Below are 230,686 nucleotides of genomic sequence, written 5' to 3' on the forward strand. Positions count from 1 at the left end.
GGCGACGATTTCAGAAACTATATCGTGGAGGCTCCAACCGCTTCGCAGGCTGATCCGGTGATGAGTCTTTTGCCCTGCCTGACCGATGGATTGGCGCACGCTGTCGTGATTATCGATGAAATGCGCCATATCATCGGCTTGGTATCGCAAAGCGATCTTCTGAGCGCGCTTGCCCGTTCTCTTCCCAATGAAAAACTGGAACCGCTGAAAGCGGCATAACCTGCCGGGCCTGTGCTTCTCTATTGAATTGGAACGGTTTTCCGGGCAGGGTTTCCCGACCCGGAAATCTGTAGCAGGTGTTCATGTCCGTCCAGCGCGCGAGCTTCTATATCCTACTGGCACTGGTCACCGTCGCCTTTGCGTGGTTGCTGCTGCCTTATTATTCGGCGGTCCTGTGGGCGGTTATTCTTGCCGTGGTGTTCTCGCCGGTGCAGCAGCGCCTGGAACGTCTGCTTGGGGGCAGGAAGAACATCGCGGCCCTGCTTTCCGTGCTGATGTGCATCTGTCTTGTCATCATTCCCATGCTGGCCATTTTCGGCTCGCTGGTGCAGGAGGGTAACTCCCTCTACCAGCGACTGAGCAGTCGCGAGTTCGATCTGAACAGTTATATTTCACGTATTCTGGGTGCCTTGCCGGATTCCCTTGAGGAGTGGTTGACCCGGTTCGAGCTGGGCAATTTCGCCGAGTGGCGTGCGCGCATATCGTCCGCAGTCATGCAGGGCAGTCAGCTTTTTGCCGGAAAGCTGGTCAGCTTCGGCCAGAATACGCTGCAATTTTTCATCGGCTTCGGCATCATGCTTTATCTGCTGTTCTTCCTGTTTCGCGACGGTGCGGATCTTGGGCGGAAGATCAGGCGGGCCATTCCGCTCAATGATGAATATACCCGGCAGTTTCTGGAAAAGTTCACCGCCGTCATCCGTGCGACTGTGAAAGGCAATATCATCATCGCCGTCATTCAGGGAACGATAGGCGGCGTGACCTTTTGGCTTCTCGGTGTGGAAGCAGCCTTGCTCTGGGGCGTCATGATGACATTCCTCTCCATGTTGCCAGCCGTTGGCGCAGCACTTGTCTGGTTGCCCGCGGCGGCTTGGTTTTTTGCCAGTGGAGAATGGATCAGCGGAGCTGTTCTGGTTTTCGTCGGTGTGTTCGTGATCGGGCTGGTGGACAATCTCCTGCGTCCGCCACTCGTTGGAAAAGGCACCCGCATGCCGGATTACGTCGTATTGATCTCCACCATTGGCGGCATTTCCCTGATCGGGATCAATGGTTTTGTGGTGGGACCGTTGATTGCTGCGATGTTCATCGCCGCATGGTCGCTGCTGGCAGAAGAGCAAAAGGGCAATAGTCCCGCTCAACTGCCAAAGGACTGATCTTCAGGCGACTTTCAGTTCAGCGATCGGAAGACCGGTTTCCGTCATCTTGTTGTCGACACCGTTTTCATCGAGAAACTGCTTCATCTCGGCGTAGGTCTCGAACCATGCCCGGTTATATTTATCGAACAGCGACTGGTCCCAGTAGTCTTCCAGTTGGAATGGCTTGTCGCTGAAGACATCATAGCTTGGTATCTTGTAAGTCTCAGCAAATTCCGCCGTACGGCTGTCATAGGTGAAATAGATGGACGGAACGCCATTGGCGAGCGCCATCAGATTGCCATGCAGGCGATAGCCGAGAACAAGCTGCTGTCTGCGCACCAGCTCTTCGTAATCGGCTACGACATCCGAATAGAACATGCGATGGCGATAGAGGTTTTCAATCGTCTCGTCGAAATACCAGTCTGCCGTCCAGCGATGGTTCTTGAGAGCCGCAATGGCCTCCTCCTTCTGCTCCGCCGTGCCGAAGACCATCTTCTTTTCATCGATCTCGCCTTGCGCCATCAATGTCACATCGAAGCGTTCGGCCATGGATTTGATGAGATTGCGGTGGCGGGTCAGATATTGCTCGATATCCTGCGCATAGGCCGGTGAGACCTCACGGCGCACCGTAACGCCGACTTGGGCAACGTTTTCCAGCGGCGGCAATTTGATGCGCAGATGCTGGTTGTTGCGGCGAAATGCGGTCGGGCAACCGACGATGCGCACATTGCGAATGCCGATATCGTTGAGTACCTGTGCCGTATAAGCACCGCGCACGCCGATGGATGTCGTGGAATCCGCGATGATGCGCAGGACCGCCTTCGTCTCTTCGGAAAGTTGTATTTCCCCTCTGACCGGTGCCTGTGCGCCGACGCCGAATGCGATGACCGGCAGTTTCAGCCGCTGCAATACCGGGATCGTGTCACGCCAGTTCATATCCTTGTTGATATAGTTAGAGCCGCGCAGGATCACATAATCATATTCTTCACGCAGCTGATCGATCTTCTCCGGTGAGAAATTGGTGATCGGGAGTTCGGATACCTTCTCGTAATTCATCAGCTTCAACGATGACTCGAAGACGAAAGCATCGCCGATATTGTGATAATGATTGATGCTGCCCTGAACGTCAGTATGACGATACCAGCGGACATTGTCGTGATCGTACACTTCTCCCGCAGGGATCATGACGAGGGCGCGTGCCATACGGTCTTCCTTCTTCTAAAGATACAGGCAAGCCAGGCTCAGCTTGCCTGAGAAAGAGCAGTTTCAGAAACTGCCGGTTTCTGTCTGCGCGGTTTTGACTCCCGCAGCCGGTTATAAAGATCAAGATGCTCCTTTGCGCAGTCGACATAGTGGACCGGATTGCGGATGGAATTGTGCAACCTGTCCCATATGGTCGGCTCGCTCAGCACCTCTGTAAAGCGGTCGGCCAGGTCTTCTGCGCTGCGAACGCGGAAATGCAGGCCGTCTTCGCCGTCGCGGATTTTCTCCGCCATGCCGCCGATGTTCGAGCAGATGACCGGGCGGCGATGATGCAGGGCCTCCTGAATGACAATGGGTGAGTTTTCCCACCAGATTGAAGGCATGACCACCCAGTCAACCGACTGCATGAGGCGCGGCATTTCAGCATTCTGGTAAGCGCCGTAGAAACGTACGCGCGGGCCAGCCTCTTCAATCAGCTTGTGCATGCGTTCCTGAAAAGCAGGCGGCTGCTTTTCCAGATTGCCACCGAAGATCATCAGGCGGGAATCCTCACCCCAGACCTGTTCCGGTACACGCGATACGGCATCAACCAGTACGTCGATGCCCTTGAACGGATTGATCTGACCGAAAAAAGCAAAGCGGCTACGACGCGGGTTCGGGCCGGTCAGTTCACGTGGAGGGGTAACGTCGCGGATAGCGATACCGTTCTCTATGACCGCCATCTTGTCCGGGTTGAGGCCCCATTCGAGATAGCGATTGGCGAGAAACTCGCTCGGCGAGACGAAGGCGTCGGCCAGTTCCAGCATGCCGCGCACAAAGCGTTCCCGCTTGAGGAAACGCGCAGGCGGTATCTGCGGAAAACAGGCGTGGCAATCGATGGGAGATGCCTCATTGCAGAGCTTGGACGTGCCTGCCTTGACCATCTGGCCGTCATTATTGCAGATGGGCAGGAACTCGTGAAACGTCACCAGAATGATGCGATCCGGCAGCGCTTCGCGAATGGCGTAGAGCGTTTCCAGCCCGAGGCCCAGAACGTGATGGAAATGCACGATGTCCGGGTCGAAATCGCGAACGAAGCGCAGCAGGTCGCGGCGGATTTCATCGGTGTTCTTGTTCGACAGATAGAAGTGATCGTATTCATCGGCATGGAACAGGATTTCGTCGCTGGCGCGCCGCATGCTCATGAGCGCCGTCGTGCCGTGCCGGGGGATCGGGTGGGCAGCCCGTGCCAGATAGACCGCCTGGACGCCCGGAACAGCATTCAACCCCTTGTGCAGATTGTAGGAAGCGATTTCACCGCCTCCGAGCGAGATTGACGGGTGGGCGTGAGAGATGATGAGAACACGGAGTTTATCGCTCATGCGGGTTCCTCCGCCTGTACCTTGCGCCTGCCAGCGAGAATGGACGACCAGCGTGCATCGAAGACCTGCCGGTCGATGCGCTCGATGAGGGCAATGGTCGATGCCCTGTCGGTGACGGATGTGTCGTCCGCTCCCAGCATCTGTGCTGAAGGCAACCAATAGGAGCGCAGGCCCGATTGTTTCAGTTTCAATCCGAGATCCAGTCCCTTTTCGTGGGTGCCGAGATAGCCGCGCGTGAAGCCGCCGACCGAAAACAGGGCTTCGCGTGGAAGAATGCAGCATTCGAACGTCGCCGTTGCGACTTCCGTCAATGACATGCCTGAAACCGCATCGATGGGATAACCGGCATAGCGGCTGATCAAGGCGCGGTCTGCCGACATGCCAGATTGCGGACCTGCGACCCAGGTTCCCGCCCAGCGGATTGAGTCATCCTCATAGGCGAGGGTGGGAGACAAAACGCAGTCCTTGTGCGCTTCATAGGCGCTGACGAGCTTGTTCAGCCATCCGGCGCGGCGCGGTAGCAGCGACCCGGCCAGAAAGATGACCTGATCCGTTGAAACTGTGCGGGCTCCGACTTCCAGCGCATCGTAAAGGTCTTCCGACCCAGTTGCAGAAACGAGTCGGATGCGCAGGCGGTAGAAATCCGCAAGACGCCTGATCTGTACGCCCACGCGGTCAATGATTTCGGTCGCCGCCGCGATCACGATCGGCGCGATGCGGGTTTCGGGATCAAGCGCGAGTAGTGCCAGCAAAGGCTCAACTTCCTCGACGCGCTCGTCAATGCCGATGATGATCGCAGGCCCTATCGCATCTTCGAAGGGGCCGAGATCGACAACACCAAAAACTTCCGGTGCGGGCCGGTTGACGCCGCGCAGCAATGGCACGAGCTGCTGGTCCACAATATGGCGCAAAGCCCATGCATTTGGGTCAGTGGCGCGGATTTGCCGGACAATGGCATCCCGCGAGGTCACGCGGGTTGGCGTCAATGGAAAGAAGGCCCGCCGTCCATCGCTGATCGCAAGTTCGAGATAAAACGGTGCGGTGCTGTCACCGGCAAGTTCCGGCGCGAAGGCGACGAAACCGTGGGCATGACGGCTGGGGTCAAGACCTGCATTGAAGGGCGGCTGGTTGTCGAATTCGCGGGTGACGTCGGGCCGGTCGATGCGGGTCCAGGTCGTGTCGATCTGGATTTCACCGCGATGGCGGCGCAGTTTCACGCTTTCCACATGGCTGTCGGGATCGAGCAGCCAGCCGGAAACCAGCATGCCGCTGCCTCCAACCCGGAACACATTGTCTATTCCCATTCTCACGGGAAAGGGAAGGCCGGATACCGTGTCGGCACCGTCGAAGCGGTTTGCGGCGGAACGCATGCGCAGCAGAATATCCGTCGAGCTGCGTACCCTTGGCAGGATCGCCCGAATATGGCCCGGTGTCTCGCGGGAACCGGACAAGAGCCTGCGGTCATAGACTTCGGTAAAACGCCAGCCCCTTCGCCCGCGAAACAAAAGCCGCTCGATATCAGTGGGTTCAACCGGTTCATTGGCAAGCAGAAGACCGGCAAACCCGGAAGCTTCATCATTCAGGTCGGGCCGTGCAAAGACACTGATTGCGCATTCAGCGAGCGAAGGAGTCTTGCCGCTGATCAGCAGACGGGTAACGGCAGGCGTCAGGTCCTGCGCCCAGCCCTGAACGAAAATCTCGCCCTCGTCGCTGCCGCCGATGAGTTCAATGCAGCCATCTGAACGGGCTCCCGCCTGCAACAGAACGGTGATGGCAGAAAGTTTCTTGCGGCTGATGGGGCCGGAGATCAACCCCTCCACCAGCTCATCGATGACGCCCGGCAGGCTCGGCCCCGCAAGATCGCCGATCATGGCGACAAAATCGGCGATGGAAGCCGAGCGCGAAGCAAAATTGTATCGAGCGACCTTTGCCCGGTGCTGGAACATGATCGTCTTCAAGATGCCACGGCGCAAGGCAGCCGTAGGCACTATGGCTACGAAACCATGTGTTCCGGCAGGTGAAGGCTCCTTGAGCGGCCATGTGACCAGGCTCGTCTTTACGCTCATGGCGGGATCGCCATTCAGGAACGCTGTCACCTGGTCGTTTGTGGCACTGCCGATGCCGAGTACCAGCACCAGCGTGTCCTCAATCACGCTGCCGACCACCATTTCACCCTCCATCATCATGGGAGGACGATCCGGAGACCGGGCAGGTCTTGCAGGATGCTGCGTGGTAGGTCTTTCGTCTTGCGCCATGAGACCTCCCTTCAGGGCATGACCGCTAGGGTGAGAAGGGCGCCGGCGACGAAACCTGCCATGACGAACATCAGCATGAACAGGAGCTTGATGTCGCCGCTGCTGCGCTTGCGCACATCTTCCATCCGCTGTTCCAATCCGGCGACAACACCATCCATGCGCATGATGTGCACATCAAGCTCGGTCATGCGCTGATGAAGATCGGTGCGCAAGCCATCGACGGAACTGGCAATGTCCAGCAGTTCCGCCGGGGCGGCATTGCCCGATGCATCGAGGGTTGGCGCAACACGCTGCAAGGAGCGCTGATTGACCTGTAGCTGGCGTTGCGCCGCCATGAGCATGTCGAGCTTGTCCAGAATACGCGTCATAGGCGCGGCGATAAGCGCTTCGGCGGCCTGTTCGTCGGGCTTCGGTACGCGCAGTTTCTGCTCGCTGCCAGCCGCGTTTGCGGCAACGACGACGAGTTCGCCCGCCCGCGCGGCGGCGAATTGCGGCAACATCACTTCAAAAGCGTGTTTGCCGTCGCCGATACCGTTGCGCTTGAGATCGGGGCGGTCCTTGTCGGCTGGGGCCTCCGCGATAGGCTTGTCGTCCAGCAGAACACGGATCAGAAGCCGCTCGGTCGGGACAGAAGGATCGAAGGCCCAGCCATAGAGGCGGCCTTCCTCAATGGCATCAACGCGTCCTTTCATGACTTCGGTCCTTTGAGGCCCGGCTGCGGCGTTCGGCGCTGCGGCCTGCTTTGCTTCCCCCTCGGATGGAACTTTGGTCGCGATGTTCATGATTTACCTCTCATGCTGCCTCGACACGGGCGATACGCAATGTCCCAATCAGATCGAGATAGCGTGCCGCTGTGGTGTCGATGGTGTCCGGATGACGCGCATTGTCACTGAGCGACTGGCGCAAATCCGGGTTTTCCGCCATTCGGCGCATCGCCTGGGCGAGTGCCAGCGGATCATTCGGTGGAACGGTGAGGCCGTTGACCTCATGTTCAATCATTTCGGCCATTCCACCGATATTGCTGCATATGACCGGACGGTTCTGTCCTTGTGCTTCCTGAATGACGAGGGGCGCATTTTCCCACCAGATCGACGGCATGATTGCGCAATCGACGGCCTGGATCAGTTGGGCGATATCCTCGCGGCGATAGGCACCCCGACGCTGGACAAAAGGCGAGGTTTCGGCAAAGAGCCGGTCAATTTCACTGACGAAGCTTTCGCTTTGAAACGGTGCTGAGCCATGCACCCGCAATTCGAAATCGAAACCCTCCGAGATGAGTTGCTGTGCGGCTTCAAGGAGGACCGTTGTGCCTTTCCACGGATTGAGATTGCCGAAATAGCCGAAAACAGGTTTGCTGCGCTCCACCTGCCGGGTTGCGGCCGCTGGACGTTCCGGCTGGCCATTGGGAATGACGCTGATGAGTTCCTCCGCAATGCCCCATTCGACGTAACGCTGCTTGAGAAATTCGCTCGGCGAAACGAACGCATCGACAGCACTCAAAAGCGATTTGATATGCCGTTCGCGCAGCACGAATTTATCGAGCGCAATGTCCTTGAAGCAGGCATGGCAGCGGTCAGGGCTTGCCCCATGGCAAAGTTCCTTGCCGGTCGTGCGGACCATCAATCCATCGTGATGGCAGATCGGATAATAGTCGTGCAAAGTCAGCACGATACGGCAATCAGGCAACGTGCGGCGCACGATATGCGGGAATTCGGCGCCGAGCAAAAGCAGGTGGTGCAGATGGACGACATCCGGCCGGAAATCGTTCAGCAGTTCCACAATGTCCGGAACAATCCCGTAAAGGTCGATCTGGCTCATGTAGAAACGGTCGAAGTGACCCGACCAGAGCAGGATCTCATCGCCGCCATTGCCGATGCTCTGGAAGCTTGTGCCGGGGCGGGCTTCGCGATGCACCTTGTTGGTGGCGCCCATGAACATGGCTTCGCAACCGGCACGCTGATAGGCCCGAAACAGATCGTGCGCGAAAATTTCCGTTCCGCCCGGATGGAGCGACGGATGGTTGTGGGCTGCAATCAGAACGCGCTGGGCCATCAGGCAGCACCTCGCAAAGCGATGAAAATATCCTGATAGTGATCTGCCTCAATGCCGCGCCAATGGCCGAAGGATTTTGTTTCGAGCGTCAGCTTGGCCCCGGCAAGTGCACGATCCAGAAAACCGTTTTCAAATCCCACAGCCGCAAGCGGCGGCAGTTCCGGCACGAACCAGCAGGGTCCGCTGCCATGGCGCTCAAATGCAAGCCGCCTGTCGCGTTTGCCATGGCGGTCGCGTGCGGCCACATCGTCCACCACGAAAGCCGTCATGAACAGTTTCCCGCCCGGCGCAAGCACACGGGAGATCTGATCGAGATAGGTCTTGACCTCGTCTGATGGCAGGTGCGTGACCACCGATGTCATGATGACGAAATCGAAACTGTTGTCCGCGAATGGCAGGACAAGGCTGAGCCCATTCACTGCACCCTTGGGATTATAGAGGTCATGGGCGATATCGATGTGACGAAACTCGAAATTAGGATAGCGCGACGTGATGTTCTGGCGGCACCAGTTTACGCCGCCTGCCACGGGATCGATGCCGGAATAGCGGGCTTTGGCTGGATCGAGATATTGCGTCAGCGGCACTGCCATGCGTCCGATGCCGGAACCGATATCGAGTACGCGGGCGTCGGGCCGAAGTCCGCCCTTGCGAATGAAGTGTCCGAGGAACTCTGCCCCAACGGCGCGATAATCTCCATCGCCGACGAACACGCTGTTCGGATCGGGGGAGGGCAGAAAACGGTTCGTCAAAACAGACTGCATCAGCCAGTCGATCTGTGCACTCGGTATTGCTGGTTTGGCTTCAGGTTCTGGCTGTTTCAGCACTACCACGTCCGTCACGCGGCGCTCCTTTCAGATTTTGTCATGATCACGTTCGACAGGTCGACTGTGCGCTCCTGTTCCCGTGGCTGGGCCATCAACTCGGTAATGTCGTCGTCCCAGCGCTGTGTATGGAGCCAGGAATTATATTGGCTGGCGAGGCCGCGCATGTAATCCGCGCTGCGACGGATCGAGCGGCGTTCGAAATGGTAAAGCGCTACGGAAGGTTCGTAGAAAATCTGGAAGCCGAGTTGCCTGATCTTCAGGCAAAGATCGCTATCCTCATAATCGCCGATGACATAATCCTCCGTATAACCGCCGACGAGATCGAAGATATCCTTGCGGGTTATGAGGCAGGCGCCGGTGACGCCCGGAACTTCGCGGGACCGGAGTGCCGGCGGATAGTTGCCCGGCATGCCCTTGTAGTAGTGGTGGTTCAGCCAGATGCCCTGGCGGTCACGCGCAAAATAAAGCCCGGCATGTTGAAGCGAGCCGTCCTCGAACAGAAGGCGAGGGCCGATTGCTCCGAGCTTCGGCTGGTCGAACAATGGCTGGATCAGTTGCTGCAACCAGCCATGTTCGGCGGGCACGACGTCGGAGTTCAACATGACGATGGTCGTTCCGGTCGCTATGCTGGCCCCTGCATTGCAGGCACGCGCATAGCCGCCATTGCGGTTCATGATTGCCAGTTTGAACGGCATATCATGCAGAATGTGCAGCCCGCCCAGCATGTGTTCGGTGTCGTCCTGAATTTCAGGGGAATCCAGCACGAAGATGAACTCTGCGTTTTCCAGCAGCCATGGGTCGGTTGCCATGGATGAAAACTGGAAACGCAGGAAATCGAGGTTGCGATAAAGCGGGATAACGATGGATGCGAGCGGCGAGGCCGGCGTCGTTCCGTATTCCTTAACCTCGGATATATGCACTGTTGCGGCGAGCTTCTTCTCTACTTCTGTGAGGGCTGGTCCCAGAATATGCGAGAAGACGTGTGGCCTTGCCTGTTGCGGCGGTACGGATCGCAAAATGCGATTGCGCTGCGTCGATGGCTCGAAGGGCTGCGGTGCGGGCACAAGAGGCGCGGTCGCGCCCGATGCAAGGCGCAACTGGAACCGTGGCTGCAAAAGCGGCCCGAGATTTTGTACCGAAGGAAGCCAGGCGACAAACCCTGTCACATCCTGCTGGGGTGCATCTTCGCGCTTGGCTATCTTGCCGGGAAATTTGTGAAAGTTCGGCTTCAGCGACAGCGCGCTTCCGTTTTCCGGGAGATATTCGATATCCGCCAGCATGGCGGCGGGATCATGCATCCATCCCCCCACGATCAAGCCGCCGTCGAGCGCCAGAGCGAGGTCGATTTCCGCAGCGGGGTGGCTGGGAGACTGCGCGATCTGGCGAACCGGCAACGGCGCGCGCGTTTGCAGGTCAATGGCAACTGCGGCCCCCGCCGGGCTGAGTTTGCCAAGCTGGCGAACCAGAAATTCGCGCAATGCGCCATTACCCTGCCATTTGGTCCACCATTTGGCAAAATCTGTCGGTTCGCCAGTATTCGCAAGCTTGCGAACGGCAACGCCTTTCTGACCGGTGAGCACCAGCAACAGCGAAGACGGCAGATCCTGCGGTGCTTCCAGCAGAAAATGGCAAGGTTGCCAGGCATTGCGCGTCTGCTTGCCCACGACAAAGCGTGGCGGAATAACCATCACGCTGCCGGAGGTGATGCCATAGATGGCGGAAATCTCGCCCAGCATTGGGTCGACCGCTGTTTCAAGGAGATGGTGTCCCTGAACCGGTTCGCCGCAATGCTGGGCCTCGCGCGGTTCCGGCGTCAATGCGAAAGTCAGGTCACGCACGAGGGATGCGAAAGTCTGGTTTCGCGAAAGCCGGAAAGTGCTGCGCCACGTAGTCAGAATGGTGGTCAGAAGCTTGATATGTCCGGGCAGGGTAAGTTCGCTAACGACATGCTCGACGTCGAAGGGGGCAAGTTCACTGGCCGGATAGACAACAGCCTGAGTAGTCGGACCAAGGGAGCCTGCGGAAAGCGAAAGTTCGGCAGGTTCACTGCCCGTGCGCATGGCCCAGAACATGCGCAGGCCGCCGGTTTCGAGTGGAATGCCGACACTCAGCAGCGGAACCGGCTGAACCGGCATTTCAAATTTGCATTTGGTGGTTGTACGAGCCGGGCCTGGAATATCCCAGATGACCACAGCGACATCGGCGCAGAGGCGGCAAATGGAGAGGTTCTCGGTTTTGCTTTCAGTGTCCGCCGAATGGTCGAGGTTCAATGTGAGGCCCTTTCATTCTTGCAGGAATTGCGGCTTGCAGGAAGGTCCGGGCACGCAAAACTGGGGAAGATGCGTGCCCGGTAAAGACGAAACGTGCCCGGCGGGAGGAATGCCGGGCACGCTCTCAATTGTTCAATTAGTGAACGGTGAAGTACTGGTCGGGATGAGCCTGTACGTCATCTGCATTGGTGTTCACGAGTGTAACGGTGTCGCCATTGCCGAGATCGACAACGACATTGCCACCAACCTGCGTGACACGGTCGGCAAGATCGTCTGCGGAAGAGATATCAAGGCCATTGATGCCCTTCTGAATCTGCAGAATGTCTTCACCGGGATTGAAGTCGAGAATGACGTCGTTTCCGCCGCCACCGTTGAACAGGAATGTATCGCTGCCATTTCCACCGATGAGAACGTCGTTTCCTGCACCGCCATCGAGGATGTCGTTGCCGTTCCCACCGTAGAGAATGTCATTATGCGCGCCGCCATAAAGCAGGTCGGAGCCGTTGCCGCCCTGGAGAATGTCATCTCCATTGCCGCCATACAGCACGTCACTGCCATTGCCGCCGCTCAAGACGTCGTTTCCTTCATTTCCGAAGAGAATGTCGTTCCCGTTTTCGCCGAACAGGGTGTCATTGCCCGTGCCGCCGAAAAGGATGTCACTCCCGTTGCCGCCGAAGATAGTGTCGTTGCCATCGCCTCCGAATACGAGATCATCACCGCCATGGGCGCGGATGAAGTCGTCAAAACGGGAGCCGAACAACACGTCGTCGTAGGCGCCGCCTTCTAAAGTGGCCATCTGCTTCTCCTTGTGTTCCTATATGGGGTTTCCACAAGCCGGAATGCTCCGACCATTATGCTCTTAGTAGTCTGCTCTGCATTAAATGGAATTGCAACATCGGTAATTGGTATAATTTTGGCAGTCATAAGTAACAAATTATTACGATTAATTTATATTGCAGTTTTATAAACAGAAATATGTATTATATTTATCGTCATTATAATTTTTATTTAGATTGTATTTATACGGAAATTAGTTCCAAATTTGAAATATTGGATTGATGGACGGAGAAATACAAAATTTTTCAAAATGATAGCGCCGCGCATGACATTCATGCACGGCGCTGCGTTCTTCTGGAGCCTCAACCTGTGATCGAATTTTACTTTGAAATTCTCTATTTATTAATCTTCGCGGAACGCGCGGTTCAAACTATCCGTGATCGGTGAAACCAGATAATCGATGGCGCGGCGTTCCTTGTGCACGATGATTATTTCGGCAGGCATGCCGGGATAAAGTCGGGCAGTCGGATTGGCGGCAAGCGATGCCGGAGTAATTTCCGCTCGCGCCACGAAAAATGCAGTGTCGGTCTTTTCATCGAGTGACTGATCGGCGGCAATATAGGTCAGTTTGCCATCGAGCGGTGCCATCGAACGTTGATTATAGGCGGTCAACCGTATCTGTGCGCCCGCACCGACCGAAATGCTGTCGATGTCGCGCGGACTGATCTTCATTTCTACGACCAGAGGTTCGTTTTCCGGAACGATATCCATGATTGCCTCGCCGGGAGCGATCACGCCGCCTGGCGTGCGCAGCCGGATATTCGCCACGATGCCGTCCTGCGGCGAGCGAACTTCCACGCGCCGCATCACATCCTTGGCGGCAACGATACGCTCCTGCACATCGGAAAGTTCGACCTGGCTCGACGTGATTTCACCTGCAATTTCCGACTGGAGATCGCTTTCGATGCCGGTCAGCGCGAATTCCGCACCGGCTTTTGCCTGCTCGGCTTTTGCCTTGTCACCGGCATATTCGCCACGGTCGCCGGCAAGCTGGCTGAGACGCGTATCGATTTCCGTAAGCTTCGATTTCTGGGCGAACCCTTTTTCAACGAGGCTGGCAATCGCCTTGCGTTGATCGCTGATGAGCGCGATCTGCCGATCTGTGGCAGCGATCTGCGCGGTCGAAGCCTTGGCCTGCTCCGTATACTGCTCGATGGTCTTTTGTTGAATGTCGATCTTGCTCAGTTTCTGCGCAAACCGCTTCTGGAAAAAGATGTTTTCGGCGCGGATGGCGTTTTGCGCGTTCTCGCCACCATCGGCGAAACCTTCCGGGAAACTGATTTCCTTTTCGCCCGATTGCTCGGCGCGCAGGCGGGCCAGTTTTGCGATCAGGCCGATGCGTCGGCTTTCGAGCGACTGGAGATCGGAACGTGCCTTGGTGTCATCGAGCCGGAGAAGGGGCTGGCCGACCTTGACGATATCGCCTTCCTGCACCAGCAGGCGATCCAGAATACCGCCCTCAAGATGGCTGATGGTCTTGCGTTTGGAATCGACAATGACCGTGCCCATCGCGACTGCGGCGCTTCCCAGATTGGCGGAATAGGCCCAAGCGAAAAATCCGCCAAAAGCGACGCCGATCGTGGCAAGGCCTGCGATGATGAGGCCGCGCAAAGGTGATCTCGAATCCTCCCGCTCAAGGTCGAGCGCCCATTCAGGTTTGACGCTGCCGAAACGGGTGAGGGCCTTGTGATCCGACGATTCTGCACGCGGAGCGAGCAGGCTGGAAACACGACGAGGAATAACCGATTTACCCATCATGCGTTTGCGGCTCCCATTTGCGGGCCATTATTGGCGGGTGTCAGTGAGGCGACGACATCGGTGCGCGGACCGAACTGCGAGATGCGCCCGTTTTCGAGTACGAGAAGCTTGTCGGCGACCTGCATGATAGAGGGGCGATGTGCGATCATGATGACAATGGCTCCATCATCGCGAGCATGTTCGACGGCCCGGATGAGGGCGCGTTCACCGACGGCGTCGAGGTTCGAATTCGGCTCATCGAGAACGATCAGACGCGGGCGATTGTAAAGGCAGCGGGCAAGGCCGATTCGTTGGCGCTGTCCGCCGGACAATGTCAGGCGACCGTCGCCGACCGGGGTATCGTAGCCAAGCGGCATGCGGCCGATCATTTCATGCACATCGGCCAGACGCGCAGCTTCCAGCACGCGATGCGGATCGCTGTCACCCATGCGGGCGATATTGTCCTTGATGGTTCCATCCAGCAGCGAGACAGACTGCGGCAGGTAGCCCGCAATCTCTCCGAAAGAACCGCGTTCCCACAGGTAAACATTATTGCCGTCGAGGAAAACGCCGCCGGAGGTGGGCTTGACGATGCCGATCAGCAGTCGGGCAAGCGTCGATTTGCCTGCGGCGGACGGGCCGACGATACCCAGCACCTCACCTGGTGAAATTGAGAAGGAAATGCCCTTGATGATCGGGACGTCCACGCCGGGCGCGGCATAGATCAGCTTGTCGATCACAAGGTCGCCATTGGGGCGCGGGGTAGGCATGGTCTGGCGTACCGCCAGATTTTCAGAAAGCAGTGATTGGACACGCTTCCAGCTGGCGATGGCACTGACCCACTGACGCCAGTTTTCGACGATTCGGTCGAACGGCATCAGCAAGCGACCGATGATGATGCTGGTCGCAATCATCGCGCCGGGTGTGATTTCCTGCTGCATGGCTAGGAGCGTGCCTATTCCGAGCGACCCGATCTGGATGATGAAGCGCGCCGTGCGAGCAATCGAGGACAAGGCGCGGGCGCGTGTTCCGCCAAGGTCGAGCACTTCGAGTGCCTGAACCTGCATCGTGCGCCAGCGGCGAGCCAATGCGGGGAGCATGCCCATCGCTTCGATGACTTCGGCATGGCGCAAGCTGCTGCCGATCTTCGACACCGCTTCGATATTGGCTTGATTCGCCTCCTGAATCAGATTTCGAGTAAGGAGGTCAGTCAGCACGCCGCATGCGATCAGAATGATGACGGCGACAAGGCCGATCACGCCCAGCATTGGATGAAGCAGGAATAGCACGCCGAGGAAGATGGGCGACCAAGCCGCATCCAGCGGGGCGTTGATGGCGGGCGACGTCAGGAAACTGCGCAGTTCGTTGAGATCGCGCAGCGTCTGAGTCGCTTTCGGCATGCCCTGATTCACGGAGGCCTGTACGGCGGCGGTCAGAACCGCGAGATTGAGGCGGCGCACAAGCGCGCTGCCCATGGCCTGGAAGGAAAGCGACCGGATAAACTCCAGCACGCCGAACACCAGCATGGCGCCAACAGCGAGCACGGTGAGCATGGTGAGCGTATCCATGCTTCGGCTGTTCAGCACCCTATCATGAACCTGCAACATATAGAGAGGTACAGTGAGTTGTAGCAAATTGATACAGGCGCTCAGCAGCACTGCATAAAGTAGTCCCGACAGGAAAACGCGGCGGGCCTTGAAAATCAGGCCTTTCGGCGTAGTTACCGAATCGTCCTGCCCCTTTTTGTGCGCAGGGCTCTTGCCAATCGAGTTGATTTCGCGAGTATCATTCATACGCTATCTGCCTTGGAATGGTCACAGGTGGCGGATATCCCTAAAAACTGTGTGCTAGTTCTCAAGTTCAGTAAAGTAATACTGCAGAGAATGTGACAGAAAAAAGGTTCTTACGGCGGGGAAATGCGAAAGGAGCAAGGAAAATATAACTGCAAATTTCTTCAAAATTTGAAGTAAAATTGAAAATGGAGAGCAAAAGATGCAAAAACTTCTACACGAGGGAGTGGAAGTCGAAACATCAGTCGATGGCTTTACTGCCGTTGATTTTCCTGAAGTTACCGCCGAAAAACAGGAACGCAGACATCCGGTTCATACAGTCGTTATCACGCATTTCGAACTGGCCCGGATGATAGAACGAGTGAACCGCCGCTTTGTGAGCTTGCTTAAAACCGAGCTGACGAAGTTGGGCGTGGAAGATATCGGCCCGGCCCAGACCCTGGTTCTGATGGCTATCGGCGATGTCGAGCTCACTGTGGGTGAATTACTGGATCGCGGACATTATGTCGGTTCCAACATTTCCTATTATCTTAAGCAGCTTACCGACGGCGGTTATGTCGATCGTGTTACCTCGCAGAGGGACAAACGGTCCGCTCGTATCCGCCTGACGGACAAGGGTGAACGGCTGTGTGCAAGCTTGCGCAATGCAAGCCGCTCCTACAACCATATCCTCACCCGGGATGATGACGATCTCAAGAATCTGGAGATTGCCTATCAGACACTGCACCGGCTGGAACTCGTGTGGGGCAATGCCGCACGATTTGGTATCTGATGTGTTGCGGCGGTTTTTGGCTGTCGGTCGAGCACGTTTTGTAACATGCGTATAGCATTTGTGCACAGGCGTGGCTTCGGCCAATTCGCTGCGCTAGCCGAGAATCTGGCTACCAGCGGACATGATGTAAGCTTGATCTGCGAGACAGTGGACCGTCGCCTCCCAGCGGTCCGCGTCATCCGCCACAGAGTGGAATCTGGTCCTCGCACCGGCGGTGCGATGGCCAGATATCTGGAAGTACCCGATCATCATACGAGGATCGGGTACCGCGTGGCCGAAACCCTGGAATCCATGGCCCATCACGGACAGGCGCCCGATATCGTTGTCGGTCATATTGGCTGGGGCAGCATGATGTTCGTCAAGGACGTGCTGCCCTTGGTGCCTGCACTCGGCTATTGCGAGTTCTTCTACCGCGCGAATGGCGCGGATGTGGGCTTTGCACCGGGCGACCGGCCAGACATTGAAACCCGCAAGCGCTTGCGTCTGCGCAATATGGCGCAGCTTGTTACCCTTGAGGGTATCGACGGCGGGTTCAGCCCGACGCACTGGCAAAAAAGCCTCTACCCGCATTCCGTGCAGAATCGTATCGCGGTGGTTCACGAAGGGGTGGATACAAAACTTTTCTACCCGGACCGTCATGCAACGATTCGGTTGCCAGACGGGCGGACGCTGAAAGCGGGAGAATCGCGCGTCATTACATTCGTCGCGCGCGATCTCGAACCCTATCGCGGCTTTCCGCAAGCGCTGGAAGCGGCGGCCAAGGTCATTCGCCAAAACGACGACGCGATTTTCGTTTTCGTCGGCGGCGATGGCGTCAGCTATGGAACGCCGCCGCCCGGCGGCGGTTCGTGGCGAGAGCATCTCGTCAGGAATTTCGATTTGCCGCCGGATCGCATCGTATTCCCCGGCACGATCCCCCATGCCCAGCTGCGGAAACTTTATCAGATTTCGACTGCCCACATCTATCTGACTTATCCGTTCGTCCTGTCCTGGTCGGTCGTGGAAGCGATGGCATGCGGCGCGCTCATCATCGGTTCGGACACGCCGCCGGTGCGGGAGTTGATCCGCTCGGGCCAAAACGGATTGCTTGTACCGTTTTTTGAGCCGGACGTGCTGGCGGAAGTGATCATGAACGTGCTTCGCGATCCCGACGCGTGTCTACAGATGCGGGCGGCAGCACGCCGAACCGTTGAAACCCGGTTCAAGTTGTCGGATTGTTTACGCCAGCAAAAAACCTTGATCGATGCAGTATTGAATGGCCGGTAGGCCGTATGTGGCGACAATCGGGCATTCAAGTCCTTACAAATAAATATAAAACTGCGTATTTCTGCGTGTTTACGCTATTGTCGAAATATATATTCATATTGTTTCGAATTTCGAATTAAATTCATTCCAAATATTCGCAATATTATCATATAGTTGATGCTATAAGACTGTTGACAATACATACTCTGTATTTTCTCATTGCAGGTGCAGGCCGAGACTCCCAAGTCGGCCATCACACAATGGATGATTATGTTGAGCACACCACTTCCTGCGATCTCGGCGCGGAAATCCCGCCGATATGCCATTGCTTCGATGCGTGATCGTGAAGCGCTGGAAGCGACGTCTCTGGGCGAGCTGACGACCTTTGTCGAAGGAGACGGAAAACGCCTTCGTCTGGCAAATACATTTCCACTCATTGCGGTCGCTGCTTCGCAAGAGGGCGAGAACGAACTGAAGACGGTTCTGCAGCAGATCTATCGTCTGAGCACCATTCCCGAACTACCCGTTGTGCGTGTCGACGAAGCATCGCCCGAAACCGCTCCGCTGCTGGTTACGCAGTTGCTCGAAAATAGCCTGGATCGTCTTGTCGGCCATGTCAGCAAGGTTCACACCGAACTCGCAATGCTGCGCCGCGAGCGCGAGACCATGTTTGAGAATTATCGGGCGATTGAAGACGCATTTCACGCTCGCAACTGGGATTCCTCAACGGAGATTTTCAGCCACGCCCCTCTGGTCGATCCAAAGGACGAAGGCTTTGCGCGGCTGCTGCGCGAATCGGAGATCGAGCAGCTTTTCCCGGTTTCGAGCTATGCCGTTTCCGGTTTTGCTCTCCATTTCCGTGACCTCCCGGCCAATCGCAATGGCCAGTTGATCGTGACGCTGGACTATCTTGAAAATGGCGAAGGAATTGCCGAGTGGCTGGTGCCTTACGGTACGTTGCATTCGGAATGGAACTTCTTTTCGCTTCCCAAGGCATGTGACGGTGGCCATCGGACGCTGCGCCTGCGCATTTCTGCCTCGGGCGGAGTTCCGCCGGAACTGTCGCTGGGCAATGTGATCGCCAACGAACGTTATGCGGCGCGGGCTCGCATTCCGCATGCCGATCTCGACATGCGCCCGCTCGCATTGCGGATTTTTACCGGCTTGCCGGGTGTGCGCCCGGCATCGTTGCCGAATGCCATCGTGCCGACTGCGCTGATCAATGGCCGAAAGGTTGACGACTATCGTCTGCCGGTTGAACTGCTGCGCAACGTGGCCAACGTGTCCGTGACGCCCATTACTCCGGATTTTCCGACCGTGCGTTTTCTGGAACATGAGGATGCCATCGGTTGTCACCCGCTTGAGGAAGGCGTCACCGCAGCCGCAATCCGACGGGTGGTCGCGCCGGGAACGGTCCGCGTTTCTGCGCGGGCAGTGATCGACCATCCGGAAGGCCAGCCCTGCGCGGTCGGCCTTTTGCTGGTCAATCTGGCATCAGATGTGAAGGAAGAAATCGACGCGATTTCCAATATCGACCGCCGACGCCAACAGGTTTTGTTCAGCGGTTGGTCGGAAGTCGCACCCAATCGTCCGATCGATATCAACTTCATGCTTGAAGGACCGGTCGACCGGACAATGGACCTCGTTGTTCTGAGCAAGGCAGCTGCGGATTCCGTCGATTTTTCGTGGCTCAAGGTCTTCAACTTCCGGCTGGTCAAGCACATCGAAGCCCAGCCTGGTCAGGAATTGGTCAAAGAGGCTGCGAATGTACGATAGGTCGAAGGATTTGATCGTCGTTGCCATGCCGCTATACGGCCATGCGGCGCTTGCGCTCGAAGCACTGGAAACCATTCTCGCATCAGAAACGGTTTTCCGGACACAGATCGTGGTGTCGGTGGACGGAGATCCGCGCCGTGAAGTGTTCGACAGCCTGATGCTCTATGCGGCAGCACATTCCAATATCCACGTCATCTTTGGCGAAAATGCCGGTCCCGGCGGTGCCCGCAACCGTGCCGTGGACTATATTCTCGAAGAAATGCCGGATGTGAAGGCGGTCTATTTCGTCGATGCCGACAACCGGGTGCAGCCGCACACCATCGACACGCTCTACCGTCAGCTGTTGGCGTCGAATGCTGGCTGGGTTTATACCAATATCGACACTTTCTCCGTCAACTGGCGCGCACATTACGGCAACAGCTATTCGCGGCTGATCCACTGCATCACGGACAATATCTGCGATACGGGATCGATGATTTCCGCGGAGGTTTTTCGCAGCGGTGTGCGTTTCGATGACGACCGGCAAAATGGTTTCGAGGACTGGGAGTTCTGGCTTTCGGCGATTGAAGCGGGGTTCGTTGGGACGCCTTGCCATGATACCGGCTTTGAATATCGCCTGCGCGCGGAAAGCCGCTTCAAGGAGGCCAATCGCGACCGCTCCGGCTCGATCAGTTTCCTGCGCAAGCGACACAAGGCGCTGTTTCGTCGCCCGACACTCGTGGGTTTCGAGCATGAGGAATGCCCGCGTTATGGCGTGATCCGCGCAGGCGAGGGGACGGTCAGCCTTTTTACCGACCTCAGCCTTGGCACCACTGATCTCAAATTCGATGATGCGATCCGCGCATTTTGGGGCAGTGTTTCGGAGCCGGATAATTTCCATTTCCCGCCGTTTCTTGCCTCGTCCAACACAGAAACGCTGAAACTTCTGGCACGTTCGCGGTTGTTGCCGAATATCCTGTCGCGGCTTGAGAGGCTGGCGGAACAGGCCAATATCGTCTTTGTGGAACTTACCAATGTGGAAGACGAGCGGCGGATCGATACGGAGATCATGCCGTCGGGTACGCGGCAGCCACATGCCGATCTGATTTTCGTTTCGACCAGACTGATCAAGGAAATCATCGAAAACGATGCACTGGACTGGTTCGCTTCGTTGGGTACGCAGCAATTATGGCCCACATCGGCGCGAATGAAGGTACGTTTCCCGTTTCCGCGGGTGCGTCAGCGCCGGGCCTTGTCGCGGCCTGAACAGTCGATGCTCAATCTGGTGACATCGATTGCAACAAGCCCGCTGAAGCAGAGTGCAGCCACACGCTGGACATGGCGTCCGCGTCGCCTGCCGGCCCTTTCCGAAATGTATCAGGTGCTGCGCAGCGAACTTGGTGGCGGACCCGTTTTGCCGCTTGCGCATAACCCGGCAAGGAAAAAGACGGCTGCCGTTCTGGTGCCGAACGCCTCTTTCGGAGGGGCGGAAAAGGTTGCCTATGCCGCCGGTCGTGAGTTGAAGAACCAGGGGTTTGAAACCCATCTGTTCGTTCTCGGCAATGAACGCATGGACGTGCTCGATGAGTTCGACCAGTCCTTCGATTACTTGCATTTCTGGAAGGATGGCATTCCCGCCTGGGGCGACACAAATCGCTTTCTCGGTCAGGACTTCATCACCGAGGACCATCCGCTGGACTGGGGTGTCCTGCGCGGCCAGCTGTCCGGTTTCGATCTGGTGGTGAACAACCACGTCATGGCCGCGCATCCCCTGATGGGGAAGCTTCGCTCGGAAGGCACGCGCACCGCCTGCTATCTGCATGTGGTGGACGAAACGGTCTTCCGCCGTCAGGCAGGTCAGCCCTATGCGGCGATCGCGTTCGAACACGCCTATGACGCTTTTCTCACCTGTTCGGATCAGCTGAAAATCTATCTGCACAGCTTCGGCGTACCATATGAAAAAGTGTTTTCGGTGCCAAACGGGGCCAGTTTTTCAATCGATGCAAAACAGCGGGAGCAAGTCACCGCGGCGCGCAAGCAGGGCCGCAAGGGCGAACCGATGCGTATCCTCTATATGGGCCGTCTCGACCGTCAGAAGGGCATCGACCGGCTGCACGACGCAATCGTCAAGCTGAAAGAGCAGGGCATTCCGTTCGAGGCGCAGGCCATCGGCGGCGAAATTCTTTCCGACGATCCGAGCGCATCCTGGATGACACGTTTGAAGGATGCAGGCGTTAAAGTCTCGCCGCCCGTCTTTGACGGCAAGGACATTGCCAACCATCTGGCATGGGCCGATGTTCTGCTGATGCCGTCGCGGTGGGAGGGCGCGCCCTTGATGATCGCCGAAGCGCAGCAGCTTGGCTGCGTGCCGGTGGCAACAGCCGTCGGTGCCGTCGATGAGCTTATCAATCACGGACGCGACGGCATTCTCATCCGCAATGGCAACGATGCGCAGATTGTCTCCGACATGACGCGCATTCTGACGATCCTTGCGCAGGATCGCGAAGCTCTGATGCGAACTGCCGAAGGCGCCCTCGCTTCAGCGGCCCACCGCACATGGAGCTCGGCCTTCTCCGAATTTACCGATTGGGCGAACGAAATACGCCCCGTTTATCCGAAATCCCGGTCTTCCCAGCCGGATGTTGCAGACGATGCCAGTGCGACCGCCGTTCTCCCCGGCCGCGCAGTTGCCTGATTATACCAGAAAGGTCGACCTATGAGCCGCCCAACCAACCCAAGAATCCTCGTCACGGGCATTCCGAGCCATCTGACGCGCCTCATCCAGCGTGCGGACAAGGCGCAGGTCTATTATTCGGAAAAGCAGCGGGATTCCGAATCCAGGGATAATTTTATCCAGGAACTGAAGAACATCTCCAATACCGGTAATTATCTGATCGGCGAAGGGGCGATGACAGCACTTCTGCCGACCGCCACGCACATTCCATTTTGGCACCTTTATAATTGCGTCAACAATGGAACGGGTCTGGAGGAGATCAACAAGCAGTTCGATATCTGCGTCTTCACCTGCGCAAACCTTCTGCGCAAGGGCCTATCGGCAGATGCGGAAGCGCTTGTTCTGTCAAAGCTCGATATGCCCGTTGTCATGCTTGGTATCGGTATCCAGAACCGTCCCGATATTGAAAGTGAGGACGGCCTGCCGGCGGGTACCAAAAAGCTTTTGGAAGTTCTGAAAAGCCGCGAACACTATTTTCTCACGCGGGGCGAAAATGCAGCCGGCTATCTCCGCGATCAGGGCTTTTCCTATGTCCGACCGGTCGGCTGCCCGTCGCTTTATTTCCGACCGGACAATATGCGCAAGGCGATCAGTCGCCTGCCGGAGGTGAAGGTGGGCGAGGGCCGCACCGTGTTCACCGGCTACATGGGAGCGGAACTCGAAACCATCGGCGATATGAATGCGCTCGGTTCCGATGACGGACGTTCAGCCTATGTGGTTCAGGATGAGCTGTTGCATTTCGACATGCAACTCGAATCCGATGCCAATGGCCGCGCCTACGATTCAACCACCGGCGAGCTGGTCGGCCCGCTCACCTATAAGGGGTCGGGCGATCTGAAAAAGAAGGTGAGTGTTCACGCCTTCCTCGATACCAATCAATGGCGCGCCTGGTGCTCGACCATGGACTTTTCCTTCGGTCGCCGCTTCCATGGCAATGTCATCTCCATGCAGGCTGGCGTGCCGAGCCTGATGGTCGCCGTCGATGACCGTATGCGCGAGATGCTCAATTTCTCCGGATTGCCGAAGATCGATGCGCGCGATCTCAACGCCGCCAACGACAGGCGGGCTTTCGTCAGCGACCACATCGCCGCGATGAACATTCCCGAAGTCATTGAAACTTACTCGGCGCGAGAACGCAATTTCCGAAGCGTGCTTTCAGAAATCGGCATCGGCTGACCTCAGGCTCTCTTCAACAGTTTCCTTAATTCCAGCGAAGATGGATCACCATGCGCATAATGATCACCGGCATTCCGTCATATTTGATGCGGACCGTCGAAAGCGTTTCCGGGGCAAGAGTGAAGCATCGCCCCTATTTCGAGCCCATCCGCACCAAGAAGGATGTGATCGATCAGGTCAAGAAGATTGCCAATACCGGCAATTATCTCATCGGTGAGGGCGCGGCCAACGCGGTGCGCGGCCATGATGTGACCTATGTGCCGTTCTGGCATCTGGCGAACAGCCTCAATTCGCCGGATACCTATGCGGAACTCAACGAGAGCTTCGATCTCTGCCTGTTCGCTTCGGCCAATCTTCTGCGTCCCGGCTATGCGGCCACGACGGAATCCTTTGTCTTCGAAAAGCTGAACATGCCGATCGTGGTCATGGGCATCGGCATTCAGAAGAAGGAAAACCTTAAAGCGGAACTGCCGGAAGGCACGCGCCGTTTTCTCGAAATCCTGCGCCGCAAGGAGAGCTTCTTTCTTACACGCGGTCATTTCACCGAAGAGTTCCTGAAGGATGCGGGCATGAAATATGTCCGCCCAACCGGGTGTCCGTCGCTCTATTATGCACCGGACCAGATGAAGCGCTCACTGAGCCGCCTGGCCGATCCAAGCCTCGCTGACGCGCAGAAAATCTCTTTTGGCGGTTATCTTGGCAGCGTTGCAGATACGATCGTCGATGCGCACGCGCTGCTCGAAAAGGACAGCGTTGCAAGCTATGTCATTCAGGACGAGGTGATCGTCTACAACATGAACATGGCGGGTGAAGATCATGCGGAAGCTTACGATCAGGCCGCAAGCCGCATCACCGCGCCCGTTGATTACAAACATATGGAAAAATGGCAGCGCAAGAACGAGCTGCTGGTGTTTTTCGACACGCATAAATGGCGCAGCTGGATCTCCAGTCAGGATTTCGGCCTGAGTCGCAGATTCCATGGCACCATCATTGGCATGCAGTCGGGGATTCCCGGACTGATGATCGCCGTCGATGACCGTATGCGGGAAATGCTGGGCTTCGTCGGATTTCCGCATATCGAGGCAAGCGTCTGGAACCGCGAACCGCAGAAAAAGGCATATCTGCGCGACTTCCTTTCCAAGATTGATGTGCCCGCAGCCATCAACCGCTATTCGGAATGCGAGGCCAATTTTAACGGTGCGCTGAAAGATATCGGTATCCGATGACGAAACTTCGCAAGAGTGTTGGGGGCAGGAAAGGGGCAATGGCAGCTTTGCTTGGCGCTGCCTTGCTTGCCGTCGCGCCCAGTTGCGCTCTTGCCGACACGCGCTTTGGTGTCAATCGCGTCAATATGGCATGGCTCAAGCCAGCCGAGCGCGAGCAGATATTCGATCAGATGGTGAAGAACGGTGTGGTGGCGGTTCGTCTGTCACTCACACGTCCGCTTGATCAAAGTATCGATGCCGTCCGCCTCGCACATGAAAAAGGCCTGGCCATTTTGCTCGAAATCTCGCTCAACAATGCGGATTTTTATCCGGAAGGGACAAAACCCCGGTCCGGGCGCGGACGTATCTGGGACATGTATCGTCTGTCCGACATATTCCCCGAGCGATTCCAAAACGCGGTGGCGGATGCTCTGCAAAAGATCGATGCGCTGGGGGTGCCTCTGGTTGCGGTTGAACCCGGAAACGAGATCAACTGGGGCGCTTATAATGGCGATCTTGCCATTCTGCCCAAGGAGAAGATGAAGACCGCGCGCTCTTTGGCCGAGATGGAGGAACTTCCTCTGGTCGAAAAAGGTGCGGAAAAATATGTCGAACTTTTGCGTATCGTGCGCGGGGAACTGGCAAAAACCAGACACAGCGCCAAGGCAAAAGTCGTATCTGCGGGCCTTTCCGATATTCCCTTCATCGATGCGGACCGGCGCGGGATAGACACTGTCGAACCTGCCGCCTTTACCGATCTTCTCAAGAAGTACGGTCTGGATGAAGCTGCCGATGGCTACGGCATCCACATCTATCCCGGCAGCAGCGGCACGCGGGCTGCGCGCGCAAAGCATATCAGCAACGCGCTATCATTCTGCGGCGGTACCAATGGCAAACCATGCTGGATCACGGAATGGGGCTTCGCCAACACGTCAAAGGCCTGTCCGGCCAATGACAATAATCGCCAGCAACTGGTTGAGAAGGCGCGTGATCGCTTTCGGCAGATGATGGATAGCGGCCAGATCGCAGCCGCCTATTATTTTGATTGGGATGCAAGCACGTATGGTGTGTGGCGCTGCGGCGCGCTGACGCCAGCCGGTAAAGCTGCAACGGTGACGCAATGAAACTCAAGACTGTAATCATTGGCGGTTCCAACACCGTCATGCTGCCGGGCTATCTGCCGACACTTCTGTCGACGATGGCCCGGCGCGGGGTGGAACTCGATATAGTCGCCGATCTTGCGGTCGGCGGCACGACGAGCGCGCTCGGTCTTTATCAGCTCAAGCAGTTTGAACAGCTCGAAGAGTGCGAGCTGCTGCTGATCGAATATGCAATCAATGATGCTTTTGTTTACGGCGATGAACGGCGTCCATTCCGTCATTGGGCGCGGTTTTACGAAGGGATTATTCGTTACGCGCTTGAACGCAATCCGAATTTGCGGATTGCAACGCTTGTGTTCGGTGCGCGCAATGGCTCTTTTCTGAATTCCGTGCCTTCGATCGATGCGGGCATCAATTACATCTCCCAATGGTATGGAACGATCTCGGTCGATGTCTCGCGAATGCTGATGCAGCAATATGGCCGCGATGTCGTGGGCAATCCGGCATTTTATCTCGATCAGGGCCATTATGCGCGGCCCGTTTCGACAACGATCGTTGCGAATTTGATTGCTGATGTTCTTGAATCGGCCCTGTCGGTTCCGAACCGTCCAAAAGCGTTGCCATTCGCCATCGATCCGGACCATTTCGCAAATGCTCGCGCCTTGAGCGGCGAGCAATTGTGCAAGCGGCTCGGACGCGTGCCAGTCCAATACAGCAATCGCCGTTTCTCGATCTCGGCGCTCGATCTTGGCTTGGATAAAATGCGCTTTGAGGTTGATGGTGGTCAGCTTCTGGCGCTTGGCTATGTCTGCGATCCGCGTATTCCGCCGCTTGATGTGGCGATGGGGGGAGAGGTGCATCGCGCTGCGATGATGAAGGGAGGCGTGCGCGATGGAACCTACAAGTTCCTCGTTTCGATGTTGAGTTTCGAGTTTCTATATGGCGCTAAGCTTCTGGAAGCGCGGGGGAATGTTGCGCTTACCCTGTCGGCTGCCGAAGAGGGCGTGGAACACAAGCTGCATGTTCCCAAGGATAGCACGCAACATGAGGAACTGCCTGCGGAGCCGGTACTTCCAATTACCGGCATCCTGTTTTCGGGCAATCTGAAAGTCATGTCGCTGGAGAAGCAAGCAGCCGGAAACGCCATTCTATCTGAAGCTGCCCAATAGGCCGCTATTCAACAAAAATGTTGACGCTTGCGGCCCGTCCGGCTGCATCGACTACAGTCAGTGTCGAATATCCGGTTCCGTCCGGTTGCCAATTTGTCGTCCTTCTCCGTTCGATCTCGGCGATGGGCTTGCCATTGGCAAGCCAGCGAAACGGTGCGCGCCCGCCTTGTAATTTCAGCACCAGGGGCGATGCATTATCGGTCAGGGCTTTCAATTCAACATGCGCGCCATCGGGTGGAAACACGATGCGCGGTGCAGGCTCAATTGAGGCCTTGAGAACCGGCAGAGGATCGCTCGCAGACGAAAAACGTATCTGCGTCACTGGAAGATCGGCGCGCGCTGTGCGAAACGCGCCTGCGGGCGCACGCGGCAGCGGCACGGATGCAATACCGGAACGCACAAAGGCTTCAAACAGGATAGGTGCCGCCGAAACATAACCGGCAAGGCCCGGCACTGAGCCGCCATCGGCACGTCCAACCCAGACACCCAGCACATAACGGCCGTCATAACCAACCGACCACGCATCGCGATAGCCATAGGACGTGCCGGTCTTGTAAGCGAGGCCGAGGCGTTTCGCCCCTTGTGGCGGCACGACACCGGCCAGAATATCGCCGATCTGCCAGGATGCCTGCTCGGTGAGAATAGGGGCGGATGGCTGCATCGGTTCCGAACTTTCCGTGCCATCACGAAGGGCAGCGCCTCGCCCGCCATTGGCAAGCCCGGTATAAAGCTGCACCAGATCCCGCAGGCTGATGCCCGCGCCGCCAAGGCCGATAGCCAGCCCCGGTGCTTCGCCTTTTGGCAGTTGCAGATTAACCGCCGCCTGACGAATGCGTGTCGTCAACCGCGCAGGGCCGACCGCATCAAGAAGACTAATGGTCGGCACATTGAGCGACATTTGCAGCGCCTGACGGATGCTGACATCACCCTGATAGTTCATATCGAAATTGCGTGGGCGATAGCCTGCGAAATCCTGCGGGCGGTCCTCGATGATGGTTTCCTGTGCGATCAGACCCTGCTCGAAGGCCAGCCCATAAATGAAGGGCTTGAGCGTAGAACCGGGCGAGCGCACGGCGCGGGTCATATCGATCCAGCCCTGCCTCTTGCCATCGAAATAGTCAGCGGAGCCAACCTCACCCAGAATATTGCCGTTACGGCTGTCGGCCAGCACCATGGCTACTGAAACTTTCGGACCGAGTTTCGCAGCGGCTTCCCGTGCCACAGCTTCCAGTCCCGCCTGCACCGACTTTTTAAGTGTCAGGTGATGCCGCGCCTCGGTCGGTGCCTGCTTCAATGCGAGATCGGCAAAGTGGGCGGCCAACGATGGCAAGGGATGACGCGTAGCGGATATGCGCTCACGCGATGCACGCTCGGCTTCCTCGTTCGTGAACACCTCAGACGAAACCATGCGTTTCAACACACGATCCCGTGCTGCAACTGCATTTTTCATCTCGCGGTCTGGACGGCGGCGCTCCGGCAATTGCGGCAGAGCCACAAGCAATGCGGCTTCCGATGTTGTGAGGCGCAGCGGCTCCTTGCCAAAATAGGCGAGCGAAGCTGACCGCACGCCTTCCAGATTGCCGCCATAGGGCGCGAGCGTCAGATAGCGCTCAAGAATTTCGGACTTGCTCAGCCGCCGCTCAATCTGGACCGCACGCGCAAGCTGCCGGAATTTGGAGCCGAAGCTGCGGCTTTCGCGCGGCTCAATCAGCCGGGCAAGCTGCATGGAAAGTGTGGAGCCGCCGGACACAATACGGCCGCTCCCTGCAAGCTGCATCGCAGCACGTGCAAGCGCCCGGAAATCAATGCCGCCATGATCGTAAAAACGCTTGTCCTCATAGGCGATCAGCATTTTCACGAATTTTGGATCTACATCCTCGATCCGCGTATTCAAGCGCCAATAGCCGTCCGGCGTTGCATAGGCGCGGAGCAGGGCGCCATCGCGATCCATGACTTCAGTAGAAATGGTCAGCCGTTCCGGCAAAGGCGGAGGATAGGCGCGGTCGAGCCAGTCAAGCCCGACCACGGTTCCAATAGCGGCGATGCCGAGAAACGCGGCACCGCCAATCGCTATTTTCCAACGCCTTTTCATTTGTTTGGCCATGATCTTGTCCGAAAACCGGTTCCCACTTTTCGGGATCATGGCTTACGGTGCAGCTACCTCCATCATGCCCGTTGCCGTGCGCGCTGCAAATTGCGGACGATACATGTCCTCAACCGTTGCTGCCGGATGGGTGTAAAGACCAGGCGTCACCGCACGCACCACATAAGCCAGCGTGATCGACTTCTTCTCGCCCGCCGAGCGGTCGAAGGCGGCCACGAAACGATCATTGCGGAATTCGAGATGCGCTGCCTGTGTGCTTTCCAGCCATGAGAAGTTGCCAAGATCGGCACTGGAAACAAGGCCCGGATTATCGATTTCGAAGCCCGCCGGCAGCAGATCGGTCACAAGCAGACGCGACTGCCATTCCTGCAGGTCGTCGATTTTCAGGACAACCACGTAGCGCTCATTCTGATTGACGCCGGTCACATTGGCCGGTTCGCCATCGAGCGTATAATAGGTGCGCTCGATGGTGAAACCTTCACCACCCGCAGGCAGCGATTGAGCGGGCGGCGCGACTGCGGATACGACCGCATCAACCGAACCCTGACCCTTATTGGTGACGACCAGCGGCTGTGCTTCAAGGGCTGCACCATTGAGACGCTCGGAGAACGCGCCTTGATGCGCAGTGCCATTGATGTCGAGGCTGATGGCACCATTGTCATCCTGAAGTCCGCGTGCTGCAAGCAGCATCCACGCCTGATCCTGCGTGCTGAGATAACGCGCCTTTTCGCGCTGGAACTCGACCAGTGTAATCAGCGACGGCAGTACTTTCGGCGCAGGCTTGGTTTCGGAGGCAAGAGCCAGCATCGCCGCACCATCTCGCAAGGGCGAACCATAATCGGAGCGATTATAGTCGTAGCTGGACTGGCTGGTTGCAAGCTGGAGCGACGCATCGAACACTCGTTCCGAGCGCGGCTGATCACCATAAAGGGCCAGTGCTGCACCAAGCTGGGCAACCGCCATCGGGCTTGCGAAGTTTCCGAGCTTGGTATCGGCAAAGTAACGCAGATCACCAACCGAAGCTTTCTTGTTGCGTGCCAGAACATAGAGCGCATAGGCAATGTCGTTGCCGCGTTCCTTGACGTCAGTGGTGTAGCCGAGCGCATTTTGCAGATTGCCAAGAGCGGAGAGCATCGCCTGCTGTGGCACGTCATAGCCCTTTTCGCGAGCACGCGTCAGGAAGTCGGTCACATAGGCGTCCATCCAGAGATCACCCGACCCGGGCGACCAGAGGCCAAACGAACCACTCGAAGACTGGTTGTTCAGCACGCGGAAGATTGCGTCCTGCACACGCTTCTTAAGCTCGTCCTGACTTTCCAGACCCGCTGCCGCTTCCGTACCTGCAGCCATTTCGCTCAAATAAAGCAGCGGCAATGCGCGGCTGGTGGTCTGCTCTGTGCAGCCATAAGGATAGCGGTCGAGCGCCATCAACAAGGCTGGCACATCAAATGCCGCACTTCGCGTCACACCAACGCTGACAAAAGCACCATCAAGCAGGCTTTCCGACAGAAGGCCGCCATCGACTTTCAGGCTTCCGCCATTGGCCGAGAGATTGACGATATGGCGGCTCGTGACCGGCAGATCGACCGGGCGTACCGGCAGTGCCAAAGCCTGTTCAACATTGAGGCCTGCATCGTTGGAAAGCCGGATTGTCACACCACCGGCACCCGTGGCCACAGCATTGAGCGGAACGGTGATCGACTGCCGTTTGCCACCGGCAAGCGCAATGCTTTCAGGATAGGAGCCAACTTCGACGCCGAGATTATCGGTGGTCTCAAGGCTCACACGATAATTGCCGTCCGGTGCGTCCGTATTGGCAATATCGAAGCGGATATTGGCCTGATCGCCGGGGGCCATGAAGCGTGGCAGACCAGCGGTGATGACCACAGGATCGCGGATGATGACATCCGTAACCGCGTGACCGACGGCCTTCTTGGTCCATGCAACGGCCATGACACGCGCGGTTCCGTTGAACTGCGGTATGTCGAAATCAATTGTCGCCTTGCCGTCGCTGTCGAGTTCAACCGGACCGGAGAACAGCGCAAGAAGCTTTTCAGTGGGCGGGCTGCCTTCGGCTGCCATATTGCCACCGTCGCCACCTGTGCGCAGCTTGCCGGTGACGCCGAGCGAACCGTCAATCAGGCGACCGTACATATCGCGCATTTCAAGGCCCAGCTGACGCTGGCCGAAGAACCAGTTTTCCGGGTTCGGCGGCTGATAGCGCGTCAGATTGAGAATGCCGACATCGACAGCCGCAACCATGACATAGGCCTGCTCGCCACCTGCATTTTCAACCGAAACCGGGATGGAAAGCGTGGAACGTGGCCCAATCTTCTCAGGCGGGGTCAGCTTGACTGCAAGCTGCTTGTCGGCAGGATCGACCTTCAGCCATTTAAGACCAATCGCACGCGCAGGCATACGGCTTTCAATAGCCTCGCCCGGACGGAACAGCGTTGCCGTAACATAGGCACCCGCGCCCCAATCCTCACCCACCGGAATATCGATGGTCGCGCCACCTTCCGGCACGCTTGCGGTGATTGTCTTGAGCAGCTTTTCCGCACCAATGGTGATGAGCAGCTCACCTGCAAAGCGCGGGGAGATTTTCAGTTCTGCCGTGTCACCTGCCGCATAATGTTCCTTGTCGAGCGCGATTTCGAGCCCGTCCGGTGTTTCGGTCGAGGTTGAGCTTACATACCAGCCCGCATCGAATTCATAGCTTGTGGCCGGACCCGAAGCATCGGCTGTTTCGATTTCCAGACGATAACGACCCCAATCGACCGGCAGGCTGATTTCAGCCTCGCTATCGGTTTTCAGATCGACCTTGCCGTTGGCAATCGCCTTGGTGAAGGTCACCGGTTCGTAGTTCCAGCTATTGCCACTGCGATACCACTGATAATTGCGCTCGATCTTGACCAGCGACCATTGTGCGCCATCAAGCGCCTTGCGGTCGCCCTTGCTGTCAGAGGCGATCAGGCTGAACTTTGCGGTTCCCCCCTGCGGAACTTCATCGCCAGCGAAATCCGGGCGAATGCCGATGAGATCGGTTTCCGGCTGAATGGCAACATCGATCTTACGCTCAACCGCACGACCGCCGGTTTCGCGCATACGAACGGTCACGGCTGCATTTACGAGACGCGTCGTTGACGGCATTTCATCGACTGTAACCGGGAAAGTCGCCTTGCCATTGTCATCTACTTTTGACAGGCCATCGAGCGGCAGGCGCGTAGCTTCGCCCTGTTCTTCATCCGCGAGGCCGAAATAATAGCCCTTGAAACGGTCCCACTGACGCTTGGTGGAAAGCGTGACTTCGCCTTCAAGCGCAAGACCGGCGGCAGGCGCACCATAGAGGAAACGACCGTCCACGGTGATATTGGCGGTTTCGCCCACGGCGATTTCCGGCTTGTCGGATGTCAGATCGAACTCGATCCGGTCCGGCACGAAATCTTCAACCAGGAACATCTGCGTGGCAATCGCCGGCTGCTTGGGATCGGTATAGACCGAAACATTCCAGGTGCCGCGCATAGCGTTCGACGGCAAGGTCAGGTCGATGGCATGACCACCGGCCAGTTTGCTGTCGGAAACAAGACGGCGATCTTCCACGCCATCGGGACGCGTGAAGATGAAGGTGAGCGGCAGATCCTCGATTGCGGTTGCGGTGTCGTCACGCGCAAGCGCGCCCACATGGACGACTTCGCCAGCGCGATAGATACCGCGCTCTGTCCATGCATAAAGATCGAGCGCTTTCGGTACGGCACGGCCCGTCACACCACGATCGGAAAGATCGAAACCAGCGCGTGCCATATCGAGGAATGTGAAATCATCATCATCCCCACTCGCCATCAGCACCGCTGGCACCATGCCGTCCTTGCCGCGTGTCAGTCCCGGCGTGAACGTCGCCCGGCCATCGCTGTCGGTGGTCGCTTCGCCCAGCACTTCATTGTTGCGTGCAAGCAGCGTCAGCTTCACGCCTTCAAGCGGCTCTGCGCTTTCCAGCGACCGGGCAAACACATTGATGCCGTCCTGTCCGGTATAGGTCGACAGGCCGATGTCGGAGACGACAAACCACTGCGTTGCCTTGGTGCCATATTCATCATCGGACTTCTGGACCAGCGGTTCAGCGGTCAGCACGTAGACGCCGGGCTTGCGTTCCGGCAGTGCTTCATCTACCGGGAAACTGGTGGTTGCTTCCTTGTTCAGCTCATTGCCTGCAACCTCAATCTCGCCTTCCCAGACAGGCGCACCCATCTGATCGGAAACCGTGCTGATGTCGTAGCTGTCCAACTGGCGCAGGAACTGATAGCCGGAGAGAAGCTGTGCCAGCGAACGGTCGCCGACGCGGTAGAGCTTGACCTTGGCGGTACTCAGATTGACGCTGACCAGCGGAATGCCGCGACGGGCTTTCGCAGGCAGCACGAAGCTGTCGCCGGTAAAGCGCACCGATGGCGCGCGGTCCTGCACATAGATCGAAAGATTGACCGGAGCGGACAGCACTTCGCCAACAGCCGATGGCAGGCCCTGACGGAACGTCACCGTATAATTGCGGCCATGTTCCAGACCCTCGACGCAAATCTGGCGGTCCTTGGCGTCAACAGCTTTTGGCGCGCCACTGTCGAGTGTAACGAAACTCGAATAATCGACACCGCTTTTCACCAGTTCTTCCGAGAACTGCGCGCAGATGCGCGGCGCGGCATTATCATTATCGACCGTATTATTGACGATGCGGAAGCCTTTGCGGGCCTTCAGGTCTTCATAGGCGTCACGAACGGATGCGGAATTGACGAGGTCAAGGCTCGCTTCATAGGCCTGCAAAGCCGGACGCGATGCATCGCGCTTTTCGAGCGCCTGCGCCATGACGGCAAGCGCTTGCGCGCGCTCATCCTTGGTGCGTGAAGTCTGATACGCAAACCACGAGGCCGAGGTCGCATCGCGCTGGAACTTGGAACGTTCCTGACCATTGGACGGCTCGGTCGCCAGCGCCCAAAGCGCATATCCGGCCCAGATTTCGCTTTCATCCGGCGACATGCCGGCAGCCAGTCGAAATTTTTCCATGGCAGTGCGCGGATCGCCATTGAGCGCTGCCGAGGCCGCTTCGCTCTTCAAGGTGCTTAGCCCCTCGGCGCTATCATTCGAAGTCAGCTCATTTTTCAGGCGCCGAGCTTCATCAACCAGATTGGCGGCGAAGAAGGAAATGGCTGGCGGGGCGCCGATATCCTCGACTTCGCGGGCAGCTGTCGACTGCGTTACAACCTTGCCTGCAATGGAGCCTACGGACTGATTGAGCTTGTTGAAATCGGATTTTAAAAAGCACCACTTGACCTTCGGATTATAAGTGAAGGCAAGGCAGGCATTGTCGCCCAGACAAATGCTTTTGCACTGGTCCAGGGAGACATTTTTCTCCGTGCGCAGGTCGAAGCCGAAATAATCGCTATCTTTGGTAATCTCTATGCGCCGGGTTTCGGCAGCTTGTGTGTTGTGTGGAACAGCCAAAACGGAGGCTGCGACTGCAAAGGCCAATAAAAGCCGGTTGAAACCAATACGCATTTGCATCCCCTCACAACGAACGCTGCCACTTCTAATGTATTAGAAAAGGCGAAAAGAATCCGGCTCATGTGAAGCCTCACCGCGACAAACTGTCAAGGCGAATAGGAATTATCTACAACTAATAGGATAGTTTCAGCGCCCGTTAGAGTAAGAAGCGCCATTAACCTTTCATTAATAAATGGGAGCAAAGCGGCCTTTTGCGTGTTAGAATGGTGTCTGCATAGATGCGGAATGCACATCGCTTCATACCATGGGAGAGGCAGAGATGAGCAACATTCTATTCTGGGCAGCTTTGGTAATTGTGCCCGTGTTTCTTGGGACAGCCTATGCCTATCTGCAATCGATCCGCCACAGGGACGATTTTTAGGCTGTAGTGACGAATTAACTTACGGTTTGGCGCGAGGGTATTTTGTTGCTGAACAGGAGAAACGACCGCCGTGGAGTTAATCTCCACAAGGGAGTTTCGACACATTCAGAAGCAAAATACACCGCGTCCCTTCGGGATATGGCAAAAAAACCTTCATCTTGGCGTCGCAAAACCTCGATGGAGATACACTCCACCTTCGGTTTCGCTCCTAAAGCTGAAGATTTTTTGCTCATACCAAACCACAAGTTAGTTCGTCACTACAGCCTAGGGGCTGAAAATTCTTTTGAATCACTCGTCTGGTTTGGTTGAAGCCAAGTCGGATATTCAGGCTTGCTACAATGTTGTGTTGATCCGAGAGCGGTGGTTCGCTGTTTTTCGATTCGATCAAATTGCTTCTCCGGGCGGCTCAGTACCGCGCGGAAGGTCCGGCTTGATTGCGCTTTTCTGAGATAAGGTTAACGTCTGTACCAGTTTAAAATCCTCGGCTGCCAGCAACCATTATTTGCATCCACTTGGCGCAATCAATCAAAAGGTGTTGGATTCTCACGTATACACCCCCCTTGTTCTAGGGGATTATTGTAAATAGTATAATAAAATCAGATAGTTATGATCCAAAGTATACAAGAATATGCTTTACTCGGAAAGAATGGCTCCGGTGACAGGGCAATCGATGCAATTTCTTGATTATCCTTATTTTTTAAAAGTAGTTTCATTTTCCATCTGATATTTTGCATTGCCTAATGAAGGAAAATACCCTTCTATTGTTGCGATCAATGCATTGCCGGTAATTGAGGGGTTTTCGATGCGTCATCGCAACGTCGGCTTATGCGCACTTCATTGCCTGTCCAGTACGGCGCTGATTTCTCTAGGCGCGGCCTTGTTGTCCGGTACTCCTTCCGCAGCATGCTCGTTATCGCCAACGCTTGGCGACGACACATTCATCTGTGACAGCGGTGCGTCGTCCGGCGGCCTTACCGATCTTAACGGCAACAACACGTTGCTTCTGCCTTCGGGTGGAACGGGCATCATAAACGGGAGTGTTTTGTTTGGCTCCGGCGCGGATCACGTGGAAATCCATTCCGGCTCGATCGTTGGGGATGTCATTCAGGGCGACGGGCCCAACAGTTTTCTTATTACGGGCGGAAATGTTACGGGCGACGTTCATCAGGGAAGCAATATTGACGAATTCCGGATGACGGGTGGCGAGATTCGCTCGCTTTATCAGGGCGACGGCTATGACCGTTTCTACATGACAGGCGGCCATATCATCGATGCTTTCGAAGACGGTGACTATGCTGTCATGACTGATGGCCGGATCGGGCGGGTCAACCTCAAGCTCGACAACAACTATTTCAATATGTCGGGCGGAACAATTGACCATAACCTGGTCGCCGGGCTTGGAAACGATACGATTATTGTTTCAGGCGGCATGATTGGCGGCAATATAAGCATTAGCAGCGGAACCGACAGCGTAACCATGACGGGCGGTACGGTCGCAGGCGACGTTTTGCTCGGCTTTGGTGATGACCAACTTTCTTGGGACGGCGGTGGCATAATCCATGGAAAGATCGACCTCGGCCCCGATAATGATACTGCTGTCCTCGCCAATCTGACGGATGCCAATATAGGTGTGACCAAGCAGCTTACCGGAGGTGAGGGAAGCGATGTCCTTACATTCAATAACGTAAAAACCGGGAAAGTTGCGCGTTTCGATAGCTGGGAGACGATTAACCTTACCAATGACACGGCTCTTGTTTTCGACGATGCGTTCACACTCGGAGACGCCGGAACAGGAACGGGCGCGCTCAACATCGACGCTTCAAGCACAGTGTACGGAGGCGCTGCCAACAGCGGCGTGAACCCATTTGCTTCAGATCAGCTGGTAAGCGTTTTCAATGCCGGACGAATTGATCTGACCAACGGTGCGCCGAGTACCGTCGATACATTTACGATCAAGGGCAATTATGTCGGGCAGAACGGTGTTCTGTCTATTGATACCATTCTCGGGTCCGATAATTCCCCGTCAGATAAACTCGTGATCGATACAGGCACTGCGTCAGGCAGCACCAGTGTTTCAGTCACGAATGTTGGCGGGGCAGGCGCTGCAACGAATGCGGACGGCATTATGGTCGTGCAAGCATTGAATGGCGCCTCCACTAGCCAGAATGCATTCTCGCTGAATGGCCGTGCCGCGGCCGGTGCCTACGAATACTTCCTTTTCAAGGGCGGCGTAACGGCAAACACAAGCGAAAACTGGTATCTGCGGTCCACCTTGGTACCAGGGAGCGGCCCGCCTCCTGTGCCGGGTGACAATCCCGGCGCACCAGAAATACCTCAGCCGGGTGCGACACCGGTTCAGGGCGACGTGGTCCCGCTTTATCGTACGGAAGTTCCCGTTTATTCGGCTTTGCCACCCGTCGCGCATCATCTCGCGCTTTCAACTTTGGGCACCTTTCATGAGCGCCGTGGCGAACAGGAGCTGCTTGAGGCGGATGGATATTTGCCTGCGAGTTGGGCCCGGATTTTCGGGCAGGATATCGACAGTAAATGGCGGGGTACGGTGGCCCCTGGGTTTGATGGAAAGCTCTTTGCTATTCAGGCCGGACAAGATATTCTGGGTCGGGAAACGAGCGGCGGACATTTTGACCGTTTCGGCCTGTTTTTCGGTTATGCACGTGCAAGCGGTGACATTACCGGGCAAGCGCTCGGCTGGCACGATCTCGCTGTCGGCGATCTCAATGTTACGGGTACGAGTTTTGGCGGGTACTGGACTCATATAGGGCCTCGCGGCTGGTATCTGGACACCATACTGATGGGAACCTGGTTTGGCGGAGATGCGAGCTCAAATGAGGGGCAGACCATCGATCTCGACGGGCATGGCATTACCGCTTCGCTTGAAGGAGGATATCCGATCGCCTTGAGCGAAAGCTGGACACTGGAGCCTCAGGCGCAACTGATCTGGCAGCACCTTTCGCTTGACGATCAGGCTGATCGCTATTCTTCGATATCGTTTGATACTGACGATGCTTGGACGGGCCGGATCGGGTTCAGGCTGCAAGGCAAACAGGAAACATCGATCGGAAAGCTGCGGCCCTATTTGAAAGCCAATCTTTGGCAAAATTTCTCGTCGGACCAGACAGTGCGTTTTACCACCGATCCGATTGTAACAGACCTCAAGGGCACTTCGTTGGAATTGGGTGGCGGCATAACCTTGGATATCACCGAAAAGGCTAGCCTGTTTGCGACAGCGGATTATACGACCAATCTCGGTGGCGAGCGCAACCGGATATGGGAAGGCAATCTGGGACTGAATATAAAATGGTAAAAACAATGGCGACCGGAATTGATCGCCGGATTTTAGAGGAGGGAACAACACTAATGGGTAGACGCGCATACGAAAAGCTCGCGAGAATCTGTGCATCCCTGAACACATCCGAGCAGGAGCTGGCTCACTCTCTCGGTATTTCGCGAGTTGCCCTAAAGGCCATTGATCGGACTGACGCGCCTCTATATCTACGTCTGGCGCTAGCCGCTTTGGTATCGGAAATGAATCCGGATGAAGTGCTGAACTCCAAACGCGGCAGTTCGGAAACGGAAAGACCGCTTCACCTCCTGTCGGCAAGATAATCGTTAAAAGTCACAGGTTTTTACAGGTGTCGTTGTGACAAAATCTTTCGCCATGCTGCTCTTTATTGGGTTGTTTTGTTATCCGCAACTGGCTGCCGCATCCTGCGTGCGCGCAGCCGGTGCCGCGGATTTGATGACGCAACGCCAGCTTTCTGCCCTGCGCGCGATGGAACGCAGCCGTGGCTGCAAGGGAGGCGATGAACGCGGAGGGTTCTTCAACCCATGCCGTGATCTTGCCCAACAGATTGCTGAAATCCAGCGGCGGCTCCCATCAAGGTCGCTTTCTTCTCAGTCATGTACGGAACAACCGGCGGCACGGCAGGCGACGAAAGTCAAACTGGATCGACCCAAAACTTCATCGCCTGCCACGAACAGCAAGCCATGGGTTCCGAGTGGCGTGAAGGGCGCCTTGACGTACTGCGTGCGCTTGTCAGACGGCTATCTGTTTCCGGCTCCGCATTCGCAGTTTCAGAAATCCGATAATATTGCAGAAACAATGGCGCAATGCCGTTTCATTTGCCAGGGCGAAAATGTCGATCTCTATATTTTGAGCGATCCGAACGGCGAAACCTCGGAAATGATCTCCGTTTCCAGCGGCAAGCCCTACGTTGAGCTGCCAACGGCCTACAATTATCAAGGCGATCTGGAATTCAAAAGGTGTGACTGGGCTGGTTATGTCAACAAGGTCAGTGAACTGCGAGCAAGCAGCACAGCTGGCCGCGCCTTCAAAAATGTCGTCGTGCCCATGCCTGACAAACGCCCGGCGCGCAATGACGAGCCCGATGTGTCCGCAACGTCGTTTGCTCCCATAAGCGACCGTAATGTGCGCATTGTTGGTCCGGCCTTCATGTTCGACGAAGACGCGGGTCATGTGGAGGCTTCCACGTACTGATCGCCAGCAGGCTATCTTCTGAAGGTCAATTTGAATGAGACGTGTCGCGATTGAGACTGAGCGGTGCGTTTTCTGTCTGTAACCTCCTCCAAGCGGGCATCTTTTAATCCAAGCCCGGAAACTATCGATCATTGCATTGTTTGAAATCTGTCAGTGTTGTTCGACCTGGAGGAGGTAGACATGAGCAGGAACCGTGGCGTCGTTTATTTGCGACCCGGCGCAGTCGAAGTTCGCGATATTGAAGATCCAGCATTGGCGGCACCGGACGGGCGAAAACTGGAACACGCCGTCATACTGAAGGTAATTTCCACCAATATTTGTGGTTCCGATCAGCATATGGTTCGCGGGCGCACCACTGCCATGCCGGGTCTCGTACTCGGCCATGAAATTACCGGTGAAATCATCGAAAAGGGCAGCGATGTCGAAATGCTCGACGTCGGCGACATCGTTTCGGTGCCGTTCAACGTCGCTTGCGGACGTTGCCGCTGCTGCAAGTCACAGGACACAGGCGTTTGCCTGACGGTCAATCCGTCGCGCGCAGGCGGTGCATATGGATATGTCGATATGGGTGGCTGGATCGGCGGGCAGGCCCGCTATGTCATGGTTCCCTATGCGGATTTCAATTTGCTGAAATTTCCTGATCGCGAACAGGCAATGGAGAAAATCCGCGACCTGACCATGCTTTCCGACATTTTGCCGACCGGCTTTCACGGTGCGGTCAAGGCTGGCGTCGGTGTTGGCTCGGTTGTGTATGTCGCGGGAGCAGGGCCGGTGGGGCTGGCCGCTGCCGCATCTGCGCGCATCCTCGGTGCGGCAGTTGTCATGATCGGTGATTTCAATAAGGAGCGCCTCGATCATGCGCGCAAGGTAGGCTTTGAACCCATTGATCTTTCGGCCAGTGATCGGCTCGGCGACATGATTGCAGAGGTCACAGGCAGCAACGAAGTCGACAGCGCCATCGATGCGGTCGGATTTGAGGCGCGCGGTCACAGCGGCGGCGAGCAACCGGCAATCGTATTGAACCAGATGATGGAGATAACGCGCCCTGCCGGGGCGATCGGTATTCCCGGCCTATACGTCACGGAAGATCCGGGCGCGGTTGATAAAGCGGCCAAACATGGAAGCCTGTCACTTCGCTTCGGGCTGGGCTGGGCGAAAGCGCAATCGTTCCATACCGGCCAGACGCCGGTCCTGAAATATAATCGCCAATTGATGCAGGCTATCCTCCATGGACGTCTGAATATTGCGGAAATCGTCAACGCGCAGGTCATCTCGCTTGAGGATGCACCAAAGGGCTATGAGAGTTTTGATCATGGCGCAGCGAAGAAATTCGTTCTCGATCCGCACGGGCTTGTGAGCAAGGCTGCCTGATTCAAGTCCGTACCGAAATATATGAAAGGGTGTCTCAACAGACGCCCTTTCTATTGGCTTGGAATCTGTAACGTTTCAGTTTATCCTCTCATATACGACTTGGTAAATTTCGTCAGAAATTTAGGCAGAGAATTCTTTTCTCCATAAAGAAAGTACTGGCTAAAAAAGCTACGTATATTCAACATATTAAATATGGGGCCAGATAGAAACCGGGGAGAACGAAATAGGGGCTTGCAAGTAAGGATGTTTAGAATACCATTACCTGTAACGTTTCAGATTTGGGAGGATATGGAATGCGGAATGGAATATCCAAGGTTCTCATTGCATCTACTTGCCTGGCTATGACGACGTTAACGGCGGCGGGTCCAGCCTCAGCGGCCAATCTGGAAGTTACGCATTGGTGGACGTCTGGCGGGGAAGCTGCAGCTGTCAAGATTTTGGCTGAAAAGTTCGATGCGCTTGGCGGTGACAAATGGGTTGATGGCGCCATTGCCGGTAGCGGCGCCACCGCGCGCCCCATTATCATCAGCCGTATTCTCGGCGGTAATCCCATGGGGGCGACCCAACTCAATCACGGACGGCAAGCCGAGGAGTTGATCCGGGGCGGCTTGATGACGGACCTGACCGATCTTGCAGAGAAGGAGGGGTGGGCTGACTTTATTCGTCCGAAAAGTCTTCTTGAATCCTGTACTTTTGAAGGACGCCTCTATTGTGTGCCGGTGAACATTCATTCCACCGAATGGTTGTGGGTCAATCCGAAAGTGTTCCGCGATGCCGGAATTGAGCCCCCGAAAAACTGGAATGAGCTCATTAATGCAGCTCCAAAGTTGAGGGAAAAGAACATCGTGCCGCTGGCAACCGGGGATGGCTGGCAGGTGAACGGCTTATTGACCATTCTGACAATCGCGGTTGGGGGTAAAGATCTCCATTTGAAGGTCAATAGGGACAAGGACGCCGAAGCAGCGCGCGGTCCGGAAATGAGAAAGGTCTTCGAAGCTTTCGCCAAGGCGCGCTCGCTGGCCGACCCTGGCTATGTCGGTCGTTCATGGAATGAGGCAACCAATATGGTGCTGACTGGACGCGCTGGTGCTCAGATCATGGGTGATTGGGCGCAGAGCGAGTTCGGCATGGCCGGTAAGGTTGCTGGCAAGGATTATAACTGTCTGCCTGGTCTTGGTCTCCGGACGAATTTGAGTACTGGCGGCGATGCAATCTATTTTCCGAAGAACAAGGACCCGGAAGTTACGAAAGCGCAGATGAAGCTGGCCAGCATGCTTGTCTCCAAGGACACGCAGGTTGCCTTCAATCTTGCCAAAGGTTCTCTGCCGATCCGTGGCGATGTCGATCTGAAGGCAGCCTCGCCTTGCATGCGTGCAGGCATCGAGATCTTGAAGAACCCGGACAATATCGTTCCGTCCGGTGAGCAGTTGCGCGCACCGGATACTCAGGGACAGATCGAAAGTCTGGCAGTCGAGTTTTTCTCCAATCCCGACATGACAGTGGACGAAATTCAGGAACGCTTTGCGGAGATCATTGAGCAGGCACAGTAGTGACACTCAAGTTCCGAGCGGTCGATGAGAACTGCGCGCGGGACTTCCCGAAAATTGGGATTGGAAGGATAGCAATGGCAGTCATGGAAGAGGGCAAACGTCGAAGGCCCCCCGGCATATTCCGAAATCTGAACGCGAAGCTTGCGGCACTTCCGATGATCGCGGTGGTTCTCGTGGTCTTTATCGGCTGTACGCTCTGGACAGTCCTTTATTCGTTCACATCTTCAAAGTCGCTGCCGACATGGAACTTTGTGGGCTTTGACCAGTACATACGGCTGTTTTCTGCAACCCGCTGGCATGTATCCATCAGTAACCTTGCGATTTATGGTGTCTTATGCATGAGCTTTGCGCTCATGACCGGGTTTGTTCTCGCGGCATTGATGGACCAGAAAATCCGCTTCGAAAACACGTTTAGCACGATCTTTCTATATCCTTATGCCCTTTCGTTTATCGTGACGGGTCTTGTCTGGCAGTGGATATTCAATCCGCAACTCGGGCTGGAGCAAGTAATTCGCGATATCGGATTCGAAAATTTCCATATGGCGATCCTGTCGAGCCGCACCTCCGTCATTTATGCGATTGTCATTGCCGGGCTTTGGCAGATGACAGGGCTCGTTATGGTTCTGATGTTGGCGGGACTGCGTAGTGTCGATGAGGAAATCTGGAAGGCCGCGCGGGTAGACGGCATCCCGAAATGGAAAACCTATCTGTTCATCATCCTGCCGATGATGCGTCCCGTTCTTGTGACGACCGTGGTGCTGATCGCGACAGGCATCGTCAAACTCTATGACCTGGTTGTCGCCATGACCAATGGCGGTCCCGGCATCGCATCGGAAGTACCGGCAAAATATGTCTACGACTTCATGTTCGGCTGGGCCAATCTGGGGCAGGGACTTGCCGCTTCCACAGTCATGCTGACTACCGTTTTGATCATCCTCGTTCCGTGGACGATGCTTGGGTTTAGCCGAAGGAAAGCAAGATGACGGAAGCTGTTGTGAACGGGAAAATGCCGAACGAAACCGAGGCTTTAGCCACCCAACCATATTTGACGCGAAAACAGGCATCACAGCCTTGGGGTCGCAAGCCGAAACGGCGCTTCGCGCCTGCCACCATCATGCTTTACAGCATTCTGTTTGTTTCTGCTGTCTACTACCTGCTGCCGCTTTATGTGATGGTTATCACATCCCTGAAGGGCATGCCTGAAATCCGGCTAGGCAACGTCTTTGCGCCACCGGTCGAAATAACATTCGAACCATGGGTCAAGGCCTGGAGCCAGGCATGCACCGGCCTTTATTGCGAAGGGCTCAGCGCAGGTTTCTGGAATTCGGTAAAGATCACTGTTCCAAGTGTGATCGTTTCCATTGCGATAGCATCGGTCAATGGCTATGCGCTGGCAAACTGGAAGTTCAAGGGGTCGGAAATCTTCTTCGCGGTCCTGCTGTTCGGCGCCTTCATTCCGTATCAGGTCATGCTCTACCCGCTCGTTATCATCACACGTGAGCTGGGAATTTTCGGCACTCTGACCGGAGTTGTCTTTATTCATACCATATTCGGCATGCCCATCCTGACGCTGCTATTCCGCAATTATTTTGCCGGTTTGCCGCCGGAATTATTCAAGGCGGCTCGCGTGGACGGTGCCGGCTTCTGGCGAATTTTCTTTCAAATCATGCTGCCGATGTCGCTGCCGATTTTCGTTGTCGCGATCATTCTGCAGGTAACCGGTATCTGGAACGACTTTCTGTTCGGCGTGGTCTTTGCCGGAACGCAGAATTTTCCGATGACCGTGCAGCTGAATAACATCGTCAATTCCATGCAAGGCGTGAAGGAATATAACGTCAATATGGCCGCAACTATTCTGACCGGTGCCGTGCCATTGCTCGTTTACTTCCTCTCCGGCCGTTATTTTGTTCGCGGTATCGCCGCGGGCGCAGTGAAGGGATGAGTTCATGAATTCAAGCGTTTCCATCCAGGACCTGTCACTCGCCTTCGGCTCGGTCAATGTGCTGCAAAATCTCAATCTGGAAATCGGGGAGGGTGAGTTTCTCGTGCTTCTCGGACCTTCCGGCTGCGGAAAATCCACGCTGCTCAATTGTGTGGCGGGGCTTCTCGATATTTCCGAAGGCAGCATCTTCATCAAGGGGCGCAATGTTACCTGGGATGAACCAAAGGATCGCGGCGTCGGCATGGTGTTTCAATCATACGCGCTCTACCCGCAGATGACTGTCGAAAAGAACCTTTCTTTCGGGTTGCGCGTCGCCGGTCTGCCAAAAGGTGAGATCGACAAACGCATCAAGCGTGCTGCCGAAATTCTCCAGATCGAATCCCTGCTGCAACGCAAACCTTCGGCATTGTCTGGCGGTCAGCGTCAGCGTGTTGCAATCGGCCGTGCATTGGTGCGCGATGTGGATGTGTTTCTGTTCGATGAGCCGCTTTCCAATCTTGATGCAAAACTGCGTTCGGAGCTGCGGGTCGAGATCAAACGCCTTCATCAAAAGCTCGGTAACACAATGATCTACGTTACCCACGACCAGATTGAAGCGCTGACGCTGGCGGATCGCATTGCCGTGATGAAAGGTGGCGTGGTCCAGCAACTGGCCGACCCGATAACAATCTACAACCGCCCGAAGAACCGGTTTGTCGCAGGGTTTCTGGGTTCGCCATCGATGAATTTCTTCTCCGGTGAAATTGCCGCCACAGAGGGAAAGCCGGCATTCCACATCGGGCCGACGGTCGTAGGGCTGGAGGGGTATGACGGCGCACCAAAGCAGGGACAGAAGGCCACGCTCGGCATTCGTCCGGAGCATGTCAGGCTTAACGCGGAGGACGGCTTTGAAGCCATCGTTGATCTGGATGAGCCTATGGGCGCCGACAGTTTGGTTTGGCTTCGCCTGAACGGGCACCCGCTATCCGCGAGAGTGGAGGGCGGTAAACGCTACCGGGCGGGCGAGAAGGTCAGGATCGACTTTAAACCCGATGCCCTGTCGCTTTTCGATGCCCAAACAGAGGAGAGACTCTAGATGAACAGCGAAAAACGCGTCCCATAAGGGCCGTCGACCAGAGACGAAACAATTGGCTTTCAGTTGCCGGTCCGAAGGCAGTTTCGGACCGCCGGGATAATTTGTCTGGAAAAAAGCCCGACACAATTCGGGATAGATTTCAAGGATGAGGACAATGAACGGATATTCCTACCAACTTTACAGCTCCCGCAATTTCCAGCCGCTGGAGCGTACACTGACGATGTTGCGTGACCTCGGCTACCGCCGGGTAGAAGGATATGGAGCGATTTATGGCGATCCCGTTCAATTAAAGAAGGAACTCGACGAACTTGGGCTTGCCATGCCTACCGGCCACTTTGGTCTGGATATGCTGGAAAATGAAGTGGCCCGCGTTTTGGAGATTGCCAAGATCGCCGATATGAAGGCGATCTTCTGTCCTTATCTCGATGCAGATCGCCGCCCGGATAGCGTAGCTGGCTGGCAGGAGTTCGGCAGACGTGTGGCGGCAGCTGGCGAGCCTTATCGCAATGAAGGTTATGCGTTTGGCTGGCACAACCACGATTTTGAATTCGAGCCTTTGGCCGACGGTTCCGTGCCGCAAGAACACATTCTCAATGCTTCACCTGATCTGGCCTGGGAGGCTGATATTGCGTGGATCGCCAAAGCCGGTGCCGATCCGTTTGAATGGATCGAGCGTTATGGAGACCGGATACTTGCAGTTCATGTGAAGGACATCGCGGTGAATGGTGAAAAAGCCGACGAAGACGGTTGGGAAGATGTTGGTCACGGGACCGTCGACTGGGCTGCCCTGTTCACGGCTTTGCGCAAGACGCCCGCCCGCTATTTCATCATGGAACACGACAATCCGTCGGACGATAGACGATTTGCGAGGCGTTCCATCGAAACCGTAAGAAACTTCTAGGTTGGAGAACGAGATGACCGGGAGGCTTGGTGTCGGGATTATCGGTTGCGGCAATATATCTGCCGCATATTTGCGGCTGTCACCGATGTTTCGAAACATCGAAGTAAGGGCTTGCGCAGATATCAATCTGGCGGCAGCAAATGCGCGCGCAGACGAGTTCGGTGTAAAGGTGCAGACCATCGAAGAACTGCTTCAGAATGATGATATCGATATCGTCGTCAACTTGACAATTCCAGATGCCCACTATGCCGTGACCAAGCAGATACTGGCAGCAGGCAAGCATGCCTATTCGGAAAAGCCTCTGGTTCTTTCGATGGAGCAGGGGCTGGAACTGAAGGCGCTTGCCGATGGTCGTGGTCTCAAGGTCGGATGCGCTCCAGATACGTTTCTCGGCGGCGCACACCAGCTGGCGCGGCGCGAAATCGATAGCGGGCATGTCGGTCGCATCACTTCGGGTACATGCCATGTCATGAGCCACGGGATGGAGCATTGGCATCCAAACCCGGACTTTTTCTTCAAGCACGGCGGCGGTCCCATACTCGATCTCGGCCCTTATTATATTGCCAATCTCGTCAATCTTATCGGGCCTGTGAAGCGGGTCGCAGCATTGACTTCCATGGCGACACCGACGCGGACGATCAGTTCCGAGCCGCGCAGAGGCGAAACCATTCCTGTGGAGACGCCAACGACAATCCACGCACTGCTCGAATTCGAGCAAGGTGCAACAATAACGCTTTCAGCGAGTTGGGATGTATGGGCGCACCGCCATGCGAACATGGAACTATACGGCACCGAAGGATCGCTCTATCTGCCGGACCCGAATTTTTTCGGCGGGGAAGTCCAGATAGCGAAGCCGGGTGAACAAGCCGTACCAGTCGAAGACTGGGAACATCCCTTTGGAATCGCCAATGAGCAGCACTTGCAAGGAATGATGGCGAACTATCGGGCGGCGGGACTGGCGGATATGGCAGCCGCCATTTTGGATGGCCGCGACATGCGTTGTTCTTTGGAACGTGCACTGCATGGGGTCGAGGTCATGTTGGCGATTCTCAAATCAGGCGAAGAAAAGCGTTTCGTCGACATTGAAACCCGCTGCACGCGCCCGGAAGCTCTCGATATAGCTGCCGCAGAGGCCTTGCTTAGAGCATTTCCTGCAAAAGTGCGAAGCGGTTTCGCGTAGGATAATACGTAAAAACAATGAGATAGGGCATGTTTACTTGCATCGCTCCTCCCGAGCGATTGGAGGCTGTCTCAATCCTGCGGGATTGGGGTGGCCTCCACCCATTTTATCCTATTGTCTGTAGGGACTTGATGTCTTTGCCGTTGATCCGGCCCAGGATGGCTTTACCAAGTTGTTGTCCGGCGAGTTTGAAACTTTCCTCAACGACAATCAGCCCCGGGCGAAACCAGTGCAAAATTTCGGTCGACTGTTTGGCGGCTACATCGACTTCATTGCCAATGTTCATTCCGGCATCTTCGATACCCGCAACGAGTGCCAAGGCAGCAGCACTGCTCGAGCAGATGATTCCGTCGGGACGATCAGCCCTTTTCATCAGTTGAGCAATGTGTAGCCGCAAATCCTCAAGCGGCGTATCGAGATCGACCCCTTCAAGGGGGGATCCACTGCAATGAAAGGTGCGCAGCCCCTCGTAAAATCCACCGACCATATGCCGGTAATAGGTGAGGTGGGCTGGCGGTGTCAGCAGGGCAAGCCGTTTTCGTCCAAGCGCCGTCAGTTTGCCGACCATCTCCAGTGCAAAAGTGAAATTATCAAAGTCGTGATATGGATGCTCAATGCCCGTATCGGTGCGGCCGTGGGTGGCGAACGGAAAATCATGTTGGGTCAGATAATGGACGCGTTGGTCGTCCGGTTCTGTGCGTGAAAATATAATTCCGTCGGCTGAGCCTGTCTCGACGATATAGCGGATAGGTTCAATCGGCGCCCGTGAATGAAAATAGGGCGTCAGAATGAGATGGTACTGCGTTTCGGCAAGTACATCCGCAACGCCATGAATGACCTGGCTGGTGAACCCCATGATTTCATCTTGCGTATTAAGAACCAGCGCAATGACATTTGTTTTGCCGGTTCGCAGGCGTACACCAGCACGATTGGGGCGATAGCCGATCTGCCTCGCGATCAATTGCACACGTTTGCGGGTTTCGGGACCAATTTCAGGCGCGTCCTTCAAGGCGCGTGAAACCGTGGTTACACCCAGACCAGTCATGAATGCGATTGTCTTCAGCGTGGGACGTTCATTTTCGAGGAACGATTTGGCTGGATTTTGCGGCTTGGAAACCGTCGGGCTCCGTTTTTCATTCATGCGCATTTCGTCCGGCGGCGAGGAACGACGTATATAGGCGAACGATAGAAATCGCTTTATCTATCAATAGCTTGTTTTGATGGGCTTGTCATCTTCTATGAAACAATATTGCTGACTTCCGATATTAATCCGGACCGGATATTGCGCGCGCAATTTCATGTTTTCGATGGCCAGGACAGTGACTTTCACTAGCGGGAGGGCTTCTCCATATGTGCTGTTTTAACTGGAATGTCATGGTATTAATTCAGTATAATAAGACAATTTTCGATATGTCATGATGGAGTCGGTAGACGCATGTGGGAACCTATTTTGGAAATGCGCAAGGGCGTCACCAAGCACCGACTTCTGACCGAAAAAATAGTCGATGATATTGAAAAGGGCATTCTTCACCCCTCCATGCGTATGCCGACCCATCGGGATTTGGCTCACAAGCTCGGACTTTCGGTGCAGACGGTCAGCATCAGTTACAAGGAAGCCGAACGACGTGGTTATTTGCGTGGCGAGGTTGGTCGGGGAACCTATGTCTGCAACCGGGTGACGGAGCGAGCGGACCGGTTCATGCTGGATCGCGATCCTAGCGGAACAGCGGATCTATCGATTATTCGGGCGGTTTATACAGAAGCGCATGAGAATGCTTCGCGTCGCCTGCTCGAAGAAATGAGCCATTCCGACAATGCGAGTTTCATGCGTCCTTGCCGTCCGATAGCGGGATTGGATAGGCATCGCGCTATCGCACGCGATTGGCTGCGCGATCTGTCGGTGGATGTAGATCCGGGCCGGATCATCATCACCAATGGTGCTGCGCATGGGCTGTTTCTCGCGGTTGCTGCTGTCGTTCAGCCGGGGGAGGTCGTGCTTACGGAAAGCCTGACCGACCATGGCATCATAGGTCTTGCCAATGTGCTCGGATTTACTCTGCGTGGGCTTCCGATTGATGAACAGGGCATTCTACCCGATGCTTTTGAAACCGCCTGCAAGGCTGGTGACGTCCGTGCGCTTGTGATGATCCCGACACTGGGCAATCCGACCAGCCATCTGATGGGGGCAGGGCGTCGCATCGCCATCGCAGAAATCGCGCGGCGCTACGATGTCTGTGTTATCGAGGATGAGGTTTATAAACCCATTCTTGAAGATAAATTGCCCTCGATGCCGGAGCTGCTGCCCGACCTTGGCTTCTTTGTTACAAGTTTCACCAAGACGGTGATGACCGGCTTGCGTACGGGCTATCTCGTTGTTCCGACGCAATATTCCATCCGGGTTACATCCATTCTGCGCGTTACAAGCTGGAGCGGCGTTAATCTCATGGGTGAGATGGCGAGCCGCTGGATCGAGGATGGCACGGCGGCGGAATTGATTAAAATCCAGCGCAGCGAACTGCGATCCCGGCAGGCGCAAGTAACCGAAATCCTGGGTTCGAACGTGGCTGGCAGCAATCCGTTATCGCTCTGCGCCTGGCTGAAAATACCGCGCAACTGGTCTGAGGATGGGCTGGTGCGCGCGCTTGCCAGCAAAGGTGTTGCGGTCACGCCATCGGACCCATTTGTGGCCGGTGCCGACCGTGGGAGCGGGGGTATTCGCATCTGCCTTGGGGGAAGGCTTTCTCGGTCGGCTTTGCAGACGGCACTTGAGACCATCCGCGAGACTTTTGCGCAATTGCCGCCTGTTTACGATGTGGGATCGATCGCCTAGTTCAGCAGAAAAACACACCAACGCCGAACCGTAAGTTAATTCGTCACTACAGCCTAGAGCACTGATTGCAGGAACTCTTTGGTCCGCGCCTCGCTTGGGGCCTGAAATATCTGTTCCGGCGTACCTTGTTCGCAGATGCGTCCCTTATCGAAAAAGCAAACGCGGTCGGATACTTCCCGGGCAAATCGCATTTCATGCGTGACAAGGAGCATGGTCAGATCGTGCTCCTGTGCCAGACTGCGAATGACGGAAAGCACTTCTCCAACGAGCTGCGGATCAAGCGCGGAGGTGGGTTCGTCAAACAGGAGTACGCGCGGGCGCATGGCAAGCGAACGGGCGATGGCGACACGTTGCTGCTGGCCGCCTGATAGCTGCGAAGGATAATGGTCCTTCTTGTCGGTCAATCCCACGAGAGAGAGCAGGTCGAGTGCGCGGGCTTCCGCTTTGGCGCGCTTCATGCCCAGAACGTGAACCGGTGCCTCGATGATGTTGCGCAGCACCGACATGTGCGGAAACAGGTTGAAGCTCTGGAACACCATGCCGACATGCGACCTGATCTTGCGCAGATGGGCTTCGCTGGCCTGAAAGTGACCTTTACCGTTCGGCTCGTGATAAGGCATGTCTGCAAGCTCAAGCGTGCCCTCCTGAAACGGCTCGAGCGTCATGAGGATACGAAGAACCGTCGATTTTCCCGAGCCCGAGGGGCCGATAAGGGTGACTTTTTCGCCTGTTCTGACGGAAAAATTGAAGCGATCCAGTACGGTCAGCGCTCCGAAGCGCTTGGTTACGTCCTGAAAGCGGATAATTTCCTGGGTCATTTGAGAGCGATCCCGCTTTTTGGAAGTGTACGTTCGAGCAGGCGTATGAGTGCCGAGCAGATCAAGGTCAGGGCGAGGAAAATCAGGCCCACCATCGACAGAGGCACCAGATATTCAAAGGTGCGGTCGCCAATCAGATTGGCAAGGTTCAGCATGTCGACAATGCTGACCACCGACAGCACAGGCGTCTCTTTCAGCATGGAGACGAGATAATTGCCCATGGCCGGGATGATCCGGGGTATGGCTTGCGGAATGACGATATCGCGATAGGTGCGCCAGGGCATGAGATTCAGCGCGCGTGCTGCTTCCCATTGTCCACGCGGGATGGCTTCGATGCCGCCACGATAAACTTCCGACGTATAGGCTGAATATTGAAGACCAAGGGCCAGGGCGCCAGTCAGAAAGGCAGGCAGCACGATGCCGTAAACCGGTAGCACGTAATACAGGAAAAACAGCTGTACCAGCAGCGGAGTATCACGCAGGAATTCCACTACAACTGCCGTTGGCCAGGAGATCATCTTGTATGGGCTGCGGCGCAGAAGCGCAAAAACGAGGCCGAGTACCAGCGCGATTGCAAACCCGGTGGCGGCGGCTTTCAGGGTTACAGTAAGACCAATCGCCAGAATTGGCAGAATGGAAATCGCGAAGGAGAGTGTGGATGAGGTGTCCCAGGCGTAACCGTAGATCATGCGAAACCTCCAGCCATGGTCTGGCGTCTCAGACGCCGCTCCAGCCAGCGAATGGCCGCTGCCAGTAAGAGCGCCATTGCGAAATAGCCGAGCAGGGTCAGTGAGTAGATTGTCACGCTGTCCAATGTCAGGTTTCGCAGGCGTTGCGCTTGGAAGGTCAGGTCGCTGATCGCAATGAGCGAAGCAAGGGCGGTGTCCTTGAGATTATGGATGGCAAGATTGCCGAAGGCCGGCATCATTTCGACCACCGCTTGCGGAAGGATGACATGAAACAAGGTATGGCCCCTGCTGAAATTGAGCGCTCGGGCGGCTTCATGTTGCGCTTCCGGCACCGCCTGTAACGCACCGCGAACCACTTCTGCGCCGTAGGCACCGATATTGAGTCCAAGGCCCATGATGCCGGTTGTAATCGGATCAAAGGAAATGCCGATCAGTGGCAAGGCGTAGTAGAGCCAGAAAAGCTGCACGAGCAGCGACGTGCCGCGGAATATCTCGATATAGATCACCGCAATCGCGGAAAGGATCGGCCCACCCGCGAACCGGGCAATTCCGGCGGAAAATGCCAGTACTGTGCCGATAGCCATTGAACTGAGGGCAAGAATGGCTGTGATTTGCGCTCCCTTGAAAAGGGCGGGAAGATATTCCGTCCAATGCATATGATCGTCTCCCGGTTGAGATGAGACAATGCCCGCCGAGCCGTGAACGGTTCGACGGGCAGCAAATCAACTTACTTTGCGTTGCATAGGCTGGCTGTATCCACCGTTCGTGCCGCTTCTACGCTTTCCTCACTAAGCCCATAAGTCATCAGGATTTTCTTGTAGTCGTCAGTCTTCTTGAACTCGATGAGCGCTTTGTTGAAAGCTTCGTAGAACTCCTTGTCTTCCGGACGGAAGCTGAACGCGCCGAAACTTCTGGCAGATTTGCCATCCACAACCGGATCGGTGAACGGATGCGCCTGTTCCAGTTCCGGTGAATTTTCGACCAGCTTGGCGACCGTCAGTTCCGTTGCCGCATAGGCATCGGCGCGCCCGGTCTGGACTGTCGATGGCGCATCGGCATTGCCCTGGATCATGACGATCTGGGATTCATCGATGCCCATTCCATGCAGGAAGTCGATCTGGTCCGCACCGGAGACGATCGCGACTTTCAGCGATGGATCTTTCTTGATGTCCTCATAGGAATGAATGTTTTTCGGGTTGCCCTTGGGCACCAGGAGACCTTCACCGTAACTCGAATTTGCGACGGTGAACTGGACCTGTTTGCAGCGGTCCGGCAGGACATTCTGCTCGGCGGCGACAAACTCGAACCGCTTGGCCTTCAGGCCGGGAATGAGCGAACCGAACGGGGTAACCGTCCAGTCGATTTCCTCAATTCCAAGTTTCTTGAAGATTGCGGCGGCGACGTCCGGGCCTATACCCTTGGCGGCGCCGCTCTCGTCCATATAACCGTAAGGCACTTCATTGGCCGTCGCTCCACGAACAAAGCCCGCACCCTTGAGATCGTCAATGGTGACGGCTTGTGACGGAAGCGTGAGGGACAAGATCGCAGCTGCCGAAAACAGAGCGGAAATTGTATGACGTTTCATGCGCATCGTGTTCACTCCTCTTTATGAACGCCGGTTGTTTTGTTGTCCGGCTTGTCAGTTGGCGTTATTGATCGGTTTATCCCGGAGACGGCTCCTCGCTGATCGTGGCGATGACCGACAGGCAATCCCCCATTTTGATGAGACCAGGAAAGTGCCGCGCTGCGAGAATTCCATCGAGCGCGGCGCGATATTCCCGTGGAGCGACGCCTGTGCGGGTTACAGTATGGACGCGGGCAATGACGTCGCCTTTGCGTATTTCCGCTCCGAGATCGACCAAAGGTTCAAGCAAACCTTCGGTATCGGCAAAACCGAAGCATTCCCGCGACGGCATATCGAGCCACGTTGTCGGTGACAGCTCCACCTCTCCCTGGAGAATGCCTGCGTGGCGCAAAAGGTTGCGAATGCCGCGCTTGGCTATGGAAGCCGTGCGGGCAGAAATCGTACCGCCGCCGGAAAGCTCCGTCGTGACAAACACCTTGCCCGCTTCTTCCGCTATCGTGTCGTACATGCCGACAGCGTCAATCTCGATCATCCGCATCGAGAAAGGCGCCGAAAAGGCTTTGACCGCCGCAAAGCAGCGGAGTTCCTGTGCCGTATCCGGCAAGGCATGTGCGGCTGCGTAAGGCAGAAAATCGAGTGTTCGCCCTCCGGAATGGAAATCCATGACGATATCGGCCGCTGGCAGAAGGTAGCGGGTGAAATAGTCGGCAATCTTTTCGGTAACGGTGCCATCGGGACGCCCGGGGAAACTGCGGTTGAGATTGCCCTTGTCGATGGGTGATGTTCGCGTTCCCGCAAGAAAGGCAGGGTAGTTCATTGCAGGAACAATGATGACCCGCCCCCTGATCTCTTCCGGTTTCAGATTGGCTGCGAGATCATAGAGAGCTACCGGCCCTTCATACTCATCGCCATGATTGGCGCCGGTCAACAGGGCGGTGGGACCATCGCCGTTGCGGATCACACAAATCGGCAACATCAGCGATCCCCATGCGGAATCGTCTCTGGACCACGGCAGTCGCAGATGTCCGTGCTGAACGCCGTCGCGGTTGAGATCGACGGTAGGCGTGATCGGGGAGGGACGTGAGGGGGGCGAGGTGTGCATCATCGCAGCGTCCTAATTCTTGACCACGAGCTTGCGCGGCACATTCGACAGGCATTCAACGCCTGTTTCGGTGATCACGATGCTTTCGGTGATTTCCAGCCCCATGGTTTCCAGCCAGAGACCTGTCATGAAATGAAAGGTCATGCCGGGTTGCAACTCGGTGCGGTCGCCGGGGCGCAGGCTCATCGTGCGTTCGCCCCAATCCGGCGGGTAGGACAAACCGATGGAGTAGCCGGTGCGGTTGTCCTTGATAATTCCGTATTTCTTCAGCACGGCGAAGAAGCCATTGGCGATATCTTCGCATGTGTTGCCGGGGCGAGCCGCAGCGAGTCCCGCCTCCATCCCTTCGAGCGTGGCTTTTTCCGCATCGAGAAAAGCCTGTGTCGGTTTGCCGAGGAATACGGTGCGCGACAGAGGGCAATGATAGCGCTTGTAGCAGCCGGCGATCTCGAAGAATGTGCCTTCGCCGGTCTTCATCGGCAGATCGTTCCAAGTCAGATGCGGTGCCGAGGCGTCGGGGCCGGAAGGCAGCAACGGAACGATGGCGGGATAATCGCCACCAAAACCGTCAACGCCGCGCGTGCCAGCATCATAGATTTCCGCAACCAGATCGCATTTGCGCATGCCCGGCTCGATTTTGTCGACGATGCGTTGATGCATAGCCTCAACGATACGACCAGCTTTTCGCATATAGTCGATTTCCGTCGGGCTTTTGACGGCGCGCTGCCAGTTGACCAGTCCTTGCGCATCCTTGAAGCGGGCATTCGGCAGATGTTTCTGCAAGGCGTGATGAGCGGCAGCCGTGTACCAGTAATTGTCCAGCTCGACGGCAATGGTCTTGTTGCCCCAGCCTTTTTCATCCAGTATCGACGCCAGAAGATCCATAGGGTGCCGTTCGAGCGACTGAACATAGTGGTCGGGATAGCCGACGATGTTGTCGTGGCTGAGCCATGCAGTGCGTTTCGCTCCATTGCCATCCTGACTGCGGCCATACCAGATCGGTTCCCCTTCCATCGAAAGCACAACGCATTGATGAACATAGAAGGACCAACCGTCATAGCCGGTCAGCCAGTGCATGTTGGATGGGTCGGTGACGATGAGGATGTCGAAGCCAGCCTTCTCCATGGCGCGACGGGTTTTTGCTATCCGCTGATCATACTCCGCGCGGGTGAAGTTGAGTTCCACACTCATCGGCTGGCTCCTGCAGTTTTGGTTGAATCGATTTTCGTGCCTGCACCGCACGCACTGGCGCGCTCTGTCGCAAGGCGAGCGATGGCCGTGTCCTGAACGCCTGTTCCCGTGAGGTCGCAGAAGGTTATGTCTTCTGCCTTTCGCTGGAAGGGAGAAGCAGCGAGAGCGATCTGGCCGAGTTCCGGAAAAACAGTATCCGCAGCGACAATCCCCGCCGCAATCGCATGATGCAACTCCCCGAGCCTGCGCGTTTGGGAGAGGCTGTCTGCAATGTAAACGATCGGTCGCCGAAAAAGGGCAGGATCAATCTCGTTCTTGTGTTCAGCATCGGAACCCATCGCGGTGAGGTGCTGGCCGGGTACAAGCCATTCAGCATTGATGAGCGGCGTTTCCGATGGTGTTGTCGTGACGATAATATCCGCGCCTTCGCAGGCTTGTTGCGCATCCGCGATTGCTGTTACGGGTATTCCGAGCTTTTCGGTAAAGCTTTGCGCGGCTTTTTGTGCGCTGTCGAAGTTGCGCGCCCAAATCCGCGCCTCGGAGATTGGACGCACGAGCGTCAGCGCTTGAAGCTGCATCCCTGCCTGCATGCCTGCACCGAAGATGGCCGCCACCCGGGCGTCTTCCCGCGCCAGGTGTTTTGCCGCGACAGCACCGGCAGCCGCAGTGCGCACATCGGTCAGATAGCCATTATCCAGCAAGAGCGCCTCGACCAGCCCGGTCTTCGCTGAAAACTGGATCATCAGCCCGTTGGTAGAAGGCAAACCAATGGACGGATTGTTGAAGAAACCGGGGCTCACCTTGATGGCGAAACTGTCAAGCCCGGGAATGTAAGCCGTTTTCACGTCCACTTCGCCCCGTTGGGCGGGGATGTCCAGTCGCAGTATGGGCGGCATGCTGACACCGCCACTGGCGAGCGCCCGAAAAGCATTTTCCACGCACGCCACGCTTGCCATGTCGAGGGCAATGATCCGCCGCAGATCTGCTTCGGTGAGAATTCTCATTTCAGCCATCATCCAGCCCTCCGATAGCGGTCTTCGACGATTGCGCGATGCTGTTCAGGGTCGATGTTGCCACCTGAAACAATGACGACAGTCGGTCCCGTTGGCTTGATCCTGCCGCTCAACAAGGCGCCGATGCCAACCGCTCCTGCGCCTTCGATAATTTCACCTTCCTGCGTCGTGGCATGTCTGATCCCCGCTGCAATCTCCTCCTCATCGAGCAGGATCACTTGGTCCAGCAGCGAGCGGCACATCTCAAAAGTCCAATGATTGTCGAGCCCAATGCCGCCGCCTAAAGAATCTGCAAGTGTCTCCAGTTCCTCGACATTGACCGGCTTACCGGCTTTGAGGCTGGCATCCATGGCTGCACCGCGAGACATGGAAACGCCGATGATACGGCAATGAGGAAGCCGGGCTTTCACAGCCGCGGCGATGCCGGCAGCGAGCCCCCCGCCGGAAAGAGGAATGAGAACAATCTCGGTGTCAGGCTGGTCATCAATGATTTCGAGACCGATTGTGCCCTGTCCGGCAATAATGCGCTGATCGTCAAATGGGGGGACGACATTCATTCCGTTTTCGTGGGCCAAACGCACCACCTCGTTCATGGCATCGTCCTGGGATTTTCCGACGATGCGCACATCCGCACCAAGATCGCGGATTGCATCGACCTTGTTGCGCGGCACCAGCGATGAGAGGCAAACGGTGGCGATCAATCCCTGACTGGAAGCAGCATGTGCAAGAGCACGTCCATGATTGCCGGTGGACGCCGTCACAAGTCCACGTTTGCGATCATCGGGCGACAGGCTAAGGACGGCGTTGGTCGCGCCGCGCAGTTTGAAGCTGCCGGTGGCCTGCCGATTTTCCAGTTTGAGATAAACCGAAGTCCCGGTGAGTTCACTTAGATGCTCTGAACGCGTCAGCGGCGTTCTCACGACGAGACCTTGCAGCCTCTCACGCGCTGCTTCGATATCGTCAAGACCAATCATTTCACGGGCCAATCTTGGCATGGCGCTGCCTCTCATAGCGTCATGGCGACGGGGAACGCCGCGCCAAGTTTTGCTGAGCGCTGCGATGGATGAGTGGACAGAAGGCGCAATAATGCACCACGTGCGAAGCCGTAAGGCCGCATCCTCGTTCCCCAAATGTCTGATTTTTGTTCTTGGCTCTATGTGTGAAAGACCATTCTTATCATGTCAATAATTATATTGGATCATTACAATTTTGATCTGTAACGACTTTTCTCTGTCGGAGCCTTGTCAGCAGAGCAGGGGCGTGCCAATGAAAACAGGAGTGTTTGCAGATGCTGGATCAAAAGAATGAAAGCCGCCTTGAAGCTGGACGCCGTCGATTTGCGTATTCTCGCAGCCGTTCAGGAGAATGCGCGGATCACCAAGCTCGCATTGGCGGAGAAGGTTGGGCTTTCGGCGACACCTTGCTGGCTGCGACTGCGCAAGCTGGAAGAGGCCGGTGTTGTGACCGGCTATCACGCGCGCATCGCCTATCGAAAAATAGCTCCGATTGCTCATGTCATAGTCCAGATTACCCTGGGCAATCATCGACAAAGCGACTTTGACCGGTTCGAGAGAGCCATCCTGGCCTTGCCCGAAATCGTGTCCTGCTGGTCCGTTGGCGGTGGGGTGGACTACTTTCTGATGATCGTGGCGCGCGACATTGATGGTTATCAGCGGCTGATTGACCGTCTTTTGGACCAGAATATCGGCATCGAACGTTACTTCACCTATATCGTGACCAAGCTGGTCAAGGACGAGAAGGCGAGTGCGCCCTTGTCGCTGTTCAAGGATGCAACCGACTAGCCCAAACAGACTGTTCGGCTTTTAAAATTAGTCCATTCCGCATGTGCGCGGAGATGATTTGGTCCGAATCCGGAGCTATCCCGTGACAAACTTCTTCCTGAATTGGGAGAAGAACAATGAATGCCGTTCTGGATCATCCGATACAACATGACGGGCTTGGCAGGCTCCGCGATAAACATCTCTTTCGTGAACTCGGCTATGTCGATGGACGCTGGGTAGCAGGAGAAAAGGCCGAAACTTTCCCTGTTCTCGATCCTGCCACCGGTCAGCGGCTTGCGCGTGTGGCAAGTCTCGGCGAAGTGGAGACGACACTTGCGATTGATGCCGCTGTAAAGGCCTTTCCGGCCTGGCGAGATAAACTGCCCCAGGAACGATCGGCAGTTTTGCGGCGGTGGTTCGAGTTGGTCACGGCACATCGCGAAGACCTCGCATTGCTGATGACGCTGGAGCAGGGCAAGCCACTGGCGGAATCGCGCGGCGAAATCGATTATGGCGCATCTTTCATTGAATGGTTTGCCGAAGAAGCAAAGCGGCTCAATGGTGAAACCATTGCAAGCCATCTGCCCGATGCCGAAATGCTGGTGCGGCGCGAAGCGCTGGGGGTGGTCGCGCTTGTAACTCCGTGGAATTTCCCACATGCCATGATTACCCGCAAGGCGGCAGCGGCCATTGCCGCCGGTTGCCCGGTTGTCGTGCATCCGTCTTCGGAAACGCCGCTCTCCGCACTTGCCCTGGCCGAACTGGCCGAACGTGCGGGAATACCCGCAGGCATATTCAATGTCGTGACAGGCAAAGCCGCGCCTATCGTTGACGTATTGTGCCGCGATGAGCGTGTTCGGGCGCTGAGCTTCACCGGTTCAACCGAAATCGGCAAGTTGATTGCTACCAAAAGCGCGAACACGATGAAGCGGCTCGTCATGGAGCTTGGCGGCCATGCACCGCTGATTATCTTCGATGATGCTTGTGTCGAGCGAGCCGTCGATGTGGCGATGGCTGCGAAGTTTGCGACGTCCGGTCAGGATTGCCTTGCTGCAAACCGCATCTTTGTCCAACGCGGCATTTTGAAAGATTTCACCGAGGCGTTTGCTACCCGCATCGCGGCGCTAAAGGTCGGTAACGGGCTGGATCCGACATCGGATATAGGCCCTCTGATGCATAGTCGGGCGGTCGCCAAGGTTGAAGAGCATGTTCAGGATGCCAGCCAGCGGGGCGCCGGAATAGTTGTGGGCGGCAATCGGTGCGGAGAAGCGGGACTTTTCTTCGAGCCGACGTTGCTGGTCGACGTGCCGGACGATGCTACGATCATGCATGAGGAGACATTCGGGCCGGTTGCCGCCGTCACGGCATTTGACGACGAGGCCGAAGTCATCGAGCGCGCCAATTCCACACAATATGGTCTCGTTGCCTATGTGGTGACGGCAAATGGCGCACGACAACTCCGCATGGGCCGTGCGCTCGAATACGGGATGGTTGCGGTTAATCGCGCGAAGATTACCGGCGCCCCGATCCCGTTTGGCGGCTGGAAGCAATCCGGGCTTGGCCGCGAAGGCTCCCATCAGGGCATCGAAGCCTTCACCGAACTCAAATATCTCTGCATCGATACCGCCGCGTGAAAGCGTGGCGACAGGAAAGGAACATACCCATGTTGAACAATAGCAATGAGCTGACCGCTTGGGACCGGGATCATTTCTTTCATCCCTCCACCCAGATGGGGATGCATGCGCGGGGTGAAACGCCGACGCGCGTGCTGGAAGGCGGGGAGGGCGTTTACATTGCAGATGTGAACGGTCGCAAAAGTCTGGATGCTTTCGCGGGGCTTTATTGCGTCAATGTTGGTTATGGTCGCACGGAAATAGCGGATGCAATTGCAGAACAGGCGCGCAAGCTTGCCTATTATCACGCCTATGTCGGTCATGGCACGGAAGTGTCCATCACGCTCGCCAAGATGATCATCGACCGCGCACCGGACCATATGAGCCGTGTTTATTTCGGCCTTTCGGGCTCGGATGCGAACGAAACCAACATCAAGCTCATCTGGTACTACAACAATATTCTGGGCCGCCCGGAAAAGAAGAAGATCATTTCCCGTTGGCGCGGCTATCACGGTTCCGGCGTGATGACGGGCAGCATGACTGGTCTTGCGACTTTCCACAACGCATTCGATCTGCCGCGCGCGCCGGTATTGCATACTGAATCGCCGTATTATTTCCGCCGTGCGGATCGCTCTATGAGCGAGGAACAGTTCTCGCAACATTGCGCCGACAAGCTCGAAGAGATGATCCTTGCCGAAGGCCCGGATACAATCGCAGCCTTCATTGGCGAGCCTGTTCTGGGAACCGGCGGCATCGTTCCGCCGCCGTCTGGCTATTGGCAGAAGATCCAGGCCGTTCTTGATCGTTATGATATTCTGCTGATTGCTGACGAAGTGGTCACTGGCTTCGGTCGCCTTGGAAGCATGTTCGGTTCCGACCACTATGGCATGAAGCCCGACCTGATCACCATCGCAAAGGGTTTGACCTCAGCCTATGCGCCGCTTTCCGGTTCGATTGTATCGGATCCTATGTGGCAGGTATTGGTTCAGGGATCAGACAAGATGGGGCCGATCGGCCATGGCTGGACTTATTCTGCTCATCCGATCTGCGCAGCGGCAGGCGTGGCCAATCTCAAACTCATCGATGAATTGAAGCTGGTCGAAAATGCCGGTTCCACAGGCGCTTATTTCCGCAAGGCACTGAAGGATGCCCTCGGCGATCACAAGCATGTCGGGGAAATTCGTGGCGAAGGCCTGATGGCCGCAATCGAATTTGTGGAAGATCGTGACGACCGCAGATTCTTTGATCCGTCGCTCAAAATCGGCGCTCAGGTTTCAACGGCGCTCCTGGCCAATGGCGTTATCGGGCGAGCCATGCCGGAAGGCGATATTCTCGGGTTTGCGCCGCCGCTTTGCCTCACGCCAGAGGAAGCGGACAAGATTGTTGCAGCTACGAAAAAAGCCGTCGACACTGTTTTTGCATGAATAATTGTCCCCGAGGTCAATCCTCGGGGGCTATCCCTGCCAGACCGGCAAATGCAGTTCAGCGATCAATCCGCCTGACGGATCGTTTTTCAGAAGAATATCGCCTGCATTGGCACGCGCCACGTTGCGGGCGATAGTCAAGCCCAGACCGAAGCCGCCTGAGTCCCGATTTCTGGACTTTTCCGCCCGATTGAAGGGTTTGAACATTTCCTCGATCTGGTCAGGTGGAATTCCCGGTCCATTGTCCTTCACACTCAGCACAAGCTCATTATTGTCCTGGCGGAGCGCCAGTTTCGCTTTGCCGCCATAGGCAATGGCGTTGTCAATGAGGTTTGTGATGCTGCGCTGAACAGAGACTGGCTGACAATAAGCTATGGCATCCAATATGTCGGAATTTCTTTCATCCAGCGTTGCGTCCGGGTAGTTATCTGCAATGGAAAGGAGAAGCGACCAGAGATCGACCTTTTCCTTTTGTTCATTGGCCAGTTCTGATGTCGCAAAATCAATGACCGAACGAGAAATCGCTTCTATATCGTTGATATCCTTGGCCAGCGACTTTGAGAGGGCTTCATCTTCAACAAGAGCCAGGCGAAGGCGGATGCGCGTGAGCGGTGTGCGCAGGTCATGCGCAAGGGCAGCGGCAAGTTGCTCGCGTTCAGCCACATAATCTAGCAGCTTCGATTGCATCGTGTTCACGGCCTTGGCCGCGGCTTTGTACTCCCGGCTGCCGTCTTCGGGCAATGGCGGGCTTTTAAGGTCACCGCCGATCCGATGTACGGCGTGTTCCAGCACCCGATAGGGCGCTGTAAGCCGGCGAGTGGCCCAAATTGCGACCAGAACAACGCTAAGCGCCACAAGTGCAAAAAGCGGTATGGTTTCGGCAGTGATAATCGGATCAGCCGGAGTTAACCGCGTGATGAAATTTATCCAGCGTCCATCGCCGAATTGCAGGGAAGTGGTCAGGCTGGCGCTCAGGTTCGTCGTTGCGGCAAGATCGTTGATCTGCTTTTCAACATCGCCGATATCGCTGCTGTCAGTCGGCTGAACCGCGATGGCGTGCGTGCCGCGAGCAAGCGTGTCCCGGCTTATGCGAGCATCGATAACGCCGTAACGTGCCAGACGTGCAACAAGGACATCTTCAAGTTCTGCAAGATCTTCCTCGCTCGCCAGAACAGTCGGCACATCGGGTCGCGCTGTAATGGTGATGCCCTGACCTGAACTGGCCAAGCGAGAAGCAAGGCTGTTCCAGTCGCCGGGCGGCGTCGTGTTGAGAAGTTTGACGAGCGATGTCGCTCTTTCGCTGAGACGGAAGAGCTCCAGCGCATTGTTGGCATCCTTGCGGTCCTGCGAAACAATCCACAGCGTTGCGATTTGCGTTATCACAAGGCCACTGATCAGAATTGTAATGAGCCAGCTCGGCAGAGAACGTGGAAAGGGTAATCTCATTCCAGTTCGACCTGATGTCCAAACTGATAACCGCCGCCGCGAATGGTGAGGATCATTCTGGGTGAGCGGGAGTCATCGTTGAGCTTGCGCCTCAGCCGGCTGATCAAAATATCGACGCTGCGATCATAGCCGTATACAGCCTGGCTTCCAGCCATTTCCATAAGCTGGTCGCGGCTGAGTATATGCTGCGAACTTTTGACGAAGGCTTCGAGGAGATTGAACTCGGCAGTCGTGAGTTCAACACGCACGTCAGCAGGGGACGTAAGCCGTCTGCGTGCGCAGTCGAGCGTCCAGCCCGCAAAGCGGTAGCTGTGAGTGACAGGGCGACTGGGAGCACGGTTGTTCTCCAGACGCCTGAGCACGGCACGGATACGGGCAAGGAGTTCGCGCGGATCGAACGGTTTGGCCAGATAGTCGTCGGCACCGATTTCAAGGCCCAGTATTCTGTCGGCAGCGTCGGCAATTGCCGTCAGCATGATGATCGGCACACGCGAATGGCGACGGATATCCTGGCAAATTTCAATACCGCTTTTGCCCGGAAGCATGACATCGAGAATGATCAGATCAATCGCCGTCCGGCTCATCACATCATGCATCTCTTCACCGTTTTGAGCGATGGAGACACGCATACCGCGCCGCTTGAGAAACTCGTGCAGAAGGTCACGTATATCTTTGTCGTCATCGACGATCAGAACGTGGGCGTCTTCTTTCAATTTGCAGCTTCCATAATAGCTTTGATTCACTTGATAGTAGCGCCCGGATTGCGACGATAAAAAGCCTGTCGCTTCAGTTTTCAACCGGCATCTGGAGCGCGCTACAATTCAGAAACAAAATGTAACAAAGATGAAAAACAAGGGAAAACAAGGCCTGTCATAACGAACCCGCTGAAGAAACTGAAGCCCGATGAAAGATTAAAATCGTATGTTCAAGTCGATTTTCAAATCGAAAATAGCTGCGAGACCGTTTCTTTCAACGCTTTGTCTTGCGGGCCTGCTGTCCTTTCCGCTTCCCAACGGAGTGATGGCAGCGCAACTCGTAACACGCAGCGAACGGTGTGACAGGCTTCAGCATCAACTGCAAACCGCGCTTTCCGGTCGCGCCGAAACCCGGCAGGCTCGTCAGGCGGAAGCCTTGCAGAAGAGGGGGATGAAATTCTGCTCAAGCAGAAGAGAGGCACAAGGCCTGCGCGCCTACGCCGAAGCCCTTAAACTTCTGGGGGTGAAACCTGACATGGCTGATCCAGGCGGACAGGAAACTGCTTTACCACCGGCGGGAAAGATCCCGAACGGAAAAACCAATTGAGGAACCGGAAAATGAAGAAGTCCCTTATTTCTGCTCTTGGCGTTGCTGTTGTTCTGGGCCTGTCTGCTCCTGTCCTGACGGCAAGTGCTGCTAGCGCTGCTCCGGCTGCTGCAACGCACACGACGGCCGCCAAGCATCATGCGAAGAAGGCTGCTCACAAGAAGCATCACACCGCCAAGAAGTCGCACAAGAAGGCCGCTCCGGCCAAGAAGTAAGCTTTCCGCTTTGTGCGATAACCGACGGCTCCCTCGCAGTCGGTTTTTGCAACAAAAGGCCGTTGCCTGTCGGACATGGATGTTGTCCGATCTGCAGCGGCCTTTTCTGTTTATGATAGCGGGGCTTGCCGGGTTGGAACCGGCCTCCATATGTATCCGTATTGTATCGAGGGGCCGTTTATATGACGACGATTGTGCTGAAACGGATTTATGATGCTCCTTCACCGGAGGATGGCTATCGCGTCCTCGTGGATCGCGTATGGCCTCGCGGCATGACCAAAGAGAAGGCCGATATTGATGTATGGGCCAAGGATATTGCTCCGTCGACCAATCTTCGCAAATGGTTCTGCCACGACCCGGCCAAATGGAATGATTTTCAGAAAAAGTATCGCGAAGAGCTGGAAGCCAACAAGCCTGCCGTGAAGGAATTGATCTCCAAGGCTGGCACAAGAGGCGACCACCTGACGCTGCTATATGGCGCGAAAGATGAGGAACATAATCAGGCCGTGGTCTTGCACGAATTCATGCAAGACCTGTAAGCCTTTCGATAAAGATATTTGCTAAAGTATTTCCAGCAAAAGTGTGAAGCGGTTTGCGTTCGGAAATGCGGAAAAACAACGATTCCGTTCAAACAGGAACCGCTCTAGTCTCTGTTCTCGGGCGCTCCCAATGGAAACAGATGACGGAACGGCCGTGCTTCGTCCAATGCGCGGGCATAGCTTGGCCGCGCAAGCAGTCGCTGGCGATAGGCACGCACATTCGCAAATTTTTCAGGAATGACATAACTCCAGTCGGCGTAGAGGAGAGGAGGGGCGGCGGCACAGTCGGCGAGGCTGAAACTATCGCCGACGACCCATTCCCGGCCTTCCATGTGCTGATCCAGAAACCCGTAGGCGGTGTCGAACATCGCTCTCCAGCGATGGCCGCCATCATCATGCTCACGGCCAAGAGCCGTGAAGACAAGGCGTTGCAGCGGGTAGTGAATATAATTATCGAAAAAACGATCCCACATGCGCACGTCGGCACTGGCAAGCGGGTCCGACGGGATCAGTCGTCTGGTATGCGGATAGGCGGCTTCGAGGTATTCGATTATCCCTGTTGCTTCAAAGACCAGCTTTCCATTGTCTGTCAGAACTGGAAATTTGCCGCACGGCCAAAGCGCAGCGAATTCGCTGGCAATCGGTTCGGTGCCATCCAGCATTTGTGCCTCGAAGGCTATGTCCTTTTCATAGAAGGCCGTTATTGCCTTCTGGCAATAAGACGAGAAGGGATGCAGGTAGAGTTTCAGTGTCATTGTGCTCCTCCAACACGGATGGCAGATCAATCTCAATTGCCGCTGGCCTGAAAGAAAAGCGGCCCGCTTTCGGCGGGGCCGTCTGGTATTCATCGTTCGACTGGCTTGCCTTGCGTTATCAATCGCGCGCTATGCTGGCCGGAAATATAGGTCCACAGCCAGCTCCAGGCGACGGCGGCACGACTTCTCGTTCCAATGAGAAAGAAGATGTGCGCGATGCCCCAGAACCACCAGGCGATGATCCCCTTGAGCTTGAAGCGCCCCATATCAACCACAGCAGCGCCTCTGCCAATGGTGGCGAGATTGCCCTGATGCTTGTAACGGAACGGCATCGGCGGCGTTTGTCCTTCGACGCGGCTTTTTATGACTGTAGCAACATAGGCGCCTTGCTGTTTGGCAGCCGGTGCTATGCCCGGAACCGGCTTGCCGTCCGGCCCCTCAACCCATGCCGTATCGCCGATGACGAAGATATCTTCATGGCCGGGAACATTGAGATTGGATAGAACCTTCACACGTCCTGCGCGGTCGCTCTCGGCATTCAGCCATGTAGCGGCGGGGGAGGCGGCAACGCCTGCCGCCCATATTGCCGTCCGGCAGGGAATGAACTCCTCACCGACAGTGACGCAATCCGCTGTAATTTCCTTGACCGGAATTCCAAGGCGTACTTCCACGCCCAGTTTTTCGAGTGCTTTCAAGGCATATTCAGACAGATCTTCGGGAAATGCAGCCAGAATGCGTTGACCGGCCTCTAGCAGCATCACGCGCGTCTGCCTGGTGTCGATATTACGGAATTCGGGCCATATGGTCTGTTTGGCAAGCTCTGCGATAATGCCGGCAAGCTCGACGCCGGTCGGTCCGCCACCTACTATGGCAAATGTCAGCAGCGCCTGCCTTTTCGCTTCATCTGTCTCACGTTCCGCCCGCTCGAAGGCCAGAAGCAGGCGGCGGCGAATGGTGGTCGCATCTTCAAGGGCCTTCAATCCTGGAGCCAAAGCCTCCCACTGGTCGTTGCCGAAATAAGCGTGACGAGCTCCTGTCGCGACTACGAGCATGTCGTAAGAAATTTCTGTGCCGTTTTCGAGTTGCACCTGACGGCATTCGGTATCCACGCCCGTCACCGTACCCAACAGCGTGGTGACTTCCTTGCGGTCACGAAACAGGTGGCGGATTGGCCAGGCAATTTCCGACGTGGCAAGGATGGTGGTCGCAACCTGATAGAGAAGCGGCTGGAAAAGGTGATGGTTGCGCTGATCGATCAGCGTTATCCGGACATTGACGCTTCTGAGATCGTGGACCAGTTGCAATCCGCCAAAACCGGCACCAATGACGACGATATGGGGTACATGCGCTTCGTTCATTATCTTCAGCCTGTATTCATCCTACGATATGTAGCCTGCCCATTCGTCTCGAACAGGGTATCTGACATTGTTTATGTCCGCATCGCGTGTATCCAGGCCAATGATTTCAACATTAATCACTTTCAAGTTTTTATCAGAGATCGTCGTAGGGATGTTGCTTGTATTCTGAAATAGAACATTTACGTGGTGCGATTTCAAATTTTTAATTCATGCTTGTGTTGAGTTCTTTGCAGATTTTATATTGTTTGCCTCTTGCCTTCGCCGTTTTCACGCTCGGTAACCCTTGGTCGCTATCGGCGCTATCGGACGTTCGCTCCGACGTATGGCAGAAGAAGTTTACGACAACGGTTTCAAGTCGAAGAAAAAGAATATGTAAGTCGCCGCAGCATATCCGTTGAATGCTGAATTGATTACACTCATCTTCCATCACGGGTTTTGAAGGCAGCAAGAGCGAGGGCTTGCCGCAGTGCCGGTATTAGATTTGGCGTATCAGCTGCAACTGCGATCCGCTGAGGGTGCTCGGGTGCATGATGGTGAACTGGAAGCGCGACATCCAGACTGCCACCTTATTTCGCAAGTTCCATAATACATATTATGTGATTGGATTTTGTAGCCGCAAAATTAAAATGTCCTGTTTCTGCAAAGTAAGAATGTCACACTCTCCGCATTTTAGGATGTGGGAGTTTGCAGATGGGATGGATTTTAAGATGTTTGATATGGATCAGCGTGTGAGCCATACTGCCATTGTCGAGAATAAACGGCTTGGCGAAGTTCTTGCTTTCATTAAGGAGCAGCAAGAGCAGATGGCACCACCAAAGGTGAAGACCAACAGTCAGAAACATGGGTATCAGCCGAATGGCCGTAAACCAGGGCGACGAATTGATATCATCAATGACCCAGCTATCATTGCACGCCGGAAGAAGGCATTGGCGCGGATGGAAGCTGTCGATTGACATAAGAGACCCTTCTATTAATCTTACAAACATGGTCAATATGATAGAAGTCCGTCGAGCTACCGTTTGGGATGCCCTTACGATTAGCAACATTGTTAAAGATACGATCAGAGTTTCAAATTCGAGAGACTATCCCGCATCAGTGATAGAGCAGGTCTCTGCAAACTTCTCTGCTGAAGCTGTACACGAGTTGATTAATAGGAGAACCGTCTGGGTTGCCCTTATTAACGGTGTTGTAGTGGGAACAGCCAGCCTTGAAAACGATACCGTGCGGACGGTTTTTGTAGCACCTTCGGCTCAAGGAGCTGGGGTTGGACGATGCCTCATGGAGACAGTCGAATTAGCCGCAACAAATCAAAACTTTAATCTTCTCAGGGTTCCAGCGTCTCTGACTGCGAGAAGCTTTTATGCTCGTCTTGGTTACAGGGACGTGCGCGAAATCCTCTACGGTGAAGAACGTACCTTTCTAATGGAAAAGTCTCTAGTTAAACCATTGGTCGAATGACCACTGTTGAAGGCGAACCGGAAGCAGTGCCTGTGAGTGAGAAAGCTAAAGTCAAAGGCGTATTTCACCCGCCCCCATTCCTCGCTTGCAACCCCGACCAGCCACTCGAAATGGGGGCTGACCTTACATGTGGCATCACAATGACATTTCTACTTTGCACAAAAGCGGACTTTTCAACTTGGTCGCCACAGCTTTGTAGCAGCAGGGAGACGTTGCGGCAACGGATGACGCAGACGGGGTTGTGGACTTTGCGCCCGAACGCAAGGCACAGACACCCTACCCTCCAGAACATTTGACAAGCTACGCTCAATACATCGCTCACTTGTTGTCGAGAACAAACGGCTGGATAACATGCTTTCGATCGTGGCCGAGATGCAGGCCGGTCGAGAACTCCAGCGTAGCACACATGGACCACATCGTACGGGACAAACAAACCACATGTTTGCTATACCGGATGGAAGTCGGGGCAACGGGTATCATCAGAAGCGTGAACGTAAATCCCGCACAGCTTACATGAACGCCCCGGAAGTTATCGCGCGCCGGGAGAAGACGCTGGTTACTTCTGCCGCTGTGACAGACGCTCCACCTTCGTTGCCTGTTCATATCTTTCGAAAGGATACCCTCGATGAAGTGCCTGCGCATATACGCCTCGCCGGACGGGGAATCTCATTTCGATGAGATTGATTTGCCGACCACTAAGCGGTCGGTGCATCCGGAAGCGGTTCCCTTTGATGTGACCGCCAGCTACCCAGCCTCTCGCGTGCGCATCACTCACATCCCAGCGGGGATGCGAGAAGTGGCATGGCATAAGGTGCCGGAACCAGTTCTGACTGTTAGACTTGATGGCTCAGTCGAATACGAGACGAGTGACGGCGAAATACGACATGTCTCGGCTGGCAGCTTTGTGTTAGTCACTGACACACATGGCAAAGGCCATCTGTCACGTCACTCTCCGGAAGCGCAAACGGTAATCTGGATTTCATTACCCTACGGACTTGAATTACCTCCCTCGCAATGATCTGCATTCGCACAAAAAGCGAGAAGCACCCTCTCAGGCGCTTCTCTCAATCTTAGAATGTTCGCTGGAATTGTACCATGCCCTGCCAGGCATCATACCCGTTGAGAACGGATTTATTGTCACGCCACCGTACATAGGTAACTTCCGGTATGACCGTGAAGCCCGGAACCAGTTCGTAAGTGACATTCGCAGCTGCGGAGAAAGTGTTCGTGGCGTCGTAAGAAAGCTGGGCATTGACGACGGCCTTGTCAGTTAATTTGTAGGCGCCGCCACCCCACGCAGCCCAGTCTCCGCCCCATTGGCCGTAAAAGCTGCTCTTCGCGAGAACCTGACCGGCAATTTGCCCGTCCTCGCCCTTGACATCGATGTAACGGTCCTTGTTGGACTTGTAGCCGCCCATCGCCCATACCGAAAAACGGTCGGTAATATTCAGATTGCCGCGCAATTTGCCGGCCCATTCTTCATTGCGGGCATCGTAAGCGGCGACTCCGATCACCGCTCCCCAGTCCTTGGCATATTTCAGGCCACCGACGACGTGCGGTGTGTAATCGCTTATGGTGCCTTCAAAACCATATGCTTTATCCGTATCGCCATTGTTGCCCTGCTCCAGCGACAGGACCGCCGACAAGCCATTTTTGCCAGAATATGTGTAACTGATCAGACTCGTGCGATAGCCACCGGACAGGATCACGTCGTCATTGAGGACGTCGCCGAGAAAGCCGACGAAAGATGTGAATGCCGAATAGTCGAGCCCAATGCGAAGGCCGCCTAAGTCGATATAGCCGGTGCGCAGCGAGCCAGTGGAGGTGGAATCTTCACCATCCCCCCATTGAAAGCGCGCCTCTGCATAGGTTTTAAGCGTCCCAAGCTCCGTCTCGGATGCCGTGCTTGCACGCAGTGTAAAGCGAGTGGAGTTTTCCCAGGTGTCGCGCTGGCTCGGGCGGCTGAGATAAGGCGTTCCGTCCTTGTCTGTAAAACCACGAGCGTACACATCCTCGGCGCCCAGTATGCTGTAGCGGACATACCCATGAATCCGCAGGCATGTTTCAGTACCAGGAATATAGAAAAATCCTTTGCCGTAAGCGTCGCAGACCCGGACATATTGCGCCGCTTCCGGCTCCGGCGCGACTATCGCGTCAGCACTGTGGGCTGCTGAAACTCCATATGTGGTGGCGGCTGCGCTTATTATTAAAGAAGTAAATCTCATGACCCCTCACAATTAGTTAAAAAATTTAAAGAACTGATCGATATATCGACCAGATTGCAGAAGTATATAAAATAAAATTTGATTTCCATAATCGCAATTTGTACTTACTTAAATTTTGTATATATAAAACTGTTCTTTATGTATTTTGTAGCAATAATATATTGGCAATTACTTAAAATAGTAAGTCCTCCCACCTGCGGATACAGTGTTACCAGTTTGCGATCACTGTTCTGACCGCACCATTCCTGGAGGGTTTCATGTATCGTAGTTTCCTTGTTGCAGGCGTTTGCTGGTTCTCGTTAACGGGCCTGGCATCAGCCGAAACCGTACTCAATCGCGATAGTGGCAACGATCCGTCCACACTGGATCAGCATCATACAACGACGGTCTATGAAGCCGCTTTGCTGAATGATCTCTACGAGGGGCTTGTCACGGAAGATGCCAAGGGAGGTTTGACACCGGGTGTAGCGCAGTCCTGGGATATCTCCCCCGATGGACTGACCTACACGTTCCATCTGCGTGGCAATGCAAAATGGTCAAACGGAGACCCGGTCACTGCCGGAGATTTTGAATATTCATTACACCGCGTTATGGATCCAAAAACAGCCGCGGGTTATGCCAACGTTCTTTATGCCATTAAAAATGCGAGAGAAATCAATACCGGCAAGCTGCCACTTGATCAGCTTGGCGTTGAAGCGCTGGATGATCATACGCTGAAAATCACCCTCGCCTCACCCACTCCATATTTCCTTTCGCTGATGACCCATCAGACGACATTGCCACTGAACCGGAAGGCCGTGGAAAAATACGGCGAGAAGTTCACATGGGCCGGCAATATGGTGTCGAACGGCGCATATACGCTGGAGAGCTTCACGCCCAATGCGAAGATCGTCATGAAAAAGAATCCCTATTTCTGGAATGCCAAGACGGTCAAGATCGACGTGGTGAACTGGGTACCATTTGAAGAGCCGGCTTCGTGCATGCGACGGTTCGAGGCGGGAGAAATGGACATTTGCGGCACGGTTCCCGCCGAGCAAATGGATTACATCAAGTCCAGTCTGGGGCGAAATCTGCGCGTCGCCCCCTATTTCGGCACCTATTATTTGGCTGTCAAAGGCGAGCCGGACAGCAAGCTGCGCGACCCGCGTGTACGCGAGGCGATCTCGATGGCAATAGATCGCAAGTTTCTAGCTGAAAAAATCAGGCGGGGCATGATGTTGCCCGGCAATTCGCTGGTGCCCCCCGGCACCGAAAACTACGTCGCGAATGCACCTATGCTGGACTATAAGGATCAGGATATGCTCGACCGTGAAGACAGGGCGCGGGAGTTGCTGAAGGAGGCGGGCGTCACGCCTGGCAGCCTGTCGGTGAAGCTGCGTTACGCCACTTCGGTCAATAACAAGAATTCCATGATTGCCGTTGCGGATATGCTGAAAAATATCGGCATCGAAGCTGTGCAGGATGAGGTCGAAAGCACCACCTATTTCAACTATTTGCATGAAAAGGGCATGTATGATTTCGCCTATCAGGCCTGGATCGGCGATTATAACGACGCCTATTCCTTCCTGAGCCTGTTCACGACCGGCAATTATTTCAATACCTCCGATTGGTCGAACAAGGATTTTGATGCGCTGGTTAGGAAGTCGGAAACCATGACCGACGCCAAGGCACGGGCTGAAACACTTGCCCAGGCCGAGCGTATTCTGCTGAAGGAAGTTCCAATCATTCCCGTGCTCTATCCATCGTCGCAAGCGCTGGTATCTGAAAGGGTCGAAGGCTACACCGACAATCTGATGAATGCGCACGCAACCCGCTGGCTGTCGCTTAAAGACAAATAACGAAAACCGGGTGGCGCACATGCCCCGCCCCTGCATGCCCCCTGCATGCCGCCGCGCACAAATCGCGAGGCGGTATGCAGAGAAAATTACCAAAATTGATGCCGGCAGAACCGGAAGCTGGTCGTTAATCTTATTGAAAATCCCGCCTCGTGGCTTTATGCGAAAGCAATCTTCCATATTTTTCCATGGCAGAGACGTAATGAAATTTTGTTTGTCTGGCTTCGCAGGAAATCTGTTGCGCCGGGCCGACACTCGCATCGGAGGAGAGCCAGCATGGATTTCACCCTGACACGCCGTCAGACATTAATGGGACTTGGCGCGTTGGGCGTCAGTGCGGCTTTCGGCTCCCCTGCCCGCGCCGCGACGCGAAATCTGGCGGTGCTTCATCTGGCAAGCCATGCGCCGAGCTATATCGCGCATGAGCGCGGCTATTTCAAAGATGCCGGGCTTGATATCGAACTGAAATTCTTCGAAGCCGCCCAGCCCATGGCCGTCGCCATTGCTTCCGGCGATGCCGATTTTGGCGTGACTGCGATGAGCGGCGGCCTGATCAGCCTGGCCGACAAGGGCGCGATCAAGGTGATCGGCGGAGCGCTGGCAGAAGAAAAAGGCATTACCGGCAATATCATTCTGGCTTCCAACAAGGCCTATGAAGGCGGATTGACCGAACCGTCCAAGCTGGCGGGACACAGTTTCGGCATCACCACGGCGGGGTCGTCGTTCCATTTCATGGCGCACAAGATTGCCAAGGCCAACAATATCCCGCTGTCTGAAATCCAGTTGCGTCCGTTGCAGAAGCTGGGTGCCGTGGTCGGCGCCCTGTCGACCGGGCAGATCGACGCCTGGGCGATCCAGCCCAATATCGCGAAGAAGCTGACCCGCGAGGGTGCTGCAAAGCAGATCGGCATCGTCTCCGATTATGCGCCGGATTATCAGGTCACGACGGCATTCACTTCGACCAGAAATGCGAGCGAAGAGCGCGCCATGACGGAAGCTTTCGTCAAAGCCTATTCCAGGGCAATCGATGATTATAATGCGGCCTTCGTCGACAACACGGCAGACGATGCGGCGCGCGACGACATCGCCAAGATCGTGCACAAATATGTCGAAAGCGACAGCCCTTTCGAGACTGCGAAGCAGAACCTGATCGACGGCGCGATGCGCATCAACAAAGGGCTTGCCCTGTCGCTCAATAGCTGCGTGGAACAGCTTGACTGGTTCCGCTCCGAAGGCATGGTCAAGGAAGCTGTCACGCAGGAAAAGCTGTTCGACACATCCTACGTCAAGACGATTTGAGAATGAACATGCCGTGCCCGGCGCGTCATGTCGGGCACGAGGACTGGAGTTGAAATGGATTTACAACTGAAAAACATCAGCCATTTTTATGGTCCGGTCGAAGTTCTCAATGATATCTCGCTCACCATCCCGCAGGGGCAGATCGTCTGCCTGATTGGTCCTTCGGGCTGCGGAAAGTCCACGCTGCTGCGCTTCCTTGGCGGTCTCGAGCGCCCATCCTCGGGCGAAGTGCTGCAAATCGGCTCGCCGCCAGAGGATTCGCTCAATCCCCTCACTTATGTTTTCCAGCATTTTGCGCTGCTGCCCTGGCGCACGGTGGAAGGAAATATCAAGCTGGTGCTGGAGGATCACGGTCTTGGCCGGGCCGAAATGGACCGCATCGTCACCAATGTTCTGGAGCGCACCCGGCTTTCGGATTTCCGGCAAGCATTGCCGAAGCAGCTTTCGGGCGGCATGCGCCAGCGCGTGGCGATTGCGCGCGCCCTTTCGGTGCGCCCCGCCGTCATGCTGATGGATGAGCCCTTGTCGGCGCTCGACAGCCAGACGCGGGAACTGCTGATGGATGATCTGATCGCGCTGTGGACGCGCCAGCCATTCACCTCCGTCTATGTCACCCACAATCTCAACGAGGCCGTGCGGCTCGGTCATCGGGTGGTGGTGCTGTCGCGCAGGCCCGGACGGATCAGGGAAATTGTCGACATCGATATTCCCCTTTCCGAACGTCATCTCGGCGATCCCGTTCTTGAGGAAAAGCAGAAGCAGCTCTGGGAACTGATGCGGGCGGAAGCGCAGGCAGCGGATCAGGAGCTGATCAATGGTTGAGATCGCAGACGTGAAACAGTCCAGCCAGACTGCCCGCCCAGTGTCTGTCCACCCCGTGCCTTTCCGGGGCGGCGGTTTCGCGCCCCAGCCAGTGCGCCATGTGGCCCTGATCCTGTTCGTGGCGCTGCTGGCGCTGGCGGAAATCGGAACCCGCAGCGGCTTCATCTCCAATCTGACATTGCCGCGCCCGTCTGCCGTGCTGGAAACCTTCGTCCAGCTCTGGCAGAGCGGCCTTTTGTGGCAGCATCTGCTGCCGTCGCTGCGGCGGCTTGTCGTTGGCGCCAGCCTCGGCATCGCGGTTGGCGTCAGTCTCGGCGTGATGATCGGCCTGTTCAGCTATGTGCGGGCCGGTCTGGTGCCGCTTGTGGCCGCGCTCTTCCCGATCCCGAAGATCGCGCTTCTGCCGCTCTTCGTGATCTGGTTCGGCATTGATGAAATGTCCAAATATATGCTGATTGCCTTCGGCACCTTCACGCCGACCGTCGTCGCCACTTACGGCGCGGTCGATAATGTGGACCGTTCGCTCGTGCGCATGGGCCAGAGTTTCGGCCTCGGATGGTGGTCCATCGTGCGCAAGATCATCCTGCCGGGAGCATTCCCGGCGATCCTGTCAGGATTGCGCGTGTCGATCTCCATCGCCATCATTCTGCTGGTCGCTGCCGAAATGCTGGGCGCCCAGTTCGGCGTCGGTTCCTATATTCTGGAAGCCGGATCGCTCTACGATCTTGAAAAGCTGTTCGCCGGGGTGACGATCCTGTCGGTAATGGGGCTGATCGTCAATTTCGTCATCGGGCAGATCGAGAGGCGCTTCCTGTCCTGGCGCGGCTGATCGCCGTTGCCGAAAGCTCAAAACCGGCTTTTGGCAAAGCGCTCCTGCAACCACTGCGCGGCGGGCCCCTGCCGTCGCCGCTTGTTCCAGATAAGCTCCAGCGCGACCGGATGCGCGCCTTCATCGAATTGCAGCTTGGGCATGACGAGTTGCGGCGCCAGCGGTGAGTCCTGCAGGATATGTTCGGGAATGAACGCCCAGCCGATCCCTCGCGTGAGGATTTGCAGGATGACCCAGTGGCTTTCCACCCACCAGACCTCCGCGCCGACCCGCAGGCGGCGGCTTTCAGCCGTATCGCTGTGCTTCCGGGCCATGATCTGGCGGAACGATCTCAAATCTTCCCAACTGACTGCGGTGTGCGCCAGCGGATGCTCACGCCCGCAAACCAGCACCAGCGGCACCCAGCCGATGGTGTGGAAGCCCAGTTCATCCGGCATGTTTTCAGCCCGCCACATGACGCCGAGGTCTGCCCTGCCCTCCAGCACAAGACCGCTTATGGCGGTTGAGGACGGAAATTTCAGTTCCAGTTCGACATGCGGAAATTCTTCCGCAAATGCCGAAAACAGCGTCGCGATAGCCGGTTCAGGATAAAGTTCGTCAATTGCGACCACAAGGCGGCTTTCAACATGGTCGCCAAAGTTCCGGGCGACGGAAACCAGATGTTCGCGCCGGGCAAGCAGCAGCCGCGCTTCGGGAAGCAGCCGTATGCCCGCCTCCGTCAGCACCGGATTGCGGGAAGCGCGGCTGAACAGCTTGACGTCGAGATCATCCTCCAGCGAGGCGACCAGAACGCTCACGGCAGACTGCGCCTTGCGCAAATGCCGCGCGGCAGCAGAGAACGAGCCGTGGTCCGCAGAGGCCACAAAGGCTTCAAGTTGCTCCAGTTCGACGCTCATCTATCGCAAATCCAGATAGTATCTAACTTTTCTTATCGGTAGAATAAGATAGAAGCACGCGCATTAACAACAGGGATTAAAGGAAATGCGCAGTTTTATGGACCGTGTCCGCCACGCAATGATGTTTGAAATCATCGGTCTGGCGATCTTCATACCCGGTTCCGCCTTCATTCTGGACAAGCCAGCCGCAGACATGGGCGTTATCGGCATTGTTTCAGCGACGACCGCCACCGTGTGGAATTTTCTGTTCAATCTGGGCTTCGACAAGGCGATGCTGCGTTTTACCGGCAGCGTCCGCAAGAGCATGATTGTCCGGGTGCTGCACGCGATCCTTTTCGAAGGCGGGTTGATCGTGCTCCTGATCCCGTTCATCGCCTGGTATCTGGGAATCTCGCTGATTACCGCCCTTGTGATGGATATCGCGATTGTCGTCTTCTATCTGGTCTATGCGTTTGTGTTCAATATCGCATATGACAAGCTGTTCCCGCTGCCGGTCGGTCAGACCGCGCACGCGGTTTGACCTCTCGTCAACAGGGGGCGCGGCGTTTGCGCAAGTTGGCCTGCCGCTGCTCCCAGGCGATCAGCAGCAGGCTTGCCAGCACGATCAGGAATGCACCGGCAAAAACATTTGTTGCCGGCACTTCCGCCCAGATCAGGTAGCCATAGATAAAGGCCCAGATCAGCCCGCTATACTCCACAGGCGCAAGCGCCGAGGCGGGTGCATGGCGAAACCCTTCGTAAAGAAGGAACTGGCCGAGCGTTGACACCAGCCCGAGGCAGATCATCAGAAGCCAGCCTGAAAGGTCAGGCTCTTGCCATGTCCATGGAAAGGACAGCGCGCAGGCCAGACCGAACAGCAGGCTGGTGGCATACATCTGCGTCATCGTGGTTTCGCTGCGGCTGACGAGCCGGATCAGGATCGTGCTCCATGCCCAGCAGAAGCCCGCAACGATGCACATGGCAGCGGGTATGAGATTGGGCGAATGGGTTGGGTTCGCAGCCACAGTCACGCCAATGAAACCGATCGCGCAGGCGATCCACCGCCCCGGCCCGATCTTTTCCTTGAGAACGAGGATCGACAGGAACATGACCATGATCGGCGCGGAGAAATAGAGCGTGGTCAGTTCTGCCAGTTCCAGATGGCGCGCCGCATTGTAGAACAGCAACCATGCGCCGAGCATCAACGCCGCGCGGAGCACGATGGTATTGCGATAAGGGCTTTTGAAAATCGACGGATGACGGCGATACCGTATCAGCACGCCGGTAATGAGCACGATCACCAGACTGCGCATGAACAAAATCTGCGGCACCTGATAGGTTGCGACGAGCCATTTCACCATCGCATCCTGAAGGGCGAAACAAGCGTAGCCGCCACAAGCAAGGGCGATGCCTGCGAGCGGTCTTGAACTGACTGACCCGGTGTTCATACGTTCCCCGATCCGGCCCCGGAATCCCTGTTGCGGGATGGACCACGAACGCTGAATTTGCAGGACTGGAGCGCGTAAGCAAGAGGCTGATATATGACGGCTGACGACGGCAGCGCCGATGTAGCCGGAATGCAACAAACCGGAAGTCGGAACGCGCCGCGTCGGGGCCTTCACCCCCTTGGCCGTATGAAACCGGTCACGCCAGCGCCGGTTTCGGTCACAACGCCCGCAAATTCATGGCTAGCGACCGAAGGCGAGCGGCTGATCCACTGGCCGGTCATGAAATTATGCAGGTCGGAGCCGCAAATCCTTCGCCGCATAAAGCCGGGCCGCTTTCATTGTGCCACCTTCCTCAGAGATAGTTTTTACGGATTTCCGACACGGCACGGCGAAAAGCTTTGGTCGGGGCAGACTGGAGTGCCTATTCGGCCCCGCTTGCCACGATTCAGGGCCGTTTCAGTTTGAAAGCAGGTTTCGGGAGGCAGCTTTCCAATCTCGTGCTAGAAAGCTTTTATGAGAGACCTTTTCGACCAGACTGAACCGCGTGAAATTCTTGCGCCCGGAGCCATGCTTTTGCGCGGCTTTGCGCTTTCCGCCGAGGAAGCTGTTTTGAAAGCGGTCGCAGATGTTTCTGCCGCCGCACCCTTTCGGCATATGACGACTCCCGGCGGCTATCGCATGTCGGTCGCGATGACGAATTGCGGTGATTTCGGCTGGGTTACGGACCGAACCGGCTATCGTTACAGCACCAACGATCCCGAAACCGGTCTGCCCTGGCCTGCCATGCCGGATGCCTTTCGCGCGCTTGCCCAAACTGCCGCCAGAGAAGCCGGCTATCCTGATTTCGAGCCGGATGCCTGCCTCATCAATCGTTACGAACCGGGTGCGAAACTTTCATTGCATCAGGACAAGGACGAGCAGGATTTCAACAATCCGATTGTTTCCGCGTCGCTTGGCCTGCCTGCGACTTTCCAGTTCGGCGGATTGAAGCGAACCGACCCGATCGCAAAATATATCCTGCACCATGGCGACGTGGTTGTGTGGGGCGGACCGTCGCGCCTCTTCTACCACGGCATACTTGCCTTGAAGCGCGGCGAGCATGAAAAACTGGGTCCGTTTCGCTTCAATCTGACGTTCAGAAAATCGCGCTGATTGGTCGTAAAACGCGATTTTTTGGACAGAAGACGTAATAAACCGCTGTTCAATTGCGGCGAACGCCCGTTCTTTTTGTGGCTATTTCATGGCAAATGGATTTTGTGATCAGTCCAGCGCCTTTTGTCGTGTCTCCACATTGATGAAGAAAGCGATAATTCCGGCCAGCGCCAGAAGCCCCGCAAACAGTGCTACCGCTACATAAAAGCTTTGGCTGATGACGAGCGCCAGCGCAGATGGCGCAAGCAGGCCGCCAAGGCGGGCCATCGCGCCTGCCGCTCCCATGCCGCTGGCGCGCAGTGCTGTCGGATAAAGTTCCGGCGTGAAAGCATAGAGCGCGCCCCATGTGCCGAGCAGCGCAAAGCTCATGATGAGAATGGATGCGCCCACGACCGCCGAACTGTCGGCGACGGTAAAGAGAGCGCAGGCAGCAGCGCTGATGAACAGGAAGGCGATCAGCGTCTTTTTGCGTCCCCATGCCTCGACGCCATAGGCGGCAAGGGCGTAGCCCGGCAATTGCGCCAGCGCGACCACGACGAGGAAGCCGTAGCCACGGACGAAGCCGAAACCGTCACCGGCGAGCTTTGCCGGAATCCAGGTGAAAATGCCGTAATAGGACACCGAAACCAGAAACCAGATCGCCAGTGTCGTCAGCGTACGCTGGCGCAGATTGGGTGAAAGCAGCTTGTCATTCGTCACCATGAGCGGCGCTTCGAGCCGGGCTTTCGGCGGCAATTCCGGTTTGCCGTTGCGGCGAAGCACGCGGTTCATCACCGATTTGGCTTCTTCCGGGCGCCCCGATTTAAGAAGATGCATCGGGGATTCCGGCACCCACAGGCGCAGCCAGATGCCGATAAGAGCCGGCGCTGCGGTGACGATGAAGATATAGCGCCACGCATCCTCGACGCCCGCAAGGCTCGTCGCCCAGGCGGCAAGCGCGATGACAACAGTGCCGACCGCCCAGAAACCCTCAAGCATGACCAGCCAGCGGCCGCGATTTTTGGCAGGCAGGAATTCTGCCATCATCGCATAGTCGACGGGTAATGTGCCGCCGACTGCAACACCCGTCATGAAGCGCAGGGCAAGCAGCATGCCAAAATTTGGCGCGAACGCCGAAAGCAGCCCGAACACCGCGTCGCAGGCGACGGTAATCAGAAGCACGCGGCGGCGACCGTATTTATCGGCCAGCCTTCCGAAAACGGCGGCACCGATCAGCATGCCGAGGAAGAGCAGCGTGCCGGTCTGCAACGCCTGCGGAACGGTCAGTCCGAACGTCTTTGCGATGGCCGCGCCGGTAAAGCCGACGGCCAGCACCTGCATGGCATCTGCGGCCCAGACAAGCCCGAACACCCCCAGAAGACCGCGTTGGAATGCGCCTGTACCCGCCTGATCAAGCGTCTGTTCGATGGTAACTTTCATGCCGCGATATGTTCCCCTGCTGCCGGCTGAAGATGTGCGTGCCTTTTACAGCGCTGACGGCGGGGCGCTGTCAATCGCCCTTTTTGGAAATAGCCTTATCTTTTGCCTGCAAATATTCCCAGAAGCTTTCGGCATGGGCCGGAAGTGCTGCATCGTGACGGTAAATTCGGATCTCCACCGTAAAATCCCAATAGGGATCGGCAGAGGCCGGTACGAGTTCGCCGCGTTGCAACTCATCATAAATGAGGCTCTCGGGCAGCCATGCCATGCCCCAACCCGCAAGCGCCATGGCCTTGAGGCCGATCGACATGGTGTTCTCGTGAACGACCTGGCGCTTGAACGCGGTGCCTGAGGCAAATTTCTGCGACAAGGCAGCGCCGAAAAAGGAAAAATCGCCGTAGCTCAGATATGGCAGCGGCTCGCCGCTGGCGACTGCGTGATCCAGGACAGGGCCCGTCGAAGAAGGACGCGAGACCGGCATCAGCCGTTCCGTGCCCAGCACGATATAGGGAAATTGCGTGCGGTCGATCAGGATCGGCACGGAACTATGCGCATAGGTCAGGAAGAAATGCACCTCTCCTTCCGTCAGCGTCGCGATATTGTCTTCGAAGCCGCCGCGATCCGGGCTGAGCAGAGAGCGGATGCCCCCAACATCATCCTCGATATGTTTCAGCCAGTGCGGAAAGAACGTAACCGTCAGCGTGTGCAGGGCCGAAAATGTCAGAACGGGGTTTTGCACCTCACGGCTTGGCTGCAATGCCTTGCGTGTATTGTAGAACTGGCGAACCGTATCCTGCGCGACAGGAAGGAAGGTTTTTCCCTCACGGGTAAGCTCCGCCGGAAAGGTCGCACGATTGACGAGCGTTACGCCCAGCCAGAGCTCAAGCTGCTTGATGCGGCGGGAAAACGCGGATTGCGTTACGTGACGCGCATCCGCCGCTCGCGAGAAACTCGACGTTGCCGCCAGCGCGATGAAATCTTCCAGCCATTTCAGTTCCATTAGGGTGGGCCTTTCTTGCAAAGGGCAATAAGGCAGTATGGCAATAGGGCAATATGTTTAGGAAACGTCCGAACCAGACCTTTCCTACTGCCTTACTGCCCTACTCACTTACTGCCCTCCCCTTATGCAATTTCTGCATAGTGATTGCAAAACATAGCATTGGCAGCTCCAAAGGTTTTTTCCTACCGTCCGGCCCAATCAATCACACAGATGTCCGAGGACGTGTTTTGGCCAGGGTAATTTATTTGAATGGCGCTTTCGTCGCTGAGAACGAAGCAAAAGTGTCGGTATTCGATCGCGGCTTTCTTTTTGGCGATGGAATTTACGAAGTCAGCGCTGTCATCGATGGCCGCCTTGTCGATAATGAGCTTCATCTTGCCCGTCTGGAGCGTTCCGTCAAGGAACTCGGAATACCGTTGCCTGCTTCGCTTGACGATATTCGCGCGGCACAGATCGAGCTGATGAAACGCAACGAACTGCATGAAGGCGTCGTCTATATGCAGGTGACGCGCGGCGAAGCCGAGCGCGATTTCGTCTATGCCGACGACATTAAGCCGAATTTCGTCATGTTCACGCAGGCCAAGAACCTTGCCAACTCGCCATCGGTGCAGAACGGCGTGCGTGTGGATGTGGCGCCGGATACGCGCTGGGCGCGCCGCGACATCAAGACCGTCATGCTTCTGGCGCAGGTGCTGGCCAAGAAGCAGGCGAAAGCCAAGGGTTTCCACGAGGTCTGGCTGGTCGAAGACGGCTTCGTCACCGAAGGCGGCTCTTCAACGGCCTTCATCATCACCAATGACAATGTGCTGGTAACGCGTCCAAATTCGCACTCCATCCTGCCCGGTTGCACGCGCCGCGCCGTCATCAAGATCGCGGAAGAACAGAACCTGCGCATTGAGGAGCGCCTGTTCACGGTCGATGAGGCGAAGGCTGCGAAGGAAGCTTTCCTCACGAGCGCATCGAGCTTCGTGACGCCGATCATCGGCATTCAGGATCACACGGTCTCCGACGGCAAGCCTGGGCCACTCACCCGCCGTCTGCAGGAGATCTACATGGACATGGCTCGCACGGGAGCGGAGCCGGTATTTCAACCTTAACCTCAAAAAATGAAAGCAAGAGGGGACAATGACAATAAAAAGACTACTGAAACAGACAGCCTATGGTGCACTTTTTGCCAGCGCGGCAGCGCTGGCAGGTGCGGGAGCCGCATCGGCAGCCACTGAAGGTTATGGCGATTGCCCGCTGACCGGCGAAAAAGGCTCGGCCAAGATCAATCCAGCCGTTGAAGGCCAGTTCACCGTCATCATCAACCTGCCTGCCCTTGGCCAGTTCAACGGCGATACGCCGGATACCATCAAGGACGGCTACGAGTTCTGCATGGCGGTCAACATTGCGCATCGTCTGGGCCTCGACAAGGTAAAGCTGGTCAATGCCTCGTTCGATTCCATCGTTGCCGGTCAGAACAAGGATTACGACATCGCGCTCGCGCTGATCTCGGTTACGGAACCGCGCAAGAAGGTCGTCGATTTTTCCGCTCCTTACATGAATTCCGATTACGGCGTCGCCGCCCGTGCCGACAAGCCGGTTGCGGAAGCAGACATGAAGACCGGGAAAGTCGGAACCCAGGCCGGTACGACGCTGGTTCCGTTCGCGCAGGACACGCTGAAGGTTGCAAGCCTCGATGTGTTCGACGATACGGCTTCCATGTTCACCGCCCTTGCCGCAGGCAAGGTTGACGCGGTGATGACCGATCTCTCGATCATTCTGGGACAGGTGCAGAATTCCAACGGAAAGCTGGCGGTTGTCGGCAAGTATGAGTCCGGCGGTCAGACCGCAGGCATCTATCCGAAGGGTTCGGAAAACAAGAAGGTCATCGATCAGCTGATCGAGGACATGGAAAAGGACGGCACGCTGAAGAAGCTTGAAGCCGCCTATCTGCTTCCTTCGTGGGGTACGTCGCCTTCCGACGTTCCGCTCTGGAAGCCTTGATCTGACGGTTTTCGGATCGCAACCGCAGTGCCGGTTGCGATCCGGACCGACCGTTTCCCCATCTGTTTCAGTGAGAATAAACCATGTCTTATCCGGCACCGGATGCAAGCGCGGAACGCGCGCGGCAATGGCGTGTCCGAAACAAGGTTCGCACCCATGGCGGTCGTTCCCTGTTCGCTTTCGTCTTTTCCTTCCTCACCCTTCTGGCTGCGGGCCAGACAGTCTATAGCGTTTCGGCCTATACGATCTCGCAGGGCTGGCCCGAACTGCCCGTCGTGGCGATTGGCGCGGCGCTGCTGCTGGCACCGCTCGCCGTTCTGTGGTTTGCCTGGCGCGCCTTGCAGATTTCAGGCGACTCCGGGAAAAGCGCGGACATTTACCGTGGGCGCGAGCTCGGCGCAAAAGCCTCCGATCTCTCCTGGCAGGTGATTTCCTACGCCGTTGCCGTTCTCATTATCTGCGCCGGCGCATGGTTCATGATCGTCAATGACGCAGCCGTCAGCCGAACCTTCTTCGACATCAGCCTGATCGTCAAATCGGCGGGCACGGTGCTGAAAGCCTTCGGCACGAATATCTTCATATTCTTTGTATCTGCCATCCTGATCCTCGTCTGGGCGCTCGTCATCGCCATTGCGCGCACTCTGCCGGGCAAGGCTGGCAAGCCGATCCGCGTGCTTGCGACGCTCTACAGCGATCTGTTTCGCGGGCTTCCAGCCATCATCACCATCTATCTCATCGGTTTCGGCCTGCCGCTGACCGGCCTGCCGATCCTGAAGGACCTGTCCTCCAACGCCTATGCCATTATCGCGCTGACGCTGACCTATGGCGCCTATACGTCCGAAGTCTATCGCGCGGGCATTGAAAGCGTGCATCCAAGCCAGATTGCGGCCGCGCGCTCGCTCGGCCTCTCCTATGCGCGCACCATGCGCTATGTGGTTGTGCCGCTGGCCGTGCGCGGCATCATTCCGCCGCTGATGAACAATTGCATCAGCTTGCAGAAGGACACCGCCCTCGTCGCCATCATCGGCACCATCGATGCCTTCAACCAGTCGAAGATCATCGCCGCGAACTACTTCAACCTGTCGGCTGTCACCACCGTCGCCATCCTGTTCATCGTCATCACCATTCCGCAGGCCCGCTTCGTCGATCGCCTGATCGAACGGGATCGCAGAAAAATGCGCTCGAGCATGTAAGGGGACGGACAATGGCACTCGTAGAAATCGACAAGGCGTATAAGCGCTATGGCGCGCTGGAAGTTCTGTCCGGCATCAGCCTGAACATCGAGGAACATCAGGTCGTTTGCCTGATCGGGCCTTCCGGCTGCGGCAAGTCCACATTGCTGCGCTGCATCAACCGGCTTGAAACCATCGACGAAGGCGAAATCCGCCTGCATGGAGACCGCGTCACCGGACCGGGGGTGGACCTCGACATATTGCGTCGCGAGATCGGCATCGTGTTTCAGGGATATAATCTGTTTCCGCATATGACGGTGATGGAAAATGTCACGCTGGGGCCGACAAAGGTGCTGGGCATGCCCGTGAAGGAAGCCGAGGAAAAAGGCCTGGCGCTGCTCGCGCGCATCGGGCTTGACCACAAGGCGAAGGAATATCCTGACCGCCTGTCCGGCGGACAGCAGCAGCGTGTCGCCATCGTGCGCGCACTTCTGATGGACCCGACGCTGCTTTTGCTTGACGAGATCACCTCGGCGCTTGATCCCGAACTGGTTTCGGAAGTGCTCGACATCGTGCGCGACCTCGCCAAAAAGGGCATGACCATGGTTCTTGCCACGCATGAAATGGGTTTTGCCCGCGAGGTTGCGGACAAGGTCTGTTTCCTGCAAAACGGCAAGGTCTATGAAGAAGGCCCGCCATCGCAGATTTTCGGCAATCCGCAAGGCGAGCGCACGCAGGCTTTCCTCAAACGCATTATCGAGGCCGGGCGTCTCTGACGCCCCGCCCCCAACTTCTGACCGGGAATGACCATGACAGGCAAGGCACGCGACTACGGCATCATCTGCGGCATCATGCAGCCGGGCGAACAAAACGCCATAACCGATGTGCCGGGCGTGCGCGTGGGGCACCGCACCTTGCGCCACGGCGACATCAATACCGGCGTGACGGCGATCATCCCGCATGACGGCAACATGTATCGCCGCAAGGTGCTGGCCGCCTGCGGTGTCATCAATGGTTTTGGCAAAAGCACCGGTCTTGTGCAGGTTGAGGAACTGGGAACGCTGGAAACGCCGATCCTGCTCACCAATACGTTCGGCGTTGGAACCTGCGCCAATGCGCTGATCCGCGATGCGATTGCGGGCAACCCCGATATCGGGCGCACGACGGCCACCGTCAATCCGGTGGTTCTGGAATGCAATGACGGCCCGCTCAACGATATTCAGGCCATGGCCGTCACGGAAGCCGACGCGCAGGAAGCCTTGAAGATCGCCGGAGCAACCGTGGGCGAAGGCAATGTCGGTGCGGGCACCGGCATGAGCTGTTTCGGCTTCAAGGGCGGCATCGGCACATCCTCGCGCCAGTTCGAACTGGATGGCAAAACCCATCACCTCGGCGTTCTGGCGCTGACCAATTTCGGGCGGGCGGGCGATCTGGTTCTTCCAGACGGGCGCAGGCCTTCGCCAAAAGCAGACGACCAACCCGAAAAAGGCTCGGTCATTCTGGTGCTGGCCACCGATGTTCCGATGGAGCATCGTCAGTTGAAGCGCGTAACACGCCGCTGCGGCGCGGGACTGGCGCGTCTTGGGGCGTTCTGGGGCCATGGCAGCGGCGATATTGCTATCGGCTTCTCGACGGCGGTGACGTTCGATCATGACGAAGAACGTGATGTGGTCGGGATCGCGGTTCTGAATGAAAATCGCATAGACACGCTTTTCCGCGCAGCGACTGAGGCCACGCAGGAAGCCGTTCTCAACTCCATGTGCATGGCCGAACCAATGCGCGGGCGCGCTGCAAACCGCCGCTCGTTGGCCGACTGGCTGGAACGCGCCTGAAGCGGCATTCTGACAAGTGGAAAATTTTTTGCCGCAGTGAACGCTGACAGGCTCTAGACACGTTCCTGATATTTTCTGTGCATTGCCACATTTGACTTCGATCATTCGCTGATGATCGGGAAAGAAGGATGGCATTATGCCCGCAAACCGCGACTCGGCGCGACCCATGGCACGCTCCCACTACCTTGGACTGCCTAGGCACAACCGTTGCAGGTATAAGGGCGCTTCGTTTTCGAAGCAGTCATATGCTGAATCGATGACAGCTCGGAAATTTCAGGACCAGCTTTTTGACGATATCACTTGTTCGCCTGACTGTACTAGGAAGCATCCTCCCGTTGCTGGCGGCATGCGTCACCGTTGGTCCCGATTATCAGAAGCCGACTGTGCTGACGCCTGCCGGATGGAACAGCAGGGCTGACAGCCGCGCCCCGCAGCTGGGCGACTGGTGGAAGAACCTGAAAGACCCGGTTCTGGATCAACTGATTACGGATGGGATCGCTGGCAGCCCGGATGTGGCGACCGCGAAGGCGAAGGTGCGGCAAGCCCGCGCCAACTTCACCTCTGCCGGAGGCGTGCTTTATCCAAAACTGGACGGAAGCGGCAAATACACGCGCTCCGACAGTGGCAACACGCTTGCCTCCAATCAATCGAGCATGGGCTTCAATACCACATGGGAGCTTGATCTTTTCGGCGGCAACAAGCGTGGTGTGGAAGCCGCCTATTACAATGTTGAATCCGCGAACGAACAGTTGCGAGCGGCGCTCGTCACATTGATCGGCGATATTGCAACCAACTATGCCAATTTGCGCGGCGTGCAGGCCAGTATTGCCATCGCGCAGCGCAACGCCGCATCCCAGCGGCAGACCGTGGCGCTGACGCGCAGCCAGCTGGAAGCCGGAAACATTTCCCAGGTCGATCTGTTGAGCGCGGAGACACAGGCCGCGACAACGGAATCGCAGATACCGGGGCTGCGGATCAGCTACGCCCAATATCTCAACCAGTTGGCCGTCCTGACGGGCCGGTCGTCTTCGGCACTGGCTGGCGTTCTGGACAAGTCGGCTCCGGTCCCGGCGATCCCGCGCAAGGTTAGCGCTGGCCTGCCCGCCGATTTGCTGCTGAGCCGTCCGGATGTGCGCGCAGCGGAACGCGATTATGCAAGTTCCACCGCCAGCGTAGGCCAGAAACAGGCCCTGCTCTATCCAAATGTTTCGCTCACCGGCAACATCAATACGGGCGGCGCCAATTTCGGTGATCTTGGCAAGCTGTCGACGATCAGCTGGGCCTTCGGCCCAAGCCTGAGTGTCCCGATCTTTCAGGGCGGTCAGCTGAAAGCCGATGTCGAGGCGGCGCGAGCCGCGCGCGACCAGTCATTTATTGCTTATCGCAAGTCCATTCTGACAGCGCTCAGCGAAGTCGAGAACGCGAGCGTTTCGCTCAACCAGAACCGGCTGCGGGCGGCCCAGTTGCAGAAAATTGTCAGCAACAGCCGCAAGATCAACGAACTCACGCTTGAGCAATACCGTGCGGGCACAAAGAGCTTTGTGGATGTATTGACCGCACAGCGCGATCTTCTGAGCGCGGAAACCAATCTCAATCAGGCCCGAACCGATCTCGTCCTGAATTATGTCGCCCTGCAAAAAGCATTGGGCGGCGGCTGGAATGGCAGCATCGATGTTGCGAAGCCCGAGGTGGTCGACGGCCATACAGGTCCGCGCATCGTCAAGGCTAGGCCGCTTCCTCCGCTGACAACCGATAAGAGGCCACTATGAAACCCACATCGAAACGCCGTTTTCGCTGGCGCCTGTGGCTGGCCGTCCTTATCGCATTGCTGATCGCAGGGTACTTCGTCTTTCGTTTCCTGACCAAAGAGGAACCCCTGCCCGCCACGACCCTGATCAAGCGCGGCGACATCGAAAGTTCGGTTCTTGCCACGGGCACGTTGCGGCCGAAAAATCTGGTGGCCATCGGCGCGCAGGCAACCGGCCGCATTCTCTCCCTGAAGGTGAAACCCGGCCAGCAGATCAAGGCGGGCGAGGTCGTTGCCCTGATTGACTCGACCAACCAGCAGAACGAACTGAACAAGGCCGAAGCTTCGCTTCGCCAGAATGAGGCCACGCGAGCCCAGTATCTCGCCGATCTGGAACTAGCCAGACTGGATCTGGCGCGAAACCAGATGATGATCGGCAAGAACGCTGTCGCGCGAGCGGACTACGACAAGGCGGCCAGCGCCGTGAAGTCGAAGGAAGCACAGGTCGCCAACAGCGAAGCTGCAATCGCCGCGGCAAAGGTCGAAGTCCGGATCGCCGAGACCAATCTGGCCTATACGCGCATCACCGCGCCGATCGATGGAACGATCCTCGCCACGGTGGCGCAGGAAGGCCAGACCGTCAATGCGCAGCAAAGTGCGCCGACGATTGCCATCCTCGGCCAACTCGACGCGATGACGGTCGAGGCGGACATTTCGGAAGCCGACATTACCCAGGTTCGCGAGGGAATGCCGCTTTATTTCACCATATCCGGACAAAACCAGAGGCGCTACGAGGCGAAGCTGGAAAAAATCGAGCCGGCTCCGGATTCCGTCGTCAGCGACAAGAGCTTCACGGCGACGTCGGTGAGTTCTTCCAGCACGGCGACCGCTTCGGCCATTTATTACAAGGGTATTTTCACCGTTCCCAATCCGGATGGCCTGCTCAGGACCTACATGACAGCGGAGGTTCATGTTGTGCTGGCAAAGGCAACGAACGTATTGATCGTGCCTGTGACGGCTCTGAAGGAAACAGGTGAACCCGGCAAGGCACAGGTTCGTGTCGTCACTGGCGAACACAGGATCGAAGACCGCACTGTCGAAACCGGAATTACTGACAAGGTCAATATTGAAATCCGTTCGGGCCTGAACGAGGGGGACAAGGTCGTAACCGACAATCAGGCTTCACCGGCTGCCCCGGCTGGTGTCTGACATGAGTGACGCCCCGCTGATCTCGCTCAAGGACGTTTCCCGGCATTATCCGTCGGGAGATGATTTCACCACGGTTCTGAACCATGTGAACCTGACCATCGAGCGCGGCGAGATGGTGGCGATCATCGGTGCGTCCGGTTCGGGCAAATCCACGCTGATGAACATTCTCGGCTGTCTCGACCGTCCGTCGGAGGGCGAGTATCTGATTTCCGGGCGCGCAACATCGGACCTTGAAGCGGATGAACTGGCCCAGCTGCGGCGCGAGCATTTCGGATTCATCTTCCAGCGCTATCACCTGCTCGGCGAGCTGGATGCCGTGGGCAATGTCGAGATCCCGGCCATTTATGCGGGCCAGAAAAAAGAACAACGGCGCCTGAAGGCTCAAATGATCCTGCAGCGGCTCGGCATGGGGGAGCGCCCCCATCATCGCCCGAGCCAACTCTCCGGCGGCCAGCAGCAGCGCGTCTCCATCGCTCGTGCTCTCATCAACGATGCAGATGTCATTCTGGCAGACGAACCGACCGGTGCTCTCGACAGCCACAGCGGCGAGGAAGTTCTCGGCATCCTTCAGGAACTCAACCGCGAAGGGCGCACCATCGTCATTGTCACCCATGATCGGCAGGTCGCCGCAAGGGCGCAGCGCATCATCGAAATCCGCGACGGTGAAATCATATCGGATACGAGAAACGGCGAGGCCGGGCGGCCAGCGACGTCCGTGCCGGTCAAGCAGCCCCCTGCCCGGCCGAGGCTTATCGCCGGGATACGCGACCGCTTCAACGAGGCTTTCGCGATGGCGCTCCGCTCCATGAATGCGCATCGGCTCCGCACTTTTCTGACGATGCTTGGCATTATCATCGGCACGGCATCGGTTGTCTGCGTGGTGGCGCTGGGACAAGGTTCGCAAAAGCAGATACTTGAACAGATCAGCGATCTTGGCACCAATACGCTCTATATCAGCCCCGGCAGGGGCTTTGGCGACCTGAAAGCTGCACAGATCACGACGCTGAACCTGGGCGACGCCACCGAGATTGCGAAACTGCCTTATGTCATGGCGGCGACTCCATCCGATTCCAAAAGTTCGACAATCCGGGTCGATGACAAGGAAGTCAGTGTTTCGGTGAGCGGTGTTGGTGCGGAATATTTCGTCACGCGCAACAGCAAGCTGCTTGAGGGCCGCTTTTTCGATAAACGCAACGTCGATGATCTGGCACAGGTGGCTGTGGTGGACGACACTGCACGGACGACCCTCTTTCCCCATGAGGCGGGTTCCATCATCGGCAAGATCATTCTTCTGAATAAGATGCCGGTGCGGATCGTCGGCGTGGTCAAGGCGGAGGAGCGAGGACCGGGAGGCGCACAGACTCTTGAAGTCTTCGTTCCTTATACGACGATGCAGACACGCATGACCGGCTCCCGCTCATTACAGATGATCCTCGTGCGGGTCGCGGACACAATGGACCCTGCGGAAGCTGAGAAGCTGATTACCGCCTTTTTGACCAAGAGACACGGCGAAAAGGATTTCTCCATATTCAACACCGATAGCTTGCAGAAGACGATTGAGGCCACGACCGCGATGCTTGCCCTTCTCGTCTCCAGCATTGCAGGCATATCGCTTTTCGTCGGCGGCATTGGCGTGATGAACATCATGCTCGTGGCTGTTTCCGAAAGAATCAACGAGATCGGCGTCCGCATGGCAATCGGTGCACGCCAGAGCGACATTCTGCAGCAATTCCTGATCGAAGCGATTCTGGTCTGTTTGATTGGCGGCGTTCTCGGCGTGCTCATCGCTGCCGGATTCGGCGTGCTGTTCGCTCAGTTCAATTCAATGTTCCAGCTCATCTATTCACCGGCTTCCATCGTGGTGGCGCTTGTCTGTTCAAGCCTGATCGGCATCGGTTTCGGCTTTATTCCGGCCCGCAATGCCTCCAAACTCGACCCCGTGGTGGCGCTCGCCCGGGACTGACGGGTGAGTCTACTCCGCGTGAACCGGCATTTACCTTCGGGATGCCCCGAATAGCAAAATTAACAGGCCACACCGCTACCTGTAATTGTTTCCATTCGAATAAATCAATGTAAGAAACTTCTTTAACAAGCTGTTATTGTTTGTTTTTACGCTGCAACCGATGGTAATATGGATCACGATCCGCCTTCAGTGGGCGCGATCTGGTTGCAAGAAATTTCTGTCTTTTGGGGTGTTTTCGGAAGGGGGTTGTTAACCTTCATTTTTTATTACTTGGGCTCATTCAGGCGACAGTATCTATGGTTCAGGTATCATGCGTAATTTGAGAGAAAATTTCCCCCCATCGACAGGAAATCGTGCAGAGAACGCTCAGGACCCGAAGCAGCCTCGCGGCCAGACGGGAAGCCCCAATCCTGCCAGCGATGATGCCTGGAAAATCCATTTTTCGCTCGGTGAGAATGTTCGCTTTACCCGCACGCCGGAAGTCGAGCTTATGCGTCGTCGCGGTGAGGAACTGCCGAGCATCAATGAGCGCTCGCAAGCCCATGCAACTGAAGCGCAGCCAGCGATCAGCGTTGAAAAGGTTGCCGAAGAACAGCCCATGGCCGTTGCCGAACTCCAGAAAACCGTATCGGAGAGCATGGTTCGTTCGCCGGTGGCGCCTGTTCCTCCCGCAATGCCTGCGGCTCCCGTTGCTGTCGTCACCCCGCCTGTCGCAACCGCCCCGGAAACGGTTGCCGTTGTAGCCAAACCTGCAAATCCAGAGCAGCCGTCAGCGTTCACCTATCTTTCCGACTTCGCTTTCTGGGAAGGCTGCGGCGTCGATACCGCGCTTGTCCCTGCGGAGCCCCTCGTCTCGGCTGTACCGGCAGAACCGCGCAAGCCCCTGCCAACGGTTGAATCCATTCTGGCGCAGTTCCGCATTCGCGAATGGAACAAGCAGCCTGAGCCGGTTGCTGCCGCGCCCGTTCAGCCCGTCGCGGAAACGCCGGTTGCCCCTGCTCCTGTTGAAGTGGCCGCACCGCAGCCCGTTGCTGTGGCAGAGGTTGAAGCGCCTGCGCCACTACCTGTTGCGACCGAGCCGGAAATTGCGCCCGAAATTGCCGGCGAAGCCACCGAAGATGAAATCGTGCTGACCGTTGCCGAGGCGGAAGAGCATGTGGTCGAGGAAGTGGAAATTCCCGAGCCAGTCATTGAAGCGCCCGCGCCTGTTGCCAAAGCCGCGCCTTCGATTGCGCTTTACCAGCCGCAGCCCCTCCCCCGTGCGGAAGCGCCTATAATGCACGGCGCATATGAGTTCCCCCCGCGTGACCTGTTGCAGATGCCGCCCGAACAGGACGGAAATGTCATCACGCAGGAAATGCTGGAGCGCAGCGCCGGACTTCTCGAAAGCGTGCTGGAGGATTTCGGCGTGCGCGGCGAGATCATCCATGTCCGTCCCGGCCCTGTCGTCACGCTCTATGAGTTTGAACCTGCGCCCGGCGTGAAATCCTCGCGCGTCATCGGCCTTGCCGACGATATCGCTCGCTCCATGTCGGCGCTTTCCGCTCGCGTTGCCGTAGTTCCGGGCCGCAATGTCATCGGCATCGAACTGCCGAACGCCAACCGCGAAACCGTCTACTTGCGCGAAATGATCGACAGCCGCACGTTCGAGGCGTCGAACTATCGTCTGCCGCTTTGCCTCGGCAAGGGGATCGGCGGCGAACCGATCATCGCGGAACTGGCGAAGATGCCTCACCTTCTGGTGGCTGGCACCACCGGTTCAGGCAAGTCGGTTGCCATCAACACGATGATCCTGTCGCTGCTCTACCGCTTCAAGCCGGAAGAATGCCGCCTGATCATGGTCGATCCGAAGATGCTGGAACTGTCCATCTATGACGGTATTCCGCATCTGCTCACCCCGGTTGTTACCGACCCGAAGAAGGCCGTCGTTGCCCTGAAATGGGCCGTGCGCGAAATGGAAGAGCGCTATCGCAAGATGGCTCGCCTCGGCGTGCGCAATATCGAGGGCTTCAACGCCCGCGCCGCGTCCGCCAAGGGCAAGGGCGAAACCGTGATGTGCACGGTGCAGTCCGGCTTCGACAAGGAAACGGGTGAGGCTACCTATATTCAGGAAGAACTCGACCTGACGCCGATGCCTTACATCGTGGTCATCATCGACGAGATGGCCGATCTGATGATGGTTGCGGGCAAGGACATCGAAGGCGCCGTCCAGCGTCTTGCCCAGATGGCTCGCGCCGCCGGTATTCACCTCATCATGGCAACGCAGCGTCCGTCGGTCGACGTTATTACCGGTACGATCAAGGCAAACTTCCCGACCCGTATCTCCTTCCAGGTCACGTCAAAAATCGACAGCCGTACGATCCTCGGTGAAATGGGTGCCGAGCAGCTTCTCGGTCAGGGCGACATGCTGCATATGGCAGGCGGCGGACGCATCGTCCGTGTACATGGTCCGTTCGTTTCCGACGAGGAAGTGGAAAAGGTGGTCAACCACCTGAAGGAACAGGGACGCCCGGACTACCTGGCAACCGTCACGGAAGACGAGGAAGAAGAAGACGCAACGCCAGAAGCGGCTGTGTTCGACGCAACCTCGATGGGCTCGGAAGATGGCGACGACGTCTATGAGCAGGCCGTCAAGGTGGTGATGCGCGACAAGAAGTGCTCCACCTCCTATATCCAGCGCCGCCTCGGTATCGGCTATAACCGCGCCGCTTCCCTCGTCGAGCGGATGGAAAAGGATGGACTGGTTGGTCCGGCCAACCATGTGGGAAAACGCGAAATCCTGACGGGCAACCGCGACTGACCGTTGAGAATTGCTGGGAAATGAAGCCGGATCGCGCACGCGATTCGGCTTTTCTTCATGCTTTGCAATGGGTTGCGAACTGTTGCGCAGATGCGCTTGTCAAGATGTAAAAATTGGTTAATACTTAGTTCATTCGTACATTCTTGATAATCGGTCGAGGCAGCTCGAAAACTGCCTCGCGCCCAGAATATAGGGAGAATGATCGATGAAAAGCATTATTATCGGTCCAGCAGCGAGCGATAAGGAACGCACAGTTACGCAGCAGATTCTGCGGCGCATTCACGAACAGATGCCTAAACCTTCGGAAGACAAGACACAGGTTTGCAACGTATTGCGCCTGTCGAAAGGCGGTTATTCGCACCGCAGACGCAAGATCCATAAACTTGCCTGATAGCGAAACGATATACCGAGATATTTTCTAGCGCCGCGCATTCGCCTCGAATGCGGCAGGCGCTGTAATTTTAAACGCCTGGATACTCAGCGAGGAAGATCAAGCGCGCTGTAGAGTTCCACATCCTTTGTTTCCCCGCTCATACGCTCCGCCAGAATCCGTCCCGTCGTTGGCCCAAGCGTGAATCCCTGATGCCCATGCCCGAAATTCAGCCATAAGCCCTTGTGCCGCGGCGCTTCCGCCACGACAGGCAGCATACGCGGCATGCATGGACGGCTGCCGAACCATGGCGTCTGTTCCACAGGTGCGCCTATGTCGAAAAGCTCGGCTATCGCCTTGATAGACCTGCTCAATTGCTCATGCCGCGCCACGCTGCCCAGTGGCGTCAACTCAGCCCCGGTCAGGATGCGCAAACCCGCACGCATCGGTGTTGCGACGGTCGAATTGCTCACATCGAGAACAGGCACCTTCGGTCCCGTACCGGAAAAATGCTGATGGTATCCGCGCTTGATAACCAGAGGAATTTTATATCCGAAACTGCGAAGGATTTCCGGGCTCCACGGACCGAGCGCGAGCACGACCTGACGTGCGGCATGGGGACCATCCGCCGTATCGAGCTGCCAGCCGGAGCCATCCTGCCGCAGGCTGTGCGCATCGCCATGCACGAGAATACCGCCGCGCTTGACGAACAGGTCGGCATAGGCTTGGACAAGCGCGCCGGGATCGGAACAAGACCAGGGGTCGGTCCAGTGAATGGCTCCAGCCAATCCGGTCTTCAAGCTCGGTTCGGCGGCACCGATCGCCTTGCTATCCTCAATGACGCTGGCGACGCCGAATTCCCGCTTTTTCAATTCCGCGTCACGTGCGGAAAGCTCGAACGATCGGGCAGAACGATGCAGTTCGCGCAGTCCGGTCCGCCTGATAAGATTCTCCGCGCCTGACGCTTCAATCAGCGGCGCATGATCGTCGGTGGCGCGCCGGATCATGCGTGCATAGAACTGCGATGCCGTGCGGTGACGTCCGGCCTCCGAATTATGCCAGTAGCGCCACAACGGGCCGATTTGGCCGGGCATGTCGCGAAGCCGCCATGCGACCTGATTATTGGCGCCCAATGCAGCCTTCAGCAGTTCCAACGGCGCGCGCGGCAAAGCATAGGGGCTAACGGCTTCGGTCTGGATAATTCCAGCATTGCCATAGCTCGTTTCCGTTCCCGGAACTTTCCGGTCGACGAGAAGTACGGACCAGCCTCTTTCCTGCAAGACGAGTGCCGCTCCGACGCCCACCATACCGGCACCCACAACGATGCAATCCGTCATCTTCAGCTACTTCTCAGAAATGGTTCGATTCTCTTTCCGCCACTATGGGAAATCCGGCTCGCAGATGACAAGTTCAGCGATCACGTTCTTTTGTGGTTCCGCCCTTTATCGCCATTGCATTTTTGCTATAGAAGGCCACTTTCTCTATCAGGCTCTGTTGGCTGCCGTGATCGAAGGACAGGATGATGCCCTCCCCCAAAAATGAACAAGCGGTCCAGAAAACTTCCTCGCGTTTCTTCCTCGGCCTGATTTCGGTGTTGGGAGCGCTGTTCTTCCTCATCTTCATGGGGCTCGGCATCTGGCAGGTGGAACGCCTGCAATGGAAGCTCGATCTTATCGAGAGGGTCGATGCGCGGGTTCATGCCGAGCCGGTCGCCGCGCCCGGGCGGGATGACTGGGCCAATGTCAACCAGAAGGATGACGAGTACCGTCACGTCACGCTGACCGGCACCTATCTGAACGACAAGGAAGTTCTGGTCCATGCACTGACCGAACGCGGCGCGGGCTATTGGATTCTGACGCCGATGCGCTCATCCGATGGTGCGCTGACCTTCATCAATCGCGGCTTCGTCCCAGGCGACAAGCGCGATCCGTCATCGCGCCGGGAAACGCAGATTGCCGGAGAAACGACCGTAACCGGACTGTTGCGCATGCCGGAACCGGGCGGATTTTTCCTGCGCCCCAACGATCCGGCGCGCAATGACTGGAACTCACGCGATGTCGCTGCCTTTGCACAGAAGCTAAATCTGGATCAGGTTGCGCCCTATTTCATCGATGCCGATGCAAAATCCGGCACTGGCACGCTGCCCATCGGAGGGCTGACGGTCGTGAAATTCCGCAACAGCCATCTTTCCTATGCCGTCACATGGTTCGCGCTTGCTGCCATGGTTGCCGGTGCCGCCATTTTCTTCTGGCGGCACGAGCGCAAATCATAAAGTCAAATATGGAGGGCGTGGCCGAGCGCCTTCATGCTGGCTTCGGCAAAGCCTTCGCTCAATGTCGGATGCGCGTGGATCGTAGCGGCGATATCTTCCAGTCTTGCGCCCATCTCCACGGCTTGCGCGAAGGAGGATGAAAGCTCCGATATGCCGACGCCGACCGCCTGAATGCCGAGGATAAGGTGGTTATCGGCACGCGCAACGACGCGGATCATGCCGTCTTCGCGCTCGATGGTCATGGCCCGGCCATTGGCCTGAAACGGGAAGACGCCGACCTGAATTTCATGACCGGCCTTGCGAGCTTCGTCCGGTGACAGCCCGACGGTGACGATCTCTGGATCGGTGAAGCAGACGGCAGGAATGCAGCGCTTGTCCCAGACCTGATTTCCACCGGCGATGATTTCCGCTACCATCTCGCCCTGTGCCATCGCACGATGCGCAAGCATCGGCTCGCCGGTCACGTCACCGATGGCGTAGACGCCCCGCATCGAAGTGCGGCAACGCTCATCAATCCGAATGAAACGCCCGTCCATATCCAGCCGGATTTCGCTCAAGCCCCAGCCATCAGTCTGCGGCTTGCGGCCTACGGTAACGAGGATCTTGTCAGCCTCGATGGTTTTCGTGGTTCCGTCGACAGTCAGGACTTCAAGCCCGGTCTCACCCTTTGAAAGTCCCTTGGCCGAAGTGCCGGTCAGGACTTCGACGCCGAGCGCCTTCAGGCGTGCCATGACCGGACGCGTCAGTTCCGCATCATATTGCGGCAGGATGCGGTCGGTGGCCTCAACCACGGTAACCTTCGCGCCAAGCTTGGCAAGGGCCGTGCCGATCTCAAGCCCGATATAGCCGCCGCCAACGATGGCGAGCTTTTCCGGTATTTTTTCCAGCGACAGCGCTTCGGTCGATGAAATCACCTTCCCGCCGAAAGGCAGCGCCTGAATTTCCACCGGAACCGAGCCGGTCGCGATCACGATGTTTTCTGCATGGATGGTCTGGCGGCCCGTATCGGTTTCAACGAGAACGGTCTTCCCGTCGAGAAAACGTGCCTGTCCATGGAACATGCGCACACGCGACCGTTTCAGGAGACCAGCCACGCCGCTGTTGAGACGGTTGACGATGCCGTCCTTCCATTCAAGCGTTTTGGCGAAATCGATTGCCGGGTTTTCAGCCGTGATGCCGAGCGCGCCCTTGGATGCAAAGACGGAAAGCCGATGGAACTCGTCGGCTGCATGGATAAGCGCCTTGGACGGGATGCAGCCCACATTGAGGCAGGTGCCGCCAAGCCGCGTCTTTTCCACCAGCACCGTGTCGATGCCAAGCTGGCCTGCCCGGATGCCGCAGACATAACCGCCGGGGCCGCCGCCGATGATCAGGAGTTTGCAGGAAATCTCGCTCATTCGATCAGCCTTCTACAAAAATCATCGCAGGCGCTTCCAGAAGGCTTTTCAGCTTCTGCACGAAAACCGCCGCATCCCAGCCGTCGATCACGCGATGATCGAAACTGCACGACAGGTTCATCATCTTGCGCGGCACGAACTGCGCTCCGTCCCACATGGGGCGCACGGCCATCTTGTTGATGCCGACAATCGCGACTTCCGGGCGATTGATGATCGGCGTCGTGGCGATTGCGCCAAGAGGTCCAAGCGACGTGATGGTGATAGTGGAACCGGTCAGTTCCTCCCGCTTGGCCGTGCCGTTGCGCGCCGCATCGGTAACGCGCGACAATTCGGAAGCCGCGGCAAACACGCTCATGCTTTCCGCATGGCGCACCACCGGCACGATCAGGCCGTTGGGTGTCTGCGTGGCGATACCGACATGCACGCCGCCGAACTGGCGGATAATATCGGCTTCGTCATCGAAATGCGCATTGAGGCCGGGCTGTTCTTTCACGGCTTTCACGATTGCGCGAATGATGAATGGTAGAAGCGTCAAGCGCTGACGGCCTTCCTTCTTCTCATTGTTGAGGTGGCTGCGCAGTTCCTCCAATTGCGTGACATCGACTTCTTCGACGATGGTGATATGCGGAATATGGCGCTTGGCTTCCGCCATGCGTTCGGCAATCTTGCGGCGAAGGCCGATGACCTTGATCTCATTCACCGAAGTGTCAGCCGCGTAGCCGGACAGAGCTGGAGCCGCGCCGGTTTCCTGCTGGAAATAGAGGTCGAGATCATCATGCGTGATGCGCCCCGCCGGTCCCGTGCCGCGAACGCGGCGCAGATCGACACCCGCATCGCGGGCGCGCAGCCGGACAGAAGGCGTCGCAAGCGGTTTTTCGCCTTCGCTGCGTATCGGACCCGCGCCGGAGAAAGCGCGGCTTGCGGCTTCGCGCTTCGGTGCGGCTGCTTTCGGAGGAACCGGCGTCTGCAATAGAACAGGTGTTTCAGGCGTCGGCACGGGTTGCGGCTTCGCCGCTTCCGCTGCCGCCGGAGCCGGTTTTTCCTCAGCCTTTTCCTCTGAGGAACCACCCTCGATCTCCAGCCGTACCAGTTCGGACCCGACCGCGATCTTCTCGCCCACCTCGCCATTGATGGCGATGACCTTGCCGCCGCGCGACGACGGAATTTCCACCGTCGCCTTGTCGGTCATGACGGCTGCGAGAAGATCGTCCTCGCGCACGATATCGCCAACCTTCACATGCCATTCGACAAGTTCGGCCTCGGCAACGCCTTCACCAACATCAGGGAGCTTGATCGTAAAATGTGCCATTTGCGTCGCCCCCTCAAGCTTCCATGATCGATGTAAGCGCGCGGCCCACCCGGTCCGGGCCGGGGAAATAGGCCCACTCCTGCGCATGCGGATAAGGCGTATCCCATCCGGTGACGCGGATGATCGGCGCCTCCAGATGATAGAAACAATCGCGCTGCACGAGAGCGGCAAGTTCCGCGCCATAGCCGCAGGTCAACGTCGCTTCGTGCACGATCACGCAGCGCCCGGTCTTTTTCACCGACGCCATGATGGTCTCGGTATCGAGCGGAAGCAACGTGCGGAGATCAATCACTTCAGCGTCGACGCCGGTTTCCTCGGCGGCTGCAAGCGCCACATGAACCATCGTGCCATAGGCGAGCACCGTCACATCGCTGCCTTCGCGGCGAATAGCAGCCTTGCCGAGCGGCACGGTGTAATAGCCTTCCGGCACATCGCCGAGATCATGCTTTTTCCACGATGTTACCGGGCGGTCATGATGCCCGTCGAAAGGCCCATTATAAAGGCGCTTGGGCTCGAACATGATGACCGGGTCCGGGTCTTCGATCGCTGCAAGCAAAAGCCCCTTTGCGTCGGCAGGCGTGGACGGCATGACGGTTTTCAGCCCCGATACGTGGGTGAACAAGGCCTCTGGGCTTTGACTGTGCGTCTGTCCGCCATAGATGCCGCCGCCGGAAGGCATGCGGATGACGATAGGACAGGTGAACTCGCCCGCAGAGCGATAGCGCAGGCGTGCCGCTTCCGAGACGATCTGGTCATAGGCCGGATAGACATAGTCAGCGAACTGCACTTCGATGCAGGGGCGAAGGCCATAGGCGGCCATGCCGATGGCAGTGCCGACAATGCCAAGCTCGCTGATCGGCGCGTCGAAGCAGCGCTCCTTGCCGTATTTCTTCTGGAGGCCAGCCGTGCAGCGGAAAACGCCGCCGAAATAGCCCACATCCTCGCCGAACACGACGACGTTTTTGTCGCGCTCCATGGCGATATCGTGGGCGTTCTGGATCGCCTCGATCATTGTCATTCTCGTCATGAATTAAAACCCCGCTTCCTGGCGCTGGCGGATAAGATGCGGCGGCGTTTCAGCATAGACATCCTCGAACATGTCGCGCATGGATGGCTTGCGGCCGTCATGCAGCGTGCCAATGGCTTCCGCCTCGCGCTGTGCAGCCACCACAAGGTCCATCACTTCGGCCTCTGCCTGCTTGTGACGCTCATCCGACCAGACGCCGCGCTTGATAAGATGATTTTTCAGCCGCAGGATCGGATCGCCAAGCGGCCATGCATCGCTTTCGGCCTTGGGGCGATAGGCGGAAGGATCGTCCGAGGTGGAATGCCCGCCAGCGCGATAGGTCACATATTCGATAATGGTCGGCCCGAGATTGCGGCGCGCGCGTTCCACTGCCCATTTGGCAACCGCATGAACGGCCAGATAATCATTGCCGTCAACGCGGAGCGCGGGAATGCCGAAGCCATGGCCGCGTGCAGCAAACGTGCCGGAACCGCCGCGCGCAATGCCCTGAAAGGTGGAAATGGCCCACTGGTTGTTGACGATGTTCATCACCACCGGGGCCTTGTAGGTCGAGGCAAAAACCAAGGCCGCATGGAAATCGCTTTCGGCTGTGGAGCCGTCGCCGATCCATGCGGCGGCGATCTTCGTATCGTGGCTGATGGCCGACGCCATAGCCCAGCCGACGGCCTGCGTATATTGCGTCGCCAGATTGCCGGAAATGGTGAAGAAGCCATGCTCCTGCGACGAATACATCACCGGGAGCTGGCGGCCTTTCAACGGATCCTGTTCGTTGGAGAAAATCTGGTTCATCATGGTGACGAGCGGATAGTCGTCAGCAATAAGCAGACCGGCCTGACGATAGGTCGGGAAATTCATGTCGCCCTTGCGGAGCGCCTTACGGAAAGCGCAACTTACCGCCTCCTCGCCCAGATGCTGCATGTAGAACGAGGTCTTGCCCTGGCGCTGCGCCATCATCATGCGCGCATCATAAGCGCGCAGGATCATCATGTGGCGAAGCCCGTCTTTCAGCTCGTCATCGGTGAGCGTTCCCGCCCATGGACCGACCGCCTCGCCCTCTCGATTGAGAACACGGATGATGCTGAAAGCCAGATCGCGCATCGCTTCCGGCTTTTCATCGATCTCCGGCCTGCGCACGCTGCCCGCACGCGGGATTTTGACATGGGAGAAATCCGGCACGTCACCCGGACGCCATTCCGGCTCGGGAACATGCAGGGATAGTACGACATCATCGCTCATGCGGGGAACCCTCGAAACTGGCCTCGCCACTGGCCTCGCAAATTTACGGTATGTCGAACGGGGGATTTCAAACTGGTTCCGGAGCCTCCGGAAACACTTTCGGCGCGTGATTGCCACTCCGCCGATCTTGCTCCTCCCATGCGACATGGCGCCGATTTCCTCCTTCGGCACCATCCGCATTCAGGGTGGAACGGGTTCAAAAATAAAGCAAGATTATTTTTCGGTTGCTTCGGCACTCTTTTGTGAAACCGGTTCGCCCATGCTTCACAACGGCCCAGCATACACTGGACGAAACAAGCTTATTTCCGTGGTTTAGATGGGATTTTAAGTGGAAAGTTTCGTTATCGTGTGCCGCAATATTATTGCTCATGATTGACGAAAACGTCAGTACTCGATGGTACTGTTTCTATCTATTACAGCGTATTCTCTTCTTGCTCAGAGAGGACATGAGGCGTTTTGTCCGTCGGCGGATGGCAAAAACTCCACACCCGGGACGGTGCCGATTCTCTGAAAAAGAAAAGCCGCACCTGCGAGGGTACGGCTTTGTCAGACAATATGAAATGACCGGTTCAGCGGATCGCGTTGCCGTTCGCATCGAACCGGTGCACCTTGCCGTCGTCGGGCGTGATGAAGATCACGTCGTCCTCATTGTAGTGGTGTTCGCCGAACAGCCGCACCGTTATCAGGCCAGCTGCTTCGGTTTCCACGTAAAGGATCGTATCGGCGCCGAGATGTTCGGCATGGATGACCTTGCCTTTCCATCTGCCGCTGTCGCGGCTGACGGAAATATGCTCGGGCCGGATACCGACCGTTTTCGCTCCGGCGTCGCCGATGCGGGCACCATCGACGAAATTCATCTGAGGCGAACCGATAAAGCCCGCGACAAACAGATTGTCCGGCTTGTTGTAGAGCTCCATCGGCGAGCCGACCTGCTCGATACGACCGGCATTAAGAACCACGATGCGGTCAGCCAGCGTCATGGCCTCGACCTGATCGTGCGTGACATAGATCATTGTCGCCTTGAGTTCGCGATGCAGCTTGGCAATCTCGAGCCGCGTCTGAACACGAAGTGCTGCATCGAGGTTCGACAGCGGTTCGTCGAACAGGAACAGTTCCGGTTCTCGCACCAGTGCACGGCCGATGGCGACGCGCTGGCGCTGGCCGCCCGACATTTCAGCCGGGCGCCGCCCCAGATATGGATCGAGCGACAGCATGGCGGAAGCTTTCGAAACGCGCGTTTCAATCTCTGCCTTGGGCGTGCCTGCCTGCTTGAGGCCAAGCCCCATATTGTCCTTCACCGTCAAATGCGGGTAAAGCGCATAGGACTGGAACACCATGGCGATGCCGCGCTTGGAAGGCGGCGTGACGGTTACATCATCGCCATTGATGAGTACCTGACCGGAGGAAACGTCCTCCAGACCGGCGATGGAACGCAGCAGTGTTGACTTGCCGCAGCCGGAAGGGCCGACGAAGATGATGAACTCCCCGTCCCGCACTTCCAGATTGATATCCTTCAGGACTTCCTGCGCACCGTAGCGCTTGTGTACCGATTTGAGTAGCAGCGATCCCACGTATCAAATTCCCTTATAGCTTTACCGGCTTGCCGGTGCGCACACTTTCATCCGCCGCAAGGCAGATGCGCAGCGATTGCAGCGCGTCATCCATATGGCGGTTGAGATCGATATCCTCGCGGATGGCCTTGAGCATATAGGCCTGCTCGCGTTCGCACAGTTCCTGATGACCCGGTTCATCCGCCATGGAGAGATCCGTATCGGGTTTCAGGAACTTGCCATCGGCCCCACGCTCGGCACGGTGAACGCGGATGGTCGAGGTCTTGGTATGCGCGTCCACATCGTCGGATTTGGTCACGGCCTCGTTCATGACGATGGAAACGCAGCCATTCGGCGAAATCACATCCTTCACGAAGAAGGCGGTCTCGGACATCATCGGACCCCAGCCCGCCTCATACCAGCCGACCGTGCCGTCATCGAACAGCACTTGCAGATGGCCATAATTATACATGTCCGGCTTGATCTCGTCGGAGAGGCGCAGGCCCATGCCGCGCACTTCCACAGGCTTTGCGTCGGTGATCTGGCACATGACGTCCACATAATGCACGCCGCAATCGACGATGGGCGACGTGGTGTTCATCAGGTTCTTGTGCGTTTCCCAGGTGGCGCCGCTGGACTGCTGGTTGAGGTTCATGCGGAAGACATAAGGTCCGCCGAGCTGGCGCGCCTCGGAGATAAGCCGCATCCATGATGGATGATGGCGCAGGATATAGCCGATGACGAGCTTGCGTGCGTTGGCGCGCGCGCAGTCGATCACGCGGCGCGCATCTTCAACCGTGGTTGCCAGCGGCTTTTCCACGAACACGTGCGCGCCCTGCTCCATCGCGGCGATGGCATAATCCGCATGGCTTTCCGAATAGGTGGCGACACAGGCGAGATCGGGCTTCAGTTCCTTCAATGCTTCGTGGAAGGAAGGATGGATTTCATAGCCCGCCAGTTCGTCCGGCACCGCAACCTTGGTGCGATTGACGAGGCCGACGATCTCGAAACCGGGATTGCGGTGATAGGCGAGCGCATGGCTGCGCCCCATATTGCCGAGGCCGGCGGAAAGTACACGGACAGGATTTTGCATTGCAGAACTCATTTTACAGCCCCCGCGGTAATGCCGCGGATCAGCTGCCGCGAGAAGAGAACATAGAGGATGAGGATCGGGAACATCGCCAGTGAAAGGGCCGACAGGACGGCATTCCAGTTGGTGACGAACTGACCGATGAAAAGCTGCGAACCAAGCGTCACCGTCTTGGTGGCTTCACTTGGCGCCAGGATCAGCGGGAACCAGAGATCGTTCCAGATCGGGATCATGGTGAACACGGCGACGGTTGCCATGGCAGGCCGGATCAATGGCAGCACCAGCTTGAAGAAGATCGCATATTCCGACATGCCGTCTATTCGCCCGGCATTCTTCAAATCGTCGGATACGGTTCGCATGAATTCCGACAGGATGAAGATCGCCAGCGGCAGCCCTTGCGCGGTATAGACGAGGATGAGCGCCGTCAGCGTATTGACCAGCCCCGCCGCCACCATGCCTTGCAGCAACGCAACCGTGCCGAGCCTGATGGGGATCATGATGCCGATGGCCAGATAGAGCCCCATCAGCGTGTTACCCTTGAAGCGGTATTCGGCGAGCGCGAAGGCTGCCATCGCTCCAAACAGGATCACGAAGAAAATGCTGGCCACGGTAACGATGGTGCTGTTCTGAAAATAGGTCAGAAACGAGCCCTGCTTCAGAACCGTTTCATAACCGATGAGGCTGAAGCTTTCCGGGGTCGGAAACTGCAAGGGCGTGCGGAAGATCGCATTGCGGTCCTTGAAGGAGTTGATCAGCGTCAGCGCCACCGGAAACACGGCGATCAGCATATAGAAGATCAGAGCCGCATGAACGAGAGTGGTGCGAAGGGGCGATGTGCGTGCTTTCGACATGGTCTCGTCCTCAGAACTGATAGCGGCGCATGCGGCGCTGGATGCCGAACAGATAGAGCGACACGCCTGCCAGAATGATGAGGAACATCACGGCGGCGATGGTCGCGCCCATCGACGGATTGCCAAGCTGCAATTGGAAGCCGAAGAAAGTGCGATAAAGGAACGTGCCCAGAATATCTGTCGACTTGTCCGGCCCTGCCAGCGCGCCCTGCATCGAATAGACGAGGTCGAACGCGTTGAAGTTGGCAACGAAGGTCATCACGGAGATCAGGCCGATGGATGGCAGGATCAGCGGCAGCTTGATCTTGAAGAACTGGCTCCAGCCAGTGATGCCGTCGCATTCCGCCGCCTCGATGATTTCATCGGGAATGTTGAGAAGGGCCGCGTAGATCAGCATCATCGGAATGCCGACGAACTGCCAGACTGAGACGAGCGACACGGTGACAAGCGCCGTATCAGCCTTGCCGAGCCAAGGGCCGAACAGCCATTTCAGGCCCACCAAATCCATCATCCATGGGGCCACGCCCCAGATCGGCGACAGGATCAGTTTCCAGATAAAGCCGACGATCACGAAGGACAGCAGCGTCGGAAGAAAGATTGCCGTGCGGTAGAAGGCGGCGAAACGCAGCTTCGGCAGCGACAGCATGGCGGCCAGCAGAATGCCGATCGGATTTTGAACCAGCATGTGAATGCAGAAGAATATAAAGTTGTTTTTCAACGCATTCCAGAAATCGCGCGACCAGTTCGGATCGCCGAAAAGTGCCTGGAAATTCGCAAACCCCACGAAAGTGCGCTGTCCGTCGACGACATTGAAGAATGCCTGCCGCAAGGTCTCGATCAGCGGCAGCACCATGACGGCCGTGTAGATCAGGACGCAAGGCAGAAGGAATACAAGTATATGCCAACGCCTCGGGCGCTTGTGCACGATACCTGTCACGTCGGCAGATTGGCTCATATAGACTTCGCTCTTCAACAACATCTCCAGCAAGTGCGTAAAGCGAACATCTGGAAATGCATAAACTGATGGTTAGCGCTTTCGATTGCGAGAATGCGTACGAACCGGGGAACTTTGCTCCCGTCCCTGCATGCTCGCGTCATGTTTTAACCTGACACGGATTGCACCGATTGCAAAACGGCATGTCCATGCGCCAGGCGAAAAGATATGGGCGGCGCGCCCCCGCGATCGCCGCCCATAAAGCCCCGCGTTTTTACTTCGCAGGCTTGTACCAGCTGTCGAGACCTTCCTGCAGCTTCTTCGCAGCGTCTTCCGGCGTCACGGTGCCGTTGATGACGTTGGCCGACTGAACCCAGGTTTCATTCTCAAGGTTCGGCGTGCCACGCGACAGGATCTGGTAGGTCGAGCGAATGGTCGGCTTGCACTTTTCACGCCAGGAAACGAATTCCTGCGCCAGCGGATCGCTCATCTTCACAGCCGTCGAGTTCAGGCTGAAGAAGCCCGGCAGCGCATTGGCATAGATTTCCGCGAATTCAGGCGAAGAGACCCAGTTCAGGAACACCTTTGCCTGCTCTGCGTGCTTGCTCGAAGCGTTGAGACCGAGGCCGATGTCGTTGTGGTCGGAGATGTAGCAGGTGTCGCCTGCATTCTTGACCGGCGGCGGGAAGGCTCCCATCTTGAACTGTGCCTGCGTGTTGAACAGGCCGATTTCCCACGATCCAGCCGGATAGATGGCTGCGCGGCCGAGGGTAAACAGGTTCTGGCTGTCCGGGTAGGTCTGCGCCTCGAAACCGTCGCCCAGATAATCCTTCCACTTGGCAAGAACCTTGAACGGTTCGACCCATGGCTCGTCGGTCAGCTTCTGTTTGCCGGCGATCAGCGCCTTGCGGCCTTCCTCGCCCTTCCAGTAGGTCGGGCCGATATTCTGGTAGCCCATGGTTGCGGCTTCCCACATATCCTTCGTGCCCATGGCCATCGGGATATAGTTGCCGTCTGCCTTGATCTTTTCCAGAACTTCGAAGAATTCGGCTTCCGTGGCCGGGGCCTTGAGGCCGAGCTTGTCGAAGGCTTCCTGATTGTAGATGAAACCGTGAATGACCGAGGCCATCGGTACGCAGAAGGTCTTGGAACCGTCGTCGGTGGTCCAGGCGGACTTGGCGACGTCGGAGAAGTTCTTCATGCCTTCCAGATCAGTCAGGTCGGCGAGCTTGCCCTTGTTGAACAGCTCAAGCGAGGTGTCGAACGGACGGCAGGAAATGAGGTCTCCACCGGAACCTGCATCGAGCTTGGCATTGAGGGCCGCGTTATATTCGGTCGGCGCGCTCGGTGCGAAGTTGATCTTGATGCCGGGATTCTTGGCTTCAAAAGCCGGAATGATTTTTTCCTGCCAGATTTGCAGGTCATCGTTACGCCAGCTTTCAACCGTCAGCGTAACGTCCTCGGCCAGCGCAGCCGATCCCGACGCCAGAAGCGTGGAACCCAGCAGCATGAGTTTGAACGTATTACGAACCATTTGACCTTCTCCCGTTTTTTTGAGCGCGGATGCGCAAAAGAGGCGAAAGCACGCCAGACCACTTCGGTACGATCATTCCTCGCGTTACGGGAAAAGCACCGGCCCCCGCCGGTTGTCTCCATCCCAAACCCGCGTGATCCTCGCCCTCAGCGGCATCGCGCTCCCCTTCTGCTGAAATTAATGCCAAAAACGTACCAATTGTCCAGAGAAGTTTACAACTTTCGCGCATAAAAATTTAAAACGGTCATTTTTCCCGAATTATTTCAACATATTAATCATTTTTTTCACAAGCCGACAAATCTGCTTGGTTAATGGTATTTTTTTGGTATCTTCAAGCTGGAGGTATCTTCATGACTGAATTCTTCATTGGCGTTGATGGCGGCGGCACCGGATGCCGCGCTGTTGTAGCCGGTAGCGATGGTGCGATTCTGGGTTCGGGACGCAGCGGCTCTGCCAATATCGTCACCGATCCACAGACGGCCTTGATCAATGTGATCGGGGCGATCGACAACGCTTTTGAGGATGCCGGACTGGACAAGGTGCATTATGCAACCAGTCACGCGGTTCTCGGCCTCGCTGGCGGCAATGTCGTCGGCGCAGGCCTTCCGATAGAGCGGGGCCTTCCCTTCGCGCACTCCAATGTAGAATTTGACGGGGTGATCGCCCTGCAGGGCGCGCTTGGCGATCAGGACGGTATCGTTGCCATTCTAGGCACCGGTACGGCCTATATCACGCGCCGAAACGGCCATATTCATTCGGTCGGCGGCTGGGGTTTCCCCTTGAGCGATCTCGGCAGCGGCGCGCGGCTTGGTCAAAGCCTGCTGCAGGAAAGCCTGCTTGTGCATGATGGCATCCATCCGCGCACGCGCCTGACCACCGACCTTCTCGATGAGTTCGACAATAATCCCGACAATCTGGTTGAATTCGCCTGGACGGCAAAACCCGGCGACTTCGGCAAATATGCTCCTCGTGTTTTCCAGTATGCCAGCGAAGGCGACGACACGGCACGCATGCTGCTGGAACGTTCCGCCGGTTATATCAGCGAAACGCTCGACATGCTGATCAAACAGGGTGCCGAACGCATCAGCCTGCTTGGCGGCATGGCGCCGCTCTATGTGGAATGGCTGCCGCCCCATCAGCAGAAACTTCTCGTCAAGCCTGCAGCGGATGCTTTAACCGGCGCCTTACAGCTCGCACTGAAGCGATATGGGCCGCAAAATGGAAAGGCGCGTGAATGAGCGGAAATTTCAGCGCCTTCCTGCCCAAGAACCTGCAAGGTTCCGCCCCGTCTTCCGGGGGCCCTCTTTACATGCAGCTGCGCCAATCGCTGGAAGCTGCGATCCGCGCCGGACAACTGGTCGACGGCGAAGCTCTGCCGCCGGAACGCGACATTGCCGAATATGCCAATATAAGCCGCGTCACGGTACGCAAGGCCGTGGACGATCTGGTGAAGGCCGGGCTTCTCGTGCGCCGCCATGGTTCTGGTACATTCGTCGTGCGTCCGAGCGAGCGAGTGCAGCAATCGCTTTCGATGCTGACCTCCTTTACGGAAGACATGGCACGTCGCGGCATTACCACGCAATCCAAATGGCTGGAACGCGGCCTTTATTATCCCTCGCCGGAAGAAATGATGAAACTCGGTGTTTCCTCTGAAACCCGCGTTGCCCGCCTTGGCCGTCTGCGCATGGCGAGCGATCTGCCGCTGGCGATCGAACGAGCCAGCCTTTCAAGCGAAATCCTGCCCGACCCGGACGTAGTCAAGGGATCGCTTTATGCCGAACTGAGCCGCACCGGCTTTCGGCCTGTTCGTGCTGTCCAGCGCATCGCTGCCTGCAACATCAAAGATCCGGACGCGCGCATTCTCGGCGTCAAGGAAGGAGATGCGGGCTTGTCCATCGAGCGCATTTCCTATCTGCCGTCTGGCCGCGTCGTTGAATTTACAAAATCGCTCTATCGTGGCGATGCCTATGATTTTGTGGCGGAGCTGACGATACCGCAGCCTTGAGCCGGAAGTACCAATGAAAACGGCCCGTTTCCGGGCCGTTTTCCTTCGCTTCAATGATGTTTCTTGCCTTCGCGCGCCAGTTCCGCAGTCGGATCTGCGGCGAGACGCTTACGCGCCCGGTCGTCCATCAACTCGTACCACATGGCATTGAGTACCGCGAAAGCGGCTGCAAGCGGGAGCCCCAATAACCAGGAAAAATACCACATTTTGTTTCCTTTCCGATTAGAGCGGTTTCTAGTAGGCGTGATTGCTGTCATCTTCGATCATGTTCTTGTCCACCTTGCCCCACAGAACCTTGTAGACCCAGGATGTGTAGGCGACGATCAGCGGAAGGAAGATGATCGTCACAACCAGCATGATGAACAGTGTCATATGGCTGGAAGACGAATCCCACACCGTCAGGCTTGCACGGGGATCGATTGACGACGGCAGGATGAACGGGAACATCGATACGCCCACCGATGAAATGATGCCGAAGATCGACAGCTTTCCAAACAGAAGCGGTGCAATTTCCCGGCGGCTGCGCAGTGTCACAAAGACCGCCAGCGCTCCCAGAATGCCAAGCGCCGGAGCGATCAGCAGGACTGGATAGTTCGCATAATTGGCAAACCATGCCCCGTGATCCAGTTCCACTGTCTTGCGCAGCGGATTGGACGGTCCATCCGTGACGATGGCGCTCGTGATCCGGTAGCCCGAAATCCAGAACCAGCTGACGACGCCAGCCAGCACATAGAGCAGGATCGTCAGAAGGGCCGCGATGCTGCCATAGGACCGCGCGCGCGCCTGGACATCGCCGGTCGTCTTCAGCACCAGCCATGAAGCGCCATGCATGGAGAGCATCGTCACCGAAAGCACGCCGCAAAGCAGCGCGAACGGATTGAGCAGACCGAAGAACGAGCCTTCGTAGAATATCTGGAGGTCGTCAGCCAGACGGAACGGGATGCCCTGCAGGACGTTGCCAACGGCAACACCAAAGATGAGGGCAGGAACGAAACCGCCGATGAACAGCGCCCAGTCCCAACCTCTTTTCCATGTCTCGCTGTCACGCTTGGAGCGATATTTGAAGCCGACCGGACGCAGGATGAGTGCGAACAGGATGGCAAACATCGCCAGATAGAAGCCCGAGAAGGACACCGCATAGAGCGGTGGCCAGGCGGCGAAAATGGCACCGCCGCCAAGGATCAACCAGACCTGGTTGCCTTCCCAGACCGGGCCAATCGTATTGATGATGATGCGCCGCTCGACATCGGTTTTGCCAATGGCGGGTAGGAGAATGTCGACGCCGAGGTCAAAACCGTCCATCGCGGCAAAGGCGATCAGCAATACACCGAGCAGCAACCACCAGATGATGCGCAGGGTTTCATAGTCCAACAAATCGCTGAGTATCATGATCCTTACTCCGCAGGTGCTATGCTGGCCGGGGCGAGAACTGCTTCCGGCTTGCTGTCGGGTTCAGGTCCAGCCTTGATGGCGCGGATCATCAGGCCCATCTCGATGATGAAGAGAACCGTATAGATCGCCACGAAACCAAGTATCGTCAGCAATACGGTGGATGCTCCGAGATTCGAAACGCCGATTGCCGTGGGCAATATGCCTTCGATGACCCAGGGCTGGCGACCGAACTCCGCGACGACCCAGCCCATTTCGGCTGCGATCCAGGGCAGCGGTATCGCAAACACGGCAATCCGAAGCAGGAACGGGTAGCGGTCGAGCGCGCGGCGTGCGGACAGCACGAAGAATGTGCCGGTCAGCAAGATCAGCAGAAAGCCGATACCCACCATGATGCGAAACGCCCAGAACAGGGGCAGGACGCCGGGAACCGTGTCGTTGGCTGCCTGCGTGATCTGCTCGTCGGTTGCCTGACGCGGATCATCGACATAGCGCTTCAGCAGGAGCGCATAGCCCATCCACTGGCTGTTATCGGCAAAAACGTCCTTTACGTCCTGCGGAACGGCGCTCGTATCGCCCGCCGCGCGGATTTTCTGCAAGGCGTCATAGGCGACGATACCGTTCCTGATATGGTTTTCAGCGTTCTGGACCAGATCATTGATGCCCTGGATCGGGGTCGTGAGAGAGCGGGTGCCGATCAGGCCCATGACCCATGGAATATGCACCGCGAAATGGGTTTCACGCGCCTCCTGGTTGGGGAAGCCGAACACCGTGAACGACGCCGGAGCCGGTTCCGTTTCCCACATGGCTTCGATGGCCGCAATCTTCATCTTCTGGTGTTCGTTGGCCAGATAGCCGCTTTCGTCACCGAGAACGACAACCGAAAGCGATGCAGCCAGACCGAAGGATGCCGCAATGGTCATGGAACGTTTGGCCAGTTCCACGGAACGTCCCTTGAGCAGATACCAAGCCGAGACACCGAGAACGAAAATGGCAGCGGTCACGTAGCCCGCGGAAACCGTGTGCACGAACTTGGCCTGTGCGACCGGGTTCATCAGGACTGCGAAGAAATCGGTGATTTCCATGCGCATGGTTTCGGGATTGAACGCCGATCCAACCGGATTCTGCATCCAGCCATTGGCGATCAGAATCCATAGCGCCGAGAAATTGGAACCTGCCGCGACCGCATAGGTCGCCATCAGGTGTCCAACTTTCGACAAGCGGTCCCAGCCGAAAAAGAAAAGACCGACGAAGGTTGCTTCAAGAAAGAAAGCCATAAGGCCTTCGATGGCCAGCGGCGCGCCAAAGATGTCGCCGACATAATGGCTGTAATAGCTCCAGTTCATGCCGAACTGAAATTCCATCACGATGCCCGTTGCGACGCCCATGACAAAGTTGATGCCAAACAGCGTACCCCAAAATTTCGTCATCTGCCGCCAGATGAGTCGCCCCGTCATAACGTAAACGGTTTCCATGATGGCAAGCAGCACGGAAAGACCCAAGGTCAGAGGTACGAAGAGGAAGTGATAAAGTGCCGTGATTGCAAACTGCAATCGCGACAGGGAGACAATATCGAGTTCCATCTCTTTAAGCCGGGTTGCCCGGCCCTCCTGGTGTTATGAGCTGCGCTTCCAGCGCGCCCCTTTTGAAAGCGGGCAGTTCTTGAAGACTTTCCCGCTTCAATTCCAACTACCGGTCCAAGTGCCGGTGCTGTTATCGCTTACCTCATGGTTTCGAGGATTTCGTCAAAGCGCACTGTCCCCTTACTTACGGACTCAATTAGAGCGCCTTGATTTAAAACAATGATCCGTTCACAAATTCGCGCTTCGCGGCGTATATGCGTGGCGATCAGCAGTGTGTGTGAACCGGCCCGCGCCTTGAGGCGTTCAAGAACATCCTCGGCGGTGGCACCGTCGAGACCTTCGGTCGGTTCATCCAGCAGCCAGAGCGGAACATCGGTCAGGAAAAGGCGCGCAAGGGCCAGACGTCGCGCCTGCCCGCCTGACAAACCCATGCCGCCCTCGCCCAGCATTGCGTCCAGTCCGGCAGGCAGGTCAGCGATAAACGTGCCAAGGCCAGCGGCAGTCAGCGCATCCATCAGTTCCTGATCGCCTGCATCGGCGCGCGCCAGCCGCAGATTGCCGCGTATACTGTCCTGAAAAAGCTCCGTCCGCTGCGTGAGGAGCCGTGCCGGTAGCATTGCGACGCTGCCCTGATCAGTCGGGATTTCTCCGGCGAGGAGATTGAATAGCGTCGATTTCCCCGCGCCGCTTGTGCCAACGATGGCAACGCGCTCACCGGCAGCAATATCGAGCGTGATATTTTTCAGGGCATCGCGGTCGGCACCATCACGACGAACGGACACGTCTTTCAGCTGAACGGCCCTCCCCTTCACAGGCCATTGCGGCAGTGCGGCTTTGGCCTCATCTGTCAGTTGAGGCGCGACACGCTTTGCAGCAAGTACGGTGCGGCCAAGCTCCATCGCGCCGCGCCGCAAGGCCGAAAAAGGCTCCATCGCACCCAGAATGACCAGCATTCCAAGCGCGGCCACAGGCGCGCCGATGGTTTGCGCCTGCATCAGCAATCCAACCGCCACGAGGCCACCAGCAAGCAGGGCCGCATGAACGATACCGAAACCGGTGCCGGTAACAATTTCTATGCGGTTCAGCTTGCAATCCGATGCGGCGACGTAGCCATCCGCACGAGCCAATGCCAGCTTCTGTTCCTCAAGGCGTCCCGCCATCAGAAGTTCGGTCTGCCCGGCAACAAGATCGACGGTGCGGGCGCGCAGGGCCTCCGTGCCTTTGGCGCGCTGCCGCATGGATTTTTCGGATCGGCGGGCCGCAAAAAGCGGAAGGCCAAGACCCGCGACAAGCAGGACAAGCGCTACCAGCAGCCCGAAAAGCGGATTCATTAGGCCAAGCGCGATACCAGCCACAAGGGCGGTGGCAAGCGCAGCGCCGACCGGCACCACCACACGCAGATAAAGCGAATCCAGCGCATCAATGTCTGCGGTCAGACGGAACAGGAGACGCGCCGGACGTTTCAAAAGCGTGTTCGCAGCATTCGGGCGCGCCCAGCTGCGGAACAGTTTTTCGCGAAGGGCGGCGAGGATCGCAAGCGTTGCATCATGTGTGACGAGCCGCTCGAGATAGCGGGAGCCAGTGCGCAGGATCGCCAGCAGGCGAATACCGGCAGCGGGCGCGAACACATCGAACACAACCGCCGTGGCGATGCTCAGGCCCGCAATCGCCGTTGCCGTTATGAACCAGCCCGACAGGCCAAGAAGCGCGATGCCAGCGAGAACGGTTACGGTTGCCGTCGCGATACCGGCAAGTAACGCCGTCCCTCTGGTTTGGAAGAACAGCCGCAGGATGGGCTGCAATGACTGAAAACCGTTCATTCCGCCGCCCTTCTCTGCCAAACCGGATAGTTTTCCGTGCTGCCATCCAGACGGACGATGCGATCCATCCGGCGCGCAAGAGTTTCGTCGTGAGTAGCGACGATCAGCGTCTTGCCTTTGGCAAGCTTCAGAAGGCTGTCAGCGATAAGCGTTGCCGTTTCCTGATCAAGATGCGCGGTGGGTTCATCAGCCAGAATAATATCTGCAGCCGGATCGACGGCCGCGCGGGAAAGAGCCAGCCGCAGGGCCTCGCCACCGGAAATACCGGCTCCGTTTTCGCCGATAAGGCTGTTCCCGGTGACACCCGGAACATGACCGAGCGCCATGTCGTCGATGATGGTTCTGGTGGTTTCCAGATCGGCTTGCCGGCCAAGCGTGATGTTCTGACGGGCCGAACCCGCAAAGATATGCGGCTTCTGGCCGATCCAGCTCATCCTTGCGCGAAGCGCAATTGCGGTTTCGTCGGTAAGCTCAACACCGCCGATCTCGACCCGGCCAGACTGCGGAGCCGTCAGCCCGGCGATAAGCGCCAGAATGGTGGATTTTCCATAGCCGCTTGGCGCAAGCAGCGCCACGTGCTCGCCCGCCTCGATATGAAGGTTGAATTCGTCGAGAACCGTGGCTCCGGTTCCGTAACCAAAGCCGACATTGTGCAAGGCAACTGTGGGAGTCTCGCCAATTACTGCCTGGCTTCCGCTCTTTCCGACAACCGACATGGGGTGTTCGGCAAGCTTTTCCAGCGCGTCGATAGAGGCTTCGCCTGCGGCGCGGTCGTGCCAGACGGCTGAAAGATCGCGCAGTGGTTCGAAGAATGTCGGAGACAGAAGCAGGACGAAAAGGCCTTCCGCCAAGGTCAGCTTATGGCCCCACGCTCCGAAGTCGAGCTGCCCCAGCAAATGGAAGCCGATATAGACCGCGACCATGGCGACGCCGATGGCGGCGAAAAGCTCGAGCACAGCGGACGACAGAAATGCGATGCGCAGGACCGACATTGTCTTGGAGCGCAGGGTTTCGGCGTTCTCGCGCAACCGGTTCGCGGTTGCGTCCACGGCATGGAATGTGCGGATAGTGGCAAGGCCACGCAGCCGGTCGAGCAGGAAGCCGTTCATGCCGCCAAGAGCGACCAGTTGCTTTTCGCTGGCAGCCTTTGCCCGCCAGCCGATCAGCGCCATGAAGACCGGTATCAGGGGCGCGGCCACCATAAGGACGAGCGCGGCGGCCCAGGAATACCAAAACACGACTGCAAGTATCGCCAATGGAACCAGCATGACGCGAATGCGCACGGGCACGAAGCGCGAAAGATAGGGAACGACCATCTCCGCCTGTTCGGCGAGAATACTTGCCGCCTCGCCCGATGACGGACGCGTCACATCGAGCGGTGAGCGTTGCGCAAGAGCCGAAACGGCATTGGTCCGCAACCGTGAAAGCTCCAGCCGGGCAGCATCAAATGCGTTTGCCGCGCCTGCACCGTCAAGAAGGCTGCGCAGGCAGCCAAGAATAAAGACGCCTGCCGCGCTATAATAGAGGGAAATATCGAAGCCGGTGTCGGCCAATCGTCCGATGGCAAAGGCCAGAATGCCCGCTTGCGGCAGCCACAAAACTGGTGCCAGCGCCTGAAGATATGCCCCCCGTTTCAGCAAGGACGGAACGGGACGACGTTGCGTACGGCGTGAAGCTTGTTGGTCGCCTGCCGCCTCGCCGTCTTCTGCCGTCAATGCTTCCGTTCGGGGGACAACGGATGTCACTCTCGCTTAGGCTCCTTTTTGGCCGATGTTCGCCCGCGCCCGAGCGCCACGATCCTGTCCGTGGTTTCAAGGAAGCGGGTCACCTTGGCGCCAAGCGCCAGAAGACTGGTCAAACGGTCTGTATCGAGCCGCTTGACGTCGTCGTACCAGTTGGTCAGCCTTTCGATCAGGCCGTACATGTCCTTCATGCGATCCTGCGCATAAAGATCGCTGTCACCCTTCGGCTGTTCCATCAGTATCTCACGCAGAACAGTCAGCGTGGGATCGATCTCGCGCTTCTTGCGCTCCTCGGCGAGCGTGCGCAGAATCTGCCACACATCGTCAGGTGTCGTGAAGAAATCACGGCGATCACCGGGAATGTGCTTCAGCAACACCAGATTCCAACCCTGCAACTCGCGAATGCCCATGGACACGTTCGAACGTGACACACCAAGGGCATCGACGATCTGGTCGGCGCAAAGCGGCTCAGGCGACACATAGAGCAGCGCATAGATCTGCCCCACGGTGCGGTTGATGCCCCAACGGCTGCCCATTTCTCCGAAGTGGAGCACGAACGACTGAACGATTGGCGACAATTCCAAAATGCTCTCTCCCGTAAATTCTGAATTTTCAGAAATTACTGAAATTCAGATAATTCAAATAACCCGAACCTTCAATCCGCTTGCCCCGGCGAAAGCCGGAATGGACAATTGGCCGCAGCCCCGGGGACACTCCTCCAAATGTCCCAAACACGACAGGCCACCGCTTCCGCTCCGCAGTCGATGGGCAGTCAGGCCAGGGATTCGGCAAATGGCAGATAATGTTTCCGGTCGGCAGGATAGCCGGTCTTGAAGCGAACTCCAAAACAGGTCTCCGGTCAGGCCGGAAGCAGCAGTCGCCGCTCCCATCACGGAGCAGCGGGTTTCCCCATTTGGTGCGGCGGAAAACGCAAGTTTTCCGCCCTCTCCGCACCCTCAAGCTTATACCAACAGACCTATAGCGGGTCGGAAGATGAAGGCAGCTCCTTGCTGTCCTGCGTTCTGTCGCGATGGATCACGGCGCGGCTGAGCAGCATGAGCGTTACCGGCGTTGTGACGACCACAAAGACGGTAATAAGCACTTCATGCAGAATCGGCTTCGATTGCAAGATGGAGAAAAATATAATCGACGCGATCAGGATACCGCCCGCCCCGAACGACGAGCCGAGCGTGGGAGCATGAACGCGCTCGTAGAAGCTTTTGAAGCGGACGAGGCCGATACATCCGACAAGCGTCAGGAAGGCACCGACCACCAGAAAAAAAGAGATGACGATGGCGGCCCATACGGGAAGTTCGCCGGCATTGATCATTCTATCACCTCCCCGCGCATGAGGAATTTCGAAAGCGCCACGGTGGCGACGAAACCCAAAAGGGCGATAATCAGTGCTGCCTCAAAATAGATGATGCTTCCTGTGCGTATGCCGAACGTGATCAGGAGCAGAAGCGCGTTGAGATAGAGCGCGTCGGTTGCGAGAATGCGATCCTGCGCGCGCGGGCCGACGAGCAGCCTGTAGACCGCGCAAGCCATGGCGCCGAGCAGCATCAGTTGAGCAGCAAGCAGGGACCAGAAGATGATAACTGCGCTCATACGGATTTCTCCTCTTCCATGTCTGCCGCGCCGAATATCCTGATGAGCGGCTGCTCATACCGTCCTTTGATGGTATCCCGCCACGCCTGCGCATCGTCCAGGTCAAGCACGTGGATCGTCAGCTCGCGCCTGGCGGCATTGTAATCCACCCACGCCGTACCCGGCGTCGCGGTGATTATGCAGGCAAGGACCGCAAGCGCCGTGCGGTTTTCCAGATCAAGCTGAATAACGACAAAGCCCGGACGTCGCTTGCGCCCGTTAGACAGGATGAGGCCCGCAACGGCTATATTCGATTGTAGTATGTCATAGCTTATGGCGCCAAACAGCCAGAGCATCGTCGGGATGGAACGAATATGGTTCTTCTGCGGCTGCAAGGCCGTCATGATAAGGCATGCAACGAGCGCGATGATCGCGCCGAGCAGAAGCTGCGCCCGCGTGAAGCCGTTCAAAAGCAACCAGAACAAAAGCAGCGAGGCGAACAGAAGCGGGTAAGGCAGGATTTTCTTCACTGTGCCTCCTCCGTTTGCATGCCAGCGCGCGACGCGTTGAGAACGCTGCTGATATAGGATGCAGGATTATGCAGCGAACGCGCCGTTTCATCCATGTAGCGCATCGCCGGACCGGCTGCGATTGTCAGCGCCAGACAGATTGCCAGAAGTCCTGCGATCGGCACGACTTCGCGCACCAGAACGCGCGGCACATTGCCTTCGAGCGAAGCCCAGAACGTGCGTATGCCGGTACGTGTCATCGCGATCAGTGCCGAGAGGCCGGACAGTAGAACGAGCGCAACCAGTGCCCAGCTCGCCGGACTGACAGGCATTGCAAGCTGTGGCGTCGGACCGTCACCATTGAAAACGGCTGCAAGGATGAGGAACTTGGCGATAAAGCCGGAGAATGGCGGCAAGCCGATCAGCAATATCGCGCAGATGCCGAAGAACGTGCCAAGAACAGCAAGCGTTGCAGGCAACACCGCGCCGATCTCGTCCTCGTCTTCCTCCTCCTCGTCGTCACCATAGGCTTCCATGGTAACGGCAAGAACGTTGGCGGCGGCGTCCTGCCCGCGCTCGATCAATTCGATGAGCAGGAAGAACGCCGCGATGGTGAGCGTCGAACTGACCATATAGAACAGCGCCGCGCCAGTCATCGCGGTGTTGCCGCTGCCGATGGCGGCCAGCAATGTGCCGGAAGATACGAGAATGCTGTAGCTGGCAAGCCGTCCCATCGCCTGCGATGCGACAACCCCGATCAGGCCGAAGGCAAGGGTGACCATTCCGCCGAAATAAAGCCAGTCATTGCCGAAGCCATAGGAGGAACCGGCACCGATGCCGAACATCAGCGGCGACAGGCGCAGAAGGACATAAATGCCGACCTTGCTCATGATGGCGAACACCGCCGCCACCGGCGCTGCTGCTGCGGTATAGGTCGGGGCGAGCCAGAAATTGAGCGGCCACATGCCTGCCTTGACCAGAAATGCGACACCAAGGACTGCCGCACCAGCTTCAAGCAGCATGCGATCCTCCGGCGCGACCTGCGAAATTTTCTGCGCGAGATCAGCCATGTTCAAGGTGCCGGTCACGCCATAGATCAGGCTGACCCCGATCAGGAACAGCGACGAAGCGACGAGATTGACGGCGATATAATGCATGCCAGCCTTCACGCGGGCCGGACCGGACCCATGCAGCGCAAGGCCGTAGGATGCGGCAAGCATGACCTCGAAAAAGACGAACAGATTGAACAGGTCGCCGGTCAGGAATGCGCCATTCAATCCCATCAGCAGAAGCTGAAAGATCGTATGGAAATGCGGGCTCGCCTTGTGCCAATGGGCAAGCGCGAAGCTGAGCGAAGCCATGCCAAGCAGGCTCGTCAGCACCAGCATCAGGGCCGCGAGGCGATCCAACACCAGCACGATGCCGAAAGGCGCTGGCCAGTTGCCGATCAGGTAAACCAGAGCGTCGGGCGCTTTTTCGCTCGCCATGCCTGCAAGTGTGACGGCAATCGCGATCAGCCCCAGGGTTGAGATGGAGTTGATGGCCATCTTGAGCTTGCGCTTGCGTTCGTCAAACAGCAGCAGGATAGCTGCCGTGACAAGCGGCAGGACAATCGGAGCAACGATGAGGTGCGTTTTCCAGTCCAACATCAGTTCTCCTTGCCGTCCACGTGGTCCGTACGTGTCAACCCGCGAGAAGCGAGCAGCACGACAAGGAAAAGTGCGGTCATTGCGAAACCGATGACGATGGCGGTCAGAACGAGCGCCTGCGGCACGGGATCGGTATATTGCGTGGCCTGAACGTCAACACCGCTATCGAGCACAGGAGCCGCATTGGTGCGCAGGCGCCCCATCGAGAAGATGAATAGGTTGACGGCATAGGAAACCAGCGACAGGCCGATTGCCACCTGAAAAGTGCGGGGGCGAAGGATGAGCCACACACCGGATGCCATCAGCACGCCGATTGCCAGAGCAAGAACGAGTTCCATCAGTTCTCCTCCTTCGTTGCGGCGAGCTTTTCGACACGGTGTTTACGCAGCGACTGGTGCGCGAGAGCGATCAAAACGAGCACGGTAGCCCCGACCACGAGTGTAAAGACCCCAAGATCGAACAGCAGAGCGCTGGCTGTCGGCATTTTTCCGATATGCGGTATTTCCGTATACTGGAAGAAGGTTGTCAGGAACGGATAGCCGAAGAACCACGATCCAGCGCCCGTTGCGGCGGCAAACAGCAGGCCCAGCCCGATCCAGCGCAATGGTAGAATGCGCAAGCGATCCTCCACCACGCGCGCGCCTGATGCCAGATACTGCAGCAGGAATGCGATTGCGAGCGTGATGCCAGCAGCAAACCCACCGCCCGGCAAGTCATGGCCGCGCAGGAACAAGTGCACTGCCAGCACGATGATGACCGGGAACAGCCATTGCATGATGACGGACGGCACGGCCAGATAATCGGCCAGTGTTTCACCGGCCTTGCGGTCGGGCGCTGCCTCGTCATAGGCATCCTGAATCCTCTGCTGGGCGGTCGATCCGGTCGTATCGGGCGCAGGACGGAAACGACGCAGGAGCGCAAAGACCGTAAGGCCGACAATACCGAGGACCGCGATTTCCCCAAACGTATCGAAAGCGCGGAAATCCACCAGAATGACATTCACGACATTCTTGCCACCGCCGCCCGAATAGGCGTTTTCGAGGAAATAGTCGCCGATGCTGCTGGGCGATACGCGCGTCATCACCGCATAGGCGATGGCGGCCACCCCTGCCCCGCTGCCGATGGCAAGCAGGAGATCGCGATAGCGGCGGATGCGAGGGCCAATCTGTACCGGAAGCGGATCGGGATCTTCCCAACGCTTCGGCAGCCAGCGAAGGCCGAGCAGCAGCAGAACGGTGGTGACGATTTCGACCAGCAATTGGGTCACTGCCAGGTCGGGCGCGGACAGCCAGACGAAGGTGATGCAGGTAACAAGCCCCGCCCCGCCCAGAAGAATGAGTGCAGCCAGCCGGTGAAACTTTGCCTGATAGGCCGCGCCGACGGCACAGGCCCCGCCAAGTATCCAAAGGCCGGCAAAGATAGGATCAACCGGCTGCGGACCGAGCGAACCAGATTGCAGGCCGGAGGCGAAAATCGGCCAGGCGGCGGCAAATACGGCCACCACGACAACGATACGCAGCTGCGGCTGCAAACGGCGCGTGCTGAGAAAGGCTTCGGCCTTGCGCGCCCAATTCCATGACAGGGTCACCAGAACACGCTCAAAAATACGCTGCCCCTGCAAGTGCCGGAAGAGCGGCGGGCCGTCTTCGCTGTTTGCGAGATAGTTTTTCAGCATCCAGTGCAGGAGAATGCCGCCTATCATGGCGATGATACTCATCATCAGCGGCAGATTGATGCCGTGCCAGACAGAAAGGCTATATTCCGGCGTTGCCTTGCCTAGCACCGACAGAACAGCCGAATGCAGGAACGGGCCGATAGACAGACCCGGAACGACGCCGATCAACAGGCAAAGCAAGACCAGAAGCTCGATCGGACGGCGCATCCAGTGCGGAGGCTCGTGCGGCTCGCGCGGCAGATCATGCGGCGGTGGCCCGAAGAACGTCGAATAGATAAAGCGCACGGAATAGGCGACCGTGAAGATACCCGCAATCGTGGCAACATAAGGCGTGATCGTATCGAGCCACGACGCCATGTGGGTTTCCACCGCTTCAGCGAAGAACATTTCCTTGGAAATGAAGCCGTTGAGCAGCGGCACGCCCGCCATGGCCGCGCTCGCCACCATGGCAAGCGTCGCAGTATAAGGCATGGGGCGCAACAGCCCGCTCAGCTTGCGCATGTCGCGCGTGCCGGTTTCGTGATCGATGATACCCGCCGCCATGAAGAGCGATGCCTTGAAGATCGCGTGATTGACCATGTGGAAAATCGCGGCAACGGCAGCCAGCGGACTTCCGAGGCTGAGCAGAACCGTGATCAGGCCAAGATTGCTGATAGTCGAATAGGCGAGCAGACCTTTGAGGTCCTGTTGGAAAACCGCAAAGAAACTCGCGATCAGAAGCGTTATCAGACCGGCGGAACCAACGATCCAGAACCACTCCTCAGTTCCGCTGAAAACCGGCCAAAGGCGGGCAAGCAGGAACACGCCAGCCTTCACCATGGTTGCCGAATGCAGATAGGCAGATACAGGCGTCGGCGCTGCCATGGCGTTCGGAAGCCAGAAATGGAACGGAAACTGGGCGCTCTTGGTGAATGCGCCAAGCAGGATCAGAATGAGCGCCACGCTGTAGAGCGGATGGGTCCGAACGAGGTTGCCCGCCGCCAGGACGTTGTCGAGATCGTAGCTTCCGACGATATGCCCCAGGATCAGAACGCCTGCCAGCAGACAGAAACCGCCTATGCCGGTCACCGTCAGTGCCATACGTGCTCCGTCACGGGCGCTTGCATTGTGATACCAATAGCCGATCAGCAGAAATGAGAAGATGCTGGTCAGTTCCCAGAATACCGCAAGCAAAATCAGATTGCCCGACAGAACAACGCCAAGCATCGATCCCATGAAGGACAAAAGGAACGAGAAGAACCTCGGCACCGGATCTTCCGGCGACATGTAATAGCGCGCATAAATGACGACCAGAAGGCCGATGCCCGTGATGAGCATCGCGAAAAGCCAGGCAAAGCCGTCCATCCGGAAAGTGACATTGAGCCCGTAGGCCGGAAGCCACTCCACGGTGCCGCGAAGTACCTTTCCGTCCGACACGATGGGGTAGAGGCTGGCGGTGACGATAAAGGCGACAAGCGCAATCGCTGCCGTAAACCAGGCCGAGCCGCTGCGGTCAGCCCCCCTGAACAATCCGGTTATGGCGCTGCCGAGGAATGGTAGAAGGACAAGCAGGAAAAGCATTCTGCCGTCCATCGTCATGCGCCACAGGCCTCCTAGCCGAAATCAAGGTTGATCCGAAGCAGGCACCGCTCAAGAAAACAGCAACAGAATCGCTCCGGCAAGTTGTAGAGAGGAATCATATGTCCCGATGGCCTTATTATGACGGGCCACGGAACATTATGGCAATAGCTTTCAATGGCTTATGGTGCAGATTTGAATCATTTTATGGTTCCTCTTGCCAGAAAATCTATAATTTATCGGTTGCTGCGAACCGCGATGCCTGACGATTGGACATACTCACTCGAAAATCTTTCAGTCGAATGACATAGTCTTATCGGGAAGATTGTCGCGGACACGGCTTTTGAAGAGCCCTTATCCTTCAAGTAAAATCGCGGACAGCCTCTCAGCCTGAACGCGAATGTCCGGCACGGCTGTGACTTCCCAGAATGCGCCCTTCGTAACCGGACCGATGGCGAAAAACGGACCGGATGGCTCGCCTCGCGCATTGAGAAGCTGCAGCCCACGGGTTACGTCCAACCCCAGATCGAGGGCATCCGGTCGAGCCAGCCCATGTTCCATGAGTCCGATCAATGCCGCATTGCGGGTTGTCGAGAAACGCGAATTGCCGCCACGGCAATCGATGACCGCTGCCACATGCAGCGTCCCGATCTTTTCGCTGCGCCGTGGGCGATAGCGGATTTCCATCCCTCCTCCTTCGTCGCGCACGGAAACGAGATGACCCGCCGTGATTTTAAGCTGTCCGTTGTCCACGGCAGATTCGATACGATCCGCCACAGCCGGAGCCATGCGATGGCGATGGACATCCCACCATGGACGAAGATGCCTGAGGAAACCGCGACGCTGTGAAGTCGGCAACCCAGCCCATATATGCTGCGTATGTGGGCGCAGGCCGTCCATCACACTGCGCCAGCCGTAACCGGCTGTTTCCGCTTCCGCCATCATGGCGCGCACGCGCTGCATGAGCTTCGGCAGGCCCAGCGATACGGGCAGATCGTCCGCCGCAATCGGAACGGCTTGAGCCGGGGCGTGACGCGCGGGTAAAAGCCCCCTGCGTGAAATCGCGTATATCGGGGCATGATGCCCCTTGTCGAGCAACGACAACACGCTGTCGATCATCGAAAGGCCGGTACCGAATATCGCGACCGGAGCATCCGTCGGCACATCGAAATAGCCATTGCTTGACCAGTATTCCGTAATCTGGCTGCCGGATTTCGCAATGGCGGCCTCATTTCCCGTCGCAAGAATAACCGCATCGGTTTCGAAGGTTTCGCCGGTTTCGGTGACAACGGCTGGTCTGCCTGCTTTCAGCCACACGTCAACAATACCGGTCTTTTCAACCGTCAATCGTGAGTCACCTGCGGAAAGATAAGGCTCAATCAAATGCTCCAGATAGGCCCGGTAGACTTTACGCGGCACAAAACTGTACGGCTCCCACCGGTCGCCGCTCGTCTGCAGCCAATTGAGGAAGTGATCCGGCTGATCGGGAAAGGCGCTCATATTGCTGGCGCGGACATTGAGAAGATGACTGGAATTGTCCGTCGCGTAAGCTATCCCCGTTCCCAACCGGCCCGACCGCTCGAAAATTCGCACGGTCGATTCCGGCGAACGCCGGAGCAATTGTGCAGCCAGAATGATGCCGCTTGCTCCGGCGCCGATGATGACAAATGACTTCAAACTATCGTGACCTCATCCCGTTTTGCGACAACGACCCGAAACGGGTGTCGTCAAAATCCGCGCCTTAAATCTCACCTTTTTAGTTAGATTCCACCAAAGAACCGCTCTTGTAAACCCTGGAAAACCGGGAAGTTTGTTGTGAGAGCTACGCGCAGTGGCCCGTTTTCACTGCAAACGCATGACGGGAAAGTAAACAGTCCGATGAAACTAGCCACGTATCGTTGACAGTGTGTTTCAGAAACACGGGCTGGCCTCCCGCGCCCAAATAACAATATTTAGCCCATCATTATCGCAACAGGTTGCCTTGAAAATCCCAAGCCGGACAGCCTGCCAGACCGCTGAAACACAGGACCCCAGTCATGAATAATTCCCTGCTGAATTCCATCAAGAAGCGCCGTACGCAGTATGCTCTGGGCAAGTCCCTTCCGTTGTCGAATGAAGATGTGGCCGAGTTGATCCGCGAAGCGGTCAAGCACACGCCTTCCTCCTTCAACTCGCAGAGTTCACGTGCCGTGATCCTGTTTGGCGCCGAGAGCGACAAGCTGTGGAGCATGGTGAAGGAAACACTCCGCCAGATCGTTCCAGCCGACGCATTCTCGCAGACGGAAGCCAAAATCGACAGCTTCGCTGCCGGTGCCGGTACGGTATTGTTCTACGAAGACCAGAATGTCGTTAAGGGACTTCAGGAAAACTTCCCGCTTTATGCCGACAACTTCCCGGTCTGGTCTGAACAGTCGAGCGGCATGGCGCAGCATTCGGTCTGGACCGCGCTTGCCAATGCGAATATCGGCGCCAGCCTCCAGCACTATAACCCGCTGATCGATCAGGAAGTCGCCCGGACCTGGGATATTCCAGCCTCGTGGAAACTCCGTGCCCAGATGCCGTTCGGCTCAAACGAACAGCCCTTCGGCGAAAAGGCTTTCATAGACGACGCCGACCGTTTCAGAGTTTTCTTCTAAGCGTTCATTGCACCGAAAAAAGATCGGGCCGGAGGAGTTTCCTCCGGCTTTTTCGTTTCATCGGGAAAATATTTCATCAGGCCGTTGTCCCCTCCCCAAAAGCTGGATGTAATGCAGATGCTTCAAGAGAGTCGCGACGAAGCGACAAGCTTGCGAAGCTTCATCAAAGCGGGCCGCAATCGCGCGACATGTGCGGATTGCGTGGTCCGAAGGGGGAAGTTGCATGACAACCGTATTACCGCCATTTGCTCATATCTCGAAAGCAGCCCACACCAGGCACGGCCTTGCACGAAAGCTGCTGCGAGCATCCATACCGGCCGCGCTCGCGTTCACACTATTTCTGTCCGCGTCACCGAAGGCGGTGGAAGCCGCGACGCCGGCCGACACGCTTGTCATCGCGATGAGCATCGACGATGTCATTTCGCTCGATCCGGCTGAAATCTTCGAGATCACCACGTCTGAGGTGCTGACCAGCACCTATGAGCGGCTTATCACGACCGACACCAAGGACCCGACCAAGATCATCCCTCAGATTGCCGAAAGCTGGACCTTTTCGGACGACGGCAAGTCGATCACGTTCAAAATCCGCAAGGGGCTGAAATTCGCTTCCGGCAACCCTTTGACCGCCAAGGACGCCGCCTATTCGCTACAGCGCGCCATCAAGCTGGACAAGAGCCCGGCGTTTATTCTGAGCCAGTTTGGTCTCACCCGCGAAAATGCCGACCAGAACATCGTCGCGACCGACGACGAAACGCTCGTTTTCACCACAGGCAAGGCTTTTGCGCCAAGCTTTGTTCTCAACTGTCTTACATCCAGCGTTGCATCGATTGTCGACAGCAAGCTGGTGAAGGAGCATGAGCAGAAGGCGGAAAAGACCAAGGACTACCCTTACGAAACCGATTTCGGCTACGAATGGCTGAAAAACAACTATGCGGGCTCCGGTCCTCTGGCGCTCAGGCAATGGCGCGCCAATGAAGTTCTTCTTCTGGAGCGCAACGAAAACTATGCCGATCCAAAACCGGCGATGAAGCGCGTCATCTATCGCCATGTGAAGGAAGGTGTTTCTCAGCGCTTGCTCCTGCAGGCGGGTGACGTCGACATTGCCCGCAATCTGGAACCCGGCGACATCGAAGAACTGAGCAAGGACGAGAAGTTCCACGTCATCAACGCACCAAAAGGCCGCGTCTATTATCTGGTGGCCAACCAGAATGTGCCTGAACTTGCAAAGCCAGAAGTCCGGCAGGCGCTTAAATATCTGATCGACTATGATATGATCGAGGCGAAACTCATCAAGGGCATCGGCCGCACGCACCAGTCGTTCCTGCCCCTCGGCATGTTCGGCGCTGTCGGTGACAAGCCGTTTACCTATGATGTCGATAGAGCCAGGGAACTGCTTGCCAAGGCGGGTCTGAAGGACGGCTTCAAGGTGACGCTGGACGTTCGCAACACCCAGCCATTTGTCGGCATCGCCGAAAATATCCAGCAGACCATGGGCAAGGCGGGCGTGCAGGTGGAAATCCTGCAAGGCGACGGCAGGCTGACAACCACCAAGGTTCGCGCACGCAAGCATCAGATGGCTCTTGGCATCTGGGGGCCGGATTATTGGGACCCGCACACCAATGCAGTGACCTTCACCAACAATCCGAACAATGGCGAAGACGTCTCGATGCGCACGAGCGCATGGCAGGCGCATTGGGATATTCCGGAATTGACGGCGGAAACGATGGCTGCCGCAGAAGAGCGCGATACCGCCAAGCGTGAGGCGATGTATCACGACCTTCAAAAGAAGTTCCAGGACACAAGCCCGTTCGCGATCATTTACCAGCAGATCGAAACAGCCGTGACCAGCTCGAACGTGCACGGTTTCAACATGGTGGCCGATGCCAACTATGTTCAGACCGTAACGAAGGACTGACGGGAAACGAAATGGCCGGGCAAAACGCCCGGCCATTTTATCTTCCATCGTGGAAACGGCGACCGTTGTTATACGGTCTGACAATAGGGCCGGTAGCTTCGAACCGCTCGCGCCGCCGGTTTTGAGGCTATCGGCTCAACCCGGTCGATGAACCTTCACAACTGCCGGATCGGTATCGATCCGCCCCGCTCCAATAAGGTCGAGACAATAAGGTACCGCCGGAAAAATGGCCTGCAAGGTCATGGCGATAGATGCCGGTTTGCCGGGTAGATTGAGAATGAAGCTCTTGCCACGGCTGCCCGCCGTCTGGCGAGAAAGAATAGCGGTCGGTGTCTGCTCAAGGCTGACGCGGCGCATCAACTCACCAAACCCCGGCAGTTCCTTATGCAGGACCGCCTGCATGGCCTCTGGCGTTTCATCACGCGGGCTCGGCCCTGTGCCGCCTGTCGTCAGGATGAGATCACAAGCCTCGTTGTCGCAAAGATCGACAAGCGTGTCGCGAACCGATTGCATGCCATCGGGAATGACACGGCGGACTGTTTCATACGGCGTGACGACGGCGGTTTTAATCCATGCTTCCATGGCGGGACCGCTCAGATCTTCGTATTCCCCGCGGCTTGCACGGTCGGAAACAGTCACAAAACCGATCTTTACCATCACCTTCTCACAGCTAGTTTTTGGGCTCAATAAACTTCTGGCGGACTTATAGGCGCTCATCGATTTGATGTGAAGGTTTGCGCACATGAAAACGCCGCCCGGAGGCGGCGCTTTGCAAATGATGTAACTCAGAAATTACGGCGTAACGTCGAAGCCGAACCACTTTTCCGACAGACGCTTGATCGTGCCGTCAGCCTTTGCAGCTTCAATGGCTTCATCGAACATCTTTTTCAGTTCGGCATCATCCTTGCGCAAGCCTACACCGACACCGCGTCCGAGAATGCCGCCCTTGAAGAACGGGCCGGTCATGACGATGTCTTCATTGCCAGGCTTCTTGGCAGCGTCTGCGAGATAAGCGAGCGAAGCCACGACCAGGTCGACACGGCCAGACTTCAGATCGAGGTCGTGCTGTTCCGTGGTTTTGTATTCACGGATGTCGATGTTTTCCTTGAAATACTTGTCGAGAAGCGTCAGGCCGAGCGAAGCGGTCTGGACACCAACGGTGCGGCCCTTGATTTCGGCAGATACTTCGTCGATTGCCTTCTGGGCTGCCGCTTCATCCTTGGCGAGATAAAGGGTTTCGCCAGTGTGCGGCAGCTTCGCAAAAGGGCTATCCTTCAGCGTTGCGAAAGTCTGCGGCGTCAGGCCATAGGAAACCGAGAAGCTGATCGTCTCTTCACGCTTGGCCGTTGCCGTGAGGCCAGCCATGATCGCATCGAACTTGCCGGCATTAAGCGCAGGGATCATGCTGTCGAAAGGCTGGGCAACGATCGTGCACTCAACCTTCATGCGCGTGCAGAGATCCTTGTAAAGATCGATTTCAAAGCCATCCAGTGAGCCATCGGGCTTGGTGAAGTTGTAGGGACGGTAAGCGCCTTCCGTCGCGATGGTGATCTTCGTCCACTTTTTTTCCTCGGCATGAGCCGAGATGCTCGTCAGAGCAAGAGCGGAAATGAACACGGCTTTAAAAAGTCCGATAGCCTTCATTGCAGTTATCCTGTTGCGGTTGTTTCTGTCCGGCTTCCGCCGGAACGCAGAATTTCGAAAATTAGGCAGCGTTCTCGTGGCTGATGAACTTGCGGAAACGTTCCGACTTCGAGTTGCTGAACACATCTTCCGGTGCCCCGTCTTCTTCCACCAGTCCCTGATGGAAAAAGACGACGCGGTTGGAAACATCGCGCGCGAAGCCCATTTCATGGGTCACGACCAGCATGGTGCGGCCTTCCTCGGCCAGACCGCGCATGACACGCAAAACTTCACCAACCAGTTCCGGATCGAGCGCGGAAGTCGGCTCGTCGAAAAGCATGACCTTCGGCTTCATCGCCAGTGCGCGGGCAATCGCGGCGCGTTGCTGCTGCCCGCCCGAAAGATGGGCTGGATAGAAATCGCGCTTGTCGGCAATGCCGACCTTTGCCAGCAGGGCTTCTGCTTCCGCCACGCATTCCGCGCGCGGCCGTCCCTGCACAAAGATCGGCGCTTCTATGATGTTTTCCAGAATGGTCTTGTGCGACCATAGGTTGAAGCTTTGAAACACCATGCCCAGTTCCGAACGAATGCGCGAAACCTGCTTCTTGTCGGTCGGGTAGGCTTCACCTTTCGAGTTCTTCGCCATGCGGATGGTCTCACCCGAAACCGTGACCGTGCCCGACGAAGGCGTCTCCAGCAGATTGATGCAGCGCAGGAAAGTCGATTTGCCGGAGCCGGACGAACCGAGGATCGAAATGACCTCGCCTTCGCGCGCTTCAAGCGAAATGCCCTTGAGCACTTCATTCGCACCAAAGCTCTTGCGCAGGTTTTCGACTTTCAGCGCCACCGGTGCATTGGGGGAAACGTTTTTGCTCACGATGTTTGTCCCTCGGAGGAAAGCTTGACGACTGGCTGGCGCAGATATGGCGTCAGTCTATATTCTGCGAACATCAGCACACGCGTCAGAATGAAGTTGATGGCAAGGTAGATCGCGCCGGCGATCACGAAGATTTCTATGGCCCGATAGCTCTCGGCGATCAGCTTTGCTGCGATGCCTGTCACTTCCATGAGCGTGATGATCGATGCAAGCGAGGTTGCCTTGATCATCGATATCATTTCGTTGCCATAACCCGGCAACGCTTGACGGATCGCAAGAGGCATCACGACACGCCGGAAGCTAGTGAAGGCGGTCATGCCGCAAGCCTTTGCGGCTTCGATCTGGCCGTGCGGCACCGACAGCAAGCCGCCGCGGATGATCTCGCTCGCATAGGCGGCGTTGTTCAACGTCAGCGCAATGATCGCACACCAGTAAGGCTCACGCAAAACCGGCCAAAGGAACGAGTAGCGAATGATCGGAAACTGGCTGAGACCGTAATAGATAATGAATATCTGTACCAGAAGCGGTGTTCCGCGGAACACAAAGACGTAGATGCGCGCGATCCAGTCCAGCACCTTGATGCCCGACAGGCGCATCATGGCAAAAAGCAGGGCCAGCAAGGCGCCAAGCACGATGGAACTTACTGCGAGCTTCAAGGTCAGCGGCACACCGCCCAGCATTTGGAAGAATGCATCGGAATAGAATTCAAGGTTCATTTTGCCCTCCGGACGCCGCGCGAGAAGTGGCGCTCGGCCATCTGCAAAAGTCCGCCGGAAACCGACGAAATCGCCAGATAGAGTGCACCGGCAATGAGGAAGAAGTTGAAGGGCAGACCAGTGGAACCCGCGCCGATCTGTGCCTGACGCAGAAGCTCAACCACGCCGGCAACCGACACCAGGGCGGATTCCTTGAGCGAAACCTGCCAGACATTGCCGAGGCCCGGCAGGGCGTGCCGCAGTGCGAGCGGTGCGATGATGCGGCGGAATTTCAACATTCGGCCCATGCCACACGCGGTTGCAGCTTCGATCTCACCTTTGAAGACGGCGCGGAACGCACCTCGAAATACTTCCGTGTGATGCGCGCCACAGGAAATGCCGATTGCCAGTACACCTGCCAGAAAACCCGGAAAACCGATAAAACCTTCTGCTCCGAAATATTTGCCGAGCGCGGTAACAGCCGCACTGCCGCCGAAATAGAACAGATAGATGACGAGGAGGTCTGGAATACCACGAATGATCGTGGTGTAGCCGTCGGCGACTGCACGCAGCGTGCGCCCGCCGGAAATCTTCGCCCAAGCGGCAAAAACGCCGATGGCAGCACCGAGAAGGAAGCCAAGAACGGCGAGCGCCACGCTCACCAATGCGCCCATCAGCAGCACATAGCCCCAGCCGTCCGGCCCGAAGCTCAAAATATCGAGAAAGCCCATCTGCTTCATGATGCGTCAGGCCCTGTTGGAAGTGGGGGATTGAATGTCATTTCTATCTTCAAAACTATCGGCCGTCATCGTCATTTGGCGGTTTCGGGCAGTGCCGGTTGAACGCTGTCTGGAATCGGATTGACGAAAACGGTTCCGCCGAGCCGTTTTTCGTGATCCTGCTTTGCTTTCTCGATCTGCGCCGGATCGCGGAACAGCTCGATGGCCGTGCTGCCCATGATCTTCGCAGCATGGGCCATGCCCTTGTGCGCAGCGGGCAGCTTGCCCTGTGCCACCATCTGCCACGAATGAAGCGGCGTACCGATCGCGCAGGTCGCACCGCGCATCTGTACCGTGGGCACAACCCAACTCACACTGCCCACATCAGTTGAGCCGACGAGAGTATTGTCGCCCTTATAGGGCGTATAGATATCCTCGCAAAGCGAAAGGCCCTCTTTTGGCTCCACACCGAAGCGGCGGAAGGCATCGGAAATGTCTTCCTTTGAAAGCGTCTTCTGGAACCGGCTTGCCGTTTCACGGTCCTGATCGTCGAAGTCCGGAGGTCCGAGACGCTCGAGCTGCAATTGCATCAGTTGTTCCAGAGGCGTATTGCCGATCAAATCGGCATCGCCGCTGATAATTTCGCTGCGGACCGTCGTTTCGGTCATCAGGGCGGCACCCTCGGCGATTTTCTTCACGCGCTCCAGAAGCGACTGCATTTCCGGCAGGCTGCGGGCGCGGACGAGATAGCGCACCGTTGCCCTGGCTTGCACGACATTCGGCGCAAACCCGCCTGTATCTGTCACTGCATAATGAATGCGCGCCGTGGATGGCATATGCTCGCGCATATAGTTCACACCGACATTCATAAGTTCAACTGCGTCGAGCGCGCTGCGTCCCAGATGCGGCGCCGATGAAGCATGGGCCGCGCGACCACTGAAGTGGAAATTGATCTCGTTGCAGGCGAGTGAAACCGGATCGTTTACGCCGGCGAATGGTGCGGGGTGCCAGCAGAAGGCGATATCGACATCATCGAACAGGCCTTCGCGAACCATGAATCCCTTGGCCGAACCGCCCTCTTCCGCCGGGCAGCCATAATAGCGCACGCGTCCCTTGATACCTTGTGCCGCGAGATAATCCTTGACTGCCGCAGCGGCCAGCAGAGAGCCCGCACCCAGCAGATTGTGGCCGCAGCCATGACCATGGCCACCTGCTTCCAGTGGCTGTTCTTCGACCAGCCCCGATACCTGGCTCAAGCCCGGCAAGGCATCAAATTCACCGAGAATAGCAATAACCGGCCCGTCCTCGCCAGCTTCGCCCATGACCGCTGTTGGCAATCCTGCAATGCCACGCTCGACGCGAAACCCTTCGGCTTCCAGCATTGCCGCATGCGCATCGCTCGATTTGTATTCTTCATAGTTTGTTTCAGGATTATCCCAAACCGTATCGCTCAGTTCGAAATATGCGGCGCTCTTGGCGTCGACGATATCCCAAATATCGTTATGGTTTTTCAATTTGGCTCCGTCGCTCATTTCGCCGCCATCCCGAAGGATGCCGACTGGCGCCGAGACATTTCGGCAGTGATATTGCCGAAACCTCCTCGGGCTCTAATTTTGTTGATGCTGATAGAACCCGGGGCCTACTCTCGCAAGAGCCGATCGAAGAGTTGACGAAAAATTGCGTATTTTCCGGCGCTTTTTTGCCTTCGCTCCACCAATCCGCCTCAATTCATTCGATTGAAGGGCTGCCGCTCCTTCCTGTCGGCCCCATTATTCCTCACACCTGTACTGAGCAGTACCCGATATAAATGGCGGTAAGTAGCCTCGATAGTGGTCAAACTCGGTGCGAGTTTTCGCAAAATGAGAGGATTTCTCTGACAAATTGTCAGGAAGATAGCCGTTGAGGTGCAATCAACATGCCAACCTCTTGAGCGCTCGCCAGGGACAGGATAGTTCGTCGAGTGAATTGACCTCTCCAAAGCAGCATCATGATACAGGCAACAAACCGCACAAATTTTATCATCCGTCCGCTCCAAAGACGCGAAGTGACCGACATCTGGCAGATCGATCGGAGCGAGATCATTGAGGAAATGTATCGTCTCGACGGAGAACAGCTGCTGCTTGAGCCGCGCTTCTATGATGTGCGCGGCTGGCCCGAGGGCGAAGCCGAAATCTACACGCCGATCCTGCTCGACTGCTACGACCACGGCGGCGTTTTTCTCGGTGCTGAAGTGGATGGGTCTTTGGTTGCCGTCGCGGTTACAGATGTGCGTCCCGTCGGCGCCTATCCGGAATTACACCAGCTTGGCTTCATGCATGTCGATAATGCCTTCCGGGGATTGGGCCTTGCGGGCGAACTCTATCGGCGCAGCATGGCCCTTGCCACGGAAGCCGGAGCTCAAGGTTTCTATATTTCCGCCACCCCCACGCGGCGGACCATCGATTTTTATCTGAAACAGGGTGCGAAAGTTACATTGGCCCCTGATCCCCTGCTCTTCGAACGCGAGCCGGAAGATATTCATCTCATCCATCGATTCAACGGCGAGGCTTCTTGAAGCGGAACAGGAACCGCTATCATCGATTCCTCAATCTGCATTCGACGAGGCTGAAACACCTGCAAACTCCCGCGTTGCGTTGATTGTCGCTGTCATAAAACGATTTGTTGCTTTCCCCATGAATTAGGGGTTCAATTGATCAAATGGGAGATCACCATGCCATTTCGCGGTAACAAATATCAGGGAACATACGCGCCCGAGGATATTCAGGTTCTTCAGGCTGCCTATAATCGTTGCTGCGGCTTTCTGGATCGATGCCCCACTACACATGAAGACAAAGAGACACTCGCGCGAGCGATCATAAGAACATTTGAATCCGGTGAACAGAACCCGGACAGGATCGCGGAAATCGTAGCGAAGCTTGAGCACGCCCGCGCCTAAAATCTGTCTGTTTTTTGTAAAAAGCAATGAAGGACAGACGTGTAACTCTGGCAAATCTGTGACTGCCTGAATGTTTTACGCAAAGTAAATAATTCAGAGATATAAACATTTTACAATCTGCTATATTTCAGTATAGTAGATTGCACGGATTTATAGGCTTTCGGATGGAATGATCTGTCAGCCATATGCGGAATGCATAGAATGCCATTTTCGAGAGATTATTACTTCGGGCGCTTCAAACCCGCCGAGTTGGAAAAGCTGCAAGCGGCTTACGTGAAGTCGTGTGAATCGATGTCACGTTGCCCCATCACCTCTCCCCACAAAGACGAAATGGCACGCGAAATCATCCAGATTTATGAATGCGGCGTCCGCGACGCCGAAAAAATCGCTGAGCTCATGGTGCAGATCGAGGCCGTAAAACCACGGCCTATGGGCGAATTGCTGCTTGAGCAGGCCACGGCACTCCAACCCAAGACGGCTTGATCGCAATCACTTCAATGCGCTACCCGGATGCGGTTTACGCATCCGGGTATTTTTATTCAACGCTGGGCGACGGGCCGCACCAGCGGGGTGACACGACGAATGGTGACGCGGCGATTTTCCTGCTCGGCGGCTTGCGTGCGAATTTTGAGGAAGCGTTCGCCATATCCCTGCGTAACAAGATTTTCCGCAGGAATATCGTAGACCTCCGTCAAAAGGTTCGCGACCGATTCAGCGCGTTTGTCCGACAGGACCAGATTTGACCGATCCGAGCCGACTGCGTCCGTATGTCCCTCGATAAAGAAGGTTTCACCGGGGTCCTTCGCCAGCACCTTCTGCATAGCGGTCGCAACCTTGCGCAAGGTCTTGGCCTGCGACAAGGAAACCTCGGCGCTTCCCGTCGCGAAGTGGATCGTATCCAGATCAATGCGGCGCACCTTGTCGCGCAGACGGGCAGAGTGGCGAACTTCATCGATCGTATAGACCCGCTCCACACGTTCTACTGGCGGCATGGCAAGGAAGTCGTAGAAATCGCGATCCGGATCGTCCGCAACGTCGATAATATAGTCCCTCACCGGAATGGTCAGGCGCATGGGCGGAAGTTCGTAGCCGACATCGATGATCGAAGCACGCGGATTATCGTCATATTCCGGCGCATAGATCATCAGATACTCGTTGCCGTCCCGATCGATACGGGAACGTTGCAGAACATCGCCATAACGATCATAAACCGTAACGATCTGGTATCCGCCGGGACGAACGATGGTTTCGCGGGTGCGGCCCCGCGGCAGTTCATCGTAATAGGTCCGTTCCGCGTCGCGACGCAGTCTTGGGCGATCATCGCCGCGCACGAAGATGCGGTCGCCCACGTCGAGAATGACGCGGTTATCCACTTCCTCGATTACTTTGACGTTCGTGACATTGTTGGTCACATTATTGACCGTCGTGTTATTGATGACCGTATTGTTCACCACCGTGTTGTTAACGATGTTGGTGGTTTCCGGCACGGCAAAAACCGGCGCTTCCTTTATGCGAGTGCCCTCTTCCTTGAGATTGGCCTCGATCTTCTGCGGGAGTGCAGCCTTCACTTCCTCGGGAATAGCGACCTGTGCCGCAGCATCATTTGCGGGCGGCGCTACATTTTCCTCGGAAGCGCGCTGCTGTTCACGCTGTTTGCGACGCTCTTCACGCGACTGGCTTCCACCCGAATTGTCGGCATCCTTGTCGCTGTCGAGAATGGCGGCACCATTTTCAACCGGCAGGACCACCGTATCATTCGTCTTGGCCGGGTCTTTTGCAATCTCTTGCTTTTCCTCGGTCGAACGCTGATCGACTATTTCCGGCGCCTGCCCCTGTTGCGGACTTTCGGTTGATTGCGGCTGCTCGACCGGGGTCGCAGGCTGAGCCTCATTTTCCGGCTTCTCCGTCGCCTTCGGTTCTTGCGGTAGAGCTTCTTCAGGATGCTCGACAATCGAGTCTTTCGCTGGCTCTGTCTGCGAAGGTGTTACAGGGAGTGCCTCTGCCGGTTGCTCGGCTGGCTTTTCCGCTTGCGGAGCCGGAGCTTCCTTTGCCGGTTTTTCGGGTTCAGGTTGCTCGGATTGCGCTTCAGGCTCCACAGCGGGAGCTTCCTTCACCGGCTTTTCGGCGGGCGCTCTCTGCTTCTGAGACTCGGCGGCCTTGCGAGCAGCCTCCTCCTCTGCCTTCTTCTGTTCTTCGGCGCGACGCTGGGCTTCTTCTTCAGCAGCCTTCTGCTGCTGTTCGCTCTGGCGCTGCGCCTCTTCCTCGGCTTTTTTCTGCTCAGCGGCCTGCCTGGCTTGCTCTTCAGCCTGTTTCTGCGCTTCGCGCTCTGCAGCCTTCTGTTGTTCCTCGGCTTGCTTCTGTGCTTCGCGTTCGGCGGCTTTCTGTTGCTCTTCTGCCTGCCGCTGGGCTTCCTCCTGAGCGGCCTTTTGCTGCTCTTCGGCTTGTCGGCGGTTTTCTTCCTCCGCGGCGCGCTGTTGTTCCTCAGCCCGACGCGCTTCTTCCTCCGCTGCCTTTTGCTGCTCTTCAGCCTCGCGCTGCTGCTGCAGCAATAGCTCGTCGGACGGCTGGTCTCCATTCTCCTGTGCCAACAGGATGGGAGCCGTCAATGTATCCGCGAGCACAGGCTGCGCGAGAATGGAGGCCGAGAGAACCGGCACCGCCACCGTGGCAAGAAGCTTCGAACGAATAGACATATATCCTTCTCCTTCTGGAAGGCAGAATTGATGTGCGTCTGCCTACGGATTCGCAGGCAAAGACACTGCACGTCGCCAGCGGTACCCACTGAATTGGGACAAATTCCGGCGATTTCACAAATCCGTTATCGTAATCCACATGAACGCAGGCTGAACCCAAGCGTTCCGAACATTACGAGATTTGCCGCATTCGTCGGGCCAGAAGCTCTATGCCTTCCGCAATGCGGCTGAGTGGAATTGAGGAATAGGCGATACGAAAATAACGGCATGGCCGGTCGTCGCCCCAGAAGAATGGCGAGCCTGACTCAATCAGCACACCGTCCTCGCGCAGATCGCGGGCAAGCTTGTCTGCGTCCATGCCCTCAGGGCCTTCGATCCAGAAAGCGGTGCCACCAAAACCCGACTTGCCGGCGATTTTCAAGCCTTCACAATCCAGGGCCTCAATCATGACGATATGGCGCTTGTGATATTCCATCCGCATACGATGGATGACGGCATCGTAGTGACCAAGCGCCAGAAAATAAGCTGCTGTCCGTTGTAAATGGCCGGGCGGATGGCGCAACATAAGCGCGCGCAGCGCCCTCGCCTCGCGGATGACAGGCGCGGGCGCGACCAGATAGCCGAGCCGTAGCCCTGGAAACAGCGACTTGGAAAAGCTGCCCACATAAAGAACTCGGCCATACTGATCGAGCGATTTCAGCGCCGGTGTGGGCGGCTGGAGAAAGCTCATCTCGAATTCATAATCATCCTCGACGATGACGAAATCGCGCTCGGCAGCCGCTTCCAGCAACGCTATACGCCGCGTCCGCGGCATGGTCGCTGCGGTGGGCGATTGGTGACTGGGTGTCACGAAGACCGCATCAATGCCATCAGGCAGCAACTCCGGCGGCAAGCCGCCTTCATCTACATCCAATGCAGTCACGCGTGCGCCGGTCAGATGCAGCGTGGCGCTGATATCGGGATGGCCGGGGTTCTCGCACACGACATGCGAACGCCGCGTCAAAAGCAGATGGCTGATAATCCAAAGCGCGTTCTGCGCGCCGACCGTGACCAGAATTTCGTCCGGTTCGGCGCGTATTCCGCGGCTTGGCAGCGTGCGCGAGCGGATATAGTTGACAAGCTCCACATCGTCAGCGGCTGCGAAATCGCCTGCCATAAGGATGAAATCTTCGCGTGCCAGCGCACGCCGGGCGCAATCGCGCCATGCGGCGAGGTCAAACAAAGTTTGATCCATCTGGCCGTAAAGAAACGGGTAGCGGTATTTTCGCCAGTCGAGCGGTTTGCGAATGGTTTTGGCTATATTGAAGCCGGGGCGCAGTTTGGACGACCAGTCGACGGCGGTATCAGGTGTCTGCAAGAAATCCCTGTCGGGATGACTGATGGGCGGCGTCGCGGCTACGTGATAGGCACTGCGCGAACGCACTTCCAGATAGCCCTGAGATACGAGCTCCTGATAGGCCAACGTTACAGTGAGACGGGATATTTTCAGATAATCTGCCAGTTTCCGCGTCGAAGGCATGCGGACGCCCGGCAATATGGCACCGGAAAGAATGGCTGACACAGTGGTCTCGCGGATCTGCGATTGCAATCCGGTGTTTCGGCTGCCGTCTATGAAGAAAATCGTCGGCGAGACTGCATCCAAAACTCTACCCCATAAGTAAATTTGCAACTACGCCTCGGTTTGCGTCAGTTTTTCCGCTTCATGCTCCACTTAGCAATAGCGTTTCTTCTTTCTGATTTTCCCCATGGAATAATTGCGCTGGCGAAAGTGTGGCGTGTCCGCATATCCGGCAGCAACCTCTCCGCCACCAAACTGGACTTATTGACTATTCAAACTGGATATAAGGCAAAATTGATGAGATGGCTATCGTTCGTATCTGGAACTGGAGATTGGCGGAAAACGCCAGCAGTCGTGACCAAGTCAGGCATGGTTCTTAAATGGAAGGGGAACTCCATGAACTATTTCAACTGCATAAAACGGGTGGTGTTATTTTCGGCTGCAGCAGCGCTTTCCACATCTGCAGCCTATGCCGAAACCACGGTTGTAGTCGGTTATCAGCAAATTGTCGGTCCATTTCTAACCGCAATCGCCAACGGAAAATTCGACGCGGCAGCCAAGGAAGCCGGATACAAGATCGACTGGCGCCAGTTTGCGTCGGGCGGCGATATTTCAACGGCACTTGCGTCGGGCAACGTGCCCGTCGGCGTGATCGGCTCGACGGGCATTGCCGCAGCGGCCACACGCGGTGTCGACCTCCAGCTGTTCTGGATTCTCGATAATATCGGCAAGTCGGAAGCACTGGTGGCGCGCGAAGGTTCCGGCATCGAGAAGCCGGAAGACCTCAAGGGCAAGAAGATTGGCGTGCCTTTTGTCTCGACCTCGCATTTCCATCTGCTCGTCGGCATGGACGATATATGGAAGATCAATCCGCGTGATGCGGAAATACTCAACATGACGCCTCCGCAAATCGTGGCCGCGTGGCAGCGCGGCGATATCGATGCGGCCTATGTCTGGCCACCGGCGCTTTCCGAAATTCTCAAGACGGGCAAGGAAATTGCCAATTCGGAAGAAATCGGCGCGAAAAGCGTTCCTACCTTCGATGGACTGGTGGTCGACAAGAGCTTCGCCAGCGAAAATCCGAAATTCATGACCGCCTTTACCACTGTACTGAAGGATGCCTATGCCGACTACAAGGCCAATGGCAGCCAATGGACGGCGGACTCCGATCAGGTGAAGGGTATGGTCAAGCTGATCGGCGGCAATGCTGCTGACATACCCGGCGCGCTCGCGCTGTTGTCCTTCCCTACGGTCGAAGAACAGGCTTCACCGAGCTGGCTCGGTGGCGGCAAGGACAGCGGCGCGCTCAAGTCTGTTGCCCAGAGCGCAAAATTCCTTGTTGATCAAAAACAGCTCGACCAGGCTCTGGATGATTATAGCGGCAACGTCAACGGCAGTTTTGCCGAAGCTGCCGCGAAGTAATTACGTGACGTAATTCAAGCACCTCCGCCAGCGGTAGGCCTTCAGGTAAGCCGCTGAACCGAGACGGTTCCTGCAATATTGTAACCTCTGGTCTGTGCCGGAACCGCTCCTTCGTTCCCGAAAGGTGACGTTATGGAAACCTTGAACGTATCGAATGTCAGTCTGACCTATCCCGGTCTTTATGTGGAAGAAGCCGTGATTGCGCTGAAGGGTGTCAATCTGCGGATCGATAGCGGGGATTTCGTGGTGGCGCTTGGTGCGTCCGGCTGCGGCAAGACCACGCTTCTCAATCTGATGGCGGGATTCATGATCCCGTCATCTGGCGAAATCACGCTAGGCGGAAGGCAGGTGCGCGGCCCCGGCGCCGACAGGGGCGTCGTGTTCCAGAAACATGCGCTGCTACCCTGGCTCAATGTCATCGACAACACTGAGTTCGGCCTCAAGCTTCAAGGTGTGCCGAAGGCGGAACGCCGCGCCCGCGCCACAAAAAATCTGGCTTTGGTCGGCCTGCAGGATTTTCACAATCACAAGATCTACCAGCTCTCCGGCGGAATGCAGCAGCGTGTCGGCATTGCCCGCGCCCTGACCTGCGATCCGGCGATGCTGCTCATGGATGAGCCGATGGCGGCACTTGATGCCCTCACCCGCGAGACAATCCAGGAGTTGCTGTTGCGTGTCTGGCAGGTGACCAACAAAATGTTCTTCTTCATCACGCACAGCGTCGAAGAAGCCCTGTTTCTCGGTTCGCGGCTGATCGTCATGTCGCCGCGTCCCGGACGGATCACCCACACCTACGATCTGGATTTTAATCGACGCTTTCTGGAATGCGGTGACGCGCGCGCCGTCAAGTCCAGTCCCGACTTCATCAAGATGCGTGAGACAATTCTGGGGATTATCTATGGCGATGAACGTGCATCAGGAAACCCGGAACTGGTCCATGCTTGAGTTCGTAACTCGGGCAAGGCCAGTCAAACCCGGTAAAATCTATGGCGCCCCCGGCGACGGCAACAGCGGCTTCACCAGCCTTGTGACCGCACTGATTTTGCTGGGGCTCTGGTTTCTCGTGACAGGAATGGGTTGGGTCAAGCCGCTGTTTCTCCCATCTCCTTTTGCAGTCTATGGCAAGTTTATGGTTGCTATGACCGATGGCGTGGCAAATTCCACGCTGGCCGAGCACACGTTTGCCAGTCTTGGCCGCGTATTGGGCGCCTTCGCGATTGCCTGCATCACGGCCATTCCTATTGGTATCATGATGGGGATGAGCAGCTTTGTCCGTGGCGTACTCGATCCGATTATCGAGTTCTACCGTCCGCTGCCGCCGCTTGCCTATCTGCCACTGATCATCATCTGGCTCGGCATCGGCGAATTCCCCAAGGTGTTCCTCATCTTTCTCGCGATCTTCGCGCCCATGGCGATTGCGGCCAGAGCTGGCGTGCGCTCGGTCTCCACCGAACAGATTCACGCCGCCTATGCGATGGGCGCGTCTCGAACGCAGGTGATAACGCAGGTCATCATGAAAGCGGCCATGCCGGAAATCTTCACCGGCATGCGCATCGGGATCGGTGTCGGCTGGACGACGCTGGTTGCTGCGGAAATGGTGGCCGCACATCGCGGGCTTGGCTTCATGGTGCTCAATGCAGCGCAGTTTCTGGCAAGCGATACCGTCATCATGGGCATCATAGTCATCGGCGTGTTCGCTTTCGCCTTCGACCTGCTGATCCGCTATCTGGAAAAGGTTCTCATCCCATGGAAGGGCAAAATCTGATGGTGACGCAACCGCTGTAACCAGCCCGACCGAATTCTCATTCGCAATATCAATCGCGCGGCAATTCTGCCGTGCCACGGGCAAGCTTTGCCCGAAAACAGACTTGGCAGGGAGCAACGAATGTCCGCAGGGCAACTCACAGAGAAACATTTTTCCGACCTTTTCGACGCCTTCAACCGACATGACATCGACGCGATCATGGCCTTTTTCGCCGACGACTGCGTGTTCTTCACCATCGGTGGCGATGAGGTCTACGGCACTCGTCTTGAAGGCAAGGACGCTATTGCCAAGGCCTTCTCCGGCGTCTGGGCTGCCATGCCAAATGCGAAATGGGATGGGCACAGGCATTTCGTGAGTGGCGACCGCGCCGTGTCCGAATGGACCTTTCGCGGAACCGATGCCAATGGCGCACGCGTCGAGGCTGAAGGCTGCGATCTCTTCACACAGCGTGACGGCAAGATCGTTCGCAAACAGGCATTCCGCAAGAACCGGCCTTTGCTGAAGGCGTAAGCCCCAACAATGTCCGTCGGTGATCTGGAGGACCGACATATGGATACCCACACTCTCAACAGTTTCTCCGCTACACAGCCATTCGACCCCGCCTATGATCCGGTGGTTTCGAAAACGCCGGGACAAGGCCGCGACTATGCGCCAACCTACTGGATCGGCACGGCTGGCCCCGCGCCCGAAGATGACGGCCCCATTCGCGGCGATGTCGATGCCGATGTCGTGGTCGTTGGTTCAGGCTATACCGGGCTTTCTGCCGCGATCCACCTCGCCCGCGACCACGGCATCAAGGCGACGGTTCTGGAGGCGAACGGCGTGGCCTGGGGTTGCAGCACCCGAAATGGCGGTCAGGCGCAGATTTCCGCTGGCCGGCTCAAGCGCTCCCAATGGATCGAGCGCTGGGGCGTGGATGTGGCACGCAAGCTGCACCGGGAAATCGCCGAAGGGTTCGATCTCTTTCGCGCCCTGATCGCGGAGCCGGAAATCGATTGCGATCCACAGGATGGCGGCCATCTCTACATCGCCCATCGCGACAAGGTGCTTCCCGCGCTGGAGAAGGAATCCCGCCTGCTGAACGAGGTTTTCGGCTATGGCACCCGCATGGTGGGCCGCGAGGAAATCCACCGCGATTTCATCCGCGATCAGGAAGCCCGCGGCGCAATGTACGAACCGGACGGCATCGGCATCCATGCTGCAAAGCTCGCCTTCGGCTATCTCAGGCTTGCCCGCAAGTTGGGCGCGAAGGTGCACACGGCAAGCCCGGTGCTGAGTTGCCGCAAGAACGGCAATGTCTATCATCTCAACACGCCGAACGGGACGGTCAAGGCGCGGCAGGTCTGTTTTGCAACGGCTGGTTATACGTCGCCCGGCCTGCATCCGCTGACCCGATATCGGCTGATGCCGGTCTTGTCGAACTCGGTCGTGACACGCCCGCTGACGCCGGATGAAATCGAGGCTTGTGGTCCGAAGACCGGTATTCCGTTGACGGACACGCGCACGCTTCGCCATTACTACCGCTTTCTCCCCGATGGGCGGATGCAGATCGGCAGTCGCAGCGCCATTACCGGGGCCGATGCACCGAACCCGAAACATTACGATCTGCTGCTTTCCGGCCTCTACCGGAAATTCCCGGCGCTCACCGGCATCGGGATCGATTATTCATGGTGGGGATGGGTCGATGTCAGCCACGACATGATGCCCCGCATCTATCGGCCCGACCCGGCACAGGAAATCTATTATGCCATGGGCTATGGCGGCAACGGCGTGATGTATTCGGCACAGGCCGGACGCCGCGTCGCGCAGCTCATGGCCGGTCGCGGACAGGGCCTGGACCTGCCGATCTTCACCTCCGAATTGCCGAGCTACGGCATGTTGACGCCATTCAGGCGCATAGGCCAGCGCGCCATGTATCGCTGGTATGCGCTGAAAGACGAAATTTTGTGAATTGCAAGGAAAGGTATGCGCCATGAAAATGACGACGGAAGAAGCCTTCGTAAAGGTTTTGCAGATGCATGGAATAGAGCATGCATTCGGGATTATCGGATCGGCCATGATGCCGGTTTCCGATCTGTTTCCAAAGGCGGGCATCACCTTCTGGGACTGCGCACATGAGACGAATGCGGCACTGATCTGCGACGGTTATACCCGTGTGACCGGCAAGATGGGCATGGCGATCGCCCAGAACGGACCGGGCGTGACGGGCTTCGTCACCGCCATCAAGACCGCCTACTGGAACCATACGCCCATGCTGCTGGTGACGCCGCAGGCCGCCAACAAGACCATCGGTCAGGGCGGCTTTCAGGAAGTGGACCAGATGGCGCTGTTTGAAGAAATGGTCTGCTATCAGGAAGAGGTACGGGATGCGACCCGCATTCCGGAAGTGCTGAACCGTGTGATCGAAAAGGCCTGGCGCGGCTGCGCTCCAGCGCAGATCAATGTTCCGCGTGATTTCTGGACCCAGGTGATCGATGTGGATCTGCCGCAGATCGTGCGTCTGGAGCGTCCGAGCGGCGGGCGCGAGGCGATTACCGAGGCTGCAAAGCTTCTGACGGAAGCAAAATTCCCGGTCATTCTCAACGGTGCCGGTGTCGTCATCGGCGGCGCAATCCCGGAATCCATTGCGCTTGCCGAAAGGCTCGATGCGCCGGTCTGTTGCGGCTATCAGCATAATGACGCCTTCCCCGGCAGTCACCGGCTTTCGGTCGGCCCGCTCGGCTATAACGGCTCCAAGGCCGCGATGGAACTGATCGCGAAAGCGGATGTGGTTCTGGCACTCGGCACCCGCCTCAACCCGTTCTCGACCCTGCCAGGCTACGGTATCGACTATTGGCCGAAAGATGCCAGGATCATTCAGGTCGATATCAACCCGGATCGGATCGGGCTGACCAAGAAGATCACGGTTGGCATTTGCGGCGATGCCAAGCAGGTCGCGCAGCAGATATTGGACCAGCTCGGCGCCAATGCCGGAAATGAAGGCCGAGAGGAGCGCAAACAACTCATCCATCAGCGCAAATCCGCCTGGTTGCAACAGCTTTCCTCAATGGATCATGAAGACGACGATCCGGGCACGCAATGGAATGCGGAGGCACGCGAGCGCGAAAAAGATCGCATGTCGCCGCGTCAGGCATGGCGGGCCATTCAGGCGGCCATGCCGAATAATGCGATCATGTCGACGGATATCGGCAATAATTGCGCCATCGGCAACGCCTATCCGACGTTCGAACATGGCCGCAAATATCTGGCGCCAGGGATGTTCGGCCCCTGCGGTTACGGCTTCCCGTCCATCGTCGGCGCGAAGATCGGGCAACCCGACACGCCGGTGGTCGGCTTTGCCGGCGACGGAGCGTTCGGCATCTCGATGAACGAAATGACCTCCATCGGCCGCAAAGGCTGGCCAGCGATCACCATGGTCATTTTCCGCAATTATCAATGGGGGGCAGAAAAGCGCAACACGACGCTGTGGTATGACAACAACTTCGTCGGTACCGAGCTCAACCCCAACCTCAGCTATGCCAAGGTCGCGGATGGCTGCGGGCTGAAGGGCGTGACCGTCGACAGCCAGCAGGCGCTTACCGAAGCCCTGCAAACGGCGATCGACGAGCAGGCCAAGGGTGTGACCACCTTCATCGAAGTCGTGCTCAATCAGGAATTGGGCGAACCTTTCCGCCGCGATGCGATGAAAAAGCCGGTCGTTGTGGCTGGTATCAGCAAGGCCGATATGCGTCAGCAGATGCCGGTTTGACGATTATGCCGGGAGGTTTCCTCCCGGCAACTCCGGAGAAATATACATCCATGCTGCCACTGGAAAAGATTTTCGAGAAGGCCCGCTCCAACCCGCGCCATATCGTGCTGGCCGAAGGCGAAGACTCGCGCATCATCGACGCGGCGCTGCGCGCCGAGCGCGAAGGCATTGCCCGCATCACGCTGCTTGGTTCGCCGGATATTATTGGCAGGCAGATCGACGGATCAAGCATCGAGATCATCGATCCCACGAGATCGGACAAAAGCGCTGATTATGCGCATAAGCTCCATCGGCTGCGTCAGGCCAAGGGCACGACGGCAGAACAGGCCGAAACCATGGCAAAGTCACCGCTGGGTTTTGCCGCCATGATGGTGCGTGAAGGCGATGCGGATGGAACGGTGGCGGGCGCGGTTTCGACCACCGCCGATGTGGTGCGCCATGCGCTGCAGATTATCGGCAAGGCCGAAGGTGCATCGCTTGTTTCCAGTTTTTTCCTGATGCTGCTTTGCCAGTCGCATCATCAGAAGAAAGGCGCCTTCATCTTTGCCGATTGCGGCCTCGTGGTGGAACCGGATTCCGCACAGCTGGCCGATATCGCCATGCAGTCGGCGGAATCCTACTCCCAACTGACAGAAAAAGACGCCGCCGTCGCCATGCTATCCTTCTCCACCGGCGGCAGTGCCGCGCATGAGCGCGTGTCGAAGGTAGTTCAGGCAACCCGGACGGTTCGAGATCGGAAACCTGATCTGTGCATCGATGGCGAACTGCAATTCGACACGGCTTTTGTGGAGGCGATCAGCCACGCAAAATCACCGGGTTCCCCGTTGAACGGCAATGCCAATGTGTTCGTGTTTCCCAATCTGGAAGCAGCCAATATCGGCTACAAGATCGCACAGCGCATTGGCGGTGCGCAGGCGATCGGCCCCGTGCTTCAGGGGCTGGCCAAACCCGCGAACGACCTCTCACGCGGTTGCAGCGCGGACGATGTCCTCCACATGATTGCTATAACCGTCAATCAGGCAAAGTGAGGACATCGCGTTCTGCGCAACTGCTAGGGCTTCAGGAAGCGTGCGGCTATGCCATAAAGAAACTGCGGCAGCACCGTAAAGGCGTAGGGAGCGTAGACCCGTTCCAGCCGCTGATGGTACTCGCGACCCCATGGACCGATATTCACTACGGGATATGAAAGCGCCTTCGGATTGGCACGGTCTATGAACTGAGCCGCCGGTGTATTGGCCGCGATGACTTCACTATCCGCCGCATCCGGCATATGGCCGAAGAAACTCATATCGGAGATACCGGCAAAGATTTCACGATATCGGATTGTCGTATCGAACTGACGCTCTGCCTCCAAACGTGCGGTTTCCAGAGCTCCAGCAAAACGCTGTTCCTCTGCCGTTTCAGCTCCCATGCGAACATGCGGATAGACGAGACTTCCAAAGCCGATAATCACCGTCGGGCCTGTAATGCGCGCCTCCGCGACCATACGGTCCACAAGTTCGCGCGTAATGAGAAGCGGGTTGTCGCTGCTTGAAAGTTCAGCCTCCAGCACCGCGATCCGTTCCAGCGCCGCATCACCGCCAACGCGCCGAACCTCCTCGCGCAACTCCGCTGTGGTCAGAATTCGGCCCTTGTGATTGACGTTCGCCTCGCTGCCGACCAGCTTTGCAAACCGGTCCGCCTCGACATTGAAATGCGTGATTGCACGATCCAGCGCCTCGCCGACAACCGCCTTGAACCGCTGGAACAACGCGTCGGGTGAGACAGAATGGGTCAGCCAGTTGAACGCAACCCACGTCCGTTCTGGCGTGGTGACTTCATAGCCGCCCCGGAAATCCCGCGCTTCAAGGCAGATAGGCGGCGGCGAAACCTCCCCGTCGCCCGTGTCGCAGAGAACCGCATTGGCTTCGACTGCCCGCATGATTTCCGACGCAATGAGATGCGCGCTGACCCCTTCGAACGGATAGCTCGCATGGGACGGTTGCCCAACCACGAAAGCAAAGGGAAGCTGTTTGCCGATGGTACCACGATAGATGGCACGGCCTTCCGCGCCGTCACCCTGATCGCTTGTTGCATCCAGATTGATACCAGCGACGATATCGAGACCCCAGCGTTCGGCAAGTTCCGGCAGGGCGTCGCGCAGGCTGCGCATTCCACGCGATCCGCGCTCTTCGTCAGGGGTAGCGAACAGGATCAAATTGCCTTCACGATCCGGCTGCTGCGAGAAACGTTCCAATACTGCGATACCGGCGGCGACCCCGCTCTTCATGTCGAGCATGCCGCGTCCGGGGATATAGTTCCCGCTCTGAAAATCGGCGAGAGCCTTTTCCTCGTTCGGTGCGAGCGTGCGACTGGTAAGATCTGCCAGAAGCGCTTCCAGCAAGGCGTCCGGTTCAAAAGCCAAATGCTTCAAATCGCGATAATTGGCGGTTTCCACCACATCGAAATGACCAGCCAGCGCCAAAGTCCGCCGTCCGCTACCGCGAACCACCGCAATAACATTCTTGGTCATCGGCGAACCGTGACTGTCGACAACGGCAATGTCGTCCGGATTTTTCTGGAAATAGGGAATCTCGCGCAAAAGCTCGGCAAGCTTCGGACCAAACGATGCCTCGTCAGGTGTCCCGGTCTCACTCGGCCATCTTACCATGCGATAGGAGAGTTCTCGCACCCGTTCCGTCGGGTTCCATTCATTTTGGCTTGCCACGGTCTTCCTCGCTCAATAGTTTCCCGCCTCCGTACCTGGGTTGAGGCACAGACGGGTCTTCACAATCTGATTTAGCGTCGATTTACTGGTTGAGATGCTTTCTCAGGAACGCTCTCGTTCTTTCATTTTCCGGGTGGGTGAAGATCACGTCCGGTTTGCCTTCCTCGACCACCACGCCTTTGTCCATGAACAGCACCTTGTCGGAAACTTCAGCGGCAAAGCGCATTTCATGGGTCACGATCAGCATGGTCATATGTTCCTGCGCGAGCTGTTTCATGACCTGATTGACTTCCTCAACCAGCTCCGGATCGAGCGCGGAAGTGGCTTCGTCGAACAGCATGACTTTCGGCTGCATGGCAAGCGCGCGGGCGATGGCAACACGCTGCTTCTGCCCGCCCGACAGACGCGACGGATACATTGAAGCTTTATCGGCAAGACCGACTTTCTTCAAAAGCGAAACGGCCAGTTCCTGTGCTTCCTGCTTGCTCTTGCCCTTCAGTTTGATAGGCCCAAGCGTGATGTTCTCCATCACATTGAGATGCGGAAACAGGTTGAAGTGCTGGAAAACCATGCCCATTTGCTGGCGCACGGCATTGATATGCCGCTCGAAAGCACGTCCGCTCAATGGCTGGTTTACCTGAACACCATCCAGCAGTATCTGGCCCGAATTGACTGTTTCGAGATGGTTGATCGAGCGAAGCAGCGTGCTTTTACCGGAACCGGAAGGACCGATAATGGCGATGATCTGGCCGCGTTCAACCGACAGGTTGATGCCCTTGAGAACCTCAAGTGCGCCATAAGCCTTGTGGACGTCGCGCACTTCCACCATGGGTTTGCTGTTGCTCATCGGTAAGCCTCGACTTTCTTTTCCATCCAGTGCAATCCGGCTTCCAGGATGAGATTGAGTACGTAGAAGATCACTGCGGCAGTGATATAGAATTCAAACGGGCTGTAGGTTTCACTGATCGCCTGCTGCGATGCGTGAACCAGTTCGGTAATGCCGATTACCGACACAAGCGCCGTGTCTTTCAGAAGAGCAATCAGATTATTACCCACCTGCGGCAGCGCATTGCGAACGGCTTGCGGCACGATGATGTAGCGCAAGGTCTGGGCGCTGCCGAAACCCAGCGAACGGGCGCCCTCATTCTGCCCCGGATCGACAGTCAGGATCGCGGTGCGAAACAGATCGGAATTATAGACCGCAAAATGCAGCCCAAGGCCGATAATGCCGGTCCACACGGCGGGAATGTTGATGCCAATCTGCGAGAGGCCGTAATAGAGCAGGAAGAGCTGCAAAAGCAGCGGGGTTCCCATGAAAAGCCAGATGAAGAAGCGGATAGGATAACGCACCAGCCAGTGTCCGTAGAGAACAAGCAAGGCAAAGGCGATGCCGCCGAAGAAGCTGACGATGGATGACGAAACTGCGATGATAAGCGTCCACCAGACGCCAGTCATCAGGAGTTCGGTATAGGGCGGGACGATGGAAAAATCGAGTTGCATGAAATCACCGCCTATTTGAGCGCGTAGCGGGCTTCGAGAAAATCGACGAAGCGTGCAACGATATAGATGAGGACCATGTAAATGGCGGCGGCGATGCCGAAAATCTCAAACGGACGATAGGTTGAGCCGATGAAACGTTGGGCGGTATAGGTCAATTCAACGACGGAAATCGCAGAAACCAGGGCGGACCCTTTGATCAGCATCACCGTGTTGACCCCGAGAGAGCGGATCATCAGCCGGGCTGCCTGCGGTAGCACCACAAAGCGCATGGACTGCCCGCTGCTGAAGCCGATGGAACGGGCGGCTTCGTTCTGGCCGGCATCCACTGTCAGAATGGCGCCTCGCATGGCTTCGGCGTAATAAGCACCGATATTGAGCCCGAGACCGATGGCACCGGCTGCGAAAGGCTCAAGATTAATGCCGATCTGCGGTCCACCGAAATAAAGAACGAAAAGTTGCAACAGGCACGGTGTGCCGCGAAACACGCTGACGTAAGCCGTTCCGATGAAACGCAATGGCCAGAAGCGCGACAGTTTCGCGGTTGTGGCAAGTGCACCGACACTCAAACCGATAAGAATGGCAAGCGCCGAGATTTCGACGGTAACCAGGGCGGCCTCCAGAAAATATGGAAAGACCTCCGCCATCAAAGAGAAATTCATCATCTCCCCTTTCCTGTCTGGACAACCAAGCCGGAAAGATATGTTGCCGGGACATTCATTCTAACTGTCGCCCCGGCAAGGGTTTCATAGGGTTAGCGGATGTCGCGACCGATCCACTTCATCGAGATTTTCTCGTAGGTGCCGTCGGCCTTCATGTCGTCGAGAGCCTTGTTGATCGCATCCTTCAGTTCGGGATTCCCCTTGCGCAGAGCGATGCCGACATTGTCGGTGCCCTGAAGCTCCGGCGTATCGAGCTGACGAACCTTTTCGCCGCTTTCCTTGATAGCGATCAGGATCGGAATATCATCCGAGGCAATGGCGTCGACGCGGCCCGAGCGAAGCTCGAGCAGCAATTCCGGAATGCCCTTATAGGTGCGAACCGTCCAGCCGCCCTGCTCGCGCGCCCACTTGTCGCTGGTTTCGCCAAGCGTCACGGCAATGGTCTTGCCCTGCTTCAATTCATCCATGGACTTGACCGGGGAAGCTTCCGTCACAAAGATGCCGCGCCCGCCGCGATAGTAAGGGCCAGCGAAGTCGACGGCCTTTTCGCGCTCCGGCGTGATGCTCATGCTGCCGACGACGACGTCGAACTTGCCCGCGCGCAGCCCGGCAATGATACCGTCGAAAGCCGTGGTTACGACAATCGGCTTAACATCGAGACGCTTGGCGATTTCGGCGCCGATATCGACGTCAAAGCCGACAACCTGATTCTGGCCGTCGACAAAGCTGAAAGGCGGAAAAACGCCACTCATGCCGATGCGCAATTCGCCGCTCTGCTTGACCTTTTCGAGATCGTCGGCATGGGCAGGTGCAAGCATCATCAAAGCGCCGACACCAGCTGCAATGAGTGAAGATAGAAGGGTTTTCATTTCATTTTCTCCTAAGTGATCGTAACGCGATCACGGGCGATGCCCGTTCCGAGCGCGCGATGTGGCGCATCTTTCCAGATTGTCGACGCCCGACAGGCGGCGGCAAATTTCTCGGGAAAACCTATTCGGAACGGAAAAGATCGTCGCGCCCCGGCTAGCCAGGAGCGGCAGAAGAAAAGCGCCATCGATCCACCTCCGAATTCCCCTTGCCGGTTGCGTGCTGCTTATCCGGCTTGTTTGTTTTTAGGCACGCTAACGGAGCAAAGGATCAACGAAAACGCCATTTATGTATAGAAATGTCCAGTAATCTGCGATAAACGCAATCAGATTGGCGAAATCGTCAAAATGGCGGTGTGGTGATGGATGATCTGGACCAGCGATTAATCTCGGAACTGCGTATCAACGCACGCGCGTCAATCCCGACGCTTGCGAGCATTCTTGGGGTAGCCCGGGGCACGATCCAGAGCCGGATGGAACGCCTGATAGCTTCCGGCGTGATTGCAGGCTTTACGGTTCGGCTGAAGGATCACGGGTCGACCGACATGATCCGCGGCATCATGATGATCGAACTCACCGGGCGAAACATCAAAAGCGTGATCGCGACATTGCGTAAAAATCCCGGATTTTCAGCAGTGAACACCACCAACGGAACGTGGGACCTGATCGCCGAGATCGAGGTTCCCAACATGAATGAATTTCACCGGCTTGTAACAGGTATCCGGGCGATGGATGGTATCGCAAAGTCCGAGACGCATCTCTTTCTCGGACCTGCTTAAGTCCTGGTTGTTTATTCGGCGGCTTCCGCCACATATCCGAACTGCGTAACGCCTTGCGGCGCAGCGACGCCCGGCAAAACACGTCCATCATCGATCGGCGCCCCCATCTGCGTGGACATGGGAATGACGCCTGCCCAGATCGGTAGCGCATAATCGGCATCGTCGTCCTTCGGTGGGCCAGAACGAACCTTTGCCGAGGCTTCGTTCAGTTCCAGTTCGAGAAGCATGGTGGCCTTCAACTCCTTTGCCATCATCGGGCGCAAGCCTTCCCAGCGGCCGGGAAAAAGACCGTTTACGAAACTGCGCAAGTGATGTTCTTTCGCCGTCACATCCGAAACTTTACGCGCGGTCCCGAAAGCCATGACCGAGCGATAATTGCACGAATGATGAAATGCCGAGCGGGCCAGGACCAGCCCGTCGAGCAAGGTAAAGCTCACACAGACTTCGGCTTCATCGCAGCTTTCCAGCATTCGGCTGGCGGATGATCCATGCCAATAGATGAAATTGCCTTCGCGCCAGACCAGCGTCGGTGTGACATAAGGCGTTCCATTGAACACATAGGCCACATGTGCGAGCGGTTGAGCATCAATGATTGAATGAACCGTGGCTGCGTCATAGGCGCCGCGCTCGTGAATGCGTTTTACACGGGTGCGTTCGGTTGGGGCTTTCGTCATGGCCGATATTTCTCCTTTATGTTCGGCCAAACTGCCCGCATAGTGGCATTGGGAAAATAACCACTTTAATCGAATAAGATAATGCCAATTTCCAATACACTTCCGGAATTCGGGATTGATCGTGCCAGCGATGTCTCGCTCACCGCGCAACTGGTTGATCAGATCAGGCAAGCGGTTCTCGCCGGTCGGCTGAAGCCGAACGCAAGGTTGCCGTCGACGCGCAGCCTTTCACTGGAACTGGGGCTGTCCCGAACGACTGTTCTCGCCGCTTTCGACCAATTGATTGCCGAGGGCTATCTGGAAGGGCGGCAAGGCTCGGGCACGCATGTCTCCGCGGAACTTCCCGATACCAGCCTGACCATCGACCCATCGCCACTCCCTGCAAGAACCCAGCCGCGGTTACATCGTGAAGAAGCCAAAGCCTTTCGGCTTGGTGTGTTCGATAGCGATCATTTCCCGCATGACCAGTGGGGCAAACTGCTCGGGCGCATCTGGCGCAATCCTTCAGCCGATCTATTGAACAGCGACGATGTGTTTGGTTTCCATCCTCTGCGGTCATCGCTGGCGCGTCATTTGCACGAATGGCGGGGCATGGTCGTATCGCCGGAACAGATCATCATAACCGGCGGCAGCGCAGACGCCCTTTCACTCATCCGAGAAGCCTTGTTTACCCCCGGCGACAAGCTGTGGATGGAAGAACCAGGGTATCCACCGGCTCGCAAAATCCTGGGCGTCAATGGTCTCGACATCGTCCCGGTGCCGGTTGATGGCGGAGGTCTTGATGTTTCTATAGGTCGGAACGAGGCCGACAATGCGCGCGGTGCTTTTGTTACACCTGCCCGACACCATCCGACAGGTGTAACCATGACTTTGGCGCGCCGTCTGGAACTGATCGCCTGGGCAAGAGAACGTGATGCGATAATTATCGAGGATGATTACGACAGTGAGCATCGCTATGTCGGCCAGCCACTGCCAGCGCTGATGTCGCTGGACCCCGACCGTATTCTTTATATCGGGAGTTTCTCCAAGGTCTTCTCGCCCCTCTTGCGGCTCGGCTTCCTGATCGTGCCGTCGCATAGAGTGGCTCAATTTAGAGAATTACGGCAGACGTTGTTTCCCGCTCCATCGCCGCTCGCCCAGCCAGCTCTGGCCGCTTTCATTGAAACGGGAGCTTTTGCTCAGCACATAAGACGTATGCGCCGCATCCATGCCTCGCGCCGCCGTAAACTCATAGCAGCACTTGCACCCGGTGAACCGGACCTGTTTCGAATTGAAGCCCCGCCTGCCGGACTATCCTTGCTGCTGGCTTTGCCAGAGGGGCAAAGCGATACACATCTCGCATCCGTTCTGGCAAAGGCTGACATTGAGGTTCATCCACTATCGACGCTTTTTACGAAACTGACGCCCCGTCAGGGACTTATTCTCGGTTTCTCAGGATTTGACGAAACCACATTGGAGAAATCTGCAACAGCTTTGATAAAAATTCTCAGACAGTCGATTTAGAGATTTCGCATTAGCAATTTCGTAAACTTTGGATTCAGCTTTTCCCGGTAAGCTTTGATTAGCAATTAGCTCGGGAGGAGCGTTGCAGCCCATTTGTTTTGCGTTACGGGTGCTCATGCGTTCTTCGGTTGTATCAGTCATTGCCCTTGCCTGCGCCGCTTTGACGGGCTGTACGTCAAGCTCCGGCGTCGACAGCATCATGCTCCAGTCGAAAACCTCGGCCGAGACTACGAGTTCGGTGGTGCGCCCGGTTCCGCCCGCTCCTTTGAGTGAAATGGCGAGCGCACCCCAACCGATGCCTGCCGCCAGCCAGGAGGAAGTACTGGCATGGGCAGGCCCTATTCCAGATGCCGGTCCATTCAAGGCAGAACCGCCAGCACGCGTTGCACCACAGCCACAAGAACGGCCACAGGCCCGGATTTCAGTGCCGGCTCCCGAAGTCGCAGCCTATCCGCCGGTGCGTCTTGCACCGCATGAGCGCTCCAGAATCTACAGCCATCGCTTCCGCGATGCGAAGCCGATCAATTTCGGACGCTCTTCGCCGCGCAAGCTTGCAGTGCACGGCGTGGACGTATCCCGCTGGCAGGGCGATATCGACTGGGCGAGACTGCGCACGCAGGGCGCCAACTTCGCCTATATCAAGGCAACCGATGGCGGGGATCATCTGGACCCCATGTTTCGCAAGAACTGGCGCGAGGCAAAGGCGGCCGGCATCAAACGCGGTGCTTACCATTTCTTCTACTGGTGTCGCGTAGCAAGCCAGCAAGCCGATTGGTTCATCCGTAATGTTCCCAAGGAAGCCGACGCGCTTCCGCCTGTCATCGATGTCGAATGGAACGGCGATTCCTCCTGCAAGCGACGACCTTCCCCGGCGCAGGTGCGGGAAAAGATGCAGGTCTTCATGGACAAGCTGGAGCAGCATTATGGCAAGCGCCCAATCATCTATACGGCACCAGATTTCTACGACGACAACCTGAAAGGTGCTTTCACCAATTATCCTTTCTGGCTGCGCGCCGTTGCCCAGCATCCGTCCAAAGTCTATCCGGGGCGCCCATGGACATTCTGGCAGTATTCCGGATCGGGCCTGTCGCAGGGCGTAAACGGAAAGATCGACCTGAATGTCTTCCATGGTTCCGAAGACGACTGGCACAGATGGCTGGCGCGCGCCGCCAGCTAGGGTCAGGACCTACTCGCGCGCGGAACTGGTCAAGGATTGGTTTGAATGTTATGAGACCGTATCAGGGATAACCGAAGCTTTGCCTCGAAACCCGGCATGCAACATCGCCATGCCGGGCCATTTGCTGTCCGCATGGTGTTACCATGAAAGGGAATGGCAAATATGGACATCCGCCTATTTGTGCTGGCGCTGGCAACCTTCGTCACTGGTACCGCCGAGAATATCATCATCGGTATTCTTCCGAGCATTGCCCCCGGTTTGAGCGTTTCCGTCAGTGTCGCCGGACAACTGACTTCCGTTTTTTCGATTACTTTTGCGCTCACGGCTCCGCTGGCACTCATCCTCACGACACGGTTCGAGAGGAAAAACATTCTGGTCTCAGCGTTGGGCATTTTCATAGCAAGCAATATCATTGCATGCATCAGCCCCAATTATGCGATCCTGTTTGCCGCGCGGATCGGCATGGCCGCAGCCAGCGCAATCGTTTGCCTGATTGCAACCATGCTCGCCACAGAACTGGTTGGTCCCGCAATGCGCGGACGCGCTATCGGGATTATATTCATGGGCATCAGTGGATCGATGGTGGCTGGCGTTCCGACCGGAATGATCCTCGACGAATGGCTGGGTTGGCGCGCGGTTTTCCTGGGTCTGGCATTGGCAGCAGCTCTGGTGTTCCTCCTGTCATTACGCGTGCTACCGAAGACTGGACGCAATCCCGGCGGTTTGCCACCTTATATGCCGCACCTGAAATCCTCACGGCTAAGGTCAGCCCAACTGGTTTCTATCTTGATGATCGGCGGACATTTCGTATTGTTCGCCTATCTTTCATCCTACCTTCTGGAAGTGGTCCACATTCCCTCTCACAAGGTCATCTGGGCGATGGTGGCCTTCGGATTGGCCGGAATGACCGGTGGTTATCTCGGTGGCTTGTTTGTCGACAAACTGTCGCCACGGCTGGCTATTGTACTGACACCGCTTCTCTATCTGACGGCGTTGACGGCGATACCGCTTGCAGTCGGCTCGAGCACAATTTTTGGCGCAGCGCTGATGGCATGGGCCTGCGTCAGCTGGATGATTTCGCCCGTGGTTCAGAGCTTTCTCATCACGACCGATCCCGCAACAGCCGATGCCGGTGTCGGGATCAACCTGTCAGCCATGCATGTGGGCGTAGCGCTTGGCACCGCAATGGGTGGGCTTGTTTTGCAGCACTTGTCTTTCCATGCCCTTCCCTGGTTCGGTTGTATTCTGGTCGCTCTGTCCTTGCTGTGCGCTCTTAACGCTTCCCGATTTTTTCCAGGTCGTAGGGCGTCGATTGATACATCTCGTTAATCCAGTTTCCGAACAGAAGATGCGCGTGGCTCCGCCAGCGATTTTCCGGCTGGCGTGTCGCATCGTCTCCGGGGAAATAATTCGCTGGAACCTTGGTGTCGGGCTGAACCTGAATGTCGCGGAAATACTCATCTGCAAGCGATGTGGTGTCGTACTCCACATGATTGAACATATGCAGCGAGCGGTGATGCGGATCGTCCAGCAGACAGAGCCCCGTTTCCGGACTATCGACCAGCACCTTCAGCCCGCTATCGGCCGGAATGTCGCTCTTGCGTACCTCGGTCCAACGTGAAACCGGGATCTTGAAATCGTCCGAAAATCCCCGGAGATACGGCGAAGACGGCGCAAGGTTGCGCTGGCTATAGACGCCAGAGGCCTTGCCCGGCAGTTCATACTTGCCCATGCCGTGGAAATAATGAACGGCGGCCTGCGCTGCCCAGCATATATTCAGCGTCCGGTGCACATGGGTCTGCGTCCAGTCGAAAACACGCTGCATTTCGTCCCAATAGGTAACTTCCTCGAATTCGAGGCGTTCCACCGGAGCACCGGTGATGACAAAACCGTCAAAGCGTTGATCCTGCACATCTTCCCACGGCTGATAGAAGGACAGCATGTGATCGGCAGGCGTATGGCGCGCCACATGATTGGTGATCCGAACAAGGGTCAGCTCTACTTGCAACGGCGTTGCGCCGAGAAGGCGCGCAATCTGCGTCTCGGTGGTAACCTTGTTCGGCATCAGGTTGAGAAGACCGATTTTCAACGGGCGAATATCCTGACGAATGGCATCTGCTTCGCGCATGACCATAACGCCCTCGGCCTGGAGAACACTGGTTGCTGGCAGATCGTCAGGAATTTTAATCGGCATAGTCGCGTCGGTCCCTAGTTTGTAGCGGAGCAGACGCAAGTGGCTTTATCCGTATAATTGCCGGTTTGGCCACATCCTCTCTTTGCGGAGAGTACCACCTTGCCCGGAAAGGCAGGTTGGCGTTGGGCGTCGCCCCAACTCTTGATGTGATGTCACTTCTACTCAATCTCTTTCGGGGTGGCAATAGGGTTTAAGTGCCACCCCGAACTGTTTGAGAAATTTCCTTTTCACGAGTTGACCGGTGCGCGAAATCAGCACTGTCATAGACACGGAATTTGGAATGAACGACCTTTAAGTATGTTCGATTGCGGCTTTCAGCTCACTCACACGTCGGGCTGATGTCCGAAATGTTTGTTCTGCAGCAAATCCAAACGTGACAGCGCGAACATCCGTCTCGGGGACAGGTGCACGGCATGAAGCATGTATTTCCGTCACGCCTGTCGCATCTACTATGCGTCTCACGTTCTCGGCCTTAATGCCGCTGCCTGGCATGATGCTGATGCGACCGGCGGCCATTCCAGTCAACAGCCGCAGATTATCCAGTCCCTCTTCCGCCGTTTGTGACAGACCGGACGTTAGAATACGTTCGAAACCGAGCGTAATCGCCTGTTCTAGTGCTGACTTCATATCGGGAACCAGATCAAAGACGCGATGAAGCGTCGTTCCGAGGCCTTGCGCCTCTGCAACCAGCCTCCGCAACATCGCAACATCAAGAGAACCGTCGTTCAGCGAAGCGCCAACGACAACACCCGCCAAACCGGCATTTCTTGCGTTGCGGATATCGGACATCATGATGGCTTCGTCGGCTGTCGAAAAGCAGAAACTGCCCGCGCGGGGTCTGACCATTGCGTACACCGGAATTGGTGCCTGTGAAGCAAGTTCCATCAAGGATTGTGAGGGCGTCAAGCCGCCCAGTTCAAGGGCGGAACAGAGCTCGATGCGATCCGCGCCGCCTTCAATTGCCGAATGAAGACCTTCGGCGCTATCCACGCAGACTTCCAGTAACACGCTCACGCCTGATGCCCCAATATTGCTGCTCCCACCAGACCGCCGTCGCTGCCAAATAGACCGGGGACGACTATCGGCTGTTCTGTCTTTCGCAGGATTCGGGCCCTCACCGCCTGGTCAATGGCAGAAATCAGCTCTGACGCGGTGGCTAGACCACCACCTACGGGGATGATTGATGTGCCGGTTACATTGACAACAGCGGCCAGCGGATCGGCAACCAGCTGGAGATAGGCGAAGACTGTTCTCGCAGCCTTCTGACAACCGGCGAGCCAATCCTGTAAAATCCTATGGCTGGTTGCATCGACCGCATTCAGAAATCGATGCAGTCTCTCAATCCCGCGCGCGCCGCCAATGGTATCGACACAACCGCTTTGCCCACAGCCGCAATTGAAGCGCGGGACAGATACGGCCTGACCGTCAATCTCTATGGATGTGTTGAGGATCGGGCCGTGGCCCCATTCGCCGGTCAGTCCGCCCTTGCCTCGAACCAACCGACCATCCACAACGAGCCCACCGCCGACGCCTGTGCCCAGCACAGCACAGAAAACAATGTCATGTCCTTTCCCGGCCCCTTCGATCGCTTCGGCGAGCGCCAGGCAATCGGCATCATTGGCCGCGATGACCCGACGTTGCAATCGCTCGCCAAATTCCACGCTCAGCCTGTGACCTGTAATGCAGGGAATATTTGCCGACAGAGCAGTCGTCGTATCCGGATCGACCAAACCGGCGATGGAGAGAGCAAGTGGCCACTCGTCGTTCGACGCGTGAGTCTGTAGCGCGGTTTCCAGCGTGCGACCAAATTCCTCCCAGTTGTCAGCGGGAGTGGGCAACTTTTCGAGAAGCTCGATATTTCCCGGATGCGTGGAGCGCGCAAGTCGAATGAAGGACCCACCGACATCTGCCGAGAAAACAGTCCCAGACCTTTGAGACTGACGCGCCCTTCTGTCCTGCATGGATCGATCTTCCGCCGATACGTTTCGATGTAGCATCCAATCATCGTAAATGTATCGGCAGTCAATCGCGGAGTGCAGTATTTCCTACGGTTTCGACGCTACAAGCGAGATGTTCACGCCTTGCGGGTCCTTGCATTGAACAACCCACTCGCCGTTCGGCACCTCCATTGGTTCTTGCAGAACGGTTCCGCCAAGAGACTTGACCCTGCTGGCTGCATCCTTGACGCCTTCCACCATGAAGTAGAAACCCCAGCCGACTGGTGTGCCGGGAGGCGCGGTCATGATGCCGCCGTGATCGGCGCCGTCGACGCTGAACACCTTGTAGTTGCCCATAGGCCCCATGTCGAAATTGCGTGAAAGCCTCCAGCCGAACACCTTCTCGTAGAACGGAAATACAGTCTCGCAATTCTGGGCATAGAGTTCGTGCCAGCCCGGATGCCCCGGTTTACGCGAACCGAAATCAGCCGGCGGCGGCATGTCGTCTTTCGGCTCAAAAAGTGCAAAGACGGCACCTTGCGGATCCGAAACAATGGCGAACCTTCCGATGTTCGGAATGTCCTGCGGAGCTCTCAAGACCGTGCCGCCCTCCGCCTTTACCTTATCCGCGAATTCATCGGCATTCGCTACGCCGACATAGCCGATCCAGCCGGGTTTGCCGTCGCAGTCCTCCTTCGGCATGTCCGCTAACGACATCATGCCCGCGATCATGCATCCAGGCACTTCGAAAAGCGTATATTTCATGCCGGGGACGCCAGCGTCTTTCGCTGTCCAGCCGACGACTTTCGTATAAAAATCCTGTGCGTTGTCAGCATCTGTGGTCATGAGTTCGTACCAGACGAACGGAGATGCGCCGTTTTTCATTGAATGTACTCCCTTGGATATTTGTCGTTCGGGCGGTCAGCCGCAACAGCTATGTTTGGAAACCTGCGTCTCATACTCATCGTGCCGTTTAACGAAATGCATCGTGCCGTCTTCGTTGCGGCCCTTGGGCGCACGGTCTAGGATCATCAGCGTACCGATCCATTCTTCAATGCCACGGGCATAGCTGGAATAGGTGTGATAGATCGTACCGCTTTCATCCTTATAGAAGGCGCTCATGCCCGGCAGCTCATCGAAGGCATCCTCCGCAGGAAGCTTGTCAAAATTATAGATCACCCGATTGTTTTCGAGTTCATCCTTCGTGAAGGAGACGTGATAATCGAAATTGAAATCACTGCCTTTCGACGAAACCCATGGGAAGTGCCAACCCATTCGCTTCTTATAGGCTTCAAGCTTTGCAAGCGGTCCGCGCGAAACGGCAACAAGCGTGACATCGTGATTGTTGAGATGAGTTATCGTGCCGTCAAAATTATCCGCAAGGAACGAACATCCCGTGCAGCCTTGATCCCAGTCAGGCCCGAACATGAAATGATAGATCAGCAATTGGCTGCGCCCGTCGAACAGATCGGAAAGGGTTTTCCGTCCCGAAGGCGTATCAAACATGTAATCCTTGTCGACCTTCACCCACGGCAGGGCTTGCCGCTCTCGATTGACCTTGTCGCGCAGATGGGTGGCCTCTTTCTCGCTTGCCAGAAGCGCGCGCCGCGCGTCCAGCCAAACTTCTCGGGATACGACCTCGTTCATGGTGCAAGCCCTCCTCCGGCTTTTGCTCCGCCCGTCGATTTCAATCTTCTTGCTTGACGATTTACATTGATATCAATATTAATAAGCCATGTCAAATAGCCACGATGTGCCTTTCGAAACAACGCTTTTAGTTCGCGACACCTGCCTTTGCCTGCATGTTCAACGCGCTGCGCGTGCCCTCGCCCGCCGCTTTGACGATGCCCTCCGTCCCGCTGGGCTGACAAATGGCCAATTCTCACTGATGATGTCGCTCAATCGCCCGGCGCCTCCTCCAATGAAGCCGGTTGCGGAACTTCTGGCGATGGATCAAACGACACTGACGGCGGCGCTGAAGCCGTTGCAGCGGCAGGGCTGGGTGGAAATCATCGTTAACCCCAACGACAGGCGCGAACGGTTATTGCAACTCACACCGCAAGGAAAAGCTACTCTTGCGGCAGCCGTCCCAATATGGAAGGCTACGCATTCGGAAATTGAGAAGCAGCTTAAAAACGGCAATGGCGATGAAATTCGTCGAGACTTGCTGGTTTTGTCATCAGTCTAGGCTTCAGATTCAATTGATCCCCCATGTGACGACGGCGACGATGCAGCAGAGGTTGCCCCTTGCAAGAGTTCGCCCCGTTTCCGTTCACAGGCGCGATAGAGCTTCCAACAATATGAGTGTCAGAAACTAGCTGCATCGCATTCGATCAGGTCAGGCAAGCGGCTTAAAAGCAAGTATGTCGCCCCTTTCCGAAAACGGGCCGTCAATATCAAGGCACACGCCATAACAGCCTCGCTCTGAAAATCATGTGTGTAACTTTTAGCGAATCGATCCGATTCTGGCCGCTTTTCAACTGCCATTCGAACTCAGCAAATCGCGGAAATTCCGGCGTTTTTCGGGCACTTTCAGCTTGGGCCGCAACTTGTAAATCCGATGAAAACGCCTGGTTCCGTACCCGAAACGCGACGCTTAAATTGCTCGATAAATTGTGAATATATTAATCAAGTCAAAGTGTTGATAAGTTCTCTTGCAAGTGGCGCGCTTATCCATAAGATGCGAGCCATTTCAAAAATTTCAACGGAGGGGTTCTCAGATGTATCGTAAATTTCTACTGACAGGTGTGTGTCTTCTGGCGCTGGCCGGTGCCGCTTCAGCCGCAACCGTTCTCAACCGCGGCAACGACACTGATCCGGCGACGCTCGACCATCACCGCACCTCGACGGTCTCCGAAGGCAACGTGCTGCGAGACCTTTATGACGGCCTGACCATTCAGGACGCAGACGGCAAGGCTATTCCCGGCGTGGCCAAGTCCTGGGATATTTCCGAGGACGGCACGGTCTACACGTTCCATCTGCGCGATAACGCGAAATGGTCGAACGGCGATCCGGTCACCGCAGGCGATTTCCAGTTCACCTTCCGTCGTTTGATGGACCCGAAGACAGCGGCCGGCTATGCCAGCATGCTGTTTATCATCAAGAACGCCGAAAATATTGCAACCGGCAAGGCACCGACGGACCAGCTTGGCGTCGAGGCGGTCGACGATCACACGCTCAAGGTCACGCTGAACTCCCCTGCTCCATATTTCCTTGAGCTTCTGACTCACCAGACTGGTTTCCCGCTGCATCAGAAAAGTGTCGAGGCCAATGGCGACAAGTTCACCACGCCCGGCAAGATGGTGACGAACGGCGCTTATATGCTGGAAAGCTTCACGCCGAACGACAAGATCGTGATGAAGAAGAATCCGTATTACTACGAAGCGGATCAAGTGAAGATCGATACGGTCAACTGGATACCGTTCGAGGACCGCGCGAGCTGCATGCGTCGCTTCGAGGCCAAGGAAGTGCAGATCTGCTCCGACGTTCCGGCCGAGCAGATGGACTATGTGAAGAAGAACCTTTCCAAGGAATTCCGCATGGCGCCATATCTCGGCGTCTATTACCTGCCGGTGAAGGGCAAGACCGCAGACAGCAAGCTGAAGGACCCCCGCGTCCGACAGGCTATTTCCATGGCGATCGACCGCGATTTCATCGCCAATCAGGTCTGGCAAGGCACCATGCTGCCGGGCTATTCGATGGTTCCTCCCGGCATCGCCAACTATGTGAAGGATGCGCCGAAACTCAACTATTCCGACGATATGCTGGATCGTGAGGACAAGGCCAAGGAACTGTTGAAGGAAGCAGGCGTCGAGCCAAACACGCTTTCGATCGAACTGCTCTACAACACTTCGGAAAACAACAAGAATACGATGGCGGCCATTGCCGATCAGCTTGGCAATATCGGCATCAAGGCTTCGCTGAACGAAACCGAAGGCGCGACCTATTTCAACTTCCTGCGTGAAGACGGTCCGTTCGATATCGCCCGCGCGGCCTGGATCGGCGATTATAACGATCCGCAGAACTTCCTCTATATCAGCCAGAGCAATGTCAGCTTCAACTATTCCAAGGTGAAGAACGCCGCTTACGACGAGAAGATGGCGGAAGCTGAAAAAATTACCGATCTCAACGAGCGCGCCAAGACACTGGCAGAAGCCGAACAGCTGAAGCTTGACGATATGAGCAATATTCCGATCCTCTATTATTCATCGCGCGCTCTCGTTTCGGACAATATCAACGGTTGGAACGACAACCTGATGGACAGCCACAAGACCCGTTGGCTTTCTTTTAAACAATAAATTTTCAGCTTGGGCTGCGTTGTCTGACGCAGCCCTTTTTTCTTCGGTGCTTCCGGAGGGCCTCTTTTTTGTTGGGGCTTACATTTTCTAGAAAAGCATATGGGAGTTTCTAATGGTTCGCGGAATTTTGATGACAGGCGTTTGCCTGATGGCGTTGAGCCAAGCAGCATCGGCAGAAACAGTGCTCAACCGGGGCAACGACACCGACCCCGCCACGCTGGACCAGCATCACACCACCACCGCTTCGGAAAACCGTGTCCTGCGCGACCTTTATGAAGGTTTGCTCGCTCAGAACGAGAAGGGCGAAGCCATCCCCGGCGCCGCTGCCTCATGGGATATTTCAGACGATGGCCTCACCTACACGTTCCACATGCGCGAAAACGCCAAATGGTCGAATGGCGATCCCGTTACCGCTGGTGATTTCGAGTTCACTTTCCGCCGCATCATGGACCCCAAGACGGCTGCCGGTTACGCCAGCGTCCTCTATGCCATCAAGAATGCCGAGGAAGTGGCCACAGGCAAGATGCCGGTTGACCAGCTTGGCGTGAAGGCGCTTGACGACAAGACCCTTCAGATAAGCCTCAAGAACGCTGCCCCTTATTTTCTCGAATTGCTCACTCACCAGACCGGTTTGCCGCTCAACCGGAAAGCCGTCGAGAAATTCGGCGACAAGTTCACCCTGCCCGGCAATCTCGTGACCAATGGCGCCTATACGCTTGTCAGCTTCAATCCCAACGACAAGATTTCCATGAAGAAGAACCCCAATTACTGGGATGCTTCCAACGTGAAAATCGACGCCGTGAACTGGATACCTTTTGAAGATCGTGCAAGCTGCATGCGCCGTTTCGAGGCGAAAGAAGTCGACATCTGCTCCGATGTTCCAGCCGAGCAGATGGATTATGTGAAGAAGAACCTGAGCGGCCAGTTCCGCCTCGCCCCCTATCTCGGCATCTATTATGCGGACATCAAAGGCGAGCCTTCGAGCAAGCTGCGTGATCCGCGTGTGCGCCGCGCCATATCAATGGCTGTCGACCGCGACTTCATCGCCAATGAAGTCTGGCGCGGTGTGATGCTGCCAGCCAATTCAATGGTGCCGCCCGGAATCGTGAATTACGTCAAGGATGCGCCGAAGCTGGATTTCGCAGACGAGGACGTGCTGGACCGTGAGGACAAGGCCAAGGAATTGCTGAAGGAAGCCGGTGTAGAGCCTGGAAGCCTTTCGGTGACCCTGCGCTACAACACTTCGGAAAACCACAAGAATACAATGGCGGCAATCGCCAATATGCTGGGCAATATCGGCATCAAGGCAACCCTCAATGAGGTCGAGGGAACGACCTTCTACAATTACCTTCAGGAAAAGGGGATGTTCGACATCACCCGCGACGGCTGGATCGGCGATTACAACGATCCGAATTCGTTCCTGGAGCTTTATACCACCGGCAATTACTTCAATTATGCCGAATGGTCGAACAAGGATTATGACGCGCTGATGGCGAAATCCGCAACGACAACCGATCTCGCAGAACGGGCGAAAATACTTGCTGATGCGGAGAAGATTTTGCTCAGCGACGGGGCCGTCGTGCCGCTGCTGTATTATTCGTCCACCGCTCTCGTTGCCGACCGCGTTCAGGGTTACCAAGATAACCTCATGAATTCGCACGCCACGCGCTGGCTTTCGATCAACAAATAAAGCCAGAACCAAAAATACCCTCAGGGGTTGCCGGATCGTTCATCGACGATCCGGCAAAGAAGGAAAAAGAACATGCTGGGCTATACGCTCCGACGATTGGGTAGTGCGATACCCACGATTTTCATCATCATCACGCTGACGTTCTTCCTCATCAGGCTTGCGCCGGGCGGACCTTTCGATCTGGAACGCCCGATCGATCCGCTGATCCTGGAGAACCTCAAGAAAGCCTATAATATGGACGCGCCGCTGTGGCGGCAGTATCTGATTTATCTGGGCAATCTGGTGCAGGGCGATCTCGGGCCGAGCTTTACCCGGCGTGACTTTACAGTGAACGACCTCTTTGCTTCCGGCCTGCCGGTTTCGATCGTGCTCGGCGCGCTCGGCCTGACGCTTGCCGCGATCATAGGAACCTTCCTCGGCACGCTCGCCGCGCTGAAGCAGAATTCACCGATCGACTATTTCGTTGTCGCTCTCGCCACATTCGGCATCACCACGCCGACCTTTGTCGTGGCCCCTCTCCTCAGCCTTCTGTTCGGTGTCATTCTCGGCTGGGTTCCGGCGGGCGGCTGGTCCTCGGCGAATATAACCTACTGGATACTGCCGGTCCTTACGCTTGCATTGCCGCAGGTCGGCGTCATTGCGCGTCTCGTGCGCGGCGCAACGATTGAGGCATTACGCGCCAATCACGTGCGCACGGCGCGAGCCTATGGCCTGCCTTCCCGTGTGGTTGTGGGCGTTCATGCGTTGCGCGCCGCCATGCTTCCCGCCGCTTCCTATCTCGGCCCGACCGCCGCCGGCCTTCTCACCGGTTCGGTCGTGGTCGAAACTATCTTCGGCATCCCCGGCATCGGCCGTTACTTCGTGCAGGGCGCGCTTAGCCGCGATTACACCCTCGTCATGGGAACCGTTGTCGTCATTTCGGTCTTCATCGTGGCTTTCAACCTGATCGTCGATCTTCTTTATGCATGGCTTGATCCGAGGGTTCGCTATGACTGATCTTACCGCTCCGACCGAAACAGCCCAGCTGGAAGTTCCCAGCCGCTCGCTCTGGCAGGATGCATGGCTGCGCCTGCGCAAGAACAGGGCCGCCGTGGCGAGCGCCATCGTGCTTCTCCTGATGGCTTTTCTGGGTGTGTTCGGCCCCATGCTGAGCCCGCATCCCTATGACAAGATTTATCCGCAGTTCGTGCGCGTGTCCCCAAGCCTCGAAGCCTATCCGCGTGCCGATACGATCATGCCCGGGCTGGAACAGGTGCTGGCCCGCGCGCGGCTGAAAGCCGCTGGCGAGCCTGAACTGATCGGCAATTCGCTGGTGGTCAACATAACGTCGCAACGCCCGACGGACGAGCGCGTGCTGCGCTATTTCGAGCGTTCCGACCTGTTCGGCAATCCGAGGATTGAACTGGCGCAGGACGGGCTTTCGGGCAAGTTGACGCTCAATGTCAGCCGCAACTATTTCCTGCTCGGCACCGACAATCTGGGCCGCGATCTGCTGACACGCATCTTCATCGGCGTTCGCATGTCGCTTGCCATCGGCCTGCTCGCTTCCGCGATGGCTTTGGTTCTGGGCGTGTCCTATGGCGCGATCTCCGGTTATCTAGGCGGACGCGTCGACAATGTGATGATGCGGCTGGTCGATATTCTCTATTCTCTGCCCTTCATTTTCTTCGTGATATTGATGCTCGTCTTCTTCGGGCGATCGATTTTCATCATCTTCATCGCCATCGGCGCGACGGAATGGCTGGACATGGCGCGCATCGTGCGCGGACAGACATTGAGCCTCAAACGGCAGGAATTCGTGCAGGCAGCGGAGGCGCTCGGCGCAACACGGCGCGGCGTCATCACCCGCCACATCATTCCCAACGCACTCGGTCCCGTTATCGTTTTCGTGACGCTTCTGGTGCCGAAGGCAATCCTGCTTGAAAGCCTTCTTTCCTTCCTCGGTCTCGGCGTGCAGGACCCCCTCACCTCTCTGGGGCTCCTGATTTCCGAAGGCGCCCAGAACATGCGCGGCGCCAGCTGGCTGTTGATCTGGCCTGCCGCAACGCTGACCATCATCCTGTTTGCGCTGAACTTCCTTGGCGATGGCCTGCGCGACAGCCTTGACCCGAAGGATCGCTGAGATGACGAACGAAAACATTCTGAGCGTGCGTGATCTGCGTGTCACCTTCGATACGCATGATGGTCCGGTTGAGGCCGTACGCGGCATCAATCTTGATGTCAAAGCCGGTGAAACCATCGCCATTGTGGGCGAATCCGGCTCCGGAAAGAGCCAGACGACCATGGCGATGATGGGCCTCCTGGCCCAGAACGGCAGGGCAACCGGTCAGGCGCTTTATCGTGGACAGGATCTGATCGGCATGCCCGAAAAGAAGCTGAACAGGATACGCGGCGCAAAGATCACCATGATCTTTCAGGAGCCGATGACCTCGCTCGATCCACTTTACCGCATCGGCGACCAGCTTGCCGAGCCGCTTCGCTATCATCGGGGCTTGAGCAAGAAGGATGCGCGCCCGCGTATTCTTGAACTGTTGAAGCTCGTCGGCATCCCCGAACCGGAGCGCCGCATCGACAGCTATCCCTATGAGCTGTCGGGCGGGCAGCGCCAGCGCGTCATGATCGCGATGGCGCTCGCCAACGAACCGGACATCCTGATCGCCGACGAGCCGACGACCGCGCTCGACGTCACCATTCAAGCGCAGATTCTGGATCTTCTGGCCAATCTGCAAAAGCGGCTTGGCATGGCGGTGGTCTTCATCACGCATGATCTCGGCATCGTGCGGCGCTTTGCGGATCGGGTCTATGTGATGCGCTCCGGCGAAGTGGTGGAAACCAACGATACGGAGAAACTCTTTACCACGCCGGAGCATCCCTATACGAAGATGCTGCTCAATGCGGAACCGGAAGGTGAAAAAGCCCCTCCCGGCGACGAAGCGCCCGTGCTGGTTCGCGCTGATAATGTGAAGGTCAACTTTCTCATCAGCAAGCCGTGGCTGGGCGCCGCCAACTACCTCACAGCCGTCAACAATGTCTCGCTGACGCTGAAGCAGGGCCAGACCATCGGTATTGTGGGTGAATCCGGTTCGGGCAAATCCACACTGGGCCGCGCCATTTTGCGGCTGATCGCCTCCGAGGGTCGCATCGCCTATCTGGGGCAGGAATTGCCGCGTGAACCGCAGGCAATGCGACCGAAACGCCGCGAATTGCAGCTCGTCTTTCAGGACCCGTTCGGCTCGCTGAGCCCCCGCATGACGATCGGGCGCATCATCACCGAAGGGCTTCTGATCCACGAACCCAACCTTTCGGCAAAGGAGCGCGACCGCCGTGCGCAGGAAGCGCTGAAGGAAGTCGGTCTCGATCCGGCCATGCGCAACCGCTATCCGCATGAATTTTCAGGCGGCCAGCGCCAGCGCATCGCCATTGCGCGCACGATGATCCTGAAACCGCGCGTGATCGTGCTCGACGAGCCGACAAGCGCGCTTGACCGTTCGGTGCAGAAGCAGATCGTCACCCTTTTGCGCGATCTGCAGAAAGACCATGGGCTGTCCTATCTGTTCATCAGCCATGATATGGCGGTCGTTCGGGCGGTGTCCGATTATGTGATCGTGATGAAGAACGGAAAGATCGTCGAACAGGGCGACACCGAACAGGTCTTCGATCATCCGCGCGAGGATTATACCAAGGCTCTGATGGCGGCGGCGCTGAGCGAAGAACGCTTCGGCACCTGACAAGCCGACGGAAATGGGCCAGATTTTCAGGCCCATTTCCATCCCTGATCGGAGCGTTCAGGCAACGCTGTGCAGCTCTGTGCATACCTTGTTGCGCCCCAGATGCTTGGCGCGATAAAGCGCGGCGTCCGCCCGGTGGAATACGGTCTGGAAGTCACGATCTCCCGGCGTAAAGAAAGCGATGCCTGCACTGGTCGTCGTAGAAAAATCTCCCGCCAGAGCTTCAAAAATCGTCGCTGCAAAGGCTTTGCGGATCGCATCAGCCAAAGCAAGAACCTCGCTGTTCTGTTTCTGCCTCAGGATCAGCACGAACTCCTCGCCGCCGACACGCGAAATCAGAGCCTCGCATTTGACATGGCTGCGCAGGACATTAGAAAAGGTTCCCAACACCTGATCGCCGATAATGTGGCCGTGCGTATCATTGATCGATTTGAACGCATCGAGGTCGAAGATCACAACGGAATCTCCGAGCTGCAGTTCATCGTGGGTCAGCACATCGTAAAGGGCGCGCCTGTTCAGCAATCCGGTCAGGCTGTCCGTGCGTGCATCGTTGGCATGGCGGCGCGCGATACGCGACTGGGTGAAATTCAGCGATAGAGCGCCAATGCCCGTAATCCCGATGATTGCCGTTATCGCATTGATGTTTTCAGCCCAGTTGCTGGGGATGGCAGTCATCCCCCATTGGCGTTCGTACAGGATCAGCACACCGCACAGAAAGAATGAAATAGCCGTCAGGACATAAAGCGCGATCATGCCTGTCACAGGGACCGGCGCCTCGCGATAGACATGGAAATACTCCTTCGCCGTCATCAGGAGCAACAGGGCCGATGTCAGGTTGAAAATTGCCGTGCCGGTGCCCGTCTGACCCGCCAGAATGGGAAGTATCGTGGCGCAGATGACGGCGATCGCCAGGAGGATCAAAAAGCGGCTGCGAACCGCACGACCCGAAATCTGTCGCGAACCCAGTATCAGCAGTATGAAGCCGATGCTTTCGAGGCTGAAGGCGACGATGGAGGCCGTGGCCAGCGGCAGCGGCCCGGCATAATAAAGCACAGCCCCCGCGCCGAGCAGGATCATGCCAAGGCAACCCCACAGCAAGAAGCCATCGTGGGAATTCTGATACCAGACACTCAGGATCGTCAGGGCCACTGCCAGAGAGCAGATACCCGCCGCAAAAAACAGTGTATTCTCGTCAAATCCCAAAGATACGTTCCCCCGCCGCAAGATGCTGCCCGACAGACTGTACTTCAGCTCTTTGTAATAAGCGATAAGCAATGTGGTATGCCGAACAAGCATCCGGCGATGCGACGTCTTAACTGCGGAATCTAAAAACTTTTTTATTCCAGCCACTTGAACAGCCGCAGCGGCTTCCTAAATCGACGCCGTCACACTAACATTTTCGTTCGATCAAATGGAGGTTCTGATGAGCGACCGTTTGTTTGACAGTCCTGTATTTGTTAAGGACGGCCCCTATCTCATTCGCGAAATTGCCTGCGTTGAAGACGCAATAGACTATCTTTATGAATGGCCGGAGCATGACCGTGATGTCATCTATGAAATGACATGGAAGGCGTGTTGCGATGCGCAGAACGGTCTCAAACCTCTGAACGTTGCGCGCCATGCGATAGCCGGCTTCGCCCTCAAGCGAAATATTCTCGAAGAACCCCAAGCAGCAATTCCATGGACATCGAACACTCGATCTGGCGGCGGCAGAGTTCCGGCATAGGAGCTTCCCCCTCATGCACTGGTATTTTATAATCGAGGGTACGATCCTTGCAGCTTTTCTGACGGTAACAGCCGCGCTGGTTTGGAAAAATCTGCGCAGACGCTGAGCATTTCCAGCAAAAGTGTAAAACGGTTTTGCGTTCGGAAATGCTGAAAAACCGATAGATAGAAAAGCAAAACCCCGACACAAACGGGTCGGGGTTTTGCTATTTCAGGATAAGGACATGCATTCCAGTGTTTCAATCAAAACAGGAAATGCTCCATCCTTCGATGTGCGTCATGCTGCCAGCGAAGCCATGTCGATCACGAAGCGGTAGCGAACGTCGCTCTTCAGAACGCGCTCATAAGCTTCGTTGATTTCCTGGATATTGATCTTCTCGATTTCGGAAACGATGTTGTGCTGGCCGCAGAAATCCAGCATTTCCTGTGTTTCCTTGATCGATCCGATCATCGATCCCGCAAGCGACTTGCGGCCCGGAATGAGCGAGAAGGCATGCACCGGCACCATATGTTCCGGCACGCCCACGACCACCATCGTGCCATTGACCTTGAGCAGGCCCAGATAGGCATTCCAGTCGATGGCAACACCGACGGTGCAGATGATGAGATCGAACGAACCGGCCAGCTTCTCGAAGGTGCTTTCGTCGCTGGTGGCGTAATATTCATGAGCGCCGAGTTTCAGGCCGTCTTCCTTCTTGGAGAGCGACTGGCTCAGAACCGTCACATGCGCGCCCATGGCATTGGCAAGCTTGACGCCCATATGCCCGAGGCCGCCCATGCCGACGATGGCGACCCGTTTTCCCGGACCAGCATTCCAGTGGCGCAGCGGTGAATAAAGCGTGATGCCAGCGCAAAGTAGCGGAGCTGCGGCATCGAGCGGAAGATTGTCGGGCATGGACAGGACATAGCCTTCCTTGACGACGATATGGTCGGAATAGCCGCCCTGCGTCCGTTCCTTTCCTTCCGCATCGAAGGTGTTGTAGGTCTGGATGAGACCGGGGAGATACTGCTCGTTGTCGACATCCCGGCTGGCGCAGCCGACGCAGGAATCCACGAAGCAGCCGACGCCGACCTTATCGCCGACCTTGAACTTGGTGACCGCATCGCCGACAGCGGTGACGACGCCCGCGATTTCATGCCCCGGAACGATTGGGTACACGGCGTTCTTCCATTCATTGCGAACGGTATGGATGTCGGAATGGCAGACACCGCAATATTGGATCGAGATGACCACGTCATCCGCATTGGGTTCGCGTCGCTCAAAAGTGAACGGAACCAACGGTTCATCTGCATCCGTAGCAGCGTAACCTCTTGCTATGGCCATGATAGACTCCATTTATTGAATTTGGAAAGGCCCGCGGAATATGCCGGAAACAGGCGCGGAAGCGGTAGACCGATCCTGCAAGCTTTTTGCACGATCCTGCAAAGGTGCCCGCTTCACGATTGCGACACAGGCCAGCGTGATAGATAGTTGCTTTATTCCAACTTATCCGAAGCGGATCATCCATGACGTCACTGACAGACACCTATAACGAGCTTGCCGCTCTCGCGGAGCGTTTCACCGGGCAGGACGGTGAATATCGCACACCAATCGAAGGTCTGGGGATCAGCAGGCGGACGACGCCAAGCATACCGTGCCACAGCAGCTATCGGCCCTGCCTCGCCATGGTGCTGCAAGGTTCAAAATCGCTGCGCCTCGGTTCCGAGACGATCAACTACAGCAAGGGCGAATATCTGGTGACTTCGCTTGACCTGCCAGTAACATGGCGGGTGGTTGAAGCGAGCCCGGAAGCGCCGCATCTGTGTCTGGCCCTCGCCATCGACAGCGAAAAACTGACCGACCTGATCGGCCGTGTCGATGTTCGCAGACGGATGATGGCCGATGGCGATCAATGGGGGATCACCGTCAATGCCGCGCCTGCGGGATTGCTTGACGCGGTTCTGCGACTGCTGCGCCTTCTCGACAGTCCCGACGATATTCCGGTGATGGCGCCCCTGATCGAGCAGGAAATCCTTTATCGCCTTTTGACGGGTCCGGGCGGCGAACGACTGATCAACATTGCCACCGCCGACAGCCAGGCCAACCGTATAGCGCGGGCTATCGCATGGCTTCGCCAGAATTTTGCAGCACCGTTGCGGATCGAACAACTGGCCGAACACGTCAATATGAGCGCGTCGTCGTTTCACCATCATTTCAAGGCGATCACGGCAATGACGCCGGTACAGTATCAAAAGCAGCTCCGCCTGAACGAAGCCCGCAGGCTCATGCTGGTCGAGCGGCTGGATGCCGGTACGGCAGGCCATCGCGTGGGCTATCAAAGTCCCTCGCAGTTTAGTCGCGAATACAGCCGCTTCTACGGAAACCCACCCATGCGCGACATTGAAGCGGCGTAGATAACAGAACGGCGGAACTTTCGCTCCGCCGTCACTTTCTCATCAGTGGGTCTGGCTGTTGCGGACCGCTGCGACATCCGCGGCTTTCACCGGCCCTGCGCCGTTGCCCCATGCAGACCGGACAAAGGTAGCCAGTTCGGCAACTTCGTCATCCGACAGGCGGTCGGCATAGCCCTGCATGACCAGACGCATCGGACGCTTCGCCGTGGAGGGAACCTCCGCACCGTGCAGGATGATCGAGATCAGCGGCTTCGTTTCCGAGCCCGTCACCAGATCATTCCCGGCAAGCTCTGGGAAGATTCCCGGCGCGCCCTTGCCCGTCACGAAATGGCAGGCGGCGCAGTTGTCGATATAGAGGCGCGCGCCAAGCGGCATCTCGGGAGAAGCCTCCGTCAGCATCTTTGTGGTTGCTTCACCGGCGGCATCAGCCGGGGCAGCCGGCAGAGCCTTGGAAACCTTCACCGCAAAGTCCTGCGGCACTTCCACAGCCGCGCCGTCAATCCCCTTCAGGAAAGCGGCAATCGCCAGATTGTCGGCATCGGTGAGATGCTGCAGCGAGTGCTCGACCGCCAGGCCCATTTCGCCATTGGCCGTGGAATAGGAGTTGCGGCCTGTTGCAAGATAGGTCGCCAGCTCCTCGATCGACCATTTCTGCGGAGCGGAGTTTTCGCCGCGCAGCGTCGGTGCGTTCCAGCCATCGACAACACCGCCGGTGAGGAAGTCCTTATCACCAACCTGCGTGCCGCTCTGCGCCATCAGCGGATTGCGCGGGCTGTGGCAGGCGGCACAGTGAGCCGGGCCCTCGACCAGATACTGGCCGCGATCCTGTGCTTCCGACTTGCCTGCGGCCTTGAAGCCCGCTTCCTGACCGAGAGCCAGCCAGTTCCATGCACGAATGCCGAAACGCATGTTGAACGGGAAACCGAGCTTGGTTTCCTGAACGACATTGTTCACCGGCTCCACCTGATGCATGAAATAGTCATACAGCGCGCGAACGTCTTCCTCGGTCAGCTTGCGATAGTTCTCGTATGGCATTGCCGGATAGAGATGCGCGCCATCGGCACGGATGCCGTCATAGAGAGCAGCGCGAAACTGGTCGAGCGTCCAGTTTCCAATGCCGGTTTCCTTGTCCGGGGTGATGTTGGTCGTAAAGATCGTGCCCATCGGGCTTGCGATCGGGCGTCCGCCGGCAAAAGGCTTGCCGCCTTCCGCCGTATGGCAGGCCATGCAGTCAGAAGCATACATGACATATTGGCCCTGCCCTTCGGCGGGTTTCCAGTCCGCAGCCAGTTCCTTGGTCGGCTTGGTAAGCTGCACCGGCACGAAGATGAAGGCCAGCAGCGCGATAATTCCGATGACGACAAGAACGCCGATTATGCGAAGAAAAGTTTTCATCACCATTCTCCTCAGATCAGCGGACGCGGATTGGACAGGTATTGCGTGCGGATCGCATGCGCAGTCGAATAGGCAAGCCCACCCAGCAGGCCGGTCGGATTGTACTGCGTATTCTGCACGAAGTTGCCCGCACCGGTCAGGAACACGTTGTGCTTGTCCCAAGCCTGCGAATAGCGGTTGACCACGCCCTCACGCGGATTATCCGACATGATATGACCGCCCGTGTTGTGCGTCGTTTGATATGGGCGCACGTCATACTGCGCGCCTTCCTTCTTGAAGGACGACTGCATCAGGTCTGGGTTCATCGTCTTGGCCAGATCTTCCATTTTGGTCTTCATGAACTGGGTCATCCGGATATCATTCGGATTCCAGTTGAAGGTCATGCGCATCAGCGGACGGCCGTGACGGTCCTTATAGGTCGGGTCCAGATCGAGATGGTTCGTCCGGTAGGACATATGCGAACCGTGGCTGCCGATGGACATGGCATGGCCGTACCATTCGGCGATGGCCTTCTTCCATGCACCACCCCAGGCCGGTGTTCCAGACGGCAGCGGCATGCTGCGGATCGGCTGGCCGTTGGTCTGGCCTGCGCGCCAGTAGGAACCGCCGATGAAGCCTTCGCGTCCGAAATCGATCTGGTTGACACCGAAGTCGTCGATGCACATGCCATTCGCGCCGGTGCCGATAAACGGATTGAACTCCTCATCCTTGAAGAAGAGCGTCACGCCGCCATTCATCTGATAGGCATAGTTGCGCCCGGTGACGCCCTCGCCTGTTACCGGGTCGTATGGCTGGCCGATGCCGGAAAGCAGCGCCAGATGCACATTGTTGAGCGAGAACGACGCAAGAATGACGATATCGGCGGGCTGGAAGACTTCTTCCTGCGTCGCTTCGTCGAAATAGGTCACGCCCGTGGCCGTCTTGCCGTCCGGCGCCATTTCGACACGCAGAACTTCGGACTCCGTGCGATAAGAGAAATTCGGCATGCGCTTCAGCGCATCGAGAATTGCCGTCTGCGGTGACGATTTGGAGTACTGATAGCAGCCGAAGCGTTCACAGAAACCGCAGTGATTGCACGGCCCCATCTGCATGCCATATTCATTGACATAGGCGGTCGAGGCAATGCCGCCCGGCGACGGGAACGGGTGATACCCCATGCCCTGAGCCGCATCGGCAAATTTCCGTCCGTCCCAGGTCGTATGCATCGGCGGCATCGGATAATCATTGGAACGCCAGCCCTCGAATGGGTTGCCGCCCTCAACGATCTTGCCCTTGATGTTGCCTGCCTTGCCGGAAATCCCCGCGACGCGCTCGAAACGGTCGAAGAACGGCTCCAGTTCGTCATATTGGATCGGGTAATCGCCGAGAAGCATGTCTTCGGGAATGATCTGCTCGCCCCAGCGTTCCTTTACGTAGGAGCGCAGGCGCAGCTCTTCCGCTTGCGGACGCCAGTTCAGGCCGTTCCAGTGCGTGCCCGCTCCGCCGACACCGTTGCCGGGCAGAAACGAACCGAAGCTGCGGTAGGGCAAGGCAACTTCGTCCGCGTTGCGGCGGATCGTGACGGTCTGCTGGCTGGCGCGCTGCATCATCTTCAGGCGCACACCATATTTCAGCTCGTCGATCATGTTCGGATATTTGAAATCGGGGACCGTGTTCTGGTCATGCCCGCGCTCAAGCGCGACGATTTCAAGCCCTTCCTGGGCCAGTTCCATCGACAGAATGGCGCCGGTCCAGCCGAGGCCGACCACGACCACGTCTTTTTTCTTTTCCTGACGTGCCATGCTCAAGCCCTCTCGCCCTTGATCGAAACCGGACCCAGCGGGTAGCGGACATTGTAGCGTTCGACCCATTCCTTGTAGCTGCCGCGCGCACCGGGGAAGCCGATATAGCTCCACGCCTGCATGCCATGATTGCCGCCATACATCGGATCGGCGAAATAGCCTTCCTTGGTGTTCTGCAAGAGAAGCGTGAAGAAGTCGCGCAGTTCAGGCTGCAGACCGACCTCGCCTTTTTGCAATGAAGTCAACGCGGCGTCCTGCTGTTCCGCCGTCAACGCAGAGAAAGCCGCGCCGTACTTCTGCTCGCACCATGCGTTGAAGGCTGGAATGCCCTGCCGGTAAATCTGCGCAGGATTGAGGGGCGTCTGCCAGCCGCGCGTCGGATCGGCGGACGGATCGTGCGGGCCAACCATGTACCAGTCATCCGCGCGGCCGAAATCGCCTGCAAGCTGGAGATCGATGAATACGGGAACACGGGCTTCGATGGCACCGGGGCCATCGCCTTCGGACGGGATCAGTCTCGCTGTTGCGGCAAGAATGAAGGCCCATTCGATCTCATTGAAATATTGGCGTTCATATTGTTCGAGGGGAACCGGAGGAGTTTGCGGTTCTGCTTTTGCTGAGACAGCTAGTCCTGAAAGCATCACACTAGCTGCGGACGCTTTCAAAAAACTGCGACGACTCGGATATCCGGGGAGGTCGGTCATTGTCGTTTCCTGCCGATTGGTGGGTAAGACTTTTGAGGTGTTTCCGAAAAAAATCCGCAATACGCAGACGGAAAACATATACGCCCGATACACATACCTCCAGCATAGTTCAAATATCTCTTGTGCCTCAGTGGATGCAAACCAACTGCGGATCACCACGAACTAGCGCACGGATGGGCGTTGAAAAGCCCCGGCAATCCGGCGAAAACGGCAAAATAAAGACCTTTAAGCAGCTTCAGTTCACATTACCGTGAACTGAAGTGACACCGGGATTAGAATGATCCCAAAGTACGGCGAGCCTCGCGAGAAGAGATTCTCTCCTGTTCAGCGTGGCGAAGCACCGGTTTTGGCTGCAGGCGACGCGACAACAGTGCGATACGAGCGAAATCTTCAATGATCTGGATATAATCTTCAGCGGGGAACTCATAGGGCAATTCCAGCCGCAATTCTGAGACGAGCGGCAGCACGGGGTCACGTGCCAGTATTTCCAGTATCTCTTCTGCCGTGCCAACCGCATCCTGCAAATAGAGAGTGCGCCGTGGCCCGTGCGGCACACCGACACGTCTGTTTCGCTCCGCTGCATAATCCTCATAGCGACGCCGCGCCGCGGGGGTGGCGCTGTCGGTCGGCAGAATGACACGTCCCAACCCTATGCGCGGCTGCCGCTCAGGTAACCACTCGGCGCGAAAGCGTTCGATCAGGGCGCGCTGCGCGGCCAGAAAGTCATCGGTGTTCTCGCCACTGATGACATTGCCGGTCAGGAGATTGAAACCGGCCCTTCCTGCCCAGCGCGCCGAGCTTTGCGATCCGCCGCCATACCAGAGCCTATCGGTCAGCCCGCTCGCGAACGGACGCAGGCGCGGCACTTGCGCACCGGCGGCATTTCCTGCCTCGCTTGCGTCTGACAAGGGTTCCGAGCGGAGGGCCAGTGCCAGCTTTTCTGCGCGACCGTGACCATAATCGGCCTGCGGGGCCTGATCGGTATAGCCGGAAATCAGCTGCGCGAAAGGCGGCGGGCCAGCCGAGACGCCAATATTCAGGCGCCCTCCCGAAAGCACATCGACGGTGGCAAGGTCCTCCGCGAGGCGAAAGGGATTTTCGTATCCCAGTTGAATGACGGCGGTCCCAAGGCCGATCCTGCCTGTCCGTTGCGTCGCAGCGGCAAGAAAGGTCGCGGCGGAAGAAATGCCGCGTTCGAGATGCCGCTGGCGCACCCACGCACTGTCAAAACCCAGGGCTTCGCCATGCTCCAGAAGCTGAAGCGTTTCCTCCAATCCCCTGCCGGGATCGTCATCGCGATAGCTTCCGGGTGTGAGGAATGCGAAATGTTCAATATGCGATAACGGCATGAAAGGAATCCGGCTGACCTGTTGAATGTTCTCCTTTCAGGGTGCTGCCTTGCCTGCCGATTTGCACGGCATGTTCGTTTAATGAGCGCGGGAATATTGGAACATCGTTGCTCGATTCAATAGTATATAAAAATTATAGATTACTCATTGTTCAAGCCTGCCAATGAGGACCCCATGCCCTACGCCCTGAGTTTTCTCGACAAGAGCCCGATTCACGGCGATGAAACGGCGAACGATGCACTGAACCGCACGGTTGCGCTGGCGCAGTTGGCGGAGAAAGCCGGATTTCGGCGTTTCTGGGTCGCCGAGCATCACAATGCTCCGGGCCTCGCGAGTTCCGCGCCGGAAATCTTGATCGGTTTTCTTCTCGCCCGGACGGAGCGGATTAGAATCGGCTCCGGGGGAGTCATGCTTCAGCACTATAGCGCCTATAAGGTCGCCGAGAGTTTCAACCTTCTGGCTTCCTTGGCGCCGGGGCGCGTAGATCTGGGCGTGGGCAAGGCGCCGGGCGGTTTGCTGCTCTCAACCCGCGCATTGCAGGGCGCATACGACCTCGGGCGCAAACCCTCTTTTGAACAGCAGCTTGATGAGCTCGACGGTTTTCTGCGCCACCCTGACAAGGAAGCCCCCAAATCGGAAGACAGCCTCGCCGCCTATCCCCTCCCGCCTGAAGCGCCTCAGCGCTTTCTGCTTGGCGCCAGCGTCGAAAGCGCGAGGCTTGCCGCAGAGCGCGGATGGAACTTTGTCTATGCGGGACATCTGCATGGCGATGAAGCCGACATTGCCCGAGCCCTGGATGCTTACCGCAGGAAGACCGGCAAATCCGCACTTCTCGCCGTAGGCATCGTCGCGGCAGAGACTGAAGCAGAGGCCGAGAAACTCGCGAGCGATATCCGGCTGTTCCGCGTCGAGATCGAAGGCGGACAAGCAGTCAATGTCGGCAGCAGGGAACTCGCGCTCGATTATGTCCGCCAGGCAGGAGCAAGCCGCTACAAGATCGAGGAACGCACCCCGCGGGTCATTCGCGGGACGCCGCAAAAAATCCAGGCGCAATTCAATCGTCTTCATCGGGAATACGGCGTGGAGGAATTTGTGGTGGATTGCCCCCTGACCGATGGCGCGCATCGCCTGCGAACGATCGAGCTACTGGCGGCGGCACGATCGGCGATCACGGCCTGACCTTCCCTCGTGACCGCATTCCTCTCATCAGGCCGGAACCGGTACGGGGCTTTTCATGTTGAATGCCAGGGTTCAAAATGGCCAATATGACGCTGTCGCGTTTTTCACGCGACAGGAGTGAAACGACGGGAGGTCAGAAAAATGAAGGCACGCACAGCGACTGTCGGTGATCTTGAAAGCGTTTTTCACGACCTTTCAAGGCGCATGACGATTGAGTATATCGCCGCCGGCAAGGATACCAAAACCGCTTATGATAATCTGATGATGAATCTGCGGGAGGGTCGGGCGCACGCTTTGCTGCAGAATGACAAGGTGGTAGCGATCATCGCCTGGAACCAGGGCGAAGGCGCTACCGACACGCTTTTTGCCGCGAAGGAAGAGTTCTTCAACCGAAACACCGTGCGCTTCTGCAAACAGCATATACGGCAGATTCAGGCTCTGGCGGGCGATCTGCCTGTCCATTCGCGAAGCTGGCTTGATCGTTCCGATATTGTGAAGTGGTTCAAGATTATCGGGTATGAGGAAAAGGGAACCGAAAACGGAGCCCGCCTTTTTGAACTGCCCGCTCCCAACGACGGTATTGTCGCCGCATGATGCTTCGCCACCGGAGAGTGTCCGGTGGCGTTTCACGTCGCCTGCGGTTACGGAATCTCGCCGCGCAGGTGGCTTGCCAGGAAGCCGAGATTGTCCTGTCCCCAGTAGATTTCATCCTCGTAGATGTAGGTCGGAAACCCGAAGACGCCTCTTTCGGTGGCCGTCTCGCGATCACTTCGCCATTTTTCCTGAACATTCTTGTCCTGTTCACGCGACAGAAGATAAGCTCCGTTGAAGCCGGCAGCATCGGCGACAGCACGGCGGACTTCAGGCTGTCCAATTTCCTTCGCCTCTTCCCAGAAAGCATGTTGCAACGCCCGGACAAGCTGAAACCAGTTTTCCCCGTCAAGATACGCAGCAATGACCAAAAAGGAAGCTGGCGTCGGGTCGCCAAGCGCCGGACGATTTTCTAGCAGCAGCGGCTTGCCGCGAAATCTGGCCCACCGCTTCAGGTCACGAGCGCCATAGGCGCGGCGAGCATCAGGGCGATTTTTGGCGAATATTCCGCCATTCTCCTCGATGATAGTGGCCAGATGGGGCTTGATTTCAACCAGATTCCTTGAGGCCAGCTCTTCCAGAGTATCCAGCCCGAGATATGACCATGGCGATCCGATGGAAAAGAAATATTCGACAGCTTTTGGCACGTTCAATCCTTCAGTTGCAACGAACTCATGTCGGCTCAGTTGAATTTCGGCAGGCCGGGCGGATTGGTTTCGGAACGCGACAGCGCTTCTTCCTGCAAGTGCCAGCGCTTTAGAATTTCGGCATAGGTTCCGTCATCAATCAGGCCATTGGTGGCAATCGTCAGCGCATCGGCCAGACCACTGCCCTTGCGAGTAGTGATCGCGACATCGGAACGATCCGGCCACCCCGCGCTCAGGGTTCCGACCCGCTTGATATTCTTGTCGCGCGCAGCAATGAAAACGAGCTGCGCATGCGGCTGCACGATGACGTCAGCGCGTCCGGACCGGAGCGCGAGCAGGCTTGCGGCTTCATCGTCGTAATATTGCAGTTCGATTGGTTTCAGGCCTGCGGCAACGTTCTCCTCACTCCATTTGACGAGAATGCGCTCCTGATTGGTCCCCGCGCCAACAATGATGCGCAGGCCTGCGGCATCCTTCGGCTCCTTGATGGAGGTGACCGGACTGTCCGACTTGACGAAGAACCCGTGCAGGCCCTGCCGATATGTCGAAAAGTCAAATTTTTCCTTGCGTTCCTCGGTCACGCCGACATTGGAAATGACGGCATCATACTTGCCGGAAGCCAACCCGAGCGGCCAGTCGATCCACGCGACTGGAACAAGTTGCAGCTCAAGGCCTAGGCTCTCGGCAACTGCTGAAGCATATTCCGGGTCCGCGCCGACAACGGTTCTCGCGTCCGTGGCATAGGTTGCCAGTGGTGGGCCGCCGGGCGCCACGGCCACGGTAAATTTGCCGGATGTGACGAATTTGAAGTCGGCGGGAATAGCTGCGACTGCAGCGTCGTTCTTCTTTGCGTGAATACGGCCAGTCTGCTCGGGTGAGAGGTCGAAACCATCCTCAGCCATGGCAGTCAGAACCGGGAAAGTCGCCCATGCAAGGGCAGCAATCAGCAGAGCTCCAGCTCTCATGTAACTTTCTCCAGGATTACAGAAATATGCGGGCCAGCTCGCGTCCCCTCAAGCTGACCCGCCCCTCGCCCTTCGGCTCAGGAACCGCTTTTCGGCAGGCCCTGCGGGTTGGTTTTGGCTTCGGTGATGGCTTCTGGTCCAAGGTTCCAGGTATCGAGAACCTTCTGATACGCGCCGCTTGCGATCAGATCGTTTAGAACGTTGGTCAACGGCTGAGCAAGGCCGCTTCCCTTGCGCGTCGTGACGGCGATTTCAGCTGTGATCGGCCAGCCGCCGCTCACCGTGCCGGCAAGCCTCGTCTTGCCGTTAATGCCAGCGGAATAGGCTTGCGTCGCATTGACGCTGAATACGGCATCGGCCCGACCACTCTGGATAGCCAGATCCTTGACCGCATCGTCATCGTAATATTGCACCTCAACTGCTTTCAAACCGGCAGCCACGTTCTGGCGGTCCCATTCCAGCAGGATTTTCTCCTGATTGGTGCCTGCATCGGTGATAATCTTGAGGCCCGCAATATCAGCCGGAGACTTGATCTCGCCGATCTTGCTGTCGAACTTCACATAAAAGCCAAGCTCGTCCTTGCGATAGGTGGAGAAATCGAATTTCTCCTTGCGCTCTTCCGTGACCGTCACATTCGAAATCACCGCATCGAACTTGCCCGAAAAAAGGCCAAGCGGCCAGTCGGCCCACGCCACGGAAACCAGTTCCAGCTTGCGCCCCAGACTGTCGGCGATGACCTGCGCCAGATCGACGTCGTAGCCGATGACGGTCTTGGAATCCGACGCATAATCATGGAGCGGCAGATGCCCGCTGGTGCTAATGCCGATGGTCAGAACACCGTCCTTGACGAACTTGAAATCCTTTACCTCTTCCACGCGCTTGTCGATCTTCTCGACGCGCAGCCGGTTCGGCTGTTCGGGGCTAAGATCAAATTTCCCCTCGCTGTGCGCAGCGGCAGAGCCAAGCAACGCAGTTGCGATAATCCCGGCGGTCCAGTAGCTCGCCTTTCTGATAAATGTCATTTCCCATCTCCTTGTTGTGTCAATTCTTCCAGCGCCGGTTCAAAGAACCTTGGCCAGAAATTCGCGTGTGCGCGGATGCTGCGCGTCGTTGAAAATGCGGGATGGCGGACCGGCTTCTACGATCTGTCCGGCTTCCATGAAGACGACCGTATCGGCCACTTCACGTGCAAAGCCGATCTCATGCGTGACGATGACAAGCGTGGTCCCGGTGCGGGCAAGTTCCTTGATGACGTCGAGAACTTCACCAACCAGTTCCGGATCGAGCGCCGAAGTCGGCTCGTCAAAGAGGATGACCTTGGGGCGCAACGCCAATGCCCGGGCGATCGCCACGCGTTGCTGCTGTCCGCCGGACAATTGGCGCGGATAGGCTTCCGCCTTGTCGCCTAGGCCGACGCGAGCCAGCAGATCGCGCGCCAGCTGGACCGCCGCATCACGTGAGAGGCCACGCACCTGGATCGGTGCTTCAATGATGTTTTCAACCACCGTCATGTGCGGAAAGAGATTGAAGTTCTGGAACACCATCGCGATATCGGCGCGACGCTTGAGGATGTCCTTCTCCTTCAGCTCATAAAGCGTGTCTCCGTCCTGACGATAACCGACCAATGCGCCATCGACGGAAATGAAGCCTTCATCCACGCGCTCCAGATGATTGATCGAACGCAGCAGCGTGGACTTGCCGGAACCTGACGGGCCAAGAATTGCCGTCACGCTGCCAGCCGGAATAGACAGTTCCACATGCTTCAACACCGTATTCGTGCCGAACCGCTTGGAAATGTCATGAATATGGATTGATGCGCCCGCAGACACGGTGCCGGCATCGCGAAAACCGGCGACGGGGACTGCACGCTGCACCTGCCCGATTGACGCCGGTATCGGAAGCGAGTGGCGCTTGAAGCGCTGAAGGAAAGCCACGAACGGCAGGGGAACCGGATTGCGAAGCGCACCCTTGGCGAAATAGCGCTCTATGTAATATTGCGCCACCGAAAGCACGGTCATGATGACCAGATACCAGACGGTTGCCACCATCAGCAGCGGGATAACTTCCAGATTGCGCCGGTAGATCACCTGAACCGTGTAGAACAGTTCCGGCAGGGCCAGCACGTAAACCATGGACGTGCCCTTGGCGAGACCGATGATCTCGTTGAAACCCGTCGGAAGGATGGAGCGCATCGCCTGCGGCAAGACAATCCGCAAGGCTTGGCGGTTGCGCGGCAGGCCGAGCGCCGCCGCAGCTTCGTGCTGGCCCTGATCGACGGAAAGAATACCGCCGCGCACGATTTCGGCAAAGAATGCCGACTGGTTCAGCGTCAGGCCTAGAAAGGCCGCTGCAAACGGCGTCAGCAATTGCACGGTGGGATAATTGAACAATATCTGGTCTGTGAACGGCACGCTCAGCGTAATGTTTGCATAAAGATAACCCAGATTGTTCAAGATGAGTAGCAATACGATCAGCGGGATCGAGCGCAACAGCCAGATGTAACCCCAGGAAAGGCCTGAAAGCAGCGGCGACCTGGAGACACGCGCCAGCGCCAGCAATGTGCCGAGAATGGAGCCTGAAACAGCAGCGAGGGCCGTCAGCAGCAGCGTTCGCCCGAGGCCGACGAGCACCGGTTCGGCAAAGAACCATTCTGCAAAAACGTTCCAACCCCATTGAGGATTGGTGAAGATCGAATAGAGCACAAGCCCGATCACAAGGGCTGCGAACAGGCTTCCGGCCAAACGCGCCGGATGTCTTGCCGGAACGATCCTGTAGCGCGAATAGTCCTGCCTGCGCTCCACCGGGCGGGTTGCAATCTGCACGTTCGAGAATTCTGTCGTTACTGCCATCTGGTCATTCCTTGGCCTTCACGCCTTGCGGTGAGGTTCACCGGCTGGCGATATGTTGTCCGTCCGTGATGCGATGATCGGTGCCGAGCCCCGGTGAAGCGGCCAGATGGCCGATCTCCTTTTCAAAGGGCAGCGTCTTGTAAATCTCGGGGTCTGCACCCGTATCGAAAAGCGCCGTATAGCCGTTGTTGAGATAGAGACCGACGGCTTCAGGTTGACGGAAACCGGTCGTCAGATAGATGCGGGAATAGCCCTGCCTCGCCGCCTGCTCTTCCAGTTCGACCAGCAGCTTGCGCGCCAGTCCCTGCCGTCGCAGGTCCGACCGTGTCCAAATGCGCTTGAACTCCGCGGTGCGCGCATCGAATACCTTGAAGGCACCGCCACCAATGGTTTCTCCGTTGCGGATCAGCAACACGAAATTGCCGCTCGGAGGTGCGAACGCTTCGGGCGGATAGCGGTTCATTTCCGCCACCGCACCTTCCGCGTTGAAATAGGTGCCGTATCGGCTGTCATATTCATACAAAAGCTCGTCGATGAGCGGCTTTGCACGGGGATCGAGAGGGCCGGTGTATAAAAAACTGTCACTCATCAGCTTCACCGTCTGTTTCTTTGAGGAAGGTTTCGGCAAGCCGCACCCAATAGAGGGCAGCTGGCGCGATGATCTGGTCGTTGAAATCGTATTCGGCACTGTGCAGCGGGGCACTGTCGCCGTTACCGACGAAAAGGTAGCTGCCGGGCTTTGCCTGCAACATGAAGGCGAAATCCTCGCTGGCGGTGCGGGGCAAAAATGTCTGGTCAATACTGCTTTCGCCAAGGGCATCGACCGCAACCTTGCGGGCAAACGCCGTTTCTGCGGTCGGGTTGACGACGGATGGAAAGCCCAGCCTATAATCAACCTCTGCGACGGCGCCGAAGCTTTCCGCCTGCGCCCGGGCAAGCGACGGGATGCGTATCTGCAATCTGCGCCGCACATCTTCGCTGTAGGAGCGGATCGTCAGTTGAAGCTCTACCGAACCAGGAATGACGTTTGAGGCTTCACCGCCGTGGATGGAGCCGACCGTGACAACCGCCATTTCGCGTGGATCGACGTTGCGTGAAACCACGCTTTGCATGGTGGTGATGATTGACGCGGCGGTTACGATAGGATCGACCGCATTATGCGGTTCGGCTCCGTGGCCACCTTCGCCGATGACCTTGATGACCGCCTTGTCGACCGACGCCATAGCTGGCCCGGCGACAAACCCGAATTGTCCTGTGGGGATGCCTGGCCAGTTGTGCAATCCGAACACAGCATCGGCGGGAAACTGCTCGAAAAGCCCTTCGCTTATCATCTTGCGTGCTCCGGCACCGATTTCCTCTGCCGGTTGAAAAACAAGATCAAGCGTACCGCTGAAGTTCCCTTCCTCAGCCAGATATCGGGCCGCCGCGAGCAGGATCGTCGTGTGCCCGTCATGGCCACAAGCGTGCATTACACCTTTGTTTCGGCTGGCATAGGGAAGCCCCGTTACCTCTTCAATCGGAAGAGCATCCATGTCGGCCCTGATCGCGAGACGGCGTTGTCCCCGCCGCCGTGCCAGAGTTGCCACCACACCCGTTCCTGCAATTCCCGTCGTGACGTCATAGCCCCAGGAGGCGAGTTTTGAAGCAACGAGACGGCTCGTGCGATGCTCGTTGAAAGCAAGCTCCGGATGCTGATGAATGTCATGGCGAAGCGCTATGAATTCATCGAGATGCGCGCCAATGCTTTCTTTCGCTGCATCGAGCCTGTTGCGGGATCGGGAGGTGACATCCATGAAACCGGCTCCTCAGGCTCGCGCGGCCTTGCTTGCCGGTTGTTCCGCCACAGATGAGTAGCGGCTTTCGTGGAACGGCAATCCCAGATGATCGCGCAGCGTTTCACCGCGCAGTTCCGGGGTGAAATAGCCACGCTCTTCGAGGATCGGCAGGACGTATCGGATGAAGTCGTCCAGGCCTTCCGCAATGACGGGAAAGCCCAAAATGAAGCCATCGGCAGCTTCGGTCTCCACCCAGTCTATCAGCTCGTCAGCAATGGCTTCCGCCGTGCCAATAAATGCGGTGCGCGGGGTTGCCACATCAAGCGCGATCTCGCGCAATGTTGCGCCGGTTTCCCTCGCCGTTTTCTTGATGCGATCTGTCGTGGCGCGGAAACTGTTCTTGCCGATTTCGCCAAGTTCAGGGAAAGGCTCATCGAGCGGATAGATGCTGAAATCGTGATGGTCGAAGAAGCGGCCGAGATAAAGCAGTGCCTCATCGACCGAAACCAGATTACGGATCGCCTGATATTTTGCCTCAGCTTCTTCCTGCGTGCGCCCGACAATCGGGCCGATACCGGGGAAAATCCCGACATCGGAAGAACTGCGCCCTTGAGCAACGGCGCTTTGCTTTACCTGCCGGTAGAAAGCCTGTACTTCCTCGATCCTGGCACCGTTCGTAAACACCGCATCGGCATGTTTTCCTGCCAGCCGGATTCCGGAATCCGATGATCCCGCTTGAAACACCACTGGCTGCCCCTGCCGTGAGCGGCTGATATTCAGCGGCCCTTCGACATTGAAGAAGCGTCCCTTGTGATTGATGCGGTGCAATTTGCTTTTATCGACATAGATGCCGGTTTCGCGATCGCGAACAAAAGCATCGTCATCCCAGGAGTCCCATAGCCCCTTGATAACGTCGAGATACTCGTCCGCAATTTCATAGCGCAGTTCGTGTTCCGGATGCGGGCGACCGTAATTGCGGCCAGAACCTTCCAGCGGTGAGGTCACGGCATTCCACCCGGCGCGTCCGCCGGAAATGAGGTCCAGCGAAGCAAACTGGCGCGCAATGGTGAACGGATCGCTGTAGGACGTCGATACCGTACCCACGAGGCCAATTTTCGAGGTGGAAGCAGCAAGTGCCGAGAGAATCGAGATCGGTTCAAAGCGGTTCAGGAAATGCGGTATTGACTGCTCGTTCACGTAAAGTCCGTCGGCAACGAAGGCGAAGGCGATCCCGGCTGCTTCTGCCTTGCGTGCGGCATTGACGAAGAATTCGAAATTGGTACTCGCATCGGCAGGACCGCTTGGATGCTTCCACGCATTCATATGGCCGCCCGCCCCCTGCAGCATGACGCCAAACGTGATTTGCTTTCGTTCACCCATGTCATTTCTCCAAGGAAGAGTTTCGACGCCGCGCGTCCATTCTGCGGTTTCCAGCAGGGCTGCAAACGCATTATGCAACCAGCCGCTTTCCATGGAGATCAGCGTAAGCACCCCTCGGCCTGCCGATAAGAAAAGTAATTCTATAATTTTTATATACTTTAAAAATTGCAGCACCGACTGCGTCAAAAATTCTTAAAGTATCAATGAAAACAATGTGTTATTTCTATGCTGGAATTATTCTCGTCCCTTGTGAAACTCATAAAAGCAAAATCCGACTGCAAAAAACCCGATTTTGAGAAGCCTGTTCCTTGATGACAAAGGTTTGGTAACTCACCATGCATGACATGGATATGAGCTTTGTCTATATTGCCATCGCGCTACTTCCGTTCCTGCTGTGGAGCGCAATCATCTTTGCGCTGTCGGATGTACACGCCGATTACCAAGATCGTGAACAGGCGGACGATGATCGCCCGACCGATGACCAAATGGCCGATGTCGTGACGATCCCCTACGGGGTGATCTTCCCGCTCTATTATCACACACCGAGCGCATCGCGCGAAATCGGCTGAAACCCGTGCGCGCGGCCCCCGGCCAATCATGTCAGGCTATTAATTCTCTCGAATTCGTGCAAAAGCAGTCCGGCGAAACATCGGCGGAGCGCGTATGCTTACCAAGAAGGGCAAATATGGTCTGAAGGCACTGGCCCACCTCGCCGCCCTTGAGCCGGGTGAAAGCGCATTCGTCGCCGAAATTGCCGCCCGGAACAATATTTCCAAGAAGTTTCTCGACGCGATCCTGCTGGAGCTGCGCAATGACGGGATTCTGCGGTCCAAGAAAGGTCCCGGCGGCGGCTACAGTCTTTCCAAACCGGCGTCCGAGATTACCATCGGGCAAGTCGTCCGCGTTCTCGACGGGCCGCTGGCGCCGATCCGCTGTGCAAGCCGCACGGCTTACGAGCCATGCGACGACTGTGATGATCATCGCACCTGCCAGGTGCGTCGTTCCATGCTGCTGGTGCGAGAAGCAATCGCTGGCGTTCTTGACACAATGACGCTCGAACAGTTTGCACGCAATGGCGGGCTGGAAGATGACGGTTCTGCACCCGCATGGGCGCAGCTAAGTGCCTGAAAGTGCATTGAGAAGGCGATAGTCGCCATTGTGATAAAGGAGCGGTTCACCCGAGCCGATTACGATTTTCAGAACGCGCCCGATCACGATCGCATGGGTGTGTCGCTCAATGACGTCTTCGACCGCGCAATCGATTGACGCCAGTGAGCCCGCCAACGCCAGCGCCCCGCTTTCAAGCGAATACCATTCGGCGCTCGCATAGCGCTCAACACCCTTGATGCCACCTTTGCCCGCAAAACGATCTGCGATTGCCTGCTGGCCGGAAGACAACACATTCACGCAGAAATGGTTGTGACGGCTAATTGCTGACCAGACTGACGAACCGCGATTGATGTTGACAATGATCGTCGGCGGCTCGACCGAAAGAGCCGTAGCCGATGTCACCGTCGCGCCTGTGCGGCCATTGTCGTAACCCGCTGTAACGACGCTAACACCACCGGCGAGGTGGCGCATTGCTGCCTTCAATTCGCCGGGAGAAACCTCAATATCCTCCGACTGATCGATATAGTGGGGCGCACTGGCGCCCGGATATGTCACCGTTAATCCCATGTCGGATCCTCTCAAAAAACGAACTGGGCAACTTCTAGCATGCATGAAAATGCCCACCGAGATTGTTCTTTCCATAGTTCGAATGAAATTTGGAAAACTGCGCTAATCCTGCGGATATACTGGCCTGCGCATCAAGATTACTGGAGACCGGTCTCAAGCTGACATGGCCAGAGGTTCTCTTGCACCTGTCGACTTTAGACCCGTCGCGAAATGGCCATGCACTGGCGAGCTTGGGCAAAGCCGCCATAGTGTGAGTCCATCGGCAGGCAACCGGTCTCGCTGCCGGACGACGCCTGCAACCATTGTTCGCAGGCACTCAACTTCCGCCATACTGGGTTGCGGCGACGCAAGCAAAGTGTTGCAGATTAATCGCAGCCGCCAGCTTGCCCTGAGTTTTCCCCTCCGATTGCTCGCTATTAATTGTTGACATTAACACTCCATTTTATAGTTGAGTGATACACTCCTATTTAATGTCGTCGAGATGGGGCTCTCGCGACATGAAGCGTTTTGATCCGAGGGACACACATGCATTTCAATTCCCGTCACGGTCGGCTGTCTCTGGCTTTGGCCTCAACCGCCCTTCTTGCTTCGACTGCGATTTCGCTTGCTCAGGATAGCGCGCAGCCACTCGTTCTCGACACGGTCACGATCCAGTCGCAGAGCAACGACACCCTCGTTCAAGATGGCTATGTCGCCAAGAAGGATCGCGAAGGCACAAAGATCGACACGGATATCGTCAGGATTCCACAGTCGATTTCGGTTATCACCCAGCGCCAGATGGAGGATCAGAAACCGATCACGCTCAATGACGCATTGAGCTACACGGCGAGCGCCAATCCCAACAATTTCGGTTTCGATACACGCTACGACGCATTCTATCTGCGTGGCTTCCCGGCCTATTACACCGGCATGTTCCGCGACGGTCTGCGCATCATCAATGGCCCATCCGCCTGGCTGAAAACCGAGCCCTACGGCATTGAGGGCATAACCGTACTGAAGGGGCCTGCCTCCTCCCTTTATGGCGTCAGCGGCCCCGGCGGCATTGTCAACGTCGTTACCAAGCGCCCGAAGGAAGAAGAGTTCCGCGAAGTCGAATTGCTTTTCGGCAATCACAATCGCTATCAGGCAGCTTTCGACCTTTCGGGGCCTGGCAATGAAGACAAGACGTTCCTCTATCGTATCACCGGCCTCGGCCGCATAAGCGATACGGAACTACCCGGCTATCCGGACGACAAATATTACATTGCACCGTCCTTCACCATAAAGCCGGATGAAGACACGCGCTTCACATTCCTCAGCGAGTTTTCCCGCTCAGTAACCGGCGGCACGGCTGCATTCTACAATCCGTCTTATGGCGAGGTTTCCAACCTCTATGAAGGCGATCCGAACTATAATGATTTCGTGCAGAAGCAGGGCCGCATCGGCTACGAATTCGAGCATCGCTTCAACGATCTCCTGACCGTTCGCCAGAATGTCCGTTACAGCGATGTCGATGCCGACCTCGAATATAGCGGCCATTATCTGCCCGAAGACAGCATTGATCTTGCCCGCTATTGGGGACATTACAAGGAGCGCATGAAGAATTTTGTCGTCGACACGATGGCGCAGTTCGATTTCGAAACCGGTGCCCTGACCCACAAGGCGATCGCCGGTATCGACTATGCCTGGTCGGACTACAAGGTCCATAGCGGCCTTTCCTATGTGTCCGTTGAAGACATCCGTGCAATGGATATTCCCTTTAACGGTGCACAGAAGATGAATCAGGTCGGCATCTATGCGCATGACCAGATCGAGTGGGACAACCTGACGGTCTTCGGAAGTGGCCGCTATGACTGGGTGAAATCGACCACCACGGATGCTGACTATACCGATACCAGACAGGACGACAGCGCGTTCTCGGGCCGCATCGGCGTCGCTTACAAGACGGAATGGGGCCTTATTCCCTACGTCAATTACTCGACCTCGTTCTCTCCCAATATCGGTTTCGTCTATGACGACGTCATGAGCGACGACAAGCGCGTCGCCAATCCGACCATCGGACGGCAAAAAGAGATCGGCGTCAAATATGAGGTTCCCGGCTACAATGCCGTCATCAGCGCTTCGCTGTTCGATATCGACCAGAAGGACGGCATCGTGCTCGATGCGTCTTCAGGCATCAACAAGCAGCGCCAGCTCGACCTGAACTCACGCGGCTTTGAGCTTGAAGCCAATGCCACGCTCGATAACGGCATCGGCATCATCGCTTCCTACACCCACTTGCGGGTCAAGATCGACAAGGGCGCGGAAGGCACCGTCGGCAATGAACTTTCAGGCACGCCGAACGATGTTCTATCGCTCTGGGGCAACTACAAGATCGAGAACGGCGTGCTTGCGGGTCTCGGTCTCGGTTCCGGCATTCGTTACGTCAGCTCCAGCTATGGCGACGACCAGAACAGCTTCAAGAACGATTCCCGCATCATGGTCGATGCCGCCCTTTCCTATGATTTCGGCTACCAGAATCCGAAGCTTGAAGGCGTTCTGTTGCAGGTCAATGCCAAGAACATCTTCGACAATCGCGACCCTGTCTGCACCGCGGGCTATTGCTATCAACAGGAAGGCCGTCAGGTCTTCGGCAGCCTGCGTTACCGCTTCTGATCAACGCTATGGAACGGATTGAAAAAGCACCGTCACCGATCGCCGTGTTTGCGACGATCGGTGGCCTCTACATCGCCCAAAGCGTGATCGGCGGCATGACGTGGACTGGCTTGCCGGCGATCATGCGCGATAATGGCGTATCGCTCGACCAGATCGGCCTTGTTTCACTCCTCATTCTACCCTGGGCGTTCAAATTTCTCTGGGCACCTGCGGTCGAACGTTTCCGCCTGCCTCCGGCGGGCAAAACCCGCACCGCCACCATCATTCTTGGCGGCGGCATCTTGTCCGTCCTATGCCTTCTTGCCATCGGCTTCGTCGATCCTGGGAAGGTCTATCTGCTGCTCACTATTCTTGCTATCGTTGCTTTTGCCACGGCCACCATGGACATTGCCTGTGACGGCTTTGCAGTGCAAAGCCTGTCGCCGGAGAACTACGGTTGGGGCAATGCGGCACAGGTGGGCGGCGCCTATCTTGGGTCCGCCATCGGTGCGGGTGTTTTTCTGATCCTCGTCGACAAAGCCGGCTGGCAGCTCGCCATATGGGCCATGGCGGCAGTCCTCGTACTGCTGGGCCTGCCCTTCGCACTCTTTTCGCGCGGCCGCGACAGGGTCGAAGACCGTTCGCATACCCCTTCCCTGCTTGCAGCATGGCGGCGACCAGAGATCAGACGCGGCCTTGCGGCGGCTGCGGTCTATGTGATTGCGCAAAAGGCCGGACTGGCAATGCTCGGCCCTTTTCTTATCGATGCCGGACTTGACCTTACAACAGTCGGAATTTTGAACGGAGCTGGCAGCATGTTCATCGGCCTTGCCGCAGCGCTGGCTGGTGGCTGGTTGGTTCGCGTGTTCGGCGTTCGCGGCATTCTAGTCGCTGCCCTGCTGTTGCAGGCTTTGTGCTTCCTGTTCTTTGCACTCCATTCCGCCGACAAGAACGCGGGCCTCGCCCTCATCGCAGTCGCGGTTGCAAGCTCATCCGGCGTCGTGGCGCTGGGTTTCGTCGCGCTTTATGCGCAGTTTATGCACTGGTCAGACCCGAAACAGGCGGGTGTGGACTTCACCCTGTTCCAGTGCATGGACGCTCTGATCAGCATGGCGGGCGGTGTCGCATCGGGCTATCTGGCACAATATTTCGGATATGGCCCTTTCTTCGCGGGCGTCGGCGCCATCGCAATTCTCGCAGTGCCGCTGATGTGGAAACTCTGCCGCGCGCGCTCATCGCATTAGTTGCATATAGCGATCGATTTCGCCCATGCTTTAACCGAATTCTGACGATTGGCCGCTATCTGAGAGGTAGCAGCCAATCGGGGGAAATCATGGCTTGGAAATTTATGTTTGCAAGTGCAGTTCTTGCTGTCGCTCGAACCATGCCGGGGATCTTCATCGCGCACAAGGGGCCAGCTGTGGTCTCCGACAATGCAATGGAAATGGAATTGAAACCCGCACCGATCAATCCTGACTGGGTGCTGGAAGGCAATCCGCATGCCCGCTCCAGCGAGCAATCGGCAAGCAAGGACAGGGCAGCCTATACGGCTGTTTGGGATTGCACCGCAGGCACCTTCCGCTGGTATTTCGGTTGGGACGAAACCGTCTATATCCTTGAAGGCGAAGTCCACGTCACCGATGCTGACGGCGGCACACGCACCTTGCGGTCGGGTGACGTTGCCTATTTTCGCGGCGGCACATGGGCAACCTGGAAAATCGAAAACTATCTGCGCAAGGTCGCCTTCATGCGGCGCACCTTGCCAGCGCCGGCTTCATTCATCTATCGCGCAAGCGACGCCGCAAAACGCCGTCTAGGCCGCCGTAAAAGCGGCGCTCTCAACTGATTGTCGGTTTGCAATTCGGTGGGCGCTGCCATCCCCCGTCAGATTGACGGGCGGTCCCAATTTTCTGTATAAATCCCCGATGGCTTTCGCCATACGTGATGGGAATGGGGTTCTCCCGAAACTGCCAGCAATTGGCTGATGACTCCTGCTTGAATTGAAACAGGAGAAGAGTGCGATGCCGCGTGAAGCAAGAACCAGGCTTCCAGATGGCAAAGCCTCTAACCATTATTGAATGGACATAGAACAATGCAAGCAACTCTCATGGTGGCGCTTGGCGGGGCGATCGGAAGCGTCGCGCGATACTGGCTGACCCTCTTGATGTTGCCGATAAGCCGTGAACTTCCCTGGGGTACCATCGTCATAAATATCGTCGGTTCGTTTGCGATCTCGTTTTTCGGCGCGTTGACACTGGAACAAGGCCGCTTTCCTGTACCTGAAATCTGGCGCATCGCCTTCATGGTCGGCGTGTGCGGCGGCTTCACCACTTTCTCGTCATTCAGCCTCCAGACAATGGATCTCCTCCGGGCAGGCCAACCCGCCAAGGCATTATTCAATATCGGCTTTTCGGTTGTGCTATGCCTCATCGCCGTTTGGCTCGGATTACTCGCTGCAGAACGCTTCAATGGCGGTATCGAACAGGTCGCTCAGAATGCGATCGAAGAAGAAGCTTCCTGAAGTTATAAAAAAGGGCCATTGAAAGCCCTCCATCCGTTTTGTTCTACGCATTATCCAGAACAAAACTTCTTCAAACCTTTTATCGATCCGCAACAATATTTTTGGCAATGTTGAGATAATAGTTATACAAAAAACAGATATATGTATATTACACAATTACTATATACACCATTTCGAAATAAGTCTCGATCACGGCAGCGATTGAATTGACTATCGATTAGTTTGCCAGTATAAATTATGATATAATTTATATATATAATATTTTAGGATATAATGAATATGGAAATAGATACATTATCTTTCCTTCAATCACTTGCATTATTTGCAGTCGTCGTAGCGATAATGTTCATGATTTTTATTGGCATCAACACCAATGGGACCTTGTAAATATTTTGAGCTTGCCCCGTCAAGCCCGCAGGCCGAACCTCGCATGTTTGACGGCAACAAACGTATAGCCCCCCGCGGCGATCATAATAGTGCCCTGCCTGAATATAGCTATAACTGGACGGCCTGGTTGCGGACACCTACGAAATACGCCATCAAATCAGGGTTCGGTCGCATGCCTGATGGAAAAATAAGTTTTGCTTCCCGCGCTTCACTTGGCGTGACACCAAAGCGCGCGCGAAACCCTCGCAGAAACTGATTACTGCTGGAGAAGCCGCAGCTGAAGGCGATCTCCGAAATAAAGCGGGACGGACGATCTGTCCTGGTTAATTCCAGAAAAGCTGCATCTAGCCGCATATCTCGCAGAACCTTGGCGACGCCGCCATCAGCCGCAAAAGCGCGATAAAGATGGGAGCGCGATACGTTAAAGCGACGCTGAATGAGTACCAAAGACATTTCCGGCAGATGGATGTTCTGCGACATGAACTCCAGCACCCGTTGCCGTAACACCAACCCGAGCGGTGAGGAGTAATCATCGGATTGTTCCGATTCTTCTCCCCTTAACGCAGCCGCCAGCAATCCGATGACAGCTTCTTCAACCGCTGCTGCCTGCGCATCGGACAACGAAGGGCTGAGGGCATAGAGCCCACCGAGGCAGGTGACCAGATATTGGGTCATTGGCTGTCCCGCCTTTAGAACGACCCCATGAAGGTTTCTAAATCCAACAGCTTTTTCGAGGGGTTTGCGGCTGATCAGGACGGAATCTCTGTGACCCGCTTCGGTTTGGCTTCTCAGCGTCTGCGTCAAATCTGTGATCAAGATATCACCGACATCCGCCTTGACATTGACTCCGTTGAAATCGCCTCTCATGCCGCCTGAGGTCGCAATCTGCACGAAATAATAATCCAGACCACCCTGCACGATGCTCCGGCGATCCCGACTGAAACTTTGGTTGTTGAATGTCGTCGATCCCACCACCAGAGAACCGAGTGGGCGCGCTCGAAGTATGCCCTCCAGTGGTGTGTGCCATTCATCCGGGACGGGTGATGGCTCAAAAATCGGCCCCGTCGTGGCCCGCCAGAAATCGGTGCGATCCTTGCTTTCAACCATCGCGGTTGAAATGAATATGTCGTTAGCGGTCATGACAGTTCTGACCGCGCCCAGCCAGATTCTCCGGCAGGGATGGTATGAACATTGAGCATCGACAACAACAATTGCAAACCATGCCCCCGTTTGAACTTCCACCTCGTTTGAGACGTACGGACGACCGAAAAGAGATGAAATGTCGACATATTCTCTGCCCTTCTTTCCGGATATATGTATTTTGCCTTTCGTCTTCCATCCATTCAGAAAAGCAATGGCTGGAATACAGGCAAAAAAACGTCTCCTCAGGTTAGGGGGCAATATATTGACCACAATTGGCGCAGCACCATAACATTTGCTGAACCGGATAGCATCACTGTTTTAAGCAGCGGGGAGGACATGCTTAATAGCTTCACTGGCATCGACCGAAAGCATCAATGTTCGTCAACAAGTTTGCAAAATTAATTCATGATTTTATGGCGGAGGGGGTGTCAGTAGATCTAATATGGATATCTATTTGAAAAATAAGCTTTAAAAGCAGAGACCTTTTCCAAGGAAATACACAACTATATACACAAAAAATTCTGCCAAATCGGCTGCAGTTCGCGGCATCATTAACCTAACACGAATGCCGCGAAGCCTCCAGCACCGGCTTAGAAGGCGGTAACATATGTCGCAATTTCAGCGGAAGTTCCAACTTTCGCCGGGCTGGTAAGGCCCCGAAAATTACGAAAGTTGGAACGATACCGCTGTCACCTTCGTCCGTTTGAAGGGAACTGCAGCCCACTATTCAGGCAGGTTCGGCACTGCCGGCAGCTTGCGATCCATGATGATAACCTCGCCCACCGGCTTTGCCTGACCGCTCCCGATCGTATAGGTCAATGCTACATCACAGATCTTGAAGGCTGAGAAGATCGACCGGACTTCCGGCGTATCGTTCAGCGAAACCATGAAGCGTCCTTTGATGTTCTCCATGCGCGCCGCGATGCGCTCGAAGTCAGCCCGGCTGAATACGTCCTTTCCATAATCAGTCTCGCAGCCGAAGTATGGCGGATCCATATAAAACAGCGTTCCGGGTGCATCATAGCGATCGATGAAATCAGACCATGACAGGTTCTCGATCTGGACCCCGGCAAGCCGCTCGTGGATTTCTTCCAGCAGCGGCCCCAGCCGCGTAACGTTGAACCGTGCAGATCCGCCCGTGTCGACGCCATAATTGCGCCCCGTCACCTTGCCACCGAATGCGAGGCGTTGGAGGTATAGGAACCGGGCAGCGCGTTCCAGATCCGTTAGTGTCGATGGATCGCAGGCCTTCAGGCGCTCGAACTCGCGCCGGCTTGTGATCTGGAACTTGAGCATCTCCATGAACTGAGGATAGTGCCGCTGCAGGATCCTGAAGAGCGTAATCACATCACCGGAGATATCGTTGATGACCTCGCACTTCGGCGCGAGCCGTCGGCGAAAGAACACACCGCCCATACCGACGAATGGTTCGGCATAGACCGAGTGCGGGATCTGTTCGATGACTGACGCCACACGCTGCGCCAGCTGCTTCTTGCCGCCGATGTAGCTTGCTGCCGGCGAAACTGGATGAACGGACGTAAAAGAGAACCCTTCTTGCATTTTTATTAACCTGTAATGGCCAGTATGCCCGCGCCCGCAAGGGTCGGGGTGTGGCATTTGACCTACCGTCATGCCGGGCGGATGGAGACGCGAATCATCAACCGCCGCTTTTCGGTGTTTGCGCACCGAAAGCCACCCCGGTCGGGGCGGATTTCCACAATCGCAAAATCGCGATTGACTCTTTTTCAGAATGAGAACATTTTAAGAACATCGGCAGGCGGCGCCGATGAAATACAGACACATTTGGTGGTGTGGGTGTCTGCTTCTCTGGAGCAGAACTATGAATGCGCTTGCGCACGATATTGAAGATGAAATCGACTTGGTGCTCACCTATTACGGCGGAGACACGCGGGCGGCGATCAAAGCCTTGCTGGAGGATCGGGAGTTCTTGGCCCAGCAGATCGCCATAGCCAGCATGGCTGTCAGCCACGGCTATACCCGAGGCTGGAAGCCAACACTCTTGAAATGAGAACGCCGCTGCGAGAACTGCGCCCGCGAAACGTGGTGCGCTTTAGCTGCGCCCATTGCCGCCACTATCTGGAAAAGACAGCCCCGCTTATGGCTGCGCGCTTCGGAGAGTGGGTTACGCTCGAAGAGATCGAGCCACGACTGGTTTGCAGCAAATGCGGCAACAGAGCGGGAAACTTCATCAGCTATGGGCTGCCAGACAAATGATGCAGCTGAAATGGGAACGAACGGTCATCGGAGGACAGACGCGCCCCGGAGACTTCATTGCATATACGGACTGGGGCGACTTCTGCCGCATCCTGAGAAACGATTTCGGCCCCAACGCGGGAACTTGGAAATGGGCATTGGTTTGCACCCGAAGCCCCTTTCAGGCCCTGCCCTATGGCGTTTGTGAGAATAAGGAGGAAGTCGTTACCCTTGTGAAAAGGATGTTTGAAGAATTGTGGCTTAGGAAGCAGCTGGAATTTAATCGGCCCTACATGTGGAATGATGGAAAGTGCTGGTACAAATGAGCGGATACAAGAACGACAGCGCCCATGTAGCGAAAGCCGGGAGCCTCTTTGTGCACTTCTGCGATTCGAAGGATTGCAAGGAATGGGGATCGTTCGGCTACAAGACGACATATGGCCAGCTTTGGTTCTGTCGCGATCATAAGCAGGAAGGCGAAGACGCGCTGACTGGACGCCGGAAATAGCGGCGCTATTCTCTCCCCAACGAGGAGGAACCTATGTGCGGACGATTCACCCAGAACTATACGTGGGCCGAAATCCACGCGATGTACAATCTGGTTCCGGCAACGCCGCGAAACCTCCAGCCCCGATATAACATCTGCCCCACGCAACAGGTCGGCGTCGTCACTCAGGATGGCGACAATCTCACCTATTCCGAAATGCGGTGGTGGCTCGTACCGAACTGGTGGAAGAAGGATTTGAAGAGCGTTCCAGCCACATTCAATGCACGAGCTGAAACCGTCGCCACAAAGCCGATGTTCCGCAATGCGTTCAAGCGGACGCGCTGTCTGATACCCGCTAGCGGTTTCTTTGAATGGACCGAAGAAGATGGGAAGAAAATGCCTTGGTTCATATCGGCCAAGGATGGTCGCCCGCTCACCTTCGCCGGGCTGTACGACACATGGCAAGACGACAAAACTGGCGAGAAAGTCCAGAGCTGCACCATCATCGTCACGTCAGCCAACATGTTCATGGGTGAGATCCATGACCGTATGCCCGTCATTCTGGACGAGAAAGACTGGAAGCCTTGGTTGGCGGAGCCGCGTCAGGATATGCTTGTTCCAGCGAATGAAAACAAGCTCCAGGCATGGCGTGTTTCCACGAATGTGAATTCAAGCCGGTACACGGGTGACGACACGATGAAGCCCATCGATGCCGACTGGCTGGACGGCTGAGATCAGCGCCCTACCTTGATCGTCAAAGATGGAGGGACCGATGTCAGTTCGCTCGAAAGTCATACCGGGACCGAAACGCGGTGGAAAGTACTCCGACCGCAACATTGATTGTCAGGAAGCTGTTGCAGCTACTGTGATCGACATCATCGAACAAGCGGAAAACGCAGGATGGTCTGCAACGGAAGCCGCCAAAGCAATCAATCAGGTCTCTCGCGGCCTATTTGTCGGTCATTCTGGCACAGACCGCCACGAATAAGCCGGAACAAAGTTGCCCATACATAGTGGTGCACGGTTCGGTTAACCCGGCAATGGGAGGAGATAATGCCTTGGGGAAAGCCAGTGGACGTTCAGCTTTATGGAATCGGAAAGTACCGGATTGTGCCCGACACTGCGACAGCTGCTCGATGCCTGCTGGAAGATTGGCCGGAAGACGCTCACGGTAAGGAATACGAGGAAGCGTTGCAGGCTTGCCTAGCCGACCTTGAAGGACTGCCGAACACCGCCCGCAAATCGTTCGTTAAAGCTGCCAAGGCCGCTGGACTGACGATCCGGCCCAGCCAATGGCATTGAGATCATCCGTGGTATTGTGAAACGCCAATGGATGATAGCGCGAAGCTAGGTCAGGCACACTATGCCAAGCGCGGCCCCGACTACTCCGGGGAGAGCGTCGGGGCTTCTTTTGTCATGCTTTCTTGTCCTGCGCCAGCACAGCGAGCACCTGATCAAGCCGCTTATTCGTTTCCTTGAGCCCCTCACGGGTTTCATCCCGCATTTCCTTCATGCCGTCCCGCAGCTGTTTGACGTGATCATCCAGATCTACCCGCCGCACATACTCATCGCGCACGCGGTTAACCCGTTCGTGTAACTGGTCATCACCGGCTTTAATCGCCTCGGACAACCGATCGTCTCCATTTTTGATGGAAGCAGATAAGGATCTGAATGCGGTGAGAAGCGCCCCGCCAAAGAACGTCGCCAGCCCCAGTGCAGTACCGATCAACCATTGCAAATCGGCATTCATTGAAGCCCCCCTTTCACTTCATCGTAAAAGCCGGCGCACCGGTCCGTCCGTGCGTTCTGCCGATCGAGCGCCTCACGCTCACGTTTGAGGATCGATAGTTTTTCCTGCCCTTCGACAAGCGGCGCATGCGCTTCCTTGCGCCGGCAGTCTTCGGGATAGTCCGGCAGGTTTGTTCCTGCAGCCGCTCTGCCCTGAGTTTCTGCAGCTGCGAACAGCTTCCGGTCAGCGGCGCAGGAACTCAATATCGTCGTTATCAAGCAGGCAAGCACGGCCCGCCTCAGCAAGCTTGCGTTCATAGTCGGCGATCTCCCGTTCGGTTTTTTCAGTCCGGGCAGCGTCAGCCGCCCAGACATTGCGCAGTTGCTCTTGATAGGCCGATGTGACGAACTCGCTGACTTTCAATTGGCGCAGCAATTTGTCCCGCTCGGCGCGAGCTGCAGCAAGCTCGAACTGCGGAACAAGGCCTTTCTTCGCCTGTCCTTCGAACAGGAAGCCGACAGCGGGCAGATCCTTTAAAACCGGAACGCCGTTGAAGTAGATCGAGCCGAGCGCGATGCCGGCGACAACGCCAAGCCCGATCTTGATATAGTCAAGCAGGCCGAACATCAGCGCAGACCTGCGAGGCAAAGCTCCAGTTCGCCGATGCGCTGCGCATCACCGTATTCCCGGCGCTTTTTCAGGCCCTCGATAACCTTGCCGCCCGCGCGATTGTATAACGTCATCGCATGACAGGCTTCGCGCCATTTGCGTTCGGCCATTCGCCGTGCCGCAGTTGACTTGCAGGCTGCACCTGTCCCGACATTGTAGGAAAGATCGAGCATCGATGCCTGCACGCTGATCGGAGCAAGATCGAAGGTGACGATGCATTTCTGGAGAGGCTTGCGGAAATCGTTTTCCAGCCGCGTTTCCAGCATCTTGAGGCACTGCGCATCGGTATAACTGTCACCCGGCTTCACGCCCTTGGTTTCGCCAGCGCAAACCGTCCAGACGCGGCCCAGTTTGTCATAGTAAGCCTTGTTCTCGACGCCCTCCCACGGAACCGTGAGATAAGCAGCGGTCATTGCAACAAGGCCAAGTCCGGACGCCAGCACGCCCTTTGCACGTTTACTCATTTGAGGAATCCTTTTGGGAAATGATGCGCGCCATGAACGCCGTGATCGTCACGACGAACATCAAAAGGCGAAACCATCGGTCGGGGATGAGGGATGTGTCAGCCAGATAAGGCAACACGGCTTCGAGGCCGGTCAGGATGCCGGCAGCGATCAGAAGGCGGACGCTCCACGCATAGCGAAGCACCCACCTCCAGTCGGAGACGAGTTTCATGGGAAACCGGATTGTTTGAGAGTGTTATGTCAGCCGGTCAGGCGGCGAATACAGCATCAATCTGTTCGACGGTAGTAATGGCGCCGGCCTCGATATCGGCCAGAACCTGCGCTTCGATTGCAAAGCAATTCGACACATGAGCAAGCACCGCATCGCTGATTGCGACAACAGCGTTAGCATCGAGCGGAACGAACTCCCCGCCAGATCCTTTCCACGCCGTGGTGAAGTCGGAATTAGCCATCGCAGCCACCCGCGCTCCTGAGATCATGGTTTTCGATCGATCATCGGTGGCGACGGTCAGGCCGTTGATTTCGATTCCGCCAACTTCTTTTTCCCAGCGCTTGGCGGCAGCGTATTCCTGCAGCGTCATGCCGGGATGATTGGTCTGCGGCTCACCGTCCTCGACCGGAACCATTTTCATCGGCGGGTCGATACCCAGCGCCATGTAATGGCGCGGGTACCCTTTCTTCCCGATTTTGGCCGTATCGACAGTTTGTTGTGCGGCTGACATTACGCATCTTCCTTTTCACGTTCTGGAATGAGTAACCCAGTCATTGGGTCGCAGAATTCATGCGTTTTGATGAATGGATCAGCGCGTTCTGCCTTCACGAGCCACGCGACCTCATCAGTGACGTCCAATCCATCGGCTTGAAGGACGAATTTACCATCAGTAATACGTCCGGCATGCACGTAGGTCGGTGCGTCTAGATTGTTCACACTGACAACGATTGCGTTCTGTGTCAGCGCAACGAACGTCCCCGGCGACAGATTGCTTGCAGCGTCAATATCCACCTCCGCTATACCATCCACCAGACGAACAGTTCCCCAGAACTCCACTCCAGCCTTTGGCGCTTCCGTCGCCATAAACAAAAGATCTTTGTTGTACGGGTCATTTGGATGGTCGATGAGGAACGACTTGCTGCCCGCCGTGAATGCGCCAGGGACATTTGCATTGCCAGTGTGAGTATGACTGAACGATGCACCGACTGTGCCACTCACGACATCAATAACCGCCTGCATATTCGTTCCGACGGCTTCCATGCCCTTGAATGAAGCAAATAGCTGTCCGGTACCCACCCGACTAAGAAATACAGGCGCATGGTTGAATGTTCCTGCGGCGGTGTTTTGACGTGGATTGAAGGCATTTACTGCCATCCACTCGCTTGACGGTACTGATATTGCTACAACACCTGAAAACGTCGGGTATGATAAGTTAGCCTTCGCGTTCAAAGCTGTCTGGGCTGCAGTACTGACCGGCAACCCGGCTTTAGCCTGCAAGGTGCCGTCACCCTGCACGTATTGCGTATTGTTGCCTGTCGCGAGAGCCAGCAAGGTACGTCCAAGAGTGCCGAGTTGTTCCAGCGAAAGGTGTCCTGCGGCATTTGTCGTGAGCGCCTGATTTGCTATCAGATCAAGCGCATTTAGTTCTTCGATATTGCCAATACTGATTTCTCGGATGATCTGGGCCAACCGATCATTCATGGCTATATTCGAGATCGCTGCGGCGCGTTGTCGGTCGATGGCATAACCGACGCCGGCAGCATTAACACCGACGTATGGAATTGCGAGCGTCAGTTCCGTTTCATTGGCAACCGACTGGATCGGATATGCGCCACCACCAGCATAGAAGACGCCGCCGACGATCAGTGCTGTTTCCCAGCCGGTGCCGGAACCGGTGACCACAGTAGAGCCGTTCGTCACCGTGACGGTGCCGACAGTGTAGAATTGATCCTGATAAGCCATAGAAATCCCTCCGCTCCGAATACGGAGCGTGATTGCGAAAGGATGGAATTGAAGGTTCAGGCGGCCAAGCGGGCGCTCAGAATGTGGTAGCGGACACCATCCGGATCCGGGAGGTTTCGGAGAAACCCGCCAGACCCGGTATCAATGTCCGTGTCAGCGCCGGGATTGATGTGAACGACAATGCGGTTTTCCTGCACGACCGTCACGCATGACTGGTTGGTCGGCTTCCAGTTGTTCGTGCCCGGCGCACGGATGTATTGATGGAAACCTTGCGTGATCCGTTCCGGCCAGTTGCACATGACCTTCGGGAAGATGAACTGCCCGGCCCCGTTGAAATTGACGATCGCGGCATGCGAGCCGTACTGCCCATCGAGAACGTTCGCCGCCGAAAACGACGACGCTGGGATCCAGTCACTCATCATCACCCTGACCGAAGGAAACCGGGTATCGAACAGGATATCGTTGCCACTTGGCGCGCTATCGCTGGAACCGGGTCGCTTGATCTGGACGTGACCGCCCTCAAGGCTACGCATGACGGCAGATCCGCCAGAGGTCTGGGCTTGTGTGCTGGTCGCATAGACCATGTACCGCACGTAGACCGCATAATCCCCCTCAACACTAAAGGTGATGCCGTTTGGATCTATACGGTAGTAGACGCGCATTTGCCGCCCGGTCTTGTTTGCCGTGCGATCAACGGCAGGAATGGTGAAATCCAGCCCTTGCAGCGCGATAATCGTGTCCACGAACATTGACTCGTGAAGCGGAAACGATGTTGTGCGCGGCACGTAAATGGAGCTGTTCGCGGCAATGAGTGGCGTCTGCCCCATCATGATGCACATATTCGGTATGCGGGCGCTATCGATCAACCGCTGCCGGCCGGCTGAATTATCGACCTCGAACCCCCTGCGCGTGAGAACGAACATTGACGGATTGATCCGCAACATTTCCTGACCGACAACAGGCGGTGCATCTGGGGATGTTATCGGCGCATTGTTCGCCGGCAGATCCCATTGACAGACCAAGACTCGATAAAATCCACCGCTCTCATCGTTCACCAGAGTGTTTGAATACGGCGACTCATTATTGTTAATGCGTCCCACCCATCCCGTATATCCAAGATCGGGATGAATGCTGCGAAAGCCTCGGATATTGTTACCGCCCACGCCAGTAGCCCCCGGCGTGGAAAAGGTAATGTCGGAATTGTAGGACCGCACAGTTTGGACGCGATCCTTATTGCCCGACGGGCTATTGATATAACCAACCCTGACGCGACCCCAAGCGTCCATCAACTTTGCTTCAAAGATCGGCACGATACCGAGGTCGGCGAAGCGGGCGAATATTTCATAATACATGAAATAATCAGTGTCACTGACGCGCTGTGCACAGAGCGCCCGCTTCGCGACGGTCGGCGACAAGCCGTCAATCACATAAAGATTGCCGTTTACACCCGTCGACGTGACATAAACCGCAGGATTAAAGCCGTTGGAAAAATGGAACTTGTCCCAGAGATAGGATAGGTTCTGCGTTTCCGAGTTGAAGTAATAGCGGTCGTAGGCATCATTCGCCAGCGTCAGGGGATCGTCGGTATCATAGACTAGATCCTTGATCACAGGACCTACGCCGGGCTTATAACCCATAAAGAATTGAGCCATTATCGGAACATCCTGATATCGGAAAGATCGCCATATCCGCGCAGGATCAGCTTGCCGTTGGTGGATTGGAGCTGGTTGAAATAGGCCGTATCGATACGGCCCACGCGCAGCTTCAGCTCGCCATTCTCGATGACAATCGGGATACCGACCGTGCCACCATCCTCGCTGACGAAAATGGTGCGGTCCGCATACATAATGTTTTCCGAAACGAGCTGCCCATTCCGGTCGACAACGCGCCAGATCTGCGATGATTTGGCTTCCTGCGATCCTCGCGAGGCTCGAACCGAAACGGTTGCCTGCGAGTACACGCCGTCCGCAGGGTTTGTGACTCCCTTGATGGAAAGCAGACCTGAAGCCGAAACATCGTCAACCTGCGCCTGCACACCTGCAAGCAAGCTTGCGGTCGCCTCCATTTTCCCTTCAACCTCTTCGATCTTGGCGACCTGTTCGATGAAGGATGCGGCAAGCCCGTTTGTGGTTTTGACGATCGCAGCACTTGTCAGGATGTTCTGACCGGTACCGACCGCTGTCGCAGCCGCCAGCTGTTCGACCAGATCATCAACCTGATCGTAAAGACTGGTTATGCTCTTGAGCGCTTCCTTCAGCGCCCCTCGCGTCTGCTCCAGCTCGACAACGACACTCTGCATACCCGTCGGCGATACCGTCGTTTTCCAAGGCGTGAAGCTCTTGAAGCGATCCGGTACCGTCGTAATGGTTGCCCTTCCCTGATAGAAGCGACCCGACTGCACGTCCTTTGTGGTGACATAGACGCCCGCTTCGGGATCCGTGCACTGATCCTGAAAATCCTGATCCTCATCGGCGATGCGATAGAAGAACCGCACAGCGGTGATTGTCGGATCTTCGGGAGGCTTCCAAGTAAAGCGAAGTGCCGGCTGCTCGTATCCATCCGCACCCTTTACGCTGCCGACCTCGATGTTGAAGTTCTGCACCGTCGAAAGCAGGGATGGATTGATCGGCTCATCTGGCGGAATGACGATCGGCCCCGGCTCTATGCCATCTTCAGAGTAGATGCTTGCTGCCGTTTCGCTCAGCACGAGGGTGAAGCGGAAATCGTCGCTGCAGCGCCATTCCTCGACCATCCATGTGAGGCCGTCGAAAGTTACCCAATCGCCTTCCTGCGCAAAAGTACCGATGCGCCAGCTGACCGGAAGTGTAACCTTGCCGCCAAGCCGTTGCTGGCGATAGCGGATGTTGAGCAGATATTGCGCCGCATCGGCATCGGTCACCTGCAGGAAGTCATAGGAAGTCTGCCGGCGACGGCCGTCAGCAGCAACGTCGGCATTGACAACGATCGGTTTGAGACTTTCCGTTCCCCAGTTGCTGTCGGGAGACGTAAACTGGCCCGACATCATGTTGTAGAGATCGAACGCGGACTTCCGGTACGAGATTTCCGATTCCCGCTCTGCCGGCAGATCGTCAGGCCCGATGTTGATGACGGGTACTTGAGGCGCACCGGCGATGACACCGGACAGCCCGCGACGATTGACGGCAAAGCCCGCCATCGCATCCTCAAATTCCTTGAGGATTTCCGTGTGATCGTCGTCACCATTGACCCAGATATTGCAGCTGTAACGCGGCTTGCCGCCCCGCTGCTCATCGCAGACGTTCATCGACGCCAGATAGGTGCCAAGATCCAGCTGACCGATCGACTTGCCCTCGCCGATCAACGTGCGACCAGAAACAAGGCCGCGCAGACCGATCTGATAGTTCATGCGCTGCACGGCGGGATTGAGCGTAAATTCCCACGTGGCGGGATTGTCGAGGCGGTGTGAACCGGATCCGCCCGCGATCGTGCTGTCCTTGCGCACATCGTAGCAGCGCAGGCCGCGTAGAACCCATTCTATCTCAATGCGACCCTTCTCGAACTTGTCGCTGTCGTATTTGCGCTCGAACACAACATACGTGTAGCCGGCGCAAACGCTGGATTGCTTCCAGCTGCGGCCCAGCCCGACGGTATCGTTGACAAGCTTCTGATCGACGGGCTGCCCCGGCCTGCCATCATAGAAGCGGATCGATATGAGGTCGCCGAAGCCCGTCACGCCATAATGCGCAGCCTCGCCCCCGATCTTCGGGCGCTCGACCAGATTGTAGCGCTGACCATAGAAGAAGACATACGGCTCCAGCCCGTCACACCAGCCGTTTGCCAGCATGTAAACGTCAGCATTGTATTTGTTGCCCGAACCCCACTTGCCGTAAAACACACGGTGCCCGCGTGTTTTGCCGATGCCGTAAAGAGTTGTGGCCGCAACGTCGGCACCGTACTGGACTTCGCCTTGAACCGCAGAATATTTGCGCGCCTTGCGGCGGTTCATATAATTGGTGATGCCGAGCTTGGCCGCAAAAGCCAGACCGCCAGCAATCAGGGATGCAGCCAGCAACGAGCCGCCAAAAAGCGCACCCGCTATGGCCGTGCCAATAGCAGTGAAAATCATAGAGATTTTGCCTTCAGATCAGGTCAGGTGCGAAATGCCGCTATACAGTCGGCGACGCGGAAATAGGCCGGCCCGGCAGCGGTCTTGGTTTCAAAGCGCCCCGAAGCGCCGAGGCAAACGCCGACATGCTCGCCACCATCAACCAAGATGACGACGATATCGCCGATCTGGGCCGCTGCCGGCGCGATCTGCTCCAGATGGGAAGCGAAGAACGTAGTAAGCGATCTATGCCCGCGCTTGCGCAAAGCCTTCTGCGCTCCGGCCAGAGTTTTGTAGGAACCCCAATAGGTGGCCGTCATCTTGCGGGTATAATCGAAGGCATCGGCCATCTGACAGCCGAGAAAGAAGCAATCCGATTCCCCGTAAACGTAGGGCTTGGATCGCTCGGCCTCCAGCACCGGCATCATGATTTCAAAGCGAGTCATCGCTGCCCCCATTCCTCGACGTCTGTCGCAGTGACCGACGCATATTCAAAACAGGTATCGTTCGGATCGTTATCGAACTGCTGTTCTGACTGTGATCGGCGCACCAGTGTTGCGCCGCGAGCGGATCGCCCAGGCGGCTGCAGATCTATCTTGATATTCAGCGTCCGCGTCCCGTCGCGCTGCAGAGCACCCTTCGGGTAGCTCACCTTGTCGATTTCATAGATGTAGGAGACAAGGATCCCGACGACTTCATCCGTACCGCGAACGCCAGCCAGATGGCTGATAACGACAGGCGCATTGAGATAGTCAAACTGCTCGATCTTGGCGATAAGATCATCCGGATCCGTTGTCGGGATGTTCGAGAAGCGGATTGTACGCGTCGTGACTGACGTGCCAACGGCACTCGTCATAGTGCCGGGATCAAGAAAGCGGTTCGGCAGATAGCGCAGTCCGTTATAGGTGTACGGCCTACCGCCACGGTGATAGCCGACCGATCGCCCCGGCAGGTCGAAGCGGATAAGATCGAGGCGGACAATATCACCCTTGTCGATCAGAGCTTTGACGGCAGGATCCAGACTATTACTCATAATAGAACATCTCCGTTGCCGTGAAGCTCACATTGCGGTCAGCCATGGCCTTCGGTGCAGACCAGCTTCCGGGATCGATCTGCATCAGGCAGCTCGCCCGATGGAAATGGACAGTGCACGGCACTGAGAAGTGCTGCAGATCAATCGGATAATCGAATTGAATGGTGGCGCGACCGGCAGCAGTGCCAGTGACGGGTGCCGCAATCGTATGCAGGGAACGCAGCAAGTTCGATCGCCGAAACTCGACATAATCCCCTTCGACCAGTTCGAATAGCGGCGGCAGATCCTGCAGCTCTGCCGACCGCGTATTGATGAACGATCGGACATTAGCATCGCCGTTAAACCCGGCAGGGAGGCCACCGAGATATTTGAGCGGGCGCTGCCGATCGATATCGTAACCGAGGAAGAACCCGCCATTATCTGAGCATTTCATCCGGAAGGATGCCATCTGGCCCGATTGCTCCCGCGTCAGGAAATCGGTGCGGTATTTGGCGACCCAGTAAGCCGTGCCGGTCGATTGCCCCTCGACGCGGCGTCCCTCCATGCGTTCAGAGCTGGAGGGACGTATCGGGTCAAACTCGCACTGTGCAAATGGCACAGCAGGAAGATTAACAAGCATTACCATGTGTCACCGTTCTGCCGTCTGTTCTGCTGGTTTTCGTCATGCTGCTGCACGATGCTGACAGTCTGCTTGCCACTTTGTTCAAGAATCTGACCGACCAGATCCGGGCCGAGATCAACCCGGATAACCGTACGGCTTTCCTCGGCAGACGATCCGGAACGGCTGGCGCCAGACCCGAAATTCTGGACGCCGAGCCGGCCATCAGCCCCGCGAGTAAGCGGCATGATTGCTTCCGGGCCAGCTTCACCCATCAGGCCTACCCCCTTTGCGAAGGCAAACATGGTAGGGCGCGAAACAATCTGGTTTGTGAAATTGCCACTGAAGCTCGACAGGCCGGATGAAAATATACCACCCTTGGCATAGAGACCGCCCGACATTGATGGCGCAGGCGGAAAGTAACCAGTCCCACCGCCTCCGCCAAACAAGCCGCCGAGGAAACCGAAAAGCCCTCCCCCGCCGCCAATGCCGGCTCCGGCCTGCCCGACCTGCATGATGGCGTTGACAACGTCATTCAGCATCTTGTCAATCAGGCGATCCATAATGGTAAGCCCGGCTTGCCCCAATTCCTCGATCGTGAGTTTGCCGTCATCGAACGCCCGAACAAGGGATTGTCCGAAATCAAGGGCGGCGTCCCTGTTTTCGGCGAGCTGCTCATTGAGCCGGATCTGACCTGCGAGGATCTGCCCCTGACTGGAAAGCGGATCGATACCACTGCTGCGAAGCGTGGATGCGACCCGCTGTTCCGTCGCGCTGCGGAAAAGCTGCTCGCGTTCGAACCGCAGTTCCTCCGCGAGACTGAGAGCCGCAACCTTTTCGGCAACATCGCCATAGGTCTTGGCAAGCCGCTCCAGCTCTTTCCGATGCTCCGGCGTGACGGAACGACCCTTGTCTTGCGCACGCTGCAGCAGATCCAGTTTCATACGATACGCATCTGCTGCAACGCCTGTCTTGCCGACAAGCTGCTCTTCCAGCTTCATCTGGTCAATGCGATCCTGCGCCGACTTCACCAGATCCCGGTATGCATTTGCATCCCGCTGCGCCGCACGCTCCGCGTCGGATCGCCGTGGCTTACGCTCCAGCTCCCGCCTCTGGCTTTCCAGACGGTTGATGATTTCATTATCGGCACCGAAACGCAGATTGAACCGATCCGGGGAAAGCGGGCGATATGGCTGCGATGGATCGTACCCAAGATCACTTTTCGGAGTGGAGTTTGCAAAGCCGCTCGCGGTCTCTTTGGCAAGCTGCATCGCCTCCACGAGCGACAGGATCTCGCCCTTTGCCGCCCTCAGATCTGGACTTGCAAATGACAGATTATTGATCGCCGCAAACAGACGCTGCGCACTCAGCTCACCGCCCTTGAACTTCTCCCACAGATCCTGAAGTTCGCGATTGGCGCGGTTCGGTTGCAGGCGATTGATGGCGGTTTCGACATTCTGCACGGATGTCGCATAATCATTTAGAGTGCCAGAAACTTCACCCAGATTCCGTTGGGACGCCGCCGCCTCTTCCGTGGCTTTAATCAGTGATTGAGCAACCTCTTCCGAGATCACACCCGCCTCACGAAGCTTGCCTATGTCCTCACGGAATTTGATGACCGCCGGACGGCCACGTTCGACTGATTGCTGGAAGGCTTCAATCTCCTTGCTCGCAGCTTCAAAGCGAGATCCAAACAGTGAAAAGCCTTCAGTTTTGGCCAATTCACCGAGCGCACCTTGTGCATCCGCCAGGAGTCGCTTGCGAGCATCCCCCTGATCGATACGAAGCTTTATAGCAATGACGGCATTGGACTCGGCTATGAACCGCTTCTGCTCTTCGATAACCTTCGCGTAGGCCGGCCCGATCGACAGAATGTTCTCGCGATGGCGCGAGAGAATATCGTCCGCCGAAGGGATCTTGTCCTCCAGATTGATAACATATTGCAGCAACGCCACGCCGGCAGCGATCGAGCCAATTGTTACCAGTGAAATCGGATTGACGAGCTGCATAAACGCAGACGCGACAGCCGGGCCGATCCGCTCACCGCTCGCCTTGATATCGTTAAAAACCTGCGCAACTTGCGGACCCTGCTGTAGGGCAACCGTGTAGAACGGCATAAAGCCGGCCGTCGCGACAATATCGAAACCCTGAGCGGCAAGATTAGACGTGTTGAAGTGACTCGGACCACCAGACCGGGCGTCATTTCGCTGCTTTAATGCCGCTATGTTTTCGAGCGCCGCTTTGCGTTCACGCTGCAATGCTGAGGTCATTTCATCGACCGAGAGCGCGCCTACGGAATGCGCCTGCCGGATATCTGCCTGCACCGCACGATACTGCTGTATTACAGCAAAGAGCGGATTGTACTTTGCTCGTAAATTATCGAGTTCACGGCCATAGGCCGCAATATCGCTACCACGGGCATCGCTCGCAATACCATCCGTTACACCAAGGCGTCGATTGTAGGCGAGCTGGGCGGACTGGGCCACGGCAAGCTTATTCTGCGCGCTCGCCGCACGTTCGGCCACGAGAGCTTGCACTTCAAGCCGCTGATTGAGCGATGAAACCAAAGGAGCAAGACTCACGTGCCCTTGCTGCACGAGGGTCATTGCGTCGGCGACCAGACCGTATTTCTTGTAGGCGGCATCCAGCAGCACCGCAGCGCGATCGAGGTCCATGCCGCGATCGAGGCCACGACCGATGGCCCGAAGCGTGCTCTCGAACTTGGCCGCATTGCTATAGCCGTCAATAAGGGCCTTGCTTAGTCGGACAGAGCCATTCGCCGTCTTTTCCATCGCCGCATCAGTTTGGGCCAATGCAGCGCCCACCGATTTACTGGACTGCGCACCGGCTTTGTCGGCAGCGACCTTTTGGTCCATACCCCGCTTATAATTGGCCGGGTCAAAGTCAGCGGCGACCCGTAGCGAACTAAGCTGAATTGTCACAGCAGCACCTCAGCTGAAAAGAATCGGGTATCGTCAGCCATCATCAGGGACAGGGGAAGGGACATGGCAGTCGACAGGCTACAAATGCAGGTGATTATTGGTGCAGCACTGACAGCTGCCCTGTTTGTTGCAGGCGGATCCGCAATCTATCTGAAGCACAAGGACGATCAGCTACGCGCCGAACAAAGCGAGAGGGATGCTATCGCTAGGTGCGAAGAAGCCATAAAGCGAACGAACAAGTATTCGCTTGTCCTTACGGACGATAACGTTCGTCACGGTCTAGAATGCAGCTGGATGTATCCGCAATTCAAATGGTTCAAAGCACTATATGACGAACGCTCGCCAAACTCGCCGACAAGGAAGCCCGATAGTTAACCGGACCTCTGCTTCTGCAGCTCATGCAGATGATCAAGCCATTCGGCATCGATGGCCATAACTAACGCCCGGAACACATCGAACGCGACGCCCTCGATGTGATACCGTCGGGCATAAATGTCCAATGCCTGAAAGCTGATAGGGCTTTCACCCCCAAGCGCACCGTATTGGCGGTCATACCGAAGGAAATGCCAAGCGCGGATGTAATAGCCATACCATTCAGGCCCGGTCGCCTCCGGTGGAGGCTTTGGTGCGGGGATTGCATCGAATGCATCAGGCTCAGACGCTCGCAGCTTGGATAGCCAGTCATCCTGCCCCTTCCGCTTGAGCTGATAGCGGAAGGCGGCTCTTAGTTTTTTTCTGCGGCTTCCAGAAACTCGACCTGACGCTTGCCCACCTGACCGGCGCACCAATACACCATATTGCGCACCAGTCGGCCTTCCTGCGAGGCGAGAAGCTGACGAGCACCCACCGGATGATACCTTTCATCAAGCCCGCGCCAATCCAGCAGCAAATGATCGGCAGCAAGCTCGCCGTCGGCTGCACCTACCTCTTCGACCGGCACAGGGTCATTGTTGTATTTCTGCGCAAATTCCACCTGCCGTTCTGTCTTGGCGGTCAGGTAGGCTGGAAAGTTGGTCGACCGCACCTTGAACGCCAGACCGGGCAAATCACCGAGTCCAGGCCAACTCTTGACGAGGATCCACTCGCCATCACGTTCGGTAGCAACATCAGCCTTCAAGCTGCTGAGTTTGATTGTCTTTTCCATTGCATGATCCTTTGTCGGAAGGAGGCGGGACAGCGTCCGACACCGCTATCCCGCCGTTTTCGCGCGAAACCCGTATCGGCGGGATGGTGTCACTTTTCGTAGTACTCGAAGCGATCCACGATCAGATGTGCCGAGGTCAGCGGATCCTTGCTCGCCTGTCCAGTGAGCGGCAGCATCACATCCTGATTTTTGCCACCGGCAGAGACTGCGCCGTCGGTGTAGACATATCGGGGCACCGCGAAAATCAGCGCCTGACTATCCTTTTCGATGCGGGTACTGATATTGGTCGGCGTACCAGCAAAAAGCTTGGAAAGAAGCGCATTGCTGCCGAAATACGTGGATAGCTCGACCTGCACATCAAAGCTGCCCTGCCCGATCGCAACCGGACCGACCTTGTCGTCGCTGCGGATGGCATTGATCATGCGGAGATTGTTGTTCACCGTCAGCTTGAACGACTGCACGAAGTTCGGTCCACCGACGGCAACGCCATTTTCGGCAATCCTGCCAACATTGACCGCAGCTGCCATAACCGGATTGCTGGTTTCCGGATCCGGCGTGTCATCGAGCGAAACCGTCGACTGATCGCCAGTGGTACCGCTGAAAGTCATCACCCACTTGGCAATCTGTTCAGCTTCAAAGGTGAATTCGCCCTGCCCTACTGCCATCGAGCTTTGCACGATGTAGGTGGGCTGGGCCTGACTCATGAAACCGCGTTCAAGCGTGCCGGTGAAGAGATCCACCCCGTTGCGGATCGTATCACCGAAAAACACCCGGATCGTCTTGCCTGCGCCGGCATTCGCAGCCCAATTGATCGGCAGATTATCAAGCGTGATCTTGTTGGCCGTCACCGCCACCACGCGGGCAAAGGTATTCAAGCCTTCGGCGTCGAAGCGGAAAGCAGCCCCCGTTCCGCCGATCTTGATCCACTGTCCGACCTTGAGGCCAAACGTGGTGAAATCAAGCGCCGTCGTCGTGATCCCATCCGCAACGGTCTTGATGTCGCCCGCAGCACCCTCGAAACCGACAACGGCAATGCGAGCCGTCGCAGGCGGCGCGGCTTCATCGACAAGCTTGTCTGCACCGACTGCCGGCACCGTCGCAGATCCCGTCGTGATGGCAAACAGGCCGTTATTGGCAGCCTCAGCAAAGCCTGACAGGCGGACAAGATGGCCCGCAGCAAATGCCGCGCCAGCCACTACAGTCACCACACCTGTCGCGCCAGCAACATCCGAAATCACGCTGCCGGCAGCGCCGTCGTTATCGCGACTGGGGCGCAGCGTCCATGGCGCGGACAATAGCGAGCGCAACCAGCTGGAAAACGGACTGCCATCGGGAGGAAACGACAGCTCGCCATTCACTGCGCCCTGCGACTGGACATTCACCTTGATCGGATCGGAGTTCATGCGATCGGCGCGAATTTCTTCCGACTGCACGAAAACCGGTTTGTATTGCAGGGATTCCCCGGTCAGGCGCACAGTGCGCATGCGAGGGTTTTCAGGAAGTACGCCCGGCGTGACTTCGTCACACCAAGTCATGCGCAGCCGATTGCTGTCCATTGTCATGGCTCCATAGGGTTGAATTTTCAGGAAGGTTGCCGGATCAGCGCGATCGGCGTTTTGTTTTCACCGGGTGCTGGTCGATTGCAGCAAGGTAGCCAGCCGATTTCAGGCTATCGGCAGTGTGAGGCGACAGATCCGCATCGACCTCGACCTTGTCGCCCACGCAAAAACGTTGAAGCGCCGAGTTGAAGGCCTGAATTACTTCAAGGGCAATAGTCATCCTTCATCCCTCTCGAAATCGATGGTGACAGTCATGGCGTAATAGTTGCCATCCATTGTGCCGGGTTCACCGGCACCAATGGACGCGGTGCCAAAGCGGATCGAACCGATCTCCTGACCGCGAAAAAGATCATAGAGCTGCCGGCAAAGCTGACGCGCCCTGCGGGTACCGCCGCCGTTTGGCACGAGCACATGCAGGCTAAGTTGCCCGTTCTCGCGCCATCGGTTCGCCGCTTGTGTCTCAGCCCCAATCGACGCCTGATCCATCAGGTCGCCAAAAATCTCGACAAAGACGAACGCTGCAGGCTCACCTTCCAGCGGCCAGTTCTCATTCTCGAAAACAAGCGGCGTCAGCGTCCATTGCGACCGGAGGAAATCCTCGATCGGCTCAAATGTCTGCGGTGTTGCCATGATCAGCGGACCAGATTGATAACCAGTGATGGATAAGTGAGAGGCTTGCCAGCTTCAGTATCTTTGCGCCGTGCGAGCGTCGAACGGCCTGCCCGATGGGCGCTTGATTGACGAACCGCCTTGGCAGCGACTGTGCGCTGATGACCTTTCAGGATGTAAGGCACGAGCGGTGAAACGCCGGCAGACAGGTTTAGGAACTTGACCTGCACGCTGATGAACGACTGTCCAAACCGCCGAAACATGCGCTGGCGTGCCCGCTCGAACAATCGCGGCGGCACCGACATTTTCATGGCACCGACGTGGATCTTGCGCGTGTATGGCTGCACATTGGTTATGACGATCTCGGCGTCCGCAGATACATCATCATAGCTGGTCACCAGACGCTGATCAGCCAGCACGATGAATGAGTCCTGATATCGCCCGGACTTTCGTGGGCTGTATTCCCGCAAGCCCGTCAGAGCCTCATTGATAATGGCCTGCCACCACACAAACTCGTACACGATCGGGCCGGGCGCAGAGACGCTTTCCTCCGGCGCATCTTTCACGCGGTTGACGTAACGCTCATAGATCGGACTGCCCTCACCCGATCGCAATGCCTTCGCCAGCTCTTCCTTCGCCATCTTTGCCAGCGCAGCGGAAATCGCTTCCTGCGAAAGCCCCTCGGTTGCAACGGCAATAGCACGATCGAAGAACTCGAACTTCGTGGTTGTCGATGCCATCAGCCCCGCACCCTCACATTCACCCGCACCGGCACATCAGCCATCCGGACGATTTCGGCGGACTCGATATTGGTAACCGTCCCAGCAACCACGATCTTGTCACCCTTTTTGAGCGCCAGCGCAGGCGCATCGGGCAGCAGCACAATATTTCGGTCACCTTGAAGGATCGGGCCAACCAGTTCGTCAGGCTTGAACCCGCGAACAAACACCCGCACCCCTTTCGCTTCGGACTCGATGACGCCCCCTGCCATCTTGCGCAGATCCACATTCTGCCCATGGCGCGTGAGCTGGCGCTCCAGTTTGGCGATGGCATGTCCCGGCGTCATGCGTATATCCTCAGCGTTGACAACAGCCGCTCAGTTGCCGAGCGCACAATATTGGAAACCTTGTCGGCATCGAGATATTGCGTGGATCCAACGCCCTCGACATCCTCCGATCGCACCTGCCCCGACGGCCCGGAAATAGAAAGCAGCTGTTGCGTGGCAAGAATGATGGCTTGCCGGGCACGTTGCGGCACCGGACCTATACCCTTACTGCCATCATAGCCGGCACGATAGCGAATGCGGACGGCATCAGGCTCTTGTGCAAGATCTGTCGGCCAACGAAAACTCGCCACGCCGCGCAGCTCGGCGTAGTCGTCCGAACGAACGACACGGTAATTTTCAGGCGGGATTAACCAGTCTGTGCCCTCTCGATCGGTAAACTCGATCGAAACAACTTCAACTACTGGTACATACCGCAAGCGCAATTTTCTAAAATCGCACTGCTGCTGTTCGAGGATCTGTGGCCCCAGGCATCTGCCAAGCCAGCCGGAGGGACCGTCGATATCTTCCGTGACAGCGCCGATTGCAGCAATGACAGATGCGTCATCCGGCGAATGGTCACCGGCTATATCAACCGGCGTGACGATCGGCGCTGGCTGTTCAATAACGACGGTCGCCATGATTATTTTTCCTTGCCGGATTTCTTGGCGTTGTCGACCTCTTCGGCAATTGCCGCGAGATCCTTGTCCGCCTGCAGGCGCGCATCAGTGACTTCCTGCGCAATATTGGCAAGCGCCGTATCAGCTTCAGCGCGTGCATCGGCAACTTCCTTGTCGAGCGCAGTAATGGCGGCACTGGCTTTGTCGCGATGATCAGCCACCAGCTGATCGAACTTGCTGATCTGCGCGTCGGCTGCGGCCTGCGCCTCCGATACACGTACGGCCTGCGACGGCGCCGCCGTTGCAGACTTGATGGCGACCGTACTGACGCGGGAGGCGAAGGCGCTTCGCGCCGCCTGATCGGCACCTTCATCCTTGTGCACACAACCAGCTGCCACGGCCCGATCAAACTGCAGATCGTCCAGCTTGATAATTTCACCATTCGCGACGGACGTGCTGCCGATCGTGAACGCGGATAGCGCCATGCGCTCAATGACTTTCTTGCTCATTGAAATCATCCTCGTGGGTGCGGCCTGCGCTCGGCAGGCCGTCACTGGTTAGGGGTTGAAGCGATTGTCGCCCAGCAACAGCGAGGCCGAGGCTAGCAATGCAGCGCCAGCGTCTGTGGTGAGATTAACCGCGACAAATTCAAAGCCATCATCAATCGCGGACACCTTGACCTCGGCACCCTGTGCGATGGTGGCACCGCCTGCAGGCGCGATGAAATCGACAGGTGCCCCAAGATCCTTTGCCCCGGCCCCGGCAGCGCTCGTGGCCTGCTTGAACTGGACAGTTACTTTCTTGCCGGCAGCAAGATTGGCAGTGGCGACCGCTGCGAGGATCCGGCCCACGCCAACGACACTAACGAACGGGCCAGTCACGCCGGCAGCGATATCCTGCGGAGCAACACCGGCAGCGACACGCATGCGCTGCAATAGAGTGGAGTTCATTTGTCTGTACCTTTCATCATTTCGACAGACTGCGACGGACTGCAGCGCAGCCCGCCAAAGTTCAGATTGTCAGAGATCAGATGCCGGGAACGTCCAGCGCAACGAATGGCGATGCCTCATACCCGCCCTCAAGCTTCATCGGAGCCGTCAGCCATGGAGAACCATCGACGTTCCAGAAGATCTTGATGACAGTCTTGTTACGCGTGAAATGCACGTGTTCGGATGCGGCAACGAACGGGCCGGAGCCATCCTTGATCAGATACTTGCTGAGATCAGCGTACCAGAGGTCGCCCAACTGGCCCAAGGCCGGGTTGCGATCACTCATGATAGCCGCACGTCCCAACAGCGTGCCCGGTTCACCTTCGCGCATGGATGGAATCCAGAGCGGACGACCCTCATTATCCTTGAGCTTCATGAGATCAACGAGCGCACCGCGGGAGAACACGAACAGACCATTCCCCATGCCGCGTCCGACCATTTCCGCAACATCGTCATAGGTGATGCGGTTTGCAACGGAACGCTTCACCCGATAGGTTGCAGAGGACTTGAGAATCCCAAGTGGCGACTTGACGCCGGCACCGTTGAGGAACTTGAAATCCTCCGCCTGCGCGACCGCACCACGAAGCTGGGTTTCGAGGATGGACGAAGCCGCCTGCCAGTTGCGCAGCAGCTTATCGGTAACAGTGATCGTGCCCGCGACTTCATGAGGCGTCAGGGTGATTTCCCGCAGCTTCATATCGGTATCCGGCTTTTCCTCGCCTTCACCAATCCATTCAACCTTCACGCCACCGAACATGTTCTCCGGCGCAGACCCCGTCTGATCAAGCGCCGCCAAGGTCACCGCGCTGTCAGGCGGGGATCCAGCTTCGATTACCGAAGCGCGTGGGCGGATGATGGCATCTTGCGCCGGGACACTCAGCAAGGTCTGGCGAAGCTGGGTAGGCACCATAAATCCGCCTGCTGCACCATCGTCCATGCGCTGCTCTGCGCTCATCTCACCAGCCGCAGCATTCTCGACGTAGTTGAGACGCTGATCGTTCGGGTTGAAGCGAACAGCATTAAGGAATTCGCCCATATTCTCGAATTCCTTACGCGCTTCCGGACCACCGGCACGCTGGATGCTGGCACCGCTGGAACGTGCTGGCACAACCGTATTCAGAGCTGCTGTGCTGGCTTCCATTTCTTCCAGACGCGCAATTCGCGTATCGAGCGTCGTTTTCTGGGCCTTGAGGCCATCAAATTCGGCCTGTTCTTCGGCTGACAGATCCCGATCATCCGCCTCGGCAACATCGATAATGGCCTGCATCCTGCCGATCAGATCCACTCGCGAGGCCCGCAGGGCGACAAGGCCCGATGCAAGGATTGCACCATGGTCACCATGCGGAATGTGCATTGCAGCCATTGTTTCGGCAGGCGAATAGATGCCGAAGAACGCAACCGTCGCGATGGCAGCAACAAGAAGTGCGCCGCAGAACAGCGCAGTTGGCGTAAAACGCTTCATTTTCAGTCTCCATGAGAGATACCGGACAATAGCTAATCGTCCGCTCGCGCCGGTTCGCGAACGTCACCTTCAACCGCGCTGGGCTGGATGATCAGATTTCGAGTGCGCGCCGCTCACGAGCTGGCGCAAAAGCCTTCCGGCGCTGGACTCTGCCGTACTGAGAAACGCCGAAACGTTTCAATGTCTCTTCAAGGGTCGCAACCCTGTCAGCCATGCCGAGCGAGACAGCTTCTGCCGCGTCCACCATGTCGCCTTCGCCGAAGCCGTTTCGCACCTTGTCGGCATCAATGCCGCGATTGCGGGCAACATCGGTCACGAACATATCGTAGGCAGCATCAATCTGCTTTTGCTTGCGTGACAGGGTCTCATCATCAAGCGGGCCGAACGGATGACCAGATGCCTTGTAACGACCCGCTTTGATGATGGTCTTCTTGACGCCGGCCTTTTCCAGCGCCCCACTCAGATCGTCGTGGATGCCGAAAACGCCGATGGAGCCAACCGAACCCGACGGCGTGACGACGATCTCATCAGCCGCCGTTGCGATCCAGTAGGCGGCGCTCGCAGCCGTCGAATTGACATGTGCGATAATGGGCTTGATGCCACGAGCATTGAAAATCATGGATGACAGTTCCGGCGTTCCGCTCACTGCGCCACCGGGCGAATCCGTATCGATGATGATGGCCTTGGTCGTGTCGCTGCGCAGTGCGCGCTGGAAGATCTGCGCAAATCCCTCATTGCTTGTGCCGCCCGATATGCTCGACATGAGATTCATGCGATTGGCAATCACACCCCGCAACGGGAGGATCTGCACGTCACCATCCTGCCGGGCTACATCCTGCTCCGCCTGCTTCCCGATCCGGGCCTCAATTTCCTCGGCAGAATATTTGATGCCCGAAGTCTGGTCGGCCATCAGATCGAGAATGGCCTGCAGCTTTCCTTCAGCCATAGCCCAGCGTTCTTCCATAAGCGCCTGCGTGATCATCGCATATTTCATTCGTCGTCTCCGCCTGTCTGATCGACAACCACGCCGCTCTCTTTCACAGCGGGCTTGACTGCATTTTCCAGTGTCGTGAAATTGGCCGGAACGAAATGATGATCGCCGGCAGGACCGATGCTGTCTTCTTCTTCCAGCTCAAGGATCATGTTCGGCGAGAACGCACCCACACCAAACATGTCCTTGTAGAATGCAGCGCGAGCCGCAGAGTCACCGCGTAGAAACGCATTCATGTTGAATTTGACGTAATAGCCTTGCTCGCGTTCCTGCGGGGTGAACAGCTTCCAGTTAAGTTCCTGCTCCCAAGCACCGCACCACGGCGCGATCGTCTGGCGCACAAAGCCAATCATAAGCTGTTCAATGCCAGTTCCCCATGCCGTGCTTTTCTCATGGCTTTGCACGAGAATGAGCGGCACATCATAGATCCGGCAGATATCGGCAATCTGGAATTCGCGACTTCCGAGAAACTGGGCATCTTCCGGAGGGATTGTGGTCTGGATCCACTTCATCCCCTCTTCCAGCACCTTGATGCGATGGGCATTATCAAGCCCGCCCTGTCGTTCCAGATCCGCCGCAGGATTGGACGGCGATGCCTCGCCTGCTTTTTTTCCACCCCGAACGTTATCCTTGGCTGTGGGTGACAACTTGCCCGGATGCATGAGGAAACCGCCAGACTTGGCGTCATTGGCGAAGAACTTCGAACCGAACTCTTCCATTGCCAGCCCCCAGCCGACCGACTGGCGAGCATGTGCGATCTGTGACAGACCGACATAACCGTCGTGGGATTGATCCATGATGTGGATCACATCATCCTGATCAATCTCAAACTGCCGCCCATCGATCGTCGTCCGAAAGAAATGGCGACCGTCCTGACGAACAGGACGCGTGCGATCAGGTAATAGCGGATATAGCCCCGTCGCCTGCCCGCCCCGGTTCCGCTCAATCTCCAGATAGCCATTGCCCCAGAGAAGCGCATGCGCCTGGACTGTTTTGCGCAATGTGCGCGACGCCATGCCGGGATTAGGACGAACATTAATCAGGCCAGCCAAGGGATGATCGCTCGCCGGCACAAGTTCCGCGTTCCCCTTTCTGCCGGGCCGATACATCCGTAACGGAAACATGGCCATTGGGTTGCTGATCCGGTTCACACAGGCGTAAACGATCGGCAGATACATCGCGCCATACTCATTGACCGAAACACCAGCCTTGGTTTTCGGTGCAACGTGGCGAACCAACCATCCGCCTGAATCGCTCACGCTCTGTGTGGCTCCGAACGCGGCAGCTGCAGCCTTGAAACGACCTAGCAATGTCATCAGACTTCAATCTCCAGTATGCCGCGCTCTTCATAGACGGATGCGGGATCCTCATCTTCGACAAGCGATAGGCCGACAGCCATCACAGCAGCGACGATGCCGTCTATTTTCTCGGCGCTCTTTTTCTTGGTTGGGGCATAGTTGAGGTTCTCATCGAACTTCACCGCCGTATTGCGCGCCATCCACTTGAGGACCGGATGACCGCCATGGTCGAACTTGCCTGCCATTATCAGGCGTTCAACCTGTTTGGTGGGCTCGCCGAGCGTCGGTATGCCTTGCCGCATCCTAAGAAAGAGCTCTTCCTCAACACCGGCTTTCTGCATATCAGTGATCAGCTTCGTGGCGTTCCATGGATCGTAGCCGATATTGATAACGTCGTATCGCTCCAGATCCTCTTCCAGAGCTTGCTTGACGAAATCCTGATCGACATAGTCGCCCGGCGTAACTTCCAGCGCGCCCATCTGCACCCACTTATCGTATGAAAGCCGATCGACTTTCGAACGACGCGGTACTGTTTCCTCCGGCACCCAGAAACGGCCCGAAATGACCCACCTGTCGAAGTCTTCGTCAGGTGGGAAGGCAAGAATGCGCGCCGTGATATCGTCATTGGAGGAAACATCGAACGCCGCATAGCAACGCCTTCCCTCCAGTTCGCGCCCCTCGGCCCATCGTTTCCATGCTTGAGTGTCCTTCGTGCAGGCATCCCACTTTTTCATATTGAGCCAGCGGGAAACAGCATCAATCCACTGGTTGCAGTGGTAACAACGGAAACTCTGCTCGGCGCGAGGATTGCCCTTAGCGTCAGCCACCTCACGCCGCAGAAACTGCATAGTCGGCGACACACCCAGCGACGGGTTGGCTTTCGGCCAGTTGGCTTCGTCGGCCCAGTCATCATCTGGATCCAGCGCAAAAATCACGACCAGAGTTGACGGATCCTCAATCCGACCTTCCAGAATGGCCGTGCTGCGCTCCCACAAATCCCAGCCGGTGCGGTTCGACTTTACACCGGCAGTGGATGCATAAAGCTCCATTGGCTCAAGTCTGGCACCGGTGCCTTGGCGCAGAGTGGTGGCAAGTTCTGCCGTCTCCCACTCGTGCATTTCGTCGCCAACGATGACGGTCGGCGAGCGACCGTGCTTTCCTTCGGGCTTGCCGGTGAGCAGCTCGAACAGCGAACGGATCTTCGGGATATAGATCGACTTCTTGAATGACTTCGCATCGCCCAAACTGGGCGACATGCTGATCATCGCCTTCATCTTGTCGAAGACGATCTTCGCCTGTTTCTCATCGCGGGCGAAAGCAAACCCCTGCCCGCCGATCACTCCATCTAGAATGAAGAATAACAGCGCCAGAGCCGACAGAAACTCCGACTTGCCGTTCTTGCGCGGCACCCAGAGCATAAGGCAACGGAATATGCGGACGTGGACACTGGTAGGTTTGCCAGTCTGCTCATCAATGATCTCGATCGGCGCTTTCCAGCCTACCAGCAGACGAACAATGATTTCCTGCCAGAGCGCCAGGCGAAACGGCTTGCCAGCGAAGCGATCTTCCGTCAGGCGAAACACCTTCGGGAACAACTTTACGGCAGCATCCGCTTTCGCGTGATCGAACCATGCGCCCACGACCGCTGCGCACCGTTGCCATGCTACCCGCGCCCATGCCCAGCCCCGAACGTCTGCCGCCTCCCGAAGCCAGTCGGGTTCGGGGATTGTAGGCGGTGCAATCTGCTGACTGGCTTCCGCCGTGATGGTTTCCATGGCCTCAATTAAGTTTGCCGGGCGGCGGCGAATTATGACCGCCGAGAACGCCGATCATATCCTCGGCGATGCCTTCGCCCGATGGAGTTTCTGCAGGTGCGTCATCATCCGGCGCGTCAGTTTGAGAGTTCCCGAAGAGTGGCAATCCGCCGAGGCCGGCAGCTGCAGCCTGATCGCGCATGATCTTGTATCGAGCGTCAGGCCGCATGCCGAACGTTGCCTCCAGATCTCGCAGCATCTTTTCGATATCTTGGCAGGCCTGCCATGCGGGATGGCGCTTTTTGGTATGATTGCCGTTCGTGTCGGTTGCCTCGAACCAAGTCCCCTCTTTCTGCACCGACAGATCTGCCGCGACCCATTCAACGATGTATCGGCAGTATCGACCAAGCGCAGATGAATCGAGGTCGGAAAGAAGATTAAGCCGCATAAGTTTTGGCGCGAGATCGTTCCAGACCTCAGTTGCCTTTCGGCTCTTCTTCAGCCACTTCGGCGGTTTAACGTTGCCGACGGCGACCGGAACTACCTTGCTGGCGTTGCGAACAGCCTGCGTTTCCTTTTGTGAAAGCCGTTTTCCGGGCGATCCTTTCGCGACCTGTTGTTCTGCCGTGTCGGGCTTGCGACCACGAGCCATCGTCCGCCCTCCATCATGGCGAGAAAAAAAATATTTCGGTAATTTCGCGGCGACACACGCGTGCACACCCACCGGTCCGGCCCCTCAAGGCCCAGAACTTTCGACCGCCCCCCCCCCTATGAAGGGAACCTCGCGTTCGATGCATCGCAGATCGACTGGATCTGGCTGACCAAGCTGAATGGCAGGCAATCCTCGACCGCATGGTCAACCCGTATCGGAAGTGATGCGCCCAGCAGCTCATTCAGATGGCAGGGCTGGTTCACCACTACAATCCGACAGCGATTGGCAACCGCGTCGCCCCGGACAGAACGCACCATTGACCGGACGTAAGCTCGCATCGAAACACTATGAACGACAACGATAGCGCCAGTTTCAGGCAGCGCCTCCACCATAACTTTCGTCAGGCCCTCACCACGCATGGTATCCTCGCATTGCTATCGATTGAAAATAATGCGGGTCAGATGAACCGCCGCCTTGCTGTCCAAGCGGAGATCCGCCGCATTCAGCAGCCCTTGCTCGTACTGACGTTCCAGCTGTTGCTTGACGATATCGTGGTGCTTAGTGCAGCACGGTTGCCAATTGGCTTGATCCCAGAACAGGGCATCGTCGCCCTTGTGCGGAATGATGTGATCGACAACGGATGCCAGTTCGACCCGATCGACGGCCTCACACCCGATGCATAGCGGGTTATCCCGCTTGAACGCGGCAGCAGCCCTGTCCCACCGTGCCGTATAACCACGCTCGCGGGCGCTGCCCCTTCTCGCCTCATAGTCACGTTGCGATTGCTGCACTGTACCCAGATGAGAAGGACGGAAGGATTTCGGCTTGGAAGCCATCAGCCTTTGATCCGAACCTCACAAGCGCCGCCGCCGAAGTCGATTACCAGCTTGCCGTTTCGTGATCTCAGACTGGTGGCATTCACCATGAATTCACCGCGCTCAAAAACAAACGGGCATTCGCCCACCATCACAGATCGAGACGACACAGCCGATCCACCCGCCGCCAATCGCTTCGGATTGTCCGGCTTCGTAACGGCGACAGCAGGAACTGCAGCGACAACAGGCGCAACGCCAAGCATGCGCAGGAAAGCCCGACGCTTCATAACGACCTCACATATGGTGAAATGGAAAGAGCGCCTCGCGGCGCTCATAGATGTTGCTGAAATCTGGACATAGCTTACGCACTGGCCCTGAATCGATTTCTACCGAGAAGGCAGTCAGGGCGGGGTCCGAGCGTGGCCACCTCAGGAACTAGTCCCCACGTGCTACCGTGTATTGAGGATCACTATCTAAACCGGATCATCCCGTGAGCAGATTACGCTCACAACGGTTCGAGAATTGCAATAGGCACCGTCATGGCAACTGGCCTGCCCATGACCGAAACCTCGACCACGACCAAACCATTTCCTTTCGAGCCGCCAGAGACCAACTCAGCACGGCAACCGGCAAACGGTCCGTCGGCAACCCGCGCCCATTTCACACCGATGAACCTGCGATGGAAATGCTCATAATCGTATTTACCATCTTCCGCTTTCGCCATGAAAAGTAAGACGTTTTGGGCGCTGACAAGAAATGGATTCTCATATCCGCCGAGGATCGAAATCACGTTCTCGAAGCTCAAAAGCCCTGCCAAGCAGACGTTGGAAATGATGCACCGGGCGAGCACGTAACCGTTCATGACCGGCTGCTTTCTGGGTGGTATCTCGCGACCCTGCCGGCGTATTTTGGGCCCCATTTTCATGGGGACAAGTACCTCAATATTTTCCGATTTGAGAGCGTCTTTGACTGCATTCTCGCGGCCAGTCACGACCTGCAGCACCAACCAAGGCGAATCATCGCCTGCGCGAATCGCAGCCGCAGCCCTCATTCTTGCCACCCTCCGGCGCTCTGACAGCACCTTGTCTATAGCCCTGCACTGGTCAGCAGTCGGCTGCATTGATAGCGCCGCTTCGATCTGCTTGCGGTCAATTGCCATCATGTTCACCTAATCCCCTCAAAGCAGCTTTGAATTCGTCCAGTCCTTCCGGCCCACCGGCTGGAAAATGCACGTAGTCCAGCTTTCCCGTCGAAGGAAACCAAGGCCAACCTTGCTCATTGTGATGCGCTTTCCACGCCTCCCACGTCTCGCTGCCAACCTTGACCGGCACCAAGAGCGGGAAAACGGTAGTGAGCGCGGCAGAAACCACACTCGAGCGCCACCCTCTGGCACGCTCGAACATGTCGTTCACCACGGGCCAACCGTTCTCACGGCGCTTTTCCCACTGAATTTCAGTCTCAGTGCGGCGACCTTGCTCAACAAGCATGACTTCGATTTTGGTCAATGGAGAGGGAGGCGTAGGCTCAATGAGCAGGAAATTCCGATAGGTTTCAGCCATAAAGGGATTGCTGAAGGGGCGCGCCTCAATACGTGTTGGCTTCGCGTCGGCCTCAGATTTCGGATCCGGCACCTGTTCCCAGAGCCTATTCTCGAAGTAGGTGCTTGGTGCATACGCGTAGGTTCGACCGTTCGAACGTAGAAGCTCGATCCACGCATCGCGCTTCTCAGCCGCCTGAATTCGTTGCTCTGGTGTGAGGGCCAGCCATGCATCAAACCACTTCGCTTTAGGCGCTCCGTCAAGCCCCGGCCAACTTTTAATCAGCTTCCAATAAGCGTTCTGAATCTTCTTTGGATCTTCTCGATCCGTCGCGCTCGCGCCTCTCTCAGAACTACAATCAGTTTTTTCTAGATTATCAGTTATTACTAGGGGGGGATTTGCCGTCGCCGGTTTTTCCGTTGACGGATTTACCGTCGACGGATTTTCAGTCTGCGGTAAAGATGCAACACTTTCAGTAGCTTCAGCGGGAAATGGTTCATCATAGATTACAAGCGACAGCGCGCTAAAGCGTCCGCCATCACGTACCTGCTCTTTCTGGGCATAACCAAGCTCGACCAACTCGGCAATCATACGGCGCGCCTTGTCGCGCCCGCAGTTTCCCTTGTTGATGATGTCGCGCAGCACCACCGTCCAGTTGTCCGGCTTCGACAGCAGGTAACCAAGAAGCCAACGCGCCTCCATGGAGAGGCGCGTTTCTTCAAACACGTGATTTGGGATCGCCGCATAGCGCGCATTGCGCTCGCCACGGCGGATAGTCGGTTCTTCCCTCATTGCCCCGTCTTTCTCCATGCCTCGAACGATGCCCGCAGCGATCGCCAACGATCCGCCGCTGCATCGTCCTTGTTCAGTTCGCTTCTGGATGTGATACCGAGAATGGTGCGCAGCTTCTGCGCCGCCCGTTCGGCAGTAAGTGGCCGCTCAAGGCCGTGCTTTTCTTCAAGGAACACCTTGAATGCGGCGTCATCGCACTTCATCGCAGCTTCCGCCGCGAAGTCCTTATGTTTGCTATGGTTTTGCTGACGCGGCGCTTCCTTGCGGGCCTTTGCAATCGCCCGGTCGACTAGCCGCAGCAGAAAGGCCACCATTTCCGGCGCACCGACAACAAAGTCGATTTCTTCCGGCAGTGCGCCCGGATGAAAACGGGCGATCTCATTGAGTTCCCCCACGGAAGTTCTCGCCTCGACAAACTGGCCGCTATCATCAGCGGATCGGTACCATTTCTGCCCCGATAGCCCGGCAAGCTTGTTTCGGATCCGATGCAGCTCCATCGCTTCGGGGTTCATATCACGCCCCTCCATTCGATGATCTCTAAGCTGCAATTGAGCGCCAGCTGACGTTCCGCGAGCGCTCCCTTGGAACGCTCCCAGCCCGGCAGCAAAACGATAGTGTCCGCTTCCAGACAGATGAAATTGCAATAGGACGCAAACGCCCGCCTGATTGGAAATTCTTCCGGTGGGCCGTCGTGTGGAAACTCTGCCGGATTGTAGACACGATGCCCGGATGCTCGCAGTTGCGCCGTGACGCGATGGAAAGCCGGATAGTTATAGTCTGGCAGGCCCGTCATCGGTCCCGAAAGATAAATGTTGCGCTTGCGGGCAGGCATGGCGGCATCTGTCACTCTTCCGCCCTCCCCGCAGCTTCATAGCCCCAGGCATCCCAGCCGGGACGCGGCGAACGACAGAACAGTTCAAGCTTTGGAACATCGGGATAAAGCCGCTCGATCTGCTCGGCGAACCATGCTGGCTTTGCCGAATGCTTGCCCTTGCGCTCGCGGTGTACGGTTTCAGGCTGGGTACCAGCCAGCGGCGCAGGCGGATTACCGCGCTTGCCGATCAGCAACAGTTCGTGCCGGTCACGGCCCCAATATCCGGTTCCTGCGACTTCCTTGTCCCAGATCCAGTGGTGCCGATATGAAAACCCCCATGTCTGCATGACACGAAAGGCGTCCGGCAACATCGGGTTTGTCGCCCAGAGAAACAGGACAGCATCACCAGTGATCGGCGAGCCAATCTGAGCAAGGAGGTTGCAAATTGCTGCCGTATCCATTGTCGGATAATGGTTTTCGGCGCTCTTTTCCCGGCCTGTTTCTTCCGAGTAAACGCCGAACTTCCATGGCGGATCCGCGTAGATGATGGGATAGAGGCGTTCGACCTTGCCGGGCGCTGTTTCCCGCCCCTTTTCGGCAACCAGTGCCATGGTCGTTAGCCGCACAGCATGGCGAATCTTTTGCTGCTCGGCCCGAATTTTCTTGGCCTCGGCAACTATCGCTTTCTTTTCTTCGCGAACCACCCGCGCCTGTTCGGCATGCTGTAGCTCAGACAAGGCCTCGCCTGCATGTACCGACACTTTGCCGGCACGGATCGCGTCAATCAGTTCCGGCGCACCATGATCCCGGATGCGCTTAGCTGACTTCACCGCACGCTCCGAAACAGACAGTTTCTCGGCAGCGCGGCGGGAGGGCAAATTTGCACCCCCGGCAGTAGACTGGTTGATGCCCCGTTCCCAATCGACAATCATGGCCGCCGCAATGGCGCGCTGGCTTTCGCTAAGGTGACGCCTGTGCAGGTTCTTCGACAGTACGAAGCTGAGAGGATCAGCCCCGGTAAACTCGGCATACACCGGATCGACGCCGACCAGACCGCATGCGGCCTGCCGGTTGCGCCCGTCCAGAACCTTCCCCTCCAACAGTAGGATAGGCTCGACCTGACCGTTTGCAGCGATGTCAGCTGCGAGAACCTTCAAATCGGCTTCCGCGATCATCGGGAAAATGTCGGCGAGTGGATGTGACGGATATGTCATGCCGCAACTCCGCGTTTCCGCGATTTCGCCGAAGCGGTCGCCGCCTTCGCCCGATGCCCTTCCAGCAGAAGAACGGCCCGTTCAAGTGTTGCCGCGCCGACGCCATCCGCCAGCGCCGTGGCAAAGCGAACATGCAAATCCAGTTCCCGATCCGAAACCGGGTTGCCTTGCTCCTGACCAACGCGGGCCGCAAAGGCCGCATCGAAAAGCAACTGCGCGAAGGCTGACGGCTTATAGCCTTTGCTTTCGGCCATTGCGGTAAGGCTTCCATAAGCCTTGGCATTCAGGCGAACCGCAACCTTAAAACTTGACGGATTCATATGAACGAACCTCCGCGAGATAGATGACGACGAAAAATGGCGAAGCTGCCCCGAGGACGCAGAGGGTCGCCAGAAGAGCCGCGAAGAAGAGGTCGTGTTTGCGAATGAAACTGATCATCGGCCAGCCTCACGACATGCCAAGCGCGTCCATGTAGAGCTGCAGCATCGCTTGCTCTTCCTGACGCTCGTGATCTTCTTTCTTGCGAAGGCGGATGATTGCCCGGACGGTTTTCGCGTCGAAACCCGAACCCTTCAGCTCGGCATAGACGCCCTTGATATCGTCGGCGATTTCTGATTTTTCCCCTTCCAGCCGCTCGA

210 protein-coding genes, 5 pseudogenes and 2 riboswitches (2 of these 217 only partly in view) are annotated in these 230,686 nt (G+C 56.7%); of the genes and pseudogenes, 90 read left to right on the forward strand and 125 right to left on the reverse strand.

What is annotated here, in order from left to right:
- Both AC0TOF_RS18315 and AC0TOF_RS18320 read left to right on the forward strand, forming a co-directional pair.
- Positions 1-219, forward strand: partial view of an HPP family protein gene (locus tag AC0TOF_RS18315; protein WP_473769296.1) — the end only. The gene continues 903 nt to the left of window position 1, outside the view; only the last 219 of its 1,122 coding nucleotides appear in the window; its start codon lies off the left edge, out of view; it ends in the stop codon at positions 217-219.
- A gap of 83 nt (positions 220-302) precedes the next feature.
- The gene (locus AC0TOF_RS18320; RefSeq protein ID WP_473769297.1) at positions 303-1,370 is read left to right on the forward strand and encodes an AI-2E family transporter; all 1,068 of its coding nucleotides are present in this window, start codon (positions 303-305) and stop codon (positions 1,368-1,370) included.
- 3 nt (positions 1,371-1,373) lie between these two features.
- Here AC0TOF_RS18320 and AC0TOF_RS18325 read toward each other — a convergent pair whose 3' ends face one another.
- The 10 genes from AC0TOF_RS18325 to AC0TOF_RS18370 all read right to left on the reverse strand — a co-directional run bounded on the left by AC0TOF_RS18325 (position 1,374) and on the right by AC0TOF_RS18370 (position 15,684).
- Positions 1,374-2,555: a polysaccharide pyruvyl transferase family protein gene (locus AC0TOF_RS18325; RefSeq protein ID WP_473769298.1), complete on the reverse strand. Its 1,182-nt coding sequence runs from the start codon at positions 2,553-2,555 to the stop codon at positions 1,374-1,376.
- Positions 2,556-2,593: 38 nt separating this feature from the next.
- Positions 2,594-3,916 (reverse strand): glycosyltransferase family 4 protein, encoded by a 1,323-nt coding sequence (locus AC0TOF_RS18330; protein ID WP_473769299.1) that lies wholly within the window; start codon positions 3,914-3,916, stop codon positions 2,594-2,596.
- Positions 3,913-6,102 carry a glycosyltransferase family 2 protein gene (locus AC0TOF_RS18335; protein WP_473769300.1) on the reverse strand — a complete coding sequence of 730 codons (2,190 nt, stop codon included), beginning with the start codon at positions 6,100-6,102 and terminating at the stop codon, positions 3,913-3,915. The genes AC0TOF_RS18330 and AC0TOF_RS18335 overlap by 4 nt, the downstream gene beginning before the upstream one ends.
- An 80-nt stretch (positions 6,103-6,182) precedes the next feature.
- Entirely contained in the window at positions 6,183-6,953 is a 771-nt protein-coding gene (locus AC0TOF_RS18340; protein ID WP_473769301.1) for a hypothetical protein, read from the reverse strand.
- Between the two features lie 10 nt (positions 6,954-6,963).
- The gene (locus AC0TOF_RS18345) at positions 6,964-8,223 is read right to left on the reverse strand and encodes a glycosyltransferase family 4 protein (RefSeq protein WP_473769302.1); all 1,260 of its coding nucleotides are present in this window, start codon (positions 8,221-8,223) and stop codon (positions 6,964-6,966) included.
- A complete protein-coding gene (locus tag AC0TOF_RS18350) occupies positions 8,223-9,062 on the reverse strand; it encodes a class I SAM-dependent methyltransferase (protein WP_473769303.1) in 840 nt (279 codons plus the stop codon). The genes AC0TOF_RS18345 and AC0TOF_RS18350 overlap by 1 nt, the downstream gene beginning before the upstream one ends.
- A complete protein-coding gene (locus AC0TOF_RS18355; RefSeq protein WP_473769304.1) occupies positions 9,059-11,317 on the reverse strand; it encodes a glycosyltransferase family 2 protein in 2,259 nt (752 codons plus the stop codon). Before AC0TOF_RS18355 ends, AC0TOF_RS18350 begins: the two co-directional genes overlap by 4 nt.
- Positions 11,318-11,453: 136 nt before the next feature.
- Positions 11,454-12,113: a calcium-binding protein gene (locus AC0TOF_RS18360; RefSeq protein WP_122002475.1), complete on the reverse strand. Its 660-nt coding sequence runs from the start codon at positions 12,111-12,113 to the stop codon at positions 11,454-11,456.
- 383 nt (positions 12,114-12,496) lie between these two features.
- Positions 12,497-13,912 (reverse strand): HlyD family type I secretion periplasmic adaptor subunit, encoded by a 1,416-nt coding sequence (locus AC0TOF_RS18365; protein WP_473769305.1) that lies wholly within the window; start codon positions 13,910-13,912, stop codon positions 12,497-12,499.
- A complete protein-coding gene (locus AC0TOF_RS18370) occupies positions 13,909-15,684 on the reverse strand; it encodes a type I secretion system permease/ATPase (RefSeq protein ID WP_473769306.1) in 1,776 nt (591 codons plus the stop codon). Before AC0TOF_RS18370 ends, AC0TOF_RS18365 begins: the two co-directional genes overlap by 4 nt.
- A gap of 199 nt (positions 15,685-15,883) precedes the next feature.
- Between AC0TOF_RS18370 and AC0TOF_RS18375 the strand changes: the two genes are divergently transcribed.
- The 8 genes from AC0TOF_RS18375 (at position 15,884) to AC0TOF_RS18410 (ending at position 26,837) form a co-directional block, all read left to right on the forward strand.
- Positions 15,884-16,453 carry a MarR family transcriptional regulator gene (locus AC0TOF_RS18375; RefSeq protein ID WP_122002472.1) on the forward strand — a complete coding sequence of 190 codons (570 nt, stop codon included), beginning with the start codon at positions 15,884-15,886 and terminating at the stop codon, positions 16,451-16,453.
- Positions 16,454-16,498: 45 nt separating this feature from the next.
- Complete coding sequence (locus AC0TOF_RS18380) at positions 16,499-17,719, forward strand: glycosyltransferase family 4 protein (RefSeq protein ID WP_473769307.1); 1,221 nt, start codon at positions 16,499-16,501, stop codon at positions 17,717-17,719.
- Between the two features lie 249 nt (positions 17,720-17,968).
- Positions 17,969-19,474 carry a DUF6212 domain-containing protein gene (locus tag AC0TOF_RS18385; protein ID WP_473769308.1) on the forward strand — a complete coding sequence of 502 codons (1,506 nt, stop codon included), beginning with the start codon at positions 17,969-17,971 and terminating at the stop codon, positions 19,472-19,474.
- Positions 19,464-22,148 carry a glycosyltransferase gene (locus AC0TOF_RS18390; protein WP_473769309.1) on the forward strand — a complete coding sequence of 895 codons (2,685 nt, stop codon included), beginning with the start codon at positions 19,464-19,466 and terminating at the stop codon, positions 22,146-22,148. Before AC0TOF_RS18385 ends, AC0TOF_RS18390 begins: the two co-directional genes overlap by 11 nt.
- A 21-nt stretch (positions 22,149-22,169) precedes the next feature.
- Positions 22,170-23,363, forward strand: coding sequence for a polysaccharide pyruvyl transferase family protein (locus AC0TOF_RS18395; RefSeq protein ID WP_473769310.1), 1,194 nt, complete (start codon positions 22,170-22,172; stop codon positions 23,361-23,363).
- A gap of 50 nt (positions 23,364-23,413) precedes the next feature.
- Positions 23,414-24,589 (forward strand): polysaccharide pyruvyl transferase family protein, encoded by a 1,176-nt coding sequence (locus AC0TOF_RS18400; RefSeq protein ID WP_473769311.1) that lies wholly within the window; start codon positions 23,414-23,416, stop codon positions 24,587-24,589.
- Positions 24,586-25,692: a glycoside hydrolase gene (locus tag AC0TOF_RS18405; protein WP_473769312.1), complete on the forward strand. Its 1,107-nt coding sequence runs from the start codon at positions 24,586-24,588 to the stop codon at positions 25,690-25,692. Before AC0TOF_RS18400 ends, AC0TOF_RS18405 begins: the two co-directional genes overlap by 4 nt.
- Entirely contained in the window at positions 25,689-26,837 is a 1,149-nt protein-coding gene (locus AC0TOF_RS18410) for an SGNH/GDSL hydrolase family protein (protein WP_473769313.1), read from the forward strand. Before AC0TOF_RS18405 ends, AC0TOF_RS18410 begins: the two co-directional genes overlap by 4 nt.
- 4 nt (positions 26,838-26,841) lie before the next feature.
- On the opposite strand, the gene pbpC is transcribed toward AC0TOF_RS18410, so the two are convergent.
- A complete protein-coding gene (pbpC, locus tag AC0TOF_RS18415) occupies positions 26,842-28,941 on the reverse strand; it encodes a penicillin-binding protein 1C (protein WP_473769314.1) in 2,100 nt (699 codons plus the stop codon).
- 42 nt (positions 28,942-28,983) lie between these two features.
- Positions 28,984-34,488, reverse strand: a complete 5,505-nt coding sequence (locus AC0TOF_RS18420) for an alpha-2-macroglobulin family protein (protein WP_473769315.1) — start codon at positions 34,486-34,488, stop codon at positions 28,984-28,986.
- A gap of 1,163 nt (positions 34,489-35,651) precedes the next feature.
- Between AC0TOF_RS18420 and AC0TOF_RS18425 the strand changes: the two genes are divergently transcribed.
- A complete protein-coding gene (locus tag AC0TOF_RS18425; protein ID WP_473769316.1) occupies positions 35,652-38,174 on the forward strand; it encodes an autotransporter family protein in 2,523 nt (840 codons plus the stop codon).
- Between the two features lie 312 nt (positions 38,175-38,486).
- On the opposite strand, the gene AC0TOF_RS18430 is transcribed toward AC0TOF_RS18425, so the two are convergent.
- Complete coding sequence (locus tag AC0TOF_RS18430; RefSeq protein ID WP_473769488.1) at positions 38,487-38,717, reverse strand: hypothetical protein; 231 nt, start codon at positions 38,715-38,717, stop codon at positions 38,487-38,489.
- On the opposite strand from AC0TOF_RS18430, the gene AC0TOF_RS18435 reads away from it, so the two are divergent.
- The 8 genes from AC0TOF_RS18435 (at position 38,643) to AC0TOF_RS18470 (ending at position 47,387) form a co-directional block, all read left to right on the forward strand.
- Positions 38,643-39,368, forward strand: a complete 726-nt coding sequence (locus tag AC0TOF_RS18435; RefSeq protein WP_473769482.1) for a DUF2865 domain-containing protein — start codon at positions 38,643-38,645, stop codon at positions 39,366-39,368. The genes AC0TOF_RS18430 and AC0TOF_RS18435 overlap by 75 nt on opposite strands.
- 180 nt (positions 39,369-39,548) lie before the next feature.
- Positions 39,549-40,739 carry a formaldehyde dehydrogenase, glutathione-independent gene (gene fdhA / locus AC0TOF_RS18440; protein WP_122002460.1) on the forward strand — a complete coding sequence of 397 codons (1,191 nt, stop codon included), beginning with the start codon at positions 39,549-39,551 and terminating at the stop codon, positions 40,737-40,739.
- A 293-nt stretch (positions 40,740-41,032) separates the two neighbouring features.
- Entirely contained in the window at positions 41,033-42,289 is a 1,257-nt protein-coding gene (locus AC0TOF_RS18445) for an ABC transporter substrate-binding protein (protein ID WP_473769317.1), read from the forward strand.
- A 74-nt stretch (positions 42,290-42,363) separates the two neighbouring features.
- On the forward strand, positions 42,364-43,272 hold the full coding sequence (locus AC0TOF_RS18450; protein ID WP_473769318.1) for a carbohydrate ABC transporter permease: 909 nt from the start codon (positions 42,364-42,366) through the stop codon (positions 43,270-43,272).
- A 23-nt stretch (positions 43,273-43,295) separates the two neighbouring features.
- A complete protein-coding gene (locus tag AC0TOF_RS18455; RefSeq protein WP_473769483.1) occupies positions 43,296-44,231 on the forward strand; it encodes a carbohydrate ABC transporter permease in 936 nt (311 codons plus the stop codon).
- 4 nt (positions 44,232-44,235) lie between these two features.
- Positions 44,236-45,306, forward strand: a complete 1,071-nt coding sequence (locus AC0TOF_RS18460) for an ABC transporter ATP-binding protein (protein WP_473769319.1) — start codon at positions 44,236-44,238, stop codon at positions 45,304-45,306.
- Between the two features lie 154 nt (positions 45,307-45,460).
- Positions 45,461-46,207: a sugar phosphate isomerase/epimerase family protein gene (locus tag AC0TOF_RS18465; protein ID WP_473769320.1), complete on the forward strand. Its 747-nt coding sequence runs from the start codon at positions 45,461-45,463 to the stop codon at positions 46,205-46,207.
- 13 nt (positions 46,208-46,220) lie between these two features.
- Positions 46,221-47,387 carry a Gfo/Idh/MocA family protein gene (locus tag AC0TOF_RS18470; RefSeq protein WP_473769321.1) on the forward strand — a complete coding sequence of 389 codons (1,167 nt, stop codon included), beginning with the start codon at positions 46,221-46,223 and terminating at the stop codon, positions 47,385-47,387.
- Positions 47,388-47,493: 106 nt separating this feature from the next.
- Here AC0TOF_RS18470 and AC0TOF_RS18475 read toward each other — a convergent pair whose 3' ends face one another.
- On the reverse strand, positions 47,494-48,528 hold the full coding sequence (locus AC0TOF_RS18475) for a LacI family transcriptional regulator (RefSeq protein WP_473769322.1): 1,035 nt from the start codon (positions 48,526-48,528) through the stop codon (positions 47,494-47,496).
- A 294-nt stretch (positions 48,529-48,822) separates the two neighbouring features.
- Between AC0TOF_RS18475 and ehuR the strand changes: the two genes are divergently transcribed.
- Positions 48,823-50,217: a MocR-like ectoine utilization transcription factor EhuR gene (gene ehuR, locus AC0TOF_RS18480; RefSeq protein ID WP_473769323.1), complete on the forward strand. Its 1,395-nt coding sequence runs from the start codon at positions 48,823-48,825 to the stop codon at positions 50,215-50,217.
- Between the two features lie 53 nt (positions 50,218-50,270).
- Here ehuR and ehuA read toward each other — a convergent pair whose 3' ends face one another.
- The 8 genes from ehuA to eutB form a co-directional block, all read right to left on the reverse strand.
- The gene (gene ehuA, locus AC0TOF_RS18485) at positions 50,271-51,035 is read right to left on the reverse strand and encodes an ectoine/hydroxyectoine ABC transporter ATP-binding protein EhuA (RefSeq protein WP_473769324.1); all 765 of its coding nucleotides are present in this window, start codon (positions 51,033-51,035) and stop codon (positions 50,271-50,273) included.
- Entirely contained in the window at positions 51,032-51,724 is a 693-nt protein-coding gene (gene ehuD / locus AC0TOF_RS18490; RefSeq protein WP_473769325.1) for an ectoine/hydroxyectoine ABC transporter permease subunit EhuD, read from the reverse strand. Before ehuD ends, ehuA begins: the two co-directional genes overlap by 4 nt.
- Complete coding sequence (gene ehuC / locus AC0TOF_RS18495; protein ID WP_473769326.1) at positions 51,721-52,380, reverse strand: ectoine/hydroxyectoine ABC transporter permease subunit EhuC; 660 nt, start codon at positions 52,378-52,380, stop codon at positions 51,721-51,723. The genes ehuD and ehuC overlap by 4 nt, the downstream gene beginning before the upstream one ends.
- A 71-nt stretch (positions 52,381-52,451) precedes the next feature.
- Complete coding sequence (ehuB, locus tag AC0TOF_RS18500) at positions 52,452-53,315, reverse strand: ectoine/hydroxyectoine ABC transporter substrate-binding protein EhuB (protein WP_122002448.1); 864 nt, start codon at positions 53,313-53,315, stop codon at positions 52,452-52,454.
- A 70-nt stretch (positions 53,316-53,385) separates the two neighbouring features.
- Complete coding sequence (gene doeB, locus AC0TOF_RS18505) at positions 53,386-54,414, reverse strand: N(2)-acetyl-L-2,4-diaminobutanoate deacetylase DoeB (protein WP_473769327.1); 1,029 nt, start codon at positions 54,412-54,414, stop codon at positions 53,386-53,388.
- A 9-nt stretch (positions 54,415-54,423) separates the two neighbouring features.
- Complete coding sequence (gene doeA / locus AC0TOF_RS18510; RefSeq protein WP_473769328.1) at positions 54,424-55,602, reverse strand: ectoine hydrolase DoeA; 1,179 nt, start codon at positions 55,600-55,602, stop codon at positions 54,424-54,426.
- Complete coding sequence (locus AC0TOF_RS18515; RefSeq protein WP_473769484.1) at positions 55,599-56,615, reverse strand: cyclodeaminase; 1,017 nt, start codon at positions 56,613-56,615, stop codon at positions 55,599-55,601. Before AC0TOF_RS18515 ends, doeA begins: the two co-directional genes overlap by 4 nt.
- The gene (eutB, locus tag AC0TOF_RS18520; protein WP_473769485.1) at positions 56,615-57,589 is read right to left on the reverse strand and encodes a hydroxyectoine utilization dehydratase EutB; all 975 of its coding nucleotides are present in this window, start codon (positions 57,587-57,589) and stop codon (positions 56,615-56,617) included. Before eutB ends, AC0TOF_RS18515 begins: the two co-directional genes overlap by 1 nt.
- A gap of 330 nt (positions 57,590-57,919) precedes the next feature.
- On the opposite strand from eutB, the gene AC0TOF_RS18525 reads away from it, so the two are divergent.
- The 3 genes from AC0TOF_RS18525 to AC0TOF_RS18535 all read left to right on the forward strand — a co-directional run bounded on the left by AC0TOF_RS18525 (position 57,920) and on the right by AC0TOF_RS18535 (position 61,433).
- Entirely contained in the window at positions 57,920-58,417 is a 498-nt protein-coding gene (locus AC0TOF_RS18525; protein WP_122002444.1) for an Lrp/AsnC family transcriptional regulator, read from the forward strand.
- 116 nt (positions 58,418-58,533) lie between these two features.
- The gene (locus AC0TOF_RS18530) at positions 58,534-60,030 is read left to right on the forward strand and encodes an NAD-dependent succinate-semialdehyde dehydrogenase (protein ID WP_473769329.1); all 1,497 of its coding nucleotides are present in this window, start codon (positions 58,534-58,536) and stop codon (positions 60,028-60,030) included.
- A gap of 29 nt (positions 60,031-60,059) precedes the next feature.
- On the forward strand, positions 60,060-61,433 hold the full coding sequence (locus AC0TOF_RS18535; protein ID WP_473769330.1) for an aminotransferase: 1,374 nt from the start codon (positions 60,060-60,062) through the stop codon (positions 61,431-61,433).
- A 30-nt stretch (positions 61,434-61,463) separates the two neighbouring features.
- On the opposite strand, the gene AC0TOF_RS18540 is transcribed toward AC0TOF_RS18535, so the two are convergent.
- Both AC0TOF_RS18540 and AC0TOF_RS18545 read right to left on the reverse strand, forming a co-directional pair.
- On the reverse strand, positions 61,464-62,879 hold the full coding sequence (locus AC0TOF_RS18540) for an ATP-binding protein (RefSeq protein WP_473769331.1): 1,416 nt from the start codon (positions 62,877-62,879) through the stop codon (positions 61,464-61,466).
- A complete protein-coding gene (locus tag AC0TOF_RS18545; RefSeq protein WP_122002440.1) occupies positions 62,876-63,592 on the reverse strand; it encodes a response regulator transcription factor in 717 nt (238 codons plus the stop codon). The genes AC0TOF_RS18540 and AC0TOF_RS18545 overlap by 4 nt, the downstream gene beginning before the upstream one ends.
- 208 nt (positions 63,593-63,800) lie before the next feature.
- Between AC0TOF_RS18545 and AC0TOF_RS18550 the strand changes: the two genes are divergently transcribed.
- The 3 genes from AC0TOF_RS18550 to AC0TOF_RS18560 all read left to right on the forward strand — a co-directional run bounded on the left by AC0TOF_RS18550 (position 63,801) and on the right by AC0TOF_RS18560 (position 64,935).
- A complete protein-coding gene (locus AC0TOF_RS18550) occupies positions 63,801-64,181 on the forward strand; it encodes a hypothetical protein (protein ID WP_122002439.1) in 381 nt (126 codons plus the stop codon).
- An 11-nt stretch (positions 64,182-64,192) separates the two neighbouring features.
- Complete coding sequence (locus tag AC0TOF_RS18555) at positions 64,193-64,396, forward strand: hypothetical protein (RefSeq protein ID WP_473769332.1); 204 nt, start codon at positions 64,193-64,195, stop codon at positions 64,394-64,396.
- Positions 64,397-64,578: 182 nt separating this feature from the next.
- Positions 64,579-64,935: a DUF488 domain-containing protein gene (locus AC0TOF_RS18560; RefSeq protein ID WP_473769333.1), complete on the forward strand. Its 357-nt coding sequence runs from the start codon at positions 64,579-64,581 to the stop codon at positions 64,933-64,935.
- Positions 64,936-65,039: 104 nt separating this feature from the next.
- On the opposite strand, the gene AC0TOF_RS18565 is transcribed toward AC0TOF_RS18560, so the two are convergent.
- Both AC0TOF_RS18565 and AC0TOF_RS18570 read right to left on the reverse strand, forming a co-directional pair.
- Positions 65,040-65,690, reverse strand: a complete 651-nt coding sequence (locus AC0TOF_RS18565; RefSeq protein WP_473769334.1) for a glutathione S-transferase family protein — start codon at positions 65,688-65,690, stop codon at positions 65,040-65,042.
- A gap of 89 nt (positions 65,691-65,779) precedes the next feature.
- Positions 65,780-67,048 carry an NAD(P)/FAD-dependent oxidoreductase gene (locus tag AC0TOF_RS18570; protein WP_473769335.1) on the reverse strand — a complete coding sequence of 423 codons (1,269 nt, stop codon included), beginning with the start codon at positions 67,046-67,048 and terminating at the stop codon, positions 65,780-65,782.
- Between the two features lie 710 nt (positions 67,049-67,758).
- On the opposite strand from AC0TOF_RS18570, the pseudogene AC0TOF_RS18575 reads away from it, so the two are divergent.
- From AC0TOF_RS18575 to AC0TOF_RS18590, 4 genes and pseudogenes are all read left to right on the forward strand, one after another.
- Positions 67,759-68,001 (forward strand): annotated as a pseudogene (locus AC0TOF_RS18575) (ISNCY family transposase); the annotation flags it as partial.
- Entirely contained in the window at positions 67,940-68,506 is a 567-nt protein-coding gene (locus AC0TOF_RS18580; protein ID WP_473769336.1) for a GNAT family N-acetyltransferase, read from the forward strand. The pseudogene AC0TOF_RS18575 and the gene AC0TOF_RS18580, both read left to right, overlap by 62 nt.
- Before the next feature lie 276 nt (positions 68,507-68,782).
- A pseudogene (locus tag AC0TOF_RS18585) lies at positions 68,783-69,076 on the forward strand (ISNCY family transposase); the annotation flags it as partial.
- A 55-nt stretch (positions 69,077-69,131) separates the two neighbouring features.
- Positions 69,132-69,524 carry a cupin domain-containing protein gene (locus AC0TOF_RS18590; RefSeq protein ID WP_473769337.1) on the forward strand — a complete coding sequence of 131 codons (393 nt, stop codon included), beginning with the start codon at positions 69,132-69,134 and terminating at the stop codon, positions 69,522-69,524.
- 52 nt (positions 69,525-69,576) lie between these two features.
- On the opposite strand, the gene AC0TOF_RS18595 is transcribed toward AC0TOF_RS18590, so the two are convergent.
- Positions 69,577-70,731, reverse strand: coding sequence for a porin (locus AC0TOF_RS18595; protein WP_473769338.1), 1,155 nt, complete (start codon positions 70,729-70,731; stop codon positions 69,577-69,579).
- Positions 70,732-70,988: 257 nt separating this feature from the next.
- Between AC0TOF_RS18595 and AC0TOF_RS18600 the strand changes: the two genes are divergently transcribed.
- From AC0TOF_RS18600 to AC0TOF_RS18615, 4 genes are all read left to right on the forward strand, one after another.
- The gene (locus AC0TOF_RS18600) at positions 70,989-72,569 is read left to right on the forward strand and encodes a peptide ABC transporter substrate-binding protein (protein ID WP_473769339.1); all 1,581 of its coding nucleotides are present in this window, start codon (positions 70,989-70,991) and stop codon (positions 72,567-72,569) included.
- Positions 72,570-72,842: 273 nt separating this feature from the next.
- Positions 72,843-73,865 carry an ABC transporter substrate-binding protein gene (locus AC0TOF_RS18605; RefSeq protein WP_473769340.1) on the forward strand — a complete coding sequence of 341 codons (1,023 nt, stop codon included), beginning with the start codon at positions 72,843-72,845 and terminating at the stop codon, positions 73,863-73,865.
- A 54-nt stretch (positions 73,866-73,919) separates the two neighbouring features.
- A complete protein-coding gene (locus tag AC0TOF_RS18610; RefSeq protein ID WP_473769341.1) occupies positions 73,920-74,687 on the forward strand; it encodes an ABC transporter ATP-binding protein in 768 nt (255 codons plus the stop codon).
- Positions 74,680-75,516 (forward strand): ABC transporter permease, encoded by an 837-nt coding sequence (locus AC0TOF_RS18615; RefSeq protein ID WP_473769342.1) that lies wholly within the window; start codon positions 74,680-74,682, stop codon positions 75,514-75,516. Before AC0TOF_RS18610 ends, AC0TOF_RS18615 begins: the two co-directional genes overlap by 8 nt.
- A 17-nt stretch (positions 75,517-75,533) precedes the next feature.
- On the opposite strand, the gene AC0TOF_RS18620 is transcribed toward AC0TOF_RS18615, so the two are convergent.
- Positions 75,534-76,412: a LysR family transcriptional regulator gene (locus AC0TOF_RS18620; RefSeq protein WP_473769343.1), complete on the reverse strand. Its 879-nt coding sequence runs from the start codon at positions 76,410-76,412 to the stop codon at positions 75,534-75,536.
- 85 nt (positions 76,413-76,497) lie between these two features.
- Here AC0TOF_RS18620 and AC0TOF_RS18625 point away from each other — a divergent pair, with 85 nt between their 5' ends.
- Positions 76,498-76,932 (forward strand): PACE efflux transporter, encoded by a 435-nt coding sequence (locus tag AC0TOF_RS18625; protein WP_473769344.1) that lies wholly within the window; start codon positions 76,498-76,500, stop codon positions 76,930-76,932.
- 7 nt (positions 76,933-76,939) lie between these two features.
- Here AC0TOF_RS18625 and AC0TOF_RS18630 read toward each other — a convergent pair whose 3' ends face one another.
- A complete protein-coding gene (locus tag AC0TOF_RS18630) occupies positions 76,940-77,839 on the reverse strand; it encodes a DMT family transporter (RefSeq protein WP_473769345.1) in 900 nt (299 codons plus the stop codon).
- 188 nt (positions 77,840-78,027) lie between these two features.
- Positions 78,028-78,147 (reverse strand): annotated as a pseudogene (locus tag AC0TOF_RS18635) (alcohol dehydrogenase catalytic domain-containing protein); the annotation flags it as partial.
- A 205-nt stretch (positions 78,148-78,352) separates the two neighbouring features.
- On the opposite strand from AC0TOF_RS18635, the gene alkB reads away from it, so the two are divergent.
- Entirely contained in the window at positions 78,353-78,991 is a 639-nt protein-coding gene (gene alkB, locus AC0TOF_RS18640) for a DNA oxidative demethylase AlkB (protein WP_473769346.1), read from the forward strand.
- Between the two features lie 108 nt (positions 78,992-79,099).
- On the opposite strand, the gene AC0TOF_RS18645 is transcribed toward alkB, so the two are convergent.
- Positions 79,100-80,410, reverse strand: a complete 1,311-nt coding sequence (locus AC0TOF_RS18645; protein WP_473769347.1) for an MFS transporter — start codon at positions 80,408-80,410, stop codon at positions 79,100-79,102.
- A 70-nt stretch (positions 80,411-80,480) separates the two neighbouring features.
- On the reverse strand, positions 80,481-81,410 hold the full coding sequence (locus AC0TOF_RS18650; RefSeq protein ID WP_473769348.1) for a LysR family transcriptional regulator: 930 nt from the start codon (positions 81,408-81,410) through the stop codon (positions 80,481-80,483).
- A 227-nt stretch (positions 81,411-81,637) separates the two neighbouring features.
- Between AC0TOF_RS18650 and AC0TOF_RS18655 the strand changes: the two genes are divergently transcribed.
- The 11 genes and pseudogenes from AC0TOF_RS18655 to AC0TOF_RS18705 all read left to right on the forward strand — a co-directional run bounded on the left by AC0TOF_RS18655 (position 81,638) and on the right by AC0TOF_RS18705 (position 94,513).
- Positions 81,638-82,507, forward strand: a complete 870-nt coding sequence (locus AC0TOF_RS18655; RefSeq protein ID WP_122002382.1) for a D-amino-acid transaminase — start codon at positions 81,638-81,640, stop codon at positions 82,505-82,507.
- Positions 82,508-82,535: 28 nt separating this feature from the next.
- A complete protein-coding gene (locus AC0TOF_RS18660; RefSeq protein WP_473769349.1) occupies positions 82,536-83,399 on the forward strand; it encodes an ABC transporter substrate-binding protein in 864 nt (287 codons plus the stop codon).
- A gap of 83 nt (positions 83,400-83,482) precedes the next feature.
- A complete protein-coding gene (locus AC0TOF_RS18665; protein WP_473769350.1) occupies positions 83,483-84,592 on the forward strand; it encodes an amino acid ABC transporter permease in 1,110 nt (369 codons plus the stop codon).
- Between the two features lie 11 nt (positions 84,593-84,603).
- Positions 84,604-85,347, forward strand: coding sequence for an amino acid ABC transporter ATP-binding protein (locus tag AC0TOF_RS18670; RefSeq protein WP_121981516.1), 744 nt, complete (start codon positions 84,604-84,606; stop codon positions 85,345-85,347).
- A gap of 33 nt (positions 85,348-85,380) precedes the next feature.
- Complete coding sequence (locus AC0TOF_RS18675; protein WP_473769351.1) at positions 85,381-86,403, forward strand: DmpA family aminopeptidase; 1,023 nt, start codon at positions 85,381-85,383, stop codon at positions 86,401-86,403.
- A 287-nt stretch (positions 86,404-86,690) separates the two neighbouring features.
- Positions 86,691-88,172, forward strand: coding sequence for an efflux transporter outer membrane subunit (locus AC0TOF_RS18680; protein ID WP_473769352.1), 1,482 nt, complete (start codon positions 86,691-86,693; stop codon positions 88,170-88,172).
- On the forward strand, positions 88,169-89,359 hold the full coding sequence (locus AC0TOF_RS18685; protein WP_122002377.1) for an efflux RND transporter periplasmic adaptor subunit: 1,191 nt from the start codon (positions 88,169-88,171) through the stop codon (positions 89,357-89,359). Before AC0TOF_RS18680 ends, AC0TOF_RS18685 begins: the two co-directional genes overlap by 4 nt.
- A 1-nt stretch (position 89,360) precedes the next feature.
- On the forward strand, positions 89,361-91,322 hold the full coding sequence (locus AC0TOF_RS18690; protein WP_473769353.1) for a MacB family efflux pump subunit: 1,962 nt from the start codon (positions 89,361-89,363) through the stop codon (positions 91,320-91,322).
- A gap of 310 nt (positions 91,323-91,632) precedes the next feature.
- Positions 91,633-92,020: pseudogene (locus AC0TOF_RS18695) on the forward strand (DNA translocase FtsK); the annotation flags it as partial.
- Positions 92,021-92,094: 74 nt separating this feature from the next.
- Positions 92,095-94,122, forward strand: a pseudogene (locus tag AC0TOF_RS18700) (DNA translocase FtsK); the annotation flags it as partial.
- Positions 94,123-94,327: 205 nt separating this feature from the next.
- On the forward strand, positions 94,328-94,513 hold the full coding sequence (locus AC0TOF_RS18705; RefSeq protein ID WP_006468822.1) for a hypothetical protein: 186 nt from the start codon (positions 94,328-94,330) through the stop codon (positions 94,511-94,513).
- An 86-nt stretch (positions 94,514-94,599) separates the two neighbouring features.
- On the opposite strand, the gene AC0TOF_RS18710 is transcribed toward AC0TOF_RS18705, so the two are convergent.
- The gene (locus AC0TOF_RS18710; protein ID WP_473769354.1) at positions 94,600-95,829 is read right to left on the reverse strand and encodes an NAD(P)/FAD-dependent oxidoreductase; all 1,230 of its coding nucleotides are present in this window, start codon (positions 95,827-95,829) and stop codon (positions 94,600-94,602) included.
- 182 nt (positions 95,830-96,011) lie between these two features.
- Here AC0TOF_RS18710 and AC0TOF_RS18715 point away from each other — a divergent pair, with 182 nt between their 5' ends.
- The gene (locus AC0TOF_RS18715) at positions 96,012-96,764 is read left to right on the forward strand and encodes an SURF1 family protein (RefSeq protein ID WP_473769355.1); all 753 of its coding nucleotides are present in this window, start codon (positions 96,012-96,014) and stop codon (positions 96,762-96,764) included.
- Between the two features lie 2 nt (positions 96,765-96,766).
- On the opposite strand, the gene lpdA is transcribed toward AC0TOF_RS18715, so the two are convergent.
- The 9 genes from lpdA to AC0TOF_RS18760 all read right to left on the reverse strand — a co-directional run bounded on the left by lpdA (position 96,767) and on the right by AC0TOF_RS18760 (position 107,692).
- Positions 96,767-98,161: a dihydrolipoyl dehydrogenase gene (gene lpdA / locus AC0TOF_RS18720; protein ID WP_473769356.1), complete on the reverse strand. Its 1,395-nt coding sequence runs from the start codon at positions 98,159-98,161 to the stop codon at positions 96,767-96,769.
- A gap of 4 nt (positions 98,162-98,165) precedes the next feature.
- Positions 98,166-99,470, reverse strand: a complete 1,305-nt coding sequence (locus AC0TOF_RS18725) for a dihydrolipoamide acetyltransferase family protein (protein WP_473769357.1) — start codon at positions 99,468-99,470, stop codon at positions 98,166-98,168.
- A 13-nt stretch (positions 99,471-99,483) separates the two neighbouring features.
- Complete coding sequence (locus AC0TOF_RS18730; RefSeq protein WP_122002370.1) at positions 99,484-100,497, reverse strand: alpha-ketoacid dehydrogenase subunit beta; 1,014 nt, start codon at positions 100,495-100,497, stop codon at positions 99,484-99,486.
- Between the two features lie 3 nt (positions 100,498-100,500).
- Entirely contained in the window at positions 100,501-101,733 is a 1,233-nt protein-coding gene (locus AC0TOF_RS18735; RefSeq protein ID WP_473769358.1) for a thiamine pyrophosphate-dependent enzyme, read from the reverse strand.
- 569 nt (positions 101,734-102,302) lie between these two features.
- Entirely contained in the window at positions 102,303-103,304 is a 1,002-nt protein-coding gene (locus AC0TOF_RS18740) for an ABC transporter ATP-binding protein (RefSeq protein WP_473769359.1), read from the reverse strand.
- Positions 103,305-103,317: 13 nt separating this feature from the next.
- Positions 103,318-104,388 carry a Gfo/Idh/MocA family protein gene (locus AC0TOF_RS18745; RefSeq protein WP_473769360.1) on the reverse strand — a complete coding sequence of 357 codons (1,071 nt, stop codon included), beginning with the start codon at positions 104,386-104,388 and terminating at the stop codon, positions 103,318-103,320.
- On the reverse strand, positions 104,385-105,224 hold the full coding sequence (locus AC0TOF_RS18750) for a carbohydrate ABC transporter permease (protein ID WP_121981531.1): 840 nt from the start codon (positions 105,222-105,224) through the stop codon (positions 104,385-104,387). Before AC0TOF_RS18750 ends, AC0TOF_RS18745 begins: the two co-directional genes overlap by 4 nt.
- Before the next feature lie 10 nt (positions 105,225-105,234).
- Complete coding sequence (locus AC0TOF_RS18755) at positions 105,235-106,179, reverse strand: carbohydrate ABC transporter permease (protein WP_122002366.1); 945 nt, start codon at positions 106,177-106,179, stop codon at positions 105,235-105,237.
- A 253-nt stretch (positions 106,180-106,432) separates the two neighbouring features.
- On the reverse strand, positions 106,433-107,692 hold the full coding sequence (locus tag AC0TOF_RS18760; RefSeq protein WP_473769361.1) for an ABC transporter substrate-binding protein: 1,260 nt from the start codon (positions 107,690-107,692) through the stop codon (positions 106,433-106,435).
- Positions 107,693-108,042: 350 nt separating this feature from the next.
- Here AC0TOF_RS18760 and AC0TOF_RS18765 point away from each other — a divergent pair, with 350 nt between their 5' ends.
- Together AC0TOF_RS18765 and AC0TOF_RS18770 are read left to right on the forward strand one after the other, a co-directional pair.
- Positions 108,043-108,930 (forward strand): glucosamine kinase nucleotide-binding domain-containing protein, encoded by an 888-nt coding sequence (locus AC0TOF_RS18765; RefSeq protein WP_473769362.1) that lies wholly within the window; start codon positions 108,043-108,045, stop codon positions 108,928-108,930.
- The gene (locus AC0TOF_RS18770; RefSeq protein ID WP_121981535.1) at positions 108,927-109,697 is read left to right on the forward strand and encodes a GntR family transcriptional regulator; all 771 of its coding nucleotides are present in this window, start codon (positions 108,927-108,929) and stop codon (positions 109,695-109,697) included. Before AC0TOF_RS18765 ends, AC0TOF_RS18770 begins: the two co-directional genes overlap by 4 nt.
- 50 nt (positions 109,698-109,747) lie before the next feature.
- Here the strand turns inward: AC0TOF_RS18770 and cydX are convergent, their stop codons facing one another.
- The 13 genes from cydX to AC0TOF_RS18835 form a co-directional block, all read right to left on the reverse strand.
- On the reverse strand, positions 109,748-109,903 hold the full coding sequence (gene cydX / locus AC0TOF_RS18775) for a cytochrome bd-I oxidase subunit CydX (protein ID WP_122002363.1): 156 nt from the start codon (positions 109,901-109,903) through the stop codon (positions 109,748-109,750).
- Between the two features lie 28 nt (positions 109,904-109,931).
- On the reverse strand, positions 109,932-111,086 hold the full coding sequence (gene cydB / locus AC0TOF_RS18780; protein WP_473769363.1) for a cytochrome d ubiquinol oxidase subunit II: 1,155 nt from the start codon (positions 111,084-111,086) through the stop codon (positions 109,932-109,934).
- Positions 111,087-111,091: 5 nt separating this feature from the next.
- On the reverse strand, positions 111,092-112,669 hold the full coding sequence (locus tag AC0TOF_RS18785; protein WP_473769364.1) for a cytochrome ubiquinol oxidase subunit I: 1,578 nt from the start codon (positions 112,667-112,669) through the stop codon (positions 111,092-111,094).
- Positions 112,670-112,806: 137 nt separating this feature from the next.
- The gene (cydC, locus tag AC0TOF_RS18790; RefSeq protein ID WP_473769365.1) at positions 112,807-114,489 is read right to left on the reverse strand and encodes a thiol reductant ABC exporter subunit CydC; all 1,683 of its coding nucleotides are present in this window, start codon (positions 114,487-114,489) and stop codon (positions 112,807-112,809) included.
- A complete protein-coding gene (gene cydD / locus AC0TOF_RS18795) occupies positions 114,486-116,234 on the reverse strand; it encodes a thiol reductant ABC exporter subunit CydD (RefSeq protein WP_473769366.1) in 1,749 nt (582 codons plus the stop codon). Before cydD ends, cydC begins: the two co-directional genes overlap by 4 nt.
- Positions 116,231-116,815 (reverse strand): GbsR/MarR family transcriptional regulator, encoded by a 585-nt coding sequence (locus AC0TOF_RS18800; protein ID WP_473769367.1) that lies wholly within the window; start codon positions 116,813-116,815, stop codon positions 116,231-116,233. The genes cydD and AC0TOF_RS18800 overlap by 4 nt, the downstream gene beginning before the upstream one ends.
- A 392-nt stretch (positions 116,816-117,207) precedes the next feature.
- The gene (gene mnhG, locus AC0TOF_RS18805) at positions 117,208-117,561 is read right to left on the reverse strand and encodes a monovalent cation/H(+) antiporter subunit G (RefSeq protein WP_122002359.1); all 354 of its coding nucleotides are present in this window, start codon (positions 117,559-117,561) and stop codon (positions 117,208-117,210) included.
- A complete protein-coding gene (locus AC0TOF_RS18810; RefSeq protein ID WP_109988767.1) occupies positions 117,558-117,839 on the reverse strand; it encodes a K+/H+ antiporter subunit F in 282 nt (93 codons plus the stop codon). The genes mnhG and AC0TOF_RS18810 overlap by 4 nt, the downstream gene beginning before the upstream one ends.
- On the reverse strand, positions 117,836-118,348 hold the full coding sequence (locus tag AC0TOF_RS18815; protein WP_473769368.1) for a Na+/H+ antiporter subunit E: 513 nt from the start codon (positions 118,346-118,348) through the stop codon (positions 117,836-117,838). Before AC0TOF_RS18815 ends, AC0TOF_RS18810 begins: the two co-directional genes overlap by 4 nt.
- Positions 118,345-119,973, reverse strand: a complete 1,629-nt coding sequence (locus AC0TOF_RS18820) for a monovalent cation/H+ antiporter subunit D (RefSeq protein ID WP_122002406.1) — start codon at positions 119,971-119,973, stop codon at positions 118,345-118,347. Before AC0TOF_RS18820 ends, AC0TOF_RS18815 begins: the two co-directional genes overlap by 4 nt.
- A gap of 2 nt (positions 119,974-119,975) precedes the next feature.
- On the reverse strand, positions 119,976-120,314 hold the full coding sequence (locus AC0TOF_RS18825; protein WP_121981542.1) for a Na+/H+ antiporter subunit C: 339 nt from the start codon (positions 120,312-120,314) through the stop codon (positions 119,976-119,978).
- Positions 120,314-123,229 carry a monovalent cation/H+ antiporter subunit A gene (locus AC0TOF_RS18830; protein WP_473769369.1) on the reverse strand — a complete coding sequence of 972 codons (2,916 nt, stop codon included), beginning with the start codon at positions 123,227-123,229 and terminating at the stop codon, positions 120,314-120,316. The genes AC0TOF_RS18825 and AC0TOF_RS18830 overlap by 1 nt, the downstream gene beginning before the upstream one ends.
- Before the next feature lie 333 nt (positions 123,230-123,562).
- Positions 123,563-124,885: an FAD/NAD(P)-binding protein gene (locus tag AC0TOF_RS18835; protein ID WP_473769370.1), complete on the reverse strand. Its 1,323-nt coding sequence runs from the start codon at positions 124,883-124,885 to the stop codon at positions 123,563-123,565.
- 359 nt (positions 124,886-125,244) lie between these two features.
- On the opposite strand from AC0TOF_RS18835, the gene AC0TOF_RS18840 reads away from it, so the two are divergent.
- Complete coding sequence (locus tag AC0TOF_RS18840) at positions 125,245-125,844, forward strand: nitroreductase family protein (RefSeq protein ID WP_473769371.1); 600 nt, start codon at positions 125,245-125,247, stop codon at positions 125,842-125,844.
- Between the two features lie 223 nt (positions 125,845-126,067).
- The gene (locus AC0TOF_RS18845) at positions 126,068-127,759 is read left to right on the forward strand and encodes an ABC transporter substrate-binding protein (protein WP_473769372.1); all 1,692 of its coding nucleotides are present in this window, start codon (positions 126,068-126,070) and stop codon (positions 127,757-127,759) included.
- Positions 127,760-127,894: 135 nt separating this feature from the next.
- Here AC0TOF_RS18845 and mog read toward each other — a convergent pair whose 3' ends face one another.
- The 6 genes from mog to AC0TOF_RS18875 all read right to left on the reverse strand — a co-directional run bounded on the left by mog (position 127,895) and on the right by AC0TOF_RS18875 (position 133,205).
- A complete protein-coding gene (gene mog / locus AC0TOF_RS18850) occupies positions 127,895-128,416 on the reverse strand; it encodes a molybdopterin adenylyltransferase (RefSeq protein ID WP_473769373.1) in 522 nt (173 codons plus the stop codon).
- A gap of 135 nt (positions 128,417-128,551) precedes the next feature.
- Positions 128,552-129,403, reverse strand: a complete 852-nt coding sequence (locus tag AC0TOF_RS18855) for a transporter substrate-binding domain-containing protein (protein ID WP_122002352.1) — start codon at positions 129,401-129,403, stop codon at positions 128,552-128,554.
- Between the two features lie 61 nt (positions 129,404-129,464).
- Entirely contained in the window at positions 129,465-130,259 is a 795-nt protein-coding gene (locus AC0TOF_RS18860) for an ATP-binding cassette domain-containing protein (RefSeq protein WP_122002351.1), read from the reverse strand.
- Positions 130,256-130,975, reverse strand: a complete 720-nt coding sequence (locus AC0TOF_RS18865) for an ABC transporter permease (protein WP_473769374.1) — start codon at positions 130,973-130,975, stop codon at positions 130,256-130,258. The genes AC0TOF_RS18860 and AC0TOF_RS18865 overlap by 4 nt, the downstream gene beginning before the upstream one ends.
- Complete coding sequence (locus AC0TOF_RS18870; RefSeq protein WP_122002349.1) at positions 130,972-131,694, reverse strand: ABC transporter permease subunit; 723 nt, start codon at positions 131,692-131,694, stop codon at positions 130,972-130,974. Before AC0TOF_RS18870 ends, AC0TOF_RS18865 begins: the two co-directional genes overlap by 4 nt.
- A 71-nt stretch (positions 131,695-131,765) precedes the next feature.
- Positions 131,766-133,205, reverse strand: a complete 1,440-nt coding sequence (locus AC0TOF_RS18875; protein ID WP_473769375.1) for a M20 family metallopeptidase — start codon at positions 133,203-133,205, stop codon at positions 131,766-131,768.
- Positions 133,206-133,717: 512 nt separating this feature from the next.
- Here AC0TOF_RS18875 and AC0TOF_RS18880 point away from each other — a divergent pair.
- From AC0TOF_RS18880 to AC0TOF_RS18890, 3 genes are all read left to right on the forward strand, one after another.
- On the forward strand, positions 133,718-134,227 hold the full coding sequence (locus AC0TOF_RS18880; protein ID WP_473769376.1) for a GNAT family N-acetyltransferase: 510 nt from the start codon (positions 133,718-133,720) through the stop codon (positions 134,225-134,227).
- Between the two features lie 156 nt (positions 134,228-134,383).
- Positions 134,384-134,608: a hypothetical protein gene (locus AC0TOF_RS18885; protein ID WP_473769377.1), complete on the forward strand. Its 225-nt coding sequence runs from the start codon at positions 134,384-134,386 to the stop codon at positions 134,606-134,608.
- A gap of 201 nt (positions 134,609-134,809) precedes the next feature.
- Positions 134,810-135,091, forward strand: coding sequence for a hypothetical protein (locus AC0TOF_RS18890; RefSeq protein WP_122002345.1), 282 nt, complete (start codon positions 134,810-134,812; stop codon positions 135,089-135,091).
- 56 nt (positions 135,092-135,147) lie between these two features.
- On the opposite strand, the gene AC0TOF_RS18895 is transcribed toward AC0TOF_RS18890, so the two are convergent.
- Together AC0TOF_RS18895 and pdxR (AC0TOF_RS18900) are read right to left on the reverse strand one after the other, a co-directional pair.
- Positions 135,148-137,301 carry an OmpA family protein gene (locus tag AC0TOF_RS18895; RefSeq protein ID WP_473769378.1) on the reverse strand — a complete coding sequence of 718 codons (2,154 nt, stop codon included), beginning with the start codon at positions 137,299-137,301 and terminating at the stop codon, positions 135,148-135,150.
- A gap of 172 nt (positions 137,302-137,473) precedes the next feature.
- Positions 137,474-138,943 (reverse strand): MocR-like pyridoxine biosynthesis transcription factor PdxR, encoded by a 1,470-nt coding sequence (gene pdxR / locus AC0TOF_RS18900; protein ID WP_473769379.1) that lies wholly within the window; start codon positions 138,941-138,943, stop codon positions 137,474-137,476.
- A 312-nt stretch (positions 138,944-139,255) separates the two neighbouring features.
- Between pdxR (AC0TOF_RS18900) and tauA the strand changes: the two genes are divergently transcribed.
- The 7 genes from tauA to pta all read left to right on the forward strand — a co-directional run bounded on the left by tauA (position 139,256) and on the right by pta (position 146,822).
- Entirely contained in the window at positions 139,256-140,281 is a 1,026-nt protein-coding gene (tauA, locus tag AC0TOF_RS18905; RefSeq protein WP_473769380.1) for a taurine ABC transporter substrate-binding protein, read from the forward strand.
- 132 nt (positions 140,282-140,413) lie between these two features.
- A complete protein-coding gene (locus AC0TOF_RS18910) occupies positions 140,414-141,226 on the forward strand; it encodes a taurine ABC transporter ATP-binding protein (RefSeq protein ID WP_025091973.1) in 813 nt (270 codons plus the stop codon).
- Positions 141,219-142,046, forward strand: a complete 828-nt coding sequence (locus AC0TOF_RS18915) for an ABC transporter permease subunit (RefSeq protein WP_473769381.1) — start codon at positions 141,219-141,221, stop codon at positions 142,044-142,046. The genes AC0TOF_RS18910 and AC0TOF_RS18915 overlap by 8 nt, the downstream gene beginning before the upstream one ends.
- Positions 142,047-142,166: 120 nt before the next feature.
- Positions 142,167-142,556 carry a nuclear transport factor 2 family protein gene (locus AC0TOF_RS18920; RefSeq protein WP_122002341.1) on the forward strand — a complete coding sequence of 130 codons (390 nt, stop codon included), beginning with the start codon at positions 142,167-142,169 and terminating at the stop codon, positions 142,554-142,556.
- 39 nt (positions 142,557-142,595) lie between these two features.
- Complete coding sequence (locus AC0TOF_RS18925; protein WP_473769382.1) at positions 142,596-143,996, forward strand: NAD(P)/FAD-dependent oxidoreductase; 1,401 nt, start codon at positions 142,596-142,598, stop codon at positions 143,994-143,996.
- 22 nt (positions 143,997-144,018) lie between these two features.
- Complete coding sequence (gene xsc, locus AC0TOF_RS18930) at positions 144,019-145,794, forward strand: sulfoacetaldehyde acetyltransferase (RefSeq protein WP_473769383.1); 1,776 nt, start codon at positions 144,019-144,021, stop codon at positions 145,792-145,794.
- A 50-nt stretch (positions 145,795-145,844) separates the two neighbouring features.
- Complete coding sequence (gene pta, locus AC0TOF_RS18935) at positions 145,845-146,822, forward strand: phosphate acetyltransferase (RefSeq protein ID WP_473769384.1); 978 nt, start codon at positions 145,845-145,847, stop codon at positions 146,820-146,822.
- Between the two features lie 23 nt (positions 146,823-146,845).
- On the opposite strand, the gene AC0TOF_RS18940 is transcribed toward pta, so the two are convergent.
- The 5 genes from AC0TOF_RS18940 to AC0TOF_RS18960 all read right to left on the reverse strand — a co-directional run bounded on the left by AC0TOF_RS18940 (position 146,846) and on the right by AC0TOF_RS18960 (position 151,529).
- The gene (locus AC0TOF_RS18940; RefSeq protein ID WP_473769486.1) at positions 146,846-148,444 is read right to left on the reverse strand and encodes a M20/M25/M40 family metallo-hydrolase; all 1,599 of its coding nucleotides are present in this window, start codon (positions 148,442-148,444) and stop codon (positions 146,846-146,848) included.
- Between the two features lie 139 nt (positions 148,445-148,583).
- The gene (locus AC0TOF_RS18945; protein WP_473769385.1) at positions 148,584-149,348 is read right to left on the reverse strand and encodes an amino acid ABC transporter ATP-binding protein; all 765 of its coding nucleotides are present in this window, start codon (positions 149,346-149,348) and stop codon (positions 148,584-148,586) included.
- A complete protein-coding gene (locus AC0TOF_RS18950) occupies positions 149,345-150,001 on the reverse strand; it encodes an amino acid ABC transporter permease (protein WP_473769386.1) in 657 nt (218 codons plus the stop codon). The genes AC0TOF_RS18945 and AC0TOF_RS18950 overlap by 4 nt, the downstream gene beginning before the upstream one ends.
- 11 nt (positions 150,002-150,012) lie before the next feature.
- Positions 150,013-150,660 (reverse strand): amino acid ABC transporter permease, encoded by a 648-nt coding sequence (locus tag AC0TOF_RS18955; protein WP_411506577.1) that lies wholly within the window; start codon positions 150,658-150,660, stop codon positions 150,013-150,015.
- 92 nt (positions 150,661-150,752) lie between these two features.
- Positions 150,753-151,529 (reverse strand): ABC transporter substrate-binding protein, encoded by a 777-nt coding sequence (locus tag AC0TOF_RS18960; RefSeq protein WP_473769387.1) that lies wholly within the window; start codon positions 151,527-151,529, stop codon positions 150,753-150,755.
- 359 nt (positions 151,530-151,888) lie between these two features.
- Here AC0TOF_RS18960 and AC0TOF_RS18965 point away from each other — a divergent pair, with 359 nt between their 5' ends.
- The gene (locus AC0TOF_RS18965) at positions 151,889-152,305 is read left to right on the forward strand and encodes an Lrp/AsnC family transcriptional regulator (protein ID WP_122002333.1); all 417 of its coding nucleotides are present in this window, start codon (positions 151,889-151,891) and stop codon (positions 152,303-152,305) included.
- An 11-nt stretch (positions 152,306-152,316) separates the two neighbouring features.
- On the opposite strand, the gene AC0TOF_RS18970 is transcribed toward AC0TOF_RS18965, so the two are convergent.
- On the reverse strand, positions 152,317-152,979 hold the full coding sequence (locus AC0TOF_RS18970; RefSeq protein ID WP_473769388.1) for a pyridoxamine 5'-phosphate oxidase family protein: 663 nt from the start codon (positions 152,977-152,979) through the stop codon (positions 152,317-152,319).
- A gap of 81 nt (positions 152,980-153,060) precedes the next feature.
- On the opposite strand from AC0TOF_RS18970, the gene pdxR (AC0TOF_RS18975) reads away from it, so the two are divergent.
- The 3 genes from pdxR (AC0TOF_RS18975) to AC0TOF_RS18985 all read left to right on the forward strand — a co-directional run bounded on the left by pdxR (AC0TOF_RS18975) (position 153,061) and on the right by AC0TOF_RS18985 (position 156,988).
- A complete protein-coding gene (gene pdxR, locus AC0TOF_RS18975; RefSeq protein WP_473769389.1) occupies positions 153,061-154,482 on the forward strand; it encodes a MocR-like pyridoxine biosynthesis transcription factor PdxR in 1,422 nt (473 codons plus the stop codon).
- Between the two features lie 115 nt (positions 154,483-154,597).
- On the forward strand, positions 154,598-155,659 hold the full coding sequence (locus AC0TOF_RS18980; RefSeq protein ID WP_473769390.1) for a glycoside hydrolase family 25 protein: 1,062 nt from the start codon (positions 154,598-154,600) through the stop codon (positions 155,657-155,659).
- Positions 155,660-155,821: 162 nt separating this feature from the next.
- Positions 155,822-156,988, forward strand: coding sequence for an MFS transporter (locus AC0TOF_RS18985; protein ID WP_473769391.1), 1,167 nt, complete (start codon positions 155,822-155,824; stop codon positions 156,986-156,988).
- Here the strand turns inward: AC0TOF_RS18985 and AC0TOF_RS18990 are convergent.
- The 5 genes from AC0TOF_RS18990 to AC0TOF_RS19010 form a co-directional block, all read right to left on the reverse strand.
- Positions 156,933-157,853 carry a homoserine O-succinyltransferase gene (locus AC0TOF_RS18990; protein WP_122002402.1) on the reverse strand — a complete coding sequence of 307 codons (921 nt, stop codon included), beginning with the start codon at positions 157,851-157,853 and terminating at the stop codon, positions 156,933-156,935. The two genes, AC0TOF_RS18985 and AC0TOF_RS18990, sit on opposite strands and share 56 nt — an antisense overlap.
- A 43-nt stretch (positions 157,854-157,896) precedes the next feature.
- Positions 157,897-158,006: riboswitch (SAM-I-IV-variant riboswitch) on the reverse strand.
- 138 nt (positions 158,007-158,144) lie between these two features.
- Complete coding sequence (locus tag AC0TOF_RS18995; RefSeq protein WP_473769392.1) at positions 158,145-158,867, reverse strand: copper homeostasis protein CutC; 723 nt, start codon at positions 158,865-158,867, stop codon at positions 158,145-158,147.
- The gene (locus tag AC0TOF_RS19000) at positions 158,864-159,814 is read right to left on the reverse strand and encodes an ROK family protein (protein WP_473769393.1); all 951 of its coding nucleotides are present in this window, start codon (positions 159,812-159,814) and stop codon (positions 158,864-158,866) included. Before AC0TOF_RS19000 ends, AC0TOF_RS18995 begins: the two co-directional genes overlap by 4 nt.
- An 84-nt stretch (positions 159,815-159,898) precedes the next feature.
- Positions 159,899-160,675 (reverse strand): VOC family protein, encoded by a 777-nt coding sequence (locus AC0TOF_RS19005; RefSeq protein WP_473769394.1) that lies wholly within the window; start codon positions 160,673-160,675, stop codon positions 159,899-159,901.
- A 36-nt stretch (positions 160,676-160,711) separates the two neighbouring features.
- Positions 160,712-161,437, reverse strand: a complete 726-nt coding sequence (locus tag AC0TOF_RS19010) for a DUF899 domain-containing protein (protein ID WP_473769395.1) — start codon at positions 161,435-161,437, stop codon at positions 160,712-160,714.
- Positions 161,438-161,525: 88 nt separating this feature from the next.
- On the opposite strand from AC0TOF_RS19010, the gene AC0TOF_RS19015 reads away from it, so the two are divergent.
- The 6 genes from AC0TOF_RS19015 (at position 161,526) to AC0TOF_RS19040 (ending at position 169,506) form a co-directional block, all read left to right on the forward strand.
- A complete protein-coding gene (locus AC0TOF_RS19015; RefSeq protein ID WP_473769396.1) occupies positions 161,526-161,978 on the forward strand; it encodes a MarR family winged helix-turn-helix transcriptional regulator in 453 nt (150 codons plus the stop codon).
- 532 nt (positions 161,979-162,510) lie between these two features.
- The gene (locus AC0TOF_RS19020; RefSeq protein ID WP_473769397.1) at positions 162,511-164,088 is read left to right on the forward strand and encodes a peptide ABC transporter substrate-binding protein; all 1,578 of its coding nucleotides are present in this window, start codon (positions 162,511-162,513) and stop codon (positions 164,086-164,088) included.
- 112 nt (positions 164,089-164,200) lie between these two features.
- On the forward strand, positions 164,201-165,778 hold the full coding sequence (locus AC0TOF_RS19025) for a peptide ABC transporter substrate-binding protein (RefSeq protein WP_473769398.1): 1,578 nt from the start codon (positions 164,201-164,203) through the stop codon (positions 165,776-165,778).
- Positions 165,779-165,850: 72 nt separating this feature from the next.
- A complete protein-coding gene (locus tag AC0TOF_RS19030; RefSeq protein ID WP_473769399.1) occupies positions 165,851-166,774 on the forward strand; it encodes an ABC transporter permease in 924 nt (307 codons plus the stop codon).
- Complete coding sequence (locus tag AC0TOF_RS19035; protein ID WP_473769400.1) at positions 166,767-167,900, forward strand: ABC transporter permease; 1,134 nt, start codon at positions 166,767-166,769, stop codon at positions 167,898-167,900. Before AC0TOF_RS19030 ends, AC0TOF_RS19035 begins: the two co-directional genes overlap by 8 nt.
- Before the next feature lies 1 nt (position 167,901).
- The gene (locus AC0TOF_RS19040) at positions 167,902-169,506 is read left to right on the forward strand and encodes an ABC transporter ATP-binding protein (protein WP_473769401.1); all 1,605 of its coding nucleotides are present in this window, start codon (positions 167,902-167,904) and stop codon (positions 169,504-169,506) included.
- Positions 169,507-169,563: 57 nt separating this feature from the next.
- On the opposite strand, the gene AC0TOF_RS19045 is transcribed toward AC0TOF_RS19040, so the two are convergent.
- Complete coding sequence (locus AC0TOF_RS19045) at positions 169,564-170,709, reverse strand: GGDEF domain-containing protein (RefSeq protein WP_473769402.1); 1,146 nt, start codon at positions 170,707-170,709, stop codon at positions 169,564-169,566.
- Positions 170,710-170,929: 220 nt separating this feature from the next.
- Between AC0TOF_RS19045 and AC0TOF_RS19050 the strand changes: the two genes are divergently transcribed.
- Positions 170,930-171,232, forward strand: coding sequence for a DUF982 domain-containing protein (locus AC0TOF_RS19050; protein WP_122002318.1), 303 nt, complete (start codon positions 170,930-170,932; stop codon positions 171,230-171,232).
- Positions 171,233-171,508: 276 nt separating this feature from the next.
- Here the strand turns inward: AC0TOF_RS19050 and AC0TOF_RS19055 are convergent, their stop codons facing one another.
- Positions 171,509-172,555, reverse strand: coding sequence for an NAD(P)-dependent alcohol dehydrogenase (locus AC0TOF_RS19055; protein WP_122002317.1), 1,047 nt, complete (start codon positions 172,553-172,555; stop codon positions 171,509-171,511).
- Between the two features lie 182 nt (positions 172,556-172,737).
- On the opposite strand from AC0TOF_RS19055, the gene AC0TOF_RS19060 reads away from it, so the two are divergent.
- Positions 172,738-173,625 carry an AraC family transcriptional regulator gene (locus AC0TOF_RS19060; RefSeq protein ID WP_473769403.1) on the forward strand — a complete coding sequence of 296 codons (888 nt, stop codon included), beginning with the start codon at positions 172,738-172,740 and terminating at the stop codon, positions 173,623-173,625.
- Positions 173,626-173,667: 42 nt separating this feature from the next.
- Here the strand turns inward: AC0TOF_RS19060 and AC0TOF_RS19065 are convergent, their stop codons facing one another.
- The 4 genes from AC0TOF_RS19065 to AC0TOF_RS19080 all read right to left on the reverse strand — a co-directional run bounded on the left by AC0TOF_RS19065 (position 173,668) and on the right by AC0TOF_RS19080 (position 178,854).
- Positions 173,668-175,020, reverse strand: a complete 1,353-nt coding sequence (locus AC0TOF_RS19065) for a c-type cytochrome (protein WP_473769404.1) — start codon at positions 175,018-175,020, stop codon at positions 173,668-173,670.
- Between the two features lie 11 nt (positions 175,021-175,031).
- Complete coding sequence (locus AC0TOF_RS19070; RefSeq protein ID WP_122002314.1) at positions 175,032-176,801, reverse strand: GMC family oxidoreductase; 1,770 nt, start codon at positions 176,799-176,801, stop codon at positions 175,032-175,034.
- 2 nt (positions 176,802-176,803) lie between these two features.
- Positions 176,804-177,505: a gluconate 2-dehydrogenase subunit 3 family protein gene (locus tag AC0TOF_RS19075; RefSeq protein WP_473769405.1), complete on the reverse strand. Its 702-nt coding sequence runs from the start codon at positions 177,503-177,505 to the stop codon at positions 176,804-176,806.
- A 272-nt stretch (positions 177,506-177,777) separates the two neighbouring features.
- Positions 177,778-178,854, reverse strand: coding sequence for an LLM class flavin-dependent oxidoreductase (locus AC0TOF_RS19080; RefSeq protein ID WP_473769406.1), 1,077 nt, complete (start codon positions 178,852-178,854; stop codon positions 177,778-177,780).
- Between the two features lie 174 nt (positions 178,855-179,028).
- Here AC0TOF_RS19080 and AC0TOF_RS19085 point away from each other — a divergent pair, with 174 nt between their 5' ends.
- Positions 179,029-180,033 (forward strand): MsnO8 family LLM class oxidoreductase, encoded by a 1,005-nt coding sequence (locus tag AC0TOF_RS19085; RefSeq protein WP_473769407.1) that lies wholly within the window; start codon positions 179,029-179,031, stop codon positions 180,031-180,033.
- Positions 180,034-180,174: 141 nt separating this feature from the next.
- Positions 180,175-180,627, forward strand: a complete 453-nt coding sequence (locus tag AC0TOF_RS19090; protein ID WP_122002310.1) for a hypothetical protein — start codon at positions 180,175-180,177, stop codon at positions 180,625-180,627.
- Between the two features lie 47 nt (positions 180,628-180,674).
- On the opposite strand, the gene AC0TOF_RS19095 is transcribed toward AC0TOF_RS19090, so the two are convergent.
- The 7 genes from AC0TOF_RS19095 to AC0TOF_RS19125 all read right to left on the reverse strand — a co-directional run bounded on the left by AC0TOF_RS19095 (position 180,675) and on the right by AC0TOF_RS19125 (position 188,240).
- On the reverse strand, positions 180,675-181,271 hold the full coding sequence (locus AC0TOF_RS19095; protein WP_473769408.1) for a DsbA family protein: 597 nt from the start codon (positions 181,269-181,271) through the stop codon (positions 180,675-180,677).
- 35 nt (positions 181,272-181,306) lie between these two features.
- The gene (locus AC0TOF_RS19100; RefSeq protein WP_473769409.1) at positions 181,307-182,236 is read right to left on the reverse strand and encodes an ABC transporter substrate-binding protein; all 930 of its coding nucleotides are present in this window, start codon (positions 182,234-182,236) and stop codon (positions 181,307-181,309) included.
- A gap of 77 nt (positions 182,237-182,313) precedes the next feature.
- Positions 182,314-183,258 carry an ABC transporter substrate-binding protein gene (locus AC0TOF_RS19105; RefSeq protein ID WP_473769410.1) on the reverse strand — a complete coding sequence of 315 codons (945 nt, stop codon included), beginning with the start codon at positions 183,256-183,258 and terminating at the stop codon, positions 182,314-182,316.
- 39 nt (positions 183,259-183,297) lie between these two features.
- The gene (locus AC0TOF_RS19110) at positions 183,298-185,085 is read right to left on the reverse strand and encodes an amino acid ABC transporter permease/ATP-binding protein (RefSeq protein WP_473769411.1); all 1,788 of its coding nucleotides are present in this window, start codon (positions 185,083-185,085) and stop codon (positions 183,298-183,300) included.
- Positions 185,086-185,122: 37 nt separating this feature from the next.
- Complete coding sequence (locus tag AC0TOF_RS19115; RefSeq protein ID WP_473769412.1) at positions 185,123-185,674, reverse strand: GNAT family N-acetyltransferase; 552 nt, start codon at positions 185,672-185,674, stop codon at positions 185,123-185,125.
- On the reverse strand, positions 185,667-186,878 hold the full coding sequence (locus AC0TOF_RS19120) for a M20 aminoacylase family protein (protein ID WP_473769413.1): 1,212 nt from the start codon (positions 186,876-186,878) through the stop codon (positions 185,667-185,669). Before AC0TOF_RS19120 ends, AC0TOF_RS19115 begins: the two co-directional genes overlap by 8 nt.
- Positions 186,879-186,890: 12 nt before the next feature.
- The gene (locus tag AC0TOF_RS19125) at positions 186,891-188,240 is read right to left on the reverse strand and encodes an LLM class flavin-dependent oxidoreductase (protein ID WP_473769414.1); all 1,350 of its coding nucleotides are present in this window, start codon (positions 188,238-188,240) and stop codon (positions 186,891-186,893) included.
- Positions 188,241-188,575: 335 nt separating this feature from the next.
- Here AC0TOF_RS19125 and AC0TOF_RS19130 point away from each other — a divergent pair, with 335 nt between their 5' ends.
- On the forward strand, positions 188,576-188,809 hold the full coding sequence (locus AC0TOF_RS19130; RefSeq protein WP_473769415.1) for a hypothetical protein: 234 nt from the start codon (positions 188,576-188,578) through the stop codon (positions 188,807-188,809).
- A 94-nt stretch (positions 188,810-188,903) separates the two neighbouring features.
- Complete coding sequence (locus AC0TOF_RS19135) at positions 188,904-189,368, forward strand: RrF2 family transcriptional regulator (RefSeq protein ID WP_473769416.1); 465 nt, start codon at positions 188,904-188,906, stop codon at positions 189,366-189,368.
- Here AC0TOF_RS19135 and AC0TOF_RS19140 read toward each other — a convergent pair.
- On the reverse strand, positions 189,357-189,917 hold the full coding sequence (locus tag AC0TOF_RS19140; RefSeq protein WP_473769417.1) for a flavin reductase family protein: 561 nt from the start codon (positions 189,915-189,917) through the stop codon (positions 189,357-189,359). The two genes, AC0TOF_RS19135 and AC0TOF_RS19140, sit on opposite strands and share 12 nt — an antisense overlap.
- A 525-nt stretch (positions 189,918-190,442) precedes the next feature.
- Here AC0TOF_RS19140 and AC0TOF_RS19145 point away from each other — a divergent pair.
- From AC0TOF_RS19145 to crcB, 4 genes are all read left to right on the forward strand, one after another.
- Complete coding sequence (locus tag AC0TOF_RS19145; protein ID WP_473769418.1) at positions 190,443-192,551, forward strand: TonB-dependent siderophore receptor; 2,109 nt, start codon at positions 190,443-190,445, stop codon at positions 192,549-192,551.
- 8 nt (positions 192,552-192,559) lie between these two features.
- Entirely contained in the window at positions 192,560-193,774 is a 1,215-nt protein-coding gene (locus AC0TOF_RS19150; RefSeq protein ID WP_473769419.1) for an MFS transporter, read from the forward strand.
- An 89-nt stretch (positions 193,775-193,863) separates the two neighbouring features.
- Entirely contained in the window at positions 193,864-194,376 is a 513-nt protein-coding gene (locus AC0TOF_RS19155) for a cupin domain-containing protein (protein WP_473769420.1), read from the forward strand.
- 91 nt (positions 194,377-194,467) lie between these two features.
- A riboswitch (Fluoride riboswitch) is annotated at positions 194,468-194,531 on the forward strand.
- A 91-nt stretch (positions 194,532-194,622) separates the two neighbouring features.
- Positions 194,623-195,051 (forward strand): fluoride efflux transporter CrcB, encoded by a 429-nt coding sequence (gene crcB / locus AC0TOF_RS19160; RefSeq protein WP_473769421.1) that lies wholly within the window; start codon positions 194,623-194,625, stop codon positions 195,049-195,051.
- 495 nt (positions 195,052-195,546) lie between these two features.
- Here the strand turns inward: crcB and AC0TOF_RS19165 are convergent, their stop codons facing one another.
- Entirely contained in the window at positions 195,547-196,578 is a 1,032-nt protein-coding gene (locus AC0TOF_RS19165; protein ID WP_473769422.1) for an AraC family transcriptional regulator, read from the reverse strand.
- Between the two features lie 726 nt (positions 196,579-197,304).
- Positions 197,305-198,141: a DNA adenine methylase gene (locus AC0TOF_RS19170; RefSeq protein ID WP_473769423.1), complete on the reverse strand. Its 837-nt coding sequence runs from the start codon at positions 198,139-198,141 to the stop codon at positions 197,305-197,307.
- Between the two features lie 280 nt (positions 198,142-198,421).
- Here AC0TOF_RS19170 and AC0TOF_RS19175 point away from each other — a divergent pair, with 280 nt between their 5' ends.
- The 6 genes from AC0TOF_RS19175 (at position 198,422) to AC0TOF_RS19200 (ending at position 200,584) form a co-directional block, all read left to right on the forward strand.
- A complete protein-coding gene (locus tag AC0TOF_RS19175) occupies positions 198,422-198,610 on the forward strand; it encodes a hypothetical protein (RefSeq protein WP_006472988.1) in 189 nt (62 codons plus the stop codon).
- Positions 198,611-198,812: 202 nt separating this feature from the next.
- The gene (locus AC0TOF_RS19180) at positions 198,813-199,121 is read left to right on the forward strand and encodes a hypothetical protein (RefSeq protein WP_247880642.1); all 309 of its coding nucleotides are present in this window, start codon (positions 198,813-198,815) and stop codon (positions 199,119-199,121) included.
- A complete protein-coding gene (locus AC0TOF_RS19185; RefSeq protein WP_473769424.1) occupies positions 199,118-199,303 on the forward strand; it encodes a hypothetical protein in 186 nt (61 codons plus the stop codon). The genes AC0TOF_RS19180 and AC0TOF_RS19185 overlap by 4 nt, the downstream gene beginning before the upstream one ends.
- 33 nt (positions 199,304-199,336) lie before the next feature.
- On the forward strand, positions 199,337-200,014 hold the full coding sequence (locus AC0TOF_RS19190) for an SOS response-associated peptidase (RefSeq protein WP_473769425.1): 678 nt from the start codon (positions 199,337-199,339) through the stop codon (positions 200,012-200,014).
- A gap of 40 nt (positions 200,015-200,054) precedes the next feature.
- Positions 200,055-200,270, forward strand: coding sequence for a hypothetical protein (locus AC0TOF_RS19195; RefSeq protein WP_473769426.1), 216 nt, complete (start codon positions 200,055-200,057; stop codon positions 200,268-200,270).
- A gap of 65 nt (positions 200,271-200,335) precedes the next feature.
- A complete protein-coding gene (locus AC0TOF_RS19200) occupies positions 200,336-200,584 on the forward strand; it encodes a DUF982 domain-containing protein (protein WP_473769427.1) in 249 nt (82 codons plus the stop codon).
- A gap of 112 nt (positions 200,585-200,696) precedes the next feature.
- Here the strand turns inward: AC0TOF_RS19200 and AC0TOF_RS19205 are convergent, their stop codons facing one another.
- The 12 genes from AC0TOF_RS19205 to AC0TOF_RS19260 all read right to left on the reverse strand — a co-directional run bounded on the left by AC0TOF_RS19205 (position 200,697) and on the right by AC0TOF_RS19260 (position 212,689).
- Positions 200,697-201,032 (reverse strand): hypothetical protein, encoded by a 336-nt coding sequence (locus AC0TOF_RS19205; RefSeq protein ID WP_473769428.1) that lies wholly within the window; start codon positions 201,030-201,032, stop codon positions 200,697-200,699.
- A gap of 222 nt (positions 201,033-201,254) precedes the next feature.
- Complete coding sequence (locus AC0TOF_RS19210) at positions 201,255-201,638, reverse strand: hypothetical protein (RefSeq protein WP_473769429.1); 384 nt, start codon at positions 201,636-201,638, stop codon at positions 201,255-201,257.
- Positions 201,638-202,144: a lysozyme gene (locus AC0TOF_RS19215; RefSeq protein WP_473769430.1), complete on the reverse strand. Its 507-nt coding sequence runs from the start codon at positions 202,142-202,144 to the stop codon at positions 201,638-201,640. The genes AC0TOF_RS19210 and AC0TOF_RS19215 overlap by 1 nt, the downstream gene beginning before the upstream one ends.
- Positions 202,137-202,355, reverse strand: coding sequence for a DUF7940 domain-containing protein (locus AC0TOF_RS19220; RefSeq protein ID WP_473769431.1), 219 nt, complete (start codon positions 202,353-202,355; stop codon positions 202,137-202,139). Before AC0TOF_RS19220 ends, AC0TOF_RS19215 begins: the two co-directional genes overlap by 8 nt.
- Before the next feature lie 37 nt (positions 202,356-202,392).
- Positions 202,393-202,866 carry a DUF4376 domain-containing protein gene (locus tag AC0TOF_RS19225; protein ID WP_473769432.1) on the reverse strand — a complete coding sequence of 158 codons (474 nt, stop codon included), beginning with the start codon at positions 202,864-202,866 and terminating at the stop codon, positions 202,393-202,395.
- Entirely contained in the window at positions 202,866-204,098 is a 1,233-nt protein-coding gene (locus AC0TOF_RS19230) for a hypothetical protein (RefSeq protein ID WP_473769433.1), read from the reverse strand. The genes AC0TOF_RS19225 and AC0TOF_RS19230 overlap by 1 nt, the downstream gene beginning before the upstream one ends.
- A gap of 56 nt (positions 204,099-204,154) precedes the next feature.
- On the reverse strand, positions 204,155-205,750 hold the full coding sequence (locus AC0TOF_RS19235) for a hypothetical protein (protein ID WP_473769434.1): 1,596 nt from the start codon (positions 205,748-205,750) through the stop codon (positions 204,155-204,157).
- Positions 205,750-208,203: a phage tail protein gene (locus tag AC0TOF_RS19240; protein WP_473769435.1), complete on the reverse strand. Its 2,454-nt coding sequence runs from the start codon at positions 208,201-208,203 to the stop codon at positions 205,750-205,752. Before AC0TOF_RS19240 ends, AC0TOF_RS19235 begins: the two co-directional genes overlap by 1 nt.
- A gap of 23 nt (positions 208,204-208,226) precedes the next feature.
- Positions 208,227-208,628, reverse strand: coding sequence for a DUF6950 family protein (locus AC0TOF_RS19245; protein WP_473769436.1), 402 nt, complete (start codon positions 208,626-208,628; stop codon positions 208,227-208,229).
- Positions 208,625-209,215: a DUF2163 domain-containing protein gene (locus AC0TOF_RS19250; RefSeq protein WP_231771591.1), complete on the reverse strand. Its 591-nt coding sequence runs from the start codon at positions 209,213-209,215 to the stop codon at positions 208,625-208,627. Before AC0TOF_RS19250 ends, AC0TOF_RS19245 begins: the two co-directional genes overlap by 4 nt.
- A complete protein-coding gene (locus AC0TOF_RS19255) occupies positions 209,208-209,834 on the reverse strand; it encodes a hypothetical protein (protein WP_473769437.1) in 627 nt (208 codons plus the stop codon). The genes AC0TOF_RS19250 and AC0TOF_RS19255 overlap by 8 nt, the downstream gene beginning before the upstream one ends.
- Complete coding sequence (locus AC0TOF_RS19260) at positions 209,834-212,689, reverse strand: hypothetical protein (RefSeq protein WP_473769438.1); 2,856 nt, start codon at positions 212,687-212,689, stop codon at positions 209,834-209,836. Before AC0TOF_RS19260 ends, AC0TOF_RS19255 begins: the two co-directional genes overlap by 1 nt.
- Positions 212,690-212,818: 129 nt before the next feature.
- Between AC0TOF_RS19260 and AC0TOF_RS19265 the strand changes: the two genes are divergently transcribed.
- Positions 212,819-213,130, forward strand: a complete 312-nt coding sequence (locus tag AC0TOF_RS19265) for a hypothetical protein (RefSeq protein WP_473769439.1) — start codon at positions 212,819-212,821, stop codon at positions 213,128-213,130.
- 349 nt (positions 213,131-213,479) lie between these two features.
- Here AC0TOF_RS19265 and AC0TOF_RS19270 read toward each other — a convergent pair whose 3' ends face one another.
- The 14 genes from AC0TOF_RS19270 to AC0TOF_RS19335 form a co-directional block, all read right to left on the reverse strand.
- On the reverse strand, positions 213,480-213,899 hold the full coding sequence (locus AC0TOF_RS19270) for a hypothetical protein (RefSeq protein WP_473769440.1): 420 nt from the start codon (positions 213,897-213,899) through the stop codon (positions 213,480-213,482).
- Between the two features lie 89 nt (positions 213,900-213,988).
- Positions 213,989-215,455: a phage tail tube protein gene (locus tag AC0TOF_RS19275; protein WP_473769441.1), complete on the reverse strand. Its 1,467-nt coding sequence runs from the start codon at positions 215,453-215,455 to the stop codon at positions 213,989-213,991.
- A 43-nt stretch (positions 215,456-215,498) separates the two neighbouring features.
- Positions 215,499-215,678 carry a hypothetical protein gene (locus AC0TOF_RS19280; RefSeq protein WP_128005881.1) on the reverse strand — a complete coding sequence of 60 codons (180 nt, stop codon included), beginning with the start codon at positions 215,676-215,678 and terminating at the stop codon, positions 215,499-215,501.
- On the reverse strand, positions 215,675-216,088 hold the full coding sequence (locus tag AC0TOF_RS19285; protein ID WP_128005880.1) for a hypothetical protein: 414 nt from the start codon (positions 216,086-216,088) through the stop codon (positions 215,675-215,677). Before AC0TOF_RS19285 ends, AC0TOF_RS19280 begins: the two co-directional genes overlap by 4 nt.
- Positions 216,089-216,090: 2 nt before the next feature.
- A complete protein-coding gene (locus AC0TOF_RS19290) occupies positions 216,091-216,807 on the reverse strand; it encodes a hypothetical protein (RefSeq protein WP_473769442.1) in 717 nt (238 codons plus the stop codon).
- Positions 216,807-217,133, reverse strand: a complete 327-nt coding sequence (locus AC0TOF_RS19295) for a hypothetical protein (RefSeq protein WP_473769443.1) — start codon at positions 217,131-217,133, stop codon at positions 216,807-216,809. The genes AC0TOF_RS19290 and AC0TOF_RS19295 overlap by 1 nt, the downstream gene beginning before the upstream one ends.
- Positions 217,130-217,750: a hypothetical protein gene (locus tag AC0TOF_RS19300; RefSeq protein WP_473769444.1), complete on the reverse strand. Its 621-nt coding sequence runs from the start codon at positions 217,748-217,750 to the stop codon at positions 217,130-217,132. The genes AC0TOF_RS19295 and AC0TOF_RS19300 overlap by 4 nt, the downstream gene beginning before the upstream one ends.
- 2 nt (positions 217,751-217,752) lie before the next feature.
- On the reverse strand, positions 217,753-218,238 hold the full coding sequence (locus AC0TOF_RS19305; RefSeq protein WP_473769445.1) for a hypothetical protein: 486 nt from the start codon (positions 218,236-218,238) through the stop codon (positions 217,753-217,755).
- A 48-nt stretch (positions 218,239-218,286) separates the two neighbouring features.
- Positions 218,287-218,679: a hypothetical protein gene (locus tag AC0TOF_RS19310; RefSeq protein WP_473769446.1), complete on the reverse strand. Its 393-nt coding sequence runs from the start codon at positions 218,677-218,679 to the stop codon at positions 218,287-218,289.
- A gap of 76 nt (positions 218,680-218,755) precedes the next feature.
- The gene (locus tag AC0TOF_RS19315; RefSeq protein WP_473769447.1) at positions 218,756-220,180 is read right to left on the reverse strand and encodes a phage major capsid protein; all 1,425 of its coding nucleotides are present in this window, start codon (positions 220,178-220,180) and stop codon (positions 218,756-218,758) included.
- Between the two features lie 91 nt (positions 220,181-220,271).
- Complete coding sequence (locus AC0TOF_RS19320) at positions 220,272-221,174, reverse strand: S49 family peptidase (RefSeq protein ID WP_473769448.1); 903 nt, start codon at positions 221,172-221,174, stop codon at positions 220,272-220,274.
- On the reverse strand, positions 221,171-222,487 hold the full coding sequence (locus tag AC0TOF_RS19325) for a phage portal protein (RefSeq protein ID WP_473769449.1): 1,317 nt from the start codon (positions 222,485-222,487) through the stop codon (positions 221,171-221,173). The genes AC0TOF_RS19320 and AC0TOF_RS19325 overlap by 4 nt, the downstream gene beginning before the upstream one ends.
- Entirely contained in the window at positions 222,487-224,244 is a 1,758-nt protein-coding gene (locus tag AC0TOF_RS19330) for a terminase large subunit (RefSeq protein WP_473769450.1), read from the reverse strand. Before AC0TOF_RS19330 ends, AC0TOF_RS19325 begins: the two co-directional genes overlap by 1 nt.
- A 4-nt stretch (positions 224,245-224,248) precedes the next feature.
- Positions 224,249-224,947 carry a phage terminase small subunit P27 family gene (locus AC0TOF_RS19335; RefSeq protein ID WP_473769451.1) on the reverse strand — a complete coding sequence of 233 codons (699 nt, stop codon included), beginning with the start codon at positions 224,945-224,947 and terminating at the stop codon, positions 224,249-224,251.
- Between the two features lie 275 nt (positions 224,948-225,222).
- Here AC0TOF_RS19335 and AC0TOF_RS19340 point away from each other — a divergent pair, with 275 nt between their 5' ends.
- Entirely contained in the window at positions 225,223-225,558 is a 336-nt protein-coding gene (locus AC0TOF_RS19340) for a hypothetical protein (RefSeq protein WP_473769452.1), read from the forward strand.
- Positions 225,559-225,710: 152 nt separating this feature from the next.
- On the opposite strand, the gene AC0TOF_RS19345 is transcribed toward AC0TOF_RS19340, so the two are convergent.
- The 9 genes from AC0TOF_RS19345 to AC0TOF_RS19385 form a co-directional block, all read right to left on the reverse strand.
- A complete protein-coding gene (locus AC0TOF_RS19345) occupies positions 225,711-225,977 on the reverse strand; it encodes a hypothetical protein (RefSeq protein ID WP_473769453.1) in 267 nt (88 codons plus the stop codon).
- 218 nt (positions 225,978-226,195) lie between these two features.
- Complete coding sequence (gene nusG / locus AC0TOF_RS19350; protein ID WP_473769454.1) at positions 226,196-226,852, reverse strand: transcription termination/antitermination protein NusG; 657 nt, start codon at positions 226,850-226,852, stop codon at positions 226,196-226,198.
- Entirely contained in the window at positions 226,839-228,068 is a 1,230-nt protein-coding gene (locus tag AC0TOF_RS19355; RefSeq protein WP_473769455.1) for a helix-turn-helix domain-containing protein, read from the reverse strand. The genes nusG and AC0TOF_RS19355 overlap by 14 nt, the downstream gene beginning before the upstream one ends.
- Positions 228,017-228,532 carry a hypothetical protein gene (locus AC0TOF_RS19360; RefSeq protein WP_473769456.1) on the reverse strand — a complete coding sequence of 172 codons (516 nt, stop codon included), beginning with the start codon at positions 228,530-228,532 and terminating at the stop codon, positions 228,017-228,019. The genes AC0TOF_RS19355 and AC0TOF_RS19360 overlap by 52 nt, the downstream gene beginning before the upstream one ends.
- On the reverse strand, positions 228,529-228,867 hold the full coding sequence (locus AC0TOF_RS19365; RefSeq protein ID WP_473769457.1) for a DUF4406 domain-containing protein: 339 nt from the start codon (positions 228,865-228,867) through the stop codon (positions 228,529-228,531). Before AC0TOF_RS19365 ends, AC0TOF_RS19360 begins: the two co-directional genes overlap by 4 nt.
- A complete protein-coding gene (locus AC0TOF_RS19370) occupies positions 228,864-230,048 on the reverse strand; it encodes an MT-A70 family methyltransferase (RefSeq protein WP_473769458.1) in 1,185 nt (394 codons plus the stop codon). Before AC0TOF_RS19370 ends, AC0TOF_RS19365 begins: the two co-directional genes overlap by 4 nt.
- Positions 230,045-230,302, reverse strand: a complete 258-nt coding sequence (locus AC0TOF_RS19375) for a hypothetical protein (protein ID WP_473769459.1) — start codon at positions 230,300-230,302, stop codon at positions 230,045-230,047. Before AC0TOF_RS19375 ends, AC0TOF_RS19370 begins: the two co-directional genes overlap by 4 nt.
- 46 nt (positions 230,303-230,348) lie before the next feature.
- Positions 230,349-230,486 carry a hypothetical protein gene (locus tag AC0TOF_RS19380; RefSeq protein WP_259030049.1) on the reverse strand — a complete coding sequence of 46 codons (138 nt, stop codon included), beginning with the start codon at positions 230,484-230,486 and terminating at the stop codon, positions 230,349-230,351.
- A gap of 9 nt (positions 230,487-230,495) precedes the next feature.
- On the reverse strand, positions 230,496-230,686 hold the 3' portion of the coding sequence (locus AC0TOF_RS19385; RefSeq protein WP_473769487.1) for a DUF2312 domain-containing protein. The gene runs 73 nt beyond the window's last position; the window shows 191 of its 264 coding nt (coding positions 74-264); its start codon lies beyond the right edge, outside the window — the gene reads right to left on this strand; the stop codon is at positions 230,496-230,498.

The organism is Ochrobactrum sp. PL_is501, from assembly GCF_055816895.1.

Excerpts from the sequence above, each read along its gene's own strand:
- AC0TOF_RS18320 (WP_473769297.1), top strand. The coding sequence starts at position 303 with ATGTCCGTCCAGCGCGCGAGCTTCTATATCCTACTGGCACTGGTCACC.
- AC0TOF_RS18325 (WP_473769298.1), bottom strand. The coding sequence starts at position 2,555 with ATGGCACGCGCCCTCGTCATGATCCCTGCGGGAGAAGTGTACGATCAC.
- AC0TOF_RS18330 (WP_473769299.1), bottom strand. The coding sequence starts at position 3,916 with ATGAGCGATAAACTCCGTGTTCTCATCATCTCTCACGCCCACCCGTCA.
- AC0TOF_RS18335 (WP_473769300.1), bottom strand. The coding sequence starts at position 6,102 with ATGATGATGGAGGGTGAAATGGTGGTCGGCAGCGTGATTGAGGACACG.
- AC0TOF_RS18340 (WP_473769301.1), bottom strand. The coding sequence starts at position 6,953 with ATGAACATCGCGACCAAAGTTCCATCCGAGGGGGAAGCAAAGCAGGCC.
- AC0TOF_RS18345 (WP_473769302.1), bottom strand. The coding sequence starts at position 8,223 with ATGGCCCAGCGCGTTCTGATTGCAGCCCACAACCATCCGTCGCTCCAT.
- AC0TOF_RS18360 (WP_122002475.1), bottom strand. The coding sequence starts at position 12,113 with ATGGCCACTTTAGAAGGCGGCGCCTACGACGACGTGTTGTTCGGCTCC.
- AC0TOF_RS18365 (WP_473769305.1), bottom strand. The coding sequence starts at position 13,912 with ATGATGGGTAAATCGGTTATTCCTCGTCGTGTTTCCAGCCTGCTCGCT.
- AC0TOF_RS18370 (WP_473769306.1), bottom strand. The coding sequence starts at position 15,684 with ATGAATGATACTCGCGAAATCAACTCGATTGGCAAGAGCCCTGCGCAC.
- AC0TOF_RS18375 (WP_122002472.1), top strand. The coding sequence starts at position 15,884 with ATGCAAAAACTTCTACACGAGGGAGTGGAAGTCGAAACATCAGTCGAT.
- AC0TOF_RS18380 (WP_473769307.1), top strand. The coding sequence starts at position 16,499 with ATGCGTATAGCATTTGTGCACAGGCGTGGCTTCGGCCAATTCGCTGCG.
- AC0TOF_RS18385 (WP_473769308.1), top strand. The coding sequence starts at position 17,969 with ATGTTGAGCACACCACTTCCTGCGATCTCGGCGCGGAAATCCCGCCGA.
- AC0TOF_RS18390 (WP_473769309.1), top strand. The coding sequence starts at position 19,464 with ATGTACGATAGGTCGAAGGATTTGATCGTCGTTGCCATGCCGCTATAC.
- AC0TOF_RS18395 (WP_473769310.1), top strand. The coding sequence starts at position 22,170 with ATGAGCCGCCCAACCAACCCAAGAATCCTCGTCACGGGCATTCCGAGC.
- AC0TOF_RS18400 (WP_473769311.1), top strand. The coding sequence starts at position 23,414 with ATGCGCATAATGATCACCGGCATTCCGTCATATTTGATGCGGACCGTC.
- AC0TOF_RS18405 (WP_473769312.1), top strand. The coding sequence starts at position 24,586 with ATGACGAAACTTCGCAAGAGTGTTGGGGGCAGGAAAGGGGCAATGGCA.
- AC0TOF_RS18410 (WP_473769313.1), top strand. The coding sequence starts at position 25,689 with ATGAAACTCAAGACTGTAATCATTGGCGGTTCCAACACCGTCATGCTG.
- pbpC (WP_473769314.1), bottom strand. The coding sequence starts at position 28,941 with ATGGCCAAACAAATGAAAAGGCGTTGGAAAATAGCGATTGGCGGTGCC.
- AC0TOF_RS18420 (WP_473769315.1), bottom strand. The coding sequence starts at position 34,488 with ATGCAAATGCGTATTGGTTTCAACCGGCTTTTATTGGCCTTTGCAGTC.
- AC0TOF_RS18425 (WP_473769316.1), top strand. The coding sequence starts at position 35,652 with ATGCGTCATCGCAACGTCGGCTTATGCGCACTTCATTGCCTGTCCAGT.
- AC0TOF_RS18435 (WP_473769482.1), top strand. The coding sequence starts at position 38,643 with ATGGAACGCAGCCGTGGCTGCAAGGGAGGCGATGAACGCGGAGGGTTC.
- fdhA (WP_122002460.1), top strand. The coding sequence starts at position 39,549 with ATGAGCAGGAACCGTGGCGTCGTTTATTTGCGACCCGGCGCAGTCGAA.
- AC0TOF_RS18445 (WP_473769317.1), top strand. The coding sequence starts at position 41,033 with ATGCGGAATGGAATATCCAAGGTTCTCATTGCATCTACTTGCCTGGCT.
- AC0TOF_RS18450 (WP_473769318.1), top strand. The coding sequence starts at position 42,364 with ATGGCAGTCATGGAAGAGGGCAAACGTCGAAGGCCCCCCGGCATATTC.
- AC0TOF_RS18455 (WP_473769483.1), top strand. The coding sequence starts at position 43,296 with ATGCCGAACGAAACCGAGGCTTTAGCCACCCAACCATATTTGACGCGA.
- AC0TOF_RS18460 (WP_473769319.1), top strand. The coding sequence starts at position 44,236 with ATGAATTCAAGCGTTTCCATCCAGGACCTGTCACTCGCCTTCGGCTCG.
- AC0TOF_RS18465 (WP_473769320.1), top strand. The coding sequence starts at position 45,461 with ATGAACGGATATTCCTACCAACTTTACAGCTCCCGCAATTTCCAGCCG.
- AC0TOF_RS18470 (WP_473769321.1), top strand. The coding sequence starts at position 46,221 with ATGACCGGGAGGCTTGGTGTCGGGATTATCGGTTGCGGCAATATATCT.
- AC0TOF_RS18475 (WP_473769322.1), bottom strand. The coding sequence starts at position 48,528 with ATGAATGAAAAACGGAGCCCGACGGTTTCCAAGCCGCAAAATCCAGCC.
- ehuR (WP_473769323.1), top strand. The coding sequence starts at position 48,823 with ATGTGGGAACCTATTTTGGAAATGCGCAAGGGCGTCACCAAGCACCGA.
- ehuA (WP_473769324.1), bottom strand. The coding sequence starts at position 51,035 with ATGACCCAGGAAATTATCCGCTTTCAGGACGTAACCAAGCGCTTCGGA.
- ehuD (WP_473769325.1), bottom strand. The coding sequence starts at position 51,724 with ATGATCTACGGTTACGCCTGGGACACCTCATCCACACTCTCCTTCGCG.
- ehuC (WP_473769326.1), bottom strand. The coding sequence starts at position 52,380 with ATGCATTGGACGGAATATCTTCCCGCCCTTTTCAAGGGAGCGCAAATC.
- ehuB (WP_122002448.1), bottom strand. The coding sequence starts at position 53,315 with ATGCGCATGAAACGTCATACAATTTCCGCTCTGTTTTCGGCAGCTGCG.
- doeB (WP_473769327.1), bottom strand. The coding sequence starts at position 54,414 with ATGATGCACACCTCGCCCCCCTCACGTCCCTCCCCGATCACGCCTACC.
- doeA (WP_473769328.1), bottom strand. The coding sequence starts at position 55,602 with ATGAGTGTGGAACTCAACTTCACCCGCGCGGAGTATGATCAGCGGATA.
- AC0TOF_RS18515 (WP_473769484.1), bottom strand. The coding sequence starts at position 56,615 with ATGGCTGAAATGAGAATTCTCACCGAAGCAGATCTGCGGCGGATCATT.
- eutB (WP_473769485.1), bottom strand. The coding sequence starts at position 57,589 with ATGATTGGTCTTGACGATATCGAAGCAGCGCGTGAGAGGCTGCAAGGT.
- AC0TOF_RS18525 (WP_122002444.1), top strand. The coding sequence starts at position 57,920 with ATGAAAGCCGCCTTGAAGCTGGACGCCGTCGATTTGCGTATTCTCGCA.
- AC0TOF_RS18530 (WP_473769329.1), top strand. The coding sequence starts at position 58,534 with ATGAATGCCGTTCTGGATCATCCGATACAACATGACGGGCTTGGCAGG.
- AC0TOF_RS18535 (WP_473769330.1), top strand. The coding sequence starts at position 60,060 with ATGTTGAACAATAGCAATGAGCTGACCGCTTGGGACCGGGATCATTTC.
- AC0TOF_RS18540 (WP_473769331.1), bottom strand. The coding sequence starts at position 62,879 with ATGAGATTACCCTTTCCACGTTCTCTGCCGAGCTGGCTCATTACAATT.
- AC0TOF_RS18550 (WP_122002439.1), top strand. The coding sequence starts at position 63,801 with ATGTTCAAGTCGATTTTCAAATCGAAAATAGCTGCGAGACCGTTTCTT.
- AC0TOF_RS18555 (WP_473769332.1), top strand. The coding sequence starts at position 64,193 with ATGAAGAAGTCCCTTATTTCTGCTCTTGGCGTTGCTGTTGTTCTGGGC.
- AC0TOF_RS18560 (WP_473769333.1), top strand. The coding sequence starts at position 64,579 with ATGACGACGATTGTGCTGAAACGGATTTATGATGCTCCTTCACCGGAG.
- AC0TOF_RS18565 (WP_473769334.1), bottom strand. The coding sequence starts at position 65,690 with ATGACACTGAAACTCTACCTGCATCCCTTCTCGTCTTATTGCCAGAAG.
- AC0TOF_RS18570 (WP_473769335.1), bottom strand. The coding sequence starts at position 67,048 with ATGAACGAAGCGCATGTACCCCATATCGTCGTCATTGGTGCCGGTTTT.
- AC0TOF_RS18580 (WP_473769336.1), top strand. The coding sequence starts at position 67,940 with ATGACCCAGCTATCATTGCACGCCGGAAGAAGGCATTGGCGCGGATGG.
- AC0TOF_RS18590 (WP_473769337.1), top strand. The coding sequence starts at position 69,132 with ATGAAGTGCCTGCGCATATACGCCTCGCCGGACGGGGAATCTCATTTC.
- AC0TOF_RS18595 (WP_473769338.1), bottom strand. The coding sequence starts at position 70,731 with ATGAGATTTACTTCTTTAATAATAAGCGCAGCCGCCACCACATATGGA.
- AC0TOF_RS18600 (WP_473769339.1), top strand. The coding sequence starts at position 70,989 with ATGTATCGTAGTTTCCTTGTTGCAGGCGTTTGCTGGTTCTCGTTAACG.
- AC0TOF_RS18605 (WP_473769340.1), top strand. The coding sequence starts at position 72,843 with ATGGATTTCACCCTGACACGCCGTCAGACATTAATGGGACTTGGCGCG.
- AC0TOF_RS18610 (WP_473769341.1), top strand. The coding sequence starts at position 73,920 with ATGGATTTACAACTGAAAAACATCAGCCATTTTTATGGTCCGGTCGAA.
- AC0TOF_RS18615 (WP_473769342.1), top strand. The coding sequence starts at position 74,680 with ATGGTTGAGATCGCAGACGTGAAACAGTCCAGCCAGACTGCCCGCCCA.
- AC0TOF_RS18620 (WP_473769343.1), bottom strand. The coding sequence starts at position 76,412 with ATGAGCGTCGAACTGGAGCAACTTGAAGCCTTTGTGGCCTCTGCGGAC.
- AC0TOF_RS18625 (WP_473769344.1), top strand. The coding sequence starts at position 76,498 with ATGCGCAGTTTTATGGACCGTGTCCGCCACGCAATGATGTTTGAAATC.
- AC0TOF_RS18630 (WP_473769345.1), bottom strand. The coding sequence starts at position 77,839 with ATGAACACCGGGTCAGTCAGTTCAAGACCGCTCGCAGGCATCGCCCTT.
- alkB (WP_473769346.1), top strand. The coding sequence starts at position 78,353 with ATGAGAGACCTTTTCGACCAGACTGAACCGCGTGAAATTCTTGCGCCC.
- AC0TOF_RS18645 (WP_473769347.1), bottom strand. The coding sequence starts at position 80,410 with ATGAAAGTTACCATCGAACAGACGCTTGATCAGGCGGGTACAGGCGCA.
- AC0TOF_RS18650 (WP_473769348.1), bottom strand. The coding sequence starts at position 81,410 with ATGGAACTGAAATGGCTGGAAGATTTCATCGCGCTGGCGGCAACGTCG.
- AC0TOF_RS18660 (WP_473769349.1), top strand. The coding sequence starts at position 82,536 with ATGACAATAAAAAGACTACTGAAACAGACAGCCTATGGTGCACTTTTT.
- AC0TOF_RS18665 (WP_473769350.1), top strand. The coding sequence starts at position 83,483 with ATGTCTTATCCGGCACCGGATGCAAGCGCGGAACGCGCGCGGCAATGG.
- AC0TOF_RS18670 (WP_121981516.1), top strand. The coding sequence starts at position 84,604 with ATGGCACTCGTAGAAATCGACAAGGCGTATAAGCGCTATGGCGCGCTG.
- AC0TOF_RS18675 (WP_473769351.1), top strand. The coding sequence starts at position 85,381 with ATGACAGGCAAGGCACGCGACTACGGCATCATCTGCGGCATCATGCAG.
- AC0TOF_RS18685 (WP_122002377.1), top strand. The coding sequence starts at position 88,169 with ATGAAACCCACATCGAAACGCCGTTTTCGCTGGCGCCTGTGGCTGGCC.
- AC0TOF_RS18690 (WP_473769353.1), top strand. The coding sequence starts at position 89,361 with ATGAGTGACGCCCCGCTGATCTCGCTCAAGGACGTTTCCCGGCATTAT.
- AC0TOF_RS18705 (WP_006468822.1), top strand. The coding sequence starts at position 94,328 with ATGAAAAGCATTATTATCGGTCCAGCAGCGAGCGATAAGGAACGCACA.
- AC0TOF_RS18710 (WP_473769354.1), bottom strand. The coding sequence starts at position 95,829 with ATGACGGATTGCATCGTTGTGGGTGCCGGTATGGTGGGCGTCGGAGCG.
- AC0TOF_RS18715 (WP_473769355.1), top strand. The coding sequence starts at position 96,012 with ATGATGCCCTCCCCCAAAAATGAACAAGCGGTCCAGAAAACTTCCTCG.
- lpdA (WP_473769356.1), bottom strand. The coding sequence starts at position 98,161 with ATGAGCGAGATTTCCTGCAAACTCCTGATCATCGGCGGCGGCCCCGGC.
- AC0TOF_RS18725 (WP_473769357.1), bottom strand. The coding sequence starts at position 99,470 with ATGGCACATTTTACGATCAAGCTCCCTGATGTTGGTGAAGGCGTTGCC.
- AC0TOF_RS18730 (WP_122002370.1), bottom strand. The coding sequence starts at position 100,497 with ATGACGAGAATGACAATGATCGAGGCGATCCAGAACGCCCACGATATC.
- AC0TOF_RS18735 (WP_473769358.1), bottom strand. The coding sequence starts at position 101,733 with ATGAGCGATGATGTCGTACTATCCCTGCATGTTCCCGAGCCGGAATGG.
- AC0TOF_RS18745 (WP_473769360.1), bottom strand. The coding sequence starts at position 104,388 with ATGAGTTCTGCAATGCAAAATCCTGTCCGTGTACTTTCCGCCGGCCTC.
- AC0TOF_RS18750 (WP_121981531.1), bottom strand. The coding sequence starts at position 105,224 with ATGTCGAAAGCACGCACATCGCCCCTTCGCACCACTCTCGTTCATGCG.
- AC0TOF_RS18755 (WP_122002366.1), bottom strand. The coding sequence starts at position 106,179 with ATGAGCCAATCTGCCGACGTGACAGGTATCGTGCACAAGCGCCCGAGG.
- AC0TOF_RS18760 (WP_473769361.1), bottom strand. The coding sequence starts at position 107,692 with ATGGTTCGTAATACGTTCAAACTCATGCTGCTGGGTTCCACGCTTCTG.
- AC0TOF_RS18765 (WP_473769362.1), top strand. The coding sequence starts at position 108,043 with ATGACTGAATTCTTCATTGGCGTTGATGGCGGCGGCACCGGATGCCGC.
- AC0TOF_RS18770 (WP_121981535.1), top strand. The coding sequence starts at position 108,927 with ATGAGCGGAAATTTCAGCGCCTTCCTGCCCAAGAACCTGCAAGGTTCC.
- cydX (WP_122002363.1), bottom strand. The coding sequence starts at position 109,903 with ATGTGGTATTTTTCCTGGTTATTGGGGCTCCCGCTTGCAGCCGCTTTC.
- cydB (WP_473769363.1), bottom strand. The coding sequence starts at position 111,086 with ATGATACTCAGCGATTTGTTGGACTATGAAACCCTGCGCATCATCTGG.
- AC0TOF_RS18785 (WP_473769364.1), bottom strand. The coding sequence starts at position 112,669 with ATGGAACTCGATATTGTCTCCCTGTCGCGATTGCAGTTTGCAATCACG.
- cydC (WP_473769365.1), bottom strand. The coding sequence starts at position 114,489 with ATGAACGGTTTTCAGTCATTGCAGCCCATCCTGCGGCTGTTCTTCCAA.
- mnhG (WP_122002359.1), bottom strand. The coding sequence starts at position 117,561 with ATGATCAATGCCGGCGAACTTCCCGTATGGGCCGCCATCGTCATCTCT.
- AC0TOF_RS18810 (WP_109988767.1), bottom strand. The coding sequence starts at position 117,839 with ATGAGCGCAGTTATCATCTTCTGGTCCCTGCTTGCTGCTCAACTGATG.
- AC0TOF_RS18825 (WP_121981542.1), bottom strand. The coding sequence starts at position 120,314 with ATGGAACTCGTTCTTGCTCTGGCAATCGGCGTGCTGATGGCATCCGGT.
- AC0TOF_RS18830 (WP_473769369.1), bottom strand. The coding sequence starts at position 123,229 with ATGACGATGGACGGCAGAATGCTTTTCCTGCTTGTCCTTCTACCATTC.
- AC0TOF_RS18840 (WP_473769371.1), top strand. The coding sequence starts at position 125,245 with ATGAATAATTCCCTGCTGAATTCCATCAAGAAGCGCCGTACGCAGTAT.
- AC0TOF_RS18845 (WP_473769372.1), top strand. The coding sequence starts at position 126,068 with ATGACAACCGTATTACCGCCATTTGCTCATATCTCGAAAGCAGCCCAC.
- mog (WP_473769373.1), bottom strand. The coding sequence starts at position 128,416 with ATGGTAAAGATCGGTTTTGTGACTGTTTCCGACCGTGCAAGCCGCGGG.
- AC0TOF_RS18855 (WP_122002352.1), bottom strand. The coding sequence starts at position 129,403 with ATGAAGGCTATCGGACTTTTTAAAGCCGTGTTCATTTCCGCTCTTGCT.
- AC0TOF_RS18865 (WP_473769374.1), bottom strand. The coding sequence starts at position 130,975 with ATGAACCTTGAATTCTATTCCGATGCATTCTTCCAAATGCTGGGCGGT.
- AC0TOF_RS18870 (WP_122002349.1), bottom strand. The coding sequence starts at position 131,694 with ATGAAGCAGATGGGCTTTCTCGATATTTTGAGCTTCGGGCCGGACGGC.
- AC0TOF_RS18875 (WP_473769375.1), bottom strand. The coding sequence starts at position 133,205 with ATGAGCGACGGAGCCAAATTGAAAAACCATAACGATATTTGGGATATC.
- AC0TOF_RS18885 (WP_473769377.1), top strand. The coding sequence starts at position 134,384 with ATGCCATTTCGCGGTAACAAATATCAGGGAACATACGCGCCCGAGGAT.
- AC0TOF_RS18890 (WP_122002345.1), top strand. The coding sequence starts at position 134,810 with ATGCCATTTTCGAGAGATTATTACTTCGGGCGCTTCAAACCCGCCGAG.
- AC0TOF_RS18895 (WP_473769378.1), bottom strand. The coding sequence starts at position 137,301 with ATGTCTATTCGTTCGAAGCTTCTTGCCACGGTGGCGGTGCCGGTTCTC.
- tauA (WP_473769380.1), top strand. The coding sequence starts at position 139,256 with ATGAACTATTTCAACTGCATAAAACGGGTGGTGTTATTTTCGGCTGCA.
- AC0TOF_RS18910 (WP_025091973.1), top strand. The coding sequence starts at position 140,414 with ATGGAAACCTTGAACGTATCGAATGTCAGTCTGACCTATCCCGGTCTT.
- AC0TOF_RS18915 (WP_473769381.1), top strand. The coding sequence starts at position 141,219 with ATGCTTGAGTTCGTAACTCGGGCAAGGCCAGTCAAACCCGGTAAAATC.
- AC0TOF_RS18920 (WP_122002341.1), top strand. The coding sequence starts at position 142,167 with ATGTCCGCAGGGCAACTCACAGAGAAACATTTTTCCGACCTTTTCGAC.
- AC0TOF_RS18925 (WP_473769382.1), top strand. The coding sequence starts at position 142,596 with ATGGATACCCACACTCTCAACAGTTTCTCCGCTACACAGCCATTCGAC.
- xsc (WP_473769383.1), top strand. The coding sequence starts at position 144,019 with ATGAAAATGACGACGGAAGAAGCCTTCGTAAAGGTTTTGCAGATGCAT.
- pta (WP_473769384.1), top strand. The coding sequence starts at position 145,845 with ATGCTGCCACTGGAAAAGATTTTCGAGAAGGCCCGCTCCAACCCGCGC.
- AC0TOF_RS18940 (WP_473769486.1), bottom strand. The coding sequence starts at position 148,444 with ATGGTAAGATGGCCGAGTGAGACCGGGACACCTGACGAGGCATCGTTT.
- AC0TOF_RS18945 (WP_473769385.1), bottom strand. The coding sequence starts at position 149,348 with ATGAGCAACAGCAAACCCATGGTGGAAGTGCGCGACGTCCACAAGGCT.
- AC0TOF_RS18950 (WP_473769386.1), bottom strand. The coding sequence starts at position 150,001 with ATGCAACTCGATTTTTCCATCGTCCCGCCCTATACCGAACTCCTGATG.
- AC0TOF_RS18955 (WP_411506577.1), bottom strand. The coding sequence starts at position 150,660 with ATGAATTTCTCTTTGATGGCGGAGGTCTTTCCATATTTTCTGGAGGCC.
- AC0TOF_RS18960 (WP_473769387.1), bottom strand. The coding sequence starts at position 151,529 with ATGAAAACCCTTCTATCTTCACTCATTGCAGCTGGTGTCGGCGCTTTG.
- AC0TOF_RS18965 (WP_122002333.1), top strand. The coding sequence starts at position 151,889 with ATGGATGATCTGGACCAGCGATTAATCTCGGAACTGCGTATCAACGCA.
- AC0TOF_RS18970 (WP_473769388.1), bottom strand. The coding sequence starts at position 152,979 with ATGACGAAAGCCCCAACCGAACGCACCCGTGTAAAACGCATTCACGAG.
- pdxR (WP_473769389.1), top strand. The coding sequence starts at position 153,061 with ATGCCAATTTCCAATACACTTCCGGAATTCGGGATTGATCGTGCCAGC.
- AC0TOF_RS18980 (WP_473769390.1), top strand. The coding sequence starts at position 154,598 with ATGCGTTCTTCGGTTGTATCAGTCATTGCCCTTGCCTGCGCCGCTTTG.
- AC0TOF_RS18985 (WP_473769391.1), top strand. The coding sequence starts at position 155,822 with ATGGACATCCGCCTATTTGTGCTGGCGCTGGCAACCTTCGTCACTGGT.
- AC0TOF_RS18990 (WP_122002402.1), bottom strand. The coding sequence starts at position 157,853 with ATGCCGATTAAAATTCCTGACGATCTGCCAGCAACCAGTGTTCTCCAG.
- AC0TOF_RS19000 (WP_473769393.1), bottom strand. The coding sequence starts at position 159,814 with ATGCAGGACAGAAGGGCGCGTCAGTCTCAAAGGTCTGGGACTGTTTTC.
- AC0TOF_RS19005 (WP_473769394.1), bottom strand. The coding sequence starts at position 160,675 with ATGAAAAACGGCGCATCTCCGTTCGTCTGGTACGAACTCATGACCACA.
- AC0TOF_RS19010 (WP_473769395.1), bottom strand. The coding sequence starts at position 161,437 with ATGAACGAGGTCGTATCCCGAGAAGTTTGGCTGGACGCGCGGCGCGCG.
- AC0TOF_RS19015 (WP_473769396.1), top strand. The coding sequence starts at position 161,526 with ATGTCAAATAGCCACGATGTGCCTTTCGAAACAACGCTTTTAGTTCGC.
- AC0TOF_RS19020 (WP_473769397.1), top strand. The coding sequence starts at position 162,511 with ATGTATCGTAAATTTCTACTGACAGGTGTGTGTCTTCTGGCGCTGGCC.
- AC0TOF_RS19025 (WP_473769398.1), top strand. The coding sequence starts at position 164,201 with ATGGTTCGCGGAATTTTGATGACAGGCGTTTGCCTGATGGCGTTGAGC.
- AC0TOF_RS19030 (WP_473769399.1), top strand. The coding sequence starts at position 165,851 with ATGCTGGGCTATACGCTCCGACGATTGGGTAGTGCGATACCCACGATT.
- AC0TOF_RS19035 (WP_473769400.1), top strand. The coding sequence starts at position 166,767 with ATGACTGATCTTACCGCTCCGACCGAAACAGCCCAGCTGGAAGTTCCC.
- AC0TOF_RS19040 (WP_473769401.1), top strand. The coding sequence starts at position 167,902 with ATGACGAACGAAAACATTCTGAGCGTGCGTGATCTGCGTGTCACCTTC.
- AC0TOF_RS19050 (WP_122002318.1), top strand. The coding sequence starts at position 170,930 with ATGAGCGACCGTTTGTTTGACAGTCCTGTATTTGTTAAGGACGGCCCC.
- AC0TOF_RS19055 (WP_122002317.1), bottom strand. The coding sequence starts at position 172,555 with ATGGCCATAGCAAGAGGTTACGCTGCTACGGATGCAGATGAACCGTTG.
- AC0TOF_RS19060 (WP_473769403.1), top strand. The coding sequence starts at position 172,738 with ATGACGTCACTGACAGACACCTATAACGAGCTTGCCGCTCTCGCGGAG.
- AC0TOF_RS19065 (WP_473769404.1), bottom strand. The coding sequence starts at position 175,020 with ATGAAAACTTTTCTTCGCATAATCGGCGTTCTTGTCGTCATCGGAATT.
- AC0TOF_RS19070 (WP_122002314.1), bottom strand. The coding sequence starts at position 176,801 with ATGGCACGTCAGGAAAAGAAAAAAGACGTGGTCGTGGTCGGCCTCGGC.
- AC0TOF_RS19075 (WP_473769405.1), bottom strand. The coding sequence starts at position 177,505 with ATGACCGACCTCCCCGGATATCCGAGTCGTCGCAGTTTTTTGAAAGCG.
- AC0TOF_RS19080 (WP_473769406.1), bottom strand. The coding sequence starts at position 178,854 with ATGCCGTTATCGCATATTGAACATTTCGCATTCCTCACACCCGGAAGC.
- AC0TOF_RS19085 (WP_473769407.1), top strand. The coding sequence starts at position 179,029 with ATGCCCTACGCCCTGAGTTTTCTCGACAAGAGCCCGATTCACGGCGAT.
- AC0TOF_RS19090 (WP_122002310.1), top strand. The coding sequence starts at position 180,175 with ATGAAGGCACGCACAGCGACTGTCGGTGATCTTGAAAGCGTTTTTCAC.
- AC0TOF_RS19100 (WP_473769409.1), bottom strand. The coding sequence starts at position 182,236 with ATGAGAGCTGGAGCTCTGCTGATTGCTGCCCTTGCATGGGCGACTTTC.
- AC0TOF_RS19105 (WP_473769410.1), bottom strand. The coding sequence starts at position 183,258 with ATGACATTTATCAGAAAGGCGAGCTACTGGACCGCCGGGATTATCGCA.
- AC0TOF_RS19110 (WP_473769411.1), bottom strand. The coding sequence starts at position 185,085 with ATGGCAGTAACGACAGAATTCTCGAACGTGCAGATTGCAACCCGCCCG.
- AC0TOF_RS19115 (WP_473769412.1), bottom strand. The coding sequence starts at position 185,674 with ATGAGTGACAGTTTTTTATACACCGGCCCTCTCGATCCCCGTGCAAAG.
- AC0TOF_RS19120 (WP_473769413.1), bottom strand. The coding sequence starts at position 186,878 with ATGGATGTCACCTCCCGATCCCGCAACAGGCTCGATGCAGCGAAAGAA.
- AC0TOF_RS19125 (WP_473769414.1), bottom strand. The coding sequence starts at position 188,240 with ATGGGTGAACGAAAGCAAATCACGTTTGGCGTCATGCTGCAGGGGGCG.
- AC0TOF_RS19130 (WP_473769415.1), top strand. The coding sequence starts at position 188,576 with ATGCATGACATGGATATGAGCTTTGTCTATATTGCCATCGCGCTACTT.
- AC0TOF_RS19135 (WP_473769416.1), top strand. The coding sequence starts at position 188,904 with ATGCTTACCAAGAAGGGCAAATATGGTCTGAAGGCACTGGCCCACCTC.
- AC0TOF_RS19140 (WP_473769417.1), bottom strand. The coding sequence starts at position 189,917 with ATGGGATTAACGGTGACATATCCGGGCGCCAGTGCGCCCCACTATATC.
- AC0TOF_RS19145 (WP_473769418.1), top strand. The coding sequence starts at position 190,443 with ATGCATTTCAATTCCCGTCACGGTCGGCTGTCTCTGGCTTTGGCCTCA.
- AC0TOF_RS19150 (WP_473769419.1), top strand. The coding sequence starts at position 192,560 with ATGGAACGGATTGAAAAAGCACCGTCACCGATCGCCGTGTTTGCGACG.
- AC0TOF_RS19155 (WP_473769420.1), top strand. The coding sequence starts at position 193,864 with ATGGCTTGGAAATTTATGTTTGCAAGTGCAGTTCTTGCTGTCGCTCGA.
- crcB (WP_473769421.1), top strand. The coding sequence starts at position 194,623 with ATGCAAGCAACTCTCATGGTGGCGCTTGGCGGGGCGATCGGAAGCGTC.
- AC0TOF_RS19165 (WP_473769422.1), bottom strand. The coding sequence starts at position 196,578 with ATGACCGCTAACGACATATTCATTTCAACCGCGATGGTTGAAAGCAAG.
- AC0TOF_RS19170 (WP_473769423.1), bottom strand. The coding sequence starts at position 198,141 with ATGCAAGAAGGGTTCTCTTTTACGTCCGTTCATCCAGTTTCGCCGGCA.
- AC0TOF_RS19175 (WP_006472988.1), top strand. The coding sequence starts at position 198,422 with ATGAATGCGCTTGCGCACGATATTGAAGATGAAATCGACTTGGTGCTC.
- AC0TOF_RS19180 (WP_247880642.1), top strand. The coding sequence starts at position 198,813 with ATGATGCAGCTGAAATGGGAACGAACGGTCATCGGAGGACAGACGCGC.
- AC0TOF_RS19185 (WP_473769424.1), top strand. The coding sequence starts at position 199,118 with ATGAGCGGATACAAGAACGACAGCGCCCATGTAGCGAAAGCCGGGAGC.
- AC0TOF_RS19190 (WP_473769425.1), top strand. The coding sequence starts at position 199,337 with ATGTGCGGACGATTCACCCAGAACTATACGTGGGCCGAAATCCACGCG.
- AC0TOF_RS19195 (WP_473769426.1), top strand. The coding sequence starts at position 200,055 with ATGTCAGTTCGCTCGAAAGTCATACCGGGACCGAAACGCGGTGGAAAG.
- AC0TOF_RS19200 (WP_473769427.1), top strand. The coding sequence starts at position 200,336 with ATGCCTTGGGGAAAGCCAGTGGACGTTCAGCTTTATGGAATCGGAAAG.
- AC0TOF_RS19205 (WP_473769428.1), bottom strand. The coding sequence starts at position 201,032 with ATGAATGCCGATTTGCAATGGTTGATCGGTACTGCACTGGGGCTGGCG.
- AC0TOF_RS19210 (WP_473769429.1), bottom strand. The coding sequence starts at position 201,638 with ATGTTCGGCCTGCTTGACTATATCAAGATCGGGCTTGGCGTTGTCGCC.
- AC0TOF_RS19215 (WP_473769430.1), bottom strand. The coding sequence starts at position 202,144 with ATGAGTAAACGTGCAAAGGGCGTGCTGGCGTCCGGACTTGGCCTTGTT.
- AC0TOF_RS19220 (WP_473769431.1), bottom strand. The coding sequence starts at position 202,355 with ATGAAACTCGTCTCCGACTGGAGGTGGGTGCTTCGCTATGCGTGGAGC.
- AC0TOF_RS19225 (WP_473769432.1), bottom strand. The coding sequence starts at position 202,866 with ATGTCAGCCGCACAACAAACTGTCGATACGGCCAAAATCGGGAAGAAA.
- AC0TOF_RS19230 (WP_473769433.1), bottom strand. The coding sequence starts at position 204,098 with ATGGCTTATCAGGATCAATTCTACACTGTCGGCACCGTCACGGTGACG.
- AC0TOF_RS19235 (WP_473769434.1), bottom strand. The coding sequence starts at position 205,750 with ATGGCTCAATTCTTTATGGGTTATAAGCCCGGCGTAGGTCCTGTGATC.
- AC0TOF_RS19240 (WP_473769435.1), bottom strand. The coding sequence starts at position 208,203 with ATGATTTTCACTGCTATTGGCACGGCCATAGCGGGTGCGCTTTTTGGC.
- AC0TOF_RS19245 (WP_473769436.1), bottom strand. The coding sequence starts at position 208,628 with ATGACTCGCTTTGAAATCATGATGCCGGTGCTGGAGGCCGAGCGATCC.
- AC0TOF_RS19250 (WP_231771591.1), bottom strand. The coding sequence starts at position 209,215 with ATGAGTAATAGTCTGGATCCTGCCGTCAAAGCTCTGATCGACAAGGGT.
- AC0TOF_RS19255 (WP_473769437.1), bottom strand. The coding sequence starts at position 209,834 with ATGCTTGTTAATCTTCCTGCTGTGCCATTTGCACAGTGCGAGTTTGAC.
- AC0TOF_RS19260 (WP_473769438.1), bottom strand. The coding sequence starts at position 212,689 with ATGGACCAAAAGGTCGCTGCCGACAAAGCCGGTGCGCAGTCCAGTAAA.
- AC0TOF_RS19265 (WP_473769439.1), top strand. The coding sequence starts at position 212,819 with ATGGCAGTCGACAGGCTACAAATGCAGGTGATTATTGGTGCAGCACTG.
- AC0TOF_RS19270 (WP_473769440.1), bottom strand. The coding sequence starts at position 213,899 with ATGGAAAAGACAATCAAACTCAGCAGCTTGAAGGCTGATGTTGCTACC.
- AC0TOF_RS19275 (WP_473769441.1), bottom strand. The coding sequence starts at position 215,455 with ATGGACAGCAATCGGCTGCGCATGACTTGGTGTGACGAAGTCACGCCG.
- AC0TOF_RS19280 (WP_128005881.1), bottom strand. The coding sequence starts at position 215,678 with ATGACTATTGCCCTTGAAGTAATTCAGGCCTTCAACTCGGCGCTTCAA.
- AC0TOF_RS19285 (WP_128005880.1), bottom strand. The coding sequence starts at position 216,088 with ATGGCAACACCGCAGACATTTGAGCCGATCGAGGATTTCCTCCGGTCG.
- AC0TOF_RS19290 (WP_473769442.1), bottom strand. The coding sequence starts at position 216,807 with ATGGCATCGACAACCACGAAGTTCGAGTTCTTCGATCGTGCTATTGCC.
- AC0TOF_RS19295 (WP_473769443.1), bottom strand. The coding sequence starts at position 217,133 with ATGACGCCGGGACATGCCATCGCCAAACTGGAGCGCCAGCTCACGCGC.
- AC0TOF_RS19300 (WP_473769444.1), bottom strand. The coding sequence starts at position 217,750 with ATGGCGACCGTCGTTATTGAACAGCCAGCGCCGATCGTCACGCCGGTT.
- AC0TOF_RS19305 (WP_473769445.1), bottom strand. The coding sequence starts at position 218,238 with ATGAGCAAGAAAGTCATTGAGCGCATGGCGCTATCCGCGTTCACGATC.
- AC0TOF_RS19310 (WP_473769446.1), bottom strand. The coding sequence starts at position 218,679 with ATGAACTCCACTCTATTGCAGCGCATGCGTGTCGCTGCCGGTGTTGCT.
- AC0TOF_RS19315 (WP_473769447.1), bottom strand. The coding sequence starts at position 220,180 with ATGAAGCGTTTTACGCCAACTGCGCTGTTCTGCGGCGCACTTCTTGTT.
- AC0TOF_RS19320 (WP_473769448.1), bottom strand. The coding sequence starts at position 221,174 with ATGAAATATGCGATGATCACGCAGGCGCTTATGGAAGAACGCTGGGCT.
- AC0TOF_RS19325 (WP_473769449.1), bottom strand. The coding sequence starts at position 222,487 with ATGACATTGCTAGGTCGTTTCAAGGCTGCAGCTGCCGCGTTCGGAGCC.
- AC0TOF_RS19330 (WP_473769450.1), bottom strand. The coding sequence starts at position 224,244 with ATGGAAACCATCACGGCGGAAGCCAGTCAGCAGATTGCACCGCCTACA.
- AC0TOF_RS19340 (WP_473769452.1), top strand. The coding sequence starts at position 225,223 with ATGAACGACAACGATAGCGCCAGTTTCAGGCAGCGCCTCCACCATAAC.
- AC0TOF_RS19345 (WP_473769453.1), bottom strand. The coding sequence starts at position 225,977 with ATGAAGCGTCGGGCTTTCCTGCGCATGCTTGGCGTTGCGCCTGTTGTC.
- nusG (WP_473769454.1), bottom strand. The coding sequence starts at position 226,852 with ATGATGGCAATTGACCGCAAGCAGATCGAAGCGGCGCTATCAATGCAG.
- AC0TOF_RS19360 (WP_473769456.1), bottom strand. The coding sequence starts at position 228,532 with ATGAACCCCGAAGCGATGGAGCTGCATCGGATCCGAAACAAGCTTGCC.
- AC0TOF_RS19370 (WP_473769458.1), bottom strand. The coding sequence starts at position 230,048 with ATGACATATCCGTCACATCCACTCGCCGACATTTTCCCGATGATCGCG.
- AC0TOF_RS19375 (WP_473769459.1), bottom strand. The coding sequence starts at position 230,302 with ATGGCCGAAAGCAAAGGCTATAAGCCGTCAGCCTTCGCGCAGTTGCTT.
- AC0TOF_RS19380 (WP_259030049.1), bottom strand. The coding sequence starts at position 230,486 with ATGATCAGTTTCATTCGCAAACACGACCTCTTCTTCGCGGCTCTTCTG.